The sequence below is a fragment of the Homoserinimonas aerilata genome (assembly GCF_006716125.1).
Taxonomy (GTDB): domain Bacteria; phylum Actinomycetota; class Actinomycetes; order Actinomycetales; family Microbacteriaceae; genus Homoserinimonas; species Homoserinimonas aerilata.
In genome coordinates this window covers 1-170,590 of sequence record NZ_VFOM01000003.1, presented here as the reverse complement: position 1 = coordinate 170,590, position 170,590 = coordinate 1, and the positions used below count along the sequence as shown (strand labels likewise).

Annotated in this window: 161 protein-coding genes, 4 tRNA genes and 1 pseudogene; 50 read left to right on the top strand and 116 right to left on the bottom strand. The window is 67.0% G+C overall.

What is annotated here, in order from left to right; genetic code table 11:
- The 6 genes from FB562_RS12285 to FB562_RS12260 form a co-directional block, all read right to left on the bottom strand.
- Positions 1-1,831: FAD-binding and (Fe-S)-binding domain-containing protein (locus FB562_RS12285; RefSeq protein ID WP_221625420.1), on the bottom strand; the 1,831-nt coding region annotated here is incomplete at its 3' end.
- Positions 1,828-2,577 carry a GntR family transcriptional regulator gene (locus FB562_RS12280; RefSeq protein ID WP_141881590.1) on the bottom strand — a complete coding sequence of 250 codons (750 nt, stop codon included), beginning with the start codon at positions 2,575-2,577 and terminating at the stop codon, positions 1,828-1,830. The genes FB562_RS12285 and FB562_RS12280, both read right to left, overlap by 4 nt.
- The gene (gene amaB / locus FB562_RS12275; protein ID WP_141881589.1) at positions 2,574-4,091 is read right to left on the bottom strand and encodes an L-piperidine-6-carboxylate dehydrogenase; all 1,518 of its coding nucleotides are present in this window, start codon (positions 4,089-4,091) and stop codon (positions 2,574-2,576) included. Before amaB ends, FB562_RS12280 begins: the two co-directional genes overlap by 4 nt.
- Positions 4,092-4,113: 22 nt before the next feature.
- Entirely contained in the window at positions 4,114-5,490 is a 1,377-nt protein-coding gene (gene hglS / locus FB562_RS12270; protein ID WP_221625419.1) for a 2-oxoadipate dioxygenase/decarboxylase, read from the bottom strand.
- Between the two features lie 256 nt (positions 5,491-5,746).
- On the bottom strand, positions 5,747-6,469 hold the full coding sequence (locus FB562_RS12265) for an aquaporin (RefSeq protein ID WP_141881588.1): 723 nt from the start codon (positions 6,467-6,469) through the stop codon (positions 5,747-5,749).
- Positions 6,469-6,819: an ArsR/SmtB family transcription factor gene (locus tag FB562_RS12260; RefSeq protein ID WP_141881587.1), complete on the bottom strand. Its 351-nt coding sequence runs from the start codon at positions 6,817-6,819 to the stop codon at positions 6,469-6,471. The genes FB562_RS12265 and FB562_RS12260 overlap by 1 nt, the downstream gene beginning before the upstream one ends.
- A 93-nt stretch (positions 6,820-6,912) precedes the next feature.
- Between FB562_RS12260 and FB562_RS12255 the strand changes: the two genes are divergently transcribed.
- Positions 6,913-8,214 (top strand): FAD-dependent oxidoreductase, encoded by a 1,302-nt coding sequence (locus tag FB562_RS12255; protein ID WP_141881586.1) that lies wholly within the window; start codon positions 6,913-6,915, stop codon positions 8,212-8,214.
- 35 nt (positions 8,215-8,249) lie between these two features.
- Positions 8,250-8,654 carry an arsenate reductase ArsC gene (locus FB562_RS12250; protein WP_141881585.1) on the top strand — a complete coding sequence of 135 codons (405 nt, stop codon included), beginning with the start codon at positions 8,250-8,252 and terminating at the stop codon, positions 8,652-8,654.
- Between the two features lie 160 nt (positions 8,655-8,814).
- Here FB562_RS12250 and guaA read toward each other — a convergent pair whose 3' ends face one another.
- The 5 genes from guaA to FB562_RS12225 all read right to left on the bottom strand — a co-directional run bounded on the left by guaA (position 8,815) and on the right by FB562_RS12225 (position 14,734).
- On the bottom strand, positions 8,815-10,389 hold the full coding sequence (gene guaA, locus FB562_RS12245; protein WP_141881584.1) for a glutamine-hydrolyzing GMP synthase: 1,575 nt from the start codon (positions 10,387-10,389) through the stop codon (positions 8,815-8,817).
- On the bottom strand, positions 10,386-10,814 hold the full coding sequence (locus FB562_RS12240; RefSeq protein WP_141881583.1) for a DUF3817 domain-containing protein: 429 nt from the start codon (positions 10,812-10,814) through the stop codon (positions 10,386-10,388). Before FB562_RS12240 ends, guaA begins: the two co-directional genes overlap by 4 nt.
- Positions 10,815-10,818: 4 nt before the next feature.
- Positions 10,819-11,628 carry an SURF1 family cytochrome oxidase biogenesis protein gene (locus FB562_RS12235; protein WP_141881606.1) on the bottom strand — a complete coding sequence of 270 codons (810 nt, stop codon included), beginning with the start codon at positions 11,626-11,628 and terminating at the stop codon, positions 10,819-10,821.
- A gap of 241 nt (positions 11,629-11,869) precedes the next feature.
- Positions 11,870-13,594: a glycerol-3-phosphate dehydrogenase/oxidase gene (locus FB562_RS12230; protein ID WP_141881582.1), complete on the bottom strand. Its 1,725-nt coding sequence runs from the start codon at positions 13,592-13,594 to the stop codon at positions 11,870-11,872.
- A gap of 12 nt (positions 13,595-13,606) precedes the next feature.
- On the bottom strand, positions 13,607-14,734 hold the full coding sequence (locus FB562_RS12225; RefSeq protein WP_425459832.1) for a GuaB3 family IMP dehydrogenase-related protein: 1,128 nt from the start codon (positions 14,732-14,734) through the stop codon (positions 13,607-13,609).
- A 219-nt stretch (positions 14,735-14,953) separates the two neighbouring features.
- Between FB562_RS12225 and FB562_RS12220 the strand changes: the two genes are divergently transcribed.
- Both FB562_RS12220 and FB562_RS12215 read left to right on the top strand, forming a co-directional pair.
- A complete protein-coding gene (locus tag FB562_RS12220; protein WP_141881580.1) occupies positions 14,954-15,901 on the top strand; it encodes an ABC transporter ATP-binding protein in 948 nt (315 codons plus the stop codon).
- The gene (locus tag FB562_RS12215) at positions 15,898-16,740 is read left to right on the top strand and encodes an ABC transporter permease (RefSeq protein ID WP_141881579.1); all 843 of its coding nucleotides are present in this window, start codon (positions 15,898-15,900) and stop codon (positions 16,738-16,740) included. Before FB562_RS12220 ends, FB562_RS12215 begins: the two co-directional genes overlap by 4 nt.
- A 34-nt stretch (positions 16,741-16,774) precedes the next feature.
- On the opposite strand, the gene FB562_RS12210 is transcribed toward FB562_RS12215, so the two are convergent.
- The 4 genes from FB562_RS12210 to FB562_RS12190 all read right to left on the bottom strand — a co-directional run bounded on the left by FB562_RS12210 (position 16,775) and on the right by FB562_RS12190 (position 20,253).
- Positions 16,775-17,878: a UDP-N-acetylmuramate dehydrogenase gene (locus FB562_RS12210; protein ID WP_141881578.1), complete on the bottom strand. Its 1,104-nt coding sequence runs from the start codon at positions 17,876-17,878 to the stop codon at positions 16,775-16,777.
- Positions 17,875-18,291 carry a MaoC/PaaZ C-terminal domain-containing protein gene (locus tag FB562_RS12205; RefSeq protein ID WP_246081484.1) on the bottom strand — a complete coding sequence of 139 codons (417 nt, stop codon included), beginning with the start codon at positions 18,289-18,291 and terminating at the stop codon, positions 17,875-17,877. The genes FB562_RS12210 and FB562_RS12205 overlap by 4 nt, the downstream gene beginning before the upstream one ends.
- Positions 18,288-18,737, bottom strand: coding sequence for an FAS1-like dehydratase domain-containing protein (locus FB562_RS12200; protein ID WP_141881577.1), 450 nt, complete (start codon positions 18,735-18,737; stop codon positions 18,288-18,290). Before FB562_RS12200 ends, FB562_RS12205 begins: the two co-directional genes overlap by 4 nt.
- Positions 18,738-19,656: 919 nt before the next feature.
- The gene (locus FB562_RS12190) at positions 19,657-20,253 is read right to left on the bottom strand and encodes a CGNR zinc finger domain-containing protein (protein ID WP_246081483.1); all 597 of its coding nucleotides are present in this window, start codon (positions 20,251-20,253) and stop codon (positions 19,657-19,659) included.
- Between the two features lie 90 nt (positions 20,254-20,343).
- On the opposite strand from FB562_RS12190, the gene FB562_RS12185 reads away from it, so the two are divergent.
- On the top strand, positions 20,344-20,988 hold the full coding sequence (locus FB562_RS12185) for an NAD(P)H-binding protein (RefSeq protein WP_141881576.1): 645 nt from the start codon (positions 20,344-20,346) through the stop codon (positions 20,986-20,988).
- 117 nt (positions 20,989-21,105) lie between these two features.
- On the opposite strand, the gene FB562_RS12180 is transcribed toward FB562_RS12185, so the two are convergent.
- Positions 21,106-21,933, bottom strand: a complete 828-nt coding sequence (locus tag FB562_RS12180; protein ID WP_141881575.1) for an SDR family NAD(P)-dependent oxidoreductase — start codon at positions 21,931-21,933, stop codon at positions 21,106-21,108.
- A gap of 180 nt (positions 21,934-22,113) precedes the next feature.
- Between FB562_RS12180 and FB562_RS12175 the strand changes: the two genes are divergently transcribed.
- Positions 22,114-22,557, top strand: a complete 444-nt coding sequence (locus tag FB562_RS12175) for an OsmC family peroxiredoxin (RefSeq protein ID WP_141881574.1) — start codon at positions 22,114-22,116, stop codon at positions 22,555-22,557.
- A 2-nt stretch (positions 22,558-22,559) separates the two neighbouring features.
- Complete coding sequence (locus FB562_RS12170; protein ID WP_141881573.1) at positions 22,560-22,880, top strand: DUF2249 domain-containing protein; 321 nt, start codon at positions 22,560-22,562, stop codon at positions 22,878-22,880.
- Between the two features lie 94 nt (positions 22,881-22,974).
- On the opposite strand, the gene FB562_RS12165 is transcribed toward FB562_RS12170, so the two are convergent.
- The 12 genes from FB562_RS12165 to FB562_RS12110 all read right to left on the bottom strand — a co-directional run bounded on the left by FB562_RS12165 (position 22,975) and on the right by FB562_RS12110 (position 37,198).
- Positions 22,975-25,590, bottom strand: coding sequence for a multicopper oxidase domain-containing protein (locus FB562_RS12165; RefSeq protein ID WP_141881572.1), 2,616 nt, complete (start codon positions 25,588-25,590; stop codon positions 22,975-22,977).
- On the bottom strand, positions 25,587-26,807 hold the full coding sequence (locus FB562_RS12160) for a hypothetical protein (protein WP_221625418.1): 1,221 nt from the start codon (positions 26,805-26,807) through the stop codon (positions 25,587-25,589). The genes FB562_RS12165 and FB562_RS12160 overlap by 4 nt, the downstream gene beginning before the upstream one ends.
- Before the next feature lie 438 nt (positions 26,808-27,245).
- On the bottom strand, positions 27,246-28,079 hold the full coding sequence (locus FB562_RS12155) for a siderophore-interacting protein (RefSeq protein WP_141881571.1): 834 nt from the start codon (positions 28,077-28,079) through the stop codon (positions 27,246-27,248).
- Positions 28,080-28,211: 132 nt separating this feature from the next.
- A complete protein-coding gene (locus FB562_RS12150; RefSeq protein ID WP_141881570.1) occupies positions 28,212-29,840 on the bottom strand; it encodes a DUF5671 domain-containing protein in 1,629 nt (542 codons plus the stop codon).
- The gene (locus FB562_RS12145) at positions 29,833-30,300 is read right to left on the bottom strand and encodes an LpqB family beta-propeller domain-containing protein (RefSeq protein ID WP_141881569.1); all 468 of its coding nucleotides are present in this window, start codon (positions 30,298-30,300) and stop codon (positions 29,833-29,835) included. The genes FB562_RS12150 and FB562_RS12145 overlap by 8 nt, the downstream gene beginning before the upstream one ends.
- A 35-nt stretch (positions 30,301-30,335) precedes the next feature.
- On the bottom strand, positions 30,336-32,810 hold the full coding sequence (gene uvrA / locus FB562_RS12140; protein WP_141881568.1) for an excinuclease ABC subunit UvrA: 2,475 nt from the start codon (positions 32,808-32,810) through the stop codon (positions 30,336-30,338).
- A gap of 261 nt (positions 32,811-33,071) precedes the next feature.
- On the bottom strand, positions 33,072-33,635 hold the full coding sequence (locus FB562_RS12135; protein WP_246081482.1) for a type II toxin-antitoxin system death-on-curing family toxin: 564 nt from the start codon (positions 33,633-33,635) through the stop codon (positions 33,072-33,074).
- 475 nt (positions 33,636-34,110) lie between these two features.
- On the bottom strand, positions 34,111-35,076 hold the full coding sequence (locus FB562_RS12130) for a RelA/SpoT domain-containing protein (protein ID WP_141881566.1): 966 nt from the start codon (positions 35,074-35,076) through the stop codon (positions 34,111-34,113).
- Positions 35,077-35,081: 5 nt separating this feature from the next.
- Complete coding sequence (locus FB562_RS12125) at positions 35,082-36,101, bottom strand: nucleoid-associated protein (protein ID WP_141881565.1); 1,020 nt, start codon at positions 36,099-36,101, stop codon at positions 35,082-35,084.
- A gap of 120 nt (positions 36,102-36,221) precedes the next feature.
- Positions 36,222-36,295, bottom strand: a tRNA-Met gene (locus tag FB562_RS12120).
- A 24-nt stretch (positions 36,296-36,319) separates the two neighbouring features.
- Positions 36,320-36,391: transfer RNA gene (locus tag FB562_RS12115), tRNA-Thr, on the bottom strand.
- A gap of 51 nt (positions 36,392-36,442) precedes the next feature.
- Positions 36,443-37,198, bottom strand: coding sequence for a gamma-glutamyl-gamma-aminobutyrate hydrolase family protein (locus FB562_RS12110; protein ID WP_141881564.1), 756 nt, complete (start codon positions 37,196-37,198; stop codon positions 36,443-36,445).
- 360 nt (positions 37,199-37,558) lie between these two features.
- Between FB562_RS12110 and FB562_RS12105 the strand changes: the two genes are divergently transcribed.
- Positions 37,559-38,017 (top strand): SRPBCC family protein, encoded by a 459-nt coding sequence (locus tag FB562_RS12105; protein WP_141881563.1) that lies wholly within the window; start codon positions 37,559-37,561, stop codon positions 38,015-38,017.
- 76 nt (positions 38,018-38,093) lie between these two features.
- Here FB562_RS12105 and FB562_RS12100 read toward each other — a convergent pair whose 3' ends face one another.
- The 10 genes from FB562_RS12100 to FB562_RS12055 form a co-directional block, all read right to left on the bottom strand.
- A complete protein-coding gene (locus FB562_RS12100) occupies positions 38,094-40,121 on the bottom strand; it encodes a glycoside hydrolase family 13 protein (RefSeq protein ID WP_246081481.1) in 2,028 nt (675 codons plus the stop codon).
- A gap of 62 nt (positions 40,122-40,183) precedes the next feature.
- Positions 40,184-41,383, bottom strand: a complete 1,200-nt coding sequence (locus tag FB562_RS12095) for an MFS transporter (protein ID WP_246081487.1) — start codon at positions 41,381-41,383, stop codon at positions 40,184-40,186.
- Between the two features lie 61 nt (positions 41,384-41,444).
- Complete coding sequence (locus tag FB562_RS12090) at positions 41,445-42,515, bottom strand: 4-oxalomesaconate tautomerase (protein ID WP_141881561.1); 1,071 nt, start codon at positions 42,513-42,515, stop codon at positions 41,445-41,447.
- Entirely contained in the window at positions 42,512-43,174 is a 663-nt protein-coding gene (locus FB562_RS12085) for a GntR family transcriptional regulator (protein WP_141881560.1), read from the bottom strand. Before FB562_RS12085 ends, FB562_RS12090 begins: the two co-directional genes overlap by 4 nt.
- 119 nt (positions 43,175-43,293) lie before the next feature.
- Positions 43,294-44,394, bottom strand: a complete 1,101-nt coding sequence (locus FB562_RS12080) for an ABC transporter substrate-binding protein (protein WP_141881559.1) — start codon at positions 44,392-44,394, stop codon at positions 43,294-43,296.
- Entirely contained in the window at positions 44,391-46,232 is a 1,842-nt protein-coding gene (locus tag FB562_RS12075; RefSeq protein ID WP_141881558.1) for an ABC transporter permease, read from the bottom strand. The genes FB562_RS12080 and FB562_RS12075 overlap by 4 nt, the downstream gene beginning before the upstream one ends.
- The gene (locus FB562_RS12070; protein WP_141881557.1) at positions 46,229-47,323 is read right to left on the bottom strand and encodes an ABC transporter ATP-binding protein; all 1,095 of its coding nucleotides are present in this window, start codon (positions 47,321-47,323) and stop codon (positions 46,229-46,231) included. The genes FB562_RS12075 and FB562_RS12070 overlap by 4 nt, the downstream gene beginning before the upstream one ends.
- Positions 47,324-47,325: 2 nt before the next feature.
- Complete coding sequence (locus FB562_RS12065; RefSeq protein ID WP_141881556.1) at positions 47,326-47,955, bottom strand: RraA family protein; 630 nt, start codon at positions 47,953-47,955, stop codon at positions 47,326-47,328.
- A complete protein-coding gene (locus FB562_RS12060; RefSeq protein ID WP_141881555.1) occupies positions 47,952-48,668 on the bottom strand; it encodes a PIG-L deacetylase family protein in 717 nt (238 codons plus the stop codon). The genes FB562_RS12065 and FB562_RS12060 overlap by 4 nt, the downstream gene beginning before the upstream one ends.
- A gap of 58 nt (positions 48,669-48,726) precedes the next feature.
- On the bottom strand, positions 48,727-49,539 hold the full coding sequence (locus tag FB562_RS12055) for an NAD(P)-binding domain-containing protein (RefSeq protein ID WP_342777299.1): 813 nt from the start codon (positions 49,537-49,539) through the stop codon (positions 48,727-48,729).
- A gap of 135 nt (positions 49,540-49,674) precedes the next feature.
- On the opposite strand from FB562_RS12055, the gene FB562_RS12050 reads away from it, so the two are divergent.
- From FB562_RS12050 to FB562_RS12015, 8 genes are read left to right on the top strand one after another with little or no spacing between them, the layout of a single operon-like run.
- Positions 49,675-51,072, top strand: a complete 1,398-nt coding sequence (locus FB562_RS12050) for an alpha/beta fold hydrolase (protein WP_141881553.1) — start codon at positions 49,675-49,677, stop codon at positions 51,070-51,072.
- Entirely contained in the window at positions 51,059-52,216 is a 1,158-nt protein-coding gene (locus tag FB562_RS12045) for a mandelate racemase/muconate lactonizing enzyme family protein (RefSeq protein WP_185740571.1), read from the top strand. The genes FB562_RS12050 and FB562_RS12045 overlap by 14 nt, the downstream gene beginning before the upstream one ends.
- Positions 52,213-53,016, top strand: a complete 804-nt coding sequence (pcaD, locus tag FB562_RS12040) for a 3-oxoadipate enol-lactonase (RefSeq protein ID WP_141881551.1) — start codon at positions 52,213-52,215, stop codon at positions 53,014-53,016. Before FB562_RS12045 ends, pcaD begins: the two co-directional genes overlap by 4 nt.
- The gene (locus FB562_RS12035; protein ID WP_141881550.1) at positions 53,013-54,092 is read left to right on the top strand and encodes an Ldh family oxidoreductase; all 1,080 of its coding nucleotides are present in this window, start codon (positions 53,013-53,015) and stop codon (positions 54,090-54,092) included. Before pcaD ends, FB562_RS12035 begins: the two co-directional genes overlap by 4 nt.
- Positions 54,089-55,291, top strand: coding sequence for an L-2-hydroxyglutarate oxidase (gene lhgO, locus FB562_RS12030; RefSeq protein ID WP_141881549.1), 1,203 nt, complete (start codon positions 54,089-54,091; stop codon positions 55,289-55,291). Before FB562_RS12035 ends, lhgO begins: the two co-directional genes overlap by 4 nt.
- A 32-nt stretch (positions 55,292-55,323) precedes the next feature.
- On the top strand, positions 55,324-56,514 hold the full coding sequence (locus FB562_RS12025; RefSeq protein ID WP_141881548.1) for a CaiB/BaiF CoA transferase family protein: 1,191 nt from the start codon (positions 55,324-55,326) through the stop codon (positions 56,512-56,514).
- Complete coding sequence (locus FB562_RS12020; protein WP_141881547.1) at positions 56,511-57,374, top strand: HpcH/HpaI aldolase/citrate lyase family protein; 864 nt, start codon at positions 56,511-56,513, stop codon at positions 57,372-57,374. Before FB562_RS12025 ends, FB562_RS12020 begins: the two co-directional genes overlap by 4 nt.
- Entirely contained in the window at positions 57,371-58,768 is a 1,398-nt protein-coding gene (locus FB562_RS12015) for a lyase family protein (protein WP_141881546.1), read from the top strand. The genes FB562_RS12020 and FB562_RS12015 overlap by 4 nt, the downstream gene beginning before the upstream one ends.
- A gap of 13 nt (positions 58,769-58,781) precedes the next feature.
- Here the strand turns inward: FB562_RS12015 and FB562_RS12010 are convergent, their stop codons facing one another.
- The 8 genes from FB562_RS12010 to FB562_RS11975 form a co-directional block, all read right to left on the bottom strand.
- Positions 58,782-59,447, bottom strand: a complete 666-nt coding sequence (locus tag FB562_RS12010) for a GntR family transcriptional regulator (protein WP_141881545.1) — start codon at positions 59,445-59,447, stop codon at positions 58,782-58,784.
- Complete coding sequence (locus tag FB562_RS12005; protein ID WP_141881544.1) at positions 59,440-60,252, bottom strand: cyclase family protein; 813 nt, start codon at positions 60,250-60,252, stop codon at positions 59,440-59,442. The genes FB562_RS12010 and FB562_RS12005 overlap by 8 nt, the downstream gene beginning before the upstream one ends.
- 76 nt (positions 60,253-60,328) lie before the next feature.
- On the bottom strand, positions 60,329-60,619 hold the full coding sequence (locus FB562_RS12000; protein WP_141881543.1) for a DUF4287 domain-containing protein: 291 nt from the start codon (positions 60,617-60,619) through the stop codon (positions 60,329-60,331).
- Between the two features lie 36 nt (positions 60,620-60,655).
- Entirely contained in the window at positions 60,656-61,882 is a 1,227-nt protein-coding gene (locus tag FB562_RS11995; protein ID WP_141881542.1) for an RNA polymerase sigma factor, read from the bottom strand.
- Positions 61,883-61,894: 12 nt separating this feature from the next.
- The gene (locus FB562_RS11990) at positions 61,895-62,326 is read right to left on the bottom strand and encodes a YciI family protein (RefSeq protein WP_141881541.1); all 432 of its coding nucleotides are present in this window, start codon (positions 62,324-62,326) and stop codon (positions 61,895-61,897) included.
- Between the two features lie 327 nt (positions 62,327-62,653).
- On the bottom strand, positions 62,654-63,559 hold the full coding sequence (locus tag FB562_RS11985; RefSeq protein WP_141881540.1) for a sugar ABC transporter permease: 906 nt from the start codon (positions 63,557-63,559) through the stop codon (positions 62,654-62,656).
- The gene (locus FB562_RS11980; protein ID WP_141881539.1) at positions 63,559-65,154 is read right to left on the bottom strand and encodes an ABC transporter permease subunit; all 1,596 of its coding nucleotides are present in this window, start codon (positions 65,152-65,154) and stop codon (positions 63,559-63,561) included. The genes FB562_RS11985 and FB562_RS11980 overlap by 1 nt, the downstream gene beginning before the upstream one ends.
- An 83-nt stretch (positions 65,155-65,237) precedes the next feature.
- Positions 65,238-66,464 carry a sugar ABC transporter substrate-binding protein gene (locus tag FB562_RS11975; RefSeq protein WP_141881538.1) on the bottom strand — a complete coding sequence of 409 codons (1,227 nt, stop codon included), beginning with the start codon at positions 66,462-66,464 and terminating at the stop codon, positions 65,238-65,240.
- Between the two features lie 248 nt (positions 66,465-66,712).
- Between FB562_RS11975 and FB562_RS11970 the strand changes: the two genes are divergently transcribed.
- Positions 66,713-68,410 (top strand): glycoside hydrolase family 13 protein, encoded by a 1,698-nt coding sequence (locus FB562_RS11970; protein WP_141881537.1) that lies wholly within the window; start codon positions 66,713-66,715, stop codon positions 68,408-68,410.
- A 138-nt stretch (positions 68,411-68,548) separates the two neighbouring features.
- Here FB562_RS11970 and FB562_RS11965 read toward each other — a convergent pair whose 3' ends face one another.
- From FB562_RS11965 to FB562_RS11955, 3 genes are all read right to left on the bottom strand, one after another.
- Positions 68,549-69,508 (bottom strand): M23 family metallopeptidase, encoded by a 960-nt coding sequence (locus FB562_RS11965; protein ID WP_141881536.1) that lies wholly within the window; start codon positions 69,506-69,508, stop codon positions 68,549-68,551.
- A gap of 165 nt (positions 69,509-69,673) precedes the next feature.
- Positions 69,674-70,828: a M23 family metallopeptidase gene (locus tag FB562_RS11960; RefSeq protein WP_141881535.1), complete on the bottom strand. Its 1,155-nt coding sequence runs from the start codon at positions 70,826-70,828 to the stop codon at positions 69,674-69,676.
- A gap of 183 nt (positions 70,829-71,011) precedes the next feature.
- Positions 71,012-71,833 carry an inositol monophosphatase family protein gene (locus FB562_RS11955; protein WP_141881534.1) on the bottom strand — a complete coding sequence of 274 codons (822 nt, stop codon included), beginning with the start codon at positions 71,831-71,833 and terminating at the stop codon, positions 71,012-71,014.
- Positions 71,834-72,168: 335 nt separating this feature from the next.
- On the opposite strand from FB562_RS11955, the gene FB562_RS11950 reads away from it, so the two are divergent.
- Genes FB562_RS11950 through FB562_RS11930 form a run of 5 tightly spaced genes read left to right on the top strand, consistent with a single transcriptional unit; the run spans position 72,169 to position 78,859 of the window.
- A complete protein-coding gene (locus FB562_RS11950) occupies positions 72,169-73,815 on the top strand; it encodes an ABC transporter substrate-binding protein (RefSeq protein ID WP_141881533.1) in 1,647 nt (548 codons plus the stop codon).
- Positions 73,793-74,839 carry an ABC transporter permease gene (locus tag FB562_RS11945; protein WP_221625416.1) on the top strand — a complete coding sequence of 349 codons (1,047 nt, stop codon included), beginning with the start codon at positions 73,793-73,795 and terminating at the stop codon, positions 74,837-74,839. The genes FB562_RS11950 and FB562_RS11945 overlap by 23 nt, the downstream gene beginning before the upstream one ends.
- Entirely contained in the window at positions 74,836-75,696 is an 861-nt protein-coding gene (locus FB562_RS11940) for an ABC transporter permease (RefSeq protein WP_141881532.1), read from the top strand. Before FB562_RS11945 ends, FB562_RS11940 begins: the two co-directional genes overlap by 4 nt.
- The gene (locus tag FB562_RS11935) at positions 75,693-77,447 is read left to right on the top strand and encodes a dipeptide ABC transporter ATP-binding protein (protein ID WP_185740570.1); all 1,755 of its coding nucleotides are present in this window, start codon (positions 75,693-75,695) and stop codon (positions 77,445-77,447) included. Before FB562_RS11940 ends, FB562_RS11935 begins: the two co-directional genes overlap by 4 nt.
- A complete protein-coding gene (locus FB562_RS11930; RefSeq protein WP_141881530.1) occupies positions 77,444-78,859 on the top strand; it encodes an LLM class flavin-dependent oxidoreductase in 1,416 nt (471 codons plus the stop codon). Before FB562_RS11935 ends, FB562_RS11930 begins: the two co-directional genes overlap by 4 nt.
- A gap of 72 nt (positions 78,860-78,931) precedes the next feature.
- On the opposite strand, the gene FB562_RS11925 is transcribed toward FB562_RS11930, so the two are convergent.
- From FB562_RS11925 to FB562_RS11915, 3 genes are all read right to left on the bottom strand, one after another.
- Positions 78,932-80,230 (bottom strand): HipA domain-containing protein, encoded by a 1,299-nt coding sequence (locus FB562_RS11925; protein WP_185740569.1) that lies wholly within the window; start codon positions 80,228-80,230, stop codon positions 78,932-78,934.
- Entirely contained in the window at positions 80,227-80,448 is a 222-nt protein-coding gene (locus tag FB562_RS11920; RefSeq protein ID WP_141881528.1) for a helix-turn-helix domain-containing protein, read from the bottom strand. The genes FB562_RS11925 and FB562_RS11920 overlap by 4 nt, the downstream gene beginning before the upstream one ends.
- Positions 80,449-80,607: 159 nt before the next feature.
- Positions 80,608-80,689: transfer RNA gene (locus FB562_RS11915), tRNA-Tyr, on the bottom strand.
- 183 nt (positions 80,690-80,872) lie between these two features.
- Between FB562_RS11915 and FB562_RS11910 the strand changes: the two genes are divergently transcribed.
- On the top strand, positions 80,873-81,898 hold the full coding sequence (locus tag FB562_RS11910; protein ID WP_141881527.1) for a LacI family DNA-binding transcriptional regulator: 1,026 nt from the start codon (positions 80,873-80,875) through the stop codon (positions 81,896-81,898).
- Between the two features lie 211 nt (positions 81,899-82,109).
- Here FB562_RS11910 and FB562_RS11905 read toward each other — a convergent pair whose 3' ends face one another.
- Positions 82,110-82,931: a lytic transglycosylase domain-containing protein gene (locus tag FB562_RS11905; RefSeq protein ID WP_246081480.1), complete on the bottom strand. Its 822-nt coding sequence runs from the start codon at positions 82,929-82,931 to the stop codon at positions 82,110-82,112.
- A 49-nt stretch (positions 82,932-82,980) separates the two neighbouring features.
- Here FB562_RS11905 and FB562_RS11900 point away from each other — a divergent pair, with 49 nt between their 5' ends.
- Genes FB562_RS11900 through FB562_RS11890 form a run of 3 tightly spaced genes read left to right on the top strand, consistent with a single transcriptional unit; the run spans position 82,981 to position 86,182 of the window.
- A complete protein-coding gene (locus tag FB562_RS11900; protein WP_141881526.1) occupies positions 82,981-83,469 on the top strand; it encodes a YajQ family cyclic di-GMP-binding protein in 489 nt (162 codons plus the stop codon).
- A gap of 6 nt (positions 83,470-83,475) precedes the next feature.
- The gene (gene cls, locus FB562_RS11895) at positions 83,476-84,936 is read left to right on the top strand and encodes a cardiolipin synthase (protein WP_141881525.1); all 1,461 of its coding nucleotides are present in this window, start codon (positions 83,476-83,478) and stop codon (positions 84,934-84,936) included.
- Between the two features lie 25 nt (positions 84,937-84,961).
- Entirely contained in the window at positions 84,962-86,182 is a 1,221-nt protein-coding gene (locus FB562_RS11890; RefSeq protein WP_141881524.1) for an acyltransferase family protein, read from the top strand.
- Positions 86,183-86,363: 181 nt separating this feature from the next.
- On the opposite strand, the gene FB562_RS11885 is transcribed toward FB562_RS11890, so the two are convergent.
- Entirely contained in the window at positions 86,364-87,353 is a 990-nt protein-coding gene (locus tag FB562_RS11885; RefSeq protein ID WP_141881523.1) for a PDR/VanB family oxidoreductase, read from the bottom strand.
- 53 nt (positions 87,354-87,406) lie between these two features.
- Positions 87,407-88,501, bottom strand: coding sequence for an aromatic ring-hydroxylating oxygenase subunit alpha (locus FB562_RS11880; protein WP_141881522.1), 1,095 nt, complete (start codon positions 88,499-88,501; stop codon positions 87,407-87,409).
- A gap of 129 nt (positions 88,502-88,630) precedes the next feature.
- Here FB562_RS11880 and FB562_RS11875 point away from each other — a divergent pair, with 129 nt between their 5' ends.
- Positions 88,631-89,218, top strand: a complete 588-nt coding sequence (locus tag FB562_RS11875; RefSeq protein ID WP_141881521.1) for a PadR family transcriptional regulator — start codon at positions 88,631-88,633, stop codon at positions 89,216-89,218.
- A gap of 15 nt (positions 89,219-89,233) precedes the next feature.
- Here FB562_RS11875 and FB562_RS11870 read toward each other — a convergent pair whose 3' ends face one another.
- The 3 genes from FB562_RS11870 to FB562_RS11860 form a co-directional block, all read right to left on the bottom strand.
- On the bottom strand, positions 89,234-90,583 hold the full coding sequence (locus tag FB562_RS11870; protein ID WP_141881520.1) for an FAD-dependent oxidoreductase: 1,350 nt from the start codon (positions 90,581-90,583) through the stop codon (positions 89,234-89,236).
- A gap of 50 nt (positions 90,584-90,633) precedes the next feature.
- Positions 90,634-91,695: a polyprenyl synthetase family protein gene (locus FB562_RS11865; RefSeq protein WP_246081479.1), complete on the bottom strand. Its 1,062-nt coding sequence runs from the start codon at positions 91,693-91,695 to the stop codon at positions 90,634-90,636.
- A gap of 66 nt (positions 91,696-91,761) precedes the next feature.
- The gene (locus FB562_RS11860) at positions 91,762-92,463 is read right to left on the bottom strand and encodes a class I SAM-dependent methyltransferase (RefSeq protein ID WP_246081478.1); all 702 of its coding nucleotides are present in this window, start codon (positions 92,461-92,463) and stop codon (positions 91,762-91,764) included.
- 116 nt (positions 92,464-92,579) lie between these two features.
- On the opposite strand from FB562_RS11860, the gene FB562_RS11855 reads away from it, so the two are divergent.
- Positions 92,580-93,761 carry an isochorismate synthase gene (locus tag FB562_RS11855; protein ID WP_141881598.1) on the top strand — a complete coding sequence of 394 codons (1,182 nt, stop codon included), beginning with the start codon at positions 92,580-92,582 and terminating at the stop codon, positions 93,759-93,761.
- A 170-nt stretch (positions 93,762-93,931) separates the two neighbouring features.
- On the opposite strand, the gene FB562_RS11850 is transcribed toward FB562_RS11855, so the two are convergent.
- From FB562_RS11850 to FB562_RS11840, 3 genes are all read right to left on the bottom strand, one after another.
- Entirely contained in the window at positions 93,932-94,783 is an 852-nt protein-coding gene (locus FB562_RS11850) for a polyphosphate kinase 2 family protein (protein WP_141881519.1), read from the bottom strand.
- A gap of 335 nt (positions 94,784-95,118) precedes the next feature.
- A complete protein-coding gene (menD, locus tag FB562_RS11845; RefSeq protein ID WP_141881518.1) occupies positions 95,119-96,879 on the bottom strand; it encodes a 2-succinyl-5-enolpyruvyl-6-hydroxy-3-cyclohexene-1-carboxylic-acid synthase in 1,761 nt (586 codons plus the stop codon).
- Positions 96,879-97,241, bottom strand: coding sequence for a PLDc N-terminal domain-containing protein (locus tag FB562_RS11840; RefSeq protein WP_141881517.1), 363 nt, complete (start codon positions 97,239-97,241; stop codon positions 96,879-96,881). Before FB562_RS11840 ends, menD begins: the two co-directional genes overlap by 1 nt.
- 61 nt (positions 97,242-97,302) lie before the next feature.
- Between FB562_RS11840 and FB562_RS11835 the strand changes: the two genes are divergently transcribed.
- A complete protein-coding gene (locus FB562_RS11835; RefSeq protein WP_141881516.1) occupies positions 97,303-97,683 on the top strand; it encodes a DUF4229 domain-containing protein in 381 nt (126 codons plus the stop codon).
- Here FB562_RS11835 and FB562_RS11830 read toward each other — a convergent pair.
- A complete protein-coding gene (locus FB562_RS11830; RefSeq protein WP_425459831.1) occupies positions 97,645-98,613 on the bottom strand; it encodes a 1,4-dihydroxy-2-naphthoate polyprenyltransferase in 969 nt (322 codons plus the stop codon). The genes FB562_RS11835 and FB562_RS11830 overlap by 39 nt on opposite strands.
- Positions 98,614-98,680: 67 nt before the next feature.
- Here FB562_RS11830 and FB562_RS11825 point away from each other — a divergent pair, with 67 nt between their 5' ends.
- The gene (locus FB562_RS11825; RefSeq protein ID WP_141881514.1) at positions 98,681-100,411 is read left to right on the top strand and encodes a cation:proton antiporter; all 1,731 of its coding nucleotides are present in this window, start codon (positions 98,681-98,683) and stop codon (positions 100,409-100,411) included.
- Positions 100,412-100,448: 37 nt separating this feature from the next.
- Here FB562_RS11825 and FB562_RS11820 read toward each other — a convergent pair whose 3' ends face one another.
- The 3 genes from FB562_RS11820 to FB562_RS11810 all read right to left on the bottom strand — a co-directional run bounded on the left by FB562_RS11820 (position 100,449) and on the right by FB562_RS11810 (position 103,244).
- Positions 100,449-101,609, bottom strand: a complete 1,161-nt coding sequence (locus tag FB562_RS11820) for an AMP-binding protein (protein WP_141881513.1) — start codon at positions 101,607-101,609, stop codon at positions 100,449-100,451.
- An 88-nt stretch (positions 101,610-101,697) separates the two neighbouring features.
- Positions 101,698-102,624, bottom strand: coding sequence for a 1,4-dihydroxy-2-naphthoyl-CoA synthase (locus FB562_RS11815; protein ID WP_141881512.1), 927 nt, complete (start codon positions 102,622-102,624; stop codon positions 101,698-101,700).
- Positions 102,625-102,707: 83 nt separating this feature from the next.
- Complete coding sequence (locus tag FB562_RS11810; protein WP_141881511.1) at positions 102,708-103,244, bottom strand: hypothetical protein; 537 nt, start codon at positions 103,242-103,244, stop codon at positions 102,708-102,710.
- 51 nt (positions 103,245-103,295) lie between these two features.
- Here FB562_RS11810 and FB562_RS11805 point away from each other — a divergent pair, with 51 nt between their 5' ends.
- The gene (locus tag FB562_RS11805) at positions 103,296-104,270 is read left to right on the top strand and encodes an o-succinylbenzoate synthase (RefSeq protein ID WP_141881510.1); all 975 of its coding nucleotides are present in this window, start codon (positions 103,296-103,298) and stop codon (positions 104,268-104,270) included.
- A 239-nt stretch (positions 104,271-104,509) separates the two neighbouring features.
- Here the strand turns inward: FB562_RS11805 and ccsB are convergent, their stop codons facing one another.
- Genes ccsB through FB562_RS11780 form a run of 5 tightly spaced genes read right to left on the bottom strand, consistent with a single transcriptional unit; the run spans position 104,510 to position 109,120 of the window.
- Positions 104,510-105,472, bottom strand: coding sequence for a c-type cytochrome biogenesis protein CcsB (gene ccsB / locus FB562_RS11800; protein WP_141881509.1), 963 nt, complete (start codon positions 105,470-105,472; stop codon positions 104,510-104,512).
- Positions 105,469-107,103 carry a cytochrome c biogenesis protein ResB gene (gene resB / locus FB562_RS11795; RefSeq protein WP_141881508.1) on the bottom strand — a complete coding sequence of 545 codons (1,635 nt, stop codon included), beginning with the start codon at positions 107,101-107,103 and terminating at the stop codon, positions 105,469-105,471. The genes ccsB and resB overlap by 4 nt, the downstream gene beginning before the upstream one ends.
- Positions 107,087-107,842, bottom strand: a complete 756-nt coding sequence (locus FB562_RS11790; RefSeq protein ID WP_141881507.1) for a cytochrome c biogenesis CcdA family protein — start codon at positions 107,840-107,842, stop codon at positions 107,087-107,089. The genes resB and FB562_RS11790 overlap by 17 nt, the downstream gene beginning before the upstream one ends.
- A complete protein-coding gene (locus tag FB562_RS11785) occupies positions 107,842-108,426 on the bottom strand; it encodes a TlpA family protein disulfide reductase (RefSeq protein ID WP_141881597.1) in 585 nt (194 codons plus the stop codon). Before FB562_RS11785 ends, FB562_RS11790 begins: the two co-directional genes overlap by 1 nt.
- Positions 108,427-108,478: 52 nt before the next feature.
- On the bottom strand, positions 108,479-109,120 hold the full coding sequence (locus FB562_RS11780) for a histidine phosphatase family protein (protein ID WP_141881506.1): 642 nt from the start codon (positions 109,118-109,120) through the stop codon (positions 108,479-108,481).
- Between the two features lie 122 nt (positions 109,121-109,242).
- Between FB562_RS11780 and aspS the strand changes: the two genes are divergently transcribed.
- Both aspS and FB562_RS11770 read left to right on the top strand, forming a co-directional pair.
- Positions 109,243-110,571 carry an aspartate--tRNA(Asn) ligase gene (aspS, locus tag FB562_RS11775; RefSeq protein WP_141881505.1) on the top strand — a complete coding sequence of 443 codons (1,329 nt, stop codon included), beginning with the start codon at positions 109,243-109,245 and terminating at the stop codon, positions 110,569-110,571.
- A gap of 209 nt (positions 110,572-110,780) precedes the next feature.
- Positions 110,781-110,966 carry a YegP family protein gene (locus tag FB562_RS11770; protein WP_141881504.1) on the top strand — a complete coding sequence of 62 codons (186 nt, stop codon included), beginning with the start codon at positions 110,781-110,783 and terminating at the stop codon, positions 110,964-110,966.
- A 19-nt stretch (positions 110,967-110,985) separates the two neighbouring features.
- On the opposite strand, the gene FB562_RS11765 is transcribed toward FB562_RS11770, so the two are convergent.
- Positions 110,986-111,672, bottom strand: coding sequence for a hypothetical protein (locus FB562_RS11765; protein WP_246081477.1), 687 nt, complete (start codon positions 111,670-111,672; stop codon positions 110,986-110,988).
- A 127-nt stretch (positions 111,673-111,799) separates the two neighbouring features.
- Here FB562_RS11765 and FB562_RS11760 point away from each other — a divergent pair, with 127 nt between their 5' ends.
- Entirely contained in the window at positions 111,800-112,357 is a 558-nt protein-coding gene (locus tag FB562_RS11760) for a hypothetical protein (RefSeq protein ID WP_141881503.1), read from the top strand.
- Between the two features lie 51 nt (positions 112,358-112,408).
- Here the strand turns inward: FB562_RS11760 and FB562_RS11755 are convergent, their stop codons facing one another.
- On the bottom strand, positions 112,409-114,802 hold the full coding sequence (locus FB562_RS11755) for an MMPL family transporter (protein WP_141881502.1): 2,394 nt from the start codon (positions 114,800-114,802) through the stop codon (positions 112,409-112,411).
- Between the two features lie 77 nt (positions 114,803-114,879).
- Between FB562_RS11755 and FB562_RS11750 the strand changes: the two genes are divergently transcribed.
- Positions 114,880-115,449 carry a TetR/AcrR family transcriptional regulator gene (locus FB562_RS11750; RefSeq protein ID WP_141881501.1) on the top strand — a complete coding sequence of 190 codons (570 nt, stop codon included), beginning with the start codon at positions 114,880-114,882 and terminating at the stop codon, positions 115,447-115,449.
- Positions 115,450-115,461: 12 nt separating this feature from the next.
- Here the strand turns inward: FB562_RS11750 and FB562_RS11745 are convergent, their stop codons facing one another.
- Positions 115,462-115,716 (bottom strand): glutaredoxin family protein, encoded by a 255-nt coding sequence (locus tag FB562_RS11745; RefSeq protein ID WP_141881500.1) that lies wholly within the window; start codon positions 115,714-115,716, stop codon positions 115,462-115,464.
- Between the two features lie 49 nt (positions 115,717-115,765).
- Here FB562_RS11745 and FB562_RS11740 point away from each other — a divergent pair, with 49 nt between their 5' ends.
- Positions 115,766-116,512 carry an HAD family hydrolase gene (locus FB562_RS11740; protein WP_141881499.1) on the top strand — a complete coding sequence of 249 codons (747 nt, stop codon included), beginning with the start codon at positions 115,766-115,768 and terminating at the stop codon, positions 116,510-116,512.
- 132 nt (positions 116,513-116,644) lie between these two features.
- Here FB562_RS11740 and FB562_RS11735 read toward each other — a convergent pair whose 3' ends face one another.
- The 3 genes from FB562_RS11735 to FB562_RS11725 form a co-directional block, all read right to left on the bottom strand.
- Entirely contained in the window at positions 116,645-116,743 is a 99-nt protein-coding gene (locus tag FB562_RS11735; RefSeq protein ID WP_003792170.1) for a 30S ribosomal protein bS22, read from the bottom strand.
- 126 nt (positions 116,744-116,869) lie between these two features.
- The gene (locus FB562_RS11730) at positions 116,870-117,064 is read right to left on the bottom strand and encodes a helix-turn-helix domain-containing protein (protein WP_141881498.1); all 195 of its coding nucleotides are present in this window, start codon (positions 117,062-117,064) and stop codon (positions 116,870-116,872) included.
- A gap of 145 nt (positions 117,065-117,209) precedes the next feature.
- Positions 117,210-117,767, bottom strand: coding sequence for an ArsR/SmtB family transcription factor (locus tag FB562_RS11725; RefSeq protein ID WP_141881497.1), 558 nt, complete (start codon positions 117,765-117,767; stop codon positions 117,210-117,212).
- A 95-nt stretch (positions 117,768-117,862) separates the two neighbouring features.
- On the opposite strand from FB562_RS11725, the gene FB562_RS11720 reads away from it, so the two are divergent.
- Positions 117,863-119,287 carry a TrkH family potassium uptake protein gene (locus FB562_RS11720; RefSeq protein WP_141881496.1) on the top strand — a complete coding sequence of 475 codons (1,425 nt, stop codon included), beginning with the start codon at positions 117,863-117,865 and terminating at the stop codon, positions 119,285-119,287.
- A complete protein-coding gene (locus FB562_RS11715) occupies positions 119,280-119,948 on the top strand; it encodes a potassium channel family protein (protein ID WP_141881495.1) in 669 nt (222 codons plus the stop codon). Before FB562_RS11720 ends, FB562_RS11715 begins: the two co-directional genes overlap by 8 nt.
- Positions 119,949-119,963: 15 nt before the next feature.
- Here the strand turns inward: FB562_RS11715 and proC are convergent, their stop codons facing one another.
- Entirely contained in the window at positions 119,964-120,815 is an 852-nt protein-coding gene (proC, locus tag FB562_RS11710) for a pyrroline-5-carboxylate reductase (RefSeq protein WP_141881494.1), read from the bottom strand.
- A 23-nt stretch (positions 120,816-120,838) separates the two neighbouring features.
- Here proC and FB562_RS11705 point away from each other — a divergent pair, with 23 nt between their 5' ends.
- On the top strand, positions 120,839-121,801 hold the full coding sequence (locus tag FB562_RS11705) for a cation diffusion facilitator family transporter (RefSeq protein ID WP_141881493.1): 963 nt from the start codon (positions 120,839-120,841) through the stop codon (positions 121,799-121,801).
- A 116-nt stretch (positions 121,802-121,917) separates the two neighbouring features.
- Here FB562_RS11705 and FB562_RS11700 read toward each other — a convergent pair whose 3' ends face one another.
- Positions 121,918-122,349, bottom strand: coding sequence for a nucleoside deaminase (locus tag FB562_RS11700; protein WP_141881595.1), 432 nt, complete (start codon positions 122,347-122,349; stop codon positions 121,918-121,920).
- A gap of 65 nt (positions 122,350-122,414) precedes the next feature.
- Here FB562_RS11700 and upp point away from each other — a divergent pair, with 65 nt between their 5' ends.
- Together upp and FB562_RS11690 are read left to right on the top strand one after the other, a co-directional pair.
- Complete coding sequence (upp, locus tag FB562_RS11695; protein WP_141881492.1) at positions 122,415-123,047, top strand: uracil phosphoribosyltransferase; 633 nt, start codon at positions 122,415-122,417, stop codon at positions 123,045-123,047.
- A gap of 432 nt (positions 123,048-123,479) precedes the next feature.
- Positions 123,480-124,199, top strand: coding sequence for a winged helix-turn-helix domain-containing protein (locus FB562_RS11690; protein ID WP_141881491.1), 720 nt, complete (start codon positions 123,480-123,482; stop codon positions 124,197-124,199).
- Positions 124,200-124,371: 172 nt separating this feature from the next.
- Here FB562_RS11690 and pruA read toward each other — a convergent pair whose 3' ends face one another.
- Positions 124,372-126,000: an L-glutamate gamma-semialdehyde dehydrogenase gene (gene pruA, locus FB562_RS11685; protein WP_141881490.1), complete on the bottom strand. Its 1,629-nt coding sequence runs from the start codon at positions 125,998-126,000 to the stop codon at positions 124,372-124,374.
- A gap of 615 nt (positions 126,001-126,615) precedes the next feature.
- Between pruA and FB562_RS11680 the strand changes: the two genes are divergently transcribed.
- Complete coding sequence (locus tag FB562_RS11680; protein ID WP_221625415.1) at positions 126,616-127,053, top strand: MarR family winged helix-turn-helix transcriptional regulator; 438 nt, start codon at positions 126,616-126,618, stop codon at positions 127,051-127,053.
- Between the two features lie 22 nt (positions 127,054-127,075).
- On the opposite strand, the gene FB562_RS11675 is transcribed toward FB562_RS11680, so the two are convergent.
- A complete protein-coding gene (locus FB562_RS11675; protein WP_141881488.1) occupies positions 127,076-127,873 on the bottom strand; it encodes an IclR family transcriptional regulator in 798 nt (265 codons plus the stop codon).
- Positions 127,874-127,947: 74 nt separating this feature from the next.
- On the opposite strand from FB562_RS11675, the gene FB562_RS11670 reads away from it, so the two are divergent.
- Positions 127,948-129,180 (top strand): FAD-dependent oxidoreductase, encoded by a 1,233-nt coding sequence (locus FB562_RS11670; protein ID WP_141881487.1) that lies wholly within the window; start codon positions 127,948-127,950, stop codon positions 129,178-129,180.
- 103 nt (positions 129,181-129,283) lie between these two features.
- Here FB562_RS11670 and FB562_RS11665 read toward each other — a convergent pair whose 3' ends face one another.
- The 15 genes from FB562_RS11665 to FB562_RS11595 all read right to left on the bottom strand — a co-directional run bounded on the left by FB562_RS11665 (position 129,284) and on the right by FB562_RS11595 (position 145,756).
- Positions 129,284-130,309, bottom strand: a complete 1,026-nt coding sequence (locus FB562_RS11665; RefSeq protein ID WP_141881486.1) for a branched-chain amino acid ABC transporter permease — start codon at positions 130,307-130,309, stop codon at positions 129,284-129,286.
- Complete coding sequence (locus FB562_RS11660; RefSeq protein WP_141881485.1) at positions 130,306-131,175, bottom strand: branched-chain amino acid ABC transporter permease; 870 nt, start codon at positions 131,173-131,175, stop codon at positions 130,306-130,308. Before FB562_RS11660 ends, FB562_RS11665 begins: the two co-directional genes overlap by 4 nt.
- A gap of 3 nt (positions 131,176-131,178) precedes the next feature.
- Positions 131,179-131,871, bottom strand: a complete 693-nt coding sequence (locus FB562_RS11655) for an ABC transporter ATP-binding protein (protein WP_141881484.1) — start codon at positions 131,869-131,871, stop codon at positions 131,179-131,181.
- Positions 131,864-132,667, bottom strand: a complete 804-nt coding sequence (locus FB562_RS11650; RefSeq protein ID WP_141881483.1) for an ABC transporter ATP-binding protein — start codon at positions 132,665-132,667, stop codon at positions 131,864-131,866. Before FB562_RS11650 ends, FB562_RS11655 begins: the two co-directional genes overlap by 8 nt.
- The gene (locus FB562_RS11645) at positions 132,667-133,989 is read right to left on the bottom strand and encodes an ABC transporter substrate-binding protein (protein ID WP_185740568.1); all 1,323 of its coding nucleotides are present in this window, start codon (positions 133,987-133,989) and stop codon (positions 132,667-132,669) included. The genes FB562_RS11650 and FB562_RS11645 overlap by 1 nt, the downstream gene beginning before the upstream one ends.
- 61 nt (positions 133,990-134,050) lie before the next feature.
- Positions 134,051-134,959 (bottom strand): intradiol ring-cleavage dioxygenase, encoded by a 909-nt coding sequence (locus FB562_RS11640; RefSeq protein ID WP_141881481.1) that lies wholly within the window; start codon positions 134,957-134,959, stop codon positions 134,051-134,053.
- A 16-nt stretch (positions 134,960-134,975) separates the two neighbouring features.
- Positions 134,976-136,043: a maleylacetate reductase gene (locus FB562_RS11635; RefSeq protein WP_141881480.1), complete on the bottom strand. Its 1,068-nt coding sequence runs from the start codon at positions 136,041-136,043 to the stop codon at positions 134,976-134,978.
- A gap of 2 nt (positions 136,044-136,045) precedes the next feature.
- Positions 136,046-137,842, bottom strand: a complete 1,797-nt coding sequence (locus tag FB562_RS11630) for an FAD-dependent oxidoreductase (protein WP_141881479.1) — start codon at positions 137,840-137,842, stop codon at positions 136,046-136,048.
- Between the two features lie 125 nt (positions 137,843-137,967).
- Positions 137,968-138,975, bottom strand: a complete 1,008-nt coding sequence (locus FB562_RS11625; RefSeq protein WP_141881478.1) for a helix-turn-helix domain-containing protein — start codon at positions 138,973-138,975, stop codon at positions 137,968-137,970.
- Positions 138,976-139,149: 174 nt separating this feature from the next.
- Entirely contained in the window at positions 139,150-140,871 is a 1,722-nt protein-coding gene (locus tag FB562_RS11620; RefSeq protein ID WP_141881477.1) for a CocE/NonD family hydrolase, read from the bottom strand.
- 10 nt (positions 140,872-140,881) lie between these two features.
- On the bottom strand, positions 140,882-141,811 hold the full coding sequence (locus FB562_RS11615) for an MBL fold metallo-hydrolase (protein ID WP_141881476.1): 930 nt from the start codon (positions 141,809-141,811) through the stop codon (positions 140,882-140,884).
- Entirely contained in the window at positions 141,808-142,707 is a 900-nt protein-coding gene (locus FB562_RS11610) for an alpha/beta hydrolase (protein WP_141881475.1), read from the bottom strand. Before FB562_RS11610 ends, FB562_RS11615 begins: the two co-directional genes overlap by 4 nt.
- Positions 142,708-142,710: 3 nt before the next feature.
- Positions 142,711-143,826 carry an FAD-dependent monooxygenase gene (locus tag FB562_RS11605; RefSeq protein WP_141881474.1) on the bottom strand — a complete coding sequence of 372 codons (1,116 nt, stop codon included), beginning with the start codon at positions 143,824-143,826 and terminating at the stop codon, positions 142,711-142,713.
- A gap of 12 nt (positions 143,827-143,838) precedes the next feature.
- A complete protein-coding gene (locus tag FB562_RS11600) occupies positions 143,839-144,792 on the bottom strand; it encodes a phosphotriesterase family protein (RefSeq protein ID WP_141881473.1) in 954 nt (317 codons plus the stop codon).
- Positions 144,793-144,796: 4 nt separating this feature from the next.
- Positions 144,797-145,756, bottom strand: coding sequence for a phosphotriesterase family protein (locus FB562_RS11595; RefSeq protein ID WP_246081476.1), 960 nt, complete (start codon positions 145,754-145,756; stop codon positions 144,797-144,799).
- A gap of 184 nt (positions 145,757-145,940) precedes the next feature.
- Between FB562_RS11595 and FB562_RS11590 the strand changes: the two genes are divergently transcribed.
- The 4 genes from FB562_RS11590 (at position 145,941) to FB562_RS11575 (ending at position 149,151) form a co-directional block, all read left to right on the top strand.
- The gene (locus tag FB562_RS11590; protein ID WP_141881471.1) at positions 145,941-147,119 is read left to right on the top strand and encodes a cytochrome P450; all 1,179 of its coding nucleotides are present in this window, start codon (positions 145,941-145,943) and stop codon (positions 147,117-147,119) included.
- Positions 147,120-147,144: 25 nt separating this feature from the next.
- Entirely contained in the window at positions 147,145-147,342 is a 198-nt protein-coding gene (locus FB562_RS11585) for a ferredoxin (RefSeq protein WP_141881470.1), read from the top strand.
- Between the two features lie 30 nt (positions 147,343-147,372).
- Complete coding sequence (locus tag FB562_RS11580) at positions 147,373-148,470, top strand: NAD(P)/FAD-dependent oxidoreductase (RefSeq protein WP_246081475.1); 1,098 nt, start codon at positions 147,373-147,375, stop codon at positions 148,468-148,470.
- Between the two features lie 69 nt (positions 148,471-148,539).
- Positions 148,540-149,151, top strand: a complete 612-nt coding sequence (locus tag FB562_RS11575; RefSeq protein WP_141881468.1) for a TetR/AcrR family transcriptional regulator — start codon at positions 148,540-148,542, stop codon at positions 149,149-149,151.
- Positions 149,152-149,161: 10 nt separating this feature from the next.
- Here the strand turns inward: FB562_RS11575 and FB562_RS13835 are convergent, their stop codons facing one another.
- Both FB562_RS13835 and FB562_RS13830 read right to left on the bottom strand, forming a co-directional pair.
- Positions 149,162-149,818, bottom strand: a complete 657-nt coding sequence (locus tag FB562_RS13835; protein WP_281284327.1) for an MFS transporter — start codon at positions 149,816-149,818, stop codon at positions 149,162-149,164.
- 102 nt (positions 149,819-149,920) lie between these two features.
- Positions 149,921-150,694, bottom strand: a pseudogene (locus FB562_RS13830) (MFS transporter); the annotation flags it as partial.
- Between the two features lie 128 nt (positions 150,695-150,822).
- On the opposite strand from FB562_RS13830, the gene FB562_RS11565 reads away from it, so the two are divergent.
- Positions 150,823-151,542 carry a VIT1/CCC1 transporter family protein gene (locus FB562_RS11565; protein WP_141881467.1) on the top strand — a complete coding sequence of 240 codons (720 nt, stop codon included), beginning with the start codon at positions 150,823-150,825 and terminating at the stop codon, positions 151,540-151,542.
- A 48-nt stretch (positions 151,543-151,590) separates the two neighbouring features.
- Here the strand turns inward: FB562_RS11565 and FB562_RS11560 are convergent.
- The 12 genes from FB562_RS11560 to FB562_RS11505 all read right to left on the bottom strand — a co-directional run bounded on the left by FB562_RS11560 (position 151,591) and on the right by FB562_RS11505 (position 161,449).
- Positions 151,591-151,666 (bottom strand) — tRNA-Arg (locus tag FB562_RS11560).
- Positions 151,667-151,813: 147 nt separating this feature from the next.
- Entirely contained in the window at positions 151,814-153,088 is a 1,275-nt protein-coding gene (locus tag FB562_RS11555; protein ID WP_141881594.1) for a dihydroorotase, read from the bottom strand.
- A gap of 2 nt (positions 153,089-153,090) precedes the next feature.
- Positions 153,091-153,972 (bottom strand): iron-sulfur cluster-binding protein, encoded by an 882-nt coding sequence (locus tag FB562_RS11550; protein ID WP_141881466.1) that lies wholly within the window; start codon positions 153,970-153,972, stop codon positions 153,091-153,093.
- A complete protein-coding gene (locus FB562_RS11545) occupies positions 153,969-155,240 on the bottom strand; it encodes a Zn-dependent hydrolase (protein ID WP_141881465.1) in 1,272 nt (423 codons plus the stop codon). Before FB562_RS11545 ends, FB562_RS11550 begins: the two co-directional genes overlap by 4 nt.
- A gap of 50 nt (positions 155,241-155,290) precedes the next feature.
- A complete protein-coding gene (locus FB562_RS11540) occupies positions 155,291-155,728 on the bottom strand; it encodes a hypothetical protein (RefSeq protein WP_141881464.1) in 438 nt (145 codons plus the stop codon).
- Entirely contained in the window at positions 155,721-156,224 is a 504-nt protein-coding gene (locus FB562_RS11535) for a hypothetical protein (protein ID WP_141881463.1), read from the bottom strand. Before FB562_RS11535 ends, FB562_RS11540 begins: the two co-directional genes overlap by 8 nt.
- Positions 156,221-157,102 carry an IclR family transcriptional regulator gene (locus FB562_RS11530; protein ID WP_141881462.1) on the bottom strand — a complete coding sequence of 294 codons (882 nt, stop codon included), beginning with the start codon at positions 157,100-157,102 and terminating at the stop codon, positions 156,221-156,223. The genes FB562_RS11535 and FB562_RS11530 overlap by 4 nt, the downstream gene beginning before the upstream one ends.
- On the bottom strand, positions 157,092-158,060 hold the full coding sequence (locus FB562_RS11525) for a dihydroorotate dehydrogenase (RefSeq protein WP_141881461.1): 969 nt from the start codon (positions 158,058-158,060) through the stop codon (positions 157,092-157,094). The genes FB562_RS11530 and FB562_RS11525 overlap by 11 nt, the downstream gene beginning before the upstream one ends.
- 5 nt (positions 158,061-158,065) lie before the next feature.
- Positions 158,066-158,839 carry an ABC transporter permease gene (locus tag FB562_RS11520; protein WP_221625414.1) on the bottom strand — a complete coding sequence of 258 codons (774 nt, stop codon included), beginning with the start codon at positions 158,837-158,839 and terminating at the stop codon, positions 158,066-158,068.
- Entirely contained in the window at positions 158,829-159,860 is a 1,032-nt protein-coding gene (locus FB562_RS11515) for an ABC transporter substrate-binding protein (RefSeq protein ID WP_141881459.1), read from the bottom strand. The genes FB562_RS11520 and FB562_RS11515 overlap by 11 nt, the downstream gene beginning before the upstream one ends.
- A 36-nt stretch (positions 159,861-159,896) precedes the next feature.
- Positions 159,897-160,703 carry an ABC transporter permease gene (locus tag FB562_RS11510; protein ID WP_141881458.1) on the bottom strand — a complete coding sequence of 269 codons (807 nt, stop codon included), beginning with the start codon at positions 160,701-160,703 and terminating at the stop codon, positions 159,897-159,899.
- Positions 160,700-161,449, bottom strand: coding sequence for an ABC transporter ATP-binding protein (locus FB562_RS11505; protein ID WP_141881457.1), 750 nt, complete (start codon positions 161,447-161,449; stop codon positions 160,700-160,702). The genes FB562_RS11510 and FB562_RS11505 overlap by 4 nt, the downstream gene beginning before the upstream one ends.
- Before the next feature lie 318 nt (positions 161,450-161,767).
- On the opposite strand from FB562_RS11505, the gene FB562_RS11500 reads away from it, so the two are divergent.
- The gene (locus FB562_RS11500) at positions 161,768-162,556 is read left to right on the top strand and encodes a nucleoside phosphorylase (protein ID WP_141881456.1); all 789 of its coding nucleotides are present in this window, start codon (positions 161,768-161,770) and stop codon (positions 162,554-162,556) included.
- Here FB562_RS11500 and FB562_RS11495 read toward each other — a convergent pair whose 3' ends face one another.
- From FB562_RS11495 to FB562_RS11465, 7 genes are all read right to left on the bottom strand, one after another.
- Complete coding sequence (locus tag FB562_RS11495; RefSeq protein WP_425459830.1) at positions 162,557-163,375, bottom strand: aldo/keto reductase; 819 nt, start codon at positions 163,373-163,375, stop codon at positions 162,557-162,559.
- Between the two features lie 187 nt (positions 163,376-163,562).
- The gene (locus tag FB562_RS11490; protein ID WP_141881454.1) at positions 163,563-164,465 is read right to left on the bottom strand and encodes a carbohydrate kinase family protein; all 903 of its coding nucleotides are present in this window, start codon (positions 164,463-164,465) and stop codon (positions 163,563-163,565) included.
- Positions 164,462-165,640 carry a serine hydrolase domain-containing protein gene (locus FB562_RS11485; RefSeq protein WP_141881453.1) on the bottom strand — a complete coding sequence of 393 codons (1,179 nt, stop codon included), beginning with the start codon at positions 165,638-165,640 and terminating at the stop codon, positions 164,462-164,464. Before FB562_RS11485 ends, FB562_RS11490 begins: the two co-directional genes overlap by 4 nt.
- Positions 165,637-166,611, bottom strand: a complete 975-nt coding sequence (locus FB562_RS11480) for a glycoside hydrolase family protein (RefSeq protein WP_141881452.1) — start codon at positions 166,609-166,611, stop codon at positions 165,637-165,639. Before FB562_RS11480 ends, FB562_RS11485 begins: the two co-directional genes overlap by 4 nt.
- A 58-nt stretch (positions 166,612-166,669) precedes the next feature.
- Positions 166,670-167,494, bottom strand: coding sequence for a carbohydrate ABC transporter permease (locus tag FB562_RS11475; RefSeq protein WP_141881451.1), 825 nt, complete (start codon positions 167,492-167,494; stop codon positions 166,670-166,672).
- Positions 167,491-168,405: a carbohydrate ABC transporter permease gene (locus tag FB562_RS11470; RefSeq protein WP_246081474.1), complete on the bottom strand. Its 915-nt coding sequence runs from the start codon at positions 168,403-168,405 to the stop codon at positions 167,491-167,493. The genes FB562_RS11475 and FB562_RS11470 overlap by 4 nt, the downstream gene beginning before the upstream one ends.
- Positions 168,406-168,481: 76 nt before the next feature.
- A complete protein-coding gene (locus FB562_RS11465; protein WP_246081473.1) occupies positions 168,482-169,813 on the bottom strand; it encodes an ABC transporter substrate-binding protein in 1,332 nt (443 codons plus the stop codon).
- A 226-nt stretch (positions 169,814-170,039) separates the two neighbouring features.
- Between FB562_RS11465 and FB562_RS11460 the strand changes: the two genes are divergently transcribed.
- The coding region (locus FB562_RS11460; protein ID WP_141881450.1) for a LacI family DNA-binding transcriptional regulator at positions 170,040-170,590 on the top strand (551 nt) is incomplete at its 3' end.

The window sequence follows — 170,590 nt, the reverse complement described above, 5'->3', positions numbered from 1 at the left end:
CGCCGGCCGGGCAGTCGCTCGCGCAGGCTTTGCATGAGAGGCACAGGTCGAGCGATTCCTGCACTTCGGGTGACTGCCATCCGCCGGTGACGAGGGTTCCGTTGGCCATCTCCTGCAGCACGCGGGCGCGGCCGCGAGTCGAGTCCTTCTCGTCACCCGTGGCGAGGTATGACGGGCACATGAAGCCGCCGGATGCCGTGTTGTCGGCCCGGCATTTGCCGACTCCGACGCAGCGGTGCACGGCTTTTGTGAAGTCGCCGCCGTCGTGGTCGAGGGCGAAGCCGCGCACCTTCGGCAAGGGCAGCGCCTGCGGTCGGCGCAGGTCGGCGTCGAGCGGACGCGGGGCGACGAGCACGCCCGGGTTGAGGAGGTTGGCGGGGTCGAACAGTTGCTTGAATCCTTCGAACGCCCTGATCGCATCCGGCGAGTACATGATCGGCAGCAGTTCGCTGCGGGCCCGCCCGTCGCCGTGCTCACCCGAGAGGGAGCCGCCGTGACTGGCGACGAGACGCGCAGCATCCGTCATCAGCTCGCGGAGAACGGCACCGTCACGCTCGAGCGGGATGTCGAGGCGCACGTGGATGCAGCCGTCGCCGAAGTGGCCGTACGGCATTCCGGAGACGCCGTAGCCGTCGAGCAGCTGCTCGAATTCGCGCAGGTAGGCACCCAGACGCTCAGGCGGAACGGCCGCATCCTCGAAGCCCGGCCATGCCTGCTCGCCCGCGGCGGTGCGACCGGCGAGGCCGACCCCGTCTTCGCGGATGCGCCAGATGGCACGCGTCTCGCGGCCCTCCGCGAACAGGCGCGACGACAGCGCGTCGGCGTCGCGCACGATCGCATCGGCGCGTGATCTGGCGTCGGAGCCCGACACCTCGATGAGCAGCCAGCCGCCACCCTCGGGCAGGTTCGCGACGGCGCCCGCACCCTTCGCCCGCCGCACCGCGTCGACGAGGCGCGCATCGAGCCCCTCTATTGCGGACGCGCGGTGCGCGATGATCGCGGGCACCGCATCCGCCGCATCCGCCATCGTCGGGTAGCCGAGCACGAGCAGCAGCGGGTCGACCGGCACGGGCACGAGTGTGACCGTCGCGCCGAGCGTGACCGCGCAGGTGCCCTCGCTGCCGACGAGCGCGCGGGCGAGGTTGCGGCCGTTCTCGGGCAGAAGGTGGTGCAGGCCGTAGCCGCTCACCTGCCGACCGAAGCGGCCCAGCTCGGTGCGCAGAACGGCCAGATTCGCCTGCGTGAATTCTTCAAGGCCCCCGATAAGAGCACCGCTGGATGCCGTCGCCGTCCGAAATCGCCGCCCCAGCCCGTCGACAACGTCGAGGTCGAGCACGTTGTCGGCCGTGGTGCCGTACACGAGCGAGTGCGAGCCGCAGGCGTTGTTGCCGATCATGCCGCCGAGCGTCGCCCGAGCCCAGGTGGACGGGTCGGGCCCGAAGCGCAGGCCGTGCGGGGCGGCTGCCTTCTGCAGCGCGCCCATGACGAGGCCCGGCTCAACGCGGGCGGTGCGCGCCTCCGGGTCGAGCTCGATCACGCGGTTCACATGCCGCGACAGGTCCATCACGATGCCCGGCCCGACCGCGTTGCCGGCGACGGAGGTGCCGCCGCCGCGTGTCGTCAGCGGGGTGCCCGTTTCACGCGAGACCTCCGCGACCGCGAGAATGTCGTCGACATCCCGGGGGAACACGACGACCTCGGGTACGACCCGGTAGTTCGACGCGTCGCTCGAATATTCGGCCCGGCGGCGCGCATCCGTCTCGACCGAGCCGCCGACGACGCGCGAGAGTTCGTAGGCGAGATCGCGTTGCACGGTCGCGGGAGAGCTCACGGCGCCACCAGCGCGGGCGGCCACTCCTGCGGAACGGCCTCGCCCGAGCTCGCCGCGACCTGCCGCATCAGAAGCCGACCCGTCTCGACCAGATGCTCCCTCATCAGCCGGGCCGCGGCATCCGCATCACCCTCCCTGATCGCCTCCACGATCGGAACATGCTCGCCCTCCACCTGCCGAAGGCTGCGCGAACGCTGCATCGTCGACACGCCCCGCACCTGCGTCGAATCGCGCAACGACTCGACCATGTCGACCAACCGGGCGTTGCCGCTCGCCTCGAGAATCAGCCGGTGCAGCCTGCGGTCGTGTGCGGAGAAGGCGAGAGAATCGGATGCTGCGGCCGCCTCATCGAGACCGGCCAGGCATCCGCCCAGTGCGGCAAGGAGTGCCGGTGGGTGCGCCCGTGCCGCTGCGGCCGCCGCAGGCACCTCGAGCAGGAGCCGCAGTTCGAACACGGAGCGGATCTCCTCGACCCCCAGCCCCCGGATGACGACACCGCGGTTGCGCTCGATGGTGAGCATGCCGGCGTCGGCGAGCCTCAGCACGGCGTCGCGCACGGGCGTGCGCGAGACGCCGAAGCGTTCTGCCAGCTGGTAGATGGAGTGCCGCGACCCTGCCGCGAGCTCGCCCGAGACGATGCCCGTGCGGAGCTTCTCGTGGATGAGGTCTGTGGAGCTGACCCTGCGCCCGGTCACAAGCTCGGGCGCAAGCCCAGCAGCAACGCCCGGCGCAAGGTCGATGTTCACGAGAAGTTCACCCCCTGCGCCAGCGGCAGGTCGTGCGAGTAGTTGATGGTGTTGGTGGCGCGACGCATGTAGGCGCGCCAGGCGTCCGAGCCGGACTCGCGTCCGCCGCCGGTGGTCTTCTCGCCGCCGAACGCGCCGCCGATCTCCGCGCCGGAGGTGCCGATGTTGACGTTGACGATTCCGCAGTCGCTGCCCTCGGCGGCCATGAACTGCTCGGCCTCGCGCTGGTCGAGCGTGAAGATGCTCGACGAGAGGCCCTGCGGCACGTCGTTCTGCAGGGCGATGGCCTGCTCGATGGTGTCATATTCGAGCACATACAGAAGCGGGGCGAAGGTCTCGCGGCGCACGATGTCGGTCTGGGCGGGCATCCGAACGATCGCCGGCTCCACGTAGAAGGCGTCGCCGCCTGCGTCGCGCCTGCCACCACCCACCACGAGTTCGCCGCCGTCGGCGACCGCCTGCTCGATGGCCTCCTGCATCCGCTCGTAGGCGGCCGGGTTGATGACGGGGCCGACGAGCGTGCCGTCGTCGGTGGGGCTGCCGATGGGCAGGCGCGCGTAGACCTCCGTGAGGCGGCCGACGAGGTCATCGACGAGGGAGGAGTGCGCGATCACGCGGCGCATCGAGGTGCAGCGCTGGCCGGCCGTGCCCGCAGCCGAGAACACGATCCCGCGCGCGGCGAGGTCGAGGTCGGCGCTCGGGGCGACGATGGCGGCGTTGTTGCCGCCGAGTTCGAGCAGCGCGCGGCCGAAGCGGGCGGCGATGCGCGGCGCGATCTGGGCGCCCATGCGCTCCGATCCGGTGGCCGAGACGAGCGGCACCTTCGGGCTGTCGACGAGAACGGATGCCCCGGCCGCGTCGGTCAGCACCACCTGGCTGACACCCGCCGGCATGCCGTGCTCCTTCAGCGCCCGGTCGAGCAGAGCCGAACAGGCGAGGGCGGTGAGGCTGGCCGTCTCGGACGGCTTCCAGATGACGGCGTCACCACAGACGAGAGCGAGGGCCGTGTTCCACGACCACACGGCCGCCGGAAAGTTGAAGGCCGAGATGACCGCGACGACGCCGAGCGGATGCCACGTCTCCATCAGGCGGTGACCGGGCCGCTCCGACGGCATGGTGCGACCGTCGAGCTGACGGGAGATGCCCACCGCCAGATCGCAGATGTCGATCATCTCCTGCGCCTCGCCGAGCGCCTCCGAACCGATCTTGCCGACCTCGATCGTGATGAGATTCGCCACGTCCTGCTTGTGCTCCGCGATGAGCTCGCCGAGACGCTTCACGACGAAGCCGCGCACGGGGGCGGGCACCGAACGCCACTGCAGAAAAGCCTCATGCGCGCGATCGATCGCGGCCGCGACATCCGGAGTCTCCCCCAACTCGAACAGGGACTCGCCCGTGATCGGCGAGCGCGCCGTGATACCCGTGCCCTCCGGAATGGTGGCGCCGCACGCCTCAAGGCTCTTCTTGGCGAGCTCGCGCAGTTCGGCGGTCGAAGGGGTGGTGATGGTCGTCATGGGGTCTCCTGGGGGTTTCAGTTCAGTGATCGGATGCGTCGAGAGCTTCAAGCGCGGATGCGAGGCTCGCCTCGCTCTGCGCCGCATACAGTTCGTAGGGGTCGTGCAGGGGGCGGCCGAGCACCTCGGCCATCCACGCCTCATCGAGTTCGACGGCCTGCTGCGTGGCATCCTTCGAGCCTTCGCCCGTCAGATTCGACTGGAAGATGCCGGCGGCCGAGCGCGGCAGGAAGTCCTCGTAGACGATCGGCTCGACCTCGAGCCAGCCGTCGCGGATGAGCGTCGGGACGTCGGCGGGCCGCTCGCCCGGTTGCCGTGCCGCCGTGTAGCGGTAGTAGGCGAGGCCCTGAGCCGCCATCTCCACCTCCGTGTCCGGGAACCCGCTGCCCCACACCTCAGCAGCTTTCTCCGCGGCCCGGATGCGCGGCACGCCAGCCAACGCGTCGTCGACGGCCACCATCATCCGGTCGTACACCTCACGCCCGGCCGGGGTGAGCGCGACGCCGCGCGCCTCGACCTCGCCGAAACGCACGCGCAGCTCATCGGTGATGATCGAGCCGTCGGGTTCGCGAAAACTGCGCGGCTCGGCGAGCGCACGGAACGAGGTCTGCCGCAGAAGAACATCCGGCCCCTGCCAGCGCGGCGGGCCCTGGATATCGTCGATCATGGTCACGCCGCGGGCCGACATGCGCGCGTAGAGATCGTCGATATCGAGCACGCGCGGGGTGAGGTGATTGATGTGTGTCGACGAGACGCCGCCGATGTCGGAGGCGACGGATGACACGGCCTCCAGCTCCTCATACCAGGCGCGATCGACCGGCTCGGGCGACAGCTCGAACGACGCCGTCGCGAGGGTGAGAAAGCGTTCGGCCTGCTCCTCGTCGAGGCCTCCGCCGTCGATCGCTTCGTCGGCAAGCGTGAGGAGTTCGGGCGGGAACAGCTCGCGCGCGGCCAGAAACGTCTCGAGACGACGCTGCTGGTCTTCGGTGAAATAGCGGCGGTCGGCCACCGCAAGCACCGAGGTGAAGACACGGAACGGGTTCTTCGCGAGCTCCTCACCGTCGACCGGGCGGAACGCGGTCGACACGACAGGAACGCCACCGATGGCGTCACGCAGATCATAGAAGCCGACCGGATGCATGCCCATGGCCGCGAAGACACGCGCCACCTGGGCGAGCTCCTCGCGTGTGCCGACGCGGATCGCGCCGTGCCTCTCGGCGGTGACGCGGTCGATCGAGCCGAGACGCTCCGCCTCCGCCCCGAGCCGTGCAACGACGTCGGAGTTCACCTCGTGGGCGACCTCGACGAGCGTCGTGTAGGCGGGAACCTCCGTGCCGTACAGCTCAGACAGCCGCACGGCGAAATCGGCCCGTAGACCGGTCGAATCCACAAAGCCCACGTCGCATCCCTCTCGCTCGGAGTACCGCACTGTATCCCGAGTAGCACGCTACTCGATTCGGGGCTGCGCCACCACCCCGCCCGCTGGTCGAGGTGCGCGAGCGCGAAGCGATCGTGCAGTCTCGAGACCCGCCCACGAAGTTACTCTGGGGTCGGTCTCGAGACGGTCACCGTAGACGGCGACCCCTCGACCAGCGGGAGCCTCGAGTACGCCAAACGGCTCTTCCCGACCGCCCCAAGCATCCGATTGGCGTACTTCAGGCTCCGGATGCGACAGGTGACGGCGCGAAGTAGCGCACCAGCGCGTACCCGACACCGCCGCCGATGAGCTGCGCGGCGATGAAGCCGAGCGATGAGCTCGGTGCGATGCCTGCGAAACTGTCGCTGAACATCCGCCCGATGGTGATGGCCGGGTTCGCGAAACTGGTCGACGCGGTGAAGAAATAGGCGGCCCCGATGTAGGCGCCGACGGCGGCCGGGATGACGGATGCGCGGCCCGTGCGGGCGAGCACGAAAACCACCAACACGAGCCCTGCCGTTGCCACGATCTCGGCGAGGAAGGTGCCGGGGGTCAGCCGGTCCTTGGCGCTCCACGAGACGGCGGATGCGCCGAACATGAGGTTTGCGAGCACCGCTCCGCCGATGCATCCGAGAATCTGGGCCGGGATGTAGAGGACGGTGTCCCGCCACGAGCGCATGCCGAGCGCAGAGTCGGCGAGCGACACGACCGGGTTGAAGTGGGCGCCGCTGATGTGGATGAACAGCAGGATGAGCACCGGCAGGGCGAGGGCGGTCGCCAACGCGTTCTCCAACAGTTGCAGCCCGACATCGCTCGGCGACAAACGCTCGGCCGCAATGCCGGAGCCGACCACGACTGCAGCGAGAAGAGCACTCCCCAGGAACTCGGCCGCGACCCTGCGATCAACCCGCTGGTCGAGGTGCGCGAGCGCGGAGCGATCGTGCAGTCTCGAGACCCGCATCACGCGGTGACGAGCAGGCGCGAGATCGAGTCGAGGGAGCCCGGGACCAGCCGGTAGTACGCCCAGGTGCCGCGCTTGGAGCGGGTGAGGAATCCGGCATCCATCAGGATCTTGAGGTGGTGCGAGACCGTCGACTGGCCCAGCCCGACCGGTTCGGTCAGGTCGCAGACGCAGGCCTCTTCACCCTCGGATGCCGCCACGATGGAGATCAGTCGCAGGCGTGTCGGGTCGGCGAGCGCCTTCAATGACCGGGCCAGATCATCCGCCTGTTCCGCGTTGAGCGTCTCGCGCGTGAGGGGCGCGCAGCAGGCTGCCGCCTCGGTGACGGGCGTGGGCGTGAACGAGGTCATGCGCCCATCGTAGCCTTACATTGACAACCATCGATGGATGGCTTCATACTTTCTATATCGATGATCATCGATCGACTCCGAGGGGATCAGCGCATGACACTTGCCGACCTGGCCATGCCGGCATTGCGCGACTCTCGGCTCGACGGTCTTCCCGTCGCCATCATCGGCGCCGGCCCGATCGGGCTGGCCGCGGCGGCACAACTTCACGAGCGCGGCATCGACTTCGTCGTCTACGAAGCGGGCGCAACCGTGGCAAGCAGCATGGCATCCTGGGGGCACATCAGGCTGTTCTCGCCGTGGGAGTTCCTGATCGACCCGGCCGCGCGCCGCATCCTCGTCACCACCGGCTGGCAGGAGCCCGAGACCGCGCGCCTACCCACCGGCTCCGAACTCGTCGAAAGCTACTTGCTACCCCTGGCGGCAACGGATGCTCTCGCACCCCACATTGTGACCGGCGCGACGGTCGAGGCGGTCAGCCGTCAGGGCATGGACCGCACCCGCTCCACCGGCCGCGATTCCACCCCCTTCGTGCTGCGGATGCTGCACGCCGACGGCACACACGACGAAGTTCTCGCCCGCGCGGTCATCGATGCCTCTGGTACCTACGCCACCCCGAACAGCCTCGGTTCGAGCGGGCTCGACCCGCTCGGGCTCCCCGCGGTGGCCGACCGTGTCAGCCACGCACTCCCCGATGTTCTCGGCACCGACCGGATGCGATTCGCCGGTAGACACGTCACCGTCGTCGGCGCCGGGCATTCGGCCGCGAACACCCTCCTCAACCTGGCCGAGCTGGCCCGTCAGGAACCCGGCACCAGCGTCACGTGGGCCATCCGCAACCGTTCCGCCGTTCGCGTGCTCGGCTCGGCCGACGACGAGCTGCAGGCGCGCGCCTCCCTCGGTGCCCGGGTTCAGCAGCTGGTCGAGGCTGGCGAGATCACGGTCATCGACCGCTTCGAGATCGCGAGCCTCGAGGATGCAGCGGGACGCATCCGCGTCATCGGCACTCGCGACGGCAACCACTTCGAGACTGACGTGATCGTCAACGCCGCCGGGTTCCGTCCCAACCTCGACCTGCTGCGTGAGATCCGGCTCAACCTCGACGACATCGTCGAGGCACCGCGCGCGCTCGCGCCGCTGATCGACCCCAATGTGCACAGTTGCGGCACCGTCGAACCGCACGGTTTCGCCGAACTTCAGCAGCCCGAGCCGAACTTCTTCATCGCCGGGATGAAGAGCTACGGTCGCGCCCCCACCTTCCTGCTCGCCACCGGGTACGAGCAGGTGCGGTCCATCGCCGCCTGGCTCGCCGGCGACGAGACATCCGCCCGCGCAGTTCAGCTCACTCTTCCCGCCACCGGCGTCTGCTCGACGAGCAGTACCGCCGGATGCTGCTGACCCCGCCCTGAACATCCCCACCACAAGGAGACCCCATGACTGACAAGCCCACCGTCCTCTTCGTCTGCGTACACAATGCCGGCCGCTCGCAGATGGCCGCCGGCTACCTGGCCGCCCTCGCAGGCGACCGCGTGACCGTGCTCTCCGCCGGCTCCGAGCCGAAGGACGAGATCAACCCTGTGGCGATCGCGGCGATGGCCGAAGAGGGCATCGACATCGCCAACAACGCCCCGAAGATCCTGACGACGGATGCCGTCAAGGAGTCGGATGTCGTCATCACGATGGGCTGCGGCGATGTGTGCCCCATCTTCCCGGGCAAGCGCTACGAGGACTGGGAGCTCGACGACCCCGCCGGTCAGGGCATCGACGCGGTGCGGCCGATCCGCGACGACATCAAGGCGCGCATCGAGGGGCTGCTGGCGGAGCTACTGCCCGCCTGATGCACCCCGTCGGCCAGCGATCTTTTCCACTCACCCGCAGGGCCGGGAAAGCTAGTCTGCGGGGTGTCGAGTTATGACGATGAGGGGCGGACACGCTTTTCGTCCGCCCCTCATCGTCATTGTTTGAGCTGAGGAGCAGGCTGGCTTTCCCGGCCTACCCTCACTCCCACTCGATGGTTCCCGGCGGCTTCGATGTGACGTCGAGCACGACCCGGTTGACGTCTTTCACTTCGTTGGTGATGCGGTTGGAGATCTTGGCGAGCACGTCGTAGGGCAGCCGCGTCCAGTCAGCGGTCATGGCATCTTCGCTGGAGACGGGGCGCAGCACGATGGGGTGCCCGTAGGTGCGGCCGTCGCCCTGCACTCCGACGGAGCGCACGTCGGCGAGCAGCACGACGGGGCACTGCCAGATGCTGTTGTCGAGGCCGGCGAGGGTCAGTTCGGCGCGCGCGATGGCATCCGCGTGGCGCAGAATTTCGAGCCGTTCCTTGTCCACGGAGCCGATGATGCGGATGCCGAGGCCCGGGCCGGGGAACGGCTGGCGGGCGACGATGACCTCCGGCAGGCCCAGCTGGCGACCGATCTCGCGCACCTCGTCCTTGAACAGGGCGCGCAGCGGCTCGACGAGCTCAAACTGTAGGTCCTCGGGCAGGCCGCCCACATTGTGGTGGCTCTTGATGTTGGCGGTTCCGCTGCCGCCACCCGATTCGACGACGTCAGGGTAGAGGGTTCCCTGCACGAGAAAGCGCACCGGGTCGCCGTCGGCGGCGGTCTCGGCGACGAGGTCGGCCTGCGCCTGCTCGAAGGTGCGGATGAATTCGCGGCCGATGATCTTGCGCTTCGTCTCCGGGTCGGTCACCCCGGCGAGCGCGTCGAGGAACTGCTTCTCGGCATCGATGGTGATGAGGCGCACACCGGTGGCCTTCACGTAGTCCTCTTCGACCTGGCGGCGCTCATCCTGCCGCAGCAGCCCGTGGTCGACGAAGACGCAGGTGAGCTGATCGCCGACAGCCTCATGCACGAGGGCGGCGGCGACGGCCGAGTCGACCCCTCCGGAGAGCCCGCAGATCACGCGACCTGTGCCGATCTGGTGGCGGATGCGCGCCACCTGTTCTGCGATGACGTTGCCGGCATTCCAGTCGGCCGGGATGCCCGCCGCCGTGTGCAGGAAGTTCTCGAGCACGCGCTGCCCGAACTCGGAGTGCTTCACCTCGGGGTGCCACTGCACGCCGTACAGTTTGCGCTCGTCGCTGGCGAACGCGGCGACGGGGGTCGCGTCGCTCGACGCGAGAACCTCGAAGCCGTCCGGCGCCTTCGACACGGAGTCGCCATGGCTCATCCAGGTGGTCTGCTGCTCGGGCTGGCCGGCCAGTAGCGTTCCGCCGCCGCCGGTGATCGTGACATCCGTCGCCCCATATTCGCGTCGGCCGGTCTGCGCGACCTCGCCGCCGAGCTGCGTCGCCATGACCTGGAAGCCGTAGCAAATACCGAGGGTCGGGATGCCGAGCTCGAGGATGCCCTTGTCGAGGCTGGGCGAACCGGGCTCGTACACGCTCGACGGGCCGCCGCTGAGCACAATACCCACAGGGTTCTTCGCCGCAACCTCCGCGGCGGTGATCGTGTGCGGCACGATCTCCGAATAGACGGATGCCTCACGCACGCGCCGCGCGATCAGCTGCGCGTACTGCGCCCCGAAGTCGACGACCAGCACGGGCCTCTGCTCGGTCTCGCTCATACGCTTGCCCCTTCGGTCTGCGAAATCTCGGCCAGTGCGGCCTCGACCCGCCTCGGCACGCTGCGCTCCAAGAAGAACGACAGCAGAGGAATGATGCCACCCAGCGCGATGAACAGGAAGCGCCCGAACGAGAAACGCATCAGCCGCCACAGCACGAAATCGCAGCCCACATACAGAACATAGAACCAGCCGTGCACGATGAGGATGACCGTCGACAGGTTCACACCCGTGATCAGATCCTTCGGCGTGAGCGCCAGAAAACCGTCAGGCCCGCCCATCTCGATGTCGACGCCGAACCCGTAACGGGTCACCATCATCAGGCACAGCAGCAGCAGGAACGTGCCGGTGATGTACGACGAGACCTTGTAGACAGAGAGCGTCTTGCGGATGCGCGGAATATCTGAGGGGCGAGGGCCGGGAAGCATGGCCCTAGTTTAGTTGGGCCGGCTGGGCCTTCTCGCCCTGCCCGGCCTCGCCCTGCCCGGCCTGAGCCTCTGCCGTCTCCAGCTCCCACGCATCCTTCACCAGACGCCACCACAGGAACACGGCGAAGCCCGCGAACACCACCCACTCGGCGGCATAGAAGATGTTCAGCCAGTTGATCTGCACCTCAGGGTCGGGAGTGTGCGAATCGATCGCCACCAGCCCGGCCGCCGCCTCGCCGACATCAGCGGGCGAATCGAGCACGAGATAGCCGTTGTAGATGCCGCCATCGGAGAGCTGCGGCCACAGGTTCACAAAAGCTGCGGGCGCCATCGTGTCGAGGCGTCCGGCGATGTAGTCGGTCTCCTGCGGGGCCTCGCCGACGATATAGCGACCCTGCAGGTGCACCTCCGCCGGGGCATCCGCGACAAGACTGTCGACGACGGATGCGGCATCCGCCTCGCTCTCGGCCCAGCCGACCGCGACCGCCAGGTCTGCGCCGCCCACGACCAGATGGCCGGCAACCCAGAACCCGAACTCGCCGCCATTGAGCCTCTGCGACAGCACCAGATAGTCACCCGGAACAAGGCGCCCGCTCAGGCTCACGCGCTGCCCGTCACTCGCGGCCGACACCGGCGACTGCGGCTCGGCCACCGACTCGAGCGGCACCACCGTCTCCGTCTCGCGGGTCACAATCTCACCGCGGTCGATGCTGCGCTCCAACTGCCACTGCCCGAGCGCGGCGAACGCGGCGGCGATGGCAAGCGCAAGCAGCAGCGCGGCGATCCACCGCGGCCTGCGCGCGACGGCCCACATACTCACCCCACCAGCCTAGCCGCGGGTGGCTGGGCGGACACCCACGCGGCTCCATCGCCGCGCGAGCGGTCGGTTCTCGTCCCAACCACGAACTTTTGGGGCGAAGAATGACCACTCGCGCTGGGGGAGAACAGCAAGATCCGCGCGAATGGTCAATACCGGCCCCCAACTGCACGGTTTGGGGCGACATTTGACCAGTCGCTCGCAGGGAGGCGCGCCCTGAGCGAGACAGATTCCCGCGCTAGCGGCTGCCGATGTCGGGGGCCTCCAGGCGCACCCGGTCGGCGGATTCGTCGTCGGGCTGCGTCTGGCTGGCGAGCTCCGCAGCCACGCGGGCCAGGTAATGGCTGATCTCGCTGTCGGTGCGTTCCTCGTCCCAGCCGAGCACACCCGCCATGAGACGGGCCGCAACGGGGGCCGCCGACACGCCCCGATCCCACGCCTCGATCGAGATGCGGGTGCGCCGGGCGAGCACGTCGTCCAGGTGCAGAGCGCCCTCATGCGAGGCCGCGTACACGACCTCCGCCTCCAGGTAGTCGTCGGCACCGGGCAGCGCCGTGTTCAGCGATGGGTTCTGCCGGATGATGTCAAGCAGTTCGTCGGTGAGCGTGCCGTAACGATTCAGCAGGTGCTCGATGCGCACCTTGTGCACGCCGAAGGCGCGGGCGATCTTGCTGCGCTTGTTCCAGGCGGCCTGGTAGCCCTCCGCCCCGAGCAGCGCGATGTTCTCGGTCGTGCTGGGCGGCACACGCCCGTCGAGGGCCGCGGATGCCGCATCGATCGCATCCTTCGCCATCACCCGGTAGGTGGTCCACTTGCCGCCCGCCACGACGACGAGGCCTGGCACGGTGTGCGTGACGATGTGCTCGCGCGACAGCTTGGACGTCTCATCCGATTCGCCCGCCAGCAGCGGCCGCAGGCCCGCAAACACACCCTCGACGTCATCGCGGGTGAGCGGAACGGCGAGCACCCGGTTGACGTGCTCAAGCAGGTAGTCGATGTCGGCGGCCGTCGCGGCGGGGTGCGCCTTGTCGAGATCCCACTTCGTGTCGGTCGTGCCGATGAGCCAGTGCCGGCCCCACGGGATGACGAACAGCACGCTCTTCTCGGTGCGCAGCAGCAGGCCCACCTTCGACTGGAAGCGGTCGCGCGGCACCACCAGGTGCACGCCCTTCGACGCGCGCACCTTGAACTGGCCGCGCTCGCCCACCATCGCCTGCGTGTCATCCGTCCACACGCCTGTCGCGTTGACGACCTGCCTGGCGCGGATCTCGAAACGCTCACCCGTCTGCAGGTCGTGCGCGTTCACGCCGACGACCCGCTGGCCGACCTTGACGAAGCCCTCCACGCGCACGCGGCTGGCGACCTTCGCGCCGTAGGAGGCGGCGGTGCGGGCGAGACTCGACACGTAGCGCGCGTCATCGACCTGCGCGTCGTAGTAGGTGATGCCGCCGACGAGCGCATCCTTCTTCAGGCTCGGGATGGCGCGCATAACCTGCCGGCGCGAGAAGTGTCTGTGGTGCGGCACCCCTGGCGGGCGCCCACCCGAATAGCTGAACAGGTCGTAAAGCAGCATGCCGGCGCCCACATAGAGCCGCTCGATGACGGGCTTCGTGAGCGGGTACATGAAGCGCACCGGCTTCACCAGGTGCGGGGCGATGCGCTGCAGCAGCAGCCCGCGCTCCGTGAGCGCCTCGCGTACAAGCCTGAAGTCGAGCTGTTCCAGATACCGGATGCCGCCGTGCACGAGCTTCGAGGAGCGGCTCGACGTGCCAGAACCCCAGTCGCGGGCCTCCACCATGCCGACGCTCAGGCCGCGCGTGACCGCGTCGAGCGCGCTGCCCGCTCCGACGATGCCGCCGCCGATGACAAGGATGTCGAGCTCACGCGTCTTCAGCGCCTCGACGGCCGCAGCCCGCTCCTCGGCCCCCAGCCTGGTCGAATGGGAAACCTGCGAGCGGGACATCGGATGCCTTCCTCAGCGAGAATGCGGTGCGTACGGTGCGAGCACAACCTCAACCCGCTGGAACTCCTTCAGATCTGAATAGCCGGTCGTCGCCATCGAGCGGCGCAACGCCCCCACCAGGTTCGACTTGCCATCAGCAACGGTGGACGGCCCGTACAGGATCTCCTCCAGGGGAGCGATCTGGCCGACCTCGACACGGTTACCGCGCGGCAACTCACTGTGGTGCGCCTCCGCACCCCAATGGAAACCGCCACCCGGAACATCCGTCGCCCTCGCGAGCGTCGTGCCCAGCATGACCGCATCCGCCCCCATCGCGATCGCCTTCACAATGTCGCCGCTCGTGCCCAGCCCGCCATCGGCGATGACATGCACGTAGCGACCGCCGGACTCGTCCATGTAGTCGCGACGCGCGCCCGCAACATCCGCCACCGCAGTGGCCATCGGGGCGTGGATGCCCAGGCTCGCGCGAGTCGTCGATGCCGCACCGCCGCCGAAGCCGACGAGCACGCCAGCCGCACCCGTGCGCATCAGATGAAGAGCGGGAGTGTAACCAGACGCCCCGCCCACAATGACGGGAACGTCGAGCTCATAGATGAACTCCTTGAGATTGAGGGGCTCCTGGTTCTGCGACACATGCTCGGCGCTGACCGTGGTGCCGCGGATGACGAACAGGTCGACGCCCGCCGCGACAACCGTCTTGTACAGCTGCTGCGTGCGCTGCGGGCTGAGCGCACCCGCCACAGTGACGCCAGCGGCACGAATCTCGGCGAGACGCTGCGTCACCAACTCCGGCTTGATCGGCTCGGCGTAGATGCGCTGCATGCGCCGAGTCGCCTCGGCTGCCGGCATCGTGCGGATCTCCTCCAGCAGCGGCTCGGGGTTCTCGTAGCGGGTCCACACGCCCTCGAGGTCGAGCACGCCCAGACCACCCAGCTGGCCCATGCGGATCGCCGTCGCCGGGCTCACCACAGAATCCATGGGTGCCGCAAGGAAGGGGATGTCGAACTGGAAGGCGTCAATCGACCACCCCACCGAAACATCCTGGGGGTCGCGCGTGCGACGATTCGGCACGATAGCGATGTCATCGAACGCGAACACACGACGTGCCCGCTTGGCGCGGCCGATCTCTACTTCATTCACCATCCCAGCCTATCGCGCTGCCCGTTTAGGCACCCGGGCCCTTGTCGCGAAACTCCCTGCGTGAGACTCCTCTCGCGCACCATGGCTGCCCGACTCAGCCTGACAATGGTGGCGAGTTGCCCACTTCGGCCCCCTTTTCGCCCGAAATAGGGGCGAAAGTCGGCAACTCGACACCAAGACCGGGGGGCGCCCGGATGCCCAGCGCGACACAATTAGGGAATGACAGAGAACAGCACTGCCGTGAGCGTGCGCGACCTCAGCAAGAGCTACGGCGGCGTCACGGCACTGCAGGGCGTGACCTTCGACATCCACAGGGGCGAAACCTTCGCCCTCCTCGGCCCGAACGGCGCCGGAAAGAGCACAACCATCGAGATCCTCGAGGGATACCGCGACCGAAGCAGCGGCCACGCCGAAGTACTCGGCGTCGACCCGCAGAAGGGTGGCATCGCCTGGAAGGCTCGCCTCGGAATCGTGCTGCAGTCCACCGGCGAGCCGGGCGCCGTAACAGTGCGCGAGCAGCTCGCCCACTTCGCCGGCTTCTACGCGAACCCGCGCCCCGTCGACGAGGTCATCGCCGCCGTCGGCCTCGAAGAGAAAGCCGGCACGCTCATCCGCAAGCTGTCCGGCGGGCAACGCCGCCGCGTGGATGTCGCCCTCGGCATCATCGGTCGGCCCGAGCTTCTCTTCCTCGACGAGCCGACAACGGGTTTCGACCCGGAAGCGCGGCGCCAGTTCTGGGAGCTCATCCGCTCGCTCAAGGCGGAAGGCACCAGCATCCTGCTCACCACCCACTACCTCGACGAAGCCGCCCAACTCGGCGACCGGGCCGGCATCATCGCCGACGGCAGGCTCATCGACATCGGCCGAATCGACGAGATCGGTGGCCCGGATGCTCGGGTGCCGGTCGTCAGGTGGCGTGAGTCGGGCGTCGTCCGCGAGCAACGCACCACCGCGCCAGGACTCCTCGTCGCCGAACTCGCCCGCGACGGCGAGCCCGACGGGCTGGAAGTCATCAGACCCAGCCTCGAAGACGTTTATCTGCAGCTCATCGCCGACTACGAGCATCCGGAATCTGAACTTTCAGCCCCACGCGACGCTCACCGGGCAACCCACCCGGGGAATCCAGACTCACGCAGCGACAGCGCAGAAGAAGAGGTTCCGGCATGACCGCAACAATGACGACCCCCACCCTGCCTGCCGGCCGCACCGTGACGCTCGGCGTGAGCCGAATCATCTACGAGGTGAAGGCCTACTTCCGCCAGGGCGACACGGTGTTCTTCACCTTCCTGTTCCCGGTGATGATGTTGGCAATCTTCTCCACCGCCTTCGCCGAATCCGATTTCGGGCGGGATGATGCCGGCAACACCATGAGCGGCGCCGCGTTCTACCTACCGGCGATGCTCGCGGCGGGCGTACTGCTGAGCGGCCTGCAGAACATGTCCATCGACATCGCGACCGAGAAGAGCGACGGAACCCTCAAACGCCTCGCCGGGTCACCGCTGCCCATGATCAGCTACTTCATCGGCAAGATCGGGCAGGTCTTCGTCACCTCCGTTCTGCAGGCGGCGCTGATAATCGCGGTCGCCGCGCTCGCCTTCGGGGTGAACCTGCCCGACGACCCGCAGCGGTGGCTGACGTTCGTATGGGTTTTCGTGCTCGGCGTCACGACGTCGTCGATCCTCGGCATCGCGCTCAGCGGCCTGCCCCGCAGCGGCAAGAGCGCAACCGCCGTGATCATCCCCATCGCCCTCGTGCTGCAATTCATCTCCGGCGTGTACCTGCAGTTCACGATGCTGCCCGAGTGGCTGCAGAATGTGGCATCCGTGTTCCCGCTGAAGTGGATGGCGCAGGGCATGCGCGCCGCATTCCTGCCCGAAACCTTCGAAGCGCTAGAGCAGGGCGGCAGCTGGGATCTGGCCGGCGTCGCCATCGCGACAAGCATCTGGCTGGTCGTCGGCCTGGTGGTGTGCCGCCTCACATTCCGTTGGATCCGCAAAGACAGCTGACGGTACGGCAGCGGGCGCCGAGGCACCGCCCCTGTTAGAGCTCCAACCCCACGAGCACCGGCTCCGGCTGCAGCAACACCCCGAACTCGTTCAGCACGCGGCTCTGAACAAAGCGCGCCAACTCAGCCACCTGCGCAGCCGTCGCCCCACCCGTGTTGACCAGCGCAAGCGTGTGCTTGCTCGAGATCGCCGCCCGGGCCCCCGGCAACGAAAAACCACGCCGGATGCCCGAATTCTCGATCAGCCACGCCGCGCTCAACTTCACCTGCCGGTCGGCGGCCGTTGCCAGGGGTCGCGCCTCGTCGAGCAACGCTGACTGCTCCAGCGGAACCACCCGGTCGGGCAGCTCCGGTTCAAGACTCCACCGCGGCGCCGTCGCCGGCAGCGACGCCGCGAAACGCTCCCCCACTATCGGATTCGTGAAAAAGGAACCAGTGCTCACCGAATCTGGGTCAGCATCCGACAACACCATGCCCTTCGACGCGCGCAGCCGCAACACCGCCTCGCGCACCTCGGCCACCGGACGCCGCTCGCCAAGCGACACAGACAGTGCGGATGCGAGCTGCGCGTAGCCGATCGGCTCACTCAGACCGCCGCGACCCAAACGCAACTCGATCGCAACGACGACGCCCTGCCGCCCCTTCTTCATGGCCGACATGCGGTATCCAAGCTCCAACTCGGATGCCGGAATGCGGGTGAGCTCGCCGCTCAGATAGTCGAGATAATCGATCGCCTCAAGAGTGTCGGCGACCTCCTGACCGTAAGCACCAATGTTCTGGATCGGGGCCGCACCCGAAGCACCCGGAATACCAGACAACGCCTCAATACCTGCGAGGCCGTTCTCAACCGAGAAAGCGACCAGAGCATCCCACGGCTCCCCCGCCTGCACGCGCAGCGTCACCGAAGCGTCATCAGAGCCGATCTGCTGGATGCCCCGGTTGCCCACGTGGACGGCGGTGCCATCGAAACCATCATCGGCAACCAACAGGTTCGATCCGCCACCGAAGACAAGCCAGGGCTCGCCACTCTCCCAGGCGTCGCGCACGGCGGCGACCAAACTGTCGGCATCCGTCGTCTCCACCATCAGGCGGGCCGCGCCACCAACCCGCGTCGTCGTGAGCTCGCTGAATGTGGTCACGGGGCGAGACTCACCACAACCTGCGCCTTACCCAGAACCGTCTGACCGTCAAACATGACAGTCAGGTCGATGCGGGCAGTCGCCTCATCGACGGCACCGACCGTCGCGGTCACAGTGATCGTGGCGCCGAGCTGCGCGTCAACCACAACGGGACGCGTGAACTTGACCTGGTAGTCGAGAATGCGCCCCGGGTCGCCGGCCCAATCAACGACCGGCTGAACTGCGGCACCCATCGTGAGCATTCCGTGGGCGAGCACGCCCGGCAGGCCCACACCCTCCGCCACATCATCGCGGTAGTGGATGGGATTGAAATCACCGGATGCTCCGGCGTAGCGCACAAGGGAATCGCGCGAGAACGAGAACTCGGCCTCGCCGACGACCTGCCCCAGCTCGGGCCGCTGCGGGGCGCTCACGAGTCGGCCCCTCTCACAACGAGAGTGGACACCGCAGTGACGACATGCTCGCCCACCGCATCGACAACCGACGACTCCGCCGTGACCATCGCGTTTCCCGCGATCGCCTTCACGCTCGTCACCGTCAGGGTCGCCGTCAGCTCGTCGCCAGCCACGATGGGCCGCGTGTAACTGAAACGCTGATTGCCGTGCACGACCCTCGAGAAGTCGATTCCCGCATCCGGTTCGGAGAGCAACTGCGCGAGCGTCGACTCCTGGATGACCACCGGGAACGTCGGCGGGGCGACCACATCGGCGTAGCCTGCCGCGCGGGCCGCCTCCGGATCGTGGTTGATGGGGCTGCTCGCGAAGACAGCGCGAGAGAACTCGCGGATCTTCTCGCGGGCGACGACATAGGGCGCTGTCGGGGGGAACACGCGCCCCTGGAGCTCTGGGTTCACAGTCACGGAACGAGTCTATTCGGCGTGGGCCACGGGCACCCGTGCTCGCGGCCGCTGTTCGCGCCCGGCCATCCGGGTCTCTCTTGCTCGCCCGGGTCGCGCGGGCCTCTCTTGCTCGCCCGGGTCGCGCGCAGTCATCCGGGCCACCCTTTTCTTCGCCGAGAGTACGCATATACGACGTTTGAGGCGCAAAAACGTGCAATTCGTGCAGTCTCGGCGAAGAAGGAGGTGACGGATGCGCGGCGGGTGGGCGCTGGCGACATCCACTCATCCGGTCACGCAAGCTCGCCGAGAGTACGCATAGTTGACGTTTGAGGCGCGAAAGCGTGCGATTCGTGCAGTCTCGGCGAAGGAGGAGGAGGGGCGGGCGGGCGAGGGCGGATGCGCGCGGCAGGGGGGATGCGCGGGGTGGGTGCGGCGGGGCGGGTGCGGCAGGGCGGGTGCGGCGGGGCGGGTGCGGCAGCGCGGGGTGCGGGCAAGGGAGCGCAGCGGGGCGGATGCGCGGCAGGCAGCACGAAGCCCCGGTCACCTGAGGTGATTCCGGGGCTTCGGTGGTCTTAGGAGTGCTGCGACCAGTTTCCGCTAGTGCGGTCTACTGGCAGCTGTCACACTGCAGAAGATCCATCGGGTCGACGGGAACGTCATAACCGCCTACGTTGTCGTTGTCCATGAGGACCTCCTCTGATATCTGGAATCTCGGTGCGAACCCGATCTCGGCCTCGCGTGGGTTCCTACTATATAACGTGAATCACACGAATGTCATTCCACTACATGTAGTGGTTTCGGCGTGTCGCGCTGTTTCTCTTAACACTACAAAAGACCACCGACATTCACTGTGGATCACACACTCATCCGAGCATCCGGAACCCCCGCGAGTGGTCGATATCGCCCCCACAGCGCGGGCCATCAGGCCGAAATCGACCTTTCACCCCAGCGCGCGGGCCCGATGCGCCCGCACCTTCGCCCGGTTTCCGCAGCGCTGCATCGAGCACCAGCGGCGGTTGTCGGCGCGCGATTCATCGAGAAAGACGTAACCGCAGTCATCCGCCTCACACTCCCTGATGCGACGGCGAGCGGATGCCTCCCCCGCGTCATCGAGGCGACCGTGCGTCGTGAACACGCGCACCGCATCCCGCGCCACGCTCGCGAGCGCCTGCGCGGCGCGCACCCGGCCCGCCCCGGCGCGACGGCGACCGCCCGCCAGCGCAGGCGGAACATCCGGCATCGCGGCGAAGAGGTTGATCGTGTCGACGTCGTCGCGGGTGGGCGCACCACCCAGCGCGACGGCACGGGCTGCGGATGCGATGGCCTCGCGCAGCAGCACGGCGTCGCGCAGCTCGCCCGTGCTGGCCTTCTTCTCGACGCGCTCGAAGCGCTCCGCCAGCCACTCGACCAGGTCGGCGGGCGACGCGAACTGCTCACGCACATCGACGCCGCCCAGGCCGAAGTCGAGGCTCAGCGCGCCGGAGTCGAAGAACCATCGGGTGCCGTCGGGGTTCGCCAGCCACTGGCCTGTGGTCACTATTGGCCTGCATTCACGGTCATGTAACCATGATAGCCAGTTACAGCATCCACTGATGGAACGCCCAGCCCGCACACCTAGTCTGGGGACATGTCACGCATCGCCATCATCGGAGGCCACGGCAAGGTGGCCCTTCTGCTCGCACACCGCCTCGCCGTCAAGGGCGAAGACGTCACGTCCATCATCCGCAATCCGGGGCACGCAGAAGACGTCGCCGCGACCGGTGCGGTGCCCGCCGTCGCCGACATCGAGACGCTCGACGTCGACGAGTTCGCGACTCTGCTCGACGGCCACGACGCCGTCATCTGGGCGGCCGGAGCGGGCGGTGGCGACCCCGCACGCACCTACGCCGTCGACCGCGATGCGGCCATCAGATCCATGGATGCCGCCCAGACGGCGGCCGTGAAACGGTACGTCATGGTGTCGTACTTCGGCGCGCGCCCCGACCACGGCGTGCCGGAGGACAACAGCTTCTTCGCCTACGCAGAGGCGAAGGCCGCCGCGGATGAGCACCTGCGCGCATCCGACCTCGACTGGACGATCCTCGGCCCGAGCGGCCTCACCCTCGCGCCCGGCACCGGCACGATCGACGCCTCCGCCGAGGAGTCGACGACCGTCTCACGCGACAACGTCGCCCGCGTCGCCGAAGCCGTACTCGACGACGACAGAACCATCGGGCGCACGATCCGCTTCAACGACGGGCCCACCCCCATCGCCGACGCGCTGCACGCCTGAGCCGGCCCGAGCATCCGGAGTCTCGAGCATCCGGAGTCTTCTCTCGCCGAGACTACGAATAAGTGACGTTTTAGACGCGCAAACGATCACTTTGCGTAGTCTCGGCGAAAGAATCCCTCAGTGGCCGGGGCGCCCCGTGAACTCGTCCATGGATCTGTAGACGCCGAACCAGCGGCCGCCGATGGCGTCCCAGGCGCGGGTCGGCAGCACGCCGCGCAGCACCTTCGACAGGTTCACCGACCACGGCAGGTACAGGATCGGCTTGCCGGCGAGCATCGCCGCCCACGCGCGGCGCACCGCGAATTCGGGGGTCATGACCGGGGTGAGCAGCGGCCCGCGCGCCCCCTCGAACATGCCGGTCGAGATGTAGCTCGGCGCGAACGTCGTCACCTTCACGTGCGCGTGGCCGGCTTTCTCGAGCTCGAGCCGCACTGAGTCGCTCCAGCCGATGACCGCCCACTTCGACGCCGCGTACACGGCCATCCGCGGGTTCGAGAGCGTGCCGGCCGCCGACGCGATGTTGAGCACCCGGCTCTCGCGGCCCGAGGCGATCATCGCGGGCAGGAACTCGCGCGTCACGTGCATCGGCGCGAGTGCGTTGATGCTCATGGTGAACTCGGTGTCGCGCCGTGAGTCCTGCTCCCAGAACAGCGCGCTGCGCACGACGCCGGCGTTGTTGATGAGCACGTCGGGGGCACCGACCTCCGCGATCACGCGCGCCGCAGCATCCTGAATCTGCTCGAGCGACGACACGTCGACCGTGTACGCATGGACAGGAACGCCGGATGCCCCAAGCTCGGCCTGCGTCGCGGCCAACCCCTGCTCGTCGATATCCCACAGCACGACCGCCGCCGCGCCTTCGGCTACGGCCCGCTGCGCATACATGCGGCCCATGCCCATCGCCGCACCGGTGACGAGCACGATCTTCGCTGCAACATCCTTCATATCTGGAAGGTACTGCGCGCACGCCCAACTGCGGATGCCCTCAGAGAAAATCACAAACCGTGCCACGCAATTAGCCCGGTGCTATGGTCGAAACAGCTGACCTCACAGCGGAGACCGGTACGCTACCCGCTTCAGTGTTTGGCGTGCGGCCTTGTTCACATCACCGATCAAGGAACCATCATGAGCATTGCGCAGCGCACAGTCGAAACCAAGTGGGAGGGAACGCTCGCCAAAGGCGGCGGAACCCTCAACGGCACGAGCGGCGCCCTAGACGGGCAGCCGGTGAGCTGGGCTGCACGTACGGAAGAACCGGGCGGCAAGACCAGCCCTGAAGAGCTCGCCGCTGCAGCACACTCCTCCTGTTTCTCCATGGCCCTCGCGCTCACGCTCGGTGAGCACAAGCTGACCCCGACAACCCTCGTCGTCGGCTGCACCGTGACCCTCGACGCGGTCGACGGCGTGCCCACGATCGTGTCATCCGAGATCACGGTCGACGGGGATGTCGAAGGAACGGATGCGGCAGGTTTCGCCGCGATCGTCGACGAGGCGGCCGCCGTCTGCCCCATCTCACGCCTGTTCGCTGGCGCCACCATCACCGTCACGACGAAGTTCAAGGGGCAGTAGGCATGGCAGCAGAGCCGATCCAGCTTCACAGCACCGCCGCAGCGGCGACCGCGAAGGCCGACACCGGATGCGCGTGCGGGCACCATGAAGACGAGGCGCTCGTTCTCGATACCCGGCAGATTCCGCACGCGATCCGGCACGCCACCATCTTCGGCGCGCTCGACTCGCTTGCGGTCGGCATCTCGCTCGACCTGGTGGCCAACCACAACCCGCTGCCACTGCTCGCCCAGCTGGCGCAGCGGCATCCGGACGCCTTCGAGACCGCGTACATCGACGACGGCCCCGAATTGTGGACGCTGCGCCTCACCCGCGTGGCGGCCTGAGCCAGCCCGCCTTCGCCCTTCGGGTACGGCGATCGGATGCTCAGAGCGACTGAGAGCATCCGATTGCCGTACTCGAGCGGCAGCGGCAGCCCCGCTACTTGACGCGGAACGCGCCCGTCGCGCCATGCTCGGCATCGGCCATGATGTGCGTGACGAAGGGGTAGGTGCCGGCCTCGGGGAATGTCAGCTCGACGAAGCCGCCCTGCGCGGCGCCGAGCGCGAGCGTCTGGGATCCGCCCGTTCCGGTGCTGCCGCCGTCGCGCAGGCGGTAGTCGCTCTCCGCAAAGACGGTGTCGAACTGGCCGCCCACCACATGAAATGACGTGAACAGGTTCGGCCCGGCGTCGACAACCCAGACGCGCACCCTCTCCCCCACGCGCGCCTCGAGCGGGCGGTCGCGGTACTGGTTCGCGTAGCCGTTGAACGCGACCATGTCTGGCTGCTTCGCGAGCACCTTCTCGGCATCCGCAATCTCGCCCTGCGCGCCCAGATAGAACTCGGACTGCACCATCACGTATTCGCGGTCGACGGGTGCGAGATCGGGCGGGTCGATGATGACGGCGCCGAACATTCCATTCGCGATATGTACCGACATCGGCATCGTCGAGCAGTGGTACAGCCAGGCGCCGGATCGGGTCGCCGTGAACGCGTATTCGAGCGACTCGCCCGGGCCGATGGTTCGCATTGGCTCGTCAGGGGCGAGCGCGCCCGCATGGAAGTCGATCGAATGGCCCATCTCGCTGTCGTTGCTGAGAGTGACGATGAAGCGGTCGCCGACCCTGCCGCGCAGCGTCGGTCCCGGCGCCTGACCGTTGTACAGCCATAGCAGCTGGGTGACCCCGGGCGCGACCTCGACCTCCTCCTCGGTCACGGTCAGCGCGACGCGGTGCACGGTCTCGGCGGATGCTGCGGGCAGGCTCGCATCGCGCGCCTCGAAGCCGTCGGGGGCCACCTTCATGGGGTCGAAGTCGGCGGCGGCGGATGCGCCCGAGCCGTGACTCATGCCGTGACCGGAATGTTCGCCGCCCTCGGCATCCGGAGACGCGGACGGCGTCGCAGATGAGGATGCGGATGCCCCGGTCACGACGATCGAGAACACCATGCCCATCTGGCGGTGCGGGGCGATCGAGCACCAGCCCTCCAGGTCGGTGGTGATGATGCCCACGTCGACGGTCTCGTGCTGGCCCTTCGCGAGGCGGCCGGATGCGACACCGTTCTCGACGGCGAGGTCGTGCACGTCTGCGTCGAGGTTGCTGAGTTCGATGACGAGCCGATCGCCGGCGGGCACCTCGACGACGTCGGGGCTGAAGCGCATGTCCTTCATCGTCATCTGCACCGTCGTGGTGTGCCCCGTCTCCTGCACGCTCGCATCCGGTCGCGCCGCCCCGATGCCAGCCGCGGTCGGGTCGATGGCGACACCGACGACCACGGCGAGCACGAGTGCGCCAGCGGCGGTGACGACCATGCCGCTACGGCTGCGAATCTGGGGCTGCGGGCCCGCATCCGTCGCCTCGGCAACCCCGCGCCGGGCGATGCGCACCGCCCGCAACGCGAACACCACGAACGACAGCAGCACGGCGAATACCACGAACGAGAGCACGATCTTGACGAGCCCGGGCAGCGGGAACAGGTAGAGCAGCATGCCGCCGTTGATGACGATGACGCGGAAGACGGAACCCCGGTCGAGTTCGCGCGCCGTGAGCCTCGAGACAGCGGGGCCACCACCGAGCACGACCGGCACCAGGTGGCTGAGCGCGGCGATCACGATCTGCGCGATGAAGCCTGCGACGAACGGGATGATCAACGCGTCGACGGCAGAGTCGAGCGCCGACCAGTCACGCGTGGCGATGACGAGCACGCCGAAGGCGAGAACGCTGCCGAAGAACCAGAGCAGCGCCGCGGCCATGGAATACGCGGCATAGGTGCGCGGCGGCGAGTCGATCGCCTGCTTCACGGCCTCGATGAGAACCAGCGAGAGGCCGGCCAGATAGACGAGCACACCCATCGCGACGAGAGGAACATACCCGCTCAGGCATGCGACCACGATCAGAGCGAGACCGAAGAGCAGCGGGGCGAGAGCGAAGCTCGCGGCACGCTCCGCCTGAGGTTGGATGCGCGCGTGCAGGATGGTGGGCCACAACAGGATGACCGTGCCGACGACGGTGAGGCCGACCCAGCCGAGCACATTCAGGGCGATGTGGGCCAGATGCAGCTGCTCCCGGGACCACGGTGACGCATCCGGGCCCGCCAGCAGCACACCGGCGGCAACGCCGACGACCAGCACGAGCCCCGCCGCAACGTAGTAGCGCACAAGGTGCCCGAAGCGACTGGGCAGGGCGCCGCGGCCCTGCACGAACAGGCTGACAGAGTGCAGCACTGCAGCCAGGGCCACGAGCGCCCCGCCCGCGATTGTGACCGGCCAGACTCCCGTCATCATGCCGCCGATGACCGTTGCTGCACCCAGAGTGTGGATGCCGAGCCGCACCGCAAGCGCGACCCTTCCGCCGCGGGCGGGCCGACGCAGCAGGGTGTCGGCGAAATGTTGGCTCCAGATGAGGATGGCGGTCGTCGCCGCGCCAAGCACCGTCAGGTGCACCATCAGCCAGGTCGGCACCGGAAGGAAACGGTGGAACAGCACCGCGAGCGCCGTCGCCACCACCCACAGGAGCACAAGCGAATTGATGGCCAGATACCAGCCTCTGCGTGTCATCCGGCGACCTCCTGTTTCTGGGCACGACTCTGCCCAGAGTTTTGCGCTGCGTTCTGCGCTGCGTTCTTGGCGGTCCGTTTGGGCGGCCCCATGATGGCCGATGCCGCCGCGAGCACCACGAAGAGCAGCACCGCCGCAACATTCGTCGCCCCGCCCCAGGTGACGAGCTGGTGCGCGCCGAGCCCGTCACCGAAGCCGATGCGCGCCACAAGCGAGACATGCAGCAGCGCAACAGGGATGTACAGCATGGGTCGGTACGGCAGCGGTCGGCGCAGCACCGCCGGCAGGATGACGGGCGCGTGCGCCATGATCATCGACATCGTGAAGCCGAGGAACACCGCGTGCAGCACCGCATCGTAGGCGGCCCCCTCAAGCGTGGCGCCCGCGAACACCCAGGCGACGGATGCGACGGCAAGCCACACATACCCGGCGAGCAGGCAGATGGCGATGTAGCGGGGCAGGCCGCGTGCGCGCACGAGACGCGTGGCGACGTCGTAGCGCAGCAGCCACACGATGACGCCCAGCAGCGAGACGCCGAGCAGCGGATGCCCGAACTCCGGCCACAGAAGGCTGGCCAGCACCCCCATGGTGACGCCGAGCGACGCCGACTGCACGAGCAGCAGGGCCCGCCGGCTGAGTCGCACGATGCGCGCCAACTCGACCCTCTCCCCCACGATCGTGAGCACCAGGTAGCCGGTAATCGACGGCACAAGCGTTGCGACGGGAACACCGCCCAGCCACAGGATGCCCGAGGCGAGCACGAGCACCGCCCCGAGTGACTGGATGGCAATCGCCGCGGCCGCCTGCCTGCGCCAGATGGCCACATAGAGGAGGCACTGCACTCCGAAACCGGCGACGACGAGCGACTGCGCGATCGCGGGCGGCAGGCTCGTGATCATCAGGATGCCGCCGAGACCCAGCAGGGCGGGCGAGAGATAGCCCCACCAGCGGCGCATGGCGACGGCCCGTTCCAGGCTGATGAGCGTGCCGATGAATCCGAACACCATGAGGGGGCCGTGAACATCGGGAAGCCGGTCGAGCGTGACCGGTGCGGGCAGGCCGAGCAGCAGCAGGGCCGCGTCGAGACCGAGCAGCAGCGCCACCCCGCCGGGGATGAGCAGTGCGAGGCGCGCGGCTGACCCTGTCGCGTCGCCGGGCCGGCGCGCGGATGGACTGGCCCCGAGGGCGACGTCACCCGGAGCTGCGGGTGCGCTCACCCCTCGACTCTACACGCCGTAGAAATCGCGGCGCCAGAGGTGATGGGGCGTCACATCCGGGCACCCCACCCGGCCGCTTGCCTGCGCGCGTCCGGTCCGCACCCGGCCCGCCATCCGGTCGCGTCCGGCCCGCATTCGGTCGCGTCCGGCCCGCATTCGGTCGCGTCCGGCCCGCATCCGGTCGCATTCGGTCGCGAGAGTACGCAAAACGTACGTTCTGAGACTCAAAGCGTGCGATCTGCGTACTCTCGCGGAACATCCGGCCCACCCGCACACACCCCTCTTCGCCGAGACTGCACGTATCGCACGCTTTCGCGCTGAAACCGTGCGATTTGCGTAGTCTCGCGAGGGTGAAGGGGCGGGCTCAGCCGCGAGGGTGAAGGGGCGGGCTCAGCCGCGAGGAGGCTGGGGTCACCTACGAGGATGCTGCGGCCCAGCTCACGGCGCCAGGATCTGCCCGATCGGTTCGCGCTTCTCCGCCTGGAAGCGATCCTCCGTGCGACCGTACGCCCAATACCCGGAGAGCGATACCTGCCCGCGATCAAGCCCCCGCTGGCCGAAGAACACCTCACGCAGTGCCTTCATCGACTCCCGCTCGCCGTGGGCGAAGACCTGGACCTGCCCGGGCATCCACTCGAATGCTGCGACCGTGTCGGCGAGGATGCTCGAACTGCCCGCAGGCGCCGCACCACGGTGCAGCCACCGGATGTCGATGCCGGCCGGTGCGCTCAACGCGATCTGGTCATCCGCCCCGCCCACCTCGATGAAGGCGACACCGATCGCCTCCTCGGGCATGGCTTCGAGGGCGGCGCCGATGGCGGGCAGCGCGGATTCGTCGCCGGCGAGCAGATGCCAGTCGGCTTCGGGGTTCGGCCTGTAGCCGCCGCCGGGGCCGGTGAATGCGATGCGGTCGCCGGGCTCGGCACGTGCGGCCCACGGCGCGGCTAGCCCTTCATCGCCGTGCACGACGAAATCGATCGACAGCCACTGTTCTGCGTCATTCACCTCGCGAACCGTGTAGGTGCGGGTCACGGGAAGTTCGTCCCGGGTCAAGCGTTCGCGCAGTGCGGCCATGTCGTAAGGCGGCTGCAGGCCGAGTTCTGGATGCGCGAAGAAGATCTTCACGTAGCGGTCGGTGAGGTCGTTGTTCACGAACGATGCGAAGCCGTCGCCGCCGAGGTACAGCCGCACCAGATGCGGGCTCAACTGCTCGCGCCGGATCACTTCGAGCACGATCTGGGGCTTCGGTGCGCGCACAGGACGATCAGACACGGTTCTCCTTCGGAGGGCGGCAAACGAAAGCGCCCCTCACCAGACTAGGCAGCGAAGCTGCGAACCTCGGCTGAGCGGTGTAGCGCGACCATGCTCACCACGATGATGATGCGCCCTGCCGGCACCACGCGGTCACTCCGCCAGGTGAATGACCTCGATGCCTGGTGTGGCGATGACGAGTACGTGGGCGGCTTCAATGCCGTCGAGGGCGGCGACCACGGCGTCTGCGTTTGCCTCGCCTGGTCCGGCATCCGCCCGCCTGAGCACGGTGACCCGGGCACCGGTGGAGGTACGGATCGCCTGGGCAAGCTCGTCTCCGTGGGCGGCTACCAGGGTCACCCGTTCGATCGTTCGGCGCGGTTCGTGCGTCACCCCGGAGGCCATGTCTCGGCGCCAGACCACAAAATGGTAGGCGGCCACGAGCACGGTTGCGACGAGCAGCCCTAGCGCCTGCCGCGATCGTTCCAAGAAGCTTTCGCCGCTGCTGTTGTCGAGGATGAATGAGAACAGTTGGAACCCGATGACGAGCAGGGTTATGAGGGCGACGAGGGCGCTCACCCCGAAGATCACCACAAGGTAGACGCGTCTGCCCGGTGTGGCAACCCTGTTGGCGGCGGATGCGCTGCGCGGCGCCCAGATAACCCACCACAGGGCGCCCCCGACGAGCAGTGCGCTGAGACCGCCCAGGAGCAGGCTGCGGATGCTGTAGTCGATGAGAGGTTCGCTGATCGTGGCAAGCAGGGCGTTGACGGTCACGCCGACTCCGGTTGCCGCCACCGCGAGCGATACCCCCGCGCTGACCAGCCTGCTTGCTGAGCTGAGCGCCGGGCCGTGTGCCGCGACCACTCTGGCGTGGTAGATGAGGGTGAGGGCGCCGAAGGCTGCTGTCGAGACCGCGATGCCGTATTCGTCGAAGCGTGCCGTCAACGGTTCTGAAGCCCCGGCGAGGAGGGTGAGTGTTGTTGCGAGGGTGCGGGTGACTCCGGATGCGAACAGCGCGAAGGAGGCGAAGCCGGCGATGTAGACGAGCAGCACGTGCGAGAACCCGGTCGTGTGGTTGCGCACCCCGACCCGGAACCAGTGCCACCACCAGATGGCGCCGCCACCGACAGCCCACACGAGGGACTGAAGGATGGGCTGCCAGACCGGCGAGCCGGCGACAGCAATCGCCCCCACTCCTGCCAGGGCGGAGTTGATGAGAGCAGACAGTGCGAGGGTGAGCCCGCCGATGGCGAAGGTGAGCCCGATCAGCGATGCGATCGCGGGGGTGACGCCGACCAGCCGGCTCGGTCCTTTGCTCGGGTGCCGCCACATCCAGTAATGCCACACCCACACGAGAGCCCAGACGAGGGGCACGGCGAGCCCGGAGAGGTCGGCGTCGCCGGTGATGATGTTTGCCACCCAGGTGAAGAGCGCAATGGTGAAGGTGAGTAGCGCGATGGTGGAGGCCACCATCAGGTAGACGGGCCAGGCGACGGATGCTCGGTCGCGGGCGATCGCCGATTCTCGCCAGATCAGCCACCACAGCAGGGCGGCGAGCGGCCCGGCGACGAGTGTGAAGGCGAGTGATTGGGCGAGTCCGTAGTTGTCGGTGTTGAGCATGGTGTTGCCGACGCTGAGGAGTCGTTCGAGGAGCCCGCTCAGGCCGATGGCGGCGATGATGACCATGGTCAGCAACAGCAGGTAGGTGATGACCCGGCGCACGGTTTGCACTCCGCCGGGGGCGGGCGTGGCGGCTGGCCTTGTGGTGGTTTCACTCATTGGGCTGCCCCTGGTTGTAGCAGACGGCGAGTTCCCACGGTGCGCTGTCGATCATCCACGCCCCGTCTTCGTTGAGGAGGGAGAAGGTGCCTTCGGAGTCGTACAATGACGGGCCGAACAGCCCGCCGCCCACCCCCCGGGAGATTGTGACGCGCACGACGGCGGTGTCGGCACTGACTTTTGAGGAGTTGAGGGTGAGCCGGATGTCTCCCATCGAGGTTCCGTCGGCGCGTTCGCACTGTTCTCTGACGGCGCGGGTCATGAGTTGTGTGGCCGCGGGGAAGTCACCGTCGACGACCGCGGAAGCATACTTTTGCACCGCACCTTCTGGTGTGGCCGGGTCGAGCGGTGTCGGGGTGCCCCGCGTGAAGACGACCACCAGCGCGAGGATCACCACGGCCGCGATGATCGAAACTATGACGACAAGTGTTCGGTCGGGTCGACCGGTGGCTGTGCTCATTGCATCAGTATGACGCGGTGATGAGAACGTGTCGCCTAGATGGCGGTGTTCGTTTGTGTGGTGCGGTTGAGCCACGCCGCCACATGCACGGCGGTTGCCCCTCCCCCGGTTGCGATGTGCTGTGGGGTGCCGGTGGCGACGACGGTGCCTCCTGCGTCGCCTCCGCCCGGTCCGAGGTCGATGACCCAGTCGGAGTCGGCGATGGCGGGCAGGTCGTGTTCTACGAGGATGACCGTGTTACCGGCATCCACGAGTCGTTGGAGTTGGTCGAGTAGTAGGCGTGTGTCGGCCGGATGCAGCCCAGCGGTTGGTTCGTCGAGAAGGTAGAGGGTGTGCCCGCGGCGGGCCCGCTGCAGTTCGGTGGCCAGTTTGATGCGTTGTGCTTCGCCGCCGCTGAGTTCTGTGGCGGGTTGGCCGAGTCGCAGGTAGCCGAGCCCGACATCGCGGAGGGTGCGGAGGCTGCGTTCGGCGGAGGGCACGTCGGCGAAGAATTCGGCGGCGGTGTCGACGGTCATTCCGAGCACGTCGGCGATTGTTGTGTCGCGGTAGGTGATTTCGAGGGTTTCGGCGTTGTAGCGGGCGCCGTGGCAGACCTCGCAGGGTGCGTACGTTCCGGGGAGGAACATGAGTTCCACTGAGACGAAACCTTCTCCGGCGCAGGCGTCGCACCGGCCACCGGGCACGTTGAAGGAGAACCGGCCGGCGCCGTACCGGCGGGCGCGGGCTTCATCTGTTGCGGCAAAGAGTTTGCGCACCGCGTCGAACATGCCCGTGTAGGTGGCCAGGTTGGAGCGGGGGGTGCGGCCGATGGGGCGCTGGTCGACGACCACCAGTCGGTCGATTGCGTCGAGCCCGCTGACGCTGCCCACATCGAGTGTCAGTGCGGGGTCGTCGGGGTCGCCGGCCACACCGAGTTGCGACCGAACCAGGTGGGCGAGCACTTGGGTGACGAGGGTTGATTTGCCTGACCCTGAGACGCCGGTGACGGCGGTCATGACCCCCAGGGGCAGCTCGACGGTGGTGCCGCGCAGGTTGTGGCGGGTGATGTCGCTGATGGTGATCCACGAGTCGGGTTGCCTGACCGTGCGGATGCTGTGGGCGTTGTCAGCAAAAAGGTATTGTGCGGTCACCGATTCGGTGACGCCTTCGAGCCCGTCGACGGGGCCCGAGTAGAGCACCCGCCCGCCTCCGTCTCCGGCGTTGGGGCCGATGTCGACCACCCAGTCTGCCCGGCGCACAACGTCGAGGTCATGTTCGACGACGAACAGGGTGTTGCCTGAGTCTTTGAGCCGGTCGAGCACTTCGAGTAGCGGTTCTGCGTCGGCCGGGTGTAGCCCGGCTGACGGCTCGTCGAGCACATACACAACGCCGAACAGCCCGGATCGCAGTTGGGTGGCGATGCGCAGCCGCTGCGATTCACCGGTCGACAGGGTTGTGGAGTTGCGGCCGAGGCTCAGATAGCCGAGCCCCAGTGTGAGCAGTTCGTTGACTCGCACGATCATGTCGGATGCGATCCGCTGGGCGGCCTCGCTCGCTTCGCTGCCGCCTGCGCCACGGCCATCCGTGCTGCTGTTGTGTGTGTTGTGCAAGGCTGCCGCCAGTTCGGCGAGCGGTACCGTGTTCATCTGGGCGATGCTGCGCCCCGCATAGGTGACGGCGAGCGCTTCGGGGCGCAGGCCGCTGCCGCCGCAGGCCGGGCAGTCGACGCTGACCACAAAGCGGAGCGCTCGTTCGCGCATCCGTTCGCTCTGAGATTGTGCGAGAACGTGCATGACGTGGCTGCGGGCGCTCCAGAATTTGCCGTAATAACCGTGGTCGATGCGGTCACGTTCTGGTTCGATGAGCACGGATGGCTGTTCGTCGGTGAACAGCAACCACTCTTGGTCTTTGCGCGGGAGGGTGTTCCACGGTTTGTCGATGCTGATGCCCAGCCCGTGCACAATGCTGCGCAGGTTTGCTCCCTGCCAGGCACCCGGCCAGGCCGCGATGGCGCCGTCGCGGATGCTGAGTGTCGGGTCGGGCACCAGTAGCTCTTCGGTGACATCGTGCACGACGCCGAGCCCGTGGCAGCGCGGGCACGCCCCGGCGGGGGTGTTGGGTGAGAACGCTTCGGCGGCAAGGTGTGCTGCGCCTGCCGGGTAGGTTCCGGCGCGAGAGTAGAGCATGCGCAGCAGGTTGGAGAGGGTGGTGATGGTGCCAACGGTGGAGCGTGAGCTGGGTGCGCCCCGGCGTTGCTGCAGTGCGACGGCCGGCGGGAGGCCCGTGATCTGGTCGACGTCGGGGGCGCCCACCTGGTTGAGCAGGCGGCGGGCGTAGGGGGCCACCGATTCGAAGTAGCGGCGTTGTGCTTCGGCGTAGAGGGTGCCGAATGCGAGTGACGACTTGCCGGAGCCTGACACGCCCGTGAACGCGACAACAGCATCCCGCGGAATATCGAGGTCAACGTTTTTGAGGTTGTGCTCGCGGGCGCCGCGAACCTGAACCCACCCCTGCGTTGTGCTGTCTGTCATGCCTCCACCGTCCTGGCCGCGCAAACATCACCCCAGCGGCCGGCCGTGTCGCCGGCACTGTGCGCGCCCTTATTCACAGTAGGCGCGGCACCTGACCGCGTCACCCGGCCAGTTGTCAGCTTCGGGCGCTTTTCGTTGTGCGGGCGTGCGCCCACCCTTGGGCTATAGGTCGGCCGCATTGCGGCGTGGTTTCGCGGGCGACTCCGCAAACGGAGATGACCCACGCATCCGGGCAGCGGTCCTCGCTCGAAACGTCGCGTCTCAGGATGCAGGCTCCGACAGCATTCGCACGACCAGCGCAACCATGAGTTCTTTCTCTTTCGGGTCGCTCATGGCAACCAGAAGCGTGATGGCCGCCAGGGCGTTGTTCGAGATGCGGGGCTGACCGCCAGCATCCGTCAGAAGGCTGTTGCGACTGAGGAAGGTGACGAACAGTGCGGCAGCGCTGCGCTTATTGCCGTCAGAGAGCGGATGATCCTTCACCATCAGATACAACAGGTTTGCCGCCTTCAACTGCACGGTCGGGTACAACTCCTGGCCGGCGAACCCCTGGTAGATCGAGGCGACCACACCCTCCAACCCTTCGCCGCGCTCCCTGCCGAACAGAGCGTCAGCCTCGAACTGCGCCGCCACATGAGCGATGATCGCCCGGGCTTCGTCAATGGTGAGCGTCCAATCCGGCACGGATCCGGGGGCGCTCTCAAGCTCGCCCGCGTCGTAGTCGCGTAGCAGTTGGAGAGCCGGGAGGTACGCCGACAAGACCTCCACAACCCCGGCACTGTCCCGCTCACCGTAAGGGCTAGCGCCTGAATCGTCGGACTTCATTCTGCTGTTCCTTCCAGATCGGCCCCGATGGCGTCGATCGAGGTGCAAACCTGAACCGTCGTTGCACCTATGCGGTCGATCTCCACGTTCAGCTTTGTGTTGCCGACCAACGGGGCGAACGGTCAGGCGCGCATCCACAGGATATCGGCGATGTGCGACACGAGACGGTAAAATCTGCGCGCTCATCGGGCTCCGCGCTTACGACGAGTGCGGCAACCCAGCCTCTAACCGGGGACTCGGTGCATTCGGGCAGGAGCTATGCGCTTCATGCGCATGAGTGTTGGAAGTAGCCGGCAGTGAAGGTGGCAGGCCGGGTGGGGCCGCGCGTGGTTGCCCGGAGGGCGAACGCGCGGCCCCGCACGGCCAGCCACCTATACTCCGCAGCATCAAACCAGCCACGCGCAAGCCCTGCTTTGAATTTGAACGTAGCTTGAGCGCGAAGCGCAGAGGCCACCAAACGGAGTGTGGCCGGGCGTTAGATCGATTTGAGTTCCACGATCATGGGCCCGATAACCGATTCAAAATCAGACCCAGCTACTTTCGCTCGAATCAACGATGGCTTGACTCTCGCTCGTTCAGCAATAAGTATCGCCTCCGGCTCGTAGTAGATCCAGTCACGAGATTCCACAAATGAGTGTGCTCCATAGATGTGCCTCTGAATAACTGCTCGCAAAGCCTCGCCATGTTCCGCCACAAATGCATTGACAGTGGTCTCGAGCGATTCCATCTCCTCCTCGGCGTATGAACTAAGGATGAGTTCAAGGAGCCCCTCTGGTCGAGAAGCACGCGTTTGCCCGTCGACGAGCGTCTCAGAGATTCGGACGAGTCCGTCGTAGAGCCGGGCAACAGCGTATTCGGGTAGACCTATCTGCCTGGCGATCACCGCTTCCACCTCCTCATCGAACAGTTCCGCGAGAACTATGAGGCGATTCAGCTTACGCTGGAGGTCCGACGGCAGCTCAACGATTCCCTTGTATTGGAGTCGATGGTCTACTACATACCAAGCGTCGCTTACTGCCGTTCTCACCTGGACTTCGATTTTGAGGGGCTCGCCTCTCGAGTCTCGAATCTCTGATGATTCGAGATCAAATTGGTTCGATTTATACTTCAGCTCCGTCGGCTCGCCTTGCTTATCGTCTAGAACTGGGTTCCACGCGGCTTGGTCTAGTAGCCACTCCGAGAATTCAGTCACTCCGCGCGAGGTGGGAAAGACAGCCTTTAGAGCAACTAAGTCTCCAAACTCCGACCAAGACCGAACCTTCGATGCAACGCGATAGGCCTTGCCCAGCATGCTTCGATAGCTCTTGACCCGACCCGAAACGGTTGCGGCGGGGTCGACAGTGTGGGCGAAGGCGAGTAATTGCCTACTCCATTCGTCAAGCGCATTGTCTAGGGCGTCGCGCTCTTCAAAATACCTCTCTGTCAGCGACTCAATGCTCAATTCGCTTAGCCTTTCGGCGCACTACCGAGGCCGTACCTTTTTAGGGAGCCCCTGATTCGGATTGTCGTACTCTGGCCCTCTTCAGAAAGAATCTCAAGGTCGCCTCGCTCGAGAGCAACAGCGCTCGCTGAAACTACGACCCCTGGCGCATACATTCGAAGCCCTGCCCCTTGCCCTGGAACTAGCGCCAGGTCCTTGTTAACGACCGAAGTTGCAACGTCGTCCGGGAGCGATCGAACAAAATCATCGCGAACTTCAGCCTCGAGAAACTGGTCAGCAAACTCAGTCGCCTGAAATGATGTTGCGGGCGAACCCATATATGCGATTAAGGCAGTTGCATAGCGTGCTTGGTCGCTCTCGCTAGGAACCGATTTATTCACCCAGTTCATCGCCGACTGCATGAACTGTCTTGTCTGAACTTCCGAATTGTCGGCCAGGCGGCAGCCGAGAAATGCCGACATGAAGAAGTCTGCAAAAGCTACTCCGTTTTGCTGGTCCACCATGTCACCAGCTACTCCACCGGTCGCCTCAGACAGAAGCGCAATCTTATAGATCCGCGAGTTGTTGCCAACAATCAGCTCATTGAGATGCTGCAGATCAAATCGCCCAGTGGCTTCGTCCCCGACACGTCGAAGTCTCATCCCCTCCGCATGCTCCGCCTTGAGGATGATCACCGACGACGAACCCGCGTCGGTGACTGTCGCCACTATAAGGACACCCGAGGGGCTGTTGCCGGTTTGTGCACGATGCAGATTCAGCGCGATTCCTTGGGACGCATCGACAAATCGGTCGGGATCGGAAAGGATTTCACGAATGAAAGTCGGTGTCGTCGATCCTGCGTCAGGATCTTCTACGATCTGGCGTGGGCTCTTCAGCCCGAAGTCCAGCATGTTCTCTTCGATGAATCGTCTAGTCTCTGGGGCTAGCGTGGTTTCTGCTGAGGATAGAGCCACTGTGTGCTCACCATCTGCCGAGTACTTGCCTTTTGGTATCTCATGGACAATCGCGCGTGAGATCTGAACCAAAACCAACTCCTAATCGAATGATTGCTATGTTCGGAAGCTAGCACACGGCTTGAATCGCGAGGTCACATTCGGAGGGGTGAAAACGCGGCAAATCACCGGGTTCTCGGGCTTTCTTCGTTGTAGCTGGAGCGAGATTCGAACTCGCGACCTCACGATTATGAGTCGTGCGCTCTCACCAACTGAGCTACCCAGCCACGGCATCCCGTGAAGGATGACCGAGCCCCCTGTGGGAATCGGACCCACTACCTCTTCCTTACCAAGGAAGTGCTCTACCAATGAGCTAAGGGGGCACGCTTACGCGCGCAAAAATGTGACCCAGAATGGGCAACCGGTCTAGATTATCATCCGTTCGAGCCCACCGCAGACACCACGTCACGGGAAGCCGCGCAACCCGCCACAAACTCAGTCATCAGCGCCGCAAGTTGGGCCGCGTCGGCACGCGGATCCTCCGGATGCCACTGCACCCCCAACGTCCACGAGTCGGGCGCCTCGATCGCCTCAATCGTGCCGTCGGGCGCCTGCGCGCTCACCCTCAACCACCCACCAAGAGTGTCGACCGCCTGATGGTGCCCCGACCGAATAGTCAACGCATCCGCCGAAAAGATGCCGCCCAAACGCGTTCCCGGCAGAACCCGCACCTCATGCTCCGGCATCGCCTGCCCATCCGCATCATCACGGTGGATGGTGCCGGGGCCCAAATCCTGCACAAGGGTTCCGCCGCGCGCCACATTGAGCAGCTGCATGCCGCGGCAGATGCCCAGAACTGGCGTGCCCGACTCCATCGCCGCCGCAATCAGCGCCAACTCGAACGCATCCGCCCTCGCGTCAACGCCGTACAGCCCATCCACCGGCTTCTGCCCGTACAGCGCGGGATCGACGTCCGCCCCGCCCAGCACGAGAACGCCATCGACGGATGCCGCCAGCAGTTTCGGGTCATCGACCGAACGGGCCGGGTCGACAAAAGTGACATCCGCCCCCGCCGCATCGAGAGCGTCAGCCGCGGTGCGGGCAAGAGTGTGGAGGAGTTCGCGCAGCCACAACGGCGCGGCCTCCGCATCCATCGAATAGGACGCCAGAATCTGCGGGCGCTGCGACATGGTCCTCCAGACAGTGCGGGATGTGAGAGAACTCTAAGGCAGGTCAACCTGTCACCAGTTCGTGCCTCATCCTCATCGGATCAAGCTTCACCGATCGAGCCGAGGATATCCGTGCCTGACTCTAAGTGGTAGCCGCGCATCGACGGGACAAGAGAGGTACCTTTCGGCACGTCGAAGGTATAGGAATAAGATTTCGGCGCTCCAGCACTTTCGATAGCCGTCATCTCACTTAGTAGACTTCTTTGTCTAGGTTTTACATCACCTTAGCGATTATTGAACGATACTCGCAGGGAATCTCGTAAGTACCGCAGCGACCAGCAGTAGTGGCATGTGAACCGCAACGGGTGACAGAATCCGAGAATGACTGTCGGTTTCGAGCTTCGTACGCTTCTTCCCTTGCCAATCGCGAGAGCCTTCGACCTTGCGCGTGACATTGACGCACATCTTGGCTCGATGAAGTCATCATCCGAACGGGCGGTTGGCGGCGTCACACATGGCCTCATTTCGATGGGAGAGACGGTGACGTGGCGCGCAGTCCACTTCGGAGTGCCTTTTTATCTAGAAAGCCGTATTAGCTCGATGACGCCGCCAACCTCATTCACGGACGAGCAGGTACGTGGACCGTTCAAACATTTTCGGCACGACCATTGGTTCACTGAGGCGCAGGATCACACTCTGATGCTGGACGAAATTGAATTTTCGGCGCCATTCGGGCCACTAGGCGTCTTGGCCGAGAAACTCATCCTGGCCAAATACATGCGCTACATCATTGCCAAGCGAAATGCGTTCCTAGTTGCGGCAGCGCGAAGCCAGCTCTGAGAAATAAATGGTTCCTCGGCGGTGAGGTTTCGAGACGCTCGTTCCTCGCTCCTCAACCGGCAAGTTACGGGCGGGGTCAGAGCGGCGGGAGCCCCAGGCCCGGCAAGGCCCACGCCGCAAAGGTCGGGCCGTCGCCACTGATCAGGGCACCGTCGACGGCCGCGTCGCCGAACAGCGGCACCGCATCCGCCATACCCTCCATCTGCACAGAGAACGCCGCACGCGCGGCCACCACCAACACCGACTCCTCCGCGGCCTCACGCACAAACGCGAGCACGTCATCGCCGACATGCAGCCAACGGAAACCGCCATCGTTCAGCGCCGGATGCTCGCGGCGGAGACGGATGAGAGCCGAATAGAGGGCGACGGTTTCGGCGGGGGTCGTGGTCTCGAGACTGTCGCCGTAGACGGCGACACCTCGACCAGCGGAAAGGGGTGAGGCGGCGACACCTCGACCAGCGGAAGGGGGTGAGGCGGCGACACCTCGACCAGCGGAAAGGGGCGGGGCGGCGACACCTCGACCAGCGGAAGCGAGCTCGCCCCACGGCAGCGGCGTGCGCGAGTGCTCGCCGTCAACCCCGATGAGGCCGAACTCGTCGCCGGCGAAGATGACGGGGATTCCGGGCATCGTCACGCTCAGCCCCAGCGCGAACGGCACCGTGCCAGGCAGCGCCGAGGTGAGGAACCGCGGGGTGTCGTGCGTGTCGAGCGCGTTCATGTTCGCCAGCCGCACCTGCCACGGGAACCCGGCCGCAAAACGCGTATGCGCCTCCACAAACTGGTGACCCGTGAGAGCCGGGATGCGGTGACGCGCGAACCCGATACCGCCACCAGCAGTGCTCCCCGGCACCGACAACCACCCCCACAGCGGGCGGGTGAAGTTCGCGTACGTCATCGCCCCATGCCAGGCATCCCCACGAAAGTCACTCGACGCGTCGTTGGTCGACTCCCCCAACAGGATCGTGTCCGGGTTGACCTCCACCATGGTGCGACGAATTGTCTGCCGCACCTGCGCGTTCAGATCCTCCGCCAGCAGCCGTCCCGTCATGTTCGCCACATCGATGCGCCACCCGTCGAGCGAGAACGGCGGCTTCAGCCAACGCGCCACAACCGAATCGGGCCCCTCAATGAACCGTCGCCGCAACTCGGCCGAGTTCCAGTTGAACTTGGGCAGACTGGGCACCCCCAACCACGACTCGTAGTCGTGTGCCGGTTCCCCATCGAGCCGTTCGGCCACAGCGCCCTCCGGAGTTTCCGCCTCATCCGAGGGCGCATGCCAGTAATAGAAGTCACGCTCCGGGGCATCCGGATGCTCACGCGCCGCCACAAACCATTCGTGGCCGTCGCCGGAATGGTTGCTGGTGAGGTCACCGATGACCCGCATCCCCCGCCCGTGCGCCGCCTCAACCAGCCGAACCAGTGCGTCATCGCCGCCGAGCAGCGGGTCAACCTCATCGAAAGACGTCGAGTCGTAGCGGTGGTTGGAGCGGGCCGGAAAAAACGGTGTCAGGTAGATCAGCGTCACCCCGAGGTCGGCCAAGTGGTCGAGGTGCTCAGTGACCCCGTCCAAGTCGCCGCCGTAAAACTGTTGGGACCTTCCGGGCGGCTCGGTGTCAACCGGGTCACCCCAGGATGCGGCGATCGCCCAATCTGGCGTGGGGCGCGCATCCGCACCCTCCGACCGTGCGAAACGGTCCGGGAACACCTGATACATGACACTCGACCGGGCCCACGCGGGGGCGCCGAACCCCGGCTGCGACACCCCCACCAGGGTGAAATCTTCGGCGTCGAGCGTCTCAATCTCGTGCAGGCCGGTCGCATTCAGCCACCGCTGCGAACCATCCGCCAACTCGAACAGAAACCGGTAGCCGTGCGCCGGGTTCTCGACGACGACGGATGCCTGCCACCAGTCCCAGACATCGTCAGAGTGTACAACGGATGCCTCACTGAAGCGAGGCTCACGGTTCGGATTCGACCGGGTGGAGACGGCGACCGCACCGAAGTCGTGCGGCACCCGCACGCGCACCTCGACCGTGTCGCCGAGGGCCGGCGTGGGCGTCGACACGTACAGGGGCGAACCGTCGTGGTGTGGGCTTCGTCTCATGACATCAACTCTCCCTCATGCGCGCGACACCGGCTACCCGGTCACCCGCCGGGCTCGCAGAATCACCCCTCAGGAAGACTGGGCTCCGCCTCACCACCAGTTGAGCGGTTCACGAGCGAGGCAGCCGCCCATGCCGCCCCGAGGAGCGCCACACCCGTGACCGCGAGCACCCCGCCCGAGCCGGTCGCCACCGCGAAGGTGCCGAACACGGCCGGCAGCGCTGTCTGGCCGACACGGTTGCTCGCCACCCTCAACGACATCGCAAGGCCGCGAGAACCGGGCGGTGCGAGCTCCGAAATCCATGCCATTGTGATCGGCTGGCAGGTGCCGACGGCGAAACCGTAGACAGCGGAGAGCACCAGGAACAGCACGACCGGCAGCGGCAGGATCATGCAGCCGAGCATCACCGCGGAGATGAGCACGGTGCTCACGAGGAGCGCCCGCCTGCCGACGAGGGCTATGAGTTGGCTCAGGAACAGCCTCGAGAACATCGACATGAGCGAACGCACCACGAGCATGAGGCTCACGATCTCCGCAGTGAATCCGCGCTCATGCCCCAGCGCGGGCACATAGGCGAGGAACAGGTCGACGGAGGCGAGCACGATTGCACTGGCGATCATCGCCTGCGGGATTCCGGGCATCCTGAGCAGACCCACCGCAGTGCTGCGCATTCCGACCCTCACCCCAGGAGCATGCCGCCTCGTGCTCCCCATCAGCGATGAGAGCACGAGCAGCACGACGGCGATGCCCGTACAGACGATGAAGATGAGCTGTACGGGCGGCGTCTCTCGCGTTCCACCCGGCAGTGTCAGCAGGAGAGGGCCGACAACCTGCCCGATGGATGCCGCGAAGGCGTACAGCCCGAAGCGAGAGTCGAGGCCGCGGTCTCCGGGGGCGTTCGCCATCATCGCCTGATCGCCGACGACAGACATCAGGTGGCCGCATCCGAGGATGATCGTGGCGATCACCAGCATCACGAAGGAGTCGCCCGCGAGGGCCGCGATGATGCAGGCGACGACGATCGCGGCAGAGCCGAGCACGAGCGCCGGCCGCTCCCCGATACGGTCGACGGCGTGGCCTGCCGGGAGTGCCATCAGCAGAGCGGGGATGGCGAAGGCTGCGGCGATGATTCCGAGGAGCGCCGCCGACCCTCCCCCGTCGAGCACAGCATAGGAGAGGTTGGGGCGCACCGCGAAGGTGAGCACCTGCACGATCGCAGCATGCACGAGCACCATGGTGATGCGCCTGCGCCCGGCCGACATGCGCGTCACCGCGGGCACGCCACGGATGGGGTGCGCAGGGTCTCGGCTGCGGAGGAGAACGTCATGCCCTCGGGAACACCCGCCCGTCGAAGAGCTTGCGTGCAGTACGCACGACGCCCGTGCGACTCACCCGAAGCCTCTCGCCGGGGTCAAGGTCAATTTCGACATCGAGATGGCCGGTCGGATGCTCGACCCGGTAGCGTGCGCCGGACTGCTCAGGCGCGACGAGGCTGTTGGCTGGCGTGCCCTCGATCGCGCACGCGACCGCCACGCTCGCCGCACCCAGTACACCGATGGAGGTGTGGCAGCGGTGCGGAATGAAGGTGCGCGTCGCGATGGAGCCGCCGTTCACCGGCGCCGACAGCATTGACATCTTGGGAACGCTCGTGTCAGTGACGTCACCGAGGCCCATGAGTTCGCCCGCAAGAAGGCGGATGCGTTCGAGCTTCTCGCGCAGGGGCGCGTTCTCCTCCAGCTCGACGGGGGTCTCCCTGCCCGTTATGCCCAGGTCGGAGGCACGCATGACGACGACCGGCATGCCGTTGTCGACGCAGCTGACCTCAACCCCGTCGACCATGTCGACTGTGTTGCCGGTGGGCAGCAGCACCGAGCCGGTGTCCTCCGCACTCTCGAAGTCGAGGATGACCGGGGCGGCCCCTCCCGGCACGCCGGCGATCTCGACGTCGCCCGCATACTCGACCCGGCCATCCGGGGTCTGCACCGTCGCGACGGCGCGCCCGTCGGTGTTGACCATGGCGATCGACACCCGTGTGGTCTCGCCCTGCAGCGGAACGAGCCCTCGTTCAATCGCGAAGGGGCCGATTCCCGCCAGGATGTTGCCGCAGTTCTGCTGGTCGGAGACGATCGCCTCATCGACATAGACCTGCAGGAAGAGATAGTCGACGTCGACGCCCGGGATGCTCGACCGTGAGACGACCCCGACCTTGCTGGTGAGCGGGTGGGCGCCGCCGATTCCGTCGATCTGGCGCGCATCGGGCGAGCCCATGATGCGCAGCAGGAGGTCGTCGCGCTCGGCGCGATCGCCCGGCAGATCCTCCGCCAGAAAGTAGGCGCCTTTGGAGGTGCCGCCGCGCATGAGCATGCAGGGGATGCCGTCGATCTCCGTGTTCATGCTCCGTCTCCTTCGACGCGCCGGGCCGTGGATTGCAGCGTCTCGATGACGCTGCGCATGTGCCGGCGGACCGCCGCCTCCGCAGCATCAGGATCATGCGCGCAGATGGCCTCGATGATCTCGAGGTGCTCGGGGAGAGAAACGGCGGGGCGACCCGGATGCATCGCCAGGCGATACTGGTGACGTACAATCTGCGCCCGCACCCGCTGGATGATCTGGTTCGCTGTCGTCTGTCGGCTGATCTCGCCGACCCGTGCGTGGAGAAGCTTGTTGCTTGTCGAGTAGGTGAGGAGGTCACCGCTTGCGACGGCATCCTTCATGGCTTTGCCGATCTCGTGCAGCTCTGCCTCCTCCTCCGGCGTGACCCGTTCGGCGGCCTTGTAGGCGCAGAGGCCCTCGAGCACCATTCGCACCTCGGAGATCTCGATCGCCTCGGCGAGGGAGACCGCCCTGACCCGTGCCCCGCGGTTCTGGAGCCTCTCCACGAGCCCCTCATTGGCCAGGTCGACGAGCGCACCGCGAACATTCGCCCGGCTCGCCGAGTACAACTCGCACAGATCGGCCTCGACAAGACGCTGGTTGGGCACGAACTCGCCGTCGAGTATGGCTTGACGAATGAGAGCTGCAATGGCAGCACTGGTGAGTTCGGAGGTGGTCATCGGAGCCCCAGTTTCCTTGTGGTCGCGAGGTCATCGCGCCGATTGCGGTTGGCTTGCCCATTCGGTGCCGGCACAGCGGGCGCCGACACCGAATGAGCATATGGCAGTCGTTCAGTCGATTATCCGGTGTAACCGAAGATCTCTCGCCACAGCGCGGCGTCCTCTTCGACGTGCGCCAGGGTCTCCTCGGCGTCGTAGCGGAAGAGGAATCCGCTGTCGACGGCCGGAAGCTCCTGGTCACCCGCACGCGGAGCCGGGATGTCCTCGCGGACGGGGTAGTCCCCGCCCTCACCCGAGGCCGTCTGGCCGGCTCTCGACATCGACCAGTTCACGAACAGCTGTGCCGCTGCCGTGTTCGCCGCGTTCTCGGTGACACCGAGGTAGTAGCTGAACGCCGCAGCGCCCTCCTCGGGAGTCACGATCGTGAGCGGAGCACCCTCCACCTTGGCACCGTAGGCCGTGGCGATGGGGAGCGAGCCGACACTGATCTCACCCCGGGCAAGAGCATCGGAAAGCGCACCCGCCGAGTCGAAGATACGCGGGTTCATTGCCGCGAAGTCGCGCAGGTAGTCCTCACCGAGCTCGTCCAGCTGGAAGCGGGTGAGGGCTGCTGTGCTTCCACCCGCTGCGACCTGGGTGATTCCCAACTTGCCGGCAAACTTGTCGTCAAGCATGTCCTCCCAGCTCTCGGGGGCGTCAGCCTCGTCGACGAGTTGGTTGTTGTAGACGACCGTGTAGACCCTGTCGAAGCTGCGGTAGTAGGCACCGCCATCGATCTTGGTGCCCTCAGGAAGCACATACTCCTCGGGGACGTCATAAGGAGTGAAGGCCCCGGAATCGGCGACCGCCAGCGTGAGGTCCTCGCCCGAGATTCGGATGACGTCGGCACCGAGCTGTCCGGCACCCTGCTCGCTCAGGATTCGTTCCGTGAGACGGTTCGGAGCGAGTCGCACGATCTCCACCTGGACGCCGGTGTCCTTGGTGAACCGCTCGGCAAGCACGGTCTCCGACTGCTCGCTGGCTCCCGTGTAGAAGACGAACGATCCCTCCTCCTGTGCCGCCGCGAACAGATCGGCGTCGGCGATGAGCTCTCCGTCGATTACGAGCCCTTCCCCTTCCTCGACCGCGGGACCTGCCGGAGCGTCGGCGGAGCATCCGGCAAGAAGAGCCGTGGCCATGATGAGGCCGAGCCCGGCTGCAGCGCATTTCTTGGTAATCATGCTGTACCTCTCTTTTTCTTGGTTTGCTTGGCGATCGACGGTGAGCCTGAGGCGCCTTCTTTGGCGCCGTATCGCTGAGCAAGTGCGGCGAGTGCGAAGATCACGACGCAGTACAGCAGGCTGATCGCCGCCGAACTCTGAAGGACCCCGTTCTCGAAGTTGTCGAAGATGACGATGGAGAGCAGACGCGTGTTGGTCGTGAAGAGGAACAGCGGCACGGTGAGCTCTCGCATCGCCAGCATGAGCAGCAGCAGGAAGGTCGACGTGATGCCGACCCTCATGAGCGGCAGAGTGATGCGCGTGACGGCTCGTGCCCTGGACGCACCGTGCATGACAGCGCTGTCTTCGAGATCCTTGTCGACCTGGAGGATCGACCCTGCGATGCCCCGGAACCCCTGCGGCATCTGCGCCGCCGTGAATGCGACGATCATGATGACGAGGGTGCCGTAGATGGGGATCGGCAGCAGCAACCAGGTCCACATGAGACCGAGGCCGAGCACGATCGCCGGCACGGCGAGGGGCAGCATGGAGATGTACTCCAGGCCTGAGCGACCGGGCAGCTTGGTGCGGTTCACGACGTACGCCACGATGAACGCGAGAAGGGTTCCCGCGATGGCGGTTCCGATGCCGACAACAACGCTGTTCACGGTGGCCTTCTGCACCGTGGCGCTGGACACCGCATCTGCGAATGCGTCGATCGTCCAGACACCCGGCTCGAATGCATTGGTGAACGTCGAGATGTAGGGAGAGTCGTGGAGTGCAACGACGAGCAGTGCAAGCAGTGGCAGCACCGCCGAGAGCACGAAGTAGACGAGCCCGACGATGAGCGCAGGAACACGGCCACGGCCCAGGTTGATACGGCGCGGCTTCACGCCCTTGCCGGAGACGGTGGTGAAGTTGCGCTTCGCCAGAATCCTGCGCTGCACCAGCGTCGCGATGAGCACCGTGATGACGAGCGCGATGGCGACTGCCGCCGCCTCGTTGCCCCGCGATGGGGTGCTGTTCATGAGACGCCAGATGAAGGTCGGGAGCGTGTCAAGCCCGCCCGCAGCACCGATGATCTGTGACACAGGGAAGTTCTCGATGGTGAGTGTGAAGATCAGGATGGCGGATCCGAGAATGGCGGGGGTCGCCAACGGGAACGTCACCCTGCGCAGCACCCTCGACACGGGTGCTCCGTGCACGGACGCGGCCTCCTCCAGATCCGGATTCATGAGGCTGAAGGAGCTGTGGATGAGGAGGAACGCGTAGGGGGCGTAGTAGATGCCCAGCACGAAGATGAGCCCGACGATGTTGTAGACGTCGACGAACCCCGGGATGCCGATGTCCCGCAGAATCACATTGAGCAGCCCCGCGTTGGGTGCGCCCAGGATCGCCCACGCGAGCGCACCCACGTATGACGGCAGGAACATCGGGATGAGTCCCACCAGATACAGGAAGCGCCTCATGTGCACATTCGTGCGTGCCGAGATGAATGCCAGGAACCCTCCGATGGCAAGGGCGAGGATCGAGGCACCGACTCCCACCACCAGCGAGTTGAGGGTGGCTGTGCGCGCGCCAGCATCGGCGAACACGGAGCCGAAGTTGCTCAGCGTCAGACCATCGAGGCTGATGTTGCCGGGCCTGGGTGTCGTCGACGTCACCGCCGAGAGCACCACGAGGGCGACCGGCAGCAGAATGAGCACGGCGAGCACGCCGTAGAGCACGATGGGCACCGGCAGTCTGCGCAGGGTACGGCGCGATCGCCCCGCCGCGGTGCTGGCGTCGCGCGGCTTCCCTCCGTGCGTCTTCTTGTGCTGGGCGGTGGCGACCGCCCTGGTGTCGGGCTGCATCGTCATGCCGCAATCACCTCCTGTGGGAGCACCTGCACGACATCCGGGGCGATCGAGAAGGTGACGGTGTCATTGACCCTGTAGTGGGATGCCGTGGCTTTCGGTGCGAGTACGGCGATCTGCGCTCCCCCTGCCGCAGAGATGAGGTAGTGCACGGTGGGCCCCTGGAAGCTGACCACGTTCACGGTTCCGGTGAACACGTTGACACCGGAGTCTGACGCCGGGCCGAGCACGATGTCCTCGGCCCGCACGCATGCCCGCAGTCCCGCATCCGTCGTGCTCGTACCGGGCACGGATGCCACGGCGACGCGACCGTCGAGACCATCGACCGCGATCGTGCTCGGGTCGACGACGCTACTCGGAAGGATGTTGCCCACGCCCAGGAAGTCAGCGATGGACGCGCTCACGGGCCGACTGTAGATGTCGTCGGGCGTGCCGATCTGCACGATGCGACCGCCCTGCATGAGCGCGATCTTGTCGGCGAGCGCGAGCGCCTCCTGCTGGTCGTGGGTGACATAGATGGAGGTGAGGCCGAGCCTCTGCTGCAGGTCGCGCAGTTCGATGCGCAGCCGATCGCGCAGTCTGGCGTCAAGGTTGGAGAGCGGCTCGTCGAGGAGAAGAACCGAGGGCTGCATGACGAGGCTGCGAGCCAACGCGACACGCTGCATCTGGCCGCCCGAGAGCAGGCTGGCCCCGCGTTCGGCCAGATGGGCGAGGCCGACCAGTTCGAGCGTATCCGTGACCCTCCGAGCGATCTCGGGCTTCTTCACACCCTCCATCACGAGGGGGAAGGCGACATTCTCGAACACGCTGAGGTGCGGCCAGATCGCGTACGACTGGAAGACCATGCCGATGTTGCGCTTGTGCGGGGGCTTGCTCACGCCGCGGGCGCTGTCGAACACCGCTTCGCCGCCGATGCGGATGGTTCCGGCCGACGGCTCCTCGAGCCCGGCGATGCAGCGCATCGTGCTCGTCTTGCCGCAGCCGGACTGGCCGAGCAGCACAAGCGCTTCGCCGTCGGCGACGGAGAGGTCGAGGTTGTCGATGGCAGTCGCTTCGCCGTACTTCAGGGTGAGTCCTTGAACGTCGATGTCCATGGTTATGCGTCCTTGTCTTCTTCACGGAATCCGTGCTGGTCGTAGGAGAGCGTGCCCTCGAGGTATCGCTGTCGTGCTGTTGCCTCGTTCTGCTCACGCTTGAGCGAGGCTGCCAGCACCGATTCCGCCTGCGATGCGGCGACGACGGTGGCACCATCAGCGTCGAGGATGACGATGTCTCCCGGGTTGATCGTGGCCCCGCCGACGGTGACCGGCACATCGACCTGTCCACGGATGGATTTGGTGGCACCGCGGGCCCGCACCCAACGGGCCGAGATGGGCAGCCCCATGGTGGCAAGGTCTGCGGCATCGCGCACCGCGGCGTCGACAAGGACTCCAGCGGCTCCCGCACGGCGGATCTGGGTGACGAGGAGGTCGCCGATGAGTGCCACGGGAGCCGCCTCCTCCATCGTGAGCACGAGGATCTCTCCCGGCTGCAGCAGCGCGACGGCCTCGTGGACGGCCCGGTTGTCGCCTGCTCCGCACAGCGCGATCCTGGCGGGGCCTGCAACGGAGACACCCGGAACGAGCTGCTTCCACTCATGGTCGATCAGCCCCGTCCGGCCCCCTGCCTCGTAGACGGTGGCGACGCCGAGCCTTGCCAGCTCTGCGATCGTCTCGGGCGCGGTCACAGCCCGCTCACAACGTTCGGGATGATGCGCTGGAACGCCTCGGCCTGGCGGATGCTCTTGTCACCGGTGACCTTGCGGGCGTGATTGCCGCGGTGCTCAGCGCGCTGCGCGTAGTACTCGCGCAGGTAGTTCTGCGCCGCCATGCACTCCATCGCCTTCACCTTGGAGTCCATGACGGGGGTGATGTCGACGAAGACGCTGGGGACGAAACCGCACAGCTCCGGCTGGTGCGGCTCGAATACGAGGAATTCGGATGGCGGCACCGTCTTGAACCCGGCCTCGACGACAGCGCCCGCCGTCATGAGGCGTGCCTGCTGGGTCACGTAGTGCGCGACCGGGTGGTCGGGATTGAAGGGGTCCTTGTCCGGGTGCGTGATGACGACGTGGGGGGCGTAGTCCCTCATGATGTCGGCGAGCCTGTCGATCTCCTCGCCGCCGGCCCGCAGCGGGTAGTCGCCAAGGTCGAGGCCGGTGAAGGAGGCCCCGACGGCTTCTGCGGCGGCTTCTGCTTCACCATGGCGGATGCGTTTGACGTTCTCGACGGTCTGGCCGGGCTCCTTCCAGAGCTCTCCGGATTCGCCGCGCTCGCCGTAGGAGAGGGCGATCACACGGGCCTCTCCTCCGGCGCTCGTGTGCCGGGCGATCACTCCGGCGGCTCGCCAGACGAAGTCAGCGCTGTGCGCACCTACCACGAGAAGTCGACGCTGGGTCATAGGGTGTTGCCTTTCTGTTGTGACCGTCGCCGCTGTGCGACGGCTCGAAGCAATGGGGTCAGTTCTGGACGGCATCGGAGGCTGCGGCCTGCTTCGCATCGTCGATGGAGGAGAGCCATTCGAGGGCGCCCGCAGACATCCATCCTTCGAGGCCGAGGTCTCGGACGTAGTCGAGAGCATCCTGGATCTCGTGCCTGCGACGGCCCGAATGGGCGTGGCTTCCGGTGATGAGCCGTTCGACGAGCCCGGCACCGTCCGGGCCCAGTTCATCGGCCATCTGGCCTCGCACCCACTCTTCGCTGCCCGCTCGGCGTCCCGCTTCTGCCGTCTCGATCACGACGCCGGCGAGACCCTTCATGAAGACGGAGCGGAGAAGCTTTCGCCCTGCGGCGTCGCCGGCGACTCCGCCGATCGACTCGACGGGCACCCCGAAAGGCATGAGCATGTCACGGAGCGCATCGGCTCCCGTGCCACTCGCCATGAGGGGGGTGCGGGCGCCGGCACGGGGCACGGGTGCCAGCACGGCGACGTCAGCGAAGAGCACACCTGTGTCTGCTGCGGATGCTGCGATGGCAGCCTTGGAGGCCGGGGAGGCCGTGTTGAGGTCGGCGAATATGGCGCCGTTGCCCAGATGCGGGAGTGCCTGCATTGCGACGGCTTCTGAGGCGCGGGCCCCGACCAGGCTGATGGCGAGGTCCGCGCCGTCGAGGGCTGCGGCGATGTCATCGAACTGGGTGACACCTTCGTGTTCGAACCGGGCGAAGGGGTCGTAGCCCTTCACGCGGGCTCCCGCCGCTGCGAGGTCGGCGGCATAGAGGCGTCCTGCTTCTCCGAATCCGAGAACGGTGATGGTGCGCAAAGATGCCTCCAAAAGTGACAACGACCTTGTTGACCGAATCTTTTACAAGATTGTAGACAAACACCGTCTCATGCTGAATGGTGGGTGTCAACCGCTATTTCCCTCACCCTCCACTTACTTGCGAAGAAGCACAGAAAGGTAGGCCGCGTGACGCCCCCCGCCCTCATGGAAGCCAGCCGAGACGAGTGGCTCGACATCAACGGATGCGCGCTGCGCTATCGCATCGAAGGGCAGGGCGACCCCATCGTGCTCATCCACGAGATCGGCGGATGCCTCGAAAGCTGGGATGCGGTCGCCGCAGTTCTCGCGGTCGACAACACCGTCATCCGCTACGATCAACGCTCCGCTGGCCGGTCGGAGAAGACCATGGAGCCGTTCACCGCACACGACCTGGCCAACGATCTCGCAGAGCTCCTCACGGCGCTCGGAGTGAGCAGACGCGTGCGTCTCGTCGGTGCCGCCTTCGGGGCAGCCCCGGCTCTGCTGCATGCGGCCGCGCATCCGGATGCCGTGAGCTCCGTCGCCCTTCTCGCGCCCGCCCTCGACATCGCCCCGTCATCACGCGAGATTCTCGAAGCCCGTTCCCACGGAGCGCAGGAGTCGGGCATGCGCTCAGTCCTCTCGTCGAGCCTCGACCGCGCATGGCCGGAATCCCGTCGGACGGGGAACAGCGAGTTCCCGCGCTTCCGCGGTCGCTATCTGGCGAATGAACCCCACGGCTTCGCCCAACACAACGAAGCCCTCGCAGAGATCGAACTCGGCGATGCCCTCGAACGGGTGAAATGCCCCGTGCTCATGCTCGCCGGGCTCCACGATGTGGTGCGTCCCGTCGACAACGTGCAGGCCGCCGCCGAGCGGCTGCCATCCGCCACCGTCGTGACCATCGACGCGGCCCACTTCATCGCAGCCGAGGCCCCCCAAGTGGCCGCAGCCGAGTTGCTCGGCTTCTTTGGCGGCGGCGAGCATTCCAGCCTCCGCCACGTTGACATCCCCGAGGCTGAGTTCAGCGAGGAGCAGCGAGCCGCCGTCGCCGAAGCCGTCGCCGGGGTGCGCGGTCGGATGCCCGCCCCCATGCGGGCGTGGCTGGTGAACCCGGAGCTTGCGGCGCGGGCGCAGGCCCTCGGAGAGACCCTGAGGTACCGCACCTCCCTCGGCCCGCGGCTCTCCGAACTCGCCATCATCGTCACCGCCCGGCTGTGGGGAACCCCGTTCGAGTGGAGGGTGCACTCGGCGGCTGCGGCCCAGGCCGGGCTCGACCCGCATCTCATCGAGAGCATCCGGCTCGGGATCCTGCCCGAGTTCGACGCCGAAGACGAACGCACCGTCGTCGACGTTGCGCTCGCCCTGAACCACCGACACCGCATAGGAGATGCACTGTTCGAGCGCGCAACCGCCGTGCTCGGTCGGCGAGGTCTCGCCGACCTCGTCGGAATCCTCGGCTACTACTCGCTCGTCTCCATGACGCTCAACGTCTATGAGATCGACACGGCGGGCGCGACCTCGCCTTTCACGGCCTCGGAAGGAGCAACGGATGGCCTCCCCTGACATCGCGAGCACCGCTGCGGATGCGCGCATCACCAGGATCGAGACGATCCCCCTGCGGGTGAGACTCGAGCGCTCTGCGGAGGGTTCGGGCCTCAGCCTCACCCATCGCTGCGCGATCGTCACCCGCATCCACACCGATGCAGGCATCGTGGGCGAATGCTTCCTCGGCAACGACGACGAACTGCAGCCGCGCATCATCGCGATGATCCGCGACGAGCTCGAACCACTGCTGATCGGCCGACGCATCGTGGCCATCGATGAGGCATGGGATGCCACGCGAGCATCAACAGTGCCATTCCTGCGCGACCGGCGCATAGCCCTGCGCGCACAGGCCTGCGTCGACGCTGCCATGCATGACGCGCTCGGCAAGATCGCCGGCCTGCCCATCAACGTGATGTGGGGAGCCGCCAAGCAGCGCATCCCCGTCTTCGCGCTCGGAGGTTACTACCGCGCAGAAGACGACCTCGGCGCCCTCCATGATGAGGTCGCGGAGCTTCGCGACTTCGGGATCGGCGGCCTCAAGATCAAGGTCGGCAAGAAGAGCCCGCGCGAGGATGCGCGGCGCGTGGCAGCCGCCCGGGACGCCGCCGGGGCCGACTTCGTCATCGCAGCGGACGCCAACCAGGGCTGGAGCAGGCAGGAGGCCCTCGAGTTCACACGGCTCGTCGACGGCCTCGATCTCGCCTGGTTCGAGGAGCCGTGCCGGTGGGAGAACGACCGTCAGGACATGGCCGTCGTGCGCAGCAGAGGGGGCATCCCCATCGCGGCAGGCCAGAGCGAACTCTCACGCTTCGGCTGCCGGGAGCTGCTCCTCGCCGACGCGATCGACATGTGCAACTTCGATGCCTACTGGGGAGGCGGCCCGAGCGAGTGGCGCAGGGTCGCCGCCCTGGCATCCGCATTCGGGGTCACCGCGCTGCAGCACATCGAGCCTCAGATCGGGCTCATGATGGCGGCGGGGGTGCCGAACAGCACACTGGCGGAGGTGTTCCTCCCCTGGCGTGACCCCTTCTTCTACCGTCTCATCGCTGACATGCCGGAGCGGCCGTTCCGCGACGGATTCTCGGAGCTGCCCACAGGCCCCGGGTGGGGCTTCCGTTTCGACGAGGACTACCTGCGATTCGCGACACGAGGAGCCGAATGACAGAGGGCGACCGGATGATCGAAGCGGGCGGCATCCCTCACAGGGTCCGTATCGACGGAACGAGCGGCCCGTGGGTGGTGTTCTCGAACTCGCTCGGCTGCACCCTCGAGATGTGGGATGAGCAGGTTGCGGTGCTCTCAGCCGGGCACCGCGTTCTTCGCTACGACACGAGGGGCCACGGCGGCAGTGGCTCGACGTCGGGGCCGTACGACTTCGAGCTCCTCGCCGGCGATCTCCTTGCCATTCTCGACGCCGTCGGTGTCGAGCGCTGCACGCTCGTCGGACTCTCGATGGGCGGCATGATCGCGCAGCATGCGGCGCTCGCCCAGCCCGAACGCTTCACCGGCCTCGCCCTGGCCGACACGACGAGCCACTATGGGCGGGAGGTCTCCGACTTCTGGGCGGGCCGGGCCGCGACCGCGCTCTCACAGGGCCTCGACTCGATCGCGCTGACGACGCCGTTGCGCTGGTTCACCCCGGCCCTCGTGGCGCGCAACCCAGAACTGGTACGCCGCTACCAGCGCACACTGCGAACGACGAACCCCGAAGGCTACGCCGGATGCTGCGCCGCGATCCCGCACATCGACACGACAGCAAGACTCCCCGCGATCGACGTTCCCGTCGCCGTCATCGTCGGCGAGCATGACCCGTCCACGACCATCGAGCATGCCCGACGCCTCCACGCGGCCATCGCCGGCTCAACCCTGCACATCATCCCCGAGGCCGCGCACCTGTCCAATGTCGAACAGCCCGAGCACTTCACCCGGATCCTGCTCGACCTCCTGAGAGGAACACCATGACACCCGAATATCTTTTTATTCCGCACACTGCGGTGGCCGAGCAGATCAGGGTGGTCCTGACGGCCTGGGGCATGCTGCCCGATGATGTCGAGAAGACTGTCGACGCCATGGTCGACACCGACCTGCGCGGAATCGACTCACACGGCATCTCGATGCTCATGACCTACGACAGGCTCCGCGCCAGCGGTAGGCTCGCCATCGACGCACCCCGCACCATCACAGCCGAGACGCCCGCCGTGGCAACGATCGATGCGGGAGGCGGGCTCGGGCACCCGGCAGCCGTCGACGCAATGCGTCTGGCCATGGACAAGGCTCGGACCGTGGGCATCGGCGCCGTCGCCGTGCGCAACTCGCACCATTTCGGTGCCCTCGGCAGCTACGCGAGACTCGCCGCCGCGGAGGGCATGATGGCCTTCGTCACCACGTCGACGCGGCTGACCGGTGTGCTGCCGACGGGTTCACGCCAGTCCCGGCTCGGCACGAACCCGCTCGCCTTTGCCGCCCCTGGTCGCGACGGCGAGCCTCTCGTGCTCGACATGTCGACATCCGTCGTCGCCAGCAACAAGGTGCGCAGCTACGCGCTCAAGCAGCTGCCCGTGCCCGACGGCTGGGTCATCGACGGCGACGGCGAGTCGATCACCGATGCTGCGGCAGCCTACGAGGCCATCCAGCACGACGAGAACGCTGGGCTCACTCCGCTCGGCGGGCCGGATGTCCAGGGCGGCGGGCACAAGGGGTACGGGCTCAGCCTCATGGTGCAGATACTCAGTTGCGCGCTCGCGGGCGCCGGCATGCCGGGCACGGGCGACATCGGCCACTTCTTCCTCGCGCTGCGCCCCGACGCGTTCTCGCCCGCCGGCACCTCGGCCGACTATGTCGACGAGCTGCTGCGCAGCATGCGCGGATCCGAGCCGCTGAACCCGACCTTCCCGGTGCTCGTCCCCGGCGATCCTGAGGCGGCGGAGCGCGAGCGTCGACTCAGGGACGGCGTTCCCCTCCCTTCGACCCTGCTCGCGCAGCTGCGCGAACTCTGCACCCGCAACTCCGCCCCTTACGTATTGGAGCTCACGGCATGAAGACCCTCGACGTCGACTTCTGCATCATCGGTGGCGGCATCGTCGGCCTCGCCACGGCGAAGGCGCTGCTCGACGAGCATCCGGATGCGAGGGTCGTGGTTCTCGAGAAGGAGGACGCGGTCGCCCGCCACCAGACGGGACACAACTCGGGCGTCATCCACTCGGGCATCTACTACGCGCCGGGCAGCCTCAAGGCGAAGTTCTCGATCGAGGGTGGCGCCGCGACGACCGAGTTCTGCCGCGAGCACGGCATCGAGGTCGAATTCTGCGGAAAGCTCCTCGTGGCGACGAACAGCGTCGAGGTCGAGCGCATGAACGCCCTCGAGGAGAGGGCGGGGTTGCACGGGCTGCGCTCCGAGCGGCTCTCGCGCTCGGAGTTGCGACGCCGGGAGCCGAACGTGAACGGCTCCGAGGCCCTGTTCATCCCCAGCACCGGCATCGTCGACTACACCCAAGTGAGTCTCGCGATCGCCCGCGTCATCGAAGCGGCGGGGGCAAGCATCCATCTCGGTGCCCGGGTCACCTCCATCGCTGAGGACAGCGATGGGGTGACCATCGAGACGCCTGAGCTGCGGGTGCGCGCGGGGCACCTCGTGGCCTGCGCCGGGTTGCAGGCTGATCGCATCGCCCGCCTCGCTGGGGTGCAGACGGATGTTCAGATCATCCCGTTCCGCGGCGAATACTTTCTGCTCGCCCCCGAGCGCCGCGGCTTCGTCAACAGTCTCATCTACCCGATCCCAGATCCGGAGCTGCCGTTCCTCGGCATCCATATCAGCCCGACGATCTCGGGTGAGATCACGGTGGGGCCCTCCGCGGTGCTCGGGCTCGCGCGGGAGGGGTACCCGAAGTTCTCGCTGAACCCGCGGGACGTGCTCGAGTACGCGCTCTTCCCTGGCCTGTGGCGGGTCGCCGGCTCCAATGTGGTCACCGCCGTGCGCGAGATGCGCAACTCGCTGTTCAAGTCGAGTTATCTGCGCGAGGCGCAGAAGTATGCGCCGGCGCTGCGCGCACGCGAGCTGCTCCCCTATGAGGCGGGCATCCGGGCGCAGGCGGTGGCACGCGACGGCACACTCATCCATGACTTCATGATCGAGCAGACGGCGCGGATGACGCATGTGCTGAACGCGCCATCACCGGCGGCGACCGCGGCGTTCCCGATCGGACGCCACATCGCTCGGCAGATCGGGGTATCGGATTAGCGACTCACCTGCAGATATGTTATATATAATCTATGGCAAAGGCGCTCAAGGACATCACAGTGCTTGACTGCGCGACCCTGTTCGCGGGGCCCTACGCGGCAACCATGCTCGGCGACTACGGCGCCGACGTGATCAAGATCGAGCATCCCGAGAAGCCTGACCCCAGCCGCGGACACGGCGCGGTCAAAGACGGGCACGGGTTGTGGTGGAAGAGCCTGGGCCGCAACAAACGCACCATCACCGCCGACCTCAAGAGTGACGCCGGCCGCGCCCTGCTGCTGCGGCTCGTCGAGAACGCCGACGTTCTCATCGAGAACTTCCGCCCCGGCACCCTCGAACGCTGGGGGCTCGGCTGGGACGAGCTCTCCCGGGCCAACCCGCGGCTCATCCTCGTTCGTGTCACCGGCTTCGGCCAGCTCGGGCCTCGCAAGGGCGACGCCGGCTTCGGAACCCTCGCAGAGGCCATGAGCGGCTTCGCGGCCATGACCGGACAACCCGACGGCCCCCCGACACTCCCGCCGCTGGCCCTCGCAGACGGCGTTGCGGGCCTCACCGCCGCCTACGCCACCATGGTCGCGCTGCACGCACGCGAGCACACCGGCCGCGGGCAGGTCGTCGACCTCGCGCTGATCGAGCCACTCCTCGGCATCCTCGGCCCTCAGATCACCGCATACGACCAACTCGGCGAGATCCCCGAGCGCACAGGCAATCGCACCAACAACAACGCACCCCGCAATACGTACCTCACAAGCGACGGCAGATGGCTCGCCATCTCCACCTCCTCCCAATCCATCGCCGAACGTGTCATGCGCCTCGTCGGCCGACCCGAGTACATCGATGAGCCCTGGTTCGCGACAGGCCGGCAGCGCGCCCAGCACGCTGACGAACTCGACGCGGCCGTCACTGCCTGGGTCTCCGAGCGCACCGCCGAACAGGCACTCGCGGAGTTCTCCGAGGCAGAGGCGGCGGCCTGCCTCATCTACGACGTGAGCGACATCGTCGTCGACGAGCAGTACGCGGCGCTCGGCACGATCCAGACAGTCGCCGACCCCGAGCTGGGGCCCCTCAAGATGACCAATGTGCTGTTCCGGATGTCCGAGACACCGGGAGAGATCCGCTTCAGCGGGCGCCGCCACGGGGCCGACACCGCCGAGATCCTCCGCGAGGCCGGCTACAGCGAGCAGGAAGCGGCCGAGCTCCTCGAGACGGGCGGCATCCGATGACGACCCCCCTCCTCACCTGGCTGTACTCCCCCGCATCCCGTCGCGATCGCATCCTGAAGGCTCTCGATTACACCGCAGACGCCGTCATCTACGACCTCGAGGATGGCGTCGCGCCTCCCGAGAAGGCCCAGGCCCGCCGCAACCTCGCCGAGGCTCTCGAAGCACTCGACACGAACCGGCCACTCCCCCAACTCGAGGTGCGCATCAACGGCGTCGGCAGCGAGCACTTCGAGGCCGACCTCGATGCCGTTCGCGCGCTCCACGCGATCAGCTCCGTCCGGGTACCGAAGGTCGAGAGCGCAGGCGACGTCGACACCGTCGTGCGACTCCTCCGACCCGGGATGCGGGTGAACGCCCTCATCGAGACGGCCATCGGCGTCGAGAACCTCAGAGAGATCTGCGAGTCCCCCCACGTCGCCGGCGTGAGCCTCGGCGAGGCCGACCTCAGGGCACAACTCCGGCTCAGTGGAATGCAGACCATGGAGTCCATTCGCAGCAGGCTCGTGATCTCCTCCGCCGCCGCCGGCAAGCACGCACCCATGGGCTCTGCCTACCTCAACATCCACGACCACGAAGGCCTCCTGGCCGACACGAAGGCGCTCGCGAGCGAGGGCTTCGTCGGCCGGACCGCCCTTCACCCCGCCCAGCTGCCGCACATCAGGGCTGCCTTCTCCCCCAGCCGCGAAGAGTACGAGCGGGCCCTCACCATCATCGAGGCCACCGGCGCCGACGATGCCGGGTCCGGTTCCGGCGCATCCGCCCTCACCGATGGCACCTTCATCGACCGGCCCGTGATCACGAGGGCCCTCCAGACGATCGCCATGTGGCAGTCCGCGCAACATGAGGAAGGAACCCGATGATCGACGAATCCGACTCCGGAATGCTCTCGCCCGGCTGGGCGAACACCAACGTCAACACCATCGTGGGCGACCGCGCCTGGATCGAGGCCGCCCTCGAGGTCGAAGCCGCCCTCGCCCGCTGCCAAGGCGAACTCGGCATCATCCCCCGCGAAGCCGCCGCCACAATCGAAGCCGTCGCCGGCTCGTTGCGGATCGACCCCCGAACGCTCGCCGTCGGTGTCGCCGAGACTTCGAACCCGGCAATAACCCTCGTCCAGGAGCTGCAGCGCGCCGTCGAGCGCGACTCCCCCGGCGCCAGCGACCACGTGCACCTGGGCGCGACGAGCCAGGACGTGCTCGACAGCGCCACCATGCTCGTCTGCCGTCGGGCCCTCTTCGAGCTGGATGCGACGCTCAGCCGCGCCCGCGCCAACGCCGCACAGCTCATCGCCCGGCACGGTGACGCGCCCATGGCCGGGCGCACCGTCACCCAGCACGCCGTTCCGATGACCTTCGGGGTCAAGGTCGCCGCCTGGCTCAACGCGCTCGTCGACGCACAGACCGAGCTCGGCAGGCTACTCGACGACGGCCTTCCGCTCTCGCTCGCCGGGGCATCCGGGACCCTCGCCGCCTATGCTGCGTACGGCAGCCGCGCCACCAACGGGCCGTTCGACCCCTTCACCCTGGTCGACGCCGTCGCCGAAGAACTCGCCCTCGACGCCCACTACCAGCCGTGGCACACCGTCCGCACACCGATCGCCCGCATCGCCTCGACCCTGACCCTCGTCAGCGGAGCACTCGGCAAGATCGCGAGCGATGTGCATGTCATGTCCCGTACCGAGATCGCCGAAGTCGTCGAAGGCCTCGGCGACGGCGGCGGCATCTCCTCGTCGATGCCGCAGAAGCTCAACCCCGTACGCACGGTGCTCGTGCTCTCCGCCGCACGGCAGGTTCCTTCGCTCGCGCTCGTGCTGCACCAGGCGATGCTCGCAGAAGACGAGCGCAGCGCCGGTGCCTGGCAGTCCGAATGGCAGCCGCTGCGCGACGCCCTCCGGCTCGTGCTCGGCAGCGCATCACACCTGGACGAACTTCTCGCCACCCTTCGCGTCGACGAACAGCGGATGCGCGCCAACCTCGACCTCACAGGCCCCGCCATCGTCTCGGAGCGGCTCAACGTCGCCCTCACCCCGCTCATCGGCAAGTTGCAGGCCAAGCATGTGCTGCGCAGGCTGCTGCTTGACGGTTCGGCCACCGGCGAAGGGCTCGTCTCAGCACTGCAAGGCGAACTCACCGCCCTGGGCGTCGACCCTGGCGACCTCGACCTCGAGCGCCTGCTCGACCCCGCCGACTACCTGGGCGCGTCCGCCGAGATTGCCAGGCGGGCACTCCTCCGCAGCGCTGCCTTCGACGACTGAGCCACCGGAGCGACTAGGAGTCGCCCCCCAGACGAAAGCGCACGCCATCCGCGATGTGCTCCTCCATGAGCGACCCCGCCGACAGCGCATCCCGCGCCTGCAGGGCATCAAGGATCCGGGCATGCGCGTCGACCGAACGGCGGGCCTCCCCCGGCACACCCCACAGCGACTGCGAGCGCGGAACCGGATAATGGGTCCAGATCTCCTGGGTCTTCGGATGCACGATGTGCGGGCCGCCCGCCTTCACGATCAGCGAATGGAAGTTGCGACTGAGCGCGGCGAGCGCCGAAGCATCCGCACCCTCGTCAAGAACGGCAAGCATCTGCTCATGGATGCTCCGAAGTTCGGAGAGGACAGCATCCGTCATCTTCTCGGCCGCGAGACGGGCACCAAGCCCTTCGACGACGCCGCGCAGTAGATAGAGCTCGCGGAGCGCATCGTCGCCGAGAGAGTTGACGGCGTTGCCTCGGTTCGGCTCGTAGGTGATGAGTCCCGTCGCCTGCAGCTGCCGGATGGCCTCACGCACGGGCGTGTAAGAGACGCCGAGAGTGCGGGCGACATCCTGCTGCCTGATACGCGAGCCCGGCGTCAGCGAGCCGGAAAGGATCTCCTCCTTGAGCCACTCATAGACGAACTGGGTCTTGGAGAGCGGAGCGCTCGGACCGTCCGACTCAGTCATCGTGCCGCACGATCGCCAACGGACGAACGGGAGACCCCGTGCCGCCGACAATGGGAAGCGGAGCGAGCACGAAGAGGAACTCCGCGCTGCCGTCCGCCGAGAGCTGCTCGAGGTCGAGGTTCTCGATGATGTAGATGCCCCTGCCGACAAGCAGCAGGCTGTGCACGGGGAGGTTGCCGTGCCCCTGACCGGCCGGGATGTGCTCGACGGCCATGGTGTCGGCCCCGACAGCGAGCGGTCCGTGCGCGGCGATCCACTCCGCGGCCGCGACGCCGATTCCGGGAACGCCACGCTCCGCGCCGATGTACGTCGCCGCATCGCCCCAGTGCGCCGCCCAGCCGGTACGCACCAGCACGACCCCAGCGCCTTCGAGCTCAACGCCCTGCGTCGCCGCGACAAGATCATCGGGTGTCACCTCGTAACCGGGCTCGAGCACGGGAACACCCATACTCTTGGGCAGATCGATCAGCACCCCTCGGCAGACGAGAGGCGGGATCGTCTCCGCACCCAGAGCCGTGAAGCCGTTCGGGCCGCGCTGCGCCTCATAGGCGTCGACGCCGCCGTGCAGCAGCCCCTCGTGCGAGGCATGGCTGAGCGCGTCGATGTGTGTGCCCGTGTGCGGGCTCGTGATGATCACCTCGCTGGCGCCCGAGCCGCCATCCGCCCTGAACGAGTCGCCATGCCTGCGCTTGAGCGCCATCTGAAATCCCACATGACTCGGCGAGGTGGGCACATCCCGCGAGAGGGGATGGGCGAGGTCGATCGTGCGGGTCGGGCTGTCGAAGGCGGAAAGCCAGCTCTTCATTCTCAGTCTGCTCGTTTCGGTGGACGTCAGCGTGCTCCTGACATCAAATCTACCGGCGCACGACCGAGCGCGCTGATCATGCCGGCTTGCTGGCCTTGCCGTCGAGCCACAGCGTGTCGGACTCGTCCGCGTGCGTGCCATCCGACCCGACATGCTTGCCGCTGATGCTCGGCCCCTTCTTGATGACATGCACGAGTGCCATGCCGTGGCCGCGGCCGAGCTCGTAGTCCTCTTTGAGCCAGTCGAGGATCACGCCCGCCTTCACGCTCGGGTCGTCGAAGCCCTTCGATTGGGCGATCTCGAGCAGTTGGCGAGGGGTGAGCCCCGTCTTGTCCTCGATGGTGTCGAGGTAGGCCTGGAATGACATTCTTCGTTTCCCTTCGTGAATTTACGGATCGTGCAGTCAGAGCTTGTCAGCCTTGGCCCGCAACACCGCACTCTCCCGCGCATTAGCGGTGAGCCCAGCGGCGGTGAGCAGCTCAGAGCGAGCCTCCTCGACCCGACCGAGCTGGGCAAGCAGCTCGCCGCGCACACTGGGGAGCAGGTACGAGCCGCGCAGCGCTCCCTCGGAGTCGAGCCGGTCGACGATGAGCAGGGCATTCGCCGGGCCCGTCGCCATCGACACGGCGACCGCACGGTTGAGGTCAACAACGGGGCTCGGCGCAAGCCGGCCCAGCGCCTCATAGAGCAGCACGATTCGCTGCCAATCAGTCTCTTCAACGCTCGACGCCGTCGCATGGCATTCGGCGATGGCCGCCTGCAGACCGTACGCTGCGCGACCGCGGCCCACAGCATCCGCCGCCCGCAATGCGGCGCGACCGCGCTCGATCTGGGCGCGATCCCACAGCGAACGATTCTGGTCTGCGAGCAGGATCGGCGTGCCATCCCGGGCGACACGCGCGGCGAAGCGCGAAGCCTGCAACTCCATCAGCGCCACCAGGCCGTGCACCTCCGGCTCCCTCGGCAGCAGGCCGGCAAGCACCCGTCCGAGTCGCAGCGCCTCGTTCGCCAGTTCGCTTCGCACCCAGCGGTCACCGGATGTCGCGGCATAACCCTCCGTGAAGATCAGGTAGATCACGCCCAGCACGGCGCCGAGCCGCTCCCGCCACTCCTGCGGGTCGGGGGCCTCGAACGGGATCTTCGCGGCCGAGAGGGTCTTCTTCGCCCGCACGATCCGCTGCTGCGCCGTCGCGACCGGAACCAGAAGCATCCGCGCGATCTCGTCCGTGCTGAGACCGCCGACGATGCGCAGGGTCAGCGCGAGCTGCGCCTCCCGGGAGAGCACCGGGTGGCAGGCGATGAAGACCAGCCGAAGCAGGTCGTCGTCGATCGGCTGCCACTCGTCCTCGCCGGTCTCGTCCAGCTGGTGGGCGATCGCCCGATACCGCTCATCGAGACGTTCGCGCCTGCGCCAGCCGTCGATCGCCTTGCGCTTGGCGACGGCCGTGAGCCAGGCGCCCGCGTTCTGTGGCACGCCCGACTCCGGCCACTGGGTGAGGGCGTCGACCAGGGCTTCCTGGGCGAGATCCTCGGCAAGGCCGACGTCGCCGGTCATCTTGGCGAGTGTCGCGACGATGCGACCGCCCTCGATGCGCCAGACGGCGTCGACCGTGCGCCGGATGTCAGGCATGGCCGCGGATGCTCACTTGTGTTGGACTCTGGCTGCTTCTTCACGCAGAGCGGCGCCCTTTTTCACGTACTCGTTGTCGGCGTACTCGGCGAAGGCCTCGTCTCCATGAATGCGGCGAACCTCGAGCGTGCTGCCGGGGCCGAGCGGTGCTCGGCTCGCCCACTCGATGGCCTCCTCCTTACTCGAGACCTCGAGGATCCAGAAGCCATTGAAGAGTTCGTGCGTCTCGCCATACGGGCCGTCGGTGACGATCGGCCTCTCGGCGGAGAAGTCGACAACGAACCCTTCTGTCGCGTCGGTGAGTCCCTCGGCGGAGAGGAACACGCCGGCCTTCATCATGGACTCGTTGTAGGCGCCCATCGCGTTGATGATCTCCTCGAAGTCGACCTCTTTCGACGCCGCAATCGCCGCATCCGTATCGTGCATGATCAGCATGTATCTCATGATGTTCTCCTCTGGTGGGAAGGCCGCCGTTTGCGTCCTTCTACTATGACGTCGAACGGCGGCACACGGAATCGACATCCGGCAGAAAACTGCTCGGACGGACCCCGGATGCGCGCAGCCAACAGGAGAAATGGCGCGACTCGCCGCGTGACCACGGTGGGGCGACGGCGAGTCGCCCGAATCTCCTGTTGACGGAAGAGGGTGGGGGCTAGGGCAGAGGCGGAAGAGGGGGCAGGGCGGAGGCGGGCGGTGGTTGGGGCAGTGCCGAGGCCGTAGCGGGGCCGAGGAGCATGAGCCGAAGCATCCGGCCCACCGGAGAGCCTGGCGCTACTTGACCGCCCCGGCCGTGAGCCCGCCCACGATGTACTTCTGCAGGAACAGGAACAGCGCCATGACGGGCAGCGCCGCAATGACGGCCCCGGCCGAGAAGGCACTCCAGTCGGCATAGTTGGGGTTCGACACGAGCTTGTACAGGCCCACCGCGAGCGTCTGCTTCTCTGGGTCGATCAGCAGGATGCTCGCCACCACGAACTCGTTCGTCGTGCCGATGAACGACAGCAGCCCGACGACGGCGAGGATGGGCGCGACGAGCCTCAGGATGATGGTGAAGAAGATGCGCGCATGCCCGGCCCCGTCGATCTTGGCTGCCTCGTCGATGTCCTGCGGAATCGTGTTGAAGAAGCCGTACATGAGGTAGGTGTTCACGCCGAGCGCGCCGCCCATGTAGACCATGATCAGGCCGATGTGGGTGTTCAGTCCGATCGCCGGGAACCAGTCGCTGATGCTGCTCATCAGCAGGAAGATGGCGACCACGGCGAGCAGCTGCGGGAACATCTGCACGAGCACGATCGTGAGCAGGCCGAATCGGCGACCCGTGAAGCGCATCCGTGAGAAGGAGTACGCGGCGAGCGCCCCCAGGAACACGGTCGCGACGGCGGTGATGCTGGCGATGAGCAGCGTGTTGCCGAACCAGGCCATGAACGGCTGTGTCGGATCGGTGACCAGCCGCACATAGGCATCCAGACCCACTGCGGAGAACAGCGCATTCGAGCCGGTCAGCGTTCCGCTCGGGTTGAGCGACGACGACAGCACGTACAGAAGCGGCAGCACCGAGAACAGCACCATGGCGACGCCCACGATGTGGCGCCAGCCGGTGCGGCCGAACCAGCGGCCGAAGGAGAACGGCCGCTTGTCTGTGATGGGTTCGCCTGTGCGGGAAAGAACGGTGGTCATCAGTTCAACTCCTCCAACGCCTTGGTCTGCCTGAAGCTGACGATGGAGATCGTCGCGACGAGGATGAAGATGATGATCGTGAACGCGCTCGCGAGCCCGTAGTCACGAAGCTGCCCGGTGAACGCCACCTTGTAGACCATCGAGATGAGGATGTCGGTGGCGCCCACGTTCACGCTGGCGGCCGCATCCCGCGGCCCACCCCCCGTGAGCATGTAGATGAGGTTGAAGTTGTTGAAGTTGAAGGCGAAGGAGGAGATCAGGATGGGCGCCATCGTCACCAGCAGGAGCGGCATCTTGATGAGCCTGAACACCTGCCACGGTTTCGCGCCGTCGACGGTGGCGGCCTCGACGACGTCGTCGGGGATGGACTGCAGCGCCCCCGTCGCGACGAGGAACATGTAGGGGAAGCCGAGCCACAGGTTGACGAACAGGATGCTGACCTTCGCCAGGAACGGGTCCGTCAGCCACGGGATGGACGCCCCGCCGAGCAGCACCTGGTTGACGAAGCCGAAGCTCTCGCTCAGCATGCCCGCCCACACGAGCGCCGACAGGAACGCGGGGAACGCGTACGGCAGGATCATCGCGATCCGGTAGAACTTTCGCCCCTTCATGCGCTTGTCGTTGAACACGATCGCGAGGAACAGCCCCAGGAAGAAGGTGCTCGCGACCGAGAGCAGGGCGAAGACGATCGTCCAGATGGTCACATTGATGAGCGGTTCACGGATGCTGTCCTCGGTGAACGCGCGGGCGAAGTTGTCGAAACCGACCGTGATGCGCCAGCCGGGCAGCAGCTCCTCGCCGTCGGAGGAGGTGAAGGCGCCCGTACCGGTGTCGCTGTAGACGGTGCCGGAGGAGGCATCCGTCATCGTCCCGGCCTGCTCGTCGTAGACGAGGCTGGAGGTGTAGACGTAGGCCGAGCTGCCGTCGGGCGTGCGCAGCGAGCCGTCGTTGGGGTCGTCCGAGAAGGGCACCTCGAGGCCGACGATGTCGCCCTGCCGCTGCAGCACATCCTGAAAGCTGAGGCTCGTGTAGCCGTCGACCGCGACAGCCTTGTCGCCGTCCATGGTCGCGTTACGCACGGAGGAGAGCGGATGTTCGGAGCTGCCGACGCTCACCTCGCCGTCCGGGGCGGTGACGAGCATGCCGAGACCCTCGAGGTTCTCGACGATGGTGACCTTGTAGGTGGGCGAATCGGGCACCCGTTCGCGCGCCGAGCTCATGAGCGCGTCGATCGCCTGCGCCTTGTCGCTGTTGTGACCGGTCGAATAGTTGGTGAAGCCGATGTAGCCGGTGTAGCCGATGACGAAGATCTGGAAGACGATGAGGAACAGCACGCCCGGCGTGAGGTACTTCGCGGGCAGCTTGCGCTTCGAGAAGTAGATCCAGTTGACGACGAGGGTGACGACCGCGACAAGCGACGCGATCAGCCACTCGTCGGAGAGTGCGAGAACGAAGAGCGCGTAGACGGCGATCGCGTCGACGATGCCGAGCAGCACGATCTTGAGCAGGATCATCCTGATGCCGCCGGATGCCGCATCCGCGATGCGCGCAGCCTGCTTCGAGCGCTTGCTCGTCTGGACCACTCTGTCTGTCATGGGGTCACTCTCTCGCGTTCTGGTGAACAGCGGGTCGAGTGGCAATGCCGCTGCGCGCCATTGCCACTCAACCCGCCTGACTGCTACTTGTCGAGCGCGCCCTGCACGTCAGCGGCGAGCTTCTCCCAGGTGGCGGCCGGGTCGGCGCCGTTCAGGATGGCTGCCTCGGCGATTCCCCAGAACTGCCAGACGGCACCCATGGCCGGGCTGGCGGGCATCGGAACGGCGTCCATGCCGACGAGGCGGAAGCCTCCGACGATGGGGTCGTTCGATGCGGCGTCGGCCGCACTGGCCAGTGCGGGGAGCACGTTGCCCGACTCGAAGAGCGCGGTCTGGACATCCTCGGTCGCCAGGTAGTTGACGAGGAAGTCGTTCGCGGCGACCTTGTTCTTGCTCTGCTCGCTCAGGAAGAAGCCCTTCACGCCGGCGAACGGCTGGGCAGCCTCTGCACCGGGGGTGACGATCGGGTCGACGGCGACGTTGATGCCCGCGTCGAGGGCGGCGCCGACGTTCCACGGGCCGGTCAGCCAGAAGGCAGCCTGCCCGGTCGTGAACTGCTCCTTGGCGATGTCGCCGGTCACCTCGGTGTTGATGGTGCCCGCGGCACCCTGCGCTGCCAGCCAGTTGGCGTACTCGATGCCGCCGGCGTTGCCGATCTGCAGGTCGCTCACGTCGTAGCCGTTCTCGTCACTACTGAAGACGGGGGCTCCGAAGGAGGTCTGGAACGGGTACAGGTGGTACGGGTCGCTCTCGGGACCCTGCTGCACGACGAAGGGGGTGACGCCGGCGGCAGTGCCGGCGGCGATCATCTCGTCGAAGGTTCCGACGGCCTCGGGCACGAGGTCGGCGTTGCGCAGCAGCGCGATGTTCTCGACCGCGTACGGCAGCATGTACTGCTTGCCCTCATAGGTCGAGGCGGCATAGGCGACCTCGAGGAAGTCACCCTCCTTGTCGGCCAGCTCGATCGGCGAGACGACGCCGTTGGTGACGAGCTCGCCCAGCCAGTCGTGGGCGCCCATGGTGATGTCGGGGCCCTTGCCGGTCGGAACCTGCTGCAGGAAGTCATCCTTGATCTTGGCGGTGTCCTTGGAGACGAGCTTCACCTCGATGCCGGTCTTGTCCTTGTATGCGGCTGCGACGTCCTTGAGGGCGTCGACGCGCTCCGCATCGACCCAGACGGTCAGGGCGGTGGTCGAGTTGTTCGCGCCGTCGCCTCCGTCGCCGTTGTCGGATGAGCATCCGACGAGTGCCAGGCCCACAGTCGCGGCGAGTGCGCCGGCTGTGATGATGCTGCGAGTTTTCACCTTCATTGGTGTCGCCTTTCGTAGTAAAGCGACCGCCCAGCCTGGGTTTTCGGCGGGCATGCGCCCGTCGAAGAATGTGATGAGGAGGGAGATCGATCTCTTGGTTACGCCGCACAGGAGTGCAAGCGCTTACATTCTTACCTGCTCAACGCCACATTGCCAAACACTTTGTTCCCCTCCCATCCTTTGTTCACCAGATCGAGACCAAATGCAATCGCTTACATCTGTGCCGTTGGTGAGCTAGTCTTTCGATCATGTCCAGCCAGAACATCGATGCATCCGTCGTGCCCGCAACCCCCGGTGACGAATGGTGGCGCACCGCCGTCATCTACCAGATCTACCCGCGCTCCTTCGCCGATGCCTCAGGCGACGGCGTCGGCGACCTGCCCGGCATCACCGGCCGACTCGACTCTCTGAAGGAGCTCGGCGTCGACGCCATCTGGCTGTCGCCGTTCTACACCTCCCCGCAGAAGGACGCCGGCTACGACGTGGCCGACTACTGCGACGTCGACCCGCTGTTCGGCACCCTCGACGACTTCGACCGGATGCTCGACAAGGCCCGGCAGCTCGGCATCCGGGTCATCATCGACCTGGTCCCGAACCACTCCTCCGATCAGCATCGCTGGTTCCAGGCCGCGCTGGCCGCCAGCCCCGGCTCTGAGGAGCGCGGCCGCTACCTGTTCCGTGAGGGCACCGGCGAGCACGGTGAGCTGCCGCCGAACAACTGGCAGTCCGTCTTCGGCGGCCCCGCCTGGACGCGCATCACCGAAGCCGACGGCACACCCGGCCAGTGGTACCTGCACCTCTTCGACTCCTCCCAGCCCGACTTCGACTGGAGCAACCGCCGGGTGCACGAGCAGTTCCTCGACGTGCTGCGCTTCTGGCTCGACCGCGGCGTCGACGGTTTCAGGGTCGACGTCGCCCACGGGCTTGTCAAGGCCGACGGCCTGCCCGACTGGACTCCCCCCGCCGACGCCGGCAGCATGGGCGGCGGCTCCGCGATCACCGACGAGCCGGTGCCGCTGGCGCCCTACTGGGGTCAGGACGGCGTGCACGAGGTGTACCGCGAATGGCGCGCACTGCTCGACAGCTACGAGGGCGAGCGCGTGCTCGCGGCCGAAGCGTGGGTCGATCCGCTGGGCCGCATCGCCCAGTGGGTGCGCCCCGACGAGATGCACCAGGCATTCAACTTCGCCTACCTCGAGACGCCGTGGGAGGCATCCGCGCTCCGCACCGTCATCGACGCTTCACTCGACGCCTTCGGAGGGGTCGGCGCGCCCAGCACCTGGGTGCTCAGCAACCACGATGTGGTGCGCCACGCCAGCCGCCTCGCGCTCACCGCCGAGAATCTGCAGGGTGACGGCATCGGCCCCAAGACGAAGGGCCTGCCCGACCCTGTGATCGGGCTGCGGCGCGCCAGGGCTGCAAGCGCACTCATGCTGGCCCTGCCGGGCAGCGCGTACATCTACCAGGGTGAGGAGCTCGGCCTGCCCGAGGTCGTCGACCTGCCCGACAGCGCCCGGCAGGACCCCACCTGGTTCCGCACGAACGGTGAGCGCTACGGGCGTGACGGGTGCCGCGTGCCGATTCCGTGGGAGTCGGATGCCCCGGCCAACGGCTTCAACGACACCGGCGAGAGCTGGCTGCCGCAGCCGGCCGGATGGGGTGCATTCGCGCGCGCGGAGCAGCGTGGCGTCGGCGGTTCGACGCTCGAGCTGTACCGCACGCTCCTCACGCTGCGCGCCGATCGCAGCCTCGGGCTCTCCACGCTCGAATGGCTTGACGGCTATTCGGATGCTGTGGTCGCGCTGCGCACCGCAGGCGTCACCGTGATCGCGAACACGGGCGAGCAGCCCGTCGCCCTCCCCGCGGGGGCCGTGCTTCTCAGCTCGGGTGAGCTCGACGCCGACGGCCGGCTCCCCGGCGACACGACTGTGTGGCTGGAAGCCTGAGGCAGAGCCCGATCACAGGTCAGGGTTTCGAGACGCTCGTTCCTCGCCCCTCAACCCGCGGTGTGCCCGCAGGTTGAGGAGACCGAGGAACGAGGTCGTCTCGAAACCTCACCCGCGAGCAACCCGCGGGGAGCCTCGCTAGCCTGCGTTTGCGCTGAGCCAGGCGTACGGGTCGACGGCGGTGCCCTCGACGTGCACCTCGAGGTGCAGGTGCGCTCCCGTGGAGGCGCCCGTGCTGCCGACGGCACCCACGATGGTGCCGGTGGTGACCTGCTGGCCGGCGGCGACCTGGATGGAGCCCCACGCCATGTGCGCGTAGAGGCTCTTCACGATCTGGCCGTTCACATTGTGCTGGATGACGACGTGGTTGCCGTAGCTGCTGCCGCCCGTGTCGACGAGTACGACGGTTCCGTCGGCGATCGCCTGGATGGGGGTGCCGGCGCCGGGCACGAAGTCGAGCCCGAGGTGGAAGGTCGAGCAGTAGGAGCAGGCGGCGCGGGGGCCGAAGCCGTACGTGATCGGGGCGGTGCCGGGGAACGGCCACTGGATGCTGCCGGTCGGGTTGTTCGTGTATGCGTATGACGGTGCGACGAATCGCGTGACGGGCTTCACGTACGCTGTCGCGGCGTAGGTGTCGCGGGTCAGCTCGGGCAGAACCGCTGCCGTCTCGGAGACGACGCCCAGCGACTGCACCTCTGCCGCTGCGACATCCGCCACAGGGCCCTGTGCGGCCTCTGCCAGTTCGACCGGGGTGAATGCTCCGCCCGTGATCGAGGTGGAGACGAGGAGTGCGGCGACGCCGGCCATCGCGCCCACGCTGGTGAGGCCGTGCATGATGGAGCGCACGCGGGAGCGCGCACCGGATGTTGCGGCGCGCGGGAGGGCGGGAACCGGTTGCGTGGGGCGACGAATCGCGGGGACGCCAGCCGATACCCGGTCAGCCGCCGATGACAGCGCAGTTCCGACGGCGGCCAGGGGGCTGCGGCGGCGGCTCTCGCGGAGCGCGCGGCGCGAGCTCGCCTGGACGGACGTGTTGCTCCCCGATTTTCGAGGGTCCACGGGGGCGGCATTCTGCATGCCGTTCGTGGCTCGAGTCATGTGGAAGCTCCTACACGCAGCGCCTCGGGTAAGCCCGCTGCTGAAATATGGGATTCGTCACATCACGACTCACGCAATGTAACGGATCAATAAACTGTAGACCACGAAGCACGTTCCGCATAACCCCTTTCAGGGGTCACGCACCACCCGGCTAGCCCCGGGGGATCAGTTTGCGTTGGCCTTCAGCCAGGCGAACGGGTCGACCGGGGTTCCCTCGACGTGGACCTCGAGGTGCAGGTGCGCGCCGGTGGAAGCACCCGTGCTGCCGACCGCACCGACGATCGTGCCGACCTCGACCTGCTGGCCGACGGCCACCTGGATGGAGCCCCACGCCATGTGCGCGTAGACGCTCTGCACGAGCTGGCCGTTGACGACGTGGTCGATGACGACGTGGTTGCCGAGGCCGCCGCCGAGCACGATGTCACTGACGGTGCCGGCCGTGATCGCCTGGATGGGCGTGCCCGCTCCTGGCGTGAAGTCGATGCCGAGGTGGTAGGTGGAGCAGTAGGAGCAGACTGCGCGCGGCCCGAAGCCGGAGGTGATCGGCACGGTGCCGGGGAACGGCCACTGGATGCTGCCGTTCGGGTTGTTCGTGTAGTAGAAGTTCGGGTTGACCCGCGACTGGATGATCTGCTGCTGGAAGGTCTTCGCCTCGTAGTTGTCGCGCGCGACGGGAGCGGAGGACGCTGCTGCGTCGGCTGCGGCCGCGTTGACGACCATCGACTGAATATCCTGCGTCTCGGCGGCCGACGAAGCGATGTTCGCCACGGCGAGCGAACCGTCACCCTCCGGCGTGTAGAAGGCGCTGGCCGGCAGCGAGGTGGAGACGAGGAGCGCTGCGACACCGGCCATGGCGCCGATGCTGACGAGCTGGCGCACGAAGCGGCGGGGCGTGATGCCCTTCACCTTCGCGGTGCCACCGGACCTACGGATGCGCGAGGCCTTCTGCGCGCGAGCCGCCTTCTGCTCACGGGCAGAACGGGGTGCACGCTCAGCTCGGGGTGCGCGCTCGTCGCGGGCAGATCGGGAGGAGCGTGCGGCGCGGCGCGAGGGAGCGGCGGCGGCGCGGCGCCCACGGGCCGACGGGCCGTCGACGGAGGCGGCCTGCGCGAATGCGGCTGCCTCGGCGCTCACCGTGACGGGAGCGGAGGGGATGGGGATCGACGCGGTCGGGGTCTGGCTGGCGGAGGTTCCTGCGAGCAGTTCGTCGATGCCGAATGCCGGGGTGCTGGGGGCCTGCTGTGCGGGGCGGTCGGCCGAACGGCGGCCGGAGCGGCGGGGCGTCTGGGCGTCGTGCGCCTTCTTGATCGAGCGCGCCACTACACGTTTTCCGGCTCTGGCGTAACGCCGGTAAGCGCTCGGGACATGAAATAACTCCTACAACAGATGACCAGCTCAGTTTCGGGTTGACTGGTCCGACAACGTTCAGATATTACAACGAGATAACGATATTGCGTAAGGGGCAACTTATCGAGAGTATCCCCGCCGCCCCGATATGGCCAGTCAGATCTGCGATTCCGCCGAAGTTAACAGGGCCTTCTCAAGAAAGGCGGCCAGCGGAGCATCCGCCGCTATGAGCAGTTGCGCAGAGGCCGCAACCCCACCGCCACCGGTCACGAGGGCGCCCGCCTCGGCCGCGATGAGCGCGCCGGCGGCGTGATCCCACGGCTGCAGGCCGCGCTCGTAGTAACCGTCGAGCCGCCCGCAGGCGACATTGCACAGGTCGATGGATGCCGCCCCGATGCGCCGGATGTCACGGACGCTGCCGATGAGTTCTGTGACGATGCGGGCCTGCCGCCTGCGAACATCCGCCTGATACCCGAAGCCTGTTCCGATGAGCGCCTGCCCGGGCTCGGGCGCGGGGTTCACGCGGATGCGTTCGCCGTTCAGGAACGCGCCGCCTCCCCGCGCCGCCGTGAACGTCTCGCCCAGCGCGGGCGCGACGACGACGCCGGCGAGCGCCGTCCAGCTGAGCGGCTCGGGTTCGCCCTCGACGACGGCGATGCTGACGCCGTACTGCGGGATGCCGTAGAGGTAGTTGACGGTGCCGTCGATCGGGTCGACCACCCAGGTGAGGCCGCTGCTGCCCTTCGCGGCACTGCTCTCCTCGCCGAAGAAGCCGTCGTCGGGGCGCGCCTCGGCCAGCATCCGTCTGATGAGCGCCTCTGTCTCGCGGTCGGCGTGCGTGACGATGTCCTCCGTCGTCGACTTGCTCGCGGCGACGCTGACGCCTTCGCTGCGACGCGTGCGCGCAAGATCTGCGGCGGCGGATGCGACGGTGCGGGCCAGGTCGAGAAGCTCGGCGTTCGAGACGGTTACGGTCATGCCCCCATCCTCGCACCGCCCTCGCCGGGCCCGCCCGCCCGCTCGTCCCCGCCATCCGCCATCACCCCCTCGACGGCTGTGGTTTGTCGCGACGGCTGCAGAATGTTCTGCCGCCGTCGCGACAAACCACAGCCGCAGGCAGAGGAACAGGCGAGGTCGGCGAGGAGCACCCCTGCAGAACCCGCCCGAAAGCGCCCGAAAGCGCCCGCATGCGCTCCGAAATGTGTCGCCGTGTTGCGCTATTTGTCACATCCGGTCACGTTTCTCAGGCCCCGCGGATGCGCCCATAGGCTCCGTTGCATTCCTTCTCCCGTCATCCATCCGAAAGGCCCCTCATGCGTCGCATATCGTCGAAGCTGCTCCCACTCATCGCCGTGAGCGCTGTCGGGATGCTGGCGATGAGCGGATGCGCGGCGGGAGCGGCAGGTCAGCCCGCGAGCGATGCGCAGCGCGTCGAGGGCGGCACGATCGTCTACGGCCACCAGCAGGAGCCGGCGTGCGTGTTCGGCGGCTGGATCGAGCAGGCGTATCTCAGCTACAACGTGCTCGACAGTCTCGTCTCGCTTGACGAGAACCATGAGGTTGTTCCGTGGCTGGCGGAGGAGTGGGGCGTCTCCGATGACGGTCTGCACTGGACGTTCCAGCTCAAGCCCGACGTGCAGTTCACCGACGGCAGCGATCTGACGGCGGATGTCGTGGCCTACAACTTCGACTACTGGGTCAATCAGGGCGGCAACAGCACGGCGCTGGCCTGGCTCGGCGGCTACTACGAGTCGGCGGAGGCCGTCGACGAGTTGACCGTGCAGGTGGATCTCTCCCAGCCGTACCCGCGCCTGGCCGACACTCTCACGCAGGGCTATTTCGGCATCCAGTCGCAGAAGGCGCTCACCGAGCGCACCGCCGAGGAGAACTGCGCCGCACCGATCGGTTCGGGCGCGTTCATCGTCGACCACTGGGATCGCGGCCAGGAGATCGTGCTCAAGCGCAACGACGACTACACCTCCCCGCCGGCGAATGCCCAGCACACGGGTGCCGCCTACGTCGAGGAGTTGCGCTGGAAGTTCATCGCCGACGCCACCACGCGCGTCGCCGCCCTCAAGAGCGGCGAGCTCAACGCCATCTACGACGTGCCGGCCGTGCAGTGGCAGGGGGCGAAGGATGCCGGCTTCCAGCTGGAGAGGTATGTGACGCCGGGTCGCCCCCAGCAGTTGACGTTCAACACCGCGCAGGGCCCGTTCACCGACGAGAGTGTGCGGCAGGCCTTCGCCTACGCGCTCGACCGCAAGCAGATCGTCGAGTCGATCGGCCGCGGCGTCATCCCCTATGAGGGCAACGGCGGCGTCAGCCAGACGACGCCCGGCTACAGCCAGAAGGCGGCCGACTGGTACAGCCAGGATGTCGACAGGGCGGCAGAGCTGCTCGACGCGGCAGGCTGGACGAAGACGGATGCCGACGGCTACCGCGTCAAGGATGGCGAGACCCTCGAGATCACACTCCCCTATTCCGCCGGCTCGATCATCAACGCCGACGGCGCCGCGATCCTGCAGGGCGTGCAGGAGCAGGCGAAGGCGGCCGGTTTCAAGGTCGAACTGATTCCGGTGCCGCAGGCTGAGGCGTTCGCGGGGGCGTACAGCAAGCCCGACGAGCGTGATATCTACCCGGGCTATTGGACTGCCGTCACGGCGGGCATCCTGCAGATCAACTGGGGTGCCGGCGCGGACGGCAAGCCCAGCAACTGGAACGCCTCGTTCACCGACTACCCGGAGCTGCAGGCCATCATCCTCGAGGCCAATTCCGAGCCGGATGTCGACAGGCAGAACGCGCTCTACGGGCAGGCCCAGGAGTACATCGCCGAGCATGCGCTCGCGATCGGCGTCTACGACCGACTCTCCACGCTCGCCGTGTCGCCCTCGCTCAAGGGTGTCTGGCAGGAGAACGCACAGGGAGGGCCGACGTTCTATGACGCGTACTTCGTTCAGTGAGAACCACACGTCATTCGGCGAGGGCGAGCCGGATGCCTCGGCGCCGGTCGATCAGGAGACCGCGGCACCCCCGCGGGGCCGGGCTGCGCTGCGGCTCGTAGCGGGCAGGGTGATGAGCGCCGCCCTCGTGCTGTTCGGTGCGGCCACTGCGGCCTTCTTCGCCCAGGCCTCGCTGCCGGGCGACCGCGCGACGGTGATTCTGAACATCCGGGCGGGCCAGGCGATCCGGCGCACCGCAGACGAGCTCGCGCCCATCAATGCCGAATACCACCTGCACGACCCGCTGATCGTGCAGTACCTGAACTATCTGAAGGGGCTCGTGGTCGGCGACCTGGGCACCTCGTACCAGCAGCACAGGCCGGTGTTCGCGATCATCGGTGAGCAGCTGGGCGCGACGATCGTGCTCACGCTCACGGCCATCGTGTTCGCCTGGATCATCATGGTCGTCTGGGTCACCCTCACGGCCGGGCGGGGCCCCGCGGTGCGCGCCGTCGGGAGCTTCTTCGACACGGTCGCCGCCGGCCTTCCGCACTACTGGCTCGGCATCATCCTGCTGCTCGTGTTCGCACTGTCGCTGGGGTGGTTCCCCGTGATCGGCGGCACCGGGGCCGTGGGGCTCGTGCTGCCCGCGCTGACGCTGGCCATCCCGCTGGCCGGCTTCCTCGGCCAGGCCACGCGCACCGAGTTCGAACGCGCACTCGACGCGCCCTTCGTGCTGAGCGCGCACATGCGCGGCATGACCGACCTGGGGATCCGGCTGCGACATGTGCTGAGGCACGCCGCACTGCCCGGCATCACCCTCTCCGGCTGGGCGCTCGGCGCCACCATCTCGGGTGCCGTCGTCGTCGAGGCCGTGTTCGCGCGGCCCGGCATCGGCCAGGTGCTGGTCACCGCGGTGAGCAGCCAGGACATGCCCGTCGTGATCGGCATCGTCATGCTCATCGCCGCCTTCTACGTGCTCGCGAACCTGCTCGTCGACGTGGCCTACGCGCTCGTCGACCCGCGCCTGAGGGGGGCGTCATGACCACGACCACCGCCGCGACGGCGCGACCCACGGCATCCGCCCGCCTGCGCCGCACGCCGTGGGACCTCTACGCGGCCCTCGCCGCGACCGTGCTGTTCGCGCTCGCCGCGCTCTGGCCGCAGCTGTTGGCGAGCCAGGGGCCATTCAGCATGGATCTCGCGAACACGCTGCAGCCGCCGACGGGCGCGCACTGGTTCGGAACCGACGAGGCCGGCCGCGACCTCTTCTCTCGTGTCGTGCACGGGACATCCGCATCGCTCGGCATCGGCATCGGCGCCGCCGCGGTGAGCCTCGGCTTCGCGGTGCTGCTCGGCACGCTCGCCGCGCTCGGCAACCGTGTGACCGCGGCGGCCGTGGGCTGGCTGCTCGAGGTGGCGTTCGCGTTCCCCGCGCTGCTGCTGTCGCTGCTGCTGATCGCGGTGCTGGGGCCGTCGATCCTCACGCTGATCCTCGCGGTCGGCATCGGAACCGCGCCCGGCTACGCGCGCATGGTGCGCGGCCAGATCCTCAGCGCCAAGGGCTCGCCCTACGTCGAGGCGGCCGTCGCGCTCGGCCACTCCCGGGCGCGCATCCTGCGCCAGCACATCCTGCCGAACTCGCTGCGACCACTCGTGGCGGTGTTCGCGCTCTCGATCGGCCAGTCGATCGTGTGGGCGTCGAGCCTGTCGTTCCTGGGTCTCGGCATCGCGCCGCCCGCAGCCGAATGGGGCGCGCTGCTCGACGCGGGCCGCGGCTACGTCACGGTCGCCGGCTGGCTCACCGTCATCCCCGGCCTCGTGATCGTGGTGCTCGCCCTGACCACGACAACCCTCGGCCGCCACCTGCAGACGTTCCTCGAGAAAGGGGAGAAGCGATGAGCATCATCCAGACGGATGCCACGGCCCAGGATGCCGCAGGCCCCGACCTCGCCGCCGCGATCGACGAGCTGCCCGGGTTCCGGCCGCGCCTGCGCGTGCGCAACCTGTCAGTGGCATTCGACAGCGACACCGGACCGCGCCCCATCGTGAAGGACGTCTCCTTCGACCTGCAGCCGGGCCAGTGCGTCGCCCTCGTCGGCGAATCAGGTTCGGGCAAATCGGTGACGGCCCGCACCCTCGTCGGGCTCACCGGCCGCGGCGCCCGGGTGAGCGCAGATGAGCTCACGCTGCACGACCACGATGTGCGTGCGCTGTCGGCACGGCAGTGGCGCGGCATCCGGGGTAAAGAGGTCGGCTTCATACTGCAGGATGCCCTCGTCTCGCTCGATCCGCTGCGCCCGGTCGGCAAAGAGATAGAGGAGGCGCTCACGCTGCACGGCTGGGGCGACCGCGCCTCCCGCCGCGAGAAGGTCGTCGAGCTGCTCACCGCCGTGGGCGTGCCGTCGCCGCACAACCGCGCGCGCCAACGCCCCGACCAGCTCTCGGGCGGCCTGCGCCAGCGCGCCCTCATCGCCTCGGCCATCGCGCTCGACCCCGAGATCGTGATCGCCGACGAGCCGACGACCGCGCTCGACGTGACCGTGCAGGCGCAGGTGCTGCAGCTGCTCGAGCAGATGAAGCAGCGCGGCGTCTCCATCGTGCTCATCAGCCACGACCTCTCCGTCGTGGCGCACCTCGCCGACCACATCCTCGTCATGAGCGGCGGCGAAGTCGTCGAGCAGGGGCCGGCCCAGCAGATCCTGAACGCGCCGGAGCATCCGTACACGAAGCGGCTCATCAGCGCCGTGCCGGGCGCGGACACGCGCGGCCGACGGCTCGCACCGGAACCGCGCATCCGCCCCACGCACACGCCGGAACACATCGGCGACCGGCCCGCCTCCACCGGGCCACTGCTCGAGGCGCGCAACCTGGTGAAGCGCTTCACCACCCCCGACGGCACCACGACGACCGCCGTCGACAACGTCTCCTTCGCCCTGCACCGCGGCGAGACGCTCGGCATCGTGGGCGAATCCGGCTCAGGCAAGAGCACGACCGCGCGCATCGCCGTCGCCCTCGAAGCCGCCGACTCCGGAGACGTGACACTGCTCGGCGAAGACTGGCTGCGCATCCCCGAGACCCGGCGGCGGCGACTGCGGGGCGCGATCTCCGTCGTCTACCAAGACCCGCTGAGCTCCTTCGACCCGCGCTGGAACACCGAACGCATCCTGCTCGACAGCGTGCCGCACGCACACCACCCGACGGCGGCGCAGAAACGCGAACGTGTGCACGCCCTCATCGAACAGGTCGGGCTCACCCCCGCCATCCTCGGGCGGTTCCCGCAGCAGCTCTCCGGCGGGCAGCGGCAGCGCATCGCCATCGCCAGGGCGCTCGCCCCCTCCCCCTCCGTCATCGTGCTCGACGAAGCCGTCTCGGCTCTCGACGTCTCCATCCAGGCTCAGATCCTCGACCTGCTCGTCGACCTGCAACGCGAATTCGGGCTCAGCTACCTCTTCATCTCGCACGACCTCGGCGTCATCAGCCACATGAGCGACCGCGTGCTCGTCATGAAGGACGGCCGCGTGGTCGAGAGCGGGGCCGCCGGGTCTGTTTTTGCCAGCCCACAGCATCCGTACACGCAGCAGCTCCTCAGCGCCCTGCCCACCCTGAGTGCCCCGCCCATCCTCACCGCCACCACAGAAGGAAGACCATGAGCAAGCCCCTCCACTTCAACGCGTTCGTCATGAACACGAACTCGCACATCCAGCACGGCCAGTGGCGGCGCCCCGACGCAGGCCAGACCGAGTTCAACGATGTGAACACCTGGATCGACCTCGCGCGCATCCTCGAGGACGCCAAGTTCGACGCCATGTTCTTCGCCGATGTCTCCGGCCTCTATGGCGATTCGGATGCCGACTACGAGACGTATGTGCGGCACGGCCTGCAGATCCCCAGCAATGACCCGACCGTGCTGCTCGGGGCCCTCGCCGTCACCACCAAGAACATCGGCCTGGCCCTCACCTCGAACGTCATGCAGAATCATCCGTTCAACTTCGCCCGGCAGATCTCCACCCTCGACCACATCTCGAACGGTCGAGTCGCCTGGAACATCGTCACGGGCACGCAGGACAACGGCGCACGCAACTACGGCCTGCAGCAGCTGACCGACCACGCCGAGCGGTACCGCTGGGCCGACGAATACGTCGACGTCACCTACAAGCTGTGGGAGGGATCGTGGGATGAGGGTGCGCTGCTGAAGGACAAGGAGGCCGGCGTCTACGCCGACGCGTCGAAGGTGCACAAGATCTACCACGAGGGTCCGCGCTACCGGGTCGAGGGCCCGCACCTGCCGTCGCCCTCACCGCAGCGCACCCCGCTGCTCTTCCAGGCGGGCTCGTCGGGGGCGGGCGCCGACTTCGCCGCCCGCAACGCCGAAGCCGTGTTCATCATCGCGCCCACCCCGGCCATCGCGAAGCAGCAGATCGCGGCGACCCGCGCCCTCGCCGTCAAGTACGGTCGCAAGCCGGAGGACATCAAGTTCTTCCCGGGCCTGAGCTTCATCATCGGAGACACCGAGGAGGAGGCCCTCGCGAAGGCTGCCGAGTACGACGAGTACGTGAGCATCGAGGGCTTCCTGGCGCATTCGGCGTTCGTCGACAAGACGGGTCGCGTGTACGACGAGAACACCCTCCTCAAGGACCTCGACACGAACACCGCCAAAGGCTTCATCGACTGGGCGTACCTCGCATTCCCCGACCACGAGCCGACACTGGGCGACCTGGTGCGGCAGCGCGCGAACGTGAACCGCGTCATCGGCACGCCCGAGCAGATCGCCGACCACCTGCAGGAATGGCAGGATGCCGGAGCCGACGGAATCAACGTCATCAACTGGGTGCTCCCCGGTTCCTTCGTCGAGTTCGCCGACAAGGTGCTGCCGGTGCTGCGCGAGCGCGGCCTCGCCCAGTCGGAGTACGCCCCGGGCACCCTGCGCGAGAAGCTCTTCGGCGACGCCCGCCTCAACGAGCGCCACCCCGCATCCGCCTACCGCGGTGCCTTCGCCGACGGCCCCAGCAACTGGGACGAAGCGGATGCTCTGCGGGCGGAAGGCGAGCCCGTCGCGGGGTAACTGCGGGTGTGTGTGCCCGCTCGGGGCGTGGGCCCCTGCTCGAACGGGCGCGCACGCCCCGAGCGGGCACAGTCAGGTGCGGAAGGGCTTGTCGTACCAGCCTCGCTCGGTGGCGTAGTTCTCGATGCTGTCGACCAGCTCGCCGATGAACTCGTTGTTGCCGAGCCGAGCACGCGCGTCATCGGCAGCCTGCCGATAGGCGTCGACAATCCCGGCCGTCAGCTCCACAACGCGATCGTGCGCCTCGTCCTTGTCGAGCCCCAACCCGACCCCGACCTTCACCAACGCCTCAATGCCGACTGCCCGCATCCGGTATTCCCCGTCGATCGACATCGACAACTCCAGCGGTGCGTTGCCTCTGCTCGGGTATGGTGCGTGGCTGCCCAGGTCATAGAGAGGTGCCATGGATGCTCGGTCGCCGTCGAGCATGAATGAGTAGTTCTTGGCGTGCGCGTCGGTGCCCTGAGCTGCGAGGTTGAAAACGATGGCGTCGTAGAAGCGGCGCGCGTTGACTCGCCGGTCTTCAGCATCCGGGAGCCCTTGGAAGAGCCGGGCAATCTGCTTGATGCTCGGCCCGCCATCCTTCTGATATTTGAGGAGGGGCGGAACCGCCATGGCTTGACAGAAGTCCTCTTGGTGGAGGCGCACCCAGCGGCCATCCTGCTCGACGCGGTCATAGCGTTCTGAAACGAATGCGTGGTCACCGCGATCCGTTTCGATCATGAAGTCGGTGGCGACTCTCAGCCCAAGATGTCTGGCCGCAGACATCGTCATGAACTCGTTGATGTGGTGGCTCGAGTACGGCGGCACTGCCGGTTTGATGATGTGCGTCGTCGGCGTCGAATCGTTGGGGACGGCCCAAGTGCCATCGGATGTTCGGAACAGTGCGACCTTCGGCTGCGCGCCCGGAAGGCTCCACCTGGCGTTGCTTTCGCGTCGACCCCAGGTATCTCTGTTCGCTATGACATCAGCGACAACGGCGCCGAACTGACTGTCATCGAGTTCTGCGATGTCCCCCTGACGTTGTGCCGCATCCGGGCTGCCCTCGCCCACTGGGAGGATCTGCACCGCACCGGCTGCGTCGCGTCCGACGTGCGACAGAAGGGCAAACGGGTTGCTCGGCGAAACATGATGCTCGCGGCCCAGCTCAGCGAGACGCCCATCACTGTCGGGCAGCAGCCCCTGAAGGTAGGCGCGCACCTGCTTGTTCTTGTGCGCTGCACGCACCAAGGGCATGGACAGCGAGAGCGGAGTGGCCGCGCGCGAACGGCGGTAGTCGTCGTTGTAGGCAAACGTGATTGCCCCGCCGACGCTCTGGGCAAGGGTTCCGATATGCGTCCCGTCGAGATAGACGCTCAGCCCGTCGCTCACTTGTCGACCTCGGCTGCGGCCACGGTCACTTCGAGACCGAGCTCCCGGAGGACGCGCAGCAGCCGGTGCACCGTGACCGTGGGTTTTCCGTTCTCGAGTCGCACCAACCATTCGCGCGCAACGCCCGCACGCCCCGCGAGTTCGGCCTGCGTCAGCCCCAAGGCTTCTCTTCGCTCTGCGACCAGCGCACCGAAGTCGCTTGCTGCTCTGACCCGCATATCGCCTCCTGTGACTTATACGTCACTTTAGCCGATGTGACTTATAGCGCACAACGCTTTTTGTGACTTATAACGCACATGCGAGTTCTGCGGCACGCCCGCAGTGGCAACGACGAAGGGCTCCAGCCGATCCGGCTGGAGCCCTTACGTCTACTGCAGTGGCAAGTGCGAGATTCGAACTCACGAAGGCTGAGCCGTCTGATTTACAGTCAGATCCCTTTGGCCGCTTGGGTAACTTGCCCCGCTCCTCCGACCACATGTAGTCATCTGATCGAAGGCGCTCACGACAGAATACAGGGTGTTGGGGCCTGCTGCTGACACCTGGCAGCCCCGCGCATCCGGTCACCCACACGAGGCCCGGATGCCCGCCCGCAGTCGCAAGGCGGGCGGCACAATAGGATCGGCGTTGAGCAGGGAAGGTGCCATGTCCGACATTCAGGCTGTTGCCGATCTCGCCGGCGTGAGCACGGCGACGGTGTCACGTGCCCTCAGCGGCAAAGGCAACGTGTCGGAGAAGACCCGCGCATCCGTCGTCGCCGCCGCAAAACAGCTCGGATATGTGGTCAGCTCGAACGCATCCAGCCTCGCCACCGGCCGCACCCGCAACATCGGCGTCGTCATTCCCTTCCTCACCAAATGGTTCTACTCCTCCGTGCTCGAGGGCGCGGAGAGCGCGCTGCTCAGCCACGGCTACGACCTCACCCTCTACAACCTGGGCGGGGGCGGCGACGAGAGGCGCAGCGTGTTCGAACACTTCCTGCTGCGCAAACGCGTGGATGCGGTGATCGCCATCTCCTTGGAGCTCACCCCGCGTGAACTCACCGGTCTGCTCGGCATGGGCAAACCCGTTGTCGGCGTCGGCGGCCCGCTGCCCGGCGTGCGCACGCTCAGCATCGATGACGTCGAGGTGGCGCAGCTCGCCACCGAGCACCTGCTGTCGCTCGGGCACCGCAGCATCGCGCACATCGGAGGCACCAAGGACTACGAGCGCGACTTCCACCTGCCCACCAACCGGCGCATCGGCTACGAGGGCGCGCTTGAGGCGGTCGGCATCTCCGTCAACCCGGGCCTGTTCCAGGCGGCCGACTTCACCATCGAGGGCGGCTACGGCGCGGCGAAACAGCTGCTCGGCAACCCGCGCGAGCGGCCCACCGCCATCTTCGCCGCATCCGACGAGATGGCCATCGGAGCGATCCTCGCCGCCCGCGACATGGGGCTCGACGTGCCCGGCGACGTCTCCATCATCGGCATCGACGACCACGAGCTGAGCGACTTCTTCGGGCTGAGCACGGTCGCCCAGTTCCCCGAGCTGCAGGGGCGCCTCGCGGCCGAGATCCTCATGGAACAGCTGCACCCCGACAAGCGCACACGCGGTTCGCTCAACACGGCGCTGCCGTACGAGCTGATCGTGCGCTCCAGCACGGCGCGGCCGAAGAGCGCGCGGCAGTAGGGGTTTCGATACGCTCGTTCCTCGCTACTCAACCCGCTGGGGTTCTGCTGGTTGAGGAGCGAGGAACGAGCGTCTCGAAACCTCACCCGCGATCGAGCCCGGTGTCGAGACTGGCGCCGTAGACGGCACCACCTCGACCAGCGGGTGACCCGCCGGCAACCGCGTGAACGAGCGGAGGGTTTCGAGACGGCACCACCTCGATCGGCGGGCGTCAGCCGGCGACCTGCCGGGCCGCCTCCACGTAGAGGTTCGCGGCATCCGCCACCGCGTGCGCGTACTCGTCTGAGCGGTTGTAGGCGTGCACGCCGGCACGCCATCCGTCTTCGTCGACCATGTCGGTGCTGGACCGGCACAGGTAGTTGGCTGCCGCGATGACGGCGTCGTCGATGTTCTGCGGGTCCTGCACTCCGTCGGCGTTGCCGTCGACGTGCCAGTTCTCCCAGGTCACCGGCAGCAGCTGCATGGGGCCCACGGCGCGGTCGTACTCGGTGTCGCCGTCGAACTGGCCGCCATCCGTGTCGGGAATGTGGGCCGTGCCCTCGCCGGTGAGGGCGATTCCGATGATGGGCGGGCTGACGGTGCCGTCTGCGCCGATCGCGGAACCACCGTGGCGCCCATGGTCGCTCTCGACGAGGCCGATCGCGGCGAGCGTGTTCCAGCCGAGGCCGCAGTCGGGCCGGTCGCTGGCCTTGAACCGCGCCGCGCCCGCATAGGCCGCGAGCGCCCTCTCCGGGATTCCTGCGACGGATGCGACGCGCGCGACCCACTCGGGGTCGGCCGTGCCGGCATCGCCCGGGCCCGGCACGGCTGCAGCCGGCGGAAGCTCGGCAGGTGCCGCATAGGCGGGCGCGACGGGCCCCTCGGACGGTGCCGGGGCATCCCCCCTCGGCGCGAGGACGAAGAACACGAGCACCCCCACCACGGCGAGCGCCGCCACACCCGCAGAGATGGCGCCCACCACCGTCCAGTCGACCGCGCGGCCCGAGCGCTCGCCGTCGGGCTGGTCGTCGGAGGGGCGGGGAGATGTGGGCACCCCACGACCCTAGCGATGCACTCTATGAGCCCGCCGGTAGCATGGGCGTATGGCAGATTCAACGTTTGACATCGTGAGCAAGGTCGACAAGATGGAGGCCGACAATGCCCTCCACCAGGCGCAGAAGGAGATCGCTCAGCGGTACGACTTCAAGAATGTGGGCGCATCGGTCGATTGGAGCGGCGAGAAGCTGCTGATGAAGGCCTCCTCCGAGGAGCGGGTCAAGGCGGTTCTCGAGGTTCTCGAGTCGAAGTTCATCAAGCGGGGCATCAGCCTGCGCAGCCTCGACACGGGCGAGCCGTACGCGTCGGGCAAGGAGTACCGCATCGAGGCGGGCCTGAAGAACGGCATCGCGCAGGATGATGCGAAGAAGATCAACAAGATCATCCGCGATGAGGGCCCCAAGGGTGTGAAGAGCCAGATCCAGGGCGATGAGCTGCGGGTCAGCTCCAAGAGCCGCGACGACCTGCAGGCCACCATGGCGCTGCTCAAGGGCGCGGACCTCGACGTCGACCTCCAGTTCGTCAACTTCAGGTAGACCGACATGGGCGAGGGCTGGTTCAGCACCCTCATTGTGGTGCTGCTCGTGCTCGTCGATCTGGCGATCCGCATCGTCGCGGTGCTGGTGGTCCCCCTCAACCGGCGGCCGCAGACGGCGACCGCATGGCTTCTCGCGATCTTCCTCATCCCCTATTTCGGTTTCATCCTGTTCCTGCTGCTGGGCAGCAACAGGCTGCCCAAGAAGCGCCGCGCCAAGCAGGAGCAGATCAACAAGCTCATCTACGAGGCGACAGAGGGCTTCGATGAGGCCGTGCGTGATGAGGACTGGCCCGACTGGCTGCACACATCCGTCGCCCTCAACCGTGCGCTCGGCGCCATGCCGCTCGTCTCCGGCAACTCGGCCGAGCTGATGCCCGACTACGAGAAGTCGATCGAGGCGATGACCGCCGCCGTGAACGAGGCCCGCAGCTACGTGCACAGCGAGTTCTACATCATGAACCTCGACCCGACATCCGCCCCCTACTTCGATGCGCTCGAGGCGGCCGTGAAGCGCGGCGTCACCGTGCGGGTGCTGCTCGACCACATCGCCTCGCTGCGCTACCCCGGCTACCTGCGCACCGTGCGCAGGCTCAGGGCGGCCGGCGTCGAGTGGCATCTGATGCTGCCCATCCAGCCGTGGAAGGGCAGATACCAGCGCATCGACCTGCGCAACCACCGCAAGCTTCTCGTCATCGATGGCGCTGTCGCGTTCACCGGTTCGCAGAACCTCATCGACTCCAGCTACAACAAGCGCAAGAATCTGCGCGCCGGGCTGCACTGGAAGGACCTGATGGTGCGCTTCGAGGGGCCCATCGTCTTCGGCATCAACGCGCTCTTCCTCAGTGACTGGTATGCGGAGACCGACGAACTGCTCGACGGCACCATCCCGGAGTCATCCCGCAACCCCGCGCGCACCCTCGACTGCCAGGTGGTGCCCAGCGGCCCCGCATTCAAGGGCGAGAACAATCTGCGTCTCTTCAACGACCTCATCTATGCGGCGCAGCACAAGATCATCATCACCAGCCCCTACTTCGTGCCCGACGAGTCGATGCTGTACGCGATCACCACGGCGGCTCAGAGTGGCGTCGACGTGCAGATCCATGTCTCGGAGGTCGCCGACCAGAAGGTCGTCTACCACGCCCAGTGCAGCTACTACGAGGCGCTGCTGCGCTCCGGCGTGCGCATCTTCCTCTACGAGAGCCCCACAGTGCTGCACGCGAAGCATTTCACGATCGACGACGAGGTCGCCGTGATCGGCTCCAGCAACATGGACATGCGCTCCTTCAGTCTCAACCTGGAGATCTCCGTCATGGTGCACGGCCGCGGGTTCGTCTCCGATCTGCGCGACCTGGAGGCCACATACCGGGAGCGCAGCCGCGAGCTGACCCTCGAGGAGTGGCAGAAGCGGCCGACGCGTTCCGTGCTGCTCGACAACCTGGCGCGGCTCACCGCGACCGTGCAGTGACACCGCTTTCGTCTAGACTCCACGGGTGACAGCCAGCCCCACGACCACGCCGCAGCGGCTCTACATCGCCCCGCTCACCGGCATCCGGGCGCTGGCCGCCTTCTGGGTCTTCACGCGGCATTTCCGTACAGAGCTTCTGGATGCCTTCCCCGGCATGCACCTGCTGGCGCCGCTCATGAATGTCGGCTATCTGGGTGTCGACCTGTTCTTCATCCTGAGCGGTTTCATTCTCACCGTCACGCACCTCGACTCCATGAACGAGCGCTACGACTGGCGCGAGAGCCTCGGATTCCTGTGGCTGCGCATCGGTCGCGTGTGGCCGCTGACGGCGTTCGTGCTCATGCTGTTCGGTTCATACTTCCTGTTCCAGGCGTGGTCGACGGGCAACCCCGCGTTCCTTGCGCAGCTCGATGTGCCGCGGCTCGTGCAGCATCTCACGCTCGTGCACGCCTGGTATCCGCACGTGCTCGACTGGAACGGCCTCGACTGGTCCATCAGCGCCGAATGGATGGCATACCTCACGTTCGGTCTCGGCGGCGTGCTGCTGCTCGGCCGCTTCGCGAAGGTCATCAGCCCACGCGGCATGCTCATCGTCATGGCGCTGCTGACGCTGCCGATGATCGTGGTCGGCTCCGGCATGCAGGACGACACGATCCTGCTGTTCAGCAACGACGCCTGGGAGATCATGGGCGGCATCGTCGCGCTGCGCGTGCTCACCGAGTTCTGGATCGGCGCCATCCTCGCCGTGTATCTGAGAGACCGGATGCTTCGCGGCACCTCATCGCGCCTGCCTGTCCCCACGATCACCGCCGTCGCCATCGCCGTCGTCGTCTACCTGGTGACCGCGTTCGACCCGCTGCGCTTCCCGCGCCCCGGGCAGGAGCAGTTCTACAACGGCGTCGACCAGATCGCGCCCACCGAGACGATCATCGTGCTGCCGCTGTTCGTTCTGCTCATCGGCTCGCTCGCCGTCTGCGGGCGCGACCCGCTCGCGCGGCTTCTCGCCACCCGACCGCTGGTGCTGGGGGGCAAGGTGTCGTACGCGCTGTACCTCTCGCATCCGCTCGTCATCGGCGCCGGTCTGGAACTCACCAACCGCAGCGGCGCGAGTGGCGCATGGCTGGCCATCATCGCCATCCTGGTGATCGCGGCATCCTGGGTCTTCGCGTGGGTGCTGTGGCGCTTCATCGAGGAGCCCGCCCGCAAGGCGGCCCGCCGCATGCTGCCCGGTCACATCAAGGTCTGACCCGATCGGCCGGATCTCGGTGGGCGGCCTGCGTCGCCGCCGGCGTTCCTGGCGAATTGCCCACTTCTGCCCTCTTTCCGGGCGAAACAGGGGCCGAAGTGGGCAACTCGCGAAGAATCAACGGTGGGGTCAGCTAGCAGTCGGGTGGCCCCGGGTGAGGTTTCGTCGGCGCGGGATGCGGCTACGAGACCTCGATGGTCACGACCGCCCGGCCGCCACCCGCCGGCCGCGCCACGGCACGCGAAACACAGCAGCACATCTTCTCGGCGGCGTGCTGTTGACGCTCACTGTAGAAGACGTCGCGGTGGTCGATCGCCCCGTCGAGCTGGAGCACCCTGACCTCGCAGAGCCCGCATTCGCCTTTGCGGCAGTCGAACATCATGTCGACGCCGGCATCCTCGAGCGCCTCCAGCATGGAGCGCCCCGCGCCCACCGTCGCCTCGACCCCGAGCCGCGGGATGCGCACCGTGAACTCCTCCGGGTCGAACCAGCCGCTGTTGCCGAACGTCTCGTAGCGCAGGTTCGGTAGGTCGAGTCCGTGATCCTGCCACCGCCGACGCACGGCATCCATCAACCGGATCGGCCCGCACATGTACAGCTCGGTGCTGGCATCCAGCCCCACCAGCAGCCCGTCCACGTCGAGGGTGCTGCCCTCGTCGTCGACGTGCACGACCAGGTTCTCGCCGTGCTGCTGCTGCAGTTCCTCCAGATAGGCCATGGCCGGGCGGCTGCGCCCCACATAGACGAGGGTGTAGCGGGCGCCGAGGCGGCGCAGCACCCTGGCCATGCCGATGATCGCGGTCACGCCGATGCCACCGGCGAGCAGGATGTAGCGTTCGGCCCCCACGCGCAGCGGAAAGTTCTGCAGCGGCTGGGTGAGGCTCAGCGAGTCGCCGACCTCGAGCCCCTGCATGGCGATGGACCCGCCGCGCGACTGCGGCACGCGGAACACCGAGATGACCAGCCTGCTGCCGTCGTCGCTCGACTCGACGACCGAGTACGAGCGCTTCGCCTGCTCCCCGTCGATCGTCACCATGACGTCGATGTGCGAGCCGGGCTCCGCTTTCACCGCAAGCTCAGGCTCGATGACGATGCGCCGGATGCCCGCAGCCACGTCGACCGTCTCCGTCACGGTGCCGCGCTGCCACACCTCGTTGTTCGTTGCCGCCATGTCCGCCTACCTCGCCCTGCCTGATGGATGCCGTGTCGTCATCGGAGCCGCAGCTACGATGCCGTGACGGAGCGGCCCTCGGCTGCGAGCATCCGTTCGAGGATGCGGCGCACCCACATGCCGCCCGCGTCGATGTTGAGGTTGTAGAACTCGTAGTCGGGGTTGGCCTCGATGGCCGCCTGCTGCGCCTCGAGCATCTCCTCGTCTTCGGCGAAGACCCCCGAGACGCCATCCCGAAGCTGGGTGGTGATCAGCTGGCTCTCGAGCCGGTAGTTGCGCATGAAGGCCCAGAAGTAGTGGCTGCTGGTGGCCGTCTCGGGCGAGATGGTGTTCATGACGTAGCCGTTGACGCCCTGGCTGCGATCGCCCTCGGGCGCGCCGGTGCCGGCCTTGGCCACACCCACATCGATACGGATGGTGGATGGCGCTTCGAAGTGGATGATCTGCCAGCGGTCGACCTTGCCGCTGAAGCCCGGGAACCTGTCGCGCATGTTCTTGAGCCAGAACGGCGGGGCGTCGATGTTGTGCATCCACCGCGTCACCGTCACCGTGCTGTCGTCGTGGGTGACGACGAAGTCCGATTCGCTCAGCTCGTCCTGGCCGATGGTGGAGCTGTGCACGAACTCCTCGTGGGTGAGGTCCATGAGGTTGTCGAGCACAAGCTGGTAGTTGCATCTGACGGGGATTGTGAGACCGTCGCCCGCCCATTCATCCGAGGTCATCTGTGACATGTCGGGGATCGTTGCGGGGTCTGCGAGTGTGGCGTCGCCCAGCCAGACCCAGACATAGCGGTACCGCTCGACCACCGGGAACGACGGAACGGTCGCGCTCGGGTTGATGGTCTCCTGGGCGGGCATCGAGACGCAGCGGCCCGCGGAGTTGTAGATGATGCCGTGGTACGGGCACTGGATGGTGTCGCCCGAGAGCGGCTTGCCCATCGACAGCGGCGCCAGGCGGTGCCAGCAGGCGTCGGCCAGAGCCACCGGCTTGCCCTCTTCTGTGCGGTAGAGCGCGAGCGGCCGATCGGCGATGCGCCGGGCGAGCGGCTTGCGGGTGACCTCGTGGTCCCAGGCGGCCACGTACCAGGCGTTGAGCGGAAAGCCCATCGTTCTGGCGGTGGTCGAGCTGCTTGCGGCGGCGGCAGTCATGGAGGCTCCTTTGCGTTCAACACTGAACCCACTCCGTGGCACACGGTCAACTAACTATGCACATAGATAGTGGTAGGTTCACCGTAGCGGGCACCCCCGCAACCCGCAACCACCCAGGAGAAAGGCCCCATGAGCCTCCGCTACGCACTGCTCGCACTGCTCAGCGTTGAACCCATGACCGGCTACGACCTGCTCAAGCAATTCGAGGCATCCGTCGGCTACGTCTGGCATGCGCCCGACTCACAGATCTACCCGGCACTGCGGCAGATGGAGAAAGACGGACTGCTCGAAGGCGAAGAGGTCACCTGGGGCCAGCGCGGCAAGAAGCGGCGCTACCGCATCACGCCGCTCGGGCTGACCGCATTCCGCCAGTGGATGAACACGCCACTCGAATACAGCCGCGAACGCGACCCCGCACACCTCAAGGCCGCCTACCTGGAATGGGCCGAACCCGACGCCGCACGCGCCCAGATGACCGCCCACCTGGAGCACTACGCCGAACGCCTCCTGCAATGGCAGCTCAAGGTCGAGGAGATCGAGAACGGCACAAGCGAGATGCTCGTCAAGCGCCTCGCCACCCTGCCGCCGTCGGAACGGCCGCGCGCCACCGCCTTCAAGAAGTTCACCTACGAAGGGCTCATCGGCCGCGCGCAGCAGGAGATCGCCTGGGCCCGGCACGGGCTCGCCCTCATCGACGAGCTCTACCCGGAGGGCTGACGCGGCAGCGTCGCGCTACTCGCCGCGGGCGGCGCGCAGCATGTCCTCGCGGGGCACCAGCTTGATGCGCTCGCGGCCCTCCGCCTGGCCGAGTGCCTTCTCCGCGTCGTCGAGGTTGTGCCATCCGTCGAGGTTCGTGAACTCGATACCGCGGGAGGCGAGCAGCTCCACGATCGCTTCAGGCTGCGGATGCTCGGGCGCCCACCAGTCGGCCTGCCCCTGCAGCACATGCTGCACCGTCTCCATGGCGTCGCTCTTGGTGTGACCGATGAGGCCCACCGGCCCACGCTTGATCCAGCCGGTCACGAAGACGCCCGGCACGGGCTGGTCGGTGTCGTCGATGACCTGGCCTTCGCGGTTCGGGATGACGCCGCGGTGCTCATCGAAGGGGATGCCGTCGAGCTGGGTTCCGTAGTAGCCGACCGCCCGGTACAGGGCGCCGATCGGCAGTTCGCGGATCTCTCCCGTGCCGCGCACTCCCCCGTGCCCGTCGGGTTCGGTGCGCTCGTAGCGCAGCCCCTCCACAGCTGTGTCGCCGAGCACCTCCAGCGGCTTCGCCCAGAAGTGCAGGTGCAGACGGCGTGACGCCTGACCGGTCTCGCGCTCGCGCCACGAGTTCAGCACGCGGTTGAGCACCATGATCTGCTTGTTCGTCTCGATGGCCGTCTTCGACGCCTCGTCGAGCTCGAAGTCCTCGTCGGCGACGATGATGTCGACGTCGCGCAGCTCGCCGAGCTCCCGCAGCTCCAGCGGCGTGAACTTCACCTGCGCGGGCCCGCGGCGACCGAACACGTGCACATCGGTGACGGCGGATGCCTTCAGGCCGTCATAGACGTTGGCGGGAATCTCGGTGACCAGAAGGTCCTCGGCGTGCTTGGCGAGCATCCGCGCCACATCGAGGGCCACGTTGCCGTTGCCGATGACGGCGACCTCCTTCTGGTCGAGCGGCCACTCGCGCGGAAAGTCGGGGTGCCCGTCGTACCAGTTGACGAACTCGGCGGCGCCGTAGCTGCGCTCCAGCTCGATGCCGGGGATGGCGAGCGGGGCGTCGCGCACCGCGCCGGTCGCGAAGATGACCGCATGGTAGTGATTGCGCAGGTCGTCGATCGTGATGTCGGTGCCGAAATGCACATTGCCGAACAGGCGGATGTCACCGCGATCGAGCACCTCGCGGAGAGCATTGATGATGCCCTTGATGCGCGGATGATCGGGCGCGACCCCGTACCGCACCAGCCCGTAGGGGGCCGGCAGGTGATCGAACAGGTCGATCGACACATCGAACTGCTTCTCGGCCTTCAGAACGATGTCTGCGGCGTAGATCCCGGCGGGGCCGGCTCCGACGATGGCAAGCCTCAGCTTGGTCATGGGGTTGGTCCTTTCGTGCGGATCTCGTGCAGGATTTGGGTGCCGGATGCTCAGCTGCTGCGCTCGACGACAGATTCGGCGAAGCGGGTGAGCGCCTTCTTCACGGGGCCCTCCGGCAGCGGCCCGAGCGCCTCGATGGCCTCCGCCGCCCACCGGTGGGCCTCGGCGATCGTGCGGGCGGTCACCGAATGCTCACGCAGTTCGGCGATGGCCTCGTCGAGGCCCAGCTCCTGGGGGTGCGCCCGACCGGCGTCGATCCTGGCGAGCAGCGCCGCGGCATCCGCATCCGTCTCCGCCTCGCGGCGCAGGAACAGCAGCGGCAGGGTGGAGACGCCTGAGCGCAGATCGGTTCCCGCAGCCTTGCCGGTCTGCTCAAACTCGGCCGACAGGTCGATGACGTCGTCGACAAGCTGGAAGGCCACGCCGACCTTCTCGCCGAACACCTCGACAGGCCGCTCGAACGCGGACGGCGCCTCAGAGAACAGCAGGCCGATGCGGGCGGCCGCGGCGATGAGCGAACCTGTCTTGTCGGCGAGCACCTGGATGTAGTGCTCGATCGGGTCCTCACCCTTCTGCGGGCCGATCGTCTCGTGCAGCTGGCCGAGGCAGAGCCGCTCGAAGGTGTCGGCCTGCATCCGGATGGCGTCCTCGCCGAGGGTGGCGATCAGTTTGCTGGCGCGGGCGAACAGCAGGTCACCGGTGAGGATGGCCACAGAGTTGCCCCACACCGTCTGCGCGCTCGGGACGCCGCGGCGCATGTGCGCCTCGTCCATGACATCGTCGTGGTACAGCGAGGCGAGATGCGTGATCTCGAGCGCCTCCGCCGCAGCCACCACACGGTCGTCGACGCCGTCGCCGAGCTGCGCAGTCAGCAGCGTGAGTGTCGGACGCACGCGCTTGCCGCCGGCCTCGAGAAGATACCGGCTCGTGACATCCGCCAGTTCATCGGCGAAGGCCATGTCGCGCAGCAGCGCCGCCTCGACCCGCTCCAGGCCATCCTCGACAGCCTTCACCACGCGGCGCTCCTCGGTCGTCGAGAACACGGCCTCGCCGAGCCCGAGGGACGAGGCAAGGGTGGCCCGACGACGGGCTCGGGACTCTCTCGCGTTCACTCAGTCAACCTAATCCTGGGGTTAGAAGATGGGCTTCGAGGCGGTGGCTCGAAACGCTGGGCAGCCTCAGCCGCTCACCGGTCTGCGGCCACGATGCAGGGCCACGACGCCACCGGTGAGATTTCGGTAGCCGACCCTGGTGAAGCCGGCCCCGCGAATCCACTGGCTCAACGTCGGCTGGTCTGGCCAGTCGGCGATCGACTCCGCAAGGTAGCGGTACGCCTGCGGGTTCGAACTGGATGCGCCCACCACGAGCGGCATCGCGTACTTCATGTAGGCGCCATAGCCGAAGCGCATCAGCGAGCTCGGCGGGGTCGAGAACTCGCACACGAGCAGGCGACCGCCCGGCTTGAGCACGCGCAGCATCTCGGCGAGCGCCTCGCGGGGCCGCTCGACGTTGCGCAACCCGAACGAGATGGTGGCCGCATCGAACTCGGCGTCACCGAACGGCAGAGCCGTCGCATCCGCCTGCACGAATTCGATCTCCGGATGCCTGCGCCGGCCGACCTCGATCATGCCCTGCGAGAAATCTGCCGCAACGACGGCGGCTCCCGACTTGGCGAGCGCCGCAGAGCTGGTGCCCGTGCCGGCGGCGACATCGAGGATGCGCTCCCCCGGCTTCGGGTCGATCGCCCGGGTCACGGCCAGCCGCCACAGCGGCGCGGCGCCCATCGACAGGACGTCGTTGGTGAGGTCGTAGCGGGGGGCAACCTCGTCGAACATCGCCGAGACCTCGGCGGGTTGCTTGTTCAGATCAGCGGTAGCCACCCATCAAGTCTAGTTCGTGCCGAAGGTAGGCTTGATGGGTGCCACAAGCCGCCTCATCCGCCCCGTCTCTCACCGTTGTCACAACACCGATCGACGACCCGGGCCCGCTCTCATTCATGCTCGACTCGCAGCGCCCGCTGCTGTGGCGTCGCCGCGGTTTCGGCATCGCCGGCCACGGTGAAGCGATCAGGCTGGAGTTCTCCGGAGCGAGCCGGATGACGGATGCTGCGGCAGCCTGGCAGGACCTGGCCGGCCGCGCCACAGTGCACGACCCGCTCGCCCTCCCCGGAACCGGGCTGGTCGCCTTCGGCAGCTTCGCCTTCGCGGCCTCGTCGTCCTGCACGAGCGTGCTGATCGTGCCGGAGGTCGTGATCGGCCGCGCCGAAGGGCGCTTCTGGTTGACCCGCATCGGCATCGACGGCGCGCTGCCACCGGAGGGCCTGCCGACCGTCTCACCCCACGGCCCGGCCGTGCGCGCTGCACTCGAAGCGGGCACTCTCGACCCCGACGGCTACCGTCAGGCGGTCGCCGAAGGGGTGGCCGGCATCCGGCGCGGCGAACTCAGCAAGGTCGTTCTCGCGCGCGACCTCATCGGCAGCGTGCCGCCCGGCTCCGACCTGCGGCCCGTGATCGGGGCCCTCGCCGACGGCTACCCCGACTGCTGGACGTTCGCCATCGACGGCTTCATCGGCTCAAGCCCCGAAACACTCGTCGGGGTGCACTCGGGCACCGCCACCGCGCGGGTGCTCGCCGGCAGCGCCGCGCGCGGAACCGACGCGACGAGCGACCTCGACGCCGCCACCGAGCTCGCCACCTCCACCAAAGACCAGGACGAGCACGAGTTCGCCGTGCAGAGCGTGCTCGCCTCGCTGCGGCCGCACAGCTCCGGCGTCATCGCCAGTGAGGTGCCGTTCACGCTCAAGCTGCCCAACCTGTGGCACCTCGCCAGCGACGTCGAAGGAACCCTCGACGACGGCTCCACCTCACTCGACCTCATCCAGGCGCTGCACCCCACCGCAGCCGTCGCCGGCACCCCCACCGCGGATGCCGTGGCCACCATCGCGCGCCTCGAACCGTTCGACCGCGGTCGCTACGCCGGGCCCGTCGGCTGGGTCGGCGCAGACGGCGACGGCGAATGGGCGATCGCGCTGCGCAGCGCCCAGATCGACCCCGACGGAACGGTCACCGCGTGGGCGGGCGCCGGCATCGTCGCCGACTCCGACCCCGAGCGGGAACTGCTGGAGACACGCATGAAGTTCAGGCCCATCGTGGAGGCCTTCGACACGCTCGCCGAGTAACTCGCTGGTTGAGGAGGCCGCCCGCGGCCGTCTCGAAACCTCACCCTCGAGCAACCCGCGGGCAGGTCTCGACCAGCAGGTAACTCCGTGGATTGAACTCCGCTGATCTAACCCGCTGATTGAGGGATCGCCGTCTACGGCGATCGTCTCGAAATCAGAGCCCCTGCCGCTCAGCTACCCGCGAGCCGCTTCTTCTGCTCCTCCACGTCGAACTCTGCCGCCGGCCACTGCGGGTCGAGCCCGCGCAGCTCGTTGAGCAGCAGCCGCTGCACGGCGATGCGCGCGTACCACTTGTTGTCGGCGGGAACCACGTACCAGGGCGCACCCTCGGTCGAGGTGCGCTCGAGGGCGATCTGGTAGGCGTCCATGTACTGCGACCACAGCATCCGCTCGTCGACGTCGCCGGGGTTGAACTTCCAGTTCTTGTCGGGCCGGTCGAGTCTCTCCTGCAGTCGCGCCTTCTGCTCGTCGGAGGAGATGTGCAGCATGACCTTGACGATGGTGGTGCCGTCGTCGACGAGTTCCTGCTCGAAGTCGCGGATGATGTCGTAGCGTTCTTCGATGACGTCGGGCGCCGAGAATCCGCGCACCCGGTGGATGAGCACATCCTCGTAGTGGGAGCGGTCGAAGACGCCGATCAGACCCGGCTCGGGCAGCTGTCTGCGGATGCGCCACAGAAAGTCGTGCGCCTTCTCTTCGTCGCTCGGAGATTTGAACGCGTGCAACTTCACGCCCTGCGGGTCGACCCCGCCGACGACGTGCCGAACGATGCCGCCCTTGCCCGCCGTATCCATGGCCTGCAGGATCAGCAGGATGCGCCGATTGCCTCCGGCTCGACTCTCCGCGAAGAGGCGCTCCTGCAGGTCGGCGAGCTCATCGACGTGCCGTTTGAGCTCCTTCTCGCCCTTCTCCTCGTCCCCATCGAATCCGGGGGTCGAGTCGGGGTCGACGTCGCTGAGGGCGAACCCCTCGTCGACGCGCAGCAGCTTCTCGGGTTCGGTTTCCCATCGCGTCTTCGCCATGCGCCGATGCTACCGCGCGGCCCCGCCGCTCACCCCCTCCGCGAGACTGCACGAATCGCACGGTTCGCCGCCAAAAACGTCAACTCTGCGTACTCTCGGCGAGGGTGGGGTGGATGCGCGAGAACGGCGCACGGTCGGGTGAGGGCGGGTCGGGTCGGGTCGGGGCGGGGCGGGGCGGGTCGGGGCGGGGCGGGGCGGGTCGGGGCGGGTGAGGCTACGCCAAACCAAGTTCGCCGAGACTGCACGAATCGCACGGTTCGCCGCCAAAAACGTCAACTTTGCGTACTCTCGGCGAAGAGGTGGAGTGGAGGTGGATGCGCGCGGGTCGGGCGGGCTCAGCGGGTGAGCGGTACCTCTATGAGGGTGGGGCCGGCGGATGCGGTGAGCGCCGCATCCAAGTCGCCTCGGTTCGCGGCGCGCACATGCTGCCAGCCGTACGCCTGCGCGAGCGCAGCCAGCTCGACCCCCTGCGGCGTGAACAGCACCCGGTCGAACGACTCCGCCTCGGCGGTCGCCGCAACCTCAAGGCCGTCGAAGATGGTTCCGCCGCCGTCATTGCCGACGATGATCTGGATGCGCGGGCGCGCCTCCCCCGCGCCCAGCAGCAGGCCGCCGGGTTCGTGCAGCAGTGTCAGGTCGCCCAGCAGCAGCCGGGTGACGCCGGGCCGCCCTTCCACCTGGCTGGCGAGGGCAATGCCGACCGCGGTGGAGACGGTGCCGTCGATTCCGGCGAGGCCGCGGTTGGCGTGCACTCGAATCTTCTTGCCGGGCACGGCCCGGTCGGTCTCACGGATGAGGCGCGACGCCCCCAGTACGAGCCTGTCGTGCGGCCAGGTGACCCGCCAGACGGCGTCGACGAGCCCGCGGCGACTCACGGGCGCCCGAAGCGCGGCGAGCGTCTGCCGCTGGAACTGCGCCGTCACGCTGCCGTCACGCGCATCCGGTGCATCCACGACAGGGGCGTCGTCGCTCGCCTCGGCGAGCGCGCGGCTGGCGTGCACCCAGCGACCCAGCCAGGAACGGTCGGTGTCGGGCGGCCCCTCGACCTCGATGGCGTCGACGAAGGCGCCGACCCTGTGGCCCGGGTTGTAGTTCTCCGCGGCGAGCCCGCGCACAACGATGGTGCGCACCCCGTCGCGCTGGATGAGCGCCGGAATCTCACGGCTCAGCGTCGGATGCCCGAACACCACGACCCGCTCGATGCGGCCGCCGAACTCCTCGTCATCGAGAAGCTCACGGTAGGAGACGACCAGATTCGGGCCGAAACGCGCACCGCTCGACACCTCAGCCAGAAGGGGCGCGCCGAGCGCGCGGGCGAGCGCCTCGGCCTGCTCGCCAGCAGCGTGGCCGGCGACGACGACGGTGTTTGGGGCGGCGGAGATGGTGTGGGGGGTGGATGGGTTTCGAGACGAGCGCCCCAGAGGGCGCTCCCTCGACCCGCGGGGTAGACACTCGCTGGTCGAGGTGGTGCCGTCTGCGGCGCCAGTCTCGAGACCAGCCCCGCGATGGGCCCCGCGAGCCACGGGCAGCGGCCCGACCGGCCCGGAGAGGGGTTCGCGGTAGGCGAGGTTCAGCTGCACCGGGCCGGGAGCATCCGAGTGTCCTGCCGCGGCCGAGTACGCCTCGTGCGCCAGCTCGGCGACGGCGGATGTGTCGAAGCCGACGGCCCCGGGCGCCTCGACCTCGCGCACGAAGCGCACGGCAGGCCCGAAGATTCCGTGCTGCTGCGTCGTCTGGTTGGAGCCGATGCCACGAAGCTCGGGAGGCCGATCGGCCGTGAGCAGGATGAGCGGCACACCCGAGTGGTGCGCCTCCAGCACGGCGGGGTGCAGGTTGGCGACCGCGGTGCCCGAGGTGGTGATGACGACCGTCGGTTCACCCGACTCGACCGCGAGGCCGAGAGCAAGGAACGCGGCGGAGCGTTCGTCAATGCGCACATGCAGCGTCACCCGCCCGGCGCGCTCAAGTTCTACCGCGGCGAGCGCCAACGCCTGCGAGCGCGAACCGGGGCTGAGCACGACATGGCGCACGCCCAGGTCGATGAGGTCTGCCAGCAGCGCGACCGAGAACGCGGTGGCGGAACTGGCCGCGCCCATCAGTCCTTCGGTTCGTTCTTGCTGTCGTCGTCGAGTTCGGCGAGCCGCTCCTCGAGCTTGCGGATGCGCTCCTCGCGCTGGGCATCCGTCTCGACGCGGCGCAGGAAGTCGACGTCGTCATCCGGATACATGGGCCGGGTCGGCGCAGGCCGGGCAGGCGCGGAGGCACCGCCGTCGCGCTCCTTGCCGATCGTCAGCCACAGGATGCTGCCCACGACCGGGATGATGATGATCACGAAGACCCACACACCCTTGGGCAGGCCGCGCGCCCGGTACTCATCGGTGCGGATGCAGTCGATGAGCGTGTACACCCAGAACGCCAGAACGAGGGCGCCGAGCAGGAGTGACAGGAAGGCACGCATACCCCGAGTCTACGCCGCCGCGCGCGGAGAGTCCCCGGCCTCTCACACATAGACTCGACGGGTGAAGACCTCGCAGCGCTGGATCCTGTACTCGCTCCTCCGCGTCGGCCTGTTCGCCGTCGTGTTCGTGGTGCTCTACCTGCTGCTCCCGCCCGAGCTCTGGTGGGTTTCGGCGATCGTGGCCACCATCGTCGCCTTCGCGATCTCGTACCTGCTGTTCAGGGGGCAGCGCGACGAACTTGCGCTCGACCTGCAGCGCCGGCGCGAGCATCCTGAGCCTGATGACGATGGCGATGCGGAGAACGCGGCCCTCGACTCTGCGAAGCCAAGCGAGACGAAGCCAGGCGAGACAACTCCGGATGCGACGCAGCCGGATGCGACAGCCCCGGCGGTCTCAGAAGCGTCAGAAGACGAGCGCGGCGCCAAGCCCCAGGGCGAATAGCAGCGCCGTCAGGCTGGTGAGTTTGAGCACCAGCAGAAATTCTGCCGCCGTCTTGCCCGTGAGCGCGATGATCGCCGTGGGGATCGCCAGCAGCAGCACGAAGAACACGTAGGGCGCCAGCAGGTACACGAGCCCGAAGAAGAACAGGATCACGAACGGCGCCAGCAGCAGAACCGTGAACAGGATGCGCGATGCCGTTATTCCGATGAGCACGCTCAGGGTGCGCTTGCCGGAGACGCGATCCTGTTCGATGTCGCGCATGTTGTTGGAGACGAGCACGGCGCACGCGAGCAGCCCGGCCGCGACGCCGGCCATCCAGCCTTCCAGCGAGACGTCACCGACCTGCACGTACATGGTGCCGGCCGTCGCGACGAGACCGAAGAACACGAAGACGAACAACTCGCCGAGGCCGTAGTAGCCGTACGGGCGCCGGCCGCCCGTGTAGAACCAGCCGGCGGCGATGCAGGCGGCGCCCACGGCGAGCAGCCACCACTGGCCGCTCAGCACGACGACGGCGAGGCCGGCGAGCGCTCCCAGGGCGAAGAAGGTGAGGGCGACCGCGAGCACCGTGCGGGGCTTCGCTGCACCGGACCCGGTGAGGCGCGACGGGCCGACGCGGTGAGCATCCGTGCCTCTGATGCCATCCGAGTAGTCGTTGGCGTAGTTGACGCCGATCTGCAGCAGCACGGCCAGCGCGAGGCACAGCAGCGCCCGCACCCAGTGCCACTCGAATGAGTACACGTATGCGGCGGCCGTGCCGAGCGCGACGGGCGCGACAGCCAGCGGAAGGGTGCGGATGCGCGCTCCCGCGATCCAGTCGGCGGGGCCGGCCTTCTTGACCTTCGCCTTCGGGGGAATCACCTTCTTCTGGCTGCGGGCGGCACGCGCCACCTTCGTCGGATCGATTCGCTGCTGCTTGGGTCGGGCCACGAGCGCGATTCTATTGCCGACGGGCGCAATAAACTTGACGCCTCGACGATCGCTCGGAGGAAAGCCAATGGAACTACCCCTCGTCATCGTGATCGCGGTGAGCCTGATCGTCGCATTCTCGCTCGTCGCCAAACGGCTCGGCATCGCCGCCCCCATCGTGCTGCTCGTTGTCGGTGTCGGCATCTCGTACCTCCCCGGCGTGCCCGAGATCGAGGTGCCGCATGACGTCATCCTGATGGCCGTACTGCCGCCCATCCTCTACGCGGCGGCACTGCAGGTGCCTGTCATGGATTTCAGGCGAAGCATCCAGACGATCACCAGCCTGTCGGTTCTGCTCGTCGTCGTTTCGGCGTTCAGTGTCGGCTTTCTGCTCTACCTGCTGCTGCCGAACCTGAATCTGGCCGCCGCGATCGCGCTCGGTGCCGTCATCAGCCCGCCGGATGCCGTCTCCGCGATCTCCATCGGAAAGAAACTGGGTCTGCCCCCGCGCCTGCTCACCGTGCTCGAGGGCGAGGGCCTCGTCAATGACGCGACCGCGCTCGTGCTGCTGCGCTCGGCGATCGCCATCTCCGCGGGCGGCGTGGGAACCATCTGGGAGGGCATCGGCGACTTCGGCTACGCCGTCGTCATCGCCATCATCGTGGGCCTCCTCATCGGTGTGATCACGGTGTGGGTGCGGGCGCGGCTCGCCGATCCGCTCGTCGACACCTCCATCGCACTGCTGGTGCCGTTCCTGGCGTTCATCCCCGCGGAGGAGCTGCACGCATCCGGGGTTCTCGCCGTCGTCGTCGCCGGCCTCTATGTGGGCCACAATGCGCCCAAATTCGTGGATGTTCAGGGCCGCATCGCCGAACGGGTCACCTGGCGAAGCGTGCAGTTCATCCTCGAACATGGCGTGTTCCTGCTGATGGGGGTCGAGATCCGGGCCCTGCTCGGCGACATCGACGCCAACGAGCTTCCGGCCATGAATGCCGTGCTGATCGGGCTCGTGGCGACAGCCGCGCTCATCATCATCCGCTTCGCCTGGGTGAACCCGATGGTGTTCCTGCTGCAGCGCAAGGCAGAACGCGACGAGTTCCGGGCGCTGCGCCTCAAGCTGGGCCTCGAACACCTCAAGGCGAAGGGGGCGAGCGGCGACCCCCGAATGGAGCGCCGACGCGAACGCGTCGAACAGGCCTATGCACGGATGCGCGCCGACCTCGACCACACCCGCGCCGACGGCCTCGACTGGCGCGGCGGGCTCGTGCTCTCCTGGTCGGGCATGCGCGGGGTCGTCACCCTCGCGGCCGCACAGTCACTGCCGGAGGAGACCCCCTACCGCGCCCAGCTCATCCTGATCGCCTTCACCGTCGCCGTCGTCACGCTCGTTCTGCAGGGCAGCACCCTGCCATGGCTGATCAAACTGATCGGCATCGAAGGCATCAACGTGCAGGCCGACCGGCAGAAGGTCGCCGAGCTGCTCGAGGAGATCAGCCATGAGGGGCTCACCGTGCTCGACGACCCCGGGGCGGTGCTCGGGCCGGACACACCCATCGCCCCCGGTGTCGTCGACCGGGTGCGCAGCGACACGGTGCTGCGCATCGACGCCGCCTGGGAGCGCGCCAACACGGCCACGCCCGAGGTGGGAACCCCGCATCTGCAGTACCGCAAGCTGCGCAACGCGGTCGTGCAGCGCGAATACGACGCCCTGCTGCGCGCCCGCAGCACCGGGCGCTACCCGTCGCGTGTGGTGCGCGAGGCGCAGGCCATGCTCGAGGTCGAGGAGACGCGGCTGCAGAAGCCCGGCGCCACGCCCTGATTCGGCGACGATTTCAGCGTCAGCGGATGCGTTTGCCTCAGTCGCGCGCCAGCTCGGCGATCGCCCGCCGGTCGGGTTTACCCGACGGCAGCAGCGGCAGCGACGGCAGCACGACCACGCGGTCAGGGCGTGCGGCGTTGCCCTCCGCGGCGCCGACCGCCGCGCGCAGCTCCTCGAGGCCGATCGGAGTCGTCGTCACCACAACCGGCACCTCACCCCAGCGTTCGTGCCCTGCCGAGACGGCCACCGCATCCGTCTGCCCCGGAAGCCCGCGCACGACCCGCTCGACCGCCGCGAGCGACACCTTCAGCCCGCCCGAGACGATCACGTCGTCGGCGCGTCCGGTCACGCGCAGCACGCCACCGTCGAATTCGCCCAGGTCGCCGGTGCGATACCAGCGGATGCCGTCACGCAGCACGAAGGCCGCATCGGTGCGCGCCGGGTCACCCAGGTAGCCCTCCGCCAGCACGGGGCCGCTCAGCTCCACCAGGCCGTCGACGATCTGCACGCCGACGGTGCCGATCGCCTCGCCGTCGTACACGCATCCGCCCGCCGTCTCGCTCGACCCGTAGGTGCGGGTCACGTTGAGGCCCTCCTCGATGGCGCGCGCCAGCAGCGACGGCGGCGTGGACTGCCCGCCGACGAGGATGCGGTCGAAGCGGCGCAGCAGCTCGAGCAGGCCGACGCCGCCCTCAGAGCCGCTCAGGTCGCCGCTGCCCTCGGCCGCGTCGAGCAGCGCGGCCAGTTGGGCCGGAACGAGGGAGGTGAAACGCAGCGGCGCGTCCATCGCGAGGGCTGCCCGGGCGAAGGCGTGCGGCTCGAAACGGCCGCCGACCATGACCGGCTCGGTGCCCGCCGTGATCGAGCGCGTGAGCACGTTGATGCCGGCGATGTAGTGCGCGGGCAGGGCCAGAAGCCACTGGCCGGGGCCACCAAGAGCCGACTCGGATGCCGCGGCGCCGGCAAGCAGGGCGTCTGCGCTGAGCGCGACCCGCTTGCTGTGGCCGGTCGTGCCGCTCGTCTGCACGACGAGCGCGACCCTCTGCTCGACCGTCTGCTCGACCATCGCGGGAGCATCACCGCCGAGCTGCGCGGCCGCCAACGGCATGACGGCGGGGCCACCGGCGAGCGCCTCACGCAGCGCTGCGAGCACGGCCGGCGCGTCATCGCCGTCCACGACCCTCAGCTCGCGCGTCATGCCGCACCTCCATCCCGCCGAGTTGCCCACTTTCGCCCCGATCTCGCGTGAATTCGGGGCGAAAGTGGGCAACTCGAGCGCTCGGGCATCAGAACTGCCAGGGGTACGGCGACCAGTCCGGCTCACGCTTCTCGAGGAACGAGTCGCGCCCCTCCACGGCCTCATCCGTTCCGTAGGCCAGCCGCGTCGCCTCCCCCGCGAACACCTGCTGCCCGACCAGACCGTCATCCACGGCATTGAAGGCGAATTTGAGCATCCGGATGGCCGTCGGCGACTTGGTGAGCACCTCCTGCGCCCACTCGTAGGCGGTCGCCTCAAGCTCCGCATGCGGCACGACAGCATTCACGGCGCCCATCTCGTACGCCCGCTGCGCGCTGTACTCGCGCGCCAGGAAGAACACCTCGCGCGCGTTCTTCTGCCCGATCTGCCGCGCGAAATAGGCGCTGCCGTAGCCGGCGTCGAAGGAGCCGACATCCGCATCCGTCTGCTTGAAACGCCCGTGCTCGGCGGAGGCGATGCTCAGATCGCAGACCACATGCAGCGAATGCCCGCCACCGGCCGCCCAGCCGGGCACAACCGCGATGACGACCTTCGGCATGAAGCGGATGAGACGCTGCACCTCGAGAATGTGCAGGCGGCCCGAACGGGCGGTGTCGATTCCGCTGGCCGTCTCGCCCTCGGCGTACTTGTAGCCGTCACGCCCGCGGATGCGCTGGTCGCCGCCCGAGCAGAAGGCCCAGCCGCCATCCTTCGGGCTCGGCCCGTTGCCGGTGAGCAGCACGACGCCGATGCGCGGATTCTGGCGCGCGTCATCGAGCGCGCGGTACAACTCGTCGACCGTGTGCGGGCGGAACGCGTTGCGCACCTCCGGCCGGTTGAACGCGATGCGGGCCACCCTCCCCGTCGCGTCGTGGTGGTAGGTCACATCGCTGAGCCCGTCGAAGCCGGGAGCATCGACCCACACGGATGCGTCGAACAGGTCAGAAACGAAGCGGTCGTCGGCAGTCTCAGGCATGCCCCAAGCCTACGGAAACTCCGCCGGTCGAGGTATCGCGCTCTGGCGCGATCGGCTCGAGGCCCGCTCAGTTCGAGGCCAGCTCAGCTCAGCAGGCTGAAGACCGCAACCTGCAGCCACGGGTTCGACAGCACGCCGACGACGATCGCGGCGACCCCCCACAGCAGCGCGCGGCGAAGACGGTGCCTGCCCGTGACGGAACCGATCACCACGACCACGCCGAGCAGCACGCCCGCCACCGTCAGCACATTGGCCGCCAAAGAGAGGCCCGTCGCGACGGCCCAATCGGCCTCCGTCGCGGCAGCCGGGGCGGCAACGGAGACACCGACGATGAGCGCCACAAGCCCGAGAAGGGAGAGCAGGAGCGCAAGCAGGCCGAGCAGCAGCGGGCCGCGCGACGCCGCTCGCGCAGGCGCGACAGGGGCGCTCCCCTCTGCCGAAAGCGGAGTCGAAAGCGGAGCCGAAGGCGGAGTCAAAAGCGGAGCCGAAGGCGGAGGCAGAAGCGGAGGCTCAGGATGCTGCGGCGCGTGGGCGCGATCCGCGTCGAAGGCGTGAACCACCCGCGGCGGCAGGGGCGACCCTGCACTCTCCGAGGCGGCCGCCTCACCCTCGTTCGTCATCATTCGAGCCTATTACGCGCATCCGGGTGAAGAACTTGCGACACTGGGGTGATGACGCCGACGCTCGCCGAACTGCTCGACACCGCCCGAGTGGTGGCGTTGCCGCTGCGGCAGAGATTCCGCGGAATCGACACCCGCGAGGCGATGCTGATCGAAGGCCCGAACGGTTGGACCGAATTCTCACCGTTCACCGAGTATGACGATGCCGAGGCGGCCACCTGGCTCGCCGCCGCCATCGACTTCGGTTGGGGCCCGCTGCCGGCCGTCATGCGCCCCACCGTGCGCGTCAACGCGACCATGCCCGTCGTCGAACCTGCGAGAGTTGCGGATGTCCTGGCCCGCTTTCCCGGATGCCGCACCGTCAAAGTGAAGGTCGCCGACCCGGGCTCCACCCTCGCCGACGATGTGGCGCGCGTCGCGAAGGTGCGCGAACTGCTCGGCCCGGATGGCCGCATCCGCGTCGACGCGAACGGCGCCTGGACCATCGATGAGGCCGAGCGCGCGGTGCACGCCCTCGCCGAATACGACCTCGAATACGTCGAACAGCCGTGCGCGAGCGTCGACGAGCTCGTCGAGATTCGCCGCCGCATCCGCCACAAGGGCATCCCCGTCGCCGCCGACGAGAGCGTGCGCAAAGCGGCCGACCCGCTCGCCGTGGCGCGGGCAGGTGCCGCCGATCTGCTCGTCATCAAGGCGCAACCGCTCGGAGGCGTCACCGCCGCGAGTCGCATCGTCGCCGAGGCCGGCCTGCCCGTCGTCGTCTCCAGCGCACTCGACACGAGCATCGGCCTGTCCATGGGCGCGCACCTCGCCGCAGGCCTGCCCGAGCTCGACTACGACTGCGGGCTGGGCACCGCCGCACTGCTCGCAGCAGACGTCACGGATGCTCCCCTCCTGCCCGAAGGCGGCGCCATCCAGGTGCGCCGCATCGAGGTGAGCGGCGAGCTCCTCGACCGCTGGGCGGCCCCTGTCGATCGCGCCGGCTGGTGGCGCGAGCGGCTCGCCCGCTGCCACGCGCTGCTCTGACCCGCTCGGCCCATCCCGTAGTCACCCCGTGGGCCGCCCCGTTGGCCGCCCCGTGGGCCGCGAGCGGTCAATCTTCGCCCCAACAATGCGCTCTTAGAGTCAAATATGACCAGTCGAGAGAACCGGGCGCGGGTGAGGTTTCGATACGCTCGCTGGCGACTGGTGGAACTCGCTGGTCGAGGTGTCGCCCTCTGGGGCGACAGTCTCGAGACCAGCCCACGAGCAACCCCGGTGGCCGCCTACAGCCCGCTGTAGCTGTGCAGTCCCTTGAAGAAGACGTTGACGATCGTGTAGTTGAACATCACGGAGGCGAAGCCGATGAGGGCCAGCCAGGCCGAGCGCGCACCCCGCCAGCCGCGCGTGGCGCGGGCGTGGATGTAGCCGGCGTAGACGACCCAGATGATGAACGTCCACACCTCTTTCGTGTCGAAGCCCCAGTAGCGGCCCCATGCGCGTTCCGCCCAGATGGACCCGGCGATGAGGGTGAATGTCCAGAAGACGAAGCCGACGACGGTGACGAGGTAGGCGAGGTTCTCGAGCCTGAGCGAGTTGGGCAGGGTGCGCAGGAAGCCGAGGCCGCGCCCCACATCTTCGCGCCGCGACTGCAGAAGCTGCAGCAGCGACAGGCCAGCGCCGATCGCGAACAGGGCGGTGGCGAGTGCGGCCACGAAGACGTGGATGATGAGCCAGTACGAGTCGAGGGCGTCGGGCAGCGGCTTCACCGGCACATAGAAGTTGACGGTGCCCATGCCCAGCGACACGAGCACGAAGCCGGTCATGTAGACGCCCAGGAACTTCAGGTCCTGCCAGAACTGGATGACGAGGAACACGGTCGTGACGATCGCCGACGAGGTCAGCGAGAACTCGAACATGTTCGCCCACGGCACGAAGCCCTGGGCTACGCCGCGCAGCACGACGCCGGCGACATGCAGCGCCCAGGCGAGCACGGTCAGCGCAAAGGCCACGCGCTCGAAGCGGTAACGCGGCGCGGCGGGCGCGTCGGTGCGCTCGAGCACGGCGACGCCAGCTGCACCCTCGAAGGCGCCGAGCTGGCCTGCCGACAGGGCCGTCGCATCCTGCGCCTTCTTCGAGTTCGCCGAACGCTTGGCGAGGTCAACGGCGAAGAGCGCGAAGGCCAGTGTGTACACGGCCATGGCCGAGTAGATGGCCACGAGAGAGTAGCTGTCGAGCGTGTCGATCATGGGGCAAGCCTAACTCCGAGCTGCCGGGCGTGGCTGCCCGCAAGCTCGGCCACTGCGGCCGCGAGGCCGGGGTCTTCTCCGCGGGCCAACCCCGCATATTCGAGGCGGATGCCGCCGTCACCGTCGTCGACCGCCTTCACCCAGACGCGACGCCGCGGCACGAACAGCCCGGCCATCAGCCCGAGCAGCGCGAGTACGGCGAAGACGAGCACCCAGCCGCGGCTCGGGTCGTTGTGCACGTCGAGCGTCGCGAAACGCGGAACGCTCTCGCCGTTGGCGGTGTCCTGCGACATGTCATCGAAGGTGATCGTGCCGATGCCACCGGGCAGCTCGGATGCTTCGCCCGGGCGCAGGCGGATCGCCTCCACGTCGGCGTCGCCGCCGGCGAGCTGCGTCATCCGGTCGGTGTCGATCGAGTACACGGAGCGGGGGGTGCCATCGTCGATGCCGAGGTCGCCCGTGTACACGTTCAGCGTCAGCATGGGGTCGTACAGGTCGGGGAACGTCGACGTGAGTGCACCGGACTCGAGCGCCGCCACCGTCGGGTAGAAGAAGCCGCGCAGCCCTATCTGCTCCGGAACGGCATCCGGAATCTTGATGATGCCGAGCGAGGTGAGGTTGCCGTCCTGCGGGATGAACGGAACGGAACCGGTGAAGGCGACGTTGCCGTCGGCATCCGTGACGGTGACGTGCGGTGCGTAGCCGTTGCCGACGAGGTAGTTCTCCTGCCCCATGATCTCGACGGGCTGGTTCACGCGCACCTCGGCCTGGTACGCGTCGCGGCCCGCCTCGTGCACGGTCAGCCCCGCCACGAAGTTGCTGGCGAAACCGTAGGCATCGAAGTTCTCCGTCTCATATTTGGCGGAGAAGCTGTCGAGCGTGAGCCGGTAGGCGGGCATCGAGCCCTCCGAGAAGAAGCGGCCCGGGTTGAAGGTGTCGAAGTCGTTCAGCACGTTCACGAACGGCTGCCCCACCACGATGACCTTCTGCCCGTTGTAGGCGAAGCCGCCGCCGATGCCCACCGACACGAGCACCCCGATGAGGGCCGTGTGGAACACCAGGTTGCCGGTCTCGCGCAGGTACCCGCGCTCGGCCGACACCGACAGCGCACGGCCCGTGTCGAACATCCGCACCCTGTAGCCGGAACGGCGCAGCATCGCGCGCGCCGATTCGATGGCGGATGCCGCATCCACGCCAGGCGCGTCGACGGTCGTGAAACCTTCCAGGCGTTCCAATCTGGCGGGCGTCTTCGGCGGAGGCGTGCGCAGCGCCTTCAGATGGTGCGAGCTGCGCGGGATGACGCAACCGATGAGCGACAGGAACAACAGAAGGTAGATGGCCGAGAACCACACCGAGGTGTACACGTCGAACAGCTGCAGGCCGTCGAGCACGGGCGCCAGATCGGGGTGATCGGTGAAGTACTGCACGACGCCGTTCGGGTCGGCGCCACGCTGCGGCACGAGAGAGCCGGGGATGGCGGCGACGGCGAGCAGCAGAAGCAGCATGAGGGCCGTGCGCATGCTCGTCAGCTGGCGCCAGAAGAAGCGCAGGTAGCCGACAACGCCGAGGGTGGGCTGGTTCACACCCTTCTGTGGCGCGGGCGAGTCGATGTGATCAGATGGCCGGGACAAAGCTGCCGATCACCGCCCCGAAACTTGTGATGAATGCTGACCAGAGGCCCGTGACCATGGCCAGTCCGATGAGCACGAGCAGCCCTCCACCGATCAGATTCACGAGTCGGATGTTCCGCTTCAGCCACGACACAGAGCCCGCCACCCAGCCGAAACCGAGCGCGACCAGCAGGAACGGGATGCCGAGGCCCAGGCAGTAGAAGAACGCGAGCACGCCACCGCGAGTCGCAGACTCGCCGTTGAGGCCGAGCGCGAGCACTGCGACAAGCGTCGGGCCGATGCACGGCGCCCAGCCAAGGCCGAAGACGATGCCGAGGAACGGGGCCCCCGCAAGGCCGGTAGCGACCTTCCAGCGTGGTTTGACCGTGCGCTGCATGGCCCCGAAGCGGCCGATGAACACGAGCCCCATGACGATGATGATGACACCGGCGATGCGGGTGATGAGGTCCATCCAGCGAGTGAGGAGCAGCCCCGCCACCCCGAACAGCACACCGAAGGTGACGAAGACCACGCTGAACCCGAGAACGAAAAGAAGAACACCCAGCAGCAGGCGGTTGCGGTTACGGCGGCGCCCCGCATCCGTCTCAGCAAGCTCGGTGACACCCCCGATATAGCCGAGGTAGCCGGGCACGAGCGGCAGCACGCACGGCGAAGCGAAGGAGACGAGCCCGGCCAGAAGGGCGAGCGGCACGGCGAGAAGCAGGTTACCGCCGAGAACGATCTCGCCGATCGAGTCCACTACAGCTCCTCAGCGAGAAGCTCGCGGATGACCGTGTCGAGGTTCGACGGCGCCGTGATCTGCCCGAGGAAGCGCACCGCCACGCGGCCCTTCTTGTCGAGCACGAGAGTGGTCGGCACCGCGCTCGGCGAGGCCTGGCCGGCGAACGCCAACCGCACCTCGCCCGTGTCGCCATCCATCACCGAGGGGTAGCTGATGCCGTAGTTGCGGGCGAAGGCGAGCGCCGTCGCCGACTGGTCGAGCGTGTTCACGCCGAGGAAGGAGACGCCGGAATCCTTGTGCTCCTGGAACAGCGCCTCCAGGTCGGGGGCCTCCGCGCGGCACGGCCCGCAGGCGGCGTACCAGAAGTTCACCACCAGGATCTCGCCGGCGTAATCGTCGCTCGAGACTGTGCCACCGGCATCCGTGGTGCCCTCGAAGGTGGGCGCATCGCCGCGATTCTCGGGCGCTATCTCTGTGATGGCGCCATCATTGGAGGTGCGATTGTCGGACCCGCCGTTGCCGTAGCGCTCCGCCAGCGGGTCACCCGTGCACCCTGCCAACAGCACAACCGCCGCCAGCGCGACCGCGCCGGCCCTGAACATCCTCTTCACGCCTGATGAACCCTCGAACTGCCGCATGGCTGCTGCTTGACCCCTAGACCGCGCCGAAGTCGGCGGCCTGCGCCGACAATTCTGCCGCAGGTTCCTGATAGTCGACCTCAGCAAAGGCGCCCAGCGGGCCACGCTCGAGGGTCGTCACGCTCGACAGGCTGCAGCGGCGCTTGCGCGGGTCGTGGTACAGCTTGCGGCCGGTCACCAGCCGCTGCACCATCACGATCGGCATCTGGTGGCTCACCATGACGACCTCGCCGTCGTCGACCGAGTTCCACGCATCCTCGATGACCGACATCATGCGGGCGGCGACGTCGACGAAGGGCTCACCCCAGCTCGGCTTGAACGGGTTCACAACCCACGGCCACGCCTGCGGCCGCAGGATCACGCCGGGGCCGAACTCGAAGGTGCGGCCCTCGAAACGGTTCGTCGGCTCGATCAGACGCTCATCGGTCGTGATCGTGAGACCGAAAGCATCCGCCCACGGCTTCGCCGACTCCTGCGCGCGCTGCAGAGGCGACGCGTAGAGGGCGGTAACCGGATGCCCGTCAAGCGACTTCGCGGCGGCGGCGGCCATGCGGTGGCCCAGCTCCGAGAGGCCGAAGCCCTCCAGCCGCCCGTACAGGATGGCGTCGGGATTGTGGACTTCGCCATGACGGACCAGGTGGATACGGGATGCGGGCACCAACCCAGTCTAGGCAAGCCTGTTGCACCCGCTGGTCGAGGTGGTGCGGGTGATCCCGCTGGTCGAGGTGGCGCTGCGGTCTACCGCGCCAGTCTCGAGACCAGCCCCCGTAGACTTGACCCGTGAACGAGCGCACCCTTATCAAGAACCTGGCCGCGGCATCCGACGGCCCCACCTCTGTCTCTGGCTGGGTCGAGACGGTGCGCGACCAGAAGAAGGTGCAGTTCGTTGTGCTGCGCGACGAGTCTGGTGCCGTGCAGCTGGTGCACCCGCGCGCGTTCAACGAGGATGGCACGCCCGCCGATGACGCCCTCGCCGACACCATTTCGGCGCTCAGCCAGGGCAGCTTCGTTACGGCCAGTGGCGAGTTGAAGCATGACGAGCGGGTCAAGCTGGGCGGTGTCGAGATCAAGCTCGACGCGCTCGATGTCGCATCGCACGCCATCCCGGAGACGCCGATCGCCGATGACAGCGGCGTCGACAAGCGCATGGACTGGCGCTTCCTCGACCTGCGGGTGCCGAAGCATGCGCTCATCTTCAAGATCCAGACCACGCTCGAGCACGCCTGGCGCACGTACTGGGTCGACAACGACTTCATCGAGATTCACACCCCCAAGCTGATGGCCAGCGCGAGCGAGTCGCGCGCCGAGCTGTTCGAGGTCGAGTACTTCGAGACGAAGGCGTACCTGGCGCAGAGCCCGCAGTTCTTCAAGCAGATGGCACAGCCGGCCGGCTTCGGCAAGGTGTTCGAGGTCGGCCCGGCGTTCCGCGCGGACCCGTCGTTCACGTCGCGCCACGCGACCGAGTTCACTTCGGTGGATGCGGAGATCAGCTGGATCTCTTCGCATGAGGACGTCATGCGCATGCACGAGGAGCTCATGGTCGCCGGCATCGCCGCAGTCAAGGAGAAGCACGGCGAGGCCATCGAGGCGCTGTTCGGTTTCGAGCTGCAGGTGCCGACGACACCGTTCCCGCGCATCCCGCTGGCCGAGGCGAAGCGCATCGTCGCCGAGCGCGGCTACGAGGTTCCCCGTCACGATGACGACATGGACCCGGAGGGTGAGCGCCAGATCGCCGCCTACGTGAAGGAGACGTACGGGCACGACTTCGTGTTCCTCACCGACTACGCGTCGAGCATCCGGCCGTTCTATCACATGCGAAATGAGGCGGATGCTGGCCTCACGAACAGCTATGACCTCGTCTACAACGGGGTCGAGATCTCGACGGGAGCGCAGCGCGAGCACCGCGTCGACGTGCTCATCGAGCAGGCGAAGGAGAAGGGCCTCGACCCGGAGGAGCTCGACTTCTACCTCGACTTCTTCCGCTACGGCGTGCCCCCGCACGGTGGTTTCGGCATGGGCCTCTCCCGCGTGCTGATGCTCATGCTGGGGCTCACGAACCTGCGCGAGACCACCTACCTGTTCCGCGGGCCGAACCGCCTGCTGCCGTAGGGTTCCGCGCGCCTAATCACTGTTCTGCAACGTTTCTATCCACTGATTTGCAACGTTTCTAATCACTGTTTTGCAATCGGCGACGATTCATCTCGGAGGCGACCCCGAGCATCCGCGTGCCCCGAACTGGTGACAATGCGGCCCGCGCTTCGTATATTGAGACCAGTGGTCGTCTGGCTGCTGTCGGTGTCGAAGGAAGCGAGCTGGTCATGGCTGGAAAGTTCGAGCTGTACACGGACAAGGGCGGCGAGTTCCGCTTTCGCCTGAAGGCCGGCAACGGCGAGGTCATCGCCCTCTCCTCGGAGGGCTACACGACCAAGGCCGCCGCGAAGAACGGCATCGAATCGATCCGCAAGAATGCACCGGATGCTCCGGTCGTCGAACTCGACGACTGACAGCTGAGTCGCGGCCCGGCTACCAGGCTTCGGCGGGGGCCGTCACGACCTCGACGGGCTCGTAGTGCCAGTGCCCGCCGTTGGCGTAGTGGCCGGTCGCCCACGGTGACGCCCAGATGGCCTGCTCTGTGGCATCCGTCGTCGATGACGCCGCGAATGACTCCCGGATGCCCGCATAGCCCGGATGCGTGTTGAGCGCTTCGGCCGCATTCTCGGCAGCAGAACGCAGGCTCGGGTAGCTTCCCGTTCCCCCGCCGCCGCCGGAGCCCCAGCCGTTGTTGAGCGGGTTGTTGCGGTTCCACCACGTCTTCACGTAGTTCTCCTGGCGCATCCAGCGCAGGATGACGGTCACGTTCTCATCGGTGCGCGGCCAGCCGCCGTACAGCAGCACGAGTTTCGCCCAGTCCTGGTTGGTGCCGCCCGCGACCAGACTGTCGACGCCCTCTGAGGCCGAGTAGCTGTCGCGCGGCACCGTCATGACCGCCGCATAGTCGGGCACGACGAGCGTCTGCCCGGCGATCTCGCGGTCGGCGGCCGGCGTCTGCGCGAATGTGGAGACCGCGAGCGTGCCGACGAGCACCATCGCCGTCGCCGCAGTGCCGAGCGCCACGAGTGTGCGCGGCCTCAGCAGCACGACCGCCGCGGAGGGCGCCGCACGGCGGGCACGGCGACGGGGGCCCAGGGCACGCCTGAGCCGCTTCGTCACACGGGGCAAGATATTCATGGGGGTTGGGGGCACCCGAAAGGGCACAGTCGTCGAGGGTAGGGCCGGCGGCTGGAAGGATGCTGGGCATGGCGCATCCGGCATGCCCCGCAACTGTTACCGTGACCGTATGAGCATCGAGACGCCCCCCGCCCGCCAGTCCGCAATCGACGCCGGGGAGGCTCTGCTCGGCATTCTGAAGAACCACATCGACCTGGTCGCGGCCGGCAACGGCAGTGACGAGGAGGCCGAGGAGGTCGATCGCCAGCTGTGGGAGGCGGTCGGCACGTACGGCGACACCCTCGACGACCTCTATGACGAGGCGGAGGAGCCCACCGACGACGTGCCCGAGGAGCTCACCTTCACGGTGCGCACCCGCTACGACTACACGGTCATCGACGAGAAGGCCTTCCTGGCGAAGGCCGACGGGCTGGGCGCTGCAATCGGCGAGCTGCTGCAGCGCGGCGGCAAGCCGATCCCTGCGTTGGAGGTCGACTCGCTCGAGACCGGCAGCGGCCTCGTCACTGTGCATCTGGGCGGCGAGCAGCTCACCGCCGAAGATTTCGATGCGGCCGAGGAGCCCACCGACCTGCTGTTGGTGGCCCCGGATGAGACGCTCGCTTTTGTTCTCGATGAGCCCGTCTACGAGTCACGCGCCGAGGCTGAGGCCGCAGCCAAGCGCGACTGATGCCGTCCGCCCGCAGGCTCCCCGCCGATGCGGGGGCCTGCGAGCGCGGGGTCAGTGGATGGCGTGGCGACGCTCGAGCTTCGAGCCTTCGACATCAACGTCGGGCAGGATGCGATCCAGCCAACGCGGAATCCACCACGCCGACCTGCCGAGCAGGTGCATGAGGGCGGGCATCAGCAGCATGCGAACAACGAAGGCGTCGAGCAGTACGCCGATGGCGAGCCCGAATCCGATCGAGCGGATGATGGTGGCCTCTGAGAAGACGAAGCCGCCGAACACCGACACCATGATCAGGCAGGCCGCGACCACGACCGAGCGACCGGCTCTGAACCCCTGCGCGACGGCGAGCCGCGCCGGGGAACCGTGCACATAGGCCTCCCGCATCCCTGTCGCGAGGAAGAGCTGGTAGTCCATCGCGAGGCCGAAGAGGATGCCCGTGAGGATGATCGGCAGGAAGCTGAGGATCGGCCCCGTGCTGTGCAGCCCGATGATCTCGGCGAACCAGCCCCACTGGAACACGGCGACCGTGGCACCGAACGTGGCGAACAGCGACAGGATGAAGCCGCCGGTCGCGATGAGCGGCACGAGAAGTGACCGGAAGACCAGGATCATGATCAGCAACGAGAGCCCGACGACGACCGCGAGATAGAACGGCAGCACGGCATCGAGACTCTCTGAGATGTCGATGTTGCTTGCCGCCTGGCCTGCGACGCCGAGCACACTGCCGTCGATCGGTGGCAGGGCGCGCAGCTCCTCAACCAGTTGCGCGGTCGAGACGCTGTTCGGCCCCTCGGCGGGGATCACCTGGAATGCCGTGAGCGTGTTGTCTGCCGAGACGTCGATCGGGGCGACAGCGGTGACGTCATCCTGCGCCGCGATCGTGCGGGCGATCTCGAGCTGCTGTGTGAGCAGTTGGTCGTCGTCGAGCCCGTCGGGCAGCGTCGCCGTGACCAGGAGGGGCCCTGTGGCACCCTCACCGAATTTCTCCGCCGTCAGCGAGAAGGCACGCTCTGAGGCCGAGCCGGCAGGCTCGGATCCACCGTCGGGCAGCCCGAGCCGCATCGAGAGCGACGGGATGGCAATGATGAGGAGGGCCACGACGGCCGCGATGACGGTTGCGATGGCACGGAACGTCGACATCGGCTTCACAGGCTTGGCCTTCGCCTCGACGCGGACCGCCGCAGCCCGGGCGCGGCGACCGATGATGCGCTCGCCGGCGAGGCCGAGGATCGCGGGGGTGAGCGTTATCGCGATCAGAACGGCGACCGCAACGCATGCGGCACCCGCCGTGCCCATGAGCCCGAGGAACGGCACTCCGGTCACGTTGAGCGCGAGCAACGCCACGATCACGGTGACCCCGGCGAACACGACGGCATTGCCGGCCGTGCCGTTGGCGAGGCCGATCGATTCGCCGATCGGCGCACCCTTCAGCAGCTGCTTGCGATGCCGGTTGATGATGAAGAGCGAGTAGTCGATGCCGACCGCGAGGCCGAGCATGATTCCGAGCACGGGCGTGACCGAGGCCATCTGCACCAGGCCGGAGAACGCGAGGGTGCTGACGACGCCGATCGCCACGCCGACGAGCGCGGTGATGATCGGGAACGAGGCGGCAAGCACCGAGCCGAGCATGACGAACAGCACGACCGCCGCGAAGACGAGGCCGATCGCCTCTCCGACGCCGAAGATCTGCGGCACTCCCTGCGCGATGTCGGTCGAGAACGAGACCTCGACGCCGTCGATCGGCTGCGATTCGAAGTGGTCGATGACCCCCTGCTTCGCCTCCTCCGACAGCTCCAGCCGCGGCTCGGTGAATGCCACGGTGACGAGCGCCGTCGATCCGTCTTCTGAGACCATGCGGATGCCGTCGGCCAGGCCGAGCAGTTCGGCGCCTGCCTGGAGGGTGCGACTCTGGGCTTCAAGCTCCTCGCCCGACGCGGTCAACTGCGTCTGCTGCGCATCGAGCTGGTCGGTCGGCATGCCGGCGGCGGTGAGCTGTTGGCGCCCCGCGTCGAGCTGCGCCTGCGCCGCATCCAGCTGCGCACGGCCGGCCTCGATCTGCTGCCGTCCGTCGACGAGCTGCTCGGCACGGCCTGCTCGCTGGATCTCGGTGTCGAACGGGTCGACGATTGTCGCGACATCCGCGAGCCCGTCTCCGTCGGTGATGAGCGCGCTGACCTGCTCGCGCTGGGAATCACTCATCTGCGAGCCGTCGGTCGTCGAGAACACGACGGTGCCGGATGCTCCGCTGTAGTCGGGCAACTCATCCGCAAGGGTGTCTGCCACCTTGCCCGACGCGGTTCCCGGGATGTCGAAGCTGGAGCTGAGGCCGCCGAAGCCTGCCAGGAACCCGCCCGTGGCGATCGCGAGGACGATGATCCAGGCGGTGATCACGCGCCAGGGTCGACGTGCTGCGAAGGTTCCCAAGCGATAGAGCATTTCGGCCATGTGCCGTCCTCCCGATGATGAATGCGTCTTAACAATACGCACCGTCTCGTCTCGTAACCTGTGCCTAGGATGTGGGCATGACCGACCATCGTGCCGGGCCCGTCCGCAGCGAGGCAGCCCGGGCCGCCATCCTCTCTGCCACTGCGCGGATCTTCGCGGCAAAAGGGTACGACCGTCTGACGATGGAGGGCATCGCCGCCGAGGCCGGCGTCGGCAAGCAGACCATCTACCGGTGGTGGCCTTCGAAGGGCGCGCTCATCACGGAGTGCCTCCTCGAGGGGCACCTGCTGCCCGAGGATTTCACGCCACCCGACACCGGTGACCTTCGCGCGGATCTCCGCACCTGGCTGGGCCAGATCTCCGACTTCATCTCGCGCTACGGGGGCGGCGATCTGGTGCGCTCACTCGTCGCGGCATCGGCCGAGAACGAGGACATCGGCAGGCGCCTGCAGGAGAGCTTCGGCGCGGACGAGATTCTCGCCAGCCGCCTGCGCGCGGCGGTCGAGGCCGGAGACCTCCGCAGCGACGCGCCCGTGCAGGAGATCAGCCAGGCGCTCCTGGGAGCGATCATCGTGCGCGCCCTCTCCCGCGCGCCCATTCCCGACGAAGGGTTCCCCGGCCGCCTGGTCGCCGCCGTTCTGGGGTGATGCGGCCGGGGCCTACAGCAGGGCGGCGCGCAGCCGATCGGGGTCGATGCGCCAGATGTTGTGCACGAGGCCATCGATGAGCACCACGGGGATCTCCTCCGAGTAGCGCTCGAACAGCGCCTCGTCGTCGAGGATCGACTTCTCCTCGATCGTCACCTCGACGCGGTCGACCAACTCGGCGACGACGCCCGTGACGACGCCCCGCGCGTCATCGCACAGGTGACAGCCGGGCTTGCCGATGAGGGTGAGGGCGACGGATGCTGGCACGCCTCCAGCCTACGACCGCAGTGATGCCCCGCCCGATACCATGGGCGCGATGACCTCCACCAGCGACGCCGAGGCGTCGGGCCCGCCACGGACGATCGCATTCTTCGACGTCGACAACACGCTCATGCGCGGGGCCAGCATCTTCCATGTGGGCAAGGAGGCGCGGCGGCGCGGCTATCTGCCGTTGCGCGATCTGCTCCGATTCGCGTGGCAGCAGGCCCGCTTCCTCGCTGTCGGCGAGAATCTGAAGCATCTGCGCAGCATCCGGGAGCGTGCGCTCGGCCTCGCGGAGGGGCACTCGGTCGCCGAGGTGGCTGAGCTGGCGGAGAAGATCTTCGACGAGTCGATCGAGCGGCGACTGTGGCCCGAGACGGTGGGGCTCGCCCGCGAGCACATGGCGCAGGGCCACGAGGTGTGGCTGATCACGGCCACCCCCGAGGTGATCGCGGGTGTGATCGCGCGGCGGCTGGGCCTCACAGGCGCCCTCGGCACGAGGCTCGAGCAGCACGACGGCCGCTTCACGGGCCAGCTCGACGGCTCCGTGCTGCATGGTGAGGAGAAGGCTGTCGCGGCGCGCGCGCTCATGATCGAGCGCGGCGCGGAAGCCGCCGACTGCTGGGCGTACTCCGATTCGCGCAACGACCTGCCACTGCTGGAGTTGGTCGGCAACCGGGTGGTGGTGAATCCGGATGCCGTGCTTCTGGAGCATGCGACGACTCACGACTGGTCGGTCATGCGACTGAACCGCTCCAGCATCCGCGCGGCTCGACGCCGGGTCCGCAAAGAGTCACGGTAGCCGCCCTCCCGCTGCCCCGCTCCCGCTCTCCCTCCCCACGGCTGCGGTTTGTCGCAGATGAGACGGATGCTGCGGCGCCGGACAAACAAAAAGCGCCAGGCACGAAGCCTGACGCTGTCTGTTGCGCTGCTGCTACTTCTTGTTGCGGCGCTGGTGGCGGGTCTTGCGAAGCAGCTTGCGGTGCTTCTTCTTCGCCATACGCTTGCGACGCTTCTTGATTACGGAACCCATAAAGACCTCACTGATTCTTGAACGGACGACCGGGTCCGTTCAGAACCGCGGAAAAAATTGACTCTCGAGAGTCTACCTGAAGTTGGGCACGCCGACGACGCGACGACGAAACAGGGACAAACGGCCTCAGCCGACGTCGGCGATGTGCGACTCGATGGCCGCCTCGACAGCGGACTCGGGCACACGGAAGGAGCGGCCGAAGCGGATCGCCGGCAGTTCGCCCGAGTGCACGAGCCGGTAGACGGTCATCTTGGAGACACGCATCATGTCGGCGACCTCGGCCACCGTCAGGAACTTCACGTCAGAAAGATCGCGTGCCATGCAACTACCCCTCATGCGGGCACTCGAAACGGGTGTTACTGGAGTGCTAGTTCGTAACTTTAGGGGCAGATGTGACTGATTGTCCAGATGCAAGATGCCGAGCATCCGCCCCCATTTCGGGAGATCGGCAGGGAATGCCGCCGAATCAGTCCTTCTTGAGCTTCTTCTTGATGGGGTCGATGACGCGGCGTTCGACCGTCTCAGACGCCTCCTCGATGACCTGGCGGGCGTTGTGCGTGGCCTCCTCGAAGGCATGCCGTGCACCGTGCGTGGCGTCGGCGACGGCGCGCCCGACGGCGGCCCCGGACTCGGCCGGGTGATCGATGGCCTCCCCCACCCTGCCCAGCGGCGCGGGAAGCTGACTGCCAGACCAGGCCGCGAAAGCGGGCGACGCATCCGCCGTGTCGACCGTGTCGAAGTCGGCACTGAGGAACGGGATGAGCCAGTCCTCGAGAATCTCCAGCGGCGACGAATCGAGGCTGTAGTAGCGGTGCTGACCCTCCTCGCGCACCGAGACGAGCCCGCTGTCACGCAGCACCTTGAGATGCTTGGAGACGGTGGGCTGACTCAGGCCGAGCTTCTCGACCAGCTCACCGACGCTGATATCCCCCGCCGCCGGCTCAGGAGCGACGTAGCGCTCGAGGAGGACCTGCAGAAGTTCGCGCCGCGTCGCATCCGCCACGACGTCAAAGATGTCAGCCATGGCAACAGGCTAACGGCCCACAGCAGGGAGTACCATGTCAAGCTGTCACACGGGTGCGCGTCGCACCCTCAGCGTCGAGTCACCGAGGGGGCAGCATGCGCACGAAGCTCGTGTCGCGCACCACGGCCTCCGCCCGCTTCCGCGACATGGTGGACGATTTCGCGACCGTCTCGCCGGCACGCTTCGCGATCGCGATCTTCACCGGCCTCGTCGTGGTGCTCACCACCCTGCTCGCGTTGCCGATCTCCCATGTGAGCGGCGAACAGACCTCGCTGACGGATGCGTTCTTCACCGCCGTCTCCACGATCTGCGTGACGGGGCTCTCCGTCGTCGACATGGCGACGCACTGGAGCACCTTCGGCAACGTCGCCATCCTGGTCGGTCTTCAGGTCGGCGGCATCGGTGTGCTCACCCTCGCCAGCATCATGGGCCTCGTCGTCTCGCGCCGCCTCGGGCTGCGCACCCGCCTGATGGCGGCGAGCGACTCGAACCCGTCGCGCATCCACCACGGCCCCGTCTCCGAGTCGCAGGCCATCCGGCTCGGCGAGATCGGCGGGCTGCTCGCCACGGTCGCGCTCAGCGCCCTCGTCATCGAGATCGCGGTGGCCATCCTGATCTTCCCGCGCCTGCTCGTCGCCGGCTTCGACGGGTGGAGCGCGACGTGGCAGTCCTTCTACTACGCGGCATCCGCCTTCACGAACACGGGCTTCACCCCCAATGCCGACGGGCTCGAGCCGTTCAAGACCGACCCGTGGATGCTCACGGTTCTCGCCCTGGCCGTGTTCCTCGGCAGCGTCGGATTTCCGGTGATCTTCGCCCTCTCCCGCGGCTGGCGCAACCCGCGCCGCCTGTCGGTGCACGTAAAACTCACGCTCTTCACAACGGTGTCGCTCATCGTCTTGGGCGCCATCGCGATCGCCGTTCTCGAGTGGAACAACACGGCCACGATCGGAGCCGACGACGCCGTCAGCCGACCACTCACCGCAACCTTCTTGTCTGTCATGACCCGCTCTGGCGGCTTCTCCCCCATCGATCTCAGCCAGGCCAACGGCTCCAGCCTGCTCGTCATGGACATGCTCATGTTCGTCGGTGGCGGCTCGGCGTCGACCGCCGGCGGCATCAAGGTGACCACGCTGGCGGTGCTGTTTCTCGCCGCGTTCGCTGAGGCACGCGGCGACGAGGACATGCAGGTCTTCTCGCGACGCATCCCCATCGACGTGCTGCGTCTCGCTGTCAGCGTCACCCTCTGGGGTGCCACAATCGTCGCCGGCGCAACCATCTTCCTGCTGCAGTTGACGAAGGCACCCCTCGACTTCGTGCTCTTCGACGTCATCTCGGCGTTCGGCACGTCCGGGCTGAGCACAGGCCTGGCGGAGCAACTCCCGGATGCCGGAAAAATCGTGCTCGCGGCCACAATGTGGGCGGGCCGCGTTGGTACAGTGACCTTGGCCGCCGCCCTCGCCGCAGCCCAGCGACGCCAACTGTTCAAGCGCCCAGAAGAGAGGCCCATCGTTGGTTGACAAGATTCCTCACGACGCCCCCGTGCTCATCATCGGGCTCGGTCGCTTCGGCGCGGCCACTGCCGGGCAGCTCGACCGCCTCGACCGCGAGGTTCTCGCCGTCGACGAGAGCGCGCAGCTCGTGCAGAAGTGGTCGGAGCGGGTCACACACACGGTGCAGGCGGATGCGCGCAACATCGAGGCGCTCCGCCAGATCGGCGCGCAGGATTTCTCGGTCGCCGTCGTCGCCGTCGGCTCGTCCATCGAGGCGAGCGTGCTCATCACCGCCAACCTCGTCGACCTGAAGATCCCGCAGATCTGGGCCAAGGCCATCAGCCAGTCGCACGGCAAGATCCTCGCCCGCATCGGCGCCAACCACGTCATCTACCCGGAGGCGGAGGCCGGCGAGCGCGTCGCCCACCTGGTCTCGGGTCGGATGCTCGACTTCATCGAGTTCGACGATGACTTCGCGATCGTCAAGATGTACCCGCCCAAGCCCATCCGTGGCATGACGCTCACCGACTCGCAGGTGCGCAAGAAGTTCGGCATCACCGTCGTCGGCGTGAAATCGCCCGGCAAGGAGTTCACCTACGCGACCGCAGAGACCGTGCTGACGAACCACGACCTCATCATCGTCAGCGGGAACGCGCTCGACATCGAACGGTTCGCCTCGGTCCAGTAGGGTCGCGTTCTGCGGTCACCGCCCGGCCGACATCTCCTTCGAGCGTGCAGCAGCGGCAGCGATCGCCGCCGCGAAGGTGGCCGAGAGATCCGCGTTCTCGAGCACACCGATGGCCCGCTCCGTCGTGCCGCCTGGGCTCGTCACATCGAGCCGCAGGCGCTCAGGGGACTTGCCGGATGCCCGCAGCAGCTCAACCGCGCCGCGGAACGTCTCCGTCACGAGCGTCTCCGCCTCAGCCTGCGTGAAGCCCATGTCGGCCGCCGTGCGGGCAAACGACTCGATCATGTAATAGACGTAGGCGGGGCCGCTGCCGGAGACAGCCGTCACGGCATCCAGCTTCTCCTCGGGGAGCACCAGAACCTCGCCGACGGCCCTGAACATCCGCCCCACCAGCTCGAACTGGGCGTCGCTGACCCGGGAGCCGCGCGCAATGGCCGTCATACCGAAGCCGACGCCAGCGGGAGTGTTCGACATCGACCGCACCACGGCGACATGCTCCGGCAGGAAGCTCTCCATCATGGCCGTCGTGACGCCCGCCGCGAGGCTCACCACGACGGCACCCGGCTCGAGGGCATCCGCGATCTCCGCCAGCAGATCGTCGACCATCGACGGCTTCACCCCCAGCAGCACCAGCTCGGCACCCTCGACGGCCGCCCTGTTAGCGTTCCGATCATCCTCCGTGGAGAACGCCGTCACCCCGGCCGGCCATGGAAGCAGCAGCGAATCACGGCGCCGGTTCGTGACGCGGAACTCCCGGGCGAACCGCCCCTCGGCGAGCAGGCCATCCAGGATGGCGGACCCCATGGCGCCGGCACCCAGAATCGTGATCGTCGGGTGAGTCTGAGTGATTGCCTGATTCGAGGTCATTCCAGCATCCTAGGATTGATCGCATGAGCGCTACCGGCGGAAACAAGGCAATAATCGCGGCGATGCTCGCAAACGCGGGAATCGCCATCACCAAGTTCATCGCATGGTTCTTCTCCGGGTCGAGCTCGATGCTCGCGGAGGGCGTGCACTCGCTCGCCGACACCGGCAACCAGGTGCTGCTGCTCATCGGCGGGCGCAAGGCGAAGCGCAAAGCCGACCAGGAGCACCCCTTCGGCTACGGGCGCGAACGCTTCGTGTACGCCTTCGTCGTCTCCATCATCCTGTTCAGCGTCGGCGGCGTGTTCTCGCTCTACGAAGGCTACGAGAAGCTCACCCACCCGCACCCGCTCGAGAACGCGTGGCTGCCCATCCTCGTGCTCGTCATCGCCATCGTGCTCGAATCGTTCTCACTGCGCACCGCCATCAAGGAGTCCAACCACGTGCGCGGCGATCAGGGCTGGATCGAATTCGTGCGCCGCGCCCGCCAGCCCGAACTGCCCGTCGTGCTACTCGAAGACGTCGCCGCGCTCACCGGCCTCGTGTTCGCCCTCGCAGGCGTCGGCCTCACCATCCTCACCGGCAACCCCATGTGGGACGCGATCGGAACCCTCGCCATCGGCGTACTGCTCGTGCTCGTCGCCATCATCCTCGGCATCGAGACGAAGAGCCTCCTCGTCGGAGAAGGCGCGACCGTGGCCGACGGCAACGCCATCCGCGACGCCATCAACGCGCACCCCAAGGTCGAGTCGCTCATCCACATCCGCACCCTCTACGTCGGGCCGGATGAGCTCATGGTCGGCGCCAAGATCGCCTTCGCCCCCACCCAGCGGCTTGCGGATGTCGCGACCGCCATCAACGAGGTCGAGGCCGCCATCCGCACCGCCGTGCCCGCCGCACGCATCATCTACCTCGAGCCCGACGTGTACCACGCGCCCAGCGCAGGCAACCCGGCCACCGACACCTTCGTCATCCGCGGCGTCGACTGAGGCCGACCCTGCGGGTTGAGGAGGCCGCCCGCGGCCGTCTGAAACCTCACCTGCGACCGACCGGGTCTCGAGACTGGCACGGCAGACCGCACCACCTCGACCCGCGGAGCCTGTGACTACCGGCGCTCGGCGAAGAAGTCCGTGAGCAGCTTCGCGCAGGCCTGCTCCTCCACGCCGGCGAACACCTCCACTCGGTGCGGCAGGCGCCGATCGCGCAGCAGATCGTGCACGCTGCCCGCAGCGCCCGCCTTCTCATCCCACGCGCCGAACACGACGACGGGCACACGCGCGGCAAGGATCGCGCCCGCGCACATCACGCACGGCTCCAGCGTGACCACCAGCACCGTGTCATCCAGATGCCAGTCGCCCCTCGCCTCGGCGGCGGCACGTAACGCCAGAACCTCCGCATGCGCGGTCGGATCGCGACGCAGCTCCCGCTCGTTCCGACCCGAGCCGATGACGGCGCCGTTCGCATCGAGCACGAGGGCAGCCACCGGCACATCGCCCGTCTCGAGGGCCAGGCGTGCGTCGGCGACGGCCTCAAGCATCCGTCGACCGAACCGTTCTGGAACGACTGTCACGCGCGCCTCCTCCCTCGACTAGGTTTAACAGTATGCGAGTCCATGTTGCCGACCACCCGCTGATCACCCACAAGCTGACGGTGCTGCGCAACAAGGAGACGGCATCGCCGACCTTCCGTGCGCTCACCGAAGAGCTCGTCACGCTGCTCGCCTACGAGGCCACCCGCAACGTGCGCGTCGACCCCATCGACATCGTCACCCCCGTGGGCCCCACCACCGGCGTCACCATCAGCCAGCCGCGACCGCTCGTCGTGCCCATCCTGCGGGCAGGGCTCGGGATGCTCGAAGGCATGGTCAAGCTGGTCCCGACCGCAGAGGTCGGGTTCCTGGGCATGGTGCGCGACGAAGAGACACTGCAGCCCACCACCTACGCCGAGCGCCTACCCGACGACCTCTCCAACCGGCAGTGCTTCGTGCTCGACCCCATGCTCGCCACCGGCGGCTCACTCATCGCCGCCATCGAGTACCTGCTCGAGCGCGGCGCGCAGGATGTCACGGCCGTGTGCATCCTCGCCGCCCCCGAAGGCCTCGAAGCCGTCAAGGCTGCGACCGAAGGGCGTGATGTCACCATCGTGCTCGGCGCCGTCGACGAACGCCTCGACGAGAACGGCTACATCGTGCCCGGGCTCGGCGACGCCGGCGACAGGCTGTACGGCACCGTCTGAACTGCGGGGGTTGGTCTCGAGACTGTCGCGCCAGAGCGCGACACCTCGACCAGCGGGTGAGGACGACCTCGTTCCTCGGTCCCTCAACCCGCGGGTACGGACAGCCTCGCTCCTCGACCCGCGGGTGAGCGGCATCCGGACTTGATATTTCTGGCAGGCGTGACCGATACTGGGTCAATGACTACATTCGCGCGCACTTCGATCGCCCCCGCGGCCTCGAGGAACGCCGGCATGATGATGCCGAGCAGCGCCGCACTGTGTTGTCGAATGTGCGCTTAGTCGGCCAACAACCTGCCGAGTTCGCCCATAAGCGGACTCCGGGATGCATCCCCTCATAACGAGATGTCACCCCTCAGCGCACAGCCTGAAGTAATCGAAGGATCACAACCTCATCATTAGAGGCCCTTCACCCCTCCGAAGGAAATTCGACCCATGTCACTCGCAACCCTTGACGTCACCCGTCCCGCCGTACGCCAGCCGCTCGCACCGGTCGCCGCCGCACCGGCATCCGCCCCCGCATCCGAGGCACCGCGCCTGCGCGCCGTTCCCGAAGGCACCGAAGCCCGCGGCTTCGTGCTGTACGTGGGCGTCGACGAACTGAAGGCGCTCAACGCCGGAACCGACCTCGGCTCCATCGTCGAAGCACTCAAGAAACTCACCGCCGAGCTCGTGCCCAGCGCAGAGACCTACGCCGCCGTCGCGCTCGCCCCCCAGGGTGCAGGCGGCCGCGACGTCGACGTCGTGCGCCTCGCACTGCAGGACCCGGCCGCGCTCGCCAAGCACCGCCGCCACGACGAAACCGTCGAACCGGAATCGCGCGGCGGGGTCATCATCGACCTCTCCCGCAAGCGCGTCGTACTCGACGGCGACGTCGCCCCGCTCACCTACAAAGAATTCGAGCTGCTGCAGTACCTCGTGCTGCGCGAAGGCCGCACCATCGACCGGCACGAACTCATATCCGGGCTGTGGGGCGCCGACGACGACGAGGCGCCCAACGAGCGCACCATCGACGTGCACGTGCGCCGCCTGCGCGCCAAGCTCGGCGGCTACGACGAGATCGTGCGCACCGTGCGCGGCGTCGGCTACCGCTTCGACCGGCACGCCGACGTCTCCGTGCAGCACACCAGCACGCCCTCGCCCGACCTGCTGTAGGGCATCCGTAGGCCGGTCTCGAGACTGTCGCGCCAGAGCGCAACACCTCGACCAGCGGAGACCTCGGACAACGCACGTGCGCGCCCGTTCGGGACGTGCGCCGATGCTCGAGCGGGCGCGCACGTTCGAAGCAGACGCGCACGCCGGGGCGGGGCGGGGCGGGGCGGCGGCGTCAGCGCATGTGGGGGTAGCGGTAGTCCGTGGGGGCATTGAACGTCTCCTTGACGGCGCGCGGGCTCGTCCACCGCACCATGTTGAACAGCGAGCCGGCCTTGTCGTTGGTTCCGGATGCGCGTGAGCCGCCGAAGGGCTGCTGGCCGACGACGGCACCCGTGGGCCGGTCGTTGACGTAGAAATTGCCGGCCGTCTGCCGAAGCGCGTCGGACATCCGCTCGATCACTCCACGGTCGGTCGCGAAGATGGCGCCCGTGAGCGCGTACGGCGACGCCGTGTCGACCATGCGCAGAACCGTGTCGAAGTCGGCGTCGTCGTACACATACACGCCGAGCAGCGGGCCGAAGAACTCGGTCGTGAACAGTTCATCGTCGGGGTCGGTGCATTCGACGATCGTCGGCTCGATGAAGTACCCGACGCTGTCGTCGTGCCCTCCGCCCGCGATGATCGTGGCCTTCGGGTTCGCCTTGGCGCGCTCGATGGCCGCGGAGACGCGAGCGTACGCGCGGTCGTCGATGACGGCGCCCATGAAGTTGCCGTAGTCCAGCGGCGAGCCCATCGCGATGTCACGCACCTCGGCCACGAGGTCGTCCTTGAGCAGCGCCCACACCGAGCGGGCGACGTAGAGGCGCGATGCTGCGGAGCACTTCTGCCCCTGGAATTCGAAGGCGCCGCGCACGATCGCCGTGCGGAGGCGCTCCACGTCGGCGCTCGGGTGGGCGACGATGAAGTCCTTGCCGCCGGTCTCGCCGACGAGGCGCGGGTAGGAGCGGTAGCGCGAGATGTTCTGCCCCACCTGCGACCACAGGCTCTGGAACACCGCAGTGGAGCCGGTGAAGTGGATGCCGGCCAGCCCCGGGTCGTCGAGCACGACATCCGAAATCGCCTTGCCGTGGCCCGTGACCAGGTTGATGACTCCGGGCGGCATGCCCGACTCCTCGAGCAGGCGCATCGTGACCTCGGCGGAGAGGCTCTGCGTGATCGACGGCTTCCAGATGACCGTGTTGCCCATGAGCGCGGGCGCCGTGGGCAGGTTTCCGGCGATGGACGTGAAGTTGAAGGGCGTGATCGCGTAGACGAAGCCGTCGAGCGGGCGGTAATCCATGCGGTTCCACTGGCCGTTCGGACTGATCGGCTGCTGCGCCATGATCTGCTGCGCGAAGTGCACATTGAAGCGGAAGAAGTCGGCCAGCTCGGCGACGGCGTCGATCTCGGACTGTTGGATGGTCTTCGACTGGCCGAGCATGGTGGCCGCGTTCATGCGGGCACGCCAGGTGGTGGAGAGCTTGTCGGCAGCGCGCAGCATGACGGCAGCGCGCTCGTCGAAGGGAAGCGCAGCCCAGGCAGGCGCGGCAGCGGTCGCGGCGTCGATGGCGGCCTGCGCGTCGTCATGGGTCGCCGCGGCGACGGTGCCGAGCACACTGGCACGGTCGTGCGGCTGCACAACGTCGACGACCTCGCCGGCGCCGCGCCGCTGTTCCCCGCCGATGGTCATGGCGAACTCGTGCCGGGTCGCGGCCATCTCAGCGATGGCGCCGTCGAGCTCGGCTCGTTCGGGCGAGCCGGGGGCGTGGGGGAACACCGGCTCGTTCACGGGGGTGGGGGCTGCGGTGATTCCGTCGAACATTGCGGGCTCCTCTGTGGCGTCCTTTCGGATGCCTCACCGCATCCGATCGCTGTATTCAGCTTGGTATACAGTCCAGCATACGGCGCATCTGCTCATACAGCCACTGCTTGTCGACCCGGGCGAATTGCGCGGCAGGCGGGGCTGTTGCCGATTGGCCAACCTCACTGCCCAAGCGGCTGCTCTCAACAGGAGATTCGTTGCAACACGCCGCATTCGCCCGCCGCACGGCGGCGTTTCGATGGAAATCTCCTGCACAGCTCGAACACCGAGCGTCGATTTCGGGCCCGGGACATCCGTGCGGGTCATTCACGAGTGAGACGCCAAAGGACATGGCAGACGGGGCTGTCTAGACGCACAGGAAACTTACAGCAAAAATAACGGTTCGATAACTAGCGCCCGTTACCTTTCCGTTATATGGTTCAGGAAGTGGAAGTTGTTTGCTGTGGCAGCTTCTACGGAATGTGATTGCAGGACACTCTTGGTGCAAGGGAGAGGGCCCGTCGTTAGCCTCTACGACGGGCCCTCAATCATTTAACGGATGCGCCACGCAGCGACATGAAGGAGGCCGTCGCGGCCCGCAAACCCTAGAGTTGGGTGAAGCAGGAGGAGATGGCCATGGCGTCAAAGGCAGTGACGGTCGCAGCGTGGGAGTCGCTGTTCCGTGCGCAGGTGACCGTGATGCGCAAACTCGGGACCGAATTCCCCACCGACGAGATCTCGCTCACCGAATACGACGTGCTGTTCAACCTGTCCCGGCAGCCGAGCCGGGCCCTGCGCATCCGGGACCTCGTGCAAGACCTGCTCATCACGCAGCCCAGCGTCAGCAGGCTCGTCGACCGGCTCGCCGCGCGGGCGCTCATCGAGAAACGGCCCGACCCCGCCGACGCCCGCGGGGTCATCGTCTCGCTCACCGACGACGGCTTCTCGCTGTTTCGTCGGGTCGCGACCAAGCATGCGGCATCCATCGACTCCCATGTCGGCGCAGCCCTGAACGACGATGAGCTGCGCCAGCTGACCTCGCTGTGCGACCGCCTCAGGGACGGCGCGCGGTAGCGACCAGCCGTACCGGCCGCCGTTATCTGCCGGAGAGCGGATACCGGGCCAGCTCCGCATCGATCTCGCGGCGAGCCTCCAACACCAGTTCGACCAGGCCGTGCTGCAGCGCGCCCGGCAGCCTCGTCACCGGTGTGGCCAGCGAGATCGCCGCCACCGCAGACCCCGCGGCGTCATGCAGGGCCGCGCCGATCGCGCCCACGCCACCCTCCGTCTCCTCGACATTCGTGGCGAAACCGGCCCGACGCACCTGCTCGAGTTCATGCAGCAACCCGGCATACTCGCCGGCGTCGACGCCCTCCCCCGACGCCTCCGCGGCAGGCCCCCGGAACAGCCTGTCGAGGCCCGCACGGTCGAGTTCGGCCAGCAGTGCCTTGCCGCCGGACGCCCGCCGTGCCGGCAGCACGAAACCGCGCCGGTCGCTGACGCGCAGCACATGAGAGCTCTCAATCGTGGTGATGAACCGCACATGGGCGCCCACCCGCAGCATGAGGTTCGCCGTCTCACCGCTGCGCCGAACCAGCCGCTCCAGATGCGGGGCGACCGCCTCGCGCAGCTCCCGCGTCCAGGGCACGCCCGCCGGCCCCGCGCCCAGCGACGGGCCCGGCCAGTACAGCTTCGACTCATCCTGCACGGCGAAGCCGCGGTACACGAGCATCGCCAGCAGCCTGTGCGCGGTCGATGGCGACACGCCCACCTCCGCCGCGGCATCCGTCAGTCTCATGCTGCCGCCGTCGCGCAGCAGCTGCAGAAGACGGAGCGTGGTGTCGACTGATTCGACCGCATAGGGCGGGCGACGACCAAGGGGCTGATTCTGCACACCAGAATTTTATTGAATAGTGGACTCGGCAGCGAGAGGGTCGGATGATCCACCCAACGGAGCGAGGACAAGCCATGACGACAATCACACAGAACAACACCGCGGATGTCGTGGTCGTCGGAGGCGGAATGGCCGGCCTCGCCGGAGCCATGGCCATGCGCGAGAACGGCGCCACCGTGACACTGCTCGAGCGGGCGGCCGAATTCGGTGAGGTCGGCGCCGGGCTGCAGATGGCCCCCAACGCGACGCGCCTGCTGCGCCGCTGGGGCCTGCTCGACAAGGTGCTCGAGCGTGGGGTCGCGCCGAAGCAGATCGTGTTCCGCGACGCCATCACAGGCACCGCGCTGCTGCGCCAAGACCTCCAGGGTGAGTTCGAGAAGCGCTACGGCGCCCCCTACATCGTCATCCACCGCAGCGACCTGCACTCGATTCTGCTCGAAGCATGCCGCGAGAGTGGCGTCACCCTGCTCAACAACGTCAACGTCGAGCGGGTCGAAACCACCGACTCCGGCGCCCGCGTGCACACCTCCGACGGCACCACCTACGACGCCGGCCTCGTACTCGGGGCCGACGGCCTCAAGTCGAAACTGCGCGAGAAGGTCACGCCCGCCAGCGACCAGCCCATCAACTCGGCCTACGTCGCCTACCGCGGCGTCTCCACGATCGACGAAGCCATCGAAGGCACCGAAGTCGACAACGTCACCGTCTGGTTCGGCCCCAACTGCCACCTCGTCACCTACCCGCTGCGCGCCGGCGAACTCTTCAACACCGTCGCCGTGTTCAAGTCGGAGACCTTCGAAGCGGGCGAGCCCGAATTCGGCGGCGTCGACGAGCTACACGCCGCCTACGCCAACTGCGTGCCCCAGGTGCAGGAGTCGCTGAAGAATCTGTGGCAGGGCATCCGTTGGCCCATGTTCGACCGCGAACCCATCGACAACTGGATCGATGGCCGCACGCTGCTGATCGGCGATGCCGCGCATCCGATGCTGCAGTACCTCGCGCAGGGGGCCTGCCAGGCGCTTGAGGATGCTGCGGTGCTGCAGGATCTGAGCGTCGGCACCGTCTTCACCGACGGCGGCGTCAAGGCCTCAGAGTGGGATGCGGTGGCCGAGCGTTTCGTCGCCGAGCGCTCGCCCCGCACGGCCCGCGTACAGCGCACCGCCCGCGTGTGGGGCGAATCGTGGCATGTCGGCGGGCTGCCGCAGCTGCTGCGCAACATGCTGTTCCAGGCGGCGGAGGGCAACACCTTCCGCTACACCGACTGGGTGTACGCGGACAACGCCGAGTCGGCACCCGCTTCCGCCTGACGCCCCGCACGGAGCCCTGACGGCTGCGACTTGTCGCGACGGCGGCGGAATGTTCTGCAGCCGTCGCGACAGACCGTAGCCGTCGGGTTAGCGAGGCTGCGTATCAGTCGTCGAGTCGCACCCGGTAACCGACCGGGAACAGATGAGCCTTGCCCCTCGGCGTGAGGAGGCCCCAGACTCCCCGCTTGATGTACAGCACGAAGACAACCCCGATGATGCCGAGCAGAATCAGATAGAGCGGCCCGAAGTCGGCGAGAGACTGCTTGAGGGCCCAGAAGACCACAACGCCCAAGAGCGGCCCCTCCAGCGTACCTACGCCCCCGACCACGACGATGAAGATCATGAACGCCGCCCACTGAACGGAGAAAACCCCGTCAGGCTGCACCCTGAGCGTTGAGAGCGCCATGAGCGCCCCGCCCACTCCCGCACCGGCTGCCGCCATCACGAACACCAATCGCTTGGATACCTGAACGTTCACCCCGGATGTTGCGGCGGCCCGAGGGTCGTCACGCACGGCTGTGAGGGCAAGCCCAAATCGCGACCGCACGAGCAGTACGCAGGCAGCGATGATGATCACGGCACAGGCGAGGGCAACCCAATAGGTGAGGGCGATGCGCAAGTCTCGCGGGATGCCTGCCATCGCGCCGAGTGAGATGCCGGCCCCACCACCGATCTCGGGAATCTGAATGGCGATCAAGCGGAACACTTCGGCGATCACCCAGGTGCCCACGGCGAAGTAGCCGCCGACCAGACGGAATGCCAGGTAGGAGACAGGAACGGCGACGAGGGCGCTGACGAGCGCGGCGATGGGGATGGCGAGGAACACGTTGATACCGAACACGTCGGCGATCGACACGAGCCCGTAGGCTCCGATGCCGATGTACGCCTGCTGCCCGATCGAGACCATCCCGCCGTAACCGGCGAGGAGATTCCAGGTCGACGCCAGAATGAGGAGGATGAAGAGGTCGATCAGGGCGTACAGCGTGCCGAGGTTGATCAGATAGGGCAGTGCCGCCAGCACGACGACGAGTACAAGCATGCCTGCCGTTCCGAAGACAGATGTCTTCGACCAGCGGCTCACCGCGCTGCGAATGGGTGCGGACTTCTCTGTCACTGCTGTGGGGGTCATATTTTCACTTTTCGCCCGGTCAGGCCGTGAGGCAGGAATGCGAGGAAGATCAGGAACACGATGTGGCCGATCAGGACTTGCTGTGCGGGTGCGATGGCGGCACCGACCGTCTGCGCGATGCCGAGGATTATCGCCCCGGCGAAGGTGCCCCAGATGCTCCCGAGCCCGCCGATGATGACGGCCTCGAAGGCAAAGATGAGGAGCAGGGAACCCGATGTCGGGCTGAACGACGTCTGTATTCCCGCGGCGACGCCGGCGAAGGCCACAAGACCGAACGCGATCGCGGTGGCATAACCGTAGATCCGCTTCGGGTTGGCCCCGCTCAGCGCCACAGTGTCGGGGTCGTCGCTGACAGCCCTGACGAGGCGACCGTATTGGGTGCGCGCCGTGACCCACGACAGCGTCCCGAGCGCCACGATCGCAAACAGGAAGGTGATCAGGGGGAAGACGCCGATGCGGATGCCGCCGAGCAACTCGATCGATGCAGTGTCGAGGGCGCCGAGGCTCAGCCGTTGCTGGTCTGCCGACATGGTCATGAGCAGGATGTTCTCGATCATTATCGAGAGCCCGAATGTCACGAGCAGCGACGGAAGCGGGGACTCCCCCAGTGTCTTCTGCAGGATGAGGCGCTGGATGCCATAGCCGAGCAGTGCCATTGCGGGTGCGACCACGAGCAGCGCGATGAGCGGTGACACAAGGGCCACACGCACTATGACAAGTACGCCATAGGCGGCAAGCACAGCGAAGGCGCCGTGGGCCAGGTTCACGAGGCGCATGACCCCGAACATGAGCGACAGCCCGGCTGCGAAGATCGCGTAGAGGCCGCCCAGGAGGATGCCCTGGACTATCGCGTCGATGAGGTTCATGGCTCAGCCCTCGGATCCGAAATAGGCACGGGAGATGTCCGCGAGTTCGAGGTTTCGACCGGCGAGCGACGTGGCGCCCTGCAGCAGACAGTGAACGTCGTCGCATACGCGAAGCGCCTGAGAGACGTCTTGCTCTACGAGCAGGATCGCGGTTCCCTGCTCCTGAATGAGAGGAATGCGATCGTAGAGCTGTCCGACGATTGCGGGCGCGAGGCCGAGGCTGACCTCGTCAAGCAGAAGCAGGCTCGGGTTTGCCACGAGGGCGCGCGCGATAGCGGTCGCCTGCTGTTCGCCGCCAGACATCTCGCCAGCTCGCCGATTTCGGCGTTCAGCAACGAGCGGAAACAGGTCGTATACGGCGTCGATCGTCCACCTTCCGGTTCTGCGGGCCGAGAGTGCAATCTGCAGGTTCTCGTGCACGGTCAGCGACGCGAACAGCCGCCTCCCCTCCGGCACCAGGGAAACACCTCGGCGGGCACGCTCGTGCGGGGTCAGCGTCGTGATGTCTTCACCATCGAAGCGGATGCTGCCTGTCGTCGCCTTCAGTTGGCCTGCGATGGTCTTCAGCAGAGTGGATTTGCCCGCCCCGTTCGAGCCGATGACGGCGAGGATCCCCCCGCTCTCAACTCGCAGCGAGATGTTGCGGATAGCGGTCATCTGCCCGTAGGCAGCCGAAAGGTCTGTGATCTCAAGCATGGGGGGCATCCGTGGCTTCGTTCGGTTCAGCGCCATGCACGTCGTCGGGGAAGTCCTCGGGATCAGGGTCGATGCCGAGGTAGACGCTGCGCACTTCAGGTGAGGCGAGAACGGTGGCGGGGTCTCCCTCGGCGAGGATGCGCCCATAGGTGAGGCACAGCAGCCGGGTGGCGACGGCGGTGAGGGCGTGCACGACGTGCTCGATCCAGATCACCGTGACTCCTGCCTGTGACACCGTGCGCACAAGGTCGACCAGTTCGGGGATTTCGCTTTCGGTGAGACCACCGGCGATCTCGTCAAGCAGCAGCAGGCGTGGCGACGCCGCGAGCGCGCGGGCAACCTCGAGCCGCTTGCGGTCAAGGAGACGCAAGTCATTGGCTTCGGTATTGACCAACCGTGTGAGATTCGTGAGGCGTAGCGCGCCCAGAGCGGCCTCCTGGGCAGACCGCCCCCGCTTGCCTGCGGCGAAGGTGGCGGCCACCATCAGATTTTCCATCACCGTCATCCCGAGGAATGGACGCGGAATCTGGTAGCTGGTCGCGACCCCGTTCCGCGCTCTCCAATGAGATGAGCGACGCGTGATATCGCTGCCATCGAGCAGGATGGTGCCCGTGCTCGGCGGAATCGATCCTCCGAGCACGCCCAACAAGGTCGACTTGCCGGCCCCGTTGGGGCCGATGATGCCGAGGACCTCCCCGGCTTCGACCCGTAGGTCGAAGCCGGAGAGAACCTGAAGCTGGCCGAACCTGCGACCCAGCGTACGGGTCTCAATGAGCGGCAGCGTGGATGAATTCATCAGCGAGCTGACCAATCAATCTTTTCTGGGGTGCCGGCGGTGGGGACCTGCGGGTTCTCCGCATTCGACACAATGACCAGCTCATAGCCGCCGTCATCCTGCAGACGCCACTGGCCACCAACCAGAGGGGTCTTCGAGACGTTGGCGTTGGGGCCGCTCGTGAAGTCCACCGGTCCGACAATCGTGTCGACCTTCAGAGTGGAGACGGCATCGCGGATGTCGGCGGGCTCGGTGCTGGCCGATTCGTTCAGCGCGGCCGTCACGACCTCGAACAGTGCTTCAGCGAAACCGAGCGGCTGAGTCCACTGCTTTCCAGTCACCTTTTCAAACTCGGAGGCGTATTCGGCGGAGCTCTGACCGGTCAGTGAGCTGCTGTAGGGGTAGCTCGGGGCCCACCAGACCTCGGTGGAGAGGTTGTTGCCCAACTCACCGAGCGCTTCGACTGCCGAGGGGAACAGGATGGCCTTGGCGATGGTTGTGACCTCGGGCTGGTAGCCCTGCTGCACTGCCTGCTTCCAGAAGGTGGTGAAGTCCGGAGGAATCGGGATACCCATCAGCACCGAACTGTTCGCCTGCTTGAATGCAGAGATCTGGGCGCTGAAGTCTGTGCTCCCGTTCGGGTACACACCGGGCTCGTTGGGGGTGAGCCCCTGCGCCTCGATGAAGCCGGGGAAGCCGGTCGCAGGATCCGCCCATGCGCCGCCATCGGAGTCGTTCGGCAGCAGCATTGCGACGTTCTGCGGGTCGGTGGCGACCTTCCAGATGTCGGCGTAGACGGGCTGGACGTCTTCGATGCCCCAGAAGAAGTGGTAGGTCCACTCGAAGCCGTCATCGGGTGTGGCCCCCCGGCCGAAGTACCAGGCCTGCCATGGGGCGACGGTGGAGATGCACACCACCTGGTTGGCCTCGCACTGGTCGGAGACCGGGTTGACGGTCTCCGGGGTGGAGGAGACGAGGATGACATCGACCCCATCCTTGAGGATCAGATCGGCGGCGACGTCGCCGGCGCGCTTCGGGTCGGACTGGGTGTCCTTGGTGATGATCTCAACGTCGTACTTCTCGCCGTCGGCGAGCGTGATTCCGTTGTCTTTGTAGTAGCTGGTGACCTGATCAATCACGAAGCTATCGGCTTCGCCGAACGAGGCCAGGGGGCCGGTCTGCGGAGTGACGTAGCCGATCTTGATGACCTTGTCGTCACCGCCTCCTCCTCCGCCGCCTCCGCCAAGGGTGGCCGAGCAGCCACCCAGTACAACAACTGATGCTGTCAGCAGGGCCAGTGCGCCCAAGCGCCCCGCTCTGCGAATGGTCTTTGGTGCGGTCATGCTGTTCTCCTCAACGTCGTTGTTCGGGATGTGGATATTGGTGCCATGCGGGACGAACCTGTCAGGAGGCCGGTTCGGAGGCCGGGGCGAGCACAATATCGAAACGAGTGCTGGCCCAGCTTCCTGCGTTTGAACGCCCGTCGGGTGCGGCCTCAGAAGGGGCATGCTGCTCGAAGTCGTAGATGAGGGAATCCTTGACCCCGAATACGGAGTCGCGGCTGAGCAACTCATCGCCGCGCACGAAGATGTGGGTCACCAGGGTGCGGGCACCGGGCGCGGTGACCATGAAGTGGAGGTGGGACGCCCGCATGGGAGACCGGCCGACGGCTTCGAGCAGTTTGCCCACCGGTCCGTCGTACGGAATCGGGTATGGCGTGGGCGTGAGGCCCCAGAACGCATAGTTGCCGTCGGCATCGGAGTGGAGGTAGGCACGTCCGGCGACACGGTCATCGGTGTACTGCACGTCGTAGAAGCCGTCTTCGTCGGCCTCCCATACTTCGATGCGCGCGCCGGGGATGGGGTTGCCCTCGGTGTCCTTGACGCTCCCCTCGATCCAACACGGCTGCCCGGGGGCGCCACCAGAGATATCGCCCCCGATGTCGATGCGAGGGGCATCCGCCACAAAGAAGGGACCGAAGACGGTGGCCTCCGTGGCGTTGGCGTAGGCCTCGTTGTTGACGGCGACTGTCTGCATCGAAATGCCCAAGATGTCAGAGAGCAGGATGAACTCCTGCCGGCGATCGTTGGTGATGTGGCCGCAGTCGGTGAGAAACGCTATGGCCTTCTCCCACTCGGACTCGGTGAGGCGCACCTCCCGCACGAACGCGTGCAGGTGCCGCGTGAGGGCCTGCATCAGTTGCTTCAGGCGGGCATCCTCCGCCCCGTCAAAGGAGGCAACGACCGTGGCGACAAGGTCGGCCTCGCGGGCGCTCTGCTCAGCAGAAATTTGTGGGCTCGTCAATGAACTCATGTCGTCGTCCTTGCTGTCAGTCGAAAACGGGGTCAGCGCCGGCCCACGCCAGATGCAGAAGCTGCTGGATTTCTGCCTCGGTGGTCGGGCGGGGGTTGGATGCGGGGATGAGCGGCATGATGATGCGCGCCGCTTCTGGGATGTTCTCTTCGGTGAAGCCGTAGTCCTTCAGTGCCCGCGGCGCGTCGAGGTCGGCACGCAGGCTGTCGAGCCCGGCGAGCGCGGTCGGGGCACCAAAAGCCTGCGCGATGCGCTGCTCCGCTTCGGGAGCGTAGGGCGCGTTGAAAGCGAGCACGTAGCGAAGAACTGTCGCGTGGGTCTGCGCGTGCGGCAGATTGTAGGTGCCACCCAGCACATGGCAGATCTTGTGGTGTAGCCCCGAGCCAGCCGAAGCGAACGCCACGGCGGACAGGTAGGCACCGTAGAGCGTCTGCTCGCGACCCTCCTGATCGCTGGCAGAGCCGACAATGCTTCGGAGACCGGCCGCGAGTGCACGAACACCCTCCCCCCCGAGCGCCTGATTGATGGGGTCTGCCCGGGGTGCCCACATCGAGTCGATGCAGTGCGCCAACGCATTCAGCCCAGACGCGACAGTCAGCTCCGCAGGTAGTGAATAAGTGAGTGCTGCGTCATAGACGACGGTGACGGGGAGAACACGGTTGTCGACACCCGTGGTCTTACGTTCGGCCTCCGTGAGACCCCACACATTGGTCGCCTCCGACCCGGCATAGGTCGTCGGCACCGCCACGATGGGAATCCCCGTCGTCATGGCGATGGCTTTGGCGAGCCCCGTCGTCGAGCCTCCGCCGACGCTCACGATGAGGTCGATGTCGTTCTCGGTGGCCGCCGCCCGGGCCAGCTCGGCCTTCTCGATAGGGACATGCTGCACCACATCGTCGTAGGCCAGGGCAACATCAATACCGGCGGTGACGGATGCCGCAATCTCGGCCTCATACGAAGCCGCGACCACCATCACCCGGGCGGCTCCCAGCCGGGCCACCTCGGCGGCCACGTTCTCGGCCGCCTTGCCCGTGCCGAAGAGCACCCGCTGGGCCAGCGTCTCGTGCTCGAAGACGAGAGCCATGATCAGGAGGCCCGACTCAACACGGAGGCGAGCGCACCCAACAGCGCCTCGGCCGGGTCATCGACCATCGACTGCGAACGCCAGGCGATGATCTTGTCGGGGCGCACCAGGATAACGCCGTCCTCGTCGATCTCGCGAGCGCGAGCCCAATCGAAGTACAGGTCGCTCGTATCGAGGCCCGGGCCGATGATGACGGCCTTCAGCGTGACGCCCAATTTTGCTGCAACATCGACCGCGGCATCCGCCCACGCCTGTCCCGTGAGTCCCGTGAAGATGGTGAACTGGGTGCTGGGGGCGAGATCAAGAGTCGAGTACTTCTTCTGTGAGCTACCCACCCACACGTGCGGCAGTGGTGAGCCCGGCACCGTCGACGGCTGGTAATACAGCTCGGGGTCGCGCGTCGGCTCCGGGCGGGTCGACCCGTCGGAGACCACGGCGGAGGACTCGTAGAACTGACCCATCTCCACGCCGTGAGCGTTGAACTCGTAGTTCTTGATCTTCATGGCCGCCTCGATTGCGGCGCGCTTGGCGGCACCGGCCGGGGTGTTGTCCTTGCGCTCCTCGATGCGGGCGATCATCTCGGCCTCGTCCTTGGCGGTCGTGATGCCGAGCGCCTCGAACAGCTGACCGAATTCACGACCTGACTGGTTGGCACGAGTGACGATCTGCCGCGCCACGGGGGCACGCTCAACCGAATAGGTTTCTAGCAACTCCGCACCCGCCTGCCCGCGGATGACCGCGGCGAGCTTCCAGGCGAGATTGTAGGAGTCCTGCACTGACGTGTTGGAGCCGAGACCGTTGCTCGGAGGATGACGGTGGATCGCGTCGCCCGCACAGAAGACTCGCCCCTTCTGGAGGTGGGTGGCAAAGTATTCGTTGTTGCCCCACAGAGAGGTCCCGGTGATCTCGACCTCGAGCTCGGGCATGCCCAACAGATTGCGCACAATCTGGGTGGCGGCGGCCGTGTCCACGACGGGGGCGGGCTGGTTGATGTCGTATCCCCACACGATGAGCCACTCGTTCCACGGACGCACCATGCGCACAAGCCCGGCACCAATGCCCCCGACGTTCGAACCCGGCTGCACAACCCAGTAGAGCACTGACGGGCGGTGACCGACCTGCTCCTCGATGTCGGCCTTGAACGTGATGTTCATCGATCCGGCAATGTCCATCTGGCCCTCGAACGGAAGGCCGATCTCGTCGGCGACCAGTGAGCGTGCGCCATCGGCGCCAATCAGATACTTCGACCGCACGGTGTATTCCACGCCCGTGACACGGTCGAGCACCTGTGTGGTCACCCCATCAGCATCCTGGGTGTGCGAAATATATTCACTGGAGAAGCGCGTCTGGGTGCCCCGCATCGTCGCATTCTTGACGAGGATCGGCTCAAGATAGTTCTGCGGAATGTCGCAGTTCAGCGTCGGCGAGGCCAACTGATAGTCGGCGTGACGCGCAGGATGCGTGCCCCACGTCAGAATGCGCCCGATTTCCTCCCCCGCGATGGACGTGCAGAACACGGTGTCGCCGATGAGCTCGTGGGGCGTAGCATCCGCCAACACCTGCTCTTCAATGCCCATGTCGCGAAAGAACTCCATGGCACGCTGATTGGTGATGTGCGCGCGCGGGGTGTTCGCCGTCCACCGGTACTTCGTGATCATCATGTTGCTGATGCCGAGAGTCGACAGGGCGAGGGCAGAGGATGCCCCTGCCGGCCCTGAACCCACGATAAGAACATCCGTCTCAACCACACTGCTGGTGGGAGTCGCGGTGTCAGAGATACCGTCCTGGAATGTCGCCATTGAGCTTTTCTTTCGTCGCTGCGCACCACGGCCTCGTGGCGGTGGCTACAGCATGGGCCAGCGCGTCAGCCATCCACCAGAGCGTGGCGGAAACCCTCAAACGGTAGGCAGGAACCGTCAAGCGGCTAACTGCGACGTGACGGGCCCTCGGCGCGGACGGCGGCCGGGGTGGCGTCGAAACGCTCACGGAAGACCCGGCTGAAATGGGCATGCGAGAGAAAACCACAGTGCGCAGCGACGTCTCCGATGGAGGGAGACCCCGGCGTCGTGAGGATGCAGTGGGCAAGGTCGAGCCGCCTGTCGAGGATGACCTTCGCCACGCTGGCACCGGTCTCGTTGAAGGCGCGGTAGAGCTGCCGCTCGCTGACGCCGACGCCCTCGGCGACCCGAACAACAGACATCTGCGGATCACGGAGATTACGCGAGATGTAGCTCTCCGCCGCATGGCGATCCGCGGCATAGCGCTGGGTGGGATCCGCCGAGAACATGGCGTGCAGCAGGTGGATCGCCTCCGCCTCCGTTGCGACCGCATCCGTCGGCTTCGGTGCGGTCAAGGCGGACTTCAGCAACTGCGCCAGCGACCTCGCGTGAGCGTTTGCATCCCGCTGCCCCGCGAAACGCATGGTTGTGGGAGTCGCACCGACGGGTTCGTCAGAAACCTCATCGAAGAGCGCCTTGGGCACGCGAATCACGAACTCCTTGAGGCCCGTCGCAAAGCCCCGCATGAATGGCTCGTTGACGTCACAGACCAACAGGTCTCCGGGGCGGAGGATGTGCACTCCGTCACGGTGGTAGAAGAATGACTCCCCGAAAAGCGTGAAATAGAGGGCGACACCGTCTGATGCCTGAGTCGCAATGTGTCGACTTGAGCGTTCGACGACGTGGGCGTTGGCGACAACGTGAGCAAACTGGAGCTGACTCAAGTGAACGTTCGTCTCAACGGCCTCCAACGGCATCTCGTTGAGAGTGCGGCACTCCAGGCCGATGAGCGCCCTGGCGTTGTGCTGCTCCCAGAGCTCCACGCGTTCATCGCCGGCAAACTCGGCAGTCGAGAAGCGTTCGAGATTCACCGGCGTTCCAGCAAAGTGGGGCGCAGCGACAATGGGGCGAGGTACATCAAGGATGTCTGACATCTGTCGACCCTTCCTCGCGTCGCTGCGATACCTGCCGTGGTAGTTCGCGTCAGAATATCACTTTGCGGTCGGTCCGGCCCGGCGTCCCATTTAGACATAGGCAGCCCCGGCTGCGTTTTGTCGCGACGGCAGCGGAATGTTCTGTAGCCGTCGCGACAAAGTACAGCCGTGAGGTTAGTTGCCTTGCGTGAAGGGCAGGACCAGGCGCGACGGATGCGCGGCGTCGCGGTAGATCTTGTGCGTCACGGGGCGACCCACCGGCAGGTGGAACGCATCGGGTGGGAGCAGGGAGTTGTGTTCGTCGACGAGCGGCTCGTTGTTCGAGAGTTCCGCCACGATGCGGTGCCCCGGCAGGATTGTTGCCGCGAACGGGTAGAGGCGCAACACGTACTCCTCGATCGTGCCCGGCTCGACCGGCACGGCACGCGTGTGCGGGTGGATGGGGCTACCCTCGGTCGACAACTCCTCGTCGAGCTCGCGGTGCGAGGCCTTGAGGTAGCCGGTCGTGAGCAGCTGACGCTTGCCGTTCGGTACCGCATCCCACAGCCGCATAATGAGATTCGTGTCGGGCTGGTCGATCTCCACGAACAGGTGGGCGGCACCCGTGCCGATCAACTCGACAGGCTCCTCGAAGGGGGTCGTGCTCCAGTCGATGATCTCGACCCTGTCGGTGACCGTGAGGGGTGCCTGGTAGAAACCGTCCGGTGACGCGTGCTCGGCCCCCATCAGCTCGGGCTCGAACGACAGCTTGCGACGCGGACGCAGGAAGAGAGACCGGTAATCGATCTTCTTCGGAGGCCACGCATCCGCCGTGACCGTCTCGCGGGTGCCCTCGACGAAGACCGACACGGCCGGCTCGTCCATGATGCCGTTGTCGATGCCCTTGATCCAGTAGTCGTACCAGGCGAACATCTTGTCGTGCTCTTCGATGAAGGGGCGCGACTGCATGGGCGGGTACGGGCCGACGCTGAGCTTCTTGGGGCCCTTCAGCCGGTTGTAGGCCTCGATCGTGCCGTCGAGGGTCCAGCCGCGACCCTGGTCGAGCTGCAACCAGACCGGGATGTCGATGTTCGAGGCGAGGTTGACCGGGTTGCGCTCCTCGTACCATTCGCCGTCGAGCTCGTTCATGGCGATGTCGAACCAGGCCTCGTGGTTCCTCGGGTAGTGCAGCACGTGGAACAGGTTCGGCCACGCCATGACGTCGGGGTCTTCGAGGCGCTTGGCGACCTTCTCGCGGATCTCCTCTGCGGAGAACTCCTCGAGCATCCGCGACTTCACGCCGTCGGTGAACGCCCAGCCGGAGTCGCCCCCGCGGCCCTCGCGCGCGGCCCGCGGCATGAGCCACATGATGCCGCCGTGATAGGTGGTCTCGTAGAAGTCGTAGTGGCCGCCCGAGACGAAGATCGCCTTCAGGGCGGGCGGGCGCTCGGCTGCGGCGATGAGCTGCATCGAGCCGAAATAGGAGATGCCGATCATGCCGACGTTGCCATCGCACCACGGCTGCGCCGCAACCCACTCGATGAAGTCGTAGGCGTCCTGCCCGAGCGAGACCCCGCCGGCGTTGTAGTTGCCGATGTGCTCACCCTCGGATGCTCCCGAGCCACGCAGGTCGCCGATGACGTGCACGTAGTCCTCCTGCACGACACGGGCGATATCGCCGGCCTCGATGCATCCGTCCCACATGGGGCTGGGGCGGCGCTGCGGCGGCATCGTCAGCGCAAGCGCCTGCAGTTCCTTGCCGTAGGGGCTGAGAGCGATGAGTGCCGGCCGCGGCTTGTCGACCGTGCCCTGATAGGCATCCGCCGCGAGGGTGACCCCGTCACGCATCGGGACGCGAAGGTCCTTGCGCACGGCGATCGTCTGCTCGCCTGCCTGAACGGTGTGAAAGTCAGCCATGGTCGGCTCCTTACTGCTTGAACTGCGTGCGGTAGCCGTGCATCGATGTGAAGAATGGCGACGGCTCAAGGGTGGGGTCGCCGGTGTAGCCGACCGCCTCGGCGACGGGCTCAAAAGGCGAATACGGCGACGAGGTTTCGCGAAGGCCGTGCGCGAGGCAGCCGCGGGCGGCATGGCCGACCCGCCCCTCGATATCGAGGCTCTCCTGAATGGCAGTCTGTGCCTGCTCCGCGTCGAGTTCAACCCCGTACGGCACTCCGCCGGCGGTGCGATACGGATGCCCCAGGTACAGATGCGAGGGCCGGATGTCGTCACGCAGATACTCCAGGCTGGCCCGGTAACCGGCAGGGTCGACAAACCCAGGGAACCCGTTCGCCGCCCCGTGCACCTGCACGGAGTCGCCGACGAACACATCGTTCTGCCCGTCGACGACGTAGGCGACCGCACCGGGAGTGTGCCCCGGGATGGCATGCACCGACACGGTCGTGCCGCCGCCGAGCGACAGCGTTTCGCCGCCGCGCACAAGCATCGTCGGCTCCAGCTCGCCGGAGATGACCGCCTTGGTGGCCGCCGCCTGCTTCGCCTCCCCCTCGAGGTCGTGCAGGTAGAGCCCTCGCCCACCCAGGTACTCGTCGACATGTGCGCGCCTCGAACGCAGCATCGGGGCATCCGCTTCATGGATGACGACCTGGGCGCGGCGGCCCGTCAACTCCCACAGGGCGTGCGCCCCGCCGACATGGTCGATGTGGCCGTGGGTGAGCAGAATCCAGCGCACGTCTTCGATGCGGCGACCGAGCGCCTCGAGCGCCGGGGCCATACCCTCGGCCGGGGATGACGCGATGCCCGTGTCGACGATCGCCGGCTCGTCGGCGTCGATGAAGAAGCTGTAGAGGCCGAAGCGCCCCCACGGCGAAACGAGCGGGTGGATGGCGACGGTCATGGCTTCGCCAGGAACTCTGCGGTCTGCTCGAACGCCCGGTAATACTCGGGAATCCACGAGAAGTTCTGCACGAAACCATGGTTGGCGCCGGCGTAGCGCGTGAGCGTCACGTCGACTCCGGCCTCGCGGAGACGCTCGGCGTAGAGCTCGCCCTCATCGCGCAGCGGGTCGAACTCCGCCGTGATGATCAGTGCCTGCGGGAGGCCCGTGAGATCGGCACGCTTGATGGGCGAGACGCGCGGGTCGGCGGGGTCGGCCCCGCTCTCGATGTAGAACGCGTTGAACGGCGTCAGGCCCGCCGTCTCGAGGCCATAACCGACCGCGTTCTCGGTGAGGGAGGGGTAGCGCTCGGTGTCGAAATCGAGATCGAGCGACGGGTAGAAGAGCACCTGATGGGTGATCCGCTCGAAGCCGTCGTCGTGCGCGATGCCCGCGACTGTCGCGACGAAGGTGCCGCCCGAGCTGTCGCCCGCGATCGCAAGGATCCCGCCCACGGCGACCAGATTCTCGGCAGCCCAGCGCACCACGGAATAGCAGTCGTCGAGCCCGGCCGGGAAGGCGGCCTCGGGTGCGCGCCGGTAGCCCACGGCCACGACCGTCAGCCCGGTCTCCTTGGCGAGAGCTCGTGCGACATGGTCGTGTGTCTCGAGGCTGCCGAGGAAGAAGGCGCCGCCGTGAAAGTACACGAGCACCCCAGCGGATGCCTCGCTCGCCGAGTAGATGCGCACGGGCACGTCGCCCGCCATCGCATCCTCAACCGAATGGAGTGACAGACGCTCGCCGAGAGGTGCCACCATCGACTCCTCCCCCGCCCGCAGCATGGCCGGGTCGATCGGGCCGGGCGGTGGGGCAGGGATTGTGGCGACGATCTTCGCGATCTCAGGATGCAGTGGCATGGTTCAACCCCGCGCCGGCGCCGCGAACTGCGACTCAGGCCTCTGCCCCGGGAACACCTCATCGAGCTCGCCCTCGCTCCAGCCCTGACGGGAGATGCGCTGCAGCTCGTCGGTGACGGGCTTGCGGGTCGCCTGGAAGCTCTCGAGCGCTTCAGCGACCGTGGCCGACTCGGCCAGAGCATCCGCCAGCGCGCCCGCGTCCTCGATCGCCGAGTTCGCACCCTGGCCCTGGTGGTGCAGCATCGAGTGCGCCGAGTCGCCGATGAGCACGACGGATGCCGTGTGCCAGTTGTCGATCGGATCGATGTCGTACACGGCACGGGCGTTGACGATACTCAGGTCGAGCTCGCGCGTGATGGCGACGAGGCGCTCGTCGAAGCCCTCGACGGTCGCGAGGAGCTGCTCCGTCGTGATCTCGGGGGCCCACGTGCTGTCGGGGTTGAGCGCCGTGATGTCGAACGACACCTGGTTGCGGTGGCGCAGCGGCAGCAGGTAGATCTTCGTGCCACGCCCGATGTACATGCGCAGGTTGTCGTCGACGACCAGCCCGTGGGCGTCGTCGGCCGAGATGACGGCGCGGTAGGCGTGCTCGCCCGAGAAGACGGGCCCCGCCTGGCTGAACAGCTGATCGCGCACGATCGAGCTGATGCCGTCGGCGCCGACGACCAGATCGGCCTCTGCGGTCTCGCCGTTCGCGAAGGTGAGGACCGAGCTCGCACCCTTGTCTTCGATCTTCACGAGCTTGTGGCCGAAGCGCACCATGCCCTCGGGAAGAACGCCGATGAGGGCGTCGATGAAGTCGCGGCGGTGCACCAGGTGGGTCTTCGTCTCGACGCCAGACTCGGGCCAGTTCTCCTTCATGATCGGCTCGCCGGTGGCGGTGAGGATCTCGAAGTAGTCACTCGCCGAGGTGCAGGCGGCGATCGCGTCGCGCATCCCCCACTGGGCGAAGCGGGCCATGGTGGCGGGGCGCAGGCCGATGCCGGCACCCACCTCACCGCTCTGGGAGGCCTGCTCATACACGGTGACGTCGGCCCCGAGCAGGCTCAGCGCCTTCGCTGCCGCCGCCCCCGCGTACCCTGCGCCGACGATGGCGATCTTGAGGTTCGTGATGTCCATGCTTGTTCTCTCTCAGTTCTGGATGGCCAGGAAGCTGGCCGGGTTCTCGACGAAGATCTTGGTGATGGTGGCCTCGTCCACACCCGCAGCGCGCAGGTCGGGGATGAGCTGCTCGAAGATGTAGTTGACGGTGTGGCCCTTCACTCCGGGCCAGCCCAGGGGGCTGCAGTTCGCATCCGCCGATGCCAAGACCTTGTCGAGGTAGCCGGCGCCGATGAAGCGCAGGAAGTGATCGAGGCGATCCTTGCGGGGGCGCGCCCAGAACGGCGGATCGGGCAGCTCCGTCTCGTAGCCGAAGGTGTCGAAGCCGATGCGTCCGCCTTGGTCGGCGATCCAGGTGTCGCGCGTCTTGTCGAAGTTCACCCCGTCATCCACATGCCCGAACAGCACGCGGTCGAGGTCGAGACCCTCTTCTTCGAAGATCGCGATCGCGTTCTCGGCATCGATGGCGAGGTGGGTCAGGATGCCCACACCCGTCTGGAGTGACGCACGGGCCGCCGCGCGGTAGATGCGCTTGTCGAGCTCGGTCATCCGACCACCGCGGCTCACACCGACCTTGATGATGCCCGCCCTGCCCCCGGAGGTTCCGATGCCCACGGTGATCTCGTGCACGAACTGTGCCTCGAGATACTCCACGCTGGCCTGCTCAAAGAACGGCAGCGCCGTGTCCCCGCCGACGAAACCGGTGCTGGCGACGATGTGCACCCCGGTCTTCGCCGAGAGCGAGCGGTAGTAGTCGATGTCGCGGCCGTTGCAGATGCCCGTCGCGTCCACAAAGGTGCCGCCGCCGAACTCGTGGAAGGCCCGCAGCTTGGGAACGGTCTCCTCGTACGCCTGCTCCGGCGTCTTCCACCACTTCGTGTCCAGCTCGGAGCCGGGCATGCCGTAGCCGATGTGCTCGTGGATGGCGACCAGACCGAGCTCCTCGGTCGATACGGCGCCGAGCACCGTGTTCACTGTGCCCATTGCTCTACCTCACCGTGAGAAGTTCGCGCGGGTTGTCCGTGAGGATCCGCTGGATGGTTGCGTCGTCGACGCCCGCCGCGCTCAGCGCCGGCACGAAACTATTCAGGATGTGACCGAACGCCACATCGCGACCCGGATGCCCCTTGGCCACGCCGGTCGTGCTGCTCGAGAGCAGGATGCGCCCGGCATGACCCGCCGCAACCAGCTCCACCACCAGCGAGACCCGCTCAGCATCGCTGAGATACCCGCCACCCTCGGTGCCGACACTGTCGATGCCGACATAGGCACTACGGCCAGCGATCTCGAGGGCGAGACCCACAGCATCCGTGCGGTCAAGGCCGCCGATCAGGATGCGATCGGCCGGCAACTTCTCGTCGAGAACGATGTCGAGATCGCTGAGGGCATCGGCACCGTAACGGATCGAGACGGGGACCCCGGTCTCGAGTGCAGCCCGCGCGGCACCCCGCACCAGGCTCTCGTCTGTGGCGGTGCGACCTTCGCGGGTGGTCGCGGTCGTGACCAGGCCAGCAGCGGCCCGCCGCTCGACACGGGGGACGACCATCCCCTCAGAGACCTCTTTGCCGAACAGCTCGGCGAACTTCTCCGCCGGCCACGGTGTCGGCGGGTTCGTCTGCGGCGTCAGGTAGTAACCGCCGAGCATCCCCTCGGGGCCCTGACCGGTGGATGCGACGATGTGCACGCCGGTGGTACGCGAGAGGGCCTCGTAGAGGGTGACGTCGCGCCCGTGGAACATGCCCGTGCTGTCGACGATCGTGCCGCCGCCGTGTTCGCGGAATTCGCGGAGCTTGTCGGCGAGGATGTCGAAAACCTCGGCACGGTCGATCGTCACGTCGAAGGCGAACTGGGCGCCGGGCATAACCGAGAGCAGCGACTCGTGAATCGAGACGACACCGAGCTTCTCGGCAGACACGGGGCCGAGGACGGTGTTGACAGTGTCGTTCACGGTGATCCTCTCCGTTGAGTTTCTTCTGGACCGCTCTGCGAACGGTGCAGTCATTCTGCCAGTCACTTTACACGTCGTCAAGCGAATTTGTTTTCACTCTTGCTTAATCTCAGAGCACTCGCTTTACTGTCTGTAAGCTGAAATTTCAGCCGAACATCCGGACTCTCAATGAGGAGAACCAGCCATGGCACACGGACCAGCAACTTCAGACATCGACCTCTTTGCCGACGACGTTCTGATCGATCCCTTCCCCACCTACACGGCGCTGCGCGATCTCGGCGCAGTCGTGCACCTTCCCGCGAACGACGTCTACGCACTCACCCGCTACGACACCATCCGCGACGCGCTCTCAGACCCCGAGACCTTCTCCTCCGTCAAGGCGATCGGGTTCAACCCGGGCGTCAACGATGCGCTCCAGGGCACATCACTGGCCTCCGACCCGCCCGTGCACACGCAGCTGCGCGCCACCCTCTCCGCGAACCTCACCCCTCGCGCACTGCGCGGCCTCGGCGCGCAGATCACCGAGAAGGCGGATGCGCTGGTCGCCGAACTCGCACAGACCGGCAGCTTCGATGTGATCGACAGCCTCGCCCGGGAGTTCCCGCTCGAGATCGTCGCCAACCTCATCGGCTTCACCGGCGAGGTGAAGGCCAACATGCTGCGCTGGGGCCAAGCCGGAATGCAGGTGATCGGCCCGATGAACCAGCGCACCCAGGAGGCCTTCCCCATCGCCGGCGAACTCTACGCGTGGTGCAGCACCGTCACGGCGGAAGACCTCGCCGAAGGCTCCATCGGGCGAGGGATCTTCGACGCGGAAGCACGCGGCGAGGTCCCCGAGGGAACCGCCGGTCACATCATCCACCAGTACCTCGGCGCCGGCGTCGACACGACGATCGCCGCGATCGGCAACGTCGTCGCGCTCTTCGGCCGCCACCCCGAGCAGTTCGAGCTCGTGCGACAGGACCCGTCGCTCGTCTCCGCCGCATTCGCCGAAGTGCTGCGCTTCTGGCCGCCGGTGCACGCGTGGGGGCGCAAGACCACACGCGAGGTCGAGATCGATGGTGCCCTGGTGCCCGCGGGCGCCCAGATCGCCATCCTCTTCGGCGCGGGCAACCACGACGAGCGCCACTACGAGAACCCGGATGAGTTCCTGGTGGCCCGCAACCCCGTCGACCACCTGACCTTCGGATACGGCCCCCACGGCTGCGCCGGCCAGGGCCTCGCCCGCATGGAGGGCCACGCGGTCGTCGCAGCCCTCGCGAAGCACGTGCAGTCGTTCCGCCTCGGCGAGGAGCTGCGCGTGCCGAGCAACATCACCCGAAGCATCGAGAAGCTCGACGTCCTCGACGTCGTTCCGGCATGACCCAGCAACACCGGGAGAGACAACCATGAGAATCGAACTCGACCGCCCCCGCTGCGAGGGCCACGGGCTGTGCGAAGAAGCAGCGCCAGACCTCATGCACCTGGACGATGACGGCGAACTCGTCATCGACATCGCCGAGGTGGACGGCGCGGCACTCGATCGAGCGCGCGCCGCGGTGCGCGTCTGCCCGGTCGCCGCGCTGCGCCTGGCCGAGCGCGCCTGAATGGTGTCGACACTGAAGAGGATCGTCGTGGTGGGCAACGGCATCGCCGGGCTCACCGCGGCGGACTCCCTGCGCGCAGGCGGCTTCGACGGCGAGCTGACCATGGTCGGCGCCGAGACGCGGCCTGCATACAGCCGCCCTGCACTGTCGAAGGCGCTTCTGCGCAGCGACACCGACCTCACCTCGCACGAACTCCCACCGCCCGACCACGGGGCAACAGAGTTGCTCGGCCGCACCGCGGTCGGGCTCGACGCAGACCGCCGCGTACTGACACTCGACGATGGAACGGAACTCGAATACGACGGGCTGGTGATCGCCAGCGGTTCGCGGGCCAGACGACTCGGAACCGGGTCTGACGAACTGGTGCTCCGCACCCTCGACGACGCACTCGCCCTCCGCGAGAAGCTGTCGTCACGACCAGACGTGGTCATCGTCGGCGGCGGCCCCCTCGGCATGGAGGCCGCCTCCGGCGCCCTCGAGGCCGGATGCCGCGTGACCGTCGTCACCAACGAGCCGCCCCTGGAGCGACAGCTCGGCCCCTACCTGAGCAGCCACATCACCGCCGCCGCCACGGCACGCGGCCTCACCCTCATCATCACCCCGGGTGCCCGAGTGGTCGACCAGGATGGCAGGTCACGGGTGGAACTCGCTGACGGAACCATCATCGACGGCGAGATTCTCCTCAGCGCCGTCGGCGACATCCCCAACACCGAATGGCTCGAAGGGAGCGGGCTGGCCGACGGCGGCCCCCTCGCCGTCGACAGCCGCGGCAGGCTCCGCCCCGAGATCGTCGCGGCCGGAGACGTCGCCGCGTTCCCTCTAGCCGGCGCCAATGTGCGCAGCCCCATCTGGCACAGCGCCATCGAGCAGGCGAGAGTCGCCGCAGGCGCCCTGCTGCACGGCGATGCGGCCCCCGAGCTGCAGGCTCAGCCCTACTTCTGGACCGAACTCTTCGACCTCAACATTCGCGTCGCCGGCCGGACACCCCTCGTGGGAGAACCCGAACTGGTGGACGGTGCCCTCGACGGGCCCGCGCTGCTGCGATGGCGGCACGACGACGGCACCGCGGCTGCCGTATCCGTCAACTACCGCATCCCCATCCCCCGTCTGCGCAAGCTCTGCGACTGAACCGACGACACGTCCCCCTTCACCGGCCATCAGCACGGCCCCGATCACACCCCTCGCTAAGGTTGACGAATGGCCAATCTCCGTACCGCGCAGAAGGAGCAGACGCGCCAACGACTGTTGGACACCGCGCTCGAACTGTTCGAGTCGCAGGGCTACGCGGCCACCACGATCGACGACATCGCCACCGCCGCAGGCACAACGCGGGTGACGTTCTATGCGCACTTCCCGTCGCGTCGCGCAGTCATGTCGGCGCTCATCGGCGACCTCGACCACATCCTGGAACGCGCCTCGTCGCCGGCCCGAGCATCCACCGCCGCCGCCCTCGTCGACGTCGTGCACTCGGGCGACCCCGCGCGAATCGGCGAATGGGTGCGCACGCAGGTCAGCCGCTGGCCCGCCATCCGCCCCTACATCACCTCGGCATTCGTTGCCGCCGCCGTCGAGCCCGAGATCCGCGAGCTCGTCGACGCGTGGGCCGAAGAGGTCGCGAGCGATATCAAGGACGGCCTCGACCTCGCCGACCGCTTCGCCCCCGCCAGCCGACACTTTCGCGGCGTGCTCGCCTTCGAGATGCTCGACCGGGCGAACATGAACTGGATCATCAACCAGTGGGACCACGAACACGACCCGGCGATCGACGTGCTCGTCGAAGCGTGGGTGAAGCTGCTCACCGAGTACTGAGCGCAGCGACTCAGTTGCCGAACGCCGGAGGCGCGACCTCGTCGTGCACCGCCTCCTCCTCTTCCTTCGAACGCTTCGACGGCACCGTGAGGATGATGGAGGCGATGGCGATCACGACCATCAGCACGTTGAACAGCAGCCCGATCGCCCCGCCGAAGCGCAGCGCGACATTGTCCTGACGCCCCAGGAACAGGCCCCACGACTGGATGAGCTCCGGGTCGACGGCCTGCCCCGCAACATAGAGGGCGGCCGAGATGGCCACCCCGATCGCGTTGCCCAGTGACGACGCCATCTTGTAGATTCCGGATGCGGCACCGACCTGGTCATCCGGAACATTCGACAGCGCGGCATCCGTCGACGGGGTCGCATAGAAGCCGAGACCGATGCCGAACAGGGTGAAACCGATGACGCTGAACACGATGTACTGGTCGATCAGCAGGAACGTCATCGAGCACATCAGGATGCCCACGCCGGTGATGATGCTGCCCCAGAGCATCGGCTTCTTCGGGCCGAAACGCTGCAGCAGCTTCTCGCCCACCCTGATGGTCGCGAGGATCGCCACCAGATAGCCGAGCGTCAGCAGCCCCGACTGCAGCGAGCTCATCCCTGCCGCGATCTGCACCAGGCCGAGCGAGACGATGAGGGTACCCGCGGCACCGTTCAGCAGAAAGTTCGACAGGGTCGCGCCCGTGAACGTGCCGTTTCTGAACAGCTTCAGGTCGATGAAGGATGTGACCTTGCCGGTCTCGATCTGCAGGAACGCCAGCAGGAACGCGATGAAGATGACGAGCAGCGCGATCCCACTCCAGCTCAGCCAGCCGATGTTCGGCCCCTGCGAGATGTACACGTTGATCGCCAGCAGCATGATGATGAAGCAGACCAGCCCCGACCAGTCGAAACGGTGGGCCGCGGCATCCGGCGACCGCTCAGCGCGCGACTCGGGAGTGCCGCGCAAAAGGAACAGCGCCAGGACGGACAGCACGATCGAGATCCAGAAGATGGACCGCCAGCCCAGCACACTGGATGCCATCAGGCCGCCGAAGAGTGCGCAGAAGCCTGACCCGCCCCACGACCCGATGGACCAGAACGAGAGGGCCCGCTGTCGCGCCTTCCCTTCATAGAAGCTCTTGATCAGCGCCATCGACTACGGCATGATGCACGCGGCCGACAGCCCCTGGATGACGCGGCCGCCGAGAAGCATCGCGGATGTCACGGCGCCGAGATCCTCCGGCGTCAACGCGATCAGCAGCGAACCCAGGATGCTCAGGTAGATGCCCAGATACAGGATCTTGACCCGCCCGATCCGATCGGCCAGGCCGCCCGCGACCACGATGAAGATCCCCGAGAACAGCGACGTCACCGACACCGCCAGATTGGCGAGTGTGCGCTCCACGCCGAGCTGATCCTGGATACCCGGGATGACATTGAGGAGGGTCTGGGCGAACAACCAGAAGTTGATCACGGCCAGAACGATGCCGAACAGCCACTTGTCGTTGGGCTTCCACCCGGCCTTGTCGACTGTTCCGGTGACAGCTGCAGTCATGTGCTCGCATCCGATCCGGCCATCCGCGGTGACCCTTGACGACGCTCCGTGCTGTGCACTCTACTCGCGGCGTTTGACACGAGCCACCCTCTGAGCGGTTGAGACCCGTGACCCGTAAAGTGACCGTCATGACCCTCGATGCATCCCACCCCAACGAACCCCACGGCGCCGGCTTCGCTGGGCGTCTCAACTGGCTGCGGGCGGGCGTGCTCGGGGCCAACGACGGCATCGTCTCCGTCGCCGCAATCGTCGTCGGGGTTGCGGGCGCAACCTCCGCGGTCGCACCCATCCTGACGGCCGGCATCGCCGGGCTGGTCGGCGGTGCGATCTCCATGGCGCTCGGCGAGTACGTGTCGGTGAGCAGCCAGCGTGACAGCCAGCACGCCCTCATCGCGAAGGAACGAACAGAGCTCGCGACGATGCCCGAAGAAGAACTCGCCGAGCTGGCCGAGATCTACGAAGCCAAGGGACTCACCCGCGCGACCGCAGCACGTGTCGCCGAGGAGCTGACCGCGCACGACGCACTCACAGCCCACCTCGAAGCAGAGCTGGGCATCAACGAAGAAGATGTCGTCAGCCCGTGGCAGGCTGCCGGAGCATCCGCCCTCGCGTTCTTCATCGGCGCGCTCCTGCCCCTCGTCGCCATCCTGCTGCCGCCGGAGACGATCAGAGTTCCCGTGACTTTCGCGGCCGTGCTGCTCGCCCTCGCGATCACGGGCGCGACGAGCGCACGCATCGGCGGCAGCCCCTGGCTTCGCCCGACTCTGCGCGTGGTCATCGGCGGGGCGATCGCACTCGCCGCAACCTTCATCATCGGGTCACTTCTCGGAACCGCAGGCGTAGTCTGACATCCCTGGGGAACGCGAAAGCCCCGCACGAGGCGGGGCTTTCGGATGTGGTGCGCCCGGAGGGATTTGAACCCCCGGCCTATTGATCCGTAGTCAATTGCTCTATCCGCTGAGCTACGGGCGCAACTGTCGGGCGAAAAACCCAACTGAATGACTATACCAGCCCGCGCGGAGTGGTCAAAAACCGGGAGCATCCGTCGTTCCGAGGCGTTTTCGGCGATTCGAGCCCGCGAGCGCGGGCGCGAATCGCCGAAAACGGCTCGCATCGCCGTCAGCGGGAGGCGGCGAACACGTCGTCGTCGCCCGCATGCACCACGCGACCGTCGATCACGGTGGCGAGGACGCGGGCGGTCAGGCTGCGGCCCTCGAACGGCGTGTTGTGGGAGCGACTGAACATTCGCTCGGCATGCACCGTCCAGCGGTGACCGGGCTGCACCATGCAGAAGGTCGCGGGTTCTCCCACGGCGACGGGGCGGCCGGCGAGATCGGCGATTCCCCCTATCCTCGCCGGCGTGAACGACATGACGCGGGCCACGGCATCCCAGTCGGTCCGTCCGCCGTTCGTCAGGACCTCGGAGACGATGGGAAGCGCCGTCTCCAGGGCCGTCAGCCCGAAGGCGGCATCCGGCCATGGCATCCGCTTCGTCTCGGCCGGATGGGGTGCGTGATCGGTTCCGATGGCATCGATCGTGCCGTCGCGCAGCGCCTCGCGCAGGGCCGCGACGTCCTCAGGGGACCTCAGCGGCGGGTTCACCTTGAGCGCCGGCCCGGCGAGCGCCGCATCGTCGTCGGTGAGCACCAGGTGGTGCGGGGTCACCTCCGCGCTCACAGGAACGCCCCGCGCCTTCGCCCGCCGCACGAGCTCGACCGTGCCCCTCGTCGACACGTGGCACACGTGGAGGCGCCCGCCGGTCGCCTCAGCCAGGGCGATGTCGCGCGCCACGATCGTCTCCTCACCCGACACGGGCCAGCCCGCCGCCCCCGCAGCGTGTGCCACCCGCTCATTGATGACGCCGGCGCCCACGATCTGCGGATCCTGCGCATGCTGGGCGAAAATGGTGCCGAGTTCGGCCATGCGGGCGAGCACCTCACGCACCATTTCGGCTTCGCTCAGGCACTTGCCGTCATCCGAGAAGAGCGTCACCCCTTCGGCGGCCAGCGCCGCATGGTCGACCAGCTCCTCTCCGAGCAGGCCGACGCTGGCGGCACCAACAGGGTGAACCCGCACGCTGGCACCCAGCGAACGCGCCCTGAGATCCCTGACGCGTGCTGCGGTATCCGTGACGGGGGTCAGATTGGCCATCGCGAAGACGTCGGTGAATCCTCCCGCGGCGGCAGCACGCGTTCCCGTCTCGATCGTCTCCGAGCGTTCCCCGCCCGGCTCGCGCAGGTGTGCATGCAGGTCGACGAGTCCCGGCAGCACGACCCGGCGGATGCTCGCATCCGGCCGTAGCTCGCTCGGAACGATCGCCGCGATTCGGCCGTTGCGGATCTCGATGTCCACGCCCCGGTCGTCACCCGCTATGGCAACGTCGCGGATGATCATCGTCACGCCGCTCTCGCGCCTGCGTCTCGATTCGTGACGACGTCGAACACCGGGCCGTCGACGCACACGAGCGGCCCCTCCGTGTCGTCCGCCGAGGCGACCGGCGCCGCGCAGCCGTGGCAGTATCCGATACCGCAGGCCATGTGGGCTTCGAGCGACACCTGTGCTTCGACGCCCCATTCGGCGGCGAGATCCGCCGCGAGCCGCGTGAGGCGGCTCGATCCGCAGACCATGATCGCGCTGGGCGGCGCCGCGGCGAACTCTGCTCGAAGGCGGGCACCGAGAGGAGCAACGGCGCTCGTGCCGTCCTCGTCGGCGACGCCGATCGCGTGGGCGCCAAGTTCTGCGCAGTCCTCGAGCCCGATGATCGATGAGCGTGTGTTCGCGCTGAGAACGGCCGTGGCCGGACGCCCCTCGGCCACGGCGTCTTCGATCGCTCCCATGACCGCGCAGACGCCGATCCCGCGGCCGATGAGCAGGAGGCTCCCGGCTGTCTCGGGAATCTCGAAGCCGCGACCGAGCGGACCGGTGATCAGCAGCCGATCACCCGTCGCGACGGTGCTGAGCGCGGAGGTGCCGCGACCGACTACGTTGAAGATCAGTTCGATCATCCCGCGGTCGACACGCCTGCGGTGGATCGCCATCGGGCGCGGCAGCAGGATGCGGTCGCCGGCAGACTCGGGAACCGAGACCATGACGAACTGCCCCGCGGATGCCGTGGCCGCGATCTCCGGGCTGCGCAACGTCAGCCGGTGGTATCTGGTACCCACGATGTCGTGCGCCACCACGATCGACTCATCCCAGATCGGCTGGGGCCGAGGCGAGGTTTCGGGCGGTCGCGGGACGACGAGTCCCTCGAGGCCGGCTGTTCCTGTCGAGCTCATGATGCGGCATCCAATCTCTTCATAGCCTGCAGGAGGACGGCAGTACCGTCGGCCAGCTCGCTCGCCTCCGTGAACTCCTCCGGTACGTGGCTGAGGCCGTCGCGGCTGGGCACGAAGACCATGCCGGTCGGCACCACCCTGTTGATCTGCTGGCTGTCGTGGCTGGCCCCGCTCGGCAGCATCCGATAGCTGAGGCCCTCCTCTGCGGCGCCGGCGGCGATGTGCTCGGCAACCCACGACGGCAGCACGACGGGCGACGTGTCACCGATGAGGGCAACCGTGAGCTGTGTTCTCCGGGATCGGGCGATCTGCTCGAAGCGGGCCACAAGGTCTTCGGCGGTGAGGCGCTGCCGGTCGCTGTCGACATCGCGAACATCGACGGTGAAGACCACCCGACCCGGGATCGTGGTGATCGATCCGGGGTGCACATCGAGACGGCCGACCGTGACGCGGGTTCCATGGTGCTCGGGGTCCGTGGCGATCGTCTGGCACGCGAGCACGCATTCGGCGGCCGTCACGAGCGCGTCCCGCCGCAGATGCATGGGGGTGCCGCCCGTGTGCGACGCCTGGCCGAGCACGGTCACCTCAAGCCTCGTGCTGCCGGAGATCACATCGACGACTCCGACGCTGAGGTTCTTCGACTCGAGCACGCCGCCCTGTTCGATGTGCACCTCGACGAAGGCGAACCAGTCCTCACTTCGCCACCGCGCCGTCTCGACGGCGTCCGGCGCAAGACCGACGCTCTTCATCGCGGCGGCCATGCTCACGCCGTCCTTGTCGTGGAACCCGTCGAGGTCAGCGGATGTCGTGAGTCCGGCGATCATGCGACTGCCGTTGCAGGCCTGGCCGAAACGAGCCCCCTCTTCGCTCGCGAAGGCGACGAAACGCCAGGGCCGCCGCCGCGGGAGCTGCTGCTCCACCGCGATGCGAGCAACCTCCATGCCGGCGACCACGCCGGCGATGCCATCGAAGCGGCCCCCCTCGGGCACGCTGTCGAGGTGGGAGCCGGTGCCGATGGCGGCCTCCCGCTCGCCCGTTGTGGAGGCGAGCTCCGCGATGGTGTTGCCTGCGGCATCCGTCTCGACGGTCAGGCCCAGCGACGCCATGTACTCGCCGAACACCGCATGGGAGCGGCGTTCGAGCGGGCTGTATGCGAGGCGGGTCACGCCCCGGCCGGCCTCGCTGAGCGAGGCGAAGGTGTCGATCCAGTGGGACAGACGCGAGGTCGTCACGAGCGACGCCGTTGCGTTCTCGAGCGGATGCTGCATGGGGATTCTCCAATGGCGGTACACGGGAGAACTTCCCGGGCGGCGCCGAACTAGCTGAGGGTTATGAAGGGGGTGGCGTCGGAGTCGTGACCGCTTGCGAGCGCAGCCGCGAGCACGAGTCTGTGGTCGCGCGTCTCGAGCATCGTCGCGATCGACCCGATGGGGCGCTCGGCCGAGAACTGGGGCGCGACCAGAACGGCACGGCTGCCCGACGGCAGGGGCCGCGAGATCGTGATGAGCCCGAGGTCCAACTCGACGACCGCGCGGGGAACGCCGAGCGCGCTGGCCACGATGTGCGCGAGGACGATGTCGTCTTCGCTGGCCCAGCTCAGGACCACGGTCGGCTCATACTGCCGGGCGCGCTCTGCGAGCGTCTCGCCCACCGCAGTTGCCGCGGCCGGGTCGAGGACGAGGTCGAATCGGCTGGCTCCGTCCTCGCTGATCGTGAGCGAGTCGAGCTGGGCCTGCAGCGTCGTGGGTTCAGTCATGGTCGTTGCCTTCCGGTTCGGATGCCGCCGTGTCGCGCCGCAGCGGAAGCCGCGAGATCAGCACCTCTCCCCCAATTCTGCTCCCGCCGCCGTGTACGACGCTCAACCGTCGGCTCACATCAAGGGTTGAAAGCCAGCCGGGTTCCTCCGCGTTGCCATCGACGGAGATGACTCCGGCGGTCTCGCCCGCGTGGTGATCGCCGAACACCGTTCCCTCGTCGTCGACCGCACAGAAGGGCAGGCCCGTCGAGAGGGAGACCGCACCACCGAGTACGAGGGCACCCGGCCCCAGCGCGACCACACGATCGGTGTCGGCGGCGAGTCGGGCGGCGAGTTCGCCTGCGACCCTCCTCAGGATCGAGGGGCGCGACATCCAGCCGTCCACATCCTGAGGGCTTGTGGGCCACAGCGCGGCCAGGTCGTCGGCGAGTTCACTGAGGCGCGTCGAGTCCGAGCGCGGAACGAGCTCGTGGAGGGTAGGGGTTGCGATGGTCACTGGGGGCGCCTCAGGGTCGTCTTGGAGAGAAACGGATGCTCGTCGCCGGCCGTCTCGTAGAGGGCCGTGAGTTCCGCGATGTCGTGGTTGTCGGGGAGTTCTCCGGTGAAGCCCTGGCTGCGTGACAGGTCGGCGGCGGCCCGAAGGACCATGCTCGTGAACTCCGCCCGGCGTTCGGCACTGTCGACCCGTCCGGCGGCGGCGGCGAGGGCGATTCCGCATTCGACGCGCCCGAAGGCGTCGTAGACGGGCGCGGCCACAGCCCACACCGCGTCGTCGAGCTCGCTGCTGCAGACGTCGAAGCCGCGATTCCGCACGAGCGCCAGGTGGTCGATCAGTTGATTGACCTCTCGCATGGTTCCGCTCGTGTACGCCTCGCGGTGCTGGCCGGTGAGCAGCGCCTCGACGAGGGCGGGCTCCCGGTGGGCGAGCACGATGCGGGCCGAGGCCGCCGCGTGCAGCGGCATCTCCTGGCCGACGTGCACGAAGAGTCGAAGCGGATGCGTCGATTCGACGAGCGAGACGCAGATCACCCGGCTGTCGATCATGCGGGTGAGGAAGGCGGTCTCGCCGCTCTCCCTGCCGAGTTCGACGACGGGCTGAGGAGGTGTGACGAGGAAGGCGTCGTACTGCTCGTGGTAGCCGAGCGCGAGTGCTGCGGAGCCGAGCGTGTATCGCTTCGTCGTGCTCGACCGCATGACGAAGTCCTCGGTCTCGAGGCTGCGCAGCAGGCGATGGATGCTGCCGAGTGGAATGTCCAGGTCACGGTGCAGCTGCTGCAGCGTGACTCCTTCGCGTCGATTGCTCAACGCCGTGAGAACCGAGAGCGCACGAACGACGACATGCATGGGCTTCTCTTCGCCGCGTTCAACCACCATTGCGTTCCCCCATCGTCAGCAGTTCCTCGATACTCGACACCCCTGCGGCGGCACAACGACGCTGAAGCTCCCGAGCAATCATCACCATGGCATAGGGTCGGGCGAAGTTGGCGGTTCCTACCTGAATTGCGCTGGCGCCGACCGAGAAATAGTCGAGCGCGTCATCAGCCGTCTCGATGCCTCCGCAGGCGATGACGGGGATGTCGACGGCGCGCGCCGACAGCCACACGAGGCGGGTCACGATGGGGCGGATGGCCGGCCCAGACAGCCCGCCGACGATGTTTCCGAGCGCTGGCCTGCGCGAAGCGCGGTCGATGGGCAGGGAGGGGATCGAGTTCGACACCGCGACAGCACTCGCTCCGCCCTGCTCGGCCGCGATCGCGCATTCCGCGATCGAGGCGACCATGGCCGGCAGCTTGACGATGAGCGGCTTGTCTGTGACCTCGCGCACCTGGCGCACGACATCCAGAACCGCCTGCGGGTCGGCACCGATATCGGCGCCGTCACGATCGAGGTTGGGGCAGGAGACGTTCAGCTCGTACGCGGCACCGGCGGCCGACAGCTCTTCGACGATGGGCGCATACTCGTGCACCCGGTGGCCACCCACGCTGATGATCGTGGGCGTGTCAAGGGCGCTGTAGAGCGGATGCAGCTCCTCCAGGTAGCCCGCCGGCCCCCGGCTGGGGATTCCGACACTGTTGACCATTCCGGCCTCGACCTCGGTGAGGCGATGCACGGGGTTGCCGCCGCGCGCATCGTGGAACACCGTCTTCGTCACGGCGGCGCCGAGTTCGTCCGACGGGATCATCCGCCCGAGCTCGGGGCCGAAGCATCCGGATGCCGGCATGACCGGATTGCGCAGCCGCAGACCGCCTATGGTGACGCCGAGGTCGACGCCCGACACGGGACGGGCGTCGAAGAACTGCCGACGCGAACTCTCCGCGGCGGGCACCGCCATGATCGTCAATTGAACCGCCTGACCACACGCTTCTCGATGGCGCCGACAAGGGCCCACAGCAGGTAGCCGATGATCGACAGCAGGAACAGGGCGACCATCACGAGGCGGATGTCGTCGTTGTCTTGGCCCTGCTTCTCGATGTAGCCGAGGCCGGCGGTCGCGCCGATGAACTCACCGATCACGGCGGCCGTGACGCCGGCGAGGAGGCCGATCTTGAGGCCCGCAGCGATCGCCGGGAACGTGTACGGGAACTCGATGCGGAACGCCCGACGCACGGGGCCCATGCCCGTGATGCGTGCGAGATCCCGCATCGTCGACGGCATCGACTGCAGTCTCGCGAGCATGTTGATGAGGATCGGGTAGAACACGACGAGTGCCACCAGCGTGATCTTCGAGGCGATGCCGAGGCCGATCCACAGCACGATGAGCGGCGCGATGGAGATCTTCGGAGTCACCTGCGCGACCACGATGATCGGCATGAGGAGGCGGTTGATGAAGGGCACGTGGTAGAACACCATGGCCAGCAGAACGCCGATGACGACGCCGATGACGGCCCCCTGCCCCACCTCCGCAAGCGTCTGCGCAGTGTGAAGCTGGAGCGATCCTGTCGAGGCGAGGCCCACGGCACGATCGATCACCTCGCCGGGGGACGGCAGGATGTACGCAGGAATCTGCGAGAACTCGGCGAGCGCCCACCATGCGGCGACGCCGAGGGCGAGCGAGGCCCCTCCCACGAGGAGAGGCCTCACCCGCTCAGCGGTCAGAACGTCAGAGGTCACCGGGCTCCACCACCAGTGAAGAGGCGTCATAGGACTCGTTGATCAGACCGAAGGAGACCTGAGCGTCGATGGCGGCCTGCCACTTCTCGAGGTCGCCGTAGCCGAGGCCGTGCTCCTTCGTGAACTCCGACTGCCACAGGTCGGCGACGAACACGTCGGTGATCACCTGGGTGATCGACTCCTCCTGGCCGGCGAAGCTGTCCGAGTACTTGGCGATGACCTCGGTGACAGCCGCCTCCGTGTTGTCGATCACGTACTGGATGCCCTTGTCGAGGGCCGAGACGAAGCCGGAGACGACCTCAGGGTCGCTCTCGCGAAGCGAGGGGCTCGTGACGAGCACGTTTCCGAACGAAGGAAGGTACTTGTCGCTCAGCATCTGACCGACCGGGAATCCTGCGCTCTCGAGCGCGAAGTAGCGGAGGCGCGAGAAGACGATCGCGTCGACCTCTCCGTTCTGCAGCGCGGCGACGATCGAGCCGGAGCCGACCGTGACGACATTGAGGTCGGAGACGGACATGCCGGCGTCGGCGAGCATCGCCTGCAGCTGGATGTAGTTCGGGCTGCCGAGGTCGGTGACCGCGACGGTCTTGCCCTTCAGGTCCTCGGGCTTCGTGATGGGGTTCGTCTCCTTGTTGAAGAGAACCGCGCCGATGCCCTGCTGGTAGGTGGTGTGCACGACCTCGACGTCGACACCGTTGGCCTTCGCCGTGATGACGGAGTCGCCGTTCGGGAACCCGAACTGCACGTTGCCGGCTGCGACGTTCTGCAGCACGCTCGAGGCCTCGGCGTAGGTGAACTCGACGTCGAGCCCTGCCTCCTCGAAGTAGCCCTGCTCAGCGGCCTCATAGAGGGGCGCGTAGTACGGGACAGCGGCGCCGTCGATCTGGATGGTGACGCTTGTGCGCTCACCCGAGGTGTCGCCCTGGCTGGCGGTGTCGGCGGGGCTGCAGGCTGCGAGACCGGCGACTGTGGCGACGCTGGCGATGATCGCAAGCGGCCCGCGAATGGTACGGAACTTCATTGTGGTGCCTTTCTTATTCTGGTGTGCTGCAGGGGGTCAACGGTTGGTGCGCCATCGGAGCAGGCGCTTCTCGGCGAGGCCGATGAGCCCGAACCCGGCAAGGCCGGCGACGACGGTGAGCAGGACTGCCGCGATGAGCATGGGGGTGTTGTAGGAGCTGTTGCCGAGAACCATGAGGTAGCCGAGCCCGACCTGGGCGGAGATGTACTCGGCCAGGAACGCCCCGGTCATGGCGTCGATGATCGCGATCTTGGCCCCCGAGATCAGCTCGGGCATGGAACCCGGGAGCTGGACGGTGCGGAAGTACCTCCAGCGGCCCATGTTGAGGAGACGCCCGAGCGTCTCGACGTCCGAGGAGATCGATTCGAGGCCGAGCCTCATCGACACCATCATCGGGAAGAAGGAGAGCATGAGGATGAGGGCCATCTGGGATTCGAATCCAAGACCGAACCACAGCACCAGGAGCGGGGCCACCGCGATCTTCGGGGCCGCCTGCAGGACCACGATGTACGGGGCGGCGATCTCGCGGGCCCAGCGGGACGCCCACAGGATGTACCCGAGGACCGTACCGATCAGCACGCCACCGACGAAGCCGATCACGATGTTCCGCACGGTGTAGAGCATGTTGCCCCACAGCAGGCCGTCCTGAGCCATGCCGACCATCGACTCCCAGACGGCATCCGGTGCCGGAAGAAGGTAGATGGGGACATCCGCGGCCGTCACATAGACCTGCCAGATGCCGACTATCACGACGAGATAGGCGACCGTCACCAGCAGATGCTTCAGCACGGGAGGCATCCCCCGGCGTGGGGCAAGAGTCGCGGTCATGATGGCCTGCGTCATGCGAGCTGCCCGCGGAGCATGTTGGAGAAGTGCGCGAACTCGGGGAGCTCGCGCGTGGACTGGTCACGCTCACGCGGAAGAGGCACGTCGTGGATGGCACGGATGCGACCCGGTCGCGCGCTCATGACGACGACGCGGTCGGCCAGGTAGGCGGCTTCCTCAACACTGTGCGTGACGAGCACGATCGTCTTCTTCGTCTGCTCCCAGATACGCAGCAGGTCATCCTGCAGACGGTCCCGGGTGATCGCGTCGAGTGCGCCGAACGGCTCGTCCATGAGCAGGATCTGGGGGTTGTAGGCGAGCGCGCGCACGATCGCGACCCTCTGCCTCATGCCACCGGAGAGCTCCGACGGATAGGAGTTGGCGAAGTCCTGCAGACCGACCATCGCAAGGAGCTCGGCCACCCGGGCCGTGACGGATGCCTTGTCCGCACCCTTGCCCTCAAGGCCGAGTGCGACGTTGCGCTGAACCGTGCGCCACGGCAGGAGGGCGTGCTCCTGGAAGACGAAGCCGATGTCGCGCCCCGGCTTCGGGGGCGTCGCCCAGGTGATCTCGCCCTGGTAGTCGTCGTCGAGTCCGGCGATCATGCGCAGCAGCGTTGACTTGCCGCATCCGCTCGGACCGATGAGCGCGATGATCTGCCCGTCGTCGATGTCGAGGGACACATCATCGAGGGCGGTGACGCTCTGCCGATTCGCCGCCTTGTACACCTTCGTGATGTCTGACACGGAGAGGAATTGGGTCATCGTCGTCCTTCGGGCGCTTCGAGTCGCTGCCGGGACCGCCGACACCGCACTGAGATCGGAACAAGCGATACAGTAGTTTCCGCCTTACGGAAACGCTCTTTCCACTTGATTAGGGAATCATCGATCACAGCAATCGGCTTTGTCAAATCGAGATTCTGCTCGAATGTCCCATGTTTCAGCGAGGTTTCAGGGAAGTTCCAGACAGGGCAACGGAGCGACAGTGCGATCGCACGATGATCACAGCCATACGTATTAGGGTGGCAACTCACACACCGTTTCCGATTAACGGAAGCCTGAGCCGGAAGAGACGGGAATCCAATGACGGAAGAAACACCCCTCCGCAGCGCCAGTGACCCCTGGCTCGACGGCAGACCGCCCCACATCCCGACAGATGGCCGAACGCTGCCCCGCGTGTGCCTCCTCCCGGGAGATCCCGCCCGCGTCTCACTCGCATCCGCCGTTCTCGAGGACTTCGAACTCATCGGCGAGAAGCGCGAATACCGCCTCGGCGTAGGCCGCTTCGCCGGCCAGGAGATCGCGATCTGCTCCACCGGCATCGGCGGACCATCCACCGAGATCGCGATCGTCGAGCTCAGCCGACTCGGTGTCACAACCTTCATCAGGGTCGGAGGCATGGGTGCGATCCCCGCAGGGATCGTGCCCGGATCGATCACCTCGGTCGCCTCAGCCCTGCGCGACGGCGGCACCGCCCGCTTCTACGCGAAGGGCGACGAACCCATCCCTGCCCACGACGAGGTCCTCGATGCGCTGGATGCCGCCGCCGCAACGCACGGCGAGGCCCTCACCCCCATCACGGTCATGTCCTGCGACTCGTACTACGTGGGCGAAGGTCGGAGCCTGCCCGGCCTCGAGAAGGCGGCGGAGGAACGCATGGCGGATGTGCTTCGGCGGGGGGCCGACGCCATGGACATGGAGTGCGAGACGGTGTTCGCGGTCGCGAAAGCCCTCGGGCGCCGCTACGGGGCGGTCCTGGCGACACACGGCAACCGCGCGACAGACGAGTGGCTCGAGGACTACGCCCCGGTGCAGCAGCGGATGCTCACGATCGCCTGCGAGGCAGCGGCGATGCTCAGCGTCGAGGGTTAGCTAGAACTCCTCTTTCGTCTCGGGGTCGCCGCCCCAGAGCCTCACACCCGAGTCGAGGCGGCTGATCGCCGCGACCTCGTCGGCGTCGAGACTGAAGCCGAAGACGTCGAAGTTCTCCGCCTGACGCGCAGCACTCGTCGAGCGCGGGATGGGCACCGACCCGAGCTCGATGTGCCACCGCACGACCACCTGGGCCGGTGAGACCCCGTGACGCTCCGCGATCGTTGCGATGGTGGCATCCGCCATCAGGTCGGCGCGGCGCCCGAGCGGGCTCCAGCTCATCGTCGGGATTCCGCGGCCTGCGGCGAATGCCCGCTGCTCGGCCTGGATGAAGTGCGGGTGCAGTTCGACCTGGTCGACGACCGGCGCCACCCCCGTCTCCTCGATGAGCCGCAGGACATGATCGGGGTTGAAGTTGGACACCCCGATGGAACGCACGAGCCCCTCCTCCCGCAGGGCGATGAGCCCCTTCCACGCGTCGACGTAGCGGTCGACACGTGGCATCGGCCAGTGGATGAGATAGAGGTCGACGTGGTCGAGGCCCAGGCTCGCGAGCGACTCGGTCAGCGAGGCGCGCGCCTCGTCCACTCCGTGCGCCCGGCCCGGCAGCTTCGTGATGACGGTGAACTCGTCACGCGGCACGCCGGAACCACGGATGGCGTCACCCACGGCGCTCTCATTGCCGTACACCCACGCCGTGTCGAGCATGCGGAAGCCCACGTCGATCGCTGACGCGATCGCATCCGTGTCCATCTGATTGGTTCCGAAGCCGATCGCCGGGATGCTGCTGCCATCACTGAGATACCTGCGTTCCGACATCATTCCTCCTGAGTTCGCGCCATCTCCGGCCGGCGCCCAGCCGAGCTTAGGCCATGGCGCCGGGGCTCGAGCTCTGGGCTTCGACGCATCCGTCGTTCCGAGGCGTTTGCGGCGATGAGAGCCCGCGAGCGCGCGCTCGAACCGCCGAAAACGGCTCGCACGCTAGCCGCGCACTACCGCCGAGGGCTCAGCGCAGCGCCTCATCGAGCTCGGCCCGGTCGGGAGGGTTCGCGCCCGCCCGCCCGCAGGTGAGCGCCGCCGCAGTCGTCGCAATGTGCGCGATGCCCCCCATCTGCGCGAGGTCGACATCCGCCGCCCCTCTTGTGACGAGTTCCGCGAGCAGCGCCGCCATGAAGCTGTCGCCGGCCCCGATGCTGTCCACCAACTCGACGGCACGTGCGGGCGCTTCGACCCGCCCCTCGGCGGTCGCGAGAACGACCCCGCCCGCGCCTCTGGTCATCGCCACAAGCCTCGGGCCGAGAGAGAGGATGCTGTCAAGAACCGAGAACTCGCCCTCGCCCGGGTAGAGCCACTGCGCGTCTTCATCACTCAGTTTGACGACGTCGCACATCCGCGCGTACCGGGTGAACCGCTCCAGCGCTGCGGGCCGGTCGGGGATGAGGGCGGGCCGGATGTTCGGGTCGTAGCTGATGACGCAGCGCCCGGCAGCCGCGCGGAGAAATGCCTCCAGGGAGTCGGCCCCGGGGCTGAGGAAGGTGCTGATCGACCCGACGTGGATGAACGCGGGCACCGGCAGATCGTCGATCGCGGGCAGCCTCCAGTCGATGTCGAAGCGGTAGCTCGCCGAACCGTCCTCCCCGACGCTCACCTCGGCGGTGCTCGTCGCTCCCTCGTGCAGCGATGCGGGGAGCACCTCCACGCCGGCGCCCTCAAGATGGTCGAGGATGTCCCGCCCGTCAGAATCTCGGCCGAGGCGGGTCAGCAGTCGGGTGGTCACACCCAGCCTCGCCAGCCCGTACGCCACATTCATGGGCGAGCCGCCGGGGTGGCGTCGCTCGTCCCCCTGGCCGCGCACGACATCCATGATGCTTTCGCCGATGACGAGAATCGAGGCTGCCCCAGCGCTCATCGGGTGATGCCGAGCACGGTTCGGAGGCTGTCCACGATCCGTGTCGCACGAACATCCGCGATCGCTTCCATGCGGTTCGTGAGAAACGCGAACCCGATTCCGGCCCCCGGGTCGGCGAACGCCGCCTGCCCACCCGCGCCGTCGTGCCCGAATCCTCGCTCGGTGACGAAGCGGCGCGGCTCACTGTCGAGCTGCAGGCCCATCCCCCAGCGCGGCCACGGCCCGGGCACATCCCAGACCGGCGGGCCTTCGCTCTGAAGCTCGGTCGCCGCTTCGATCGCGGAGTCCTCAAGAAGGCGCACGCCGTCGGTCTCCCCGATCGTCGCAGACCAGATCGAGGCGAGGGCGCGCGCCGTGGCGATGCCGCCGGCCCCAGGGATCTCGGCTGCGCGAACTACCGGGTTGTTGAATCCGGAGTCGGTTCCGACCAGCTCGGGGGGCAGCGCTCCGCCCAGCGTCATCGCCCGCTCACTCCAGTCGGTGACGCCCGACGGCCTGGCCGCCTCCTGCTGGGCGACAAGTTCGGCCAGCGTCGAGCCGACCTGAAGGTGTGCGACACGCGACTGCTGCTTCTCCGGAAGGCCGATCCACGCATCCGCCCCCAGGGGGATCGCGACGACCTCCGAGAAGTACTCCCCCACGGTCTTGCCGGTGACCCGTCGGATGATCTCGCCCATGAGCCATCCGTGGGTGAGCGCGTGATAGGCGTATCCGGTGTCGGGCTCCCAGAGCGGTTCCTGCGCAGCCAGGTGCGTGACGACGGTGTCCCAGTCGGTGATGTCGTCGACCGTCATCGGATGCCTCGGGGCCGAGACCCCGGAGCGGTGCGCGAGCACATCCTTCACCCGCACCGACGACTTTCCGGCGGCCGCGAACTCCGGCCAGTAACGGGAGACGGGCGCCCAGTAGTCGATCAGCCCCTCCTGGACGAGCCGGGCCGCAAGAACAGACACCAGACCTTTGGTGCAGGAGAAGATCACGCTGAGCGTGTCCTCCTCCCACGGCGAGCCGGTCCGCTCGTCGGCGACGCCTCCCCACAGGTCGACGACGACCACCCCATTGTGGCGAATCGCGAGCGCCGCCCCCATGGTTGGCTGCTCGTCGAAAGCTGCCGCGAATGCGTCTCTCACCGGTTCGAATCCGGCGACGACGTGCCCGTGTACTTCGTGGATCATGCCTGTGCTCCTCGGGTTGCAGAGATTACGAGCCCGCCATCGGCGTCGGAGAACTCAACGGGAATCGGGTTCGACAGCGCGCCGGTGAAGCCACCGTCGGCCGTCATGTTCTCGAAGGCCATGAGCATCCACTCGCCGTCACGGTTCTGGATGAGTCGCCCGCAGTACAGCGACTCTTCGGCGAGGAGCCGCGCACCCTGGGGGGCATACGGCCCGATGGGAGATTCGACGTCGACCACCCAGATTCCGCCGCGGTCTCCCGAGCGATGGCCAGCCAGCGCGGGTGTGTCGCAGGAGAACAGCAGTACCGTGCGTGACCCGATCTGTGCGATCTGCGGCACTTCGAGGTGCTTGAAGCCGGTGCCGGGCTCCGTCAACGGTGGCTGCACCTGCCAGGACATGAGGTCTTGTGACACCGCGTGGGCGATGACCCCCCGGTCTTCTTCGTCGCCGTGAGAGGAGCGTGCGGTGAGGATCATGTGCCACCCATCCCCCGCCGGATCGGCGAACACCCACGGGTCCCGCCAGGCCTCCTCCGGCCAGCTCGAGTCGCCCAACTTCTCGTACCAGCGCGGGTCGGCCACTGTGATGGGCTGCTCCGCCTTCGTCCAGTGGTGAAGGTCGGTGGAGGTCGCGACACCGACAGCCTCGATGTTGGCCACAGAGTCGGATGCCAGGAATCGCGAACCCGTGTAGAACATCCGCCAGACACCATCAGGGCCGCGCAGCACGCTCCCCGTCCAGGTGGCCGTCTCGTCGAACGCCCCCGGCCCTCCGGGCTGAAGCACCACCCCGTGGTCGCTCCACTCGATCAGGTCAGACGATGTCGCATGCCCGACCTTCGCGTTCCTGTGGCGGAGGTTCTGGTCGCCGAGCGACTTCGGCGCATGGAGGTAGAAGAGGTGGAACAGGTCACCGTCATCGGCGAGCCAGAAGTCCCACACCCAATGGGCGTCAAGGGAGAAGGTCATGTTCTTCTTTCACATCGGATGGCGTCGTTGACGACGCCGCAGGTGAGGCGCGCGCCGGTCAGCCCTTGACTGCGCCCTGAAGCAGCGCCTGGATGAACTGTCGCTGGAAGATCACGAACACCAGGATCGTCGGCACGATGATGATCAGGGCGCCGGCGTTGAGCAGCGGGATGCTTGAGGAGTACTGCCCCTGGAAGAAGGTCAGTGCGCCCGCAACCGTTCGGTTGAGCGGGTCCGACACCAAGACGACCGGCAACAGGAACTGGTTCCAGGTCCAGAGGAAGAGCAGGATCGCCAGCGCTGACAGGGCCGGCCGGGCCAACGGCATCTGGATGCGCCAGAACTCCTGCGCCGTGGATGCCCCGTCGACCCGCGCCGCCTCAGACAGCTCCGGCGGCACGCCGAGGAAGTGGGCACGCATCCACACAACACTGAACGGCATGTAGAGCCCGATCAGGGGCAGGATGATCGCCCACTGGGTGTTCAGCACCCCCATCGCCTGAATCTGGTAGTACAGCGGGATGATCAATGCCTCGAAGGGAATCGTCAGCCCGAGGATCAGGAAGATGAAGATGAACCGGCCACCCCGCACCCGCAGATTACCCAGCGCGTAGCCGGCGAGCGTCGCGAAGAGCAGGCTGATGGGCACGACGAAGACGACGATGAACAGGCTCGACCCCATCAACCGCCACACATTCCCCGTCTCGAAGGCCGTGACGAAGTTGATCCACTGGGGATCCGTCGGGATGGTGAGACCGGTCGGGTTCGTGTCGGCGGGCTGAAGCGCCGCAGACAGCATGTTGACGAGCGGGATCAGCGTGAGGATGAGCACGAGAATCAGAACGACCCGCCCGATCATCGCCTCAGATTTTCTGACGATCATTTGGTACCCGCTCTCGCCAGTCGCTGTATGGGGAGCACACAGGCCAGCACGAGCAGCATGAGCACTATGCCGAACGCGGATGCCAGCCCGACTTCACTCTGCGTGAAACCGATCCGGTAGATCGATATGCCGGGAACCAGGGTGGCTCGCCCCGGCCCTCCGAGCGTTGTCGTGTAGATGATGTCGAATGAGCTCAGCGCGGCGATGACGGTGAGCGTGACCAGCACTGCGATCTCCTGCCGCAGGCCGGGGATCGTGACGGTGATGAACTCACGCCACCAGCTGGCCCCGTCGAGACGCACCGCCTCGTAGAGGGCCTGGTCGATCTTGCCGATGCCGGTGAGGAAGAGCACCGCACAGAGGCCGGTGAGAACCCACGACCCGATCAATCCGACGGCCGGTAGCGCAGTCTGGAAGTCGCCGAGCCAGGGTCGAGCCAGAAAGCCGAGCCCGATCGCATTGAGTATCTGGTTCACCGCGCCGGTCTGCGCATACATCCACGACCAGGCGATGCCGGCGGCCGCGAGGGGGATGATCTGGGGCAGGAACAGGATGGTCTGGGATGCGCTGGAGAAGAAGCCGGGCCGCATGGAGCGGATCAGCGTCGCCAGCACGAGGCCGGCAGCCACCGGGATCACGGTGAAGAACGCGATGAGAACGAATGCGTTGCGGATCGACCCGAGCAGGGTCGAGTCGGTGAACACCCGAATGTAGTTGGCGAAACCGACCCATTCGGATGCTCCCACGCCGTTCCATCGGTAGAAGGAGTACTGCACACCCGTGAGCAGGGGGTAGATGACGAAGGCGGCGTAGGCGATCAGCGCGGGGAGGACGAACAGCCAGCCCACGAGGGTTCCCCGTCGGGCTGCTGATCCCGCAGCAGCCCGACGAGGCGCAATCGAATTCTTCACTCTGACAGCCCTCGCCACCCCGGGCGAAGCCGTTCTGCGTCGACAGTGCGGACGATTCGATTGCGGTCACTCATTGCTAGCCAGCCAACTCTTCTGCGTAGAACTTCTGCACCGCGGTGACGAAGTCCTGACCTGTGATCTTTCCGGTGACGAGGAGCTGAGACTCCGGGATGATCGCGCCAGCGTAGATGCCGGCGGTCGCGTTGGCCATGAAGTCGACCTGTCCATTCTCTGCAGCGATCTGCGCGGACATGGCCAGCGCATCCTCGATCAGCGAGCCGGGGGCCACTGTCGGGAGCACCTGCGCGGGGTCGCCACCCGGGGAGGCTCCCGTCACATCGGTGACGATCTGGCGAGCCTTGTCGTTGGTGTGGAGCCAGTTGAGGAAGAAGACGATCTCGTTGAGATGCTTCGACCCTGCGGCGACGGAGAACGAGTTCGCTGCGCCCATCGCCACGTGGTCACCACCCTTCTCCACCGGGGGAACGAGGAAGTAGTCCACGTTGTCACCCATTTTGGCCTGCGTGTCTGCCGCAGCCCAGTTTCCGTTGAAGGTGAAGAGGCCTTCGCCATCAAGGAAGCGGCTCACGAACGATGCGTAGTCGATCGCGTTGATGTCGCTGGGGAAGTAGCCCGCATCCGCCCACTTGCGGATGAGCTCGGCGCCCTGCACATTGCCGGGGGTGTCATATGTCGCCCCGGGCACGTTCAGGATCCAGTCCATCATCTCCTTCGGGTCGGCGTGCTGGTTCATCGCCGCCTGGACCACGAAGTTGACCACGCCGTCCTGATCGCCGGCCATGAGGGGCAGGATGCCGGCGGCCTTCGCCTTCGCGAAGTCCTCCTCAAGCTCGGCGAGCGTGCTCGGGGGTGCGTCGATGCCCAGCTGCTTGGCCAGGGTCGTGTTCATGTAGATGCCCGTGATGCTGTAGCCGAGACCCAACTGGTAGAGCGAGCCAGATCCGCGAACCCCATCGGCGTCCACGCGCAGCGGCGCGAGCTGAGCCGCCGACCACTTGTCCCAGCCATAGGCGTCGTACCACGGGTCGAGATTCGCGAGCAGGCCGTCCTTCACGGTGTCACCGATCGTGGGCAGGCGAATCAGGTCGGGCGGGGTGTCACCGGCAAGGAGCTTGGGCGCGTTCGCGGTGAGGTTCTGGAACGTGTCTCGGGTGACGTTGAAAGTGACGTTGGGGAACTGCTTGGTGAACTCTGCAGCCAGGTCATCGGTCAACGGGAACCCGGTCTCGTCGGCAATGGTGAGCACCACCTCATCGGTCGTGAGTTCTGTGGTCACCTCCACCGATTCGGTGGGGGCCGGGCCGCTGCCGCCTGGGGCGCAACCGGCCAGGGCAAGCGTGGCCGTCGCGGCTACAGCCACGAGTGCCATGTGTCGAGAGAATGCCATCTCTTGTGACTCCTTTGTCTTGTGATTGGTGCGGACCGTCCGACTTCATTCAGCAACCATGAGGATGCGTGAACGAATTGAGCGAGGGCCGGGTGCCATTCCCATTCAGTGGAGCTAAATGGGTTTAGCATGCCTTTATGCTGGGGTGCGAACCCCATATTGTCAAGTGGGAATAGTTGGTTACGGTTTCAGTGGGCCACACCTGCGCCCACGAGAGGAGTGCTCGATGTCGAGCAAGCGAGCAACCCTGGCCGATGTGGCACGCCTGGCCGGTCTCTCCTCGACCGCGGCCTCGATGATCCTCAACGGCCGCACCGATACCCGCCTGTCAAAGGACGCCCACGATCGCGTCAACGCTGCGGCAGAGGCGCTCGGTTACAGGCCGAACGTCGCCGCACGAGGCCTTCGAACCGACAAGACCCTCAGCATCGCATTCATCTCGGATGTCGTCGCCACCACCCGCTTCGCGAGCGGACTGATCAAAGGGGCGCTCGCGGCCGCAGAGGCCGCCGGCCACGTCGTCCTCGTCCTCGAGACAGGGGGCGACCCCGCCCGCGAGGCCGAAGCGATCGCCGCCGTACTCGACCGGCAGGTCGACGGAATCATCTTCGCGACGATGCGGGCCCGAGAACTCTTCGTGCCCGACATCCCCTCGACCACCCCCGTTGTCATGCTCAACGCGACCAACGCCAGGCACGGTGCCTCGGTGCTTCCCGACGAGGAGGCCGGGGGAAGAAAGGCGATCGAACTCCTGGTCGAGCACGGCCACCGCGACGG

Coding starts and splice junctions, on each gene's coding strand:
- amaB (WP_141881589.1), bottom strand. CDS start 4,091: ATGACGACCATCACCACCCCTTCGACCGCCGAACTGCGCGAGCTCGCC.
- FB562_RS12265 (WP_141881588.1), bottom strand. CDS start 6,469: ATGCGGGTCTCGAGACTGCACGATCGCTCCGCGCTCGCGCACCTCGAC.
- FB562_RS12260 (WP_141881587.1), bottom strand. CDS start 6,819: ATGACCTCGTTCACGCCCACGCCCGTCACCGAGGCGGCAGCCTGCTGC.
- FB562_RS12255 (WP_141881586.1), top strand. CDS start 6,913: ATGACACTTGCCGACCTGGCCATGCCGGCATTGCGCGACTCTCGGCTC.
- FB562_RS12250 (WP_141881585.1), top strand. CDS start 8,250: ATGACTGACAAGCCCACCGTCCTCTTCGTCTGCGTACACAATGCCGGC.
- guaA (WP_141881584.1), bottom strand. CDS start 10,389: ATGAGCGAGACCGAGCAGAGGCCCGTGCTGGTCGTCGACTTCGGGGCG.
- FB562_RS12240 (WP_141881583.1), bottom strand. CDS start 10,814: ATGCTTCCCGGCCCTCGCCCCTCAGATATTCCGCGCATCCGCAAGACG.
- FB562_RS12235 (WP_141881606.1), bottom strand. CDS start 11,628: ATGTGGGCCGTCGCGCGCAGGCCGCGGTGGATCGCCGCGCTGCTGCTT.
- FB562_RS12230 (WP_141881582.1), bottom strand. CDS start 13,594: ATGTCCCGCTCGCAGGTTTCCCATTCGACCAGGCTGGGGGCCGAGGAG.
- FB562_RS12220 (WP_141881580.1), top strand. CDS start 14,954: ATGACAGAGAACAGCACTGCCGTGAGCGTGCGCGACCTCAGCAAGAGC.
- FB562_RS12215 (WP_141881579.1), top strand. CDS start 15,898: ATGACCGCAACAATGACGACCCCCACCCTGCCTGCCGGCCGCACCGTG.
- FB562_RS12185 (WP_141881576.1), top strand. CDS start 20,344: ATGTCACGCATCGCCATCATCGGAGGCCACGGCAAGGTGGCCCTTCTG.
- FB562_RS12180 (WP_141881575.1), bottom strand. CDS start 21,933: ATGAAGGATGTTGCAGCGAAGATCGTGCTCGTCACCGGTGCGGCGATG.
- FB562_RS12175 (WP_141881574.1), top strand. CDS start 22,114: ATGAGCATTGCGCAGCGCACAGTCGAAACCAAGTGGGAGGGAACGCTC.
- FB562_RS12170 (WP_141881573.1), top strand. CDS start 22,560: ATGGCAGCAGAGCCGATCCAGCTTCACAGCACCGCCGCAGCGGCGACC.
- FB562_RS12165 (WP_141881572.1), bottom strand. CDS start 25,590: ATGACACGCAGAGGCTGGTATCTGGCCATCAATTCGCTTGTGCTCCTG.
- FB562_RS12150 (WP_141881570.1), bottom strand. CDS start 29,840: ATGAGTGAAACCACCACAAGGCCAGCCGCCACGCCCGCCCCCGGCGGA.
- FB562_RS12145 (WP_141881569.1), bottom strand. CDS start 30,300: ATGAGCACAGCCACCGGTCGACCCGACCGAACACTTGTCGTCATAGTT.
- uvrA (WP_141881568.1), bottom strand. CDS start 32,810: ATGACAGACAGCACAACGCAGGGGTGGGTTCAGGTTCGCGGCGCCCGC.
- FB562_RS12135 (WP_246081482.1), bottom strand. CDS start 33,635: ATGAAGTCCGACGATTCAGGCGCTAGCCCTTACGGTGAGCGGGACAGT.
- FB562_RS12110 (WP_141881564.1), bottom strand. CDS start 37,198: ATGTCGCAGCGCCCGCAGATTCTGGCGTCCTATTCGATGGATGCGGAG.
- FB562_RS12105 (WP_141881563.1), top strand. CDS start 37,559: ATGACTGTCGGTTTCGAGCTTCGTACGCTTCTTCCCTTGCCAATCGCG.
- FB562_RS12100 (WP_246081481.1), bottom strand. CDS start 40,121: ATGAGACGAAGCCCACACCACGACGGTTCGCCCCTGTACGTGTCGACG.
- FB562_RS12095 (WP_246081487.1), bottom strand. CDS start 41,383: ATGTCGGCCGGGCGCAGGCGCATCACCATGGTGCTCGTGCATGCTGCG.
- FB562_RS12090 (WP_141881561.1), bottom strand. CDS start 42,515: ATGAACACGGAGATCGACGGCATCCCCTGCATGCTCATGCGCGGCGGC.
- FB562_RS12085 (WP_141881560.1), bottom strand. CDS start 43,174: ATGACCACCTCCGAACTCACCAGTGCTGCCATTGCAGCTCTCATTCGT.
- FB562_RS12080 (WP_141881559.1), bottom strand. CDS start 44,394: ATGATTACCAAGAAATGCGCTGCAGCCGGGCTCGGCCTCATCATGGCC.
- FB562_RS12075 (WP_141881558.1), bottom strand. CDS start 46,232: ATGACGATGCAGCCCGACACCAGGGCGGTCGCCACCGCCCAGCACAAG.
- FB562_RS12070 (WP_141881557.1), bottom strand. CDS start 47,323: ATGGACATCGACGTTCAAGGACTCACCCTGAAGTACGGCGAAGCGACT.
- FB562_RS12060 (WP_141881555.1), bottom strand. CDS start 48,668: ATGACCCAGCGTCGACTTCTCGTGGTAGGTGCGCACAGCGCTGACTTC.
- FB562_RS12045 (WP_185740571.1), top strand. CDS start 51,059: ATGGCCTCCCCTGACATCGCGAGCACCGCTGCGGATGCGCGCATCACC.
- pcaD (WP_141881551.1), top strand. CDS start 52,213: ATGACAGAGGGCGACCGGATGATCGAAGCGGGCGGCATCCCTCACAGG.
- FB562_RS12035 (WP_141881550.1), top strand. CDS start 53,013: ATGACACCCGAATATCTTTTTATTCCGCACACTGCGGTGGCCGAGCAG.
- lhgO (WP_141881549.1), top strand. CDS start 54,089: ATGAAGACCCTCGACGTCGACTTCTGCATCATCGGTGGCGGCATCGTC.
- FB562_RS12025 (WP_141881548.1), top strand. CDS start 55,324: ATGGCAAAGGCGCTCAAGGACATCACAGTGCTTGACTGCGCGACCCTG.
- FB562_RS12020 (WP_141881547.1), top strand. CDS start 56,511: ATGACGACCCCCCTCCTCACCTGGCTGTACTCCCCCGCATCCCGTCGC.
- FB562_RS12015 (WP_141881546.1), top strand. CDS start 57,371: ATGATCGACGAATCCGACTCCGGAATGCTCTCGCCCGGCTGGGCGAAC.
- FB562_RS12010 (WP_141881545.1), bottom strand. CDS start 59,447: ATGACTGAGTCGGACGGTCCGAGCGCTCCGCTCTCCAAGACCCAGTTC.
- FB562_RS12005 (WP_141881544.1), bottom strand. CDS start 60,252: ATGAAGAGCTGGCTTTCCGCCTTCGACAGCCCGACCCGCACGATCGAC.
- FB562_RS12000 (WP_141881543.1), bottom strand. CDS start 60,619: ATGTCATTCCAGGCCTACCTCGACACCATCGAGGACAAGACGGGGCTC.
- FB562_RS11995 (WP_141881542.1), bottom strand. CDS start 61,882: ATGCCTGACATCCGGCGCACGGTCGACGCCGTCTGGCGCATCGAGGGC.
- FB562_RS11990 (WP_141881541.1), bottom strand. CDS start 62,326: ATGAGATACATGCTGATCATGCACGATACGGATGCGGCGATTGCGGCG.
- FB562_RS11985 (WP_141881540.1), bottom strand. CDS start 63,559: ATGACCACCGTTCTTTCCCGCACAGGCGAACCCATCACAGACAAGCGG.
- FB562_RS11980 (WP_141881539.1), bottom strand. CDS start 65,154: ATGACAGACAGAGTGGTCCAGACGAGCAAGCGCTCGAAGCAGGCTGCG.
- FB562_RS11975 (WP_141881538.1), bottom strand. CDS start 66,464: ATGAAGGTGAAAACTCGCAGCATCATCACAGCCGGCGCACTCGCCGCG.
- FB562_RS11970 (WP_141881537.1), top strand. CDS start 66,713: ATGTCCAGCCAGAACATCGATGCATCCGTCGTGCCCGCAACCCCCGGT.
- FB562_RS11965 (WP_141881536.1), bottom strand. CDS start 69,508: ATGACTCGAGCCACGAACGGCATGCAGAATGCCGCCCCCGTGGACCCT.
- FB562_RS11955 (WP_141881534.1), bottom strand. CDS start 71,833: ATGACCGTAACCGTCTCGAACGCCGAGCTTCTCGACCTGGCCCGCACC.
- FB562_RS11950 (WP_141881533.1), top strand. CDS start 72,169: ATGCGTCGCATATCGTCGAAGCTGCTCCCACTCATCGCCGTGAGCGCT.
- FB562_RS11945 (WP_221625416.1), top strand. CDS start 73,793: ATGACGCGTACTTCGTTCAGTGAGAACCACACGTCATTCGGCGAGGGC.
- FB562_RS11940 (WP_141881532.1), top strand. CDS start 74,836: ATGACCACGACCACCGCCGCGACGGCGCGACCCACGGCATCCGCCCGC.
- FB562_RS11935 (WP_185740570.1), top strand. CDS start 75,693: ATGAGCATCATCCAGACGGATGCCACGGCCCAGGATGCCGCAGGCCCC.
- FB562_RS11930 (WP_141881530.1), top strand. CDS start 77,444: ATGAGCAAGCCCCTCCACTTCAACGCGTTCGTCATGAACACGAACTCG.
- FB562_RS11920 (WP_141881528.1), bottom strand. CDS start 80,448: ATGCGGGTCAGAGCAGCAAGCGACTTCGGTGCGCTGGTCGCAGAGCGA.
- FB562_RS11910 (WP_141881527.1), top strand. CDS start 80,873: ATGTCCGACATTCAGGCTGTTGCCGATCTCGCCGGCGTGAGCACGGCG.
- FB562_RS11900 (WP_141881526.1), top strand. CDS start 82,981: ATGGCAGATTCAACGTTTGACATCGTGAGCAAGGTCGACAAGATGGAG.
- cls (WP_141881525.1), top strand. CDS start 83,476: ATGGGCGAGGGCTGGTTCAGCACCCTCATTGTGGTGCTGCTCGTGCTC.
- FB562_RS11885 (WP_141881523.1), bottom strand. CDS start 87,353: ATGGCGGCAACGAACAACGAGGTGTGGCAGCGCGGCACCGTGACGGAG.
- FB562_RS11880 (WP_141881522.1), bottom strand. CDS start 88,501: ATGACTGCCGCCGCCGCAAGCAGCTCGACCACCGCCAGAACGATGGGC.
- FB562_RS11875 (WP_141881521.1), top strand. CDS start 88,631: ATGAGCCTCCGCTACGCACTGCTCGCACTGCTCAGCGTTGAACCCATG.
- FB562_RS11870 (WP_141881520.1), bottom strand. CDS start 90,583: ATGACCAAGCTGAGGCTTGCCATCGTCGGAGCCGGCCCCGCCGGGATC.
- FB562_RS11855 (WP_141881598.1), top strand. CDS start 92,580: ATGCTCGACTCGCAGCGCCCGCTGCTGTGGCGTCGCCGCGGTTTCGGC.
- FB562_RS11850 (WP_141881519.1), bottom strand. CDS start 94,783: ATGGCGAAGACGCGATGGGAAACCGAACCCGAGAAGCTGCTGCGCGTC.
- menD (WP_141881518.1), bottom strand. CDS start 96,879: ATGGGCGCGGCCAGTTCCGCCACCGCGTTCTCGGTCGCGCTGCTGGCA.
- FB562_RS11840 (WP_141881517.1), bottom strand. CDS start 97,241: ATGCGTGCCTTCCTGTCACTCCTGCTCGGCGCCCTCGTTCTGGCGTTC.
- FB562_RS11825 (WP_141881514.1), top strand. CDS start 98,681: ATGGAACTACCCCTCGTCATCGTGATCGCGGTGAGCCTGATCGTCGCA.
- FB562_RS11820 (WP_141881513.1), bottom strand. CDS start 101,609: ATGACGCGCGAGCTGAGGGTCGTGGACGGCGATGACGCGCCGGCCGTG.
- FB562_RS11815 (WP_141881512.1), bottom strand. CDS start 102,624: ATGCCTGAGACTGCCGACGACCGCTTCGTTTCTGACCTGTTCGACGCA.
- FB562_RS11810 (WP_141881511.1), bottom strand. CDS start 103,244: ATGACGAACGAGGGTGAGGCGGCCGCCTCGGAGAGTGCAGGGTCGCCC.
- FB562_RS11805 (WP_141881510.1), top strand. CDS start 103,296: ATGACGCCGACGCTCGCCGAACTGCTCGACACCGCCCGAGTGGTGGCG.
- ccsB (WP_141881509.1), bottom strand. CDS start 105,472: ATGATCGACACGCTCGACAGCTACTCTCTCGTGGCCATCTACTCGGCC.
- FB562_RS11785 (WP_141881597.1), bottom strand. CDS start 108,426: ATGTTCAGGGCCGGCGCGGTCGCGCTGGCGGCGGTTGTGCTGTTGGCA.
- FB562_RS11770 (WP_141881504.1), top strand. CDS start 110,781: ATGGCTGGAAAGTTCGAGCTGTACACGGACAAGGGCGGCGAGTTCCGC.
- FB562_RS11760 (WP_141881503.1), top strand. CDS start 111,800: ATGAGCATCGAGACGCCCCCCGCCCGCCAGTCCGCAATCGACGCCGGG.
- FB562_RS11755 (WP_141881502.1), bottom strand. CDS start 114,802: ATGGCCGAAATGCTCTATCGCTTGGGAACCTTCGCAGCACGTCGACCC.
- FB562_RS11750 (WP_141881501.1), top strand. CDS start 114,880: ATGACCGACCATCGTGCCGGGCCCGTCCGCAGCGAGGCAGCCCGGGCC.
- FB562_RS11740 (WP_141881499.1), top strand. CDS start 115,766: ATGACCTCCACCAGCGACGCCGAGGCGTCGGGCCCGCCACGGACGATC.
- FB562_RS11735 (WP_003792170.1), bottom strand. CDS start 116,743: ATGGGTTCCGTAATCAAGAAGCGTCGCAAGCGTATGGCGAAGAAGAAG.
- FB562_RS11730 (WP_141881498.1), bottom strand. CDS start 117,064: ATGGCACGCGATCTTTCTGACGTGAAGTTCCTGACGGTGGCCGAGGTC.
- FB562_RS11725 (WP_141881497.1), bottom strand. CDS start 117,767: ATGGCTGACATCTTTGACGTCGTGGCGGATGCGACGCGGCGCGAACTT.
- FB562_RS11720 (WP_141881496.1), top strand. CDS start 117,863: ATGCGCACGAAGCTCGTGTCGCGCACCACGGCCTCCGCCCGCTTCCGC.
- proC (WP_141881494.1), bottom strand. CDS start 120,815: ATGACCTCGAATCAGGCAATCACTCAGACTCACCCGACGATCACGATT.
- FB562_RS11705 (WP_141881493.1), top strand. CDS start 120,839: ATGAGCGCTACCGGCGGAAACAAGGCAATAATCGCGGCGATGCTCGCA.
- FB562_RS11700 (WP_141881595.1), bottom strand. CDS start 122,349: ATGCTTGAGGCCGTCGCCGACGCACGCCTGGCCCTCGAGACGGGCGAT.
- upp (WP_141881492.1), top strand. CDS start 122,415: ATGCGAGTCCATGTTGCCGACCACCCGCTGATCACCCACAAGCTGACG.
- FB562_RS11690 (WP_141881491.1), top strand. CDS start 123,480: ATGTCACTCGCAACCCTTGACGTCACCCGTCCCGCCGTACGCCAGCCG.
- pruA (WP_141881490.1), bottom strand. CDS start 126,000: ATGTTCGACGGAATCACCGCAGCCCCCACCCCCGTGAACGAGCCGGTG.
- FB562_RS11680 (WP_221625415.1), top strand. CDS start 126,616: ATGGCGTCAAAGGCAGTGACGGTCGCAGCGTGGGAGTCGCTGTTCCGT.
- FB562_RS11670 (WP_141881487.1), top strand. CDS start 127,948: ATGACGACAATCACACAGAACAACACCGCGGATGTCGTGGTCGTCGGA.
- FB562_RS11665 (WP_141881486.1), bottom strand. CDS start 130,309: ATGACCCCCACAGCAGTGACAGAGAAGTCCGCACCCATTCGCAGCGCG.
- FB562_RS11660 (WP_141881485.1), bottom strand. CDS start 131,175: ATGAACCTCATCGACGCGATAGTCCAGGGCATCCTCCTGGGCGGCCTC.
- FB562_RS11655 (WP_141881484.1), bottom strand. CDS start 131,871: ATGCTTGAGATCACAGACCTTTCGGCTGCCTACGGGCAGATGACCGCT.
- FB562_RS11650 (WP_141881483.1), bottom strand. CDS start 132,667: ATGAATTCATCCACGCTGCCGCTCATTGAGACCCGTACGCTGGGTCGC.
- FB562_RS11645 (WP_185740568.1), bottom strand. CDS start 133,989: ATGACCGCACCAAAGACCATTCGCAGAGCGGGGCGCTTGGGCGCACTG.
- FB562_RS11640 (WP_141881481.1), bottom strand. CDS start 134,959: ATGAGTTCATTGACGAGCCCACAAATTTCTGCTGAGCAGAGCGCCCGC.
- FB562_RS11635 (WP_141881480.1), bottom strand. CDS start 136,043: ATGGCTCTCGTCTTCGAGCACGAGACGCTGGCCCAGCGGGTGCTCTTC.
- FB562_RS11630 (WP_141881479.1), bottom strand. CDS start 137,842: ATGGCGACATTCCAGGACGGTATCTCTGACACCGCGACTCCCACCAGC.
- FB562_RS11625 (WP_141881478.1), bottom strand. CDS start 138,975: ATGTCAGACATCCTTGATGTACCTCGCCCCATTGTCGCTGCGCCCCAC.
- FB562_RS11620 (WP_141881477.1), bottom strand. CDS start 140,871: ATGGCTGACTTTCACACCGTTCAGGCAGGCGAGCAGACGATCGCCGTG.
- FB562_RS11615 (WP_141881476.1), bottom strand. CDS start 141,811: ATGACCGTCGCCATCCACCCGCTCGTTTCGCCGTGGGGGCGCTTCGGC.
- FB562_RS11610 (WP_141881475.1), bottom strand. CDS start 142,707: ATGCCACTGCATCCTGAGATCGCGAAGATCGTCGCCACAATCCCTGCC.
- FB562_RS11605 (WP_141881474.1), bottom strand. CDS start 143,826: ATGGACATCACGAACCTCAAGATCGCCATCGTCGGCGCAGGGTACGCG.
- FB562_RS11600 (WP_141881473.1), bottom strand. CDS start 144,792: ATGGGCACAGTGAACACGGTGCTCGGCGCCGTATCGACCGAGGAGCTC.
- FB562_RS11590 (WP_141881471.1), top strand. CDS start 145,941: ATGGCACACGGACCAGCAACTTCAGACATCGACCTCTTTGCCGACGAC.
- FB562_RS11585 (WP_141881470.1), top strand. CDS start 147,145: ATGAGAATCGAACTCGACCGCCCCCGCTGCGAGGGCCACGGGCTGTGC.
- FB562_RS11575 (WP_141881468.1), top strand. CDS start 148,540: ATGGCCAATCTCCGTACCGCGCAGAAGGAGCAGACGCGCCAACGACTG.
- FB562_RS11565 (WP_141881467.1), top strand. CDS start 150,823: ATGACCCTCGATGCATCCCACCCCAACGAACCCCACGGCGCCGGCTTC.
- FB562_RS11555 (WP_141881594.1), bottom strand. CDS start 153,088: ATGATCATCCGCGACGTTGCCATAGCGGGTGACGACCGGGGCGTGGAC.
- FB562_RS11550 (WP_141881466.1), bottom strand. CDS start 153,972: ATGAGCTCGACAGGAACAGCCGGCCTCGAGGGACTCGTCGTCCCGCGA.
- FB562_RS11545 (WP_141881465.1), bottom strand. CDS start 155,240: ATGCAGCATCCGCTCGAGAACGCAACGGCGTCGCTCGTGACGACCTCG.
- FB562_RS11540 (WP_141881464.1), bottom strand. CDS start 155,728: ATGACTGAACCCACGACGCTGCAGGCCCAGCTCGACTCGCTCACGATC.
- FB562_RS11530 (WP_141881462.1), bottom strand. CDS start 157,102: ATGGTGGTTGAACGCGGCGAAGAGAAGCCCATGCATGTCGTCGTTCGT.
- FB562_RS11525 (WP_141881461.1), bottom strand. CDS start 158,060: ATGGCGGTGCCCGCCGCGGAGAGTTCGCGTCGGCAGTTCTTCGACGCC.
- FB562_RS11515 (WP_141881459.1), bottom strand. CDS start 159,860: ATGAAGTTCCGTACCATTCGCGGGCCGCTTGCGATCATCGCCAGCGTC.
- FB562_RS11510 (WP_141881458.1), bottom strand. CDS start 160,703: ATGACGCAGGCCATCATGACCGCGACTCTTGCCCCACGCCGGGGGATG.
- FB562_RS11505 (WP_141881457.1), bottom strand. CDS start 161,449: ATGACCCAATTCCTCTCCGTGTCAGACATCACGAAGGTGTACAAGGCG.
- FB562_RS11500 (WP_141881456.1), top strand. CDS start 161,768: ATGACGGAAGAAACACCCCTCCGCAGCGCCAGTGACCCCTGGCTCGAC.
- FB562_RS11495 (WP_425459830.1), bottom strand. CDS start 163,375: ATGTCGGAACGCAGGTATCTCAGTGATGGCAGCAGCATCCCGGCGATC.
- FB562_RS11490 (WP_141881454.1), bottom strand. CDS start 164,465: ATGAGCGCTGGGGCAGCCTCGATTCTCGTCATCGGCGAAAGCATCATG.
- FB562_RS11485 (WP_141881453.1), bottom strand. CDS start 165,640: ATGATCCACGAAGTACACGGGCACGTCGTCGCCGGATTCGAACCGGTG.
- FB562_RS11480 (WP_141881452.1), bottom strand. CDS start 166,611: ATGACCTTCTCCCTTGACGCCCATTGGGTGTGGGACTTCTGGCTCGCC.
- FB562_RS11475 (WP_141881451.1), bottom strand. CDS start 167,494: ATGATCGTCAGAAAATCTGAGGCGATGATCGGGCGGGTCGTTCTGATT.
- FB562_RS11465 (WP_246081473.1), bottom strand. CDS start 169,813: ATGGCATTCTCTCGACACATGGCACTCGTGGCTGTAGCCGCGACGGCC.